199 protein-coding genes, 2 tRNA genes and 12 pseudogenes (2 of these 213 running past the window's edge) are annotated in these 230,686 nt (G+C 63.9%); 116 read left to right on the top strand and 97 right to left on the bottom strand.

Features of this window, described 5'->3' with window-relative positions:
- A protein-coding gene (locus HAP48_RS17105) for a putative bifunctional diguanylate cyclase/phosphodiesterase (RefSeq protein WP_166212378.1) crosses the window boundary here: on the top strand, positions 1-1,638 show its 3' portion. It extends 135 nt beyond the left edge of the window; the window shows 1,638 of its 1,773 coding nt (coding positions 136-1,773); its start codon lies off the left edge, out of view; the stop codon is at positions 1,636-1,638.
- Positions 1,639-1,807: 169 nt separating this feature from the next.
- Here HAP48_RS17105 and HAP48_RS17100 read toward each other — a convergent pair whose 3' ends face one another.
- Complete coding sequence (locus HAP48_RS17100; protein ID WP_224497231.1) at positions 1,808-2,413, bottom strand: carboxymuconolactone decarboxylase family protein; 606 nt, start codon at positions 2,411-2,413, stop codon at positions 1,808-1,810.
- Positions 2,414-2,722: 309 nt separating this feature from the next.
- Between HAP48_RS17100 and HAP48_RS17095 the strand changes: the two genes are divergently transcribed.
- Positions 2,723-3,127 carry a YccF domain-containing protein gene (locus HAP48_RS17095; protein ID WP_029079468.1) on the top strand — a complete coding sequence of 135 codons (405 nt, stop codon included), beginning with the start codon at positions 2,723-2,725 and terminating at the stop codon, positions 3,125-3,127.
- A 29-nt stretch (positions 3,128-3,156) separates the two neighbouring features.
- On the opposite strand, the gene HAP48_RS50755 is transcribed toward HAP48_RS17095, so the two are convergent.
- From HAP48_RS50755 to HAP48_RS17085, 3 genes are all read right to left on the bottom strand, one after another.
- Complete coding sequence (locus HAP48_RS50755) at positions 3,157-3,414, bottom strand: GCG_CRPN prefix-to-repeats domain-containing protein (protein WP_420869875.1); 258 nt, start codon at positions 3,412-3,414, stop codon at positions 3,157-3,159.
- A 113-nt stretch (positions 3,415-3,527) separates the two neighbouring features.
- Positions 3,528-4,565, bottom strand: a complete 1,038-nt coding sequence (locus HAP48_RS17090) for an alpha/beta hydrolase (RefSeq protein ID WP_166212384.1) — start codon at positions 4,563-4,565, stop codon at positions 3,528-3,530.
- Between the two features lie 104 nt (positions 4,566-4,669).
- Positions 4,670-5,749: an LLM class flavin-dependent oxidoreductase gene (locus HAP48_RS17085; RefSeq protein ID WP_166212387.1), complete on the bottom strand. Its 1,080-nt coding sequence runs from the start codon at positions 5,747-5,749 to the stop codon at positions 4,670-4,672.
- Between the two features lie 402 nt (positions 5,750-6,151).
- Between HAP48_RS17085 and HAP48_RS17080 the strand changes: the two genes are divergently transcribed.
- On the top strand, positions 6,152-7,075 hold the full coding sequence (locus tag HAP48_RS17080; RefSeq protein ID WP_166212390.1) for an HNH endonuclease: 924 nt from the start codon (positions 6,152-6,154) through the stop codon (positions 7,073-7,075).
- A gap of 362 nt (positions 7,076-7,437) precedes the next feature.
- On the opposite strand, the gene HAP48_RS17075 is transcribed toward HAP48_RS17080, so the two are convergent.
- On the bottom strand, positions 7,438-7,809 hold the full coding sequence (locus HAP48_RS17075; RefSeq protein ID WP_166212393.1) for a hypothetical protein: 372 nt from the start codon (positions 7,807-7,809) through the stop codon (positions 7,438-7,440).
- Positions 7,810-7,896: 87 nt separating this feature from the next.
- Here HAP48_RS17075 and HAP48_RS17070 point away from each other — a divergent pair, with 87 nt between their 5' ends.
- The 3 genes from HAP48_RS17070 to HAP48_RS17060 are packed head-to-tail and all read left to right on the top strand — an operon-like array spanning position 7,897 to position 11,275.
- On the top strand, positions 7,897-9,450 hold the full coding sequence (locus HAP48_RS17070; protein WP_166212396.1) for a recombinase family protein: 1,554 nt from the start codon (positions 7,897-7,899) through the stop codon (positions 9,448-9,450).
- Complete coding sequence (locus HAP48_RS17065; protein WP_166212399.1) at positions 9,447-10,364, top strand: plasmid partitioning protein RepB C-terminal domain-containing protein; 918 nt, start codon at positions 9,447-9,449, stop codon at positions 10,362-10,364. The genes HAP48_RS17070 and HAP48_RS17065 overlap by 4 nt, the downstream gene beginning before the upstream one ends.
- Positions 10,361-11,275, top strand: a complete 915-nt coding sequence (locus HAP48_RS17060) for a plasmid partitioning protein RepB C-terminal domain-containing protein (protein WP_166212402.1) — start codon at positions 10,361-10,363, stop codon at positions 11,273-11,275. Before HAP48_RS17065 ends, HAP48_RS17060 begins: the two co-directional genes overlap by 4 nt.
- 481 nt (positions 11,276-11,756) lie before the next feature.
- On the opposite strand, the gene HAP48_RS17055 is transcribed toward HAP48_RS17060, so the two are convergent.
- The 3 genes and pseudogenes from HAP48_RS17055 to HAP48_RS17045 form a co-directional block, all read right to left on the bottom strand.
- Positions 11,757-12,704 carry a helix-turn-helix domain-containing protein gene (locus tag HAP48_RS17055; RefSeq protein WP_166212405.1) on the bottom strand — a complete coding sequence of 316 codons (948 nt, stop codon included), beginning with the start codon at positions 12,702-12,704 and terminating at the stop codon, positions 11,757-11,759.
- Between the two features lie 314 nt (positions 12,705-13,018).
- Positions 13,019-13,696 carry a UPF0149 family protein gene (locus tag HAP48_RS17050; protein WP_166216322.1) on the bottom strand — a complete coding sequence of 226 codons (678 nt, stop codon included), beginning with the start codon at positions 13,694-13,696 and terminating at the stop codon, positions 13,019-13,021.
- Between the two features lie 78 nt (positions 13,697-13,774).
- A pseudogene (locus tag HAP48_RS17045) lies at positions 13,775-13,966 on the bottom strand (ATP-binding domain-containing protein); the annotation flags it as partial.
- An 85-nt stretch (positions 13,967-14,051) separates the two neighbouring features.
- Between HAP48_RS17045 and HAP48_RS17040 the strand changes: the two are divergent.
- A protein-coding gene (locus HAP48_RS17040) for an IS3 family transposase (RefSeq protein WP_166208706.1) occupies positions 14,052-15,403 on the top strand; the annotation gives its coding sequence in 2 pieces (ribosomal slippage) (positions 14,052-14,388 and positions 14,388-15,403; 1,353 coding nt in all).
- 73 nt (positions 15,404-15,476) lie between these two features.
- On the opposite strand, the pseudogene recD2 reads toward HAP48_RS17040, so the two are convergent.
- The 4 genes and pseudogenes from recD2 to istA form a co-directional block, all read right to left on the bottom strand.
- Positions 15,477-16,772 (bottom strand): annotated as a pseudogene (gene recD2, locus HAP48_RS17035) (SF1B family DNA helicase RecD2); the annotation flags it as partial.
- A 50-nt stretch (positions 16,773-16,822) separates the two neighbouring features.
- Complete coding sequence (locus HAP48_RS17030; RefSeq protein WP_166209478.1) at positions 16,823-18,232, bottom strand: integrase catalytic domain-containing protein; 1,410 nt, start codon at positions 18,230-18,232, stop codon at positions 16,823-16,825.
- A gap of 449 nt (positions 18,233-18,681) precedes the next feature.
- A pseudogene (gene istB / locus HAP48_RS17025) lies at positions 18,682-19,404 on the bottom strand (IS21-like element helper ATPase IstB); the annotation flags it as partial.
- 8 nt (positions 19,405-19,412) lie between these two features.
- Positions 19,413-20,903: pseudogene (istA, locus tag HAP48_RS17020) on the bottom strand (IS21 family transposase); the annotation flags it as partial.
- Positions 20,904-21,289: 386 nt separating this feature from the next.
- On the opposite strand from istA, the gene HAP48_RS17015 reads away from it, so the two are divergent.
- The 7 genes and pseudogenes from HAP48_RS17015 (at position 21,290) to HAP48_RS16980 (ending at position 30,138) form a co-directional block, all read left to right on the top strand.
- A complete protein-coding gene (locus HAP48_RS17015; protein ID WP_166209478.1) occupies positions 21,290-22,699 on the top strand; it encodes an integrase catalytic domain-containing protein in 1,410 nt (469 codons plus the stop codon).
- A 154-nt stretch (positions 22,700-22,853) separates the two neighbouring features.
- Entirely contained in the window at positions 22,854-23,027 is a 174-nt protein-coding gene (locus HAP48_RS17010) for a hypothetical protein (RefSeq protein WP_166212408.1), read from the top strand.
- Positions 23,028-23,035: 8 nt separating this feature from the next.
- Complete coding sequence (locus HAP48_RS17005; protein ID WP_166212411.1) at positions 23,036-23,194, top strand: hypothetical protein; 159 nt, start codon at positions 23,036-23,038, stop codon at positions 23,192-23,194.
- A 215-nt stretch (positions 23,195-23,409) separates the two neighbouring features.
- Positions 23,410-25,859: pseudogene (gene hsdR / locus HAP48_RS17000) on the top strand (EcoAI/FtnUII family type I restriction enzme subunit R).
- 3 nt (positions 25,860-25,862) lie between these two features.
- Entirely contained in the window at positions 25,863-27,317 is a 1,455-nt protein-coding gene (locus HAP48_RS16990; protein WP_166212414.1) for an N-6 DNA methylase, read from the top strand.
- Positions 27,314-29,056: a restriction endonuclease subunit S gene (locus HAP48_RS16985; protein ID WP_166212417.1), complete on the top strand. Its 1,743-nt coding sequence runs from the start codon at positions 27,314-27,316 to the stop codon at positions 29,054-29,056. The genes HAP48_RS16990 and HAP48_RS16985 overlap by 4 nt, the downstream gene beginning before the upstream one ends.
- Complete coding sequence (locus tag HAP48_RS16980; protein ID WP_166212421.1) at positions 29,053-30,138, top strand: endonuclease NucS domain-containing protein; 1,086 nt, start codon at positions 29,053-29,055, stop codon at positions 30,136-30,138. Before HAP48_RS16985 ends, HAP48_RS16980 begins: the two co-directional genes overlap by 4 nt.
- Before the next feature lie 148 nt (positions 30,139-30,286).
- On the opposite strand, the gene HAP48_RS16975 is transcribed toward HAP48_RS16980, so the two are convergent.
- Positions 30,287-31,105: a hypothetical protein gene (locus tag HAP48_RS16975; protein WP_166212424.1), complete on the bottom strand. Its 819-nt coding sequence runs from the start codon at positions 31,103-31,105 to the stop codon at positions 30,287-30,289.
- A 217-nt stretch (positions 31,106-31,322) separates the two neighbouring features.
- On the opposite strand from HAP48_RS16975, the gene HAP48_RS16970 reads away from it, so the two are divergent.
- From HAP48_RS16970 to HAP48_RS16940, 7 genes and pseudogenes are all read left to right on the top strand, one after another.
- Positions 31,323-31,399: transfer RNA gene (locus tag HAP48_RS16970), tRNA-Arg, on the top strand.
- Positions 31,400-31,579: 180 nt separating this feature from the next.
- Positions 31,580-31,802: pseudogene (locus HAP48_RS16965) on the top strand (IS66 family transposase); the annotation flags it as partial.
- Between the two features lie 57 nt (positions 31,803-31,859).
- Complete coding sequence (gene tnpA, locus HAP48_RS16960) at positions 31,860-32,255, top strand: IS66-like element accessory protein TnpA (protein ID WP_166202956.1); 396 nt, start codon at positions 31,860-31,862, stop codon at positions 32,253-32,255.
- Positions 32,252-32,599, top strand: a complete 348-nt coding sequence (tnpB, locus tag HAP48_RS16955) for an IS66 family insertion sequence element accessory protein TnpB (protein WP_063676425.1) — start codon at positions 32,252-32,254, stop codon at positions 32,597-32,599. Before tnpA (HAP48_RS16960) ends, tnpB (HAP48_RS16955) begins: the two co-directional genes overlap by 4 nt.
- 46 nt (positions 32,600-32,645) lie before the next feature.
- A complete protein-coding gene (gene tnpC / locus HAP48_RS16950) occupies positions 32,646-34,319 on the top strand; it encodes an IS66 family transposase (protein ID WP_166205228.1) in 1,674 nt (557 codons plus the stop codon).
- A 93-nt stretch (positions 34,320-34,412) separates the two neighbouring features.
- Complete coding sequence (locus tag HAP48_RS16945; protein WP_420869873.1) at positions 34,413-34,568, top strand: transposase domain-containing protein; 156 nt, start codon at positions 34,413-34,415, stop codon at positions 34,566-34,568.
- 1,261 nt (positions 34,569-35,829) lie between these two features.
- A complete protein-coding gene (locus HAP48_RS16940; protein WP_166202962.1) occupies positions 35,830-36,267 on the top strand; it encodes a hypothetical protein in 438 nt (145 codons plus the stop codon).
- Here HAP48_RS16940 and tnpC (HAP48_RS16935) read toward each other — a convergent pair whose 3' ends face one another.
- From tnpC (HAP48_RS16935) to HAP48_RS16920, 4 genes are all read right to left on the bottom strand, one after another.
- Positions 36,268-37,851: an IS66 family transposase gene (tnpC, locus tag HAP48_RS16935; RefSeq protein ID WP_166215215.1), complete on the bottom strand. Its 1,584-nt coding sequence runs from the start codon at positions 37,849-37,851 to the stop codon at positions 36,268-36,270. It lies immediately after the preceding gene.
- A gap of 99 nt (positions 37,852-37,950) precedes the next feature.
- A complete protein-coding gene (tnpB, locus tag HAP48_RS16930) occupies positions 37,951-38,301 on the bottom strand; it encodes an IS66 family insertion sequence element accessory protein TnpB (protein ID WP_166202960.1) in 351 nt (116 codons plus the stop codon).
- On the bottom strand, positions 38,298-38,699 hold the full coding sequence (gene tnpA / locus HAP48_RS50025; protein ID WP_166202958.1) for an IS66-like element accessory protein TnpA: 402 nt from the start codon (positions 38,697-38,699) through the stop codon (positions 38,298-38,300). The genes tnpB (HAP48_RS16930) and tnpA (HAP48_RS50025) overlap by 4 nt, the downstream gene beginning before the upstream one ends.
- Before the next feature lie 436 nt (positions 38,700-39,135).
- On the bottom strand, positions 39,136-39,444 hold the full coding sequence (locus HAP48_RS16920; RefSeq protein WP_224496487.1) for a hypothetical protein: 309 nt from the start codon (positions 39,442-39,444) through the stop codon (positions 39,136-39,138).
- A 104-nt stretch (positions 39,445-39,548) separates the two neighbouring features.
- On the opposite strand from HAP48_RS16920, the gene HAP48_RS16915 reads away from it, so the two are divergent.
- Entirely contained in the window at positions 39,549-39,731 is a 183-nt protein-coding gene (locus HAP48_RS16915) for a hypothetical protein (RefSeq protein WP_224496486.1), read from the top strand.
- 50 nt (positions 39,732-39,781) lie between these two features.
- On the opposite strand, the gene HAP48_RS16910 is transcribed toward HAP48_RS16915, so the two are convergent.
- Positions 39,782-40,066 carry a cupin domain-containing protein gene (locus tag HAP48_RS16910; RefSeq protein WP_224496485.1) on the bottom strand — a complete coding sequence of 95 codons (285 nt, stop codon included), beginning with the start codon at positions 40,064-40,066 and terminating at the stop codon, positions 39,782-39,784.
- Positions 40,067-40,629: 563 nt separating this feature from the next.
- Between HAP48_RS16910 and HAP48_RS16905 the strand changes: the two genes are divergently transcribed.
- The 6 genes and pseudogenes from HAP48_RS16905 to HAP48_RS50750 all read left to right on the top strand — a co-directional run.
- Positions 40,630-41,001, top strand: coding sequence for a signal transduction histidine kinase (locus HAP48_RS16905; RefSeq protein ID WP_166212427.1), 372 nt, complete (start codon positions 40,630-40,632; stop codon positions 40,999-41,001).
- A gap of 348 nt (positions 41,002-41,349) precedes the next feature.
- Positions 41,350-41,583 carry a hypothetical protein gene (locus HAP48_RS16900; protein WP_166212430.1) on the top strand — a complete coding sequence of 78 codons (234 nt, stop codon included), beginning with the start codon at positions 41,350-41,352 and terminating at the stop codon, positions 41,581-41,583.
- 193 nt (positions 41,584-41,776) lie between these two features.
- Positions 41,777-42,172 carry an IS66-like element accessory protein TnpA gene (gene tnpA / locus HAP48_RS16895; RefSeq protein ID WP_166202956.1) on the top strand — a complete coding sequence of 132 codons (396 nt, stop codon included), beginning with the start codon at positions 41,777-41,779 and terminating at the stop codon, positions 42,170-42,172.
- A complete protein-coding gene (gene tnpB, locus HAP48_RS16890; protein WP_063676425.1) occupies positions 42,169-42,516 on the top strand; it encodes an IS66 family insertion sequence element accessory protein TnpB in 348 nt (115 codons plus the stop codon). The genes tnpA (HAP48_RS16895) and tnpB (HAP48_RS16890) overlap by 4 nt, the downstream gene beginning before the upstream one ends.
- Before the next feature lie 46 nt (positions 42,517-42,562).
- Positions 42,563-44,236 carry an IS66 family transposase gene (tnpC, locus tag HAP48_RS16885; RefSeq protein WP_166205228.1) on the top strand — a complete coding sequence of 558 codons (1,674 nt, stop codon included), beginning with the start codon at positions 42,563-42,565 and terminating at the stop codon, positions 44,234-44,236.
- Positions 44,237-44,321: 85 nt separating this feature from the next.
- Positions 44,322-44,508: pseudogene (locus tag HAP48_RS50750) on the top strand (tetratricopeptide repeat protein); the annotation flags it as partial.
- Positions 44,509-44,525: 17 nt separating this feature from the next.
- On the opposite strand, the gene groL reads toward HAP48_RS50750, so the two are convergent.
- The 3 genes and pseudogenes from groL to HAP48_RS16870 form a co-directional block, all read right to left on the bottom strand.
- Positions 44,526-46,172 carry a chaperonin GroEL gene (groL, locus tag HAP48_RS16880; protein WP_166212433.1) on the bottom strand — a complete coding sequence of 549 codons (1,647 nt, stop codon included), beginning with the start codon at positions 46,170-46,172 and terminating at the stop codon, positions 44,526-44,528.
- 138 nt (positions 46,173-46,310) lie between these two features.
- Positions 46,311-46,626 (bottom strand): annotated as a pseudogene (locus HAP48_RS16875) (co-chaperone GroES).
- A gap of 195 nt (positions 46,627-46,821) precedes the next feature.
- Positions 46,822-47,405: pseudogene (locus HAP48_RS16870) on the bottom strand (integrase arm-type DNA-binding domain-containing protein); the annotation flags it as partial.
- A 132-nt stretch (positions 47,406-47,537) separates the two neighbouring features.
- On the opposite strand from HAP48_RS16870, the pseudogene HAP48_RS16865 reads away from it, so the two are divergent.
- Positions 47,538-47,630: pseudogene (locus HAP48_RS16865) on the top strand.
- 190 nt (positions 47,631-47,820) lie between these two features.
- Here HAP48_RS16865 and HAP48_RS16860 read toward each other — a convergent pair.
- On the bottom strand, positions 47,821-48,747 hold the full coding sequence (locus tag HAP48_RS16860) for a zinc-binding dehydrogenase (RefSeq protein ID WP_166212436.1): 927 nt from the start codon (positions 48,745-48,747) through the stop codon (positions 47,821-47,823).
- Positions 48,748-48,855: 108 nt separating this feature from the next.
- Here HAP48_RS16860 and HAP48_RS16855 point away from each other — a divergent pair, with 108 nt between their 5' ends.
- A complete protein-coding gene (locus HAP48_RS16855; protein WP_166212439.1) occupies positions 48,856-49,221 on the top strand; it encodes a winged helix-turn-helix transcriptional regulator in 366 nt (121 codons plus the stop codon).
- A gap of 693 nt (positions 49,222-49,914) precedes the next feature.
- Here the strand turns inward: HAP48_RS16855 and HAP48_RS16850 are convergent.
- The 4 genes from HAP48_RS16850 to HAP48_RS16835 form a co-directional block, all read right to left on the bottom strand.
- Positions 49,915-50,592, bottom strand: a complete 678-nt coding sequence (locus HAP48_RS16850) for a response regulator transcription factor (RefSeq protein ID WP_035976470.1) — start codon at positions 50,590-50,592, stop codon at positions 49,915-49,917.
- Positions 50,589-54,143 carry a hybrid sensor histidine kinase/response regulator gene (locus HAP48_RS16845; RefSeq protein WP_420869872.1) on the bottom strand — a complete coding sequence of 1,185 codons (3,555 nt, stop codon included), beginning with the start codon at positions 54,141-54,143 and terminating at the stop codon, positions 50,589-50,591. Before HAP48_RS16845 ends, HAP48_RS16850 begins: the two co-directional genes overlap by 4 nt.
- Positions 54,144-54,293: 150 nt before the next feature.
- Positions 54,294-55,784, bottom strand: coding sequence for a monocarboxylate uptake permease MctP (mctP, locus tag HAP48_RS16840; protein ID WP_166212441.1), 1,491 nt, complete (start codon positions 55,782-55,784; stop codon positions 54,294-54,296).
- Positions 55,774-55,950 (bottom strand): DUF3311 domain-containing protein, encoded by a 177-nt coding sequence (locus HAP48_RS16835; protein ID WP_029079464.1) that lies wholly within the window; start codon positions 55,948-55,950, stop codon positions 55,774-55,776. The genes mctP and HAP48_RS16835 overlap by 11 nt, the downstream gene beginning before the upstream one ends.
- A 209-nt stretch (positions 55,951-56,159) precedes the next feature.
- Here HAP48_RS16835 and HAP48_RS16830 point away from each other — a divergent pair.
- Positions 56,160-56,232: transfer RNA gene (locus HAP48_RS16830), tRNA-Ser, on the top strand.
- A gap of 150 nt (positions 56,233-56,382) precedes the next feature.
- Here HAP48_RS16830 and HAP48_RS16825 read toward each other — a convergent pair.
- Complete coding sequence (locus HAP48_RS16825; RefSeq protein WP_166212443.1) at positions 56,383-57,228, bottom strand: class I SAM-dependent methyltransferase; 846 nt, start codon at positions 57,226-57,228, stop codon at positions 56,383-56,385.
- 99 nt (positions 57,229-57,327) lie between these two features.
- On the opposite strand from HAP48_RS16825, the gene HAP48_RS16820 reads away from it, so the two are divergent.
- Entirely contained in the window at positions 57,328-57,927 is a 600-nt protein-coding gene (locus HAP48_RS16820) for a TetR/AcrR family transcriptional regulator (protein WP_166212445.1), read from the top strand.
- A gap of 127 nt (positions 57,928-58,054) precedes the next feature.
- On the opposite strand, the gene HAP48_RS16815 is transcribed toward HAP48_RS16820, so the two are convergent.
- The 6 genes from HAP48_RS16815 to HAP48_RS16790 form a co-directional block, all read right to left on the bottom strand.
- Entirely contained in the window at positions 58,055-60,097 is a 2,043-nt protein-coding gene (locus HAP48_RS16815; RefSeq protein WP_166212447.1) for an acyl CoA:acetate/3-ketoacid CoA transferase, read from the bottom strand.
- Between the two features lie 62 nt (positions 60,098-60,159).
- Positions 60,160-61,569 (bottom strand): GntP family permease, encoded by a 1,410-nt coding sequence (locus HAP48_RS16810; protein ID WP_166212449.1) that lies wholly within the window; start codon positions 61,567-61,569, stop codon positions 60,160-60,162.
- A 207-nt stretch (positions 61,570-61,776) separates the two neighbouring features.
- Positions 61,777-63,282 (bottom strand): sigma-54 interaction domain-containing protein, encoded by a 1,506-nt coding sequence (locus tag HAP48_RS16805; protein ID WP_275949208.1) that lies wholly within the window; start codon positions 63,280-63,282, stop codon positions 61,777-61,779.
- Positions 63,283-63,659: 377 nt separating this feature from the next.
- Complete coding sequence (locus tag HAP48_RS16800; RefSeq protein WP_166212451.1) at positions 63,660-64,082, bottom strand: PaaI family thioesterase; 423 nt, start codon at positions 64,080-64,082, stop codon at positions 63,660-63,662.
- Positions 64,083-64,092: 10 nt separating this feature from the next.
- Complete coding sequence (locus HAP48_RS16795) at positions 64,093-65,343, bottom strand: CaiB/BaiF CoA transferase family protein (protein WP_166212453.1); 1,251 nt, start codon at positions 65,341-65,343, stop codon at positions 64,093-64,095.
- Positions 65,330-66,031, bottom strand: a complete 702-nt coding sequence (locus tag HAP48_RS16790; protein WP_166212455.1) for a haloacid dehalogenase type II — start codon at positions 66,029-66,031, stop codon at positions 65,330-65,332. The genes HAP48_RS16795 and HAP48_RS16790 overlap by 14 nt, the downstream gene beginning before the upstream one ends.
- Positions 66,032-66,127: 96 nt before the next feature.
- On the opposite strand from HAP48_RS16790, the gene HAP48_RS16785 reads away from it, so the two are divergent.
- Positions 66,128-67,030, top strand: coding sequence for a LysR family transcriptional regulator (locus HAP48_RS16785; RefSeq protein ID WP_166212457.1), 903 nt, complete (start codon positions 66,128-66,130; stop codon positions 67,028-67,030).
- Here HAP48_RS16785 and HAP48_RS16780 read toward each other — a convergent pair.
- The 5 genes from HAP48_RS16780 to bioB all read right to left on the bottom strand — a co-directional run bounded on the left by HAP48_RS16780 (position 67,027) and on the right by bioB (position 72,719).
- On the bottom strand, positions 67,027-68,436 hold the full coding sequence (locus HAP48_RS16780; protein WP_166212459.1) for an MFS transporter: 1,410 nt from the start codon (positions 68,434-68,436) through the stop codon (positions 67,027-67,029). The genes HAP48_RS16785 and HAP48_RS16780 overlap by 4 nt on opposite strands.
- Before the next feature lie 177 nt (positions 68,437-68,613).
- Complete coding sequence (locus HAP48_RS16775; protein ID WP_166212461.1) at positions 68,614-69,876, bottom strand: adenosylmethionine--8-amino-7-oxononanoate transaminase; 1,263 nt, start codon at positions 69,874-69,876, stop codon at positions 68,614-68,616.
- Positions 69,873-70,505, bottom strand: a complete 633-nt coding sequence (bioD, locus tag HAP48_RS16770) for a dethiobiotin synthase (RefSeq protein ID WP_166212463.1) — start codon at positions 70,503-70,505, stop codon at positions 69,873-69,875. The genes HAP48_RS16775 and bioD overlap by 4 nt, the downstream gene beginning before the upstream one ends.
- A complete protein-coding gene (locus HAP48_RS16765) occupies positions 70,502-71,656 on the bottom strand; it encodes an 8-amino-7-oxononanoate synthase (protein WP_166212465.1) in 1,155 nt (384 codons plus the stop codon). Before HAP48_RS16765 ends, bioD begins: the two co-directional genes overlap by 4 nt.
- A 67-nt stretch (positions 71,657-71,723) precedes the next feature.
- Positions 71,724-72,719, bottom strand: coding sequence for a biotin synthase BioB (gene bioB / locus HAP48_RS16760; RefSeq protein ID WP_166212468.1), 996 nt, complete (start codon positions 72,717-72,719; stop codon positions 71,724-71,726).
- A 123-nt stretch (positions 72,720-72,842) separates the two neighbouring features.
- Here bioB and HAP48_RS16755 point away from each other — a divergent pair, with 123 nt between their 5' ends.
- Positions 72,843-73,481, top strand: a complete 639-nt coding sequence (locus HAP48_RS16755) for a GntR family transcriptional regulator (RefSeq protein WP_166212470.1) — start codon at positions 72,843-72,845, stop codon at positions 73,479-73,481.
- Between the two features lie 36 nt (positions 73,482-73,517).
- Here the strand turns inward: HAP48_RS16755 and greA are convergent, their stop codons facing one another.
- The 4 genes from greA to HAP48_RS16735 all read right to left on the bottom strand — a co-directional run bounded on the left by greA (position 73,518) and on the right by HAP48_RS16735 (position 79,735).
- The gene (gene greA, locus HAP48_RS16750) at positions 73,518-74,000 is read right to left on the bottom strand and encodes a transcription elongation factor GreA (protein WP_166212472.1); all 483 of its coding nucleotides are present in this window, start codon (positions 73,998-74,000) and stop codon (positions 73,518-73,520) included.
- Positions 74,001-74,130: 130 nt separating this feature from the next.
- Positions 74,131-77,277, bottom strand: a complete 3,147-nt coding sequence (locus HAP48_RS16745) for an efflux RND transporter permease subunit (RefSeq protein ID WP_166212474.1) — start codon at positions 77,275-77,277, stop codon at positions 74,131-74,133.
- On the bottom strand, positions 77,274-78,509 hold the full coding sequence (locus HAP48_RS16740; protein ID WP_224496484.1) for an efflux RND transporter periplasmic adaptor subunit: 1,236 nt from the start codon (positions 78,507-78,509) through the stop codon (positions 77,274-77,276). The genes HAP48_RS16745 and HAP48_RS16740 overlap by 4 nt, the downstream gene beginning before the upstream one ends.
- Positions 78,510-78,910: 401 nt before the next feature.
- Entirely contained in the window at positions 78,911-79,735 is an 825-nt protein-coding gene (locus HAP48_RS16735; protein ID WP_166212476.1) for a hypothetical protein, read from the bottom strand.
- Positions 79,736-80,579: 844 nt separating this feature from the next.
- On the opposite strand from HAP48_RS16735, the gene HAP48_RS16730 reads away from it, so the two are divergent.
- Positions 80,580-81,692 carry a helix-turn-helix transcriptional regulator gene (locus HAP48_RS16730; protein WP_166212478.1) on the top strand — a complete coding sequence of 371 codons (1,113 nt, stop codon included), beginning with the start codon at positions 80,580-80,582 and terminating at the stop codon, positions 81,690-81,692.
- Positions 81,693-81,734: 42 nt separating this feature from the next.
- Here the strand turns inward: HAP48_RS16730 and HAP48_RS16725 are convergent, their stop codons facing one another.
- Positions 81,735-82,502 (bottom strand): dienelactone hydrolase family protein, encoded by a 768-nt coding sequence (locus HAP48_RS16725; RefSeq protein ID WP_166212480.1) that lies wholly within the window; start codon positions 82,500-82,502, stop codon positions 81,735-81,737.
- 234 nt (positions 82,503-82,736) lie between these two features.
- Between HAP48_RS16725 and HAP48_RS16720 the strand changes: the two genes are divergently transcribed.
- Genes HAP48_RS16720 through HAP48_RS16710 form a run of 3 tightly spaced genes read left to right on the top strand, consistent with a single transcriptional unit; the run spans position 82,737 to position 84,237 of the window.
- Positions 82,737-83,078 (top strand): hypothetical protein, encoded by a 342-nt coding sequence (locus tag HAP48_RS16720; RefSeq protein ID WP_166212482.1) that lies wholly within the window; start codon positions 82,737-82,739, stop codon positions 83,076-83,078.
- A gap of 12 nt (positions 83,079-83,090) precedes the next feature.
- Positions 83,091-83,732, top strand: a complete 642-nt coding sequence (locus tag HAP48_RS16715; protein WP_166212484.1) for a glutathione S-transferase family protein — start codon at positions 83,091-83,093, stop codon at positions 83,730-83,732.
- 7 nt (positions 83,733-83,739) lie between these two features.
- A complete protein-coding gene (locus HAP48_RS16710) occupies positions 83,740-84,237 on the top strand; it encodes a DUF1697 domain-containing protein (RefSeq protein ID WP_166212486.1) in 498 nt (165 codons plus the stop codon).
- Between the two features lie 208 nt (positions 84,238-84,445).
- Here the strand turns inward: HAP48_RS16710 and HAP48_RS16705 are convergent, their stop codons facing one another.
- The 15 genes and pseudogenes from HAP48_RS16705 to HAP48_RS16635 form a co-directional block, all read right to left on the bottom strand.
- Positions 84,446-85,684, bottom strand: a complete 1,239-nt coding sequence (locus tag HAP48_RS16705) for a threonine ammonia-lyase (protein WP_166212488.1) — start codon at positions 85,682-85,684, stop codon at positions 84,446-84,448.
- A 66-nt stretch (positions 85,685-85,750) separates the two neighbouring features.
- On the bottom strand, positions 85,751-85,912 hold the full coding sequence (locus HAP48_RS16700; RefSeq protein WP_166212491.1) for a hypothetical protein: 162 nt from the start codon (positions 85,910-85,912) through the stop codon (positions 85,751-85,753).
- A gap of 155 nt (positions 85,913-86,067) precedes the next feature.
- Positions 86,068-86,223: a response regulator gene (locus HAP48_RS16695; protein WP_166212494.1), complete on the bottom strand. Its 156-nt coding sequence runs from the start codon at positions 86,221-86,223 to the stop codon at positions 86,068-86,070.
- Between the two features lie 54 nt (positions 86,224-86,277).
- The gene (locus HAP48_RS16690) at positions 86,278-86,688 is read right to left on the bottom strand and encodes an aminoacyl-tRNA deacylase (RefSeq protein ID WP_224496483.1); all 411 of its coding nucleotides are present in this window, start codon (positions 86,686-86,688) and stop codon (positions 86,278-86,280) included.
- A 123-nt stretch (positions 86,689-86,811) separates the two neighbouring features.
- On the bottom strand, positions 86,812-88,338 hold the full coding sequence (gene bchE / locus HAP48_RS16685) for a magnesium-protoporphyrin IX monomethyl ester anaerobic oxidative cyclase (RefSeq protein WP_166212497.1): 1,527 nt from the start codon (positions 88,336-88,338) through the stop codon (positions 86,812-86,814).
- A gap of 129 nt (positions 88,339-88,467) precedes the next feature.
- Positions 88,468-89,407 (bottom strand): IS630 family transposase gene (locus tag HAP48_RS16680; RefSeq protein ID WP_420869871.1). Its coding sequence is split into 2 segments (ribosomal slippage): positions 88,468-89,070 and positions 89,072-89,407, totalling 939 coding nucleotides; the frame shifts between segments, so codons are not numbered across the junction.
- Positions 89,408-89,497: 90 nt separating this feature from the next.
- On the bottom strand, positions 89,498-90,238 hold the full coding sequence (locus tag HAP48_RS16675; RefSeq protein ID WP_166212503.1) for a di-trans,poly-cis-decaprenylcistransferase: 741 nt from the start codon (positions 90,236-90,238) through the stop codon (positions 89,498-89,500).
- Positions 90,239-90,268: 30 nt separating this feature from the next.
- Entirely contained in the window at positions 90,269-90,691 is a 423-nt protein-coding gene (locus tag HAP48_RS16670) for a transcriptional regulator (protein WP_166212506.1), read from the bottom strand.
- Positions 90,678-91,295, bottom strand: coding sequence for a hypothetical protein (locus HAP48_RS16665; protein WP_166212509.1), 618 nt, complete (start codon positions 91,293-91,295; stop codon positions 90,678-90,680). The genes HAP48_RS16670 and HAP48_RS16665 overlap by 14 nt, the downstream gene beginning before the upstream one ends.
- Before the next feature lie 128 nt (positions 91,296-91,423).
- Positions 91,424-91,780, bottom strand: a complete 357-nt coding sequence (locus HAP48_RS16660) for a DUF1428 domain-containing protein (RefSeq protein ID WP_166212512.1) — start codon at positions 91,778-91,780, stop codon at positions 91,424-91,426.
- A 144-nt stretch (positions 91,781-91,924) separates the two neighbouring features.
- Entirely contained in the window at positions 91,925-92,662 is a 738-nt protein-coding gene (locus tag HAP48_RS16655) for a DUF899 domain-containing protein (RefSeq protein WP_166212516.1), read from the bottom strand.
- 26 nt (positions 92,663-92,688) lie between these two features.
- Positions 92,689-93,051 (bottom strand): annotated as a pseudogene (locus HAP48_RS16650) (SRPBCC family protein); the annotation flags it as partial.
- The gene (locus HAP48_RS16645) at positions 93,036-93,503 is read right to left on the bottom strand and encodes an ArsR/SmtB family transcription factor (protein ID WP_166212520.1); all 468 of its coding nucleotides are present in this window, start codon (positions 93,501-93,503) and stop codon (positions 93,036-93,038) included. The pseudogene HAP48_RS16650 and the gene HAP48_RS16645, both read right to left, overlap by 16 nt.
- Before the next feature lie 136 nt (positions 93,504-93,639).
- Entirely contained in the window at positions 93,640-93,921 is a 282-nt protein-coding gene (locus tag HAP48_RS16640) for a DUF3551 domain-containing protein (protein WP_166212524.1), read from the bottom strand.
- Between the two features lie 102 nt (positions 93,922-94,023).
- Positions 94,024-94,995: a Bug family tripartite tricarboxylate transporter substrate binding protein gene (locus tag HAP48_RS16635; RefSeq protein WP_166212527.1), complete on the bottom strand. Its 972-nt coding sequence runs from the start codon at positions 94,993-94,995 to the stop codon at positions 94,024-94,026.
- Between the two features lie 206 nt (positions 94,996-95,201).
- Here HAP48_RS16635 and HAP48_RS16630 point away from each other — a divergent pair, with 206 nt between their 5' ends.
- The gene (locus HAP48_RS16630) at positions 95,202-95,612 is read left to right on the top strand and encodes a VOC family protein (protein ID WP_166212530.1); all 411 of its coding nucleotides are present in this window, start codon (positions 95,202-95,204) and stop codon (positions 95,610-95,612) included.
- 191 nt (positions 95,613-95,803) lie between these two features.
- Positions 95,804-97,384 carry an AMP-binding protein gene (locus HAP48_RS16625; RefSeq protein ID WP_166212533.1) on the top strand — a complete coding sequence of 527 codons (1,581 nt, stop codon included), beginning with the start codon at positions 95,804-95,806 and terminating at the stop codon, positions 97,382-97,384.
- Positions 97,385-97,400: 16 nt separating this feature from the next.
- Here the strand turns inward: HAP48_RS16625 and HAP48_RS16620 are convergent, their stop codons facing one another.
- The 4 genes from HAP48_RS16620 to HAP48_RS16605 form a co-directional block, all read right to left on the bottom strand.
- Entirely contained in the window at positions 97,401-98,690 is a 1,290-nt protein-coding gene (locus HAP48_RS16620) for a cytochrome P450 (protein ID WP_166212535.1), read from the bottom strand.
- A gap of 157 nt (positions 98,691-98,847) precedes the next feature.
- Positions 98,848-99,945, bottom strand: a complete 1,098-nt coding sequence (locus tag HAP48_RS16615; RefSeq protein WP_166212538.1) for an HD-GYP domain-containing protein — start codon at positions 99,943-99,945, stop codon at positions 98,848-98,850.
- Positions 99,946-100,216: 271 nt separating this feature from the next.
- Positions 100,217-102,508, bottom strand: a complete 2,292-nt coding sequence (locus tag HAP48_RS16610) for a xanthine dehydrogenase family protein molybdopterin-binding subunit (RefSeq protein WP_166212541.1) — start codon at positions 102,506-102,508, stop codon at positions 100,217-100,219.
- Positions 102,505-102,996 (bottom strand): (2Fe-2S)-binding protein, encoded by a 492-nt coding sequence (locus tag HAP48_RS16605; RefSeq protein ID WP_026192016.1) that lies wholly within the window; start codon positions 102,994-102,996, stop codon positions 102,505-102,507. The genes HAP48_RS16610 and HAP48_RS16605 overlap by 4 nt, the downstream gene beginning before the upstream one ends.
- A gap of 287 nt (positions 102,997-103,283) precedes the next feature.
- On the opposite strand from HAP48_RS16605, the gene HAP48_RS16600 reads away from it, so the two are divergent.
- From HAP48_RS16600 to HAP48_RS16590, 3 genes are read left to right on the top strand one after another with little or no spacing between them, the layout of a single operon-like run.
- Entirely contained in the window at positions 103,284-104,069 is a 786-nt protein-coding gene (locus HAP48_RS16600; protein ID WP_166212544.1) for an alpha/beta fold hydrolase, read from the top strand.
- A 21-nt stretch (positions 104,070-104,090) separates the two neighbouring features.
- A complete protein-coding gene (locus tag HAP48_RS16595) occupies positions 104,091-104,432 on the top strand; it encodes a hypothetical protein (protein ID WP_166212547.1) in 342 nt (113 codons plus the stop codon).
- Between the two features lie 57 nt (positions 104,433-104,489).
- Positions 104,490-105,161, top strand: a complete 672-nt coding sequence (locus tag HAP48_RS16590; RefSeq protein WP_166212550.1) for a dienelactone hydrolase family protein — start codon at positions 104,490-104,492, stop codon at positions 105,159-105,161.
- A gap of 130 nt (positions 105,162-105,291) precedes the next feature.
- On the opposite strand, the gene HAP48_RS16585 is transcribed toward HAP48_RS16590, so the two are convergent.
- The 3 genes from HAP48_RS16585 to HAP48_RS16575 form a co-directional block, all read right to left on the bottom strand.
- Positions 105,292-106,041 (bottom strand): polysaccharide biosynthesis/export family protein, encoded by a 750-nt coding sequence (locus HAP48_RS16585; RefSeq protein WP_166212553.1) that lies wholly within the window; start codon positions 106,039-106,041, stop codon positions 105,292-105,294.
- Between the two features lie 128 nt (positions 106,042-106,169).
- On the bottom strand, positions 106,170-106,829 hold the full coding sequence (gene msrA, locus HAP48_RS16580) for a peptide-methionine (S)-S-oxide reductase MsrA (RefSeq protein ID WP_029079419.1): 660 nt from the start codon (positions 106,827-106,829) through the stop codon (positions 106,170-106,172).
- A gap of 130 nt (positions 106,830-106,959) precedes the next feature.
- Complete coding sequence (locus tag HAP48_RS16575) at positions 106,960-107,277, bottom strand: hypothetical protein (protein ID WP_029079418.1); 318 nt, start codon at positions 107,275-107,277, stop codon at positions 106,960-106,962.
- 358 nt (positions 107,278-107,635) lie between these two features.
- Here HAP48_RS16575 and rpsT point away from each other — a divergent pair, with 358 nt between their 5' ends.
- From rpsT to HAP48_RS16510, 13 genes are all read left to right on the top strand, one after another.
- The gene (gene rpsT, locus HAP48_RS16570) at positions 107,636-107,902 is read left to right on the top strand and encodes a 30S ribosomal protein S20 (RefSeq protein ID WP_029079417.1); all 267 of its coding nucleotides are present in this window, start codon (positions 107,636-107,638) and stop codon (positions 107,900-107,902) included.
- A 193-nt stretch (positions 107,903-108,095) separates the two neighbouring features.
- Positions 108,096-108,491, top strand: a complete 396-nt coding sequence (tnpA, locus tag HAP48_RS16565) for an IS66-like element accessory protein TnpA (protein WP_166202956.1) — start codon at positions 108,096-108,098, stop codon at positions 108,489-108,491.
- Entirely contained in the window at positions 108,488-108,835 is a 348-nt protein-coding gene (gene tnpB / locus HAP48_RS16560; RefSeq protein WP_063676425.1) for an IS66 family insertion sequence element accessory protein TnpB, read from the top strand. Before tnpA (HAP48_RS16565) ends, tnpB (HAP48_RS16560) begins: the two co-directional genes overlap by 4 nt.
- A 46-nt stretch (positions 108,836-108,881) precedes the next feature.
- Positions 108,882-110,555, top strand: coding sequence for an IS66 family transposase (gene tnpC / locus HAP48_RS16555; RefSeq protein ID WP_166205228.1), 1,674 nt, complete (start codon positions 108,882-108,884; stop codon positions 110,553-110,555).
- Between the two features lie 1,197 nt (positions 110,556-111,752).
- Complete coding sequence (gene dnaA, locus HAP48_RS16550; RefSeq protein ID WP_029079416.1) at positions 111,753-113,183, top strand: chromosomal replication initiator protein DnaA; 1,431 nt, start codon at positions 111,753-111,755, stop codon at positions 113,181-113,183.
- A 361-nt stretch (positions 113,184-113,544) separates the two neighbouring features.
- The gene (gene dnaN / locus HAP48_RS16545; RefSeq protein WP_029079415.1) at positions 113,545-114,663 is read left to right on the top strand and encodes a DNA polymerase III subunit beta; all 1,119 of its coding nucleotides are present in this window, start codon (positions 113,545-113,547) and stop codon (positions 114,661-114,663) included.
- A 49-nt stretch (positions 114,664-114,712) separates the two neighbouring features.
- A complete protein-coding gene (locus HAP48_RS16540) occupies positions 114,713-115,000 on the top strand; it encodes a GIY-YIG nuclease family protein (RefSeq protein ID WP_166212556.1) in 288 nt (95 codons plus the stop codon).
- Between the two features lie 46 nt (positions 115,001-115,046).
- Positions 115,047-116,183, top strand: a complete 1,137-nt coding sequence (gene recF / locus HAP48_RS16535) for a DNA replication/repair protein RecF (protein WP_166212559.1) — start codon at positions 115,047-115,049, stop codon at positions 116,181-116,183.
- 229 nt (positions 116,184-116,412) lie between these two features.
- Positions 116,413-118,848 (top strand): DNA topoisomerase (ATP-hydrolyzing) subunit B, encoded by a 2,436-nt coding sequence (gyrB, locus tag HAP48_RS16530; protein WP_166212562.1) that lies wholly within the window; start codon positions 116,413-116,415, stop codon positions 118,846-118,848.
- 186 nt (positions 118,849-119,034) lie between these two features.
- Positions 119,035-120,327, top strand: a complete 1,293-nt coding sequence (gene murA, locus HAP48_RS16525; protein ID WP_166212565.1) for a UDP-N-acetylglucosamine 1-carboxyvinyltransferase — start codon at positions 119,035-119,037, stop codon at positions 120,325-120,327.
- Positions 120,328-120,477: 150 nt separating this feature from the next.
- Positions 120,478-121,875: an MATE family efflux transporter gene (locus tag HAP48_RS16520; protein ID WP_166212568.1), complete on the top strand. Its 1,398-nt coding sequence runs from the start codon at positions 120,478-120,480 to the stop codon at positions 121,873-121,875.
- A gap of 10 nt (positions 121,876-121,885) precedes the next feature.
- Positions 121,886-122,359, top strand: a complete 474-nt coding sequence (locus HAP48_RS16515) for a DUF2867 domain-containing protein (RefSeq protein ID WP_166212571.1) — start codon at positions 121,886-121,888, stop codon at positions 122,357-122,359.
- Between the two features lie 3 nt (positions 122,360-122,362).
- Positions 122,363-123,019 carry a 2-hydroxychromene-2-carboxylate isomerase gene (locus HAP48_RS16510; protein WP_166212574.1) on the top strand — a complete coding sequence of 219 codons (657 nt, stop codon included), beginning with the start codon at positions 122,363-122,365 and terminating at the stop codon, positions 123,017-123,019.
- A 7-nt stretch (positions 123,020-123,026) separates the two neighbouring features.
- Here HAP48_RS16510 and HAP48_RS16505 read toward each other — a convergent pair whose 3' ends face one another.
- On the bottom strand, positions 123,027-124,166 hold the full coding sequence (locus tag HAP48_RS16505) for an FUSC family protein (RefSeq protein ID WP_166212577.1): 1,140 nt from the start codon (positions 124,164-124,166) through the stop codon (positions 123,027-123,029).
- Between the two features lie 147 nt (positions 124,167-124,313).
- Between HAP48_RS16505 and HAP48_RS16500 the strand changes: the two genes are divergently transcribed.
- From HAP48_RS16500 to HAP48_RS50745, 3 genes and pseudogenes are all read left to right on the top strand, one after another.
- Entirely contained in the window at positions 124,314-125,684 is a 1,371-nt protein-coding gene (locus HAP48_RS16500) for an MmgE/PrpD family protein (protein WP_166212580.1), read from the top strand.
- Positions 125,685-125,799: 115 nt separating this feature from the next.
- Entirely contained in the window at positions 125,800-127,134 is a 1,335-nt protein-coding gene (locus tag HAP48_RS16495; protein WP_166202952.1) for an IS1182 family transposase, read from the top strand.
- A 211-nt stretch (positions 127,135-127,345) separates the two neighbouring features.
- Positions 127,346-128,333: pseudogene (locus tag HAP48_RS50745) on the top strand (IS30 family transposase); the annotation flags it as partial.
- A gap of 344 nt (positions 128,334-128,677) precedes the next feature.
- Here the strand turns inward: HAP48_RS50745 and HAP48_RS16485 are convergent.
- On the bottom strand, positions 128,678-128,968 hold the full coding sequence (locus HAP48_RS16485) for a DUF1330 domain-containing protein (RefSeq protein ID WP_166212583.1): 291 nt from the start codon (positions 128,966-128,968) through the stop codon (positions 128,678-128,680).
- 132 nt (positions 128,969-129,100) lie between these two features.
- Positions 129,101-130,528, bottom strand: a complete 1,428-nt coding sequence (locus HAP48_RS16480) for a serine hydrolase domain-containing protein (RefSeq protein WP_166212586.1) — start codon at positions 130,526-130,528, stop codon at positions 129,101-129,103.
- A 276-nt stretch (positions 130,529-130,804) separates the two neighbouring features.
- On the opposite strand from HAP48_RS16480, the gene HAP48_RS16475 reads away from it, so the two are divergent.
- On the top strand, positions 130,805-132,031 hold the full coding sequence (locus HAP48_RS16475) for an integrase core domain-containing protein (protein ID WP_420869824.1): 1,227 nt from the start codon (positions 130,805-130,807) through the stop codon (positions 132,029-132,031).
- A gap of 188 nt (positions 132,032-132,219) precedes the next feature.
- Here HAP48_RS16475 and HAP48_RS16470 read toward each other — a convergent pair whose 3' ends face one another.
- Both HAP48_RS16470 and HAP48_RS16465 read right to left on the bottom strand, forming a co-directional pair.
- Positions 132,220-133,278 carry a helix-turn-helix domain-containing protein gene (locus HAP48_RS16470; protein WP_166212589.1) on the bottom strand — a complete coding sequence of 353 codons (1,059 nt, stop codon included), beginning with the start codon at positions 133,276-133,278 and terminating at the stop codon, positions 132,220-132,222.
- A 31-nt stretch (positions 133,279-133,309) separates the two neighbouring features.
- Positions 133,310-133,879, bottom strand: a complete 570-nt coding sequence (locus HAP48_RS16465) for a GNAT family N-acetyltransferase (protein WP_166212592.1) — start codon at positions 133,877-133,879, stop codon at positions 133,310-133,312.
- Positions 133,880-134,151: 272 nt separating this feature from the next.
- Here HAP48_RS16465 and HAP48_RS16460 point away from each other — a divergent pair, with 272 nt between their 5' ends.
- The 6 genes from HAP48_RS16460 to HAP48_RS16435 all read left to right on the top strand — a co-directional run bounded on the left by HAP48_RS16460 (position 134,152) and on the right by HAP48_RS16435 (position 141,943).
- Positions 134,152-135,069: a pirin family protein gene (locus tag HAP48_RS16460; protein ID WP_166212595.1), complete on the top strand. Its 918-nt coding sequence runs from the start codon at positions 134,152-134,154 to the stop codon at positions 135,067-135,069.
- A gap of 82 nt (positions 135,070-135,151) precedes the next feature.
- Complete coding sequence (locus HAP48_RS16455) at positions 135,152-136,066, top strand: phosphoribosylaminoimidazolesuccinocarboxamide synthase (protein WP_166212598.1); 915 nt, start codon at positions 135,152-135,154, stop codon at positions 136,064-136,066.
- Between the two features lie 276 nt (positions 136,067-136,342).
- Positions 136,343-137,137 (top strand): crotonase/enoyl-CoA hydratase family protein, encoded by a 795-nt coding sequence (locus tag HAP48_RS16450; protein ID WP_166212601.1) that lies wholly within the window; start codon positions 136,343-136,345, stop codon positions 137,135-137,137.
- Between the two features lie 241 nt (positions 137,138-137,378).
- Positions 137,379-138,194, top strand: coding sequence for a hypothetical protein (locus tag HAP48_RS16445; protein WP_166212604.1), 816 nt, complete (start codon positions 137,379-137,381; stop codon positions 138,192-138,194).
- 15 nt (positions 138,195-138,209) lie between these two features.
- Positions 138,210-139,568: a hypothetical protein gene (locus HAP48_RS16440; protein ID WP_166212607.1), complete on the top strand. Its 1,359-nt coding sequence runs from the start codon at positions 138,210-138,212 to the stop codon at positions 139,566-139,568.
- 221 nt (positions 139,569-139,789) lie between these two features.
- Positions 139,790-141,943: an SLC26A/SulP transporter family protein gene (locus HAP48_RS16435; protein ID WP_166216337.1), complete on the top strand. Its 2,154-nt coding sequence runs from the start codon at positions 139,790-139,792 to the stop codon at positions 141,941-141,943.
- A 164-nt stretch (positions 141,944-142,107) separates the two neighbouring features.
- On the opposite strand, the gene HAP48_RS16430 is transcribed toward HAP48_RS16435, so the two are convergent.
- The 3 genes from HAP48_RS16430 to HAP48_RS16420 form a co-directional block, all read right to left on the bottom strand.
- Positions 142,108-143,196 carry an ISAs1 family transposase gene (locus HAP48_RS16430; RefSeq protein WP_210292854.1) on the bottom strand — a complete coding sequence of 363 codons (1,089 nt, stop codon included), beginning with the start codon at positions 143,194-143,196 and terminating at the stop codon, positions 142,108-142,110.
- 128 nt (positions 143,197-143,324) lie between these two features.
- Positions 143,325-144,695, bottom strand: coding sequence for an NAD(P)/FAD-dependent oxidoreductase (locus HAP48_RS16425; RefSeq protein WP_166212610.1), 1,371 nt, complete (start codon positions 144,693-144,695; stop codon positions 143,325-143,327).
- Positions 144,696-144,752: 57 nt separating this feature from the next.
- Positions 144,753-145,385, bottom strand: a complete 633-nt coding sequence (locus HAP48_RS16420; RefSeq protein WP_234622363.1) for a GntR family transcriptional regulator — start codon at positions 145,383-145,385, stop codon at positions 144,753-144,755.
- A gap of 205 nt (positions 145,386-145,590) precedes the next feature.
- Here HAP48_RS16420 and HAP48_RS16415 point away from each other — a divergent pair, with 205 nt between their 5' ends.
- Both HAP48_RS16415 and HAP48_RS16410 read left to right on the top strand, forming a co-directional pair.
- Positions 145,591-146,490, top strand: a complete 900-nt coding sequence (locus HAP48_RS16415; protein ID WP_166212616.1) for an amino acid ABC transporter substrate-binding protein — start codon at positions 145,591-145,593, stop codon at positions 146,488-146,490.
- A gap of 196 nt (positions 146,491-146,686) precedes the next feature.
- On the top strand, positions 146,687-148,291 hold the full coding sequence (locus HAP48_RS16410) for a sensor domain-containing diguanylate cyclase (protein ID WP_166212621.1): 1,605 nt from the start codon (positions 146,687-146,689) through the stop codon (positions 148,289-148,291).
- Between the two features lie 95 nt (positions 148,292-148,386).
- Here HAP48_RS16410 and HAP48_RS16405 read toward each other — a convergent pair whose 3' ends face one another.
- Positions 148,387-149,880, bottom strand: coding sequence for an NAD-dependent succinate-semialdehyde dehydrogenase (locus HAP48_RS16405; RefSeq protein WP_166212624.1), 1,494 nt, complete (start codon positions 149,878-149,880; stop codon positions 148,387-148,389).
- 170 nt (positions 149,881-150,050) lie between these two features.
- Complete coding sequence (locus tag HAP48_RS16400) at positions 150,051-150,374, bottom strand: hypothetical protein (RefSeq protein WP_166212627.1); 324 nt, start codon at positions 150,372-150,374, stop codon at positions 150,051-150,053.
- Between the two features lie 347 nt (positions 150,375-150,721).
- On the opposite strand from HAP48_RS16400, the gene HAP48_RS16395 reads away from it, so the two are divergent.
- Together HAP48_RS16395 and HAP48_RS16390 are read left to right on the top strand one after the other, a co-directional pair.
- Entirely contained in the window at positions 150,722-151,915 is a 1,194-nt protein-coding gene (locus HAP48_RS16395) for a serine hydrolase domain-containing protein (RefSeq protein ID WP_166212630.1), read from the top strand.
- Positions 151,916-152,092: 177 nt separating this feature from the next.
- Positions 152,093-153,787 (top strand): AMP-binding protein, encoded by a 1,695-nt coding sequence (locus HAP48_RS16390; protein ID WP_166212633.1) that lies wholly within the window; start codon positions 152,093-152,095, stop codon positions 153,785-153,787.
- Between the two features lie 128 nt (positions 153,788-153,915).
- Here the strand turns inward: HAP48_RS16390 and HAP48_RS16385 are convergent, their stop codons facing one another.
- A complete protein-coding gene (locus HAP48_RS16385; RefSeq protein WP_166212636.1) occupies positions 153,916-154,917 on the bottom strand; it encodes an adenosine kinase in 1,002 nt (333 codons plus the stop codon).
- A gap of 261 nt (positions 154,918-155,178) precedes the next feature.
- On the opposite strand from HAP48_RS16385, the gene murJ reads away from it, so the two are divergent.
- The 17 genes from murJ to HAP48_RS16300 all read left to right on the top strand — a co-directional run bounded on the left by murJ (position 155,179) and on the right by HAP48_RS16300 (position 170,716).
- On the top strand, positions 155,179-156,714 hold the full coding sequence (gene murJ, locus HAP48_RS16380) for a murein biosynthesis integral membrane protein MurJ (protein WP_166212640.1): 1,536 nt from the start codon (positions 155,179-155,181) through the stop codon (positions 156,712-156,714).
- 66 nt (positions 156,715-156,780) lie between these two features.
- Complete coding sequence (trpS, locus tag HAP48_RS16375; RefSeq protein WP_166212643.1) at positions 156,781-157,833, top strand: tryptophan--tRNA ligase; 1,053 nt, start codon at positions 156,781-156,783, stop codon at positions 157,831-157,833.
- A gap of 29 nt (positions 157,834-157,862) precedes the next feature.
- Complete coding sequence (locus tag HAP48_RS16370) at positions 157,863-158,258, top strand: DUF2314 domain-containing protein (RefSeq protein WP_166212645.1); 396 nt, start codon at positions 157,863-157,865, stop codon at positions 158,256-158,258.
- Positions 158,259-158,416: 158 nt separating this feature from the next.
- Positions 158,417-158,911, top strand: a complete 495-nt coding sequence (locus HAP48_RS16365; protein ID WP_166212648.1) for a universal stress protein — start codon at positions 158,417-158,419, stop codon at positions 158,909-158,911.
- A 201-nt stretch (positions 158,912-159,112) separates the two neighbouring features.
- A complete protein-coding gene (locus HAP48_RS16360) occupies positions 159,113-159,682 on the top strand; it encodes a NifU family protein (RefSeq protein WP_166212652.1) in 570 nt (189 codons plus the stop codon).
- 88 nt (positions 159,683-159,770) lie between these two features.
- Positions 159,771-160,466: a tRNA (adenosine(37)-N6)-threonylcarbamoyltransferase complex dimerization subunit type 1 TsaB gene (tsaB, locus tag HAP48_RS16355; protein WP_166212657.1), complete on the top strand. Its 696-nt coding sequence runs from the start codon at positions 159,771-159,773 to the stop codon at positions 160,464-160,466.
- The gene (gene rimI / locus HAP48_RS16350) at positions 160,463-160,948 is read left to right on the top strand and encodes a ribosomal protein S18-alanine N-acetyltransferase (RefSeq protein WP_166212662.1); all 486 of its coding nucleotides are present in this window, start codon (positions 160,463-160,465) and stop codon (positions 160,946-160,948) included. Before tsaB ends, rimI begins: the two co-directional genes overlap by 4 nt.
- Before the next feature lie 66 nt (positions 160,949-161,014).
- Positions 161,015-161,467 carry a Fur family transcriptional regulator gene (locus tag HAP48_RS16345; protein WP_029082423.1) on the top strand — a complete coding sequence of 151 codons (453 nt, stop codon included), beginning with the start codon at positions 161,015-161,017 and terminating at the stop codon, positions 161,465-161,467.
- Between the two features lie 5 nt (positions 161,468-161,472).
- Positions 161,473-162,171 (top strand): HAD family hydrolase, encoded by a 699-nt coding sequence (locus tag HAP48_RS16340; RefSeq protein WP_166212666.1) that lies wholly within the window; start codon positions 161,473-161,475, stop codon positions 162,169-162,171.
- A gap of 61 nt (positions 162,172-162,232) precedes the next feature.
- The gene (gene miaB / locus HAP48_RS16335; RefSeq protein WP_166212670.1) at positions 162,233-163,621 is read left to right on the top strand and encodes a tRNA (N6-isopentenyl adenosine(37)-C2)-methylthiotransferase MiaB; all 1,389 of its coding nucleotides are present in this window, start codon (positions 162,233-162,235) and stop codon (positions 163,619-163,621) included.
- A 65-nt stretch (positions 163,622-163,686) separates the two neighbouring features.
- Entirely contained in the window at positions 163,687-164,682 is a 996-nt protein-coding gene (locus HAP48_RS16330) for a PhoH family protein (RefSeq protein WP_175612322.1), read from the top strand.
- Between the two features lie 68 nt (positions 164,683-164,750).
- Positions 164,751-165,248 carry an rRNA maturation RNase YbeY gene (ybeY, locus tag HAP48_RS16325; protein ID WP_166212674.1) on the top strand — a complete coding sequence of 166 codons (498 nt, stop codon included), beginning with the start codon at positions 164,751-164,753 and terminating at the stop codon, positions 165,246-165,248.
- A gap of 1 nt (position 165,249) precedes the next feature.
- A complete protein-coding gene (locus HAP48_RS16320) occupies positions 165,250-166,362 on the top strand; it encodes a hemolysin family protein (RefSeq protein ID WP_166212676.1) in 1,113 nt (370 codons plus the stop codon).
- The gene (gene lnt / locus HAP48_RS16315; protein WP_166212678.1) at positions 166,359-167,972 is read left to right on the top strand and encodes an apolipoprotein N-acyltransferase; all 1,614 of its coding nucleotides are present in this window, start codon (positions 166,359-166,361) and stop codon (positions 167,970-167,972) included. The genes HAP48_RS16320 and lnt overlap by 4 nt, the downstream gene beginning before the upstream one ends.
- A 261-nt stretch (positions 167,973-168,233) precedes the next feature.
- Positions 168,234-168,641 carry a helix-turn-helix domain-containing protein gene (locus HAP48_RS16310; protein ID WP_166212680.1) on the top strand — a complete coding sequence of 136 codons (408 nt, stop codon included), beginning with the start codon at positions 168,234-168,236 and terminating at the stop codon, positions 168,639-168,641.
- A 216-nt stretch (positions 168,642-168,857) separates the two neighbouring features.
- Positions 168,858-169,982 (top strand): M20 family metallopeptidase, encoded by a 1,125-nt coding sequence (locus tag HAP48_RS16305; RefSeq protein ID WP_166212682.1) that lies wholly within the window; start codon positions 168,858-168,860, stop codon positions 169,980-169,982.
- Positions 169,979-170,716, top strand: coding sequence for a tRNA (guanine(46)-N(7))-methyltransferase TrmB (locus tag HAP48_RS16300; protein WP_166212684.1), 738 nt, complete (start codon positions 169,979-169,981; stop codon positions 170,714-170,716). Before HAP48_RS16305 ends, HAP48_RS16300 begins: the two co-directional genes overlap by 4 nt.
- 472 nt (positions 170,717-171,188) lie before the next feature.
- Here HAP48_RS16300 and HAP48_RS16295 read toward each other — a convergent pair whose 3' ends face one another.
- Positions 171,189-172,259 carry a DUF2336 domain-containing protein gene (locus HAP48_RS16295; protein WP_166212686.1) on the bottom strand — a complete coding sequence of 357 codons (1,071 nt, stop codon included), beginning with the start codon at positions 172,257-172,259 and terminating at the stop codon, positions 171,189-171,191.
- Positions 172,260-172,606: 347 nt separating this feature from the next.
- Between HAP48_RS16295 and rimP the strand changes: the two genes are divergently transcribed.
- From rimP to HAP48_RS16235, 12 genes are all read left to right on the top strand, one after another.
- Positions 172,607-173,383 carry a ribosome maturation factor RimP gene (gene rimP / locus HAP48_RS16290; protein ID WP_166212688.1) on the top strand — a complete coding sequence of 259 codons (777 nt, stop codon included), beginning with the start codon at positions 172,607-172,609 and terminating at the stop codon, positions 173,381-173,383.
- 3 nt (positions 173,384-173,386) lie between these two features.
- On the top strand, positions 173,387-175,003 hold the full coding sequence (nusA, locus tag HAP48_RS16285; RefSeq protein WP_166212691.1) for a transcription termination factor NusA: 1,617 nt from the start codon (positions 173,387-173,389) through the stop codon (positions 175,001-175,003).
- A 15-nt stretch (positions 175,004-175,018) separates the two neighbouring features.
- Complete coding sequence (locus tag HAP48_RS16280; RefSeq protein WP_029082437.1) at positions 175,019-175,705, top strand: RNA-binding protein; 687 nt, start codon at positions 175,019-175,021, stop codon at positions 175,703-175,705.
- Positions 175,706-175,811: 106 nt separating this feature from the next.
- Positions 175,812-178,505: a translation initiation factor IF-2 gene (infB, locus tag HAP48_RS16275; RefSeq protein WP_166212693.1), complete on the top strand. Its 2,694-nt coding sequence runs from the start codon at positions 175,812-175,814 to the stop codon at positions 178,503-178,505.
- A 174-nt stretch (positions 178,506-178,679) separates the two neighbouring features.
- Positions 178,680-179,090: a 30S ribosome-binding factor RbfA gene (gene rbfA, locus HAP48_RS16270; protein WP_166212695.1), complete on the top strand. Its 411-nt coding sequence runs from the start codon at positions 178,680-178,682 to the stop codon at positions 179,088-179,090.
- Complete coding sequence (gene truB, locus HAP48_RS16265) at positions 179,090-180,199, top strand: tRNA pseudouridine(55) synthase TruB (RefSeq protein ID WP_166212697.1); 1,110 nt, start codon at positions 179,090-179,092, stop codon at positions 180,197-180,199. Before rbfA ends, truB begins: the two co-directional genes overlap by 1 nt.
- A 2-nt stretch (positions 180,200-180,201) precedes the next feature.
- A complete protein-coding gene (rpsO, locus tag HAP48_RS16260; protein WP_016844725.1) occupies positions 180,202-180,471 on the top strand; it encodes a 30S ribosomal protein S15 in 270 nt (89 codons plus the stop codon).
- Positions 180,472-180,788: 317 nt separating this feature from the next.
- Positions 180,789-182,945: a polyribonucleotide nucleotidyltransferase gene (pnp, locus tag HAP48_RS16255; RefSeq protein ID WP_166212700.1), complete on the top strand. Its 2,157-nt coding sequence runs from the start codon at positions 180,789-180,791 to the stop codon at positions 182,943-182,945.
- 202 nt (positions 182,946-183,147) lie between these two features.
- A complete protein-coding gene (locus tag HAP48_RS16250) occupies positions 183,148-183,882 on the top strand; it encodes a superoxide dismutase (protein ID WP_166212702.1) in 735 nt (244 codons plus the stop codon).
- Positions 183,883-184,004: 122 nt separating this feature from the next.
- A complete protein-coding gene (locus tag HAP48_RS16245) occupies positions 184,005-184,457 on the top strand; it encodes a GNAT family N-acetyltransferase (RefSeq protein ID WP_166212704.1) in 453 nt (150 codons plus the stop codon).
- An 80-nt stretch (positions 184,458-184,537) separates the two neighbouring features.
- Positions 184,538-185,365 carry a hypothetical protein gene (locus HAP48_RS16240; RefSeq protein ID WP_210292646.1) on the top strand — a complete coding sequence of 276 codons (828 nt, stop codon included), beginning with the start codon at positions 184,538-184,540 and terminating at the stop codon, positions 185,363-185,365.
- Positions 185,366-185,502: 137 nt separating this feature from the next.
- Complete coding sequence (locus HAP48_RS16235) at positions 185,503-186,099, top strand: glutathione S-transferase family protein (RefSeq protein WP_166216344.1); 597 nt, start codon at positions 185,503-185,505, stop codon at positions 186,097-186,099.
- Between the two features lie 187 nt (positions 186,100-186,286).
- Here the strand turns inward: HAP48_RS16235 and fabV are convergent, their stop codons facing one another.
- The 3 genes from fabV to fabA all read right to left on the bottom strand — a co-directional run bounded on the left by fabV (position 186,287) and on the right by fabA (position 189,314).
- Positions 186,287-187,459 carry an enoyl-ACP reductase FabV gene (gene fabV / locus HAP48_RS16230; RefSeq protein WP_166212706.1) on the bottom strand — a complete coding sequence of 391 codons (1,173 nt, stop codon included), beginning with the start codon at positions 187,457-187,459 and terminating at the stop codon, positions 186,287-186,289.
- A gap of 66 nt (positions 187,460-187,525) precedes the next feature.
- Positions 187,526-188,749, bottom strand: coding sequence for a beta-ketoacyl-ACP synthase I (fabB, locus tag HAP48_RS16225; protein ID WP_166212708.1), 1,224 nt, complete (start codon positions 188,747-188,749; stop codon positions 187,526-187,528).
- Positions 188,750-188,792: 43 nt separating this feature from the next.
- Positions 188,793-189,314: a bifunctional 3-hydroxydecanoyl-ACP dehydratase/trans-2-decenoyl-ACP isomerase gene (gene fabA, locus HAP48_RS16220; protein WP_166212710.1), complete on the bottom strand. Its 522-nt coding sequence runs from the start codon at positions 189,312-189,314 to the stop codon at positions 188,793-188,795.
- A gap of 330 nt (positions 189,315-189,644) precedes the next feature.
- Between fabA and irrA the strand changes: the two genes are divergently transcribed.
- The gene (gene irrA / locus HAP48_RS16215) at positions 189,645-190,136 is read left to right on the top strand and encodes an iron response transcriptional regulator IrrA (protein WP_166212713.1); all 492 of its coding nucleotides are present in this window, start codon (positions 189,645-189,647) and stop codon (positions 190,134-190,136) included.
- A 147-nt stretch (positions 190,137-190,283) separates the two neighbouring features.
- Here irrA and HAP48_RS16210 read toward each other — a convergent pair whose 3' ends face one another.
- A complete protein-coding gene (locus HAP48_RS16210; protein WP_175612422.1) occupies positions 190,284-190,811 on the bottom strand; it encodes an SH3 domain-containing protein in 528 nt (175 codons plus the stop codon).
- Between the two features lie 337 nt (positions 190,812-191,148).
- On the opposite strand from HAP48_RS16210, the gene HAP48_RS16205 reads away from it, so the two are divergent.
- Complete coding sequence (locus HAP48_RS16205) at positions 191,149-192,153, top strand: 2-hydroxyacid dehydrogenase (RefSeq protein WP_166212717.1); 1,005 nt, start codon at positions 191,149-191,151, stop codon at positions 192,151-192,153.
- Positions 192,154-192,604: 451 nt separating this feature from the next.
- On the opposite strand, the gene HAP48_RS16200 is transcribed toward HAP48_RS16205, so the two are convergent.
- Entirely contained in the window at positions 192,605-193,516 is a 912-nt protein-coding gene (locus HAP48_RS16200) for a LysR family transcriptional regulator (RefSeq protein WP_166212719.1), read from the bottom strand.
- Positions 193,517-193,636: 120 nt separating this feature from the next.
- Here HAP48_RS16200 and HAP48_RS16195 point away from each other — a divergent pair, with 120 nt between their 5' ends.
- Positions 193,637-194,638 carry an aldo/keto reductase gene (locus HAP48_RS16195; protein WP_166212721.1) on the top strand — a complete coding sequence of 334 codons (1,002 nt, stop codon included), beginning with the start codon at positions 193,637-193,639 and terminating at the stop codon, positions 194,636-194,638.
- Positions 194,639-194,640: 2 nt separating this feature from the next.
- Here the strand turns inward: HAP48_RS16195 and HAP48_RS16190 are convergent, their stop codons facing one another.
- Positions 194,641-195,441: a HesA/MoeB/ThiF family protein gene (locus tag HAP48_RS16190; RefSeq protein WP_166212723.1), complete on the bottom strand. Its 801-nt coding sequence runs from the start codon at positions 195,439-195,441 to the stop codon at positions 194,641-194,643.
- Positions 195,442-195,552: 111 nt separating this feature from the next.
- Here HAP48_RS16190 and HAP48_RS16185 point away from each other — a divergent pair, with 111 nt between their 5' ends.
- A complete protein-coding gene (locus tag HAP48_RS16185) occupies positions 195,553-196,926 on the top strand; it encodes a serine protease (protein ID WP_166212725.1) in 1,374 nt (457 codons plus the stop codon).
- Between the two features lie 243 nt (positions 196,927-197,169).
- Here HAP48_RS16185 and ggt read toward each other — a convergent pair whose 3' ends face one another.
- Both ggt and mutM read right to left on the bottom strand, forming a co-directional pair.
- A complete protein-coding gene (gene ggt, locus HAP48_RS16180) occupies positions 197,170-198,849 on the bottom strand; it encodes a gamma-glutamyltransferase (RefSeq protein WP_166212727.1) in 1,680 nt (559 codons plus the stop codon).
- 20 nt (positions 198,850-198,869) lie between these two features.
- Entirely contained in the window at positions 198,870-199,751 is an 882-nt protein-coding gene (gene mutM, locus HAP48_RS16175) for a bifunctional DNA-formamidopyrimidine glycosylase/DNA-(apurinic or apyrimidinic site) lyase (RefSeq protein WP_166212729.1), read from the bottom strand.
- A 164-nt stretch (positions 199,752-199,915) separates the two neighbouring features.
- On the opposite strand from mutM, the gene ubiE reads away from it, so the two are divergent.
- From ubiE to HAP48_RS16135, 8 genes are all read left to right on the top strand, one after another.
- Positions 199,916-200,677, top strand: a complete 762-nt coding sequence (gene ubiE, locus HAP48_RS16170; RefSeq protein WP_166212731.1) for a bifunctional demethylmenaquinone methyltransferase/2-methoxy-6-polyprenyl-1,4-benzoquinol methylase UbiE — start codon at positions 199,916-199,918, stop codon at positions 200,675-200,677.
- A complete protein-coding gene (gene ubiB, locus HAP48_RS16165; RefSeq protein WP_166212733.1) occupies positions 200,674-202,248 on the top strand; it encodes a 2-polyprenylphenol 6-hydroxylase in 1,575 nt (524 codons plus the stop codon). Before ubiE ends, ubiB begins: the two co-directional genes overlap by 4 nt.
- Before the next feature lie 102 nt (positions 202,249-202,350).
- Positions 202,351-203,775 (top strand): bifunctional phosphopantothenoylcysteine decarboxylase/phosphopantothenate--cysteine ligase CoaBC, encoded by a 1,425-nt coding sequence (coaBC, locus tag HAP48_RS16160; RefSeq protein ID WP_166212735.1) that lies wholly within the window; start codon positions 202,351-202,353, stop codon positions 203,773-203,775.
- On the top strand, positions 203,772-204,230 hold the full coding sequence (gene dut, locus HAP48_RS16155) for a dUTP diphosphatase (RefSeq protein WP_166212737.1): 459 nt from the start codon (positions 203,772-203,774) through the stop codon (positions 204,228-204,230). Before coaBC ends, dut begins: the two co-directional genes overlap by 4 nt.
- Positions 204,231-204,558: 328 nt before the next feature.
- Positions 204,559-207,069 carry a sensor histidine kinase gene (locus HAP48_RS16150; protein WP_166212740.1) on the top strand — a complete coding sequence of 837 codons (2,511 nt, stop codon included), beginning with the start codon at positions 204,559-204,561 and terminating at the stop codon, positions 207,067-207,069.
- A complete protein-coding gene (tsaE, locus tag HAP48_RS16145; RefSeq protein ID WP_166212742.1) occupies positions 207,066-208,589 on the top strand; it encodes a tRNA (adenosine(37)-N6)-threonylcarbamoyltransferase complex ATPase subunit type 1 TsaE in 1,524 nt (507 codons plus the stop codon). The genes HAP48_RS16150 and tsaE overlap by 4 nt, the downstream gene beginning before the upstream one ends.
- An 87-nt stretch (positions 208,590-208,676) precedes the next feature.
- Positions 208,677-208,997 (top strand): PilZ domain-containing protein, encoded by a 321-nt coding sequence (locus tag HAP48_RS16140; protein ID WP_029082463.1) that lies wholly within the window; start codon positions 208,677-208,679, stop codon positions 208,995-208,997.
- Positions 208,998-209,112: 115 nt separating this feature from the next.
- Positions 209,113-209,835: a nucleotidyltransferase family protein gene (locus HAP48_RS16135; protein WP_166212744.1), complete on the top strand. Its 723-nt coding sequence runs from the start codon at positions 209,113-209,115 to the stop codon at positions 209,833-209,835.
- A gap of 14 nt (positions 209,836-209,849) precedes the next feature.
- Here the strand turns inward: HAP48_RS16135 and HAP48_RS16130 are convergent, their stop codons facing one another.
- Both HAP48_RS16130 and HAP48_RS16125 read right to left on the bottom strand, forming a co-directional pair.
- A complete protein-coding gene (locus tag HAP48_RS16130; protein ID WP_166212746.1) occupies positions 209,850-210,863 on the bottom strand; it encodes a DUF2891 domain-containing protein in 1,014 nt (337 codons plus the stop codon).
- A complete protein-coding gene (locus tag HAP48_RS16125; protein WP_210292850.1) occupies positions 210,860-211,774 on the bottom strand; it encodes a hypothetical protein in 915 nt (304 codons plus the stop codon). The genes HAP48_RS16130 and HAP48_RS16125 overlap by 4 nt, the downstream gene beginning before the upstream one ends.
- Between HAP48_RS16125 and HAP48_RS16120 the strand changes: the two genes are divergently transcribed.
- The 4 genes from HAP48_RS16120 (at position 211,734) to trxA (ending at position 219,931) form a co-directional block, all read left to right on the top strand.
- Positions 211,734-212,798 carry a LysR family transcriptional regulator gene (locus HAP48_RS16120; RefSeq protein ID WP_224496482.1) on the top strand — a complete coding sequence of 355 codons (1,065 nt, stop codon included), beginning with the start codon at positions 211,734-211,736 and terminating at the stop codon, positions 212,796-212,798. The genes HAP48_RS16125 and HAP48_RS16120 overlap by 41 nt on opposite strands.
- Positions 212,799-212,878: 80 nt before the next feature.
- Positions 212,879-216,025, top strand: a complete 3,147-nt coding sequence (gene addB, locus HAP48_RS16115) for a double-strand break repair protein AddB (RefSeq protein ID WP_166212748.1) — start codon at positions 212,879-212,881, stop codon at positions 216,023-216,025.
- Positions 216,019-219,495, top strand: coding sequence for a double-strand break repair helicase AddA (gene addA, locus HAP48_RS16110; RefSeq protein WP_166212751.1), 3,477 nt, complete (start codon positions 216,019-216,021; stop codon positions 219,493-219,495). The genes addB and addA overlap by 7 nt, the downstream gene beginning before the upstream one ends.
- 115 nt (positions 219,496-219,610) lie before the next feature.
- Positions 219,611-219,931 carry a thioredoxin gene (gene trxA, locus HAP48_RS16105; protein ID WP_016847387.1) on the top strand — a complete coding sequence of 107 codons (321 nt, stop codon included), beginning with the start codon at positions 219,611-219,613 and terminating at the stop codon, positions 219,929-219,931.
- Between the two features lie 183 nt (positions 219,932-220,114).
- On the opposite strand, the gene HAP48_RS16100 is transcribed toward trxA, so the two are convergent.
- From HAP48_RS16100 to rpsA, 10 genes are all read right to left on the bottom strand, one after another.
- On the bottom strand, positions 220,115-220,855 hold the full coding sequence (locus HAP48_RS16100; RefSeq protein ID WP_166212753.1) for a metallophosphoesterase family protein: 741 nt from the start codon (positions 220,853-220,855) through the stop codon (positions 220,115-220,117).
- A 144-nt stretch (positions 220,856-220,999) separates the two neighbouring features.
- On the bottom strand, positions 221,000-222,244 hold the full coding sequence (locus tag HAP48_RS16095) for a bifunctional folylpolyglutamate synthase/dihydrofolate synthase (protein WP_420869899.1): 1,245 nt from the start codon (positions 222,242-222,244) through the stop codon (positions 221,000-221,002).
- 95 nt (positions 222,245-222,339) lie between these two features.
- Positions 222,340-223,281: an acetyl-CoA carboxylase, carboxyltransferase subunit beta gene (accD, locus tag HAP48_RS16090; protein ID WP_166212757.1), complete on the bottom strand. Its 942-nt coding sequence runs from the start codon at positions 223,279-223,281 to the stop codon at positions 222,340-222,342.
- A 104-nt stretch (positions 223,282-223,385) separates the two neighbouring features.
- Positions 223,386-224,222 (bottom strand): tryptophan synthase subunit alpha, encoded by an 837-nt coding sequence (trpA, locus tag HAP48_RS16085; protein ID WP_166212759.1) that lies wholly within the window; start codon positions 224,220-224,222, stop codon positions 223,386-223,388.
- On the bottom strand, positions 224,219-225,436 hold the full coding sequence (gene trpB, locus HAP48_RS16080) for a tryptophan synthase subunit beta (RefSeq protein WP_166212761.1): 1,218 nt from the start codon (positions 225,434-225,436) through the stop codon (positions 224,219-224,221). Before trpB ends, trpA begins: the two co-directional genes overlap by 4 nt.
- Positions 225,433-226,092: a phosphoribosylanthranilate isomerase gene (locus tag HAP48_RS16075; protein WP_166212763.1), complete on the bottom strand. Its 660-nt coding sequence runs from the start codon at positions 226,090-226,092 to the stop codon at positions 225,433-225,435. The genes trpB and HAP48_RS16075 overlap by 4 nt, the downstream gene beginning before the upstream one ends.
- A gap of 76 nt (positions 226,093-226,168) precedes the next feature.
- Positions 226,169-226,555: a LapA family protein gene (locus HAP48_RS16070; RefSeq protein WP_166212765.1), complete on the bottom strand. Its 387-nt coding sequence runs from the start codon at positions 226,553-226,555 to the stop codon at positions 226,169-226,171.
- Between the two features lie 87 nt (positions 226,556-226,642).
- A complete protein-coding gene (locus HAP48_RS16065; RefSeq protein ID WP_029082476.1) occupies positions 226,643-226,969 on the bottom strand; it encodes an integration host factor subunit beta in 327 nt (108 codons plus the stop codon).
- 174 nt (positions 226,970-227,143) lie between these two features.
- Positions 227,144-228,121 carry a signal peptide peptidase SppA gene (sppA, locus tag HAP48_RS16060; RefSeq protein WP_166212767.1) on the bottom strand — a complete coding sequence of 326 codons (978 nt, stop codon included), beginning with the start codon at positions 228,119-228,121 and terminating at the stop codon, positions 227,144-227,146.
- A 348-nt stretch (positions 228,122-228,469) separates the two neighbouring features.
- Positions 228,470-230,179 (bottom strand): 30S ribosomal protein S1, encoded by a 1,710-nt coding sequence (gene rpsA / locus HAP48_RS16055; RefSeq protein ID WP_029082478.1) that lies wholly within the window; start codon positions 230,177-230,179, stop codon positions 228,470-228,472.
- A gap of 485 nt (positions 230,180-230,664) precedes the next feature.
- On the opposite strand from rpsA, the gene HAP48_RS16050 reads away from it, so the two are divergent.
- A protein-coding gene (locus tag HAP48_RS16050; protein WP_166212769.1) for a hypothetical protein crosses the window boundary here: on the top strand, positions 230,665-230,686 show its start. The gene runs 152 nt beyond the window's last position; the window shows 22 of its 174 coding nt (coding positions 1-22); its start codon is at positions 230,665-230,667; its stop codon lies beyond the right edge, outside the window.

Genomic DNA, 230,686 nt, shown 5'->3' with positions numbered 1-230,686 from the left:
CAGGGCCAGTTCATCCTGGTGAACGAAGCCGCCGCAACCCAGTTGCAGCTCGCCGCCAGCGCGAGCCAGGCGTCGCCGGTTGATGAACGCCACGCCGCCAATCTGGACCTGCTGCGCAGCGGCCGCCCGGTGGTACTCGAGGAAGTCCTCTCCTGTGGCCCCACCAAATACGTGTTCCTCACCTCGCACCGGCCGGTCCAGATCGCCGGACGCAATCTCTTGATTTCGACCTCGACCGACATCAGCGAGCAGAAGGCCTTCGAGGACCAGCTGTTCCGCTCGGCCTATTACGATGAACTCACCGGCCTGCCGACCCGCCGGGTGATCGAGCATCGCGTCAACGGCCTGATCCGCGACACCTCGCAGAGCTCCTTCGCGCTCGCCTTCCTCGATGTCGACAACTTCAAGCACATCAACGATTACTACGGCCACGCGATCGGCGATGCGCTGCTGGTCGAACTGTCCAAGCGGCTCGGCCACGCGCTGCGCGCCACCGATATCCTGTCGCGCATCTCCGGCGACGAATTCCTGCTGCTGCTGAACCCGATCAGCGGCGATGACGAGGTTGCCGAATTCATCCAAGTGATGCAGGAGCGGCTGAAGGCGCCGTTCTTCATCGAGGAATCCGAGATCTTCGCCTCGACCTCGATCGGCGTCAGCCTCTATCCGATGCATGGCAGGAGCTACGAGGCGCTGCGCCAGAACGCCGACATCGCGATGTACCGGGTCAAGAACAACGGCAAGGGCGCGACCGCGTTCTTCGACAACAGCATGGAGCGCGAGGCGCTGGCGCGGATGAAGATCGAGCAGTCGCTGCGACTGGCGATCCTGGAGAAGCGCTTCTGCTGCGCATTCCAGCCCAAGGTCGATATCCGCAGCCTGGAGGTCCAGGGCATCGAGGCGCTGGTGCGGCTGCGCGACGACGAGGGCGTGATCCAGGCGCCGGGCACCTTCATCAATCTCGCCGTCGAACTCGGACTGATCGACGAGCTGACGTTCCTGGTGCTGGCGGAGATCGTCAAGTCGATCGACCTGATCAACGACACGTTCGGCCCCACCGCGACGATCAGCATCAACGTCGCCGCCAAGCAGGCCTCCAACGTCGAATTCATGCGCCGCTTCGCCCGCGCGATCGAGGAGACCGGCTTCCCGAAACGCTTCATGATCGAGGTGACCGAGGACGCGTTCGTGACCCGGTCGCATTTCCAGGACCAGATCCTGCCGATCCTGCGCGGCATCGGCGTCGGCATCTCGATCGACGATTTCGGCATCGGCTATTCGTCGCTGTCGGCGCTCGCGGACATCACCGCCGACGAGATCAAGATCGACCGCTCCTTCATCACCGACATCCATCAACGGCCGCGCAGCCAGGGCATCCTGCGCGCGATCGAATCGCTGAGCGACGCGCTCGGCATGACCGTGATCGCCGAGGGCATCGAGTCCTACGAGGAGCTCACCTATCTGCAGGCGGCGACCAAGATCCGCTATGCCCAGGGCTATTACTTCGCCAAGCCGATCTTCCTCGAGGACCTCAAGCCGGCGACGCCCGTCGCCAGCGAGACGCGCGCCAGCATGTCAGCACGCCCGTCGCAGGAGAACCGCCAGTCCTATTCGCGCGCCAGCGGTTTTCGGCGGTAGCGCGCTTCTCTTCACCTCGCCCCGCTTGCGGGGAGAGGTCGGAATTCAAGCGCAGCTTGAATTCCGGGTGAGGGGGAGCTTCCGCGAAGCTATGCGTCAGTGAATTTGCCGAGATAGCCCCTCACCCCGACCCTCTCCCCGTAAGAACGGGGAGAGGGAGAAGATCGCGCTACTTCTCCAGCACCGGCAGCGGCGACACGCTGTCGTTGGCGGAGCCGGCCTGCATCGTGATCAGCGTCATCGAGACCATGTCGTAGTAGCCCATGATGCCGATGATATCCAGGATGTCGCGTTCGCTGAACTTCTCCAGTGCGGCCTTGTAGACGGCATCACTGACCTTCTTGTCGCGATAGAGCGCGATGCCGAGATCGTAAAGCGCGGCCTCGTCGTCCTTCATGGCTTCGGGCCGCATGCCACGGGCGATCGCATCCGCGATCTTCGGATCGAGCCCACCCTTCATCGCCAGCGGATAATGCGCGGACCATTCATATTGCGCGGTCCAGTGCCGCGCCGTGATCAGGATCGCCATTTCGCTGAGCCGCGCCGGCAGCGAGGTGTTCCAGCGCAGATACTCCGACAAGTTCGACAGTTTCGGCGCCAGATCGGGATTGCGGAGATAGGCGCGGTAGGGCGGCGCGGTGAATTTGGCGTTGCGCGGCGGCGCGCTGATCATGTCGACCCAGGCCTTCTGCGCCGGCGACAGATCCTCGGCCTTGAGCGGCGGGAAGCGGGTGGCCTCCTCAGCTGGCGCGGCCTGCGTGCTCAATGCCAGCACGGCCAGAAGTCCTGCCCCGAGTATTTGTCTGGTGTGAAGTATTTTTCTGGTGCGAGGTATTTGTCTCGCGTGAAGTCTTTTTCTCATTGTTGCTCTCCCTTTCGCCGCCTTGCCGGCCGCGGGAGCTTAATTGCGATCAAGGGAGATGCAACGAAATGAGGATTATCTTCAGCGCCTCAGCCGCAGCGCAGCTCACGCGTCTGCTCGCGGCTTGCGCCCCGCCGCCTGCGCGCGCTCGGGCCACACCTACCGCCACACCGGACATCAGCCTATATTGGAGACATTCGAAGCGGCGCCGAGGTGTCAGTCATGCAGCCTGTGTCTATCCTCCTGAACATTCTCTGGATTCTGATCGGTGGCGCATGGATGGCGTTCGGCTGGCTGGTCGCCGCCGTGATCATGGCCATCACCATCATCGGGCTGCCCTGGGCGCGCGCCGCCTTCAACATCGCGGTCTACACGCTGCTGCCGTTCGGCTCGCGTGCGGTCCGCCGCGACGAGGTCACCGGCACGTCCGATATCGGAACCGGACCGCTCGGCGTGATCGGCAATCTGATCTGGTTCATCCTGGCCGGCTGGTGGCTCGCGATCGGCCACGTCATCACCGCGATCCTGCTCGCGGTGACCATCATCGGCATCCCGTTCGCCTGGGCGCATCTCAAGCTTGCGGGCATCGCGCTGTGGCCGATCGGCAAGGTGATCGTGCCGGCGTGAGGCGACCGTAGCCGCTCAGAGCCGAAGCTCTAGAGCCAATCCCGCGTCGTCTGGCTGCACGCCTGGTAGTCGCGCCGCCAGATGAATCCACGGCCACCGCACGGCGGAGTTGGGCGCGAGGTGGCGGGGCATTCGTTCCTGACCCGCGCGCCGGTGCCCCAGCCGTCAACCACGCAAGCGCCCCGTGAGGTCCTGTGGCAACCGTCGCCACAGCCCTCCGCAGCATTGGCCGCCGTCAGGCCAAGGAACGCACCGGCCGTCAGAACCACGAGCAAACATGCCCTCATGATGTCCTCCATTACCCCGTCGGTTGTGATGCTCCATTCACATTGCGCTATGAGCCTAGGCGATATTAATCGCGCTCGCCACCGAATCCATGCGCACATTCCGGTGGGTGGGTTCAGTGCGCCGCCTCACAGCCGGGGATGTCGAACACCGCGGTCAGGCCGCAGGGCGAGTTGAGCATCTTGCCGCCCTCATGGCCGACGCCGGGCACGTCCCAAAGCCGGTGGTTCGGGGTACCGCCGTCGCGCGCCTGCATCGCGGCGAAATAGGAATGCCCGCGCGCGTAGCGATACGGTCCCTCGGCTTCCGCCATGCAGGACTTGTCGAGCGCGGGATGATCGGGATTGGTGTCGAGCGTTCCCAGGAGATAGATGACGCGGCGCGCGACATAGGCCTGCTCCAGCGCCGTCGGCGAAGGCTCGGCGAGATAGGGCGGGCGGTCGTCCATGCCGAACTTCCATTTGTTGTAGCCATGACAGCTCGCCGCGATCGCGGGAAGCGGCCGCTCTCTGGTGAAATAAGCATAAGAGGACGGATTGGCGACCACGTAGCGCACGCCGATGCCTTCGCGCAGCAGCACCTGATCGCCCTTCACCGCGATCGCATAGCGCTGCACCACCTGGCCACCGCCGGAATGGCCGAACACGACGACGTCCTTCAGGTTCGGAAACAGTCTGCGGTCGCCAAGCTTGACCAGGATGGCGTCGAGCGCCTCGAACGAGCTCGCAGCACTCGGCGCAATCGCAGGCTCGCCGCCCTGCCAGCCATAGAGGCTCCAGCGCAGCGTCTCCGCCGGCAGCTTGAACGCCTCGACGTCAGGCTCGATCAGGAATTGCGGCGCGATCATCAGCGTCGACTTGCCGGCATCGCCGGCAGCGGCCTGCGCGCTCAGCGCCGCGCGGAAATAATCGTCGGCATTGCGCAGCACCCCGTGCAGCACGAGGACCGCGCGAGTGACATCCGGCAGCGGATTGGACCAGTCGGCCGAGAGGTAGAGCGGAAACGTCGCGCTGCCGACGGCAACGCGTCCGCTGGCGATTTCCTTGACCGGCTTCTGGTCGCGCTCGGTCTGCGCCTGCGTGGCCGACGCGATCGGCGCGTGAACGGTCGCGACGAGCAGCGTCAATGCTGCAAGCCAGGCCCGATGATGCATGGTTCAACTCCGTGGTGCCGCCAGCGGCGATGCGATGAAGCTTGATCATGGCGCGTCAGGCGCCGATTCACCCATGAATTTTCGGAAAGCTTCGGGACTGCGCCTCAGGCCGCAAGCCGACCGCGATTGTTCGCGGCGAGGATCGGGCGGATCAGGCGGCCGAACCGCTCGGCCTCCTCGTCATGCAGATAGCCGGACAGGCAAAAGGAGTGGCAGCCGGCGTCGATGAACTGCTGCAATGTCGCGGCGCATTGCGCAGGATTGCCGACCACCGCGATGCCGGCGCCGGGCCGCACCCTGGTGATGCCGGTCCACAGATGCGGCATCAACAGATCGCCATAGTCGCGCGCGAGCTGCTGCACGCGCTGGTTGGCCTCGGAGCGGGTGTACAGCGTCTTCATCTCCTGCTTCTGCCGTTCGGTGGCGTAGCGCACCAGCTGATCGGCCGCCTCCCAGGCGTCCGCCTCGTCCTCGCGGCAGATCACCTGCAGCCGCATGCCGAAGCCGATCGCCTCCTCGCGATCATGCGCCCGCGCCATCCGTCGGATCTCGGCGATATTCTCCGCGATGCGCTCCGGCAGATCGCCCCAGAACAGATGGACGTCGGAATGCTTCGCCGACACCTCCCAGGCCTGCCGCGAGCCGCCGCCGAGATAGAATTTTGGAAACGGCTGCTGCAGCGGACGCGGCCTGATATGCGCGCCGGAGATCGTGTGAAACTTGCCCTGGAAATGCACCGGGCCGCGCGTCGTCCACAGCGCCTTGAGGATCGAGACCTCCTCCTCCATCAGCGCGTAGCGCTCTTCCTTGGGCTGACGCACACCTTCGGCCTCGACCTCGCTCTCGTTCTGGCCGGCGATCAGATTGATGCAGATTCGCCCGCCCGACATCTGGTCGAAGGTCGAGATCATCTTGGCCATCAGCACCGGGTTGATGTAGCCGGGCCTTGCTGCGATCAGCGGCTTGATCCGCTCCGAGCGCGCCGCCATGAAGGCGCCGGATATCCAGGCCTCCCAGCACACCGAGCCGACCGGGATCAGGAGATACTCAAACCTGGCGTCCTCGGCGGCCTTGACCACCCGCTCGCAGAGTTCCGGCGACCCCGCGACCTGCGCCTCCATCAGCCCATAGGCAGTGGTGTCGCCATGCGTGGGCAGATACCAGCCGAATTCCAGCGGACGCATGGGCAAACTCCCTCGAAAGACGGCCTTTTATGAAGCCTGTCATATTGGCAGAGGCAGTTTACAGCCCTTAACCGGCCGGACAACGCCGTTGCCGACCTTGGGGCAATCAGCTAAATGAACCCCTGCACGCACCCGTAGCTCAGCTGGATAGAGCGTTGCCCTCCGAAGCTGGACCGGTGACAGACCAGATCCCTCGAAAACTGCAGGTTTTCTGACGCGCGGTGCGTCATTTCCACATCTCAGGCACACCCGGGCCACGTTTAGCCGCCTTCGCAGCGATCGCCCTAGCGTCAAAAGACTGATCCGCGGAGCTAACTCGATAGAAGGTAGCACTTCGAATCTTGCGCGAGCTATGCCAGGGTTAAAACTTCAAATTGCCCGCATTGCCCGCGAAGCGACCGGATGGACACGCCAAATCTTGACACGCTCATGCGAGTGGCCGCCTTCGAGCGCGTCCGAGGGCTGAATGAAATTCACGACCATCTGACCACCACGGAATTGAAGCCCGGATTTCTCTTTCGGGGAGAACGCATCCCGCTGGTCAATCCCCAGCGAGGTATTTTCAAGCCACAACAGATGCGGTTCTTGCTGTCGATTAAGACGGTCTTCCCGAAGCCGGGCGCCAAGGTCTGGTATGACGACCAGAGGGAAGTCCATCGTCAGATATTCCATGGGGATGAGAGCGTGGACTATGCCTTCATGGGCAAAAATCCGGATGCCGCGGATAATCGATGGTTGAAGGAAGCATCCGAAAACCAAATACCGATCATCTATTTTCTTGGGATAGCACCAGGCCGTTACCAAGCCCTCCTACCGACCTTCATCTCTGGCTGGGACGGCCACACTCTAAAGACGCGCGTAACGTTCGGACCTAATCCGGAAACCCTAGCTCCCCCAACGGATAGCGCGGAACGGCGATATGCGCTGCGCACAGTCAAGCAACGGCTGCATCAAGCTACTTTCAGAGAGGCCGTGATAGCTGCTTACGACGGGCGCTGCGCGTTCTCTGGCCTTCCCGAGCCCCTACTATTGGACGCGGCGCATATCATTGCCGATAAAGACGAGCGGCTGGGCCAGCCATTGGTCACGAATGGCATTCCTCTTTCAAAAATCCACCACGCAGCCTTCGACGCCCACCTAATCGGAATCGATCCTGACTTTGGCATGCATGTTTCAGATCGACTGCTCGGCCAAAGTGATGGTCCTATGCTAGAGGCATTGAAACAGTTGAACGGTAGAAACATTCGCCTACCCGGCAGGGCAAAGGACCATCCTGACAGAGATCGACTGGCTATGCGTTTCGAACGCTTCAAGTCGGTTACGTGATAGCAATGCGCTTCTTGCTACAACCAAGACAATTCAAGGCGACAAGACAACCGATCAGCCGTTCGGGGTAAATCGGCCCGAGCCAGTTCAGGAAGCGACCATGATTCCGGAAGAGCATGAGAATGGACCCATTTAGTCCGGAAGCGTGCAAGAATCAGCGGCAGGTGTTTGTAAGCGCAAGCGATCCGAAAGCGGACAGATTGATGTCCGAGGACCCGATGGACGAGCACTGCGCCTGCCCTCGCTAGTTAAACATGCCTCCGCGTGGAAGGACGCGATTGGCACACCGATAAGTGAAGCTTCGCAACGAACGAATGTTTAACGAGCCTCCCCGAGTGGGCACGAGATCGGCCCGATTTGTTTTACCGTCGCCGCAGAGTCTCCAGAAGTTCGGCTAGCCGTCGCTCAATGTCTTCGAGCTTGGCACCAACGAGCAATTGATCACGATCAGCCATCGATAGAACCGCCATCAATACCGCATCGCAATGCCTGATCAGCGTAACCAGATGATCTCCGCTCGGACCGTAGTGTCCGGCGAACCAATTCTTCACAGTGCGCTCATTGGCTCCTGTCCAAGCCGCAACAATCTTCACATGCGCGGTTGTCTTCCCAAGCTCTTCGTTTAGGGCAGACGCAACTCTTGCGGCAAAGACTTTTGAGTGCACTTTGTAGCCAGCTGCGAGGTCGTCATTTGGCGCTCGAGGAAACAAGTTGCCCTTTTTTGGAAACGACATTCCCTCACCCTGCTTCTTATGATTGTCGAACCACGGCGGCCGCAAGGTAACCGCGAGAAGAAGGCTATTCGACGAGGGCGCGGTTTGATGCGTCGACGTTCCACCGCAGACAACGGGCAGGGCGACAGCAAGCAGGCGGCGGCCTATGTTCGCATGTCAACTGATCATCAAAAGTATTCGACCGAGAACCAACTGACGACCATCGAACGATACGCAGAACAACGAGGCCTCCTCATTACCGAGATATTCGAAGACTCAGGTCGAAGCGGACTGAGAGTCGACGACCGAGAGGGCCTCCAACGGCTCATGCGCGAAGTCCAGACCGGACAGGCCGCCTTTTCGGCCATTCTTGTTTACGATGTTAGCCGCTGGGGGCGTTTCCAAGACGCAGATGAGGGAGCTTACTATGAGCATGTCTGCTCTCGAGCGGGAATTCGGGTTCACTATTGCGGTGAGCAGTTCGACAACGATGGCAGCATTGGATCGGTTCTGCTCAAGAGCGTTAAGCGGGTTATGGCTGGCGAATACAGCCGAGAACTATCCGTCAAAGTCTTCGCGGGCCAATGCCGACTGATCGAACTCGGCTTTAGGCAAGGAGGCCCGGCCGGCTACGGTCTTCGACGTCAGCTGATTGACGAGAACCGAATTCCGAAAGCGATTCTCAACAGAGGAGATCGAAAGAGCCTTCAGACCGACCGGGTCGTGCTTACACTCGGGCCAACAGAGGAGGTTGAGCAGATTCACGAAATCTATTCGCTTTTCGTTGAGCGAGGCAGGTCAGAAGCGGAAATTGCGTCATACCTCAACGCAGATGGCGGTCGCACAGACTTCGGCCGCCCGTGGACTCGTGCCTCGGTCCATCAGATTCTCACGAACGAAAACTATATCGGGAACAATGTCTTCAATCGAGTTTCGTTCAAGCTAAAGCAGAAGAGAGTCGCAAATAGTCCCGAGACTTGGGTTCGCTCCGAATCCGCATTTCCCGCGGTTGTCAGTCGCGCGCTCTTTGAGCGAGCCCACGCTATTATAGATGCACGAAGCGCTGGTTACTCTGATGAAGAACTTCTAGCACTGCTTCAGACGGTGCTCGATGAAGAGGGCTATCTTTCCGGAGTGGTAATCGATGAGCGCGACGACGTGCCGTCGGCGAGCGTATACAGGCGCCGCTTCGGAAGCTTGACCAGAGCTTACAGTTTGATCGGATACGTCCCTGATCGCGACTATTCCTACATTGAAGTCAACCGTCGAATTAGGGACGCTCACCCAACGGTAGTTAGCAAAATCGTCAATGGCTTCGAGCTCGCGGGTGGCCACGTGTCCCGCGATGAAAGCCAACTCCTCATCGTCAACGGTCAGTTCTCCGCGGCCATCGTAATCGCGCGAGCGGCCAGCTATGGGGCAGGATACCGATGGCACATCAGATTGGATACAGGTCTCTTTCCCGATCTAACGATTGCGGTTCGGCTATGCACGTCAAACACAGACATATTGGACTACTACGTCTTTCCTAGCCTTGACCTCACGATACCGCATTTGAAGCTTGCCCAAGACAACGCACTTTCCTTAGACGCGTATCGGTTTGAAGCGCTCGATTTTCTGTATTCGCTGGCTCGACAGTGCTCATTTGGAGAAGCGGCATGAATAGTCATGTGGCATCAAGCTATCTGCGACGCGAGATTAAGATCATTCCAATCGACCAGATTCGGATCCTCAATCCACGAGCGCGCAGCCAGCGACACTTTCGCGAAATCGTGAATAGCATTGCAAGTGTGGGGCTGAAGCGCCCTGTAACAGTGAGCTCCCGAACATCGGAAGCAGATCCGTGTCAGTATGATCTTGTGTGCGGGCAGGGCCGAATCGAAGCATTCACTCAGCTTGGCCAGCGCGAAATACCCGCCATCGTAATCGACGCTGACGAGAGCGACTGCCTAGTCATGAGCTTGGTCGAAAATTGCGCGCGTCGCCAACACCGTGCAATCGACCTCCTTCAAGACATAACAACATTGCGCGGGCGCGGTTACGACGATCGAGAGATCGCGGAGAAGATTGGCGTCACTGTCGACTATGTCCGAATGATTAGCAGTCTATTAGAAAACGGAGAGGAACGCCTCGTAAATGCCGTCGAAATCGGTGTCCTTCCCCTGAATATGGCGATCGAGATCGCAAAATGTGATGACAATGAAGTTCAACGCGCACTGGCACAGGCGTATTCAGACAAGAAGTTGAGAGGGAAGAAACTCGTCGCGGTTCGTCGCCTAATTGAGCAGCGTCAGAGGCGAGGCAAACACCTCCACGGCCAATCCTTCGGCCGTCGGGAGACGTCGAAGCGACCTCTTACCAGTGAATCCATGATTCGAGTCTATAGGCAGGAGGCAGATCGGCAACGGCTTCTGATAAAGAAAGCCGAAGTGACGCAGAACAGGCTTCTGTTTATCGTTGAAGCTATTCGGGCTCTAAGTGAAGATAAGGAGTTTGTCAGAATACTTCAGTCGGAAGAGCTCGCTCTAATGCCCTCCATCCTTCAGGAGCGACTGGCAGCGGGAACAGGCGTATGAACCGATATGTTGGCCCGGACGCGTTGAGAGAAGTGCTTCAAGCATTCAGCTCTGAGACTGTGGTTTTAGAGATTCAAACTATCCTTCCCGTGCGAGCTATCGGCAAGACGGTGAAGGCTAGTCACAAGTATCAACAGATCACGTCCTCGATCAAGGAAATCGGGATCGTTGAGCCGCCAGTCGTTTGCCGCGACAAGCAGAGGCCAGAGACCTACCTTTTACTGGATGGCCATCTTCGTATCGAAGTCCTTAAGGAGCTTGGGCGCACTCAGGTGGAGTGTATCCTCTCCCATGACGACGAGGCATTTACCTACAACAAGCGAATAAGCCGATTGTCTCCCATTCAAGAGCAGAGAATGATTGCCAAAGCAATCGAGCGGAACGTTCCGAAGGAGAAGGTCGCGAGGGCGCTGAATATCAATACGCGGAGCCTTCTGCGGAAGGCGACGCTTGTCGACGGTATTTGCGAAGAAGTGGTAGCGCTGCTCAAAGATAAGATCTGTCCGTTGGCGACCTTTGACGTCCTACGGAAAATGATCCCAATTCGACAGATCGAGGCTACAGAACTTCTAATCAACGCCAACAACTACTCTGTGGGCTACGTCTCTGCGATACTTGCGGGCACCCCACAAACGCAGCTCGTGGATACGGCGGCGCCTAAGAAAATGAAGGGAATGACAGCCGAAGCCTTGTCACGAATGGAAAGTGAACTTGCGAGACTCCAGCAAGCAATGACATCCATCCAAGACACATACGGCCAGGATCATCTGCACCTAACAGTCGCAAGAGGCTATTTGGCAAAGCTTGTCGGCAATCCAAGGATCGCAAAATACCTTGAGAAACATCGACCGGAGTTTCTGAGCGAGTTCAAGAATATTGTCGAGATGACCTCGACTATTGGAGCCGACTAAGCCTCGGTTAGTAAGGGGACCCGGACCCTAGTAAGCGCGGGGACCACGGGAGAAGCCGCCCTTTGAGGCGGAGCAATCGTGGCGATGGGGATGGCGGCGAACCCGCACGGAGCCCATCAGGCTGGTGAGCTTTCACCAGCTCGCAGGATCCAAGTCGGACTGCCATCTCCAACGTTCGGCGGCTGGCATTCCGGCCTTGGGTAGACGAATGGACCGTGGCCCCGGCAAGGCAAAGCTCTGTCGATCGAATTCTGAAGAGAAATCAATGGTTACACCGACAGAATTGTCGTCGACTTCACCAGCCGTCACACGGGCGGCACCCAAATAGATGCGGAGCAAAGGAGCAAACGCTGGCGCCGGCGGTATGCCTCCGGGTGGCGGCGGCATGGATGGTATGGATTTCTAAGTCCAACCACCGAGCTTAACAACAAGAAAGGCCCGGCAGCAGTGCTGGGCCTTTTGCTTTGGGACCGCAACTGAACTATGCGGCGTGTCGGCGCGCCATTTCTGTTAGGGCGTCGAGCCCCTTTTCCGTCAATGAATAAGGCGCTGCCTGCTCTTGGCTGGTCTTTTGCACTAATTCCTTCCGCTTCAAATATTGCATGAGAGCATTTATCGAAGCGTGCGGTATTTTTAGAGCATTTTTCAAATCTCTGATCCGCAATGATCGTGCATTGCGTATAGCCGCGAGCACCGCGCGAACGCGATCTGATTCGACAGGCAACCGAGGCGCGTGCGCCAAACGGGCGTCCGGTTGGCGTTGCGGATGGTTTAACCCTGTCGCATTGATCTGATAGACGGTTCTATCAGCAAGTCCTTCCTGCGCTACGACAAAGTGCCTAGCAACAAAGCCATCGAGGATCTGCTGAATAATTTTCTCTGGTAGCAATACCGCAAGCCTTATCTTGGTTGCATCGGTTGCATAGGCTCCCGGAATTGCCGAAAGCACTCGCGCCTCATCGTGTGACAGCAAAACAGTCTTGTCCTTGGTGCGCGAGACGACCTCAAGAATTCTTTCTGGGTCCCCGAATTTCACGAGCCCTCGCGCGTGAAGTTTGACCACAATCTGACGAACTCTTTGAAGAGTGATGCCTAACCTTTCGGCGAGTTCATCACCGTGCATCGGCCGGTCTAAAACATCGAGCAAACGCCGCGCGCCAGGGCCAGGAAGTGCGCTACCGTGCCGAATTCGGTCCGGAATAGTCTTGAAGCGACAGTTTCTTCCACGCGGGGTGAAATACCACGCGTTCATCTCGCCGCGCCTTGCAAGTCCGAGCTCCCTCAGTGCTTCTAGTGCCTTTGCTGCTTTTTTGAGATCAAGCTTGGCTCGTATTGCAATTTCAGTCTTGGATTCCTTGCGGGATCTAAGCGCGGCAAGGCAAGCCGCTTGGGATTCAGTCAGAACGAGACTCTGAACTTTGGTATCCATGCTGGCTCTCCGCCTGATTCGGGCAATGCAATGGTGTGGGGCACATAGCGACAAAACACAGGCACCGTCAGCAACAATCCACAACGCGATCAGATAGCTCAATCTCCCCACGAGGGCGCATACATCCGGGTCACTTGCCAGCGCCCAGTTCCGACACGCCCTGGGTGCGCCGACGCCCGCGATCAGCCAATTATGGGTAGCGATGTCCTAGAAGGATTTTCGGTGTGTTCATCCTATGCCGCCTGTGTCGACAGTGAGTTTCAATCGGATCCTTGGGGGTAAGCGCGCATTTCTCGGCAATCGGTTAAGGCAGGTCAGTTGAGGCCGCAACACCGCTTGTATTTCTTTCCCGACCCGCATGGGCATGGCTCGTTACGGCCGACCTTTCCGAAATTTGGTGCCTCCTCTCTGAATTGGCCGCCAACTTGCTGGCCGATCCGCCAGGCATTGAGGGTTTCGATGTAGTGCGGAATGAGATCAGGAGCTTTGGCGGTAATCTCGTCGATCTGTTCTTTTGGAAGCGTGCTTTCGCCACGACCGATCTGCACAAGGGCGACGAGGCCTGCCAGTGCACTGAGCGCGTCCCCATCGCCACCCCGCACTTTGGCCCAGGCTTCGGGGCGCAGTTGCAGGGCGGTGTCGAAACCGTCGATCCAGATTTCCCAGAGAATCTCATTGTGTCGCGTATCGACGTCGAACAACGGTTCGTAGTGTCCGCCCCCGCGCTGAAGCTCGGCTGCGACGGCGTTGTAGCGCTCCATAATCAACCCAACCAATTGCTCCGCTTGGTTGGTGTTTCCGAAGACGGGCGCCGCATCCTTGTTCCCACGGCCCCATACCATCGGTAGCCATTCGCTGGGCATGATCAGGTCGGGACAGACAAGGATGCCGGCGAGGAACCCGTCGAGCTCGGAGAGTAACATCGCCTCGTCATCGTCCAGGCTGGCGAGTAGCTTCTCAAGCTGCTTTAGGCGACGTGGAATATCTGACATTTGGGTTTCGACTCGATACCGGATGTTCCAGGTTGGCCCTTGAATTCTCGGAGAGCATGACCGCGGTATTATTTTATGTCAGGCCGTGGCTTGACGTGACGCACCGATCAGCCATTCGTTTAATTTCGACCATCGCCTGCGCCCCGAGACATTCCGAACAGCGATAGCGACAGCCTTCTTCTGACCAACAAGGACGACCAGCTTCTTGCCGCGGGTGACTCCGGTATAAAGCAGATTTCGTTGCAACATGGCGTAATGCTGGGTCATGACCTGTTTGCCGTCAGGGCGTGTGAGACAAATTGAAGGATTTTGCGGAGGGAGGATTTCTGGTTCATCGTAGCCACCAGGAGCGAAGATGAAGCAGAAATCCGGACCGGGCAAAGCGCCGGCAGAACAGGTACTAAGGGACATTCGGCGCCAGACCCGCCGGCAGTATTCGGCGGAAGAGAAGATCCGCATCGTGCTGGAAGGACTGCGGGGCGAGGAGAACATCTCCGAGCTCTGCCGGCGTGAGGGCATTGCCGCCTCAATGTATTACGGCTGGTCGAAGGAGTTCCTCGAAGCCGGTAAGCGCCGCCTGGCGGGCGATACGGCGCGTGCGGCGACCTCCGGCGAGGTGACGGATCTCCGTCGTGAGACGGCCGCATTGAAGGAAGTCGTGGCCGACCTCACCCTTGAGAACCGCCTACTCAAAAAAAGCATGAACGGGGATGGGGAGGACGAGGCATGAGATATCCTGCGTCCGAGAAGGCCGAGATCATCCAGTTGGTCGAGCAGTCGCACCTGCCGGCCAAGCGCACGCTGGACAAGCTCGGGATCCCACGCGCCACGTTTTATAGATGGTATGATCGCTATCGTGATGGCGGCGTCGAGGCGCTGGCTGACCACCGGTCTCGACCTGACCGGATATGGAATCGCATCCCCGACGATGTGCGGGGCCAGATCATCGACCTGGCGCTGGAGCTGCCCGAGCTGTCGCCGCGCGAGCTGGCCGTGCGGTTCACCGACGAACGGAAGTATTTTGTCTCCGAGGCATCGGTCTATCGGCTGCTGAAGGCGCATGACCTCATCACCAGCCCCGCCTATGTGGTGATCAAGGCGGCGAACGAGTTCAAGGACAAGACCACCGCCATCAACCAGCTCTGGCAGACCGACTTTACCTACCTCAAGATCACCGGCTGGGGCTGGTACTACCTGTCGACCGTGCTCGATGACTTCTCGCGTTACATCGTCGCCTGGAGGCTTGGTCCCACGATGTGTGCCTCCGACGTCACGGCCACACTCGACCAGGCACTCGCGGCCTCCGGCCTTGACCACATCACCGTCGCGCACCGGCCGAGGCTTCTCAGCGACAATGGTTCGAGTTACGTCGCGGACGATCTGGCCAGGTGGCTCGAACACAAGGGCATGCAGCACGTGCGCGGCGCTCCGTATCATCCCCAAACCCAGGGAAAGATCGAGCGCTGGCATCAGACCCTGAAGAACCGCATTCTGCTCGAGAACTATTATCTACCTCACCACCTCGAACGGCAGATCGGCGCCTTCGTCGAGCATTACAACCACGTCCGCTATCATGAGAGCATCAAAAACCTGACCCCGGCTGACGTCTACTTCGGCAGAGCCGAGACCATCCTAACCGAACGACAGCGCATCAAGCGTGAGACCATCGCAAACCGCCGCTTGCAGCACCAACTGCAGGCCGCTTAAACTCCAACAACAGATGAGCCAGAGCCTCCCTTCTCGAAAAGCCTGATTAGTCGCAAATTATCTGACGACGGACAGTCATGACCGGAATCACAATGGCGGGATATTCTGAGCCCTGACTCTTGTGGATCGTCGCTGCGTAGGCGGGCACCAGTGTGTCGAGTTCGCCAAAGGCGTAAGTAACCGCGCGACCGTCAAAACTGGCTAAAAGCTCACCGTCGTCGAGATCGACCTCGTCAATATAACCGATGTCGCCATTGTAGACCTCCTTGTCGTAGTCGTTCTGAATTTGCATGACCTTGTCACCAGGTGCGAAGGTCCATCCAAAGCGTTCGACCTTCTTCTCGCCCGCTGGATTCAATGCCGCTTGCAGCTCAATATTGAGCGAGCGAGCCCCCACACCGCCTCTATTCATTGGGCACAGGACCTGAATGTCACGGATGGGATCGAAGCCGAAGCGCGCGGGGATCCGGGTCTTCACCAGCTCGACGATGCGCCGCACGGCGATTTCCGGCTCTTCCGCTTGGACGAAATAGAAATCGCTATCGCTTCCAGGCGGGCTGAGATCGGGAATGATGCCTTGGTTGATGCGATGGGCGGTGGTGATGATGCGGCTTTGCGCGGCCTGCCGGAACACCTCGGTCAATCGCACCACTGGTGTGGAGCCAGAAGAGATTATGTCCGCTAGCACCTGGCCCGGCCCTACGGAGGGAAGTTGGTCAATATCGCCAACAATCAAGAGAGCTGCGGTGGCAGGCACAGCCTTCATGAGTGCCTGCATCAGCATGACGTCCACCATGGAGGCTTCGTCGATAACCAACAGGTCGCAATCGAGTGGATTGTCATCACCGCGCTTGAACCCACCCGTCTTTGGGTCGACTTCAAGTAGCCGATGGATGGTTTTTGCTTCAAATCCTGTCGCCTCGGTCATGCGCTTGGCGGCGCGGCCGGTGGGCGCGCAGAGCAGAAGCTCCACGCCCTTCGCCGCGAGAATGCGCAAAATACCTTTGACGATGGTGGTCTTGCCGACGCCCGGGCCTCCGGTCATCACCAGGGTTTTCGACATAAGCGCCAGTTTAATGGCCGCGACTTGGCTTTCCGCAAGGGCAAGCCTGATCCGTTCCTCGACCCACGGCAAGGCCTTGTCGGGATCGATCCACGCCCAAGGAAGCTTACCATTGGCAAGTTGAACCAGCCGCTCAGCAATGATGCGCTCGGCCCGGTGCAGACCTGCCAGAAATACACAGCGTGTTTCGCCGACGCTATCGGCAACGACCGTGCCCTCCGATGTTTCAAGATCAAGTGCCGTCCGAACGAGGTCTATCGGAACCTCGAGCAGCTTCTCGGCCAACGGCATCAGGTCGTCCAGCGGTGTCAATCGGCGTTCAAATTTGACCCCTCGTATTGCCTCAGGAAGTAATGTTACCCGGGATGAAGGTCTACGAACTGCCCCAGACCGGTCTCGAGCCGCGGCCAGCTCGGTGGAGAGGCTGTGGGCGGGGCGGAGTGCTCATCACACGCAGCGCCGTCCACAGCCTCGGGCCGTATTTCATCCACGGGCATGGATACGATGGCTGTCTCCGCCACCTTCCGCCGGAGGGACCGAAGCAGGCGCTGAACGATCGAATGCTGCTTGTCGCTGAACATCGAGGGATCGATCGTGGCGAGCCTGCCCACGATGGCCAGTGCAGTGAGCTGTGGCTCGACGGCGAGCCAGTTCTCGATGATCGCGAGATGGGGATCGAGCTTCGAGGGCATGCGAATACGCGTTTTGTATCGCTGTTTCGGCCGGCGGTGCGTGGCCCGCACTTCGGCGGTTTTTGCCGCCGTGCCGAGCGATCGGGCAAACGAGAGCGGATCAGCCGGCGATACGGTGGGAACCTTCGCAAGACCGCGCTTGCCGATCCGTTCGCCGAGCTCTTCCTGCGCCGTGCGGATCGTGGCAAGCAATTGTATGGGATCGAGAGTCCGATACGTGTGGCGCAGACGGCGCTTGACCGCTGATGGGAGTTTCGGGTGCCCCAGTGCACGTTCGTATGGTGTGGCAGGCGGATGATAGCGTTTGATGATCTTGGCACCCTCGCGGCGCTTCTCTTTGAGCTTGAATGACGGCTGGAAGAAGTTCACCAGCAGGCGCGCCGCCGCGTAGAGACGTGCCATCACGCGGGCCGTCTCGACCCCGTCGAAGCGCCCGTATCCGACGAGCCGCCGGACCACCGCACCGTTCTTCTGCTCCACGAAAGCCTGATCGTTCTTTTTGTAGGCACGTGACCGCGTTACCTCGATCTTCTGTGCTCGGCACCATGGAACGACGACGTCGTTCATGAACGCGCTGTCGTTATCGAAGTCGGCGCCACAGATCACCCACGGGAACAGGCCCTGCGCTCGCTTCATCGCTTCCACGACGAGGCTGCCATCGCGTGTCACCAGGGGCAGGCATTCCGTCCATCCTGTTGCGATGTCCACCATGGTCAAAGTCTGGATAAACGAGCCGGCGACGCTGGTCCCACCGTGCGCGACCATGTCGATCTCGCAAAAGCCTGGCGGCGGGTTTGCCCAGTCATTGAAAGTGCGGATCGGCACCTCGCGTCGAATCGCCGAGTAGAATCCGACTCGCCGCCGGCGCCCCCCAGCAGCCGCAATTTTAACGTCGATCAACATCCGATCGATCGTCGCCGCGCTCAGAGTTGTCAGCAGCGCACGCTCTGCGCTCGTTGGCTTCAGCCGGCCATGCCGCTCGAGTGCGGGCAACAGCACTGGGATCATCGATACGAGGCGCTTACCGCAGACGCGATCGGAGGCTTCCCACAGCGCGATCAGCGCGTCGCGCACGCTGGCGTATTTGCGTCGCCGACTTGTCGCTGGTTCGGTTGGGCTCGTTGCCCCTTCGTCCAGTGGTGGCCTGGGCCTGTCCCTTCCGGCAACCGACAGTGCTCGCACCGCGTGCTTGCGGTGCCAACCCGTCGTCGCTGTCAACTCGTCAAGGATCCGTCCCTTCTCAACTCGTCCAGCCGCACGGTAGCGCCTCGCCACCACGGCCAACACCTCGCGCCTTGCGCCCATGCTGATCCCGCTCGCCATTGGCGCCACCGACCTGATTCGGTAACGCCGCCCCAGTCATCAGCGGAATTGTTCGGTAACATTTTCGATGAGGCAATGCGCCCCTCATCGGCGTCCAATTTTGACCCCTTTGCGCGGCGGGCTTTGCTGGTAGCGCTCGTCTCGTCGGAGCTGGCCGGGATAGCGGAGGCGAGACGAGCGCGGGTGGCGTGATCGTCGTCTCGGCTCTTGAACCGCCAGCTATCGTTGCCGGTCTCGACAATGTCGCAGTGATGGGTCAACCGGTCGAGCAGCGCGGTGGTCATTTTGGCGTCGCCGAACACGCTCGGCCATTCGCCGAAGGCGAGATTGGTGGTCACGATGACAGAGGCGCGCTCATAGAGCCGGCTGACGAGGTGGAAGAGAAGCTGGCCACCGGACTGGGCGAAGGGCAAATAGCCGAGTTCATCCAGCACGATGAAGTCCATCCGGGTCAGATGCTCGGCGAGCCGTCCTTGCCGTCCGTTGCGGGTCTCGGTCTCGAGGCGATTGACGAGGTCGACTACGTTGAAGAAGCGGCCGCGAGCCCCGGATCGGATGCAGCTTCTGGCGATGGCAATGGCCAGGTGGGTCTTGCCTGTGCCGGTGCCGCCAACCAGCACGACGTTGCGTTGTTGGGCGATGAAGCCGCCGCCAGCGAGATCATTGACGAGAGTCTGATTGATCGGCGTGCCGTCGAACTGGAAGTCGGCAATGTCCTTGGCAAGCGGCAGCTTGGCAATGGTGAGCTGGTATTTGATCGACCTGGCTTGCTTCTCGTTGATCTCGGCGTTGAGCAGGTCGCCGACAATGCGCTGAGGTTCGTGCTGGCGTTTGACGGCAGTTGCCATGATCTCGTCGAAGGCAGCCTTCATGCCGTAGAGCTTGAGTTCGCCCATGAGGTCGAAGATTTGGGTTCGTTCCATCAGATGGTCCTCCGGAGGTTGTCGTAGCGGGCACAATCGGCGATCGGCGCATGACGGAGCGTCAGTGCGGCCGGCGTCATGATGTTGGCCGGTGGGGCGGGTTCACGTTGACGGGCCAGGATATTGAGCACGACATCGGCGGAATGGACGCTGTGACTGAGCGCTTCAGCACAGGCTGCTTCCACCGCGGGCAGACCGTCAGTCAGCACCGCGTTGAGGATGTCGACCATCTGCCGATTGCCATCGTCGGTGCTGGCAAGCTTGCGCCGGATCCGCTCGATCGCGGCCGGCAGCACCCAGTCTTTGAAGGGAGCACCGTTGCGCAAGGCGCCGGGTTTGCGGGCGAGCACCGGCACATAATGCCAGGGGTCGTAGACGGTATCGCCGCGGCCAAAGGATCGCGGGTGCTCGGCAACGATGCGTCCATCCTGACGGATCACAATGCGATCGGCATAGGCTTGAACCTCGACCGGTCGTCCGACTGCGCTGGCTGCGACCGAGTATTTGTTATTGTCGAAGCGCACCAGGCAGGTCTTCGAGACCGATGCCGTCACCGCATGGAAGCCGTCGAAGCGGCCGGCATAGGGAACGAGTTTGGGGCGTTCGGCTTCGAACACTTCCCAGATCGTCTGATCGACCAGCTCCGGATGGCGATGAGCCTTGGCGTAGGCGATGCATTTGTCGAGCAGCCAGACGTTTAACTCGTCGAGGTTTTTGAACCGCAGCCGCGGCGTGAAGAAGCGTTCCCTGACCAGCCCGACCTGGTTCTCGACCTGCCCCTTCTCCCAGCCCGACGCTGGCGTGCAGGCGACCGGATCGACCAGATAGTGGCTGCACATCTGCAGGAAGCGGCGATTGTAGAGACGCCCTTTACCGACGAAGATCGTCTCTACGGCGGTCTTCATGTTGTCGTAGATGCCGCGGGTGCAGGTGCCTTTGAACAGGGCGAACGCCCGGTCGTGGGCGTCGAACACCATCTCCTGCGTCTCCCGCGGATAGGCCCGCACGAACAGCATGCGGCTGTGACAGAGCCGGACATGGGCGGCCTTCACCATCACCGTGGTGCCGCTCAGCAAGACCACCTCGTGGCTCCAGTCGAACTGGTAGGCTTCGCCGGGGGCAAAGCTCAGCGGGACATAAGCGGCCGCGGTCGATTGCCCGCGTTCTTTGCTCCACCGCCTGGCGTAACGCCGCACGGCATCGTAACCGCCGTCGTAGCCGCTCCCGCGCAGCTCTTCGAAGATCCGGATCAGCGTCAGCTGTTCACGAGCCGGTTTGGTCGCGTTCGCCGCCAGCAGCCTATCGAGCTCCGATGCCCACCGCCCCAGCTTTGGTCGTGGCTGCACCTGCCGCTCGTACTCGAAGGAGGTCCCTCCGGACCTCAGCACCTTCCGGACCGTGTTCCGCGACACCTTCAGGTCGCGGGCGATCTCCTTGATCGTCTTGCCCTTGATGAAGTGCTCGCGCCGAATCCGCGCAATCGTCTCCACGACCAGCATCCCCGACCACCTGCTTCATTCCAAAGCAGGCAGCGCAACAGACCAACCTACAGGGGGCGCATTGCCTCATCGAAAATGTTACCGAACAATTCCGCTGATGACTGGGGCGGCGTTACCGAATCAGGTCGGTGGCGCCAATGGCGAGCGGGATCAGCATGGGCGCAAGGCGCGAGGTGTTGGCCGTGGTGGCGAGGCGCTACCGTGCGGCTGGACGAGTTGAGAAGGGACGGATCCTTGACGAGTTGACAGCGACGACGGGTTGGCACCGCAAGCACGCGGTGCGAGCACTGTCGGTTGCCGGAAGGGACAGGCCCAGGCCACCACTGGACGAAGGGGCAACGAGCCCAACCGAACCAGCGACAAGTCGGCGACGCAAATACGCCAGCGTGCGCGACGCGCTGATCGCGCTGTGGGAAGCCTCCGATCGCGTCTGCGGTAAGCGCCTCGTATCGATGATCCCAGTGCTGTTGCCCGCACTCGAGCGGCATGGCCGGCTGAAGCCAACGAGCGCAGAGCGTGCGCTGCTGACAACTCTGAGCGCGGCGACGATCGATCGGATGTTGATCGACGTTAAAATTGCGGCTGCTGGGGGGCGCCGGCGGCGAGTCGGATTCTACTCGGCGATTCGACGCGAGGTGCCGATCCGCACTTTCAATGACTGGGCAAACCCGCCGCCAGGCTTTTGCGAGATCGACATGGTCGCGCACGGTGGGACCAGCGTCGCCGGCTCGTTTATCCAGACTTTGACCATGGTGGACATCGCAACAGGATGGACGGAATGCCTGCCCCTGGTGACACGCGATGGCAGCCTCGTCGTGGAAGCGATGAAGCGAGCGCAGGGCCTGTTCCCGTGGGTGATCTGTGGCGCCGACTTCGATAACGACAGCGCGTTCATGAACGACGTCGTCGTTCCATGGTGCCGAGCACAGAAGATCGAGGTAACGCGGTCACGTGCCTACAAAAAGAACGATCAGGCTTTCGTGGAGCAGAAGAACGGTGCGGTGGTCCGGCGGCTCGTCGGATACGGGCGCTTCGACGGGGTCGAGACGGCCCGCGTGATGGCACGTCTCTACGCGGCGGCGCGCCTGCTGGTGAACTTCTTCCAGCCGTCATTCAAGCTCAAAGAGAAGCGCCGCGAGGGTGCCAAGATCATCAAACGCTATCATCCGCCTGCCACACCATACGAACGTGCACTGGGGCACCCGAAACTCCCATCAGCGGTCAAGCGCCGTCTGCGCCACACGTATCGGACTCTCGATCCCATACAATTGCTTGCCACGATCCGCACGGCGCAGGAAGAGCTCGGCGAACGGATCGGCAAGCGCGGTCTTGCGAAGGTTCCCACCGTATCGCCGGCTGATCCGCTCTCGTTTGCCCGATCGCTCGGCACGGCGGCAAAAACCGCCGAAGTGCGGGCCACGCACCGCCGGCCGAAACAGCGATACAAAACGCGTATTCGCATGCCCTCGAAGCTCGATCCCCATCTCGCGATCATCGAGAACTGGCTCGCCGTCGAGCCACAGCTCACTGCACTGGCCATCGTGGGCAGGCTCGCCACGATCGATCCCTCGATGTTCAGCGACAAGCAGCATTCGATCGTTCAGCGCCTGCTTCGGTCCCTCCGGCGGAAGGTGGCGGAGACAGCCATCGTATCCATGCCCGTGGATGAAATACGGCCCGAGGCTGTGGACGGCGCTGCGTGTGATGAGCACTCCGCCCCGCCCACAGCCTCTCCACCGAGCTGGCCGCGGCTCGAGACCGGTCTGGGGCAGTTCGTAGACCTTCATCCCGGGTAACATTACTTCCTGAGGCAATACGGGGGGTCAATTTTGGACGCCGATCCCCCGGCTTAGGGGGTCAATATTGCAGGCCGAATGACAATTTGGTGCCTTACCAGCGTTCCCCAAATGACTCATCTGGGTGCCGTGCATCACCATTTCTGGAGCAAAGATGACTGAAGAGTTTCTCCCAAACGCTCTCTACTCGACAATCGTCGATCGCCTGATCCCGGTCGCCGGCACCGGCAATGCCAAAGCGATTATTGCCGCGCTTGAGCCGCTCACGAACGACCGGCTGGACCTGCTCGCCGATCGTTTAGCGGCTTTGGCACACCCTGCCCGGTGACCGGTCTCGTGACCGACAACGAGATCAAGATCGCGCTCGGCGAGCGCGGCGACATCTGGCCGAGCTGCATACGGGGCCACATCATGGTCGCCGATCTTGATGATGATCTATGGAAGGTAACTAATCCTCCTTCGACCCACCCCATAGGTGCGCGGAGCACCGGCTAAGACCTAATTAGCATTGCCCCAGGGAGCCCAACCACCCTAGATTGAGCTCCAAATGGCTCCTCTTGAACTAGGCTTTTCAACGGCTTCGGGGATAGGATGGCGCCGGAGGACTCAGATCGAACAAAACGTGCCATTGAGGCGTCCGCCGAAATCTCTTGTGTGTCGAAGGGCTTTGTCCCGCGCCGCCAATAACCTCAAACCCTTGTCGCGAAACGATGGATAAGCGGACTCTCACCGAACGCGACATCTGCACGAAGCTCATCCTGCCAGCCCTGAAGCGCGCGGGCTGGGACGAGATGTTGCAGGTCCGCGAGGAGGTCTTCTTTACCAATGGCCGGATCATCGTTCGCGGAAAACTGGTCACTCGCGGCAAGGCTAAAAAGGCCGACTTCGTTCTCTATTTTAAACCAAATATCCCCGTCGCGCTCATAGAGGCGAAGGACAATAACCACGACGTCGGCGACGGCATACAGCAAGGCCTAGAATACGCTGTCACGCTGGGCATTCCGTTCGTCTTCTCTTCGAACGGCGACGGCTTCCTGTTCCATGACCGCACCGGCCAGACTGCGACCAAGGAAATGAACCTCGGCCTGGACGCCTTCCCATCGCCCGCTGATCTATGGGCGCGTTATTGCGCTTGGAAGGGCCTCGGCCCAGAAGCTGAGCAGATCGTGCTTCAGGACTATTTCGACGATGGCGGCGGCAAGACCCCGCGGTATTATCAGGTGAACGCTGTCAATGCAGCGATAGAAGCCGTTGCCGCTGGCCGAGACCGTGTCTTGCTTGTGATGGCGACTGGCACCGGCAAAACCTACACCGCTTTCCAGATCATCTGGCGACTGTGGAAAGCAGGCAAGAAGAAACGCATCCTGTTCTTGGCCGATCGAAACGTGCTGATCGATCAGACAATGGTGAACGACTTTCGTCCGTTCGGTGCGGCGATGGCGAAGCTCTCGACTAGCTCCAAGACCATCGAGAGGCAGGACGGCTCGACTGTCGACCTAACACTCGCGCTCGACAGGAAGCGGCGCATCGACACCGCCTTTGAGATATATCTTGGACTCTATCAAGCGATCACGGGTCCGGAAGAGAGCCAAAAGCTCTACAAAGAATTCTCTAGGGAGTTTTTCGACCTGATCGTAATCGACGAGTGCCATCGCGGGAGCGCGGCAGACGATTCTGCGTGGCGCGAGATCCTCACCCATTTTTCGGGTGCAACTCAAATAGGCCTGACCGCAACGCCCAAGGAGACAGAATACGTTTCGAATACCGACTACTTCGGCGAGCCGATGTTCACTTATTCTCTCCGGCAAGGCATCAGCGACGGGTTTCTTGCGCCCTATAAGGTAATCAAGGTTCACATCGACCGTGATATTGAAGGCTATCGTCCTGAACTCGGCCAGCTCGACCGCGATGGCAATGAGGTTGAGGACCGCATATACAACACGAAGGACTTCGATCGGACGCTGGTGCTTGACGACCGCACCTTACTCACGGCGAAAAAGATCACCGAGTTCCTCAAGGAGAGCGGTGACCGATTTCAGAAGACCATCGTCTTTTGCGTCGACGAGGAGCACGCGGCTCGGATGCGGCAGGCCCTAGTCAACGAGAACAGAGACCTTTGCGACGACAATCACCGCTACGCTATGAGAATTACTGGCACTGATAAGGATGGGCAGGATCAGCTCGGAAACTTCATCGACCCGGAATCGCGCTATCCGGTTCTGGTTACGACTTCACGGCTGTTATCAACCGGCGTCGATGCTCAGACCTGCCGCCTGATTGTGCTTGATCGCCCAGTGGGCTCGATGACGGAATTCAAACAGATCGTCGGACGCGGCACCCGCGTTCACGAGGATACTAAGAAATTCTACTTCACTCTGATCGATTTTCGCGGCGCAACAAACCACTTTGCCGATCCGGAATATGACGGGGACGCGGTGCAGATCTACGAGCCGGACGCAGACGACCCGATCACGCCTCCGGACACGGCGGGCGAGCCGAACGACATCGGGAAGCAGATCAGACGCCTTACAATCTCCCGGAGGACGAAACCATTGTCGATGGGCTAGGTTTTCCACAACCGACTGGCGGTGGCTCTCGAAAAATCTACGTGGACGGTGTCGGCGCGCGTATCGTGGCCGAGCGTGTTGAATACCTCGACGAAAATGGTCGACTCGTGACCGAAAGCCTTCGAGACTTTACCAAGACGGCGCTGAAGAAGCACTATGCCAGCCTCGACGACTTCCTCAAGCGCTGGAAAGCAGCCGAGCGTAAGCAGGCGATTATTGATGAACTTGAAGCCGAGGGGCTCGCGCTCGATGTCATTGGCGACGAACTCGGCAAGAATCTCGATCCGTTCGATCTAATCTGCCACGTCGCCTTTGATCGAAAGCCGTTGACGCGACGCGAGCGGGCCGACAACGTCAAGAAGCGTGACGTGTTCACGAAATACGGTCCGCAGGCGCGCGCCGTCCTTGAAGCGCTCCTCGAAAAATACCGCGACGACGGTGTTCTCAACCTTGACGACGCCAACGTGCTCAAGATCGCGCCATTCAGCGCGATGGGCAGCGTCGTTCAACTCATTAATTCGTTCGGCAGCAGGGAGAGCTTTGAAAAGGCCGTCCACGAGCTGCAGGACGTTCTGTATCAGGAGACTGCTTGAACCATGATCGTCCGGACTACTGTAAAATCTATTCAAGATCTCATGCGTCAAGACAGCGGCGTCGATGGCGATGCGCAGCGTATTAGCCAGCTCTGCTGGATGTTCTTCCTAAAAATCATCGACGATCAAGACCAAGAGCTAGAACTCACTAAAGACGCTTATCGCTCGCCCATCCCGAAGAATTATCAATGGCGTAATTGGGCAGCAGACCCGGAGGGCATTACGGGGGAGGCATTGCTCGCCTTCATCAATGGTGAACTGTTTCCAGCGCTCAAGGGCTTGGCTGTCACCGCAAGGTCGGACGGTCGCCGTCGCATGGTGCGCGACGTGTTTGAGGATGCCTTCAACTATATGAAGTCTGGGCACCTTGTCCGGCAGGTGATCAACAAAATCAGCGGGATTGATTTCAACAATCTGGACGAGCGTCGCCACTTCGGCGAGTTCTATGAACAGCTTCTCAACGATCTGCAGAGCGCGGGCAATGCCGGCGAATATTACACGCCACGCGCCGTCACCGCCTTTATGGTCGATCGAATAGACCCGCACCCCGGCGAGATCCTCTTCGATCCCGCCTGCGGCACAGGCGGCTTTCTGACTTGCGCGATACGCCACATGGAGAAGGAATACGTCCGCACGCCCAAGCAACGCGAGAAAATGCAAGGAGCCTTGCGCGCGGTGGAGAAAAAGCCACTGCCTCATATGCTCTGCGTCACTAATATGCTTCTAAACGGCATCGAGGATCCGAGCTTTGTGCGCCACGACAACACCCTCGCTCGACCACTGATCTCCTGGGGCAAGGATGAGCGGGTGGACATCATTCTCACCAATCCGCCTTTCGGTGGACGCGAGGAAGATGGCATTGAAGACAATTTTCCAACCTTCCGAACTAAGGAGACGGCGGATCTCTTCCTAGCCCTCATCATCCGGTTGCTGAAGCCGGGCGGGCGGGCCGCCGTAGTGCTGCCCGATGGCAGTCTATTCGGCGAGGGCGTGAAGACGCGGCTGAAGGAGCATCTGATGGAGGAGTGTGACCTTCATACCATCGTTCGCCTGCCCAATTCGGTGTTTAAGCCGTATGCCTCGATCGGCACTAACCTTTTGTTCTTCGAGAAGGGTAGACCGACGAAGGACATCTGGTTTTACGAGCACCGTGTGCCAGAATCTCAAAAAGCCTATTCGATGACGAAGCCCATCCGGCTCGAGCATTTTCGGGGCTGCATCGACTGGTGGGGCGGTAACGCGCGCAAGGGGCGCGAAGAAACCTCGCAGGCCTGGAATGTGAGTGCCGAGGAGATCAAGGCTCGCGGCTTTAATCTAGACAGTAAGAACCCGCACGCGGTGGACGACGACCATGGCGACCCGGCAACGCTTCTAACAGATTTGAACATCGCCGAGGCTGAGGTGGCGACCCTGCGCAACCAATTGAAGGCAATCCTCGGCGAGGCTCTCGCCCGATGAACGCGGAACGCCTGCTCAGCCACTACGAACGGATTGCCGATGCCCCCGGCGCCATTGCACGATTGCGCCGCTTTGTGGTCGAGCTTGCCGCGCATGGCAAGCTCGTTCCACAGTATGCAAGCGACCAACCCGCGTCGGAATTGCTGAAGCGGATCGGACACGAGCAGGCCCGGTTGGTGAAGGTCGGGAAGGTCAAGAATGCTAAGGCACCCGAGCCAATTCGCGATAGTGAGCTTCCGATCGAATTGCCGAGAAACTGGGCTTGGGCGCGACTGTGCGAAATCGGGAAGCTTTCTGGCGGCATGACACCCTCGATGAACCGGCCCGATTTTTGGGCAGGTGACGTCGTTTGGCTATCGCCGAAGGACATCAAGTCGGACGAGGTAGCGGATTCCGAGCTGAAGATCTCAGCGTTGGGCCTCGCGGAAACACGGCTGGAGCTTTACCGGCCAGGTTGCCTTTTCATGGTCGCGCGAAGCGGCATCTTGAAACGAACCTTTCCAGTCTCGATCAACCGGGTTCCCGCCGCCGCAAACCAGGACATGAAGGTGCTAGTGCCCTTCCTCCATGGACAGGAGCGTTTTCTGCAAATTATGTTTCGTGGATTAACCAATTTCATCCTTCGGGAACTCGTGAAAACAGGAACGACGGTCCAAAGCCTCAAATACGCTGAGTTCGAGCAACAACCTTTTCCACTCCCACCCCTCGCTGAGCAGCGGCGCATAGTCGCCAAGGTCGATGAACTGATGCTGTTATGCGACCGGCTGGAAGCTGCGCGGGTGAGCCGCGAGACGGTGCTCGACCGACTGACGGTGGCAAGTCTTACTCGCCTCAGTGCGCCCGATCCCAAAACCTTTCAAGCCGGCGCCCGCTTCGTGCTCGACACGCTGCCCGCCCTCACCACGCGCCCCGACCAGATCAAGCAACTGCGCCGGACCATCCTCAACCTCGCCGTGCGCGGAAAATTGGTCGCGCAGGCTCCCTCGGACAAGCCGACGTCGGAGTTATTGAAACGGATCACCAAAGAGAAGGCGCAACTTCTGACGACCGGCGCCATCCCGCGCCAAACGAAAGCCGTTCGCGATCCGACCAAATTGACCGAAGAACTTCCCGCGTCCTGGTCGCCGATTGCCCTTGGTGAGGTCTGCAATCTAGTGACAAGTGGATCGCGCGGCTGGGCCGAGTTCTATTCGACTTCTGGCTCCGGATTCATTCGGGCGCAAAACATCCGGTTCGGTAAGCTGCGCCTTAACGATCTAGCCTTCGTCAATCCGCCATCGAATTCCGAAGGCAGCCGAACACAAGCCACCAAGGGCGATTTGCTTGTCGTCATCACGGGCGCAGGCGTGACAAATCCTGCGCTGCTGGATCACGATCTGGGTGAGGCATATGTCAGCCAGCATGTAGCTCTTGTGCGACCGAGTGACCCGCAGCTTTCAAGCTGGCTGCTTCTTTGCCTCATGGCTGATGCGGGCGGACGCGCTGAACTCGTCGAGCGCGCTTATGGATCTGGCAAGCCGGGCTTGAACCTCGACAACATTCGCTCGCTTTCCATTCCGCTCCCACCCCTCGCCGAACAACACCGGATAGTCGCAAAAGTCCACGCTCTGATAGCGCTCTGCGACCGCATAGAATCACAACTCATCAACGCCGCAGAAACGCGTCGTCGACTTCTAGACGCCCTGCTCGCCGAAGCGCTTGCTCCAGCGGAACCTTGCGAACGTGAGGCCGCAGAATGACCATTCGTCACGCGATTTGGAAGGTCGGCGAGAAGCCCGTTGGTCTCACGTCGTCGTCTCTCGTGAGCGAGCAGCAACTCGAAGATATGATCGTTGCCGCCCCTGAAATTCTGCATGACCAGTGGATGCTCATCGGTCGACAGCAAGATACCGGCTTTGGTGGCCGCATTGACCTGCTCGCGATTGCGCCGGATGGCGCGTTGATCTTGATTGAACTCAAGCGAAACAAGACGCCGCGCGAGGTCGTGGCCCAAGCGATCGACTATGCAACATTTATAGAAGGATTAGAGTCGGACAGGATTGCCAGTATCTACAATGATTTTGCGCCGGGCCGCAATCTTGCTACCGATTTTCTAACCCGTTTTGGGCAGCCACTCGACGAGGAGACGCTCAATGACAGTCATCAGATCGTTGTTGTAGCCGCCGCCATCGATGCCAGCACGACGCGCATTGTTCGCTACCTCAACGAGCGAGACATCGCGATCAATATCCTCTGCTTCCAGGTTTTCGCCAACGGCGACGAGCGTCTGTTGAGCCGTGCTTGGCTCATCGATCCTGCGGAAACTCAAACGAATGCGACGGTCACGGCGGCCCGAGAGAAGGAGCCGTGGAACGGCGAGGTCTACGCATCGTTCGGGCATGATGAAGGACGATTGTGGCCCGAGGCTCGCCAGTATGGCTTTATCTCCGCCGGTGGTGGGACTTGGTATAGTAACTCGCTAAACTTGCTCAACGTAGGCGATCGGATCTGGGTGAAGGCGCCCGGTCATGGATTCGTGGGAGTGGGCAGGGTCAAGGGCAAGTCAGTCCCGGCCTCAGAATTTAAGCTTCCCACATCGTCGGGCGACCGGCCCGCCCTCGACGTTCTGAAGGGCAATTATCATCGCAGCTTGCAGGGCGACCCTGATCGCTCCGAATATTTTGTGCCAGTGGATTGGCTGCAAACCGTTCCAATTGAGGAAGCGGTTCAAGAGGTTGGAATGTTCGGAAATCAGAACACTGTGTGCAAGCCGAAGACACCAAAATGGCGATTTACAGTCGAGCGACTTAAGCAGAGGTTTGCAGACTACGACAAATCATAAAGCTGGCCGAAGAAACCAGCCCTCATGATTTTTCCAGAGTGACCGCTAGCTAAATAGCAACAGAAAACCCTATAACGCGGCTAGCGAACGAATGACCCCTGATTGGCGGCAGCCACGAAGGTCTGAGCAGCATCTCTGTTCTAAGAGACTATGCGAGCGATAGATTCTGAAGCTCGCCTCTGATCTCCAATAACTCACGCACAACCTCGCAGACATTCTTTGCGAGGCTGGGGGTCGCAGCATAATCGTTGGCATGGGCTACGTGGTTTCGTAGGTGCTCAATTCTGCGTAACTTCGCTTCCAACGATTTGCGCTGGTTCTCCGGGAATTGGCGCGCCACGATCGTTGTCTTGTCAAAAAACTGCGTAAACAAAAGCGACTCAACAAACCCGTCGTCTGCCCTAGCATCGCTCATTTCATCTTTGATCTTTTGCTGTCTTCTGGCTGCCAATACTTCAAGCCAGCCGGATTCACTCGGATGTCTTTTCTTGATGAACTCGGCCATAGTAATTTCAAAGCCGGTAATTAGTGCGAACAGTGTTGCCCTTACCGGCAATCTTTGTAGATCAGAAAGGCTGACTAGGCCAACAATCTTGGCACCTGAGATCACCAGCCGACATGGCCTTTGATCTGCATCGAGAATGAAATCTAATATGCTCGCATCAGCACCGATCAGGTATTCCTCTGACAACGGAAGAAAGCACCCTCGAATGGTGCCTTGTGTCGAACGATCTCTCTGAGAGAACGCGTTGAACATGCCGATAAATCTGGCATTCTCGTTAGCAACCGGAATAAAATCATAACCAGGGCGATTTCGTTCCAGAACGTCGCGAATCAATTCGTCCTGAGTGCACGTTGCCAGCGAGCTAGCAGGGGTCGATATCAATTCAACTGCCAAGCCGGAATGAAGCGTCGTGAAGACGTCACCCACCCCCGAGAGATTTGAACTCGCCCACCCCTTGGCCACCATAGCTTCCCCAACAACAGACTTTCCCAGTCTAGCAGGCTCGACCCCTTCGTGCCGACCCCCGCCACAATCCCGGCACCCTCGGCAGGCGCTTTTCTGGCGCACCCTACACGATTCGAACGTGTGACCTTTGCCTTCGGAGCCCTACGCCGCCCCCAAAACAGCCCGCCAAGGCCGTTGCCGACCTTGGGGCAATCAGCTAAATGAACCCCTGCACGCACCCGTAGCTCAGCTGGATAGAGCGTTGCCCTCCGAAGGCAAAGGTCACACGTTCGAATCGTGTCGGGTGCGCCAGTTTTTCTCTATTTTTCAGCGCGATATGCGCGCCCGAACCGAAATTGCAGTTCTGTCCCATTCGAGCGAGTAAGCAATCGCCGAGTTTAACCAGTTGTTCGGGAGTTTGAAGCAAAGGCCTCTGGCCAATCTCAACGCCTGCGGGTTGCTGCCCAGCGTCAGGTCCGCTTTTCCGAGCTAGAAACCTGGATGCGCCAGCAGCGAGCGTTACTCTCCACCAGGAACGATACCGCCAAGGCGATCAACTACCTTCTCAACCGCTGGACGGCGTTCACCCGCTTCCTCGACGACGGTCGTGGCTGCTTGTCAAACAACGCAACCGAACGCGCGTTGCGTGGCATCGCGATCGGAGACTTTTGCCGGCTCGGACGCTGGCGGTGATCGCACAGCCGCCATCTATACGTATCCGTCCGAGGGCGGCCGTCTTGCGAGTTTTTCCGATCTGTAGCTGACTGTCCTTATGGACGGACATAAGGACAGTGCGGTGCTGAGCCGCATGGATTTGGTGGAGACCGGTCGGCGGCGACGCTGGACGCGTGCGGAGAAGCTCAGAATCGTAGAGGAGAGCTTCTCGGGGCCACGACTGGTGTCGGCGACGGCTCGCCGGTATGGGATATCACGTCAGCTTCTGCTGAGCTGGCGCAAGGCTTGGACCTGTCATGATCCGGCCGAAGAGGATTCGATCGGCCCGACATTCGTCCCTGCGATAGTTGCGGCAAGTACGCCGCCAACGACGGAAGCTGTCGAGACAGGTCAGATCGAAATCGTGAGCCCTCAGGGGCTGCGCGTGGTCTTCGGCCCCGGTGCGGATATCGAGGCGGTCGTTCGAATTGCTCGGGGCCTGGCGCGCCGATGATCCCGATCCCGACGGGCGTGCGGGTGTGGCTGGCGACGGGCCATACCGACATGCGGTGCGGCTTTCCGAGCCTGGCTCTGCGCGTGCAGGAAGTGCTCAAGCGCGACGCCATGGGCGGCGGTCTTTTCTGCTTCCGGGGCAAACGCGGTGATCTATTGAAGGTCATTTGGCACGATGGCCAGGGCGCCTGCTTGTTCACCAAAAGACTCGAGAGAGGCAGGTTCATCTGGCCATCGGTTGCTGGTGAATCGGTAACGATCTCTCCGGCGCAGTTGAGCTATCTGTTGTCCGGGATCGATTGGCGCAACCCTCAAGAAACCCAGCGTCCGACGCGGGTCGGATAGTCGTTTTACGGTTTGAATCTGCTGCTCGATCTGATTCAATGGCTCCATGATATCGAAGCCGGATGATCTTCCATCGGACCTTGTCAGTGCCCTGGCGGCGCTGCAGGCCGAGCGTGAGGCGCGACAGAAAGCCGAGGCGAAGGCCGCCAACTGGCAGGCGCAAGCCGCGAATGCGCAGGCGAAACTGTCGGATACCGAGGCGCTGATCGCTCATCTCGAGTTGCGCATCGAGAAGCTGAAACGCGAACTGCACGGGCAGCGATCCGAGCGCTCGGCACGGCTGCTCGAGCAGTTGGAGTTGGAGCTCGAAGAACTCGTCACCACGGCGAGCGAGGATGAGCTTGCCGCACAGGCCGCAGCGGCGAAGACGCAGAACGTCCGCCCCTTCATGCGCAAGCGGCCGGTGCGCAAGCCATGGCCTGACGATATCGAACGCGAGCGCGTCGTCATTGAGACTCCAACGACCTGCGCCTGCTGCGGTGGATCGCGGCTGGCGAAGATCGGTGAGGATGTGACCAAGACGCTGGAGGAGATCCCGCGCCGCTTCAAGCTGATCGAGACGGTACGCGAGAAGTTCACCTGCCGCGATTGCGAGAAGATCAGCCAGCCGCCCGCGCCGTTCCATGCCACGCCGCGCGGCTTCATCGGCCCACAATTGCTGGCGACGATCCTGTTCGACAAGTTCGGCATGCATATCCCGCTCAACCGCCAGAGTGCGCGCTTTAAGGCCGAGGGGATCGACCTGCCGTTGTCGACGCTGGCCGACCAGGTCGGCCACGGGACCTTCGCCGTCATGCCGCTCTTCCACTTGATCGAACGCCACGTGCTCGCTGCCGAGCGCCTTCATGGCGACGACACCACCATCCGTATTCTGGCGAAGGGCAAGTGCACGACCGGGCGGATCTGGACTTATGTGCGGGATGACCGGCCGTTCGCCGGGCCTGCGCCGCCGGCAGCGGTCTATTACGCCTCGAGCGACCGACGAGGCGAGCATCCACAGAGACATCTGGCCGCCTTCGCCGGCATCTTGCAGGCGGATTGCTACAGCGGCTTCGAGCCGCTGTTCGACCCGCAGAAGAAGGCGCTGCCGATTACGCCGGCGTTTTGCGTGGCCCATGCGCGGCGGGGCTTCTTCGAGCTGGCTGATATCGAGAAAAATGCTCGGGAAGGCAAGAAAGGCAAACCGGTCTCCCCGATCGCGCTGGAGGCTGTCAGACGCCTCGATACGTTGTTCGAGATCGAGCGCGCCATCAACGGCCGCGGTGCCGGCGAGCGGCGTGCCGCTCGCCAGGAACAGAGTAAGTCACTTCTCGAGGACATGCATGCCTGGCTGCTCCGCGAGCGCGAAACCCTCTCGCGTTCCTCCGAGGTCCTGAAGCCGATTAACTACATGCTCAGGCGCTGGGACGGCTTCGCCCGCTTCCTCGACGACGGCAGGATCTGCTTGACCAACAATTGCGCTGAGCGCGCATTGAGAGGCATCGCCTTGGGAAGGCGCAACTGGACCTTCGCCGGCAGCCAACGCGGCGCCGACCGTGCCGCCATCATGCTGACGATGATCACGACCTGTCGCCTCAACGACGTCGATCCCAAGGCCTGGCTCGCCGACGTCCTGGCCCGTATCGCCGATCATCCCGCATCGCGTCTGCACGAGCTCTTGCCCTGGGAATGGAAGCTCCTGCGCCAGGCCGACAAGCCAGCCAATCAGCAGGCCGCCTGACCTTCACCCTTCACCCAATGCCATCATAGACCTCGCCGTGCCCGCGCGCATGCGTCAATCAGGCGGCCTCCGTCGTATGCGTACATCTATACGTTGATCGAGACCTGCAAAATGAATGATGTTGATCCGCAACCTCGGCTAGCCGACCTGCTGGCGCGGCTTCCTGATCATCCCGCCAGCCAAGTCGCCGATCTGCTTCCGTGGACTTGGAAAGCCGCTCAACAATCCAAGACTGCCGCCGCAGCCTAAACGCGCTCAAGCACCGCGGCCGGGGTCTTCGTCGGACGCGTACGAAATGGACGACCACACTGCGATTGGATTGGCTGAGCGGGCAACAGATGGAAGCGGCTGTTGCACAAAACCATTTCTACTGCGCGATCTTGTAGAGGGTAAGAACGATAAGTTAGGCAACGAAGGCGAAGAGATTCTGTGGATTGGCCAAAACTACGCGGTCTACCGGCAAGGTCTTCTCGCTGCGGCAACGACTGGACCCGCCGCTTCAAAAAGATCGCCAACGACGCCCATCTGCTCAACGCTGGATCCGCGATCGACATGCAGAAGCGCGATTGGACCTTTGTGACGCTGTGCCTCGCTGGAGCGATTTTAGCGGCCGTCGGAAGTATCAAGGTCGCTATGGGCTATAGGGCCCATCGTGCCGCATCGGACTTCAGCAGTTCGCATCGGCCCCGCTACCCCTTGGACATGGCGCGGCCTACCCGCTCTTGGGGGCGTTTCGGGTTTGGTTCCCTTCCACGCCCTGGTTTATTTTGTGGCATGTCCCGGATTTAGGGCGCACAATCACCATATCACCGCTCGGTACCGTGGCAAACATCGGTGATGAGAACGCCGGTCGCGCTCCCGCCAATCCCGAAGGGATGGAGCAGCGCATGCATAGGCATCGTCGTATTCAACAAACTGAAACGCTTCAAAATAGACTGGCACAAGCGGCTGTTCGTTTGCGCCAAGAAGCGACCGGCACTCTGCCGCGCATCGAACGCGAGCGCCTTATCCGCAGAGCCCAACAAGCCGATACGGCCTCCCAGATGAACGAGTGGCTTTCCTCGCCCGGGGGCTGAGCTCACTGGGTTCAAGCGGGCCGCCGCGATGCTTCCCTGGAACGAAAAGCCCGGCCACGCGGGGGCCGGGCTGATCGGATATATATTCGAAGTTGGACAATCTATAGAACTAACGCGTATCGACCCTGCAGTCGATGCACAAAGCGATAGTAAACGTCCGTAACACCACGGTGTCCTGAACAGGGCGTGACCAGCGAGTGCTCCCGCCGCCACGACATCGCCGGTGCCGAGAATGTTGATGATGGTTACAGCCGGCGAGCGCTTCGGTCTTAATCCTTGACTAAGCGACGCAGGTGGGTGAGCGTCACGAGAGGATCACGGGTGCCTGGGCTTGACTTGCGCGGAATGCTCTGGATAGCGCGGTCGGGATGATTGACGCCGCCGGCGCGCGGTGATGGGTTGATCCCGGTTCGGAGCGGGCAACGGGGATCAGAATGACCAGCGAGTCGCAGCTGCGCGAGAAGCTTCGGAAGATCGAGGCGTTGTTCGTGGGGGCCGGAACTGCTGGTGAGCGCCTTGCAGCGGAAGCCGCGCTGCAGCGGGTGCGGGCCCGGGTCGAGGAACTTGCTCGCCACGATCCACCGATCGAACAGCAATTCTCACTTCCCGACCAGTGGTCTCGGCACCTGTTTCTGGCGCTTTGCCGCCGATATGGGCTGCGGCCGTTTCGTTATCGCCGACAGCGACGTAACACGGTGATGGTCCGTGCGTCACGGGGCTTCGTTGATCGAGTCCTGCTGCCCGAGTTCACCGAGCTGGAGGGTGCGCTGCAAGTGTATCTGCACGAGGTAACGCTGCGCGTGATCCGCGAAGAGATCTACGACGACGCCAGCGATGCGCAGGAAGTTCCCGACGCCGTGCCGTCGAACTGATCAAGCGGCGAGCTTTGGCTCCGAACCATCGCGCTCGGCTTTCCAATTCCACGGCAGCAGCGTGTTCAGCTGATTGATCTTGGTACGTCCGGAGACGATGCGCTCGAGAACATCAGTAAAATAGTGCCGTGGGTCGATGTCGTGAAGCTTTGCGGAGTTGATGAGTGATGCGAGAGTGGCCCAGGTTTCGGCGCCGCCCTCACTGCCTGCGAACAGATAGTTTTTCTTTCCCAGCCCGATCGGCTTGATGCTGCGTTCGACCGTATTGCTGTCGATCTCGATGCGCCCATCATCGATGAATCGCGTCAGGCCATCCCAATGGTTGAGGGTGTAGCGGATCGCCTTGCCAAGGCCGGATTTCTTCGAGACTTCCAGCAGTCGCGCCTCGAGCCAGGGCTTGAAGTCCTCGATCAGCGGTCTGGTGTCGGATTGTCGCACCGCAGCTCGCTGCGTCGCCGGCAAACCGCGAATGCGATCCTCAATGGCGTAGAACATCGCGATCCGCTGCAGCGCTTCCGCGGCAATCGGCGATTTCGTCGCGATGTGGACGTCCCAGAACTTCCGCCGCGCATGCGCGAAGCAGAACGCCAGTTGTACCAGACGGCCGCCGTTTTTAATCAGCCCCTTGTACCCGGCGTAGCCGTCGACCTGCAGGATGCCGTCGTAGTCTCCAAACAGCTGCCTGGCGCGGATTGCCTTGCGATCCTCGGCGAACACGTAGACTACTGCCGGCGGCGCCGGGCCGCCCCACGGGCGGTCGTCGGTGGCGATCGCCCAGAACTGGCAGACTTTGGTTCTGCCACGGCCGGGATCGAGAACTGGCAGCGGCGTCTCGTCGGCAAACAGCCGCGGGTAGGACATCACTGCGCGGCGCAACAGCGCGTGAAGCGGCTTCAGCCACCAGGCGACGCGGCCCATCCACGAGGCCAGCGTTTGCCGGTCGAGCGTGATGCCTTGGGCGGCAAACATCTGTTCCTGGCGATACAGCGGCAGCTGGTAGCCGTATTTCATCACCGCGACGTGGGCCAGCAAGGCTTCCGTCACCATTCCACCGTCGATCGCCTGGGCCGGCGCGGGTGCCTGCAGAACACCCTGGCGGCATCCCCGGCAGCCGTACCGTGGACGCATGATGCGCTTGACCCGGTACTGCATCGGAATGACGTCGAAGGCTTCCTTGACGGTCTCCCCGATCTTGTGCAGCTGCTCGCCGCAGCAAGGGCAGATGTGGCTCTCGATATCGATCACGACATCGATGCGCGGCAAATGCTCCGGAAGCTTCCCCCGGTTGCGTCGCGCCGGTCGCTTTCCACGGCCCTCCGCTCCGTCAGGCAGCCTGCCTCCGGTCACGTCGTCGTTGGCGGCGGCACGAACCGCCTGTGCCCTGATGGTGAAGAGAGACAGCTGTCCGATATCCAGTGTCTCGGAGCGCGGACCGAAGATCGTGCGCTTGTACTGGGACAGGATCATCAGGAGCTTGTCGTTCTCCTGGATCGCAGCGTCGCGTTGGGCGATCGCTGCATCACGCTCGGTCGCCAGCGTGCTGCATTCCTCCGACAACGCCGCAAGCCGTGACGATAGCGTCATCACGGCTTGTCGGAGCAATGCTGGATCGGAAGGCAAATCACTCATGCAGAGCGATTCTACAACAACTCCGCATGAGTGACGAACGACTCTTGATAATGATCAACCAGCTCGCATCGGCTGATCCACAACTCGCATCGGCACACGCTTCCAGTCCGAGCCATCGAGCAGCACCGAGAGCTGAGCATGAGATAGCGACATGACGCCTTCCTTGATCGGCGGCCAGGTGAACTGCCCCTCGATTCTTTTGTAGTAAAGGACAAGGCCGCTTCCATCCCAAGTCAGGATCTTCACGCGATCTCGGCGCTTGGAGCGGAAGACATAAAGTCCGCCGTCGAACGGATCGGCTCCAAAGGCCTCGCTCACCAGCATCGCCAGCGAGTCCATGCCGCGGCGGAAATCGACCGGCTGCGTCGCAATCCAGATCGACAACCCAGCTCGAAGCCCGATCATCGACCAACCGTCCCGACCGCCGCCAGCACCTCGCACAGTGCCTCCCGGTCGACTGTCCCCCTGACACGGATGCGAATCGCGCCGACCTCGATCTCGATCGCCGCCTGCTCCTCACTCGGGCGCCCACAGCCGGTGATCGCGACCGGCACAAAGCCAGGTGGCATGCCTCTGTCCCCGCGCTCCGCGACCTGCGCCCGCGTAGCCTGGCGACGCCAGAGAAACAACAGGCTTGGACTGATGTCGTGTCGCCGCGCCACTGCGGACACGCTTGCACCCGGCGCAAAACTCTCCGCAACAATCGCCGCCTTCGCATCGGTCGACCAGCGCCGACGTCGGCCCGTCCCGGTGATGATCTCGACACGCTGCAGCGTGTCGGCGCCGTGTTCGAGGATAGGCATATGCCTATCCTTATCGCTATCCTTACGACTATCCTTTGACATTGTGACCTCGCGACAAACCATTCCGCGAGATCTTCCTAGCCGACCAGATCAACCCTCAGCGCGTGGTCTCCGCATGACGCTCACGCAGGTGGAAAGGAACTGCCATGCATTGCAACCTCGATGTTTTCAAGGACGCCTTGTTTTGGGGTGCAATGGCCTTCGGCGTGTCGCCAATCGTCTTGAGTGGCGCGCTTCTGGTGTGGCTACATTGACAGTCTCCGAACGACCGACGCAGGATAGTCATAGGTCTGATCGCGGTCGGTCATCGCCACGACGCAGGCCTGCAGGTGTGGTCCTGAATTCGAGATCGCGCGTAGCAGGTCGGTCGTGAATGTCGCAATGCCACAGCGGCGAGGCAGCGAATTGCCGATCAGCGCAATCCTGCGGGGCGGCGTCACGTACGAGCCTCTGCCAAGGCGATCGGATCACCGGGCGTGGCTGATTGAACGGCTCGGGTTGAGGGCTCGCAGAGCCTCTGCAAGAGCGAAGCGATTGGCCGGGCCGCCGGATACGCAATCAGGGCGGTCAACCCATTGGCGCCAACCTCGATGCTGCTACGGCCACCGCCAACGAATACCGCCTGCCCGATCGATACCGTGGCCAATCCGATCGCCGCATGTCCGTCGAGAACAAGAATCCAGGTCTCCGGTTCGGCGAGCAGCGCCCAGCTTGAGGCCTCCTGCAACTCAACGCGCTCGAGCACGAAATGCCGGCTGGCGACGAGAACCGTCCGTTCATCGGTGAGGTGGGTCGGGCGGCTGGGGGTCGAAGCGGCCAGGTGTTGGCAACCGCGACGCCGTTTTCGATGTGCAATTCACGCGCTCTGTCATAGTCGAACAGGCGGAACGTGGTGTCGCTGCGCTGCTGAAATTCGGCCAGCACAATGCCGGCGCCGAGGGCGTGAATGGTGCCGGCGGGAATGGAGATGACATCGCCTTTCGCAACTGGACGCCATTGAACCAGGTCGACGATCGAGCCATTGGCGATTGACGCCCGCAATTCCCCTGTGGCGTCACCCGGTGCTTCAAACCGATGCCGATCTACGCGCCCGGCTCCACCGAGATGATGTACCAAGCTTCGCTCTTACCGTTCGGCATCCCCTTCGCGCGCGCGAAGGTGTCGTCCGGATGGACCTGGATGGACAATGGCCCGCTTGTGAACAACAGCTTGAGCAGCAACGCAGGGACAGGAGCGTTCTTGTCGGCTCGACCGAACCACAGCTCCCCCACGGCGTCACCCGTGCCGTCGATGTCGCTCCATGGCTGGAGATGGCTGACGCCCCAGGGCTTGTGCACGGCCCGCACGGAAGCGTGTTCGATGGGCATGGTTGTCCTGACGCGTTACGCGCACCCCGGAGCGACGTGCCGCTGCTCGATCTCGTCGATTACGATTTTTTTGGCTAAGGCGTCGCGTCTCCGGACACGCCTTCTTGCAGGAAGCCGGTGACGCTATCGATGATATGGAGATTGGTGCATCCAATAGCAAGCTTTTCGCGATGCGCGGTCGCTATAGTAGAAGCAGTGCTTACAGCCATTGCCTTGGCGATTTCTCTCGACATCGTGCAAGAAAGGGCGTCTGCTGCAGTTATCACCGTCCACCCTTGGCTGCTATCGGTGACTGAGAGACCTGTACTCCCGCCGCAGAGAGGGAGGTCAGTATGTCCACCATCCCAAAATTCAAACTGCATGAGTGGATCGTCCCTCCAGTAATGGTGCCGGTTTTCCTCGGTCTGATGATTGCAGGAGCGGTCATTATCCAGTGGTGATGCCGCGGCAGCGGATATCCGGCGCGATGCCCCATTGAGGCGCCGCCGCACCGTCGTGGTGGGCAAAGGCCGCGTTCCGCGACGAGTCGCGGCGTGAACGTACGCCTACAAGAGGAGGACTCCATGTCCCTTACACAATTCCGCGTCGATGACGGACTGCATGCCATGGACGGGTTGCGACTTTTTGCCCGAGATGGAACTGAACCGGTCGAAGCGTTCATAGGCCGCAAGGTGATGGACGTCTGGGCCGAGTCGATTGAGCACCTTGGTGGAAGACAAAGTCTGTTCCGCAGTCAATACAACGCGCTTGGCAAGCTGAACCTTGCGGCGCTTGAGCGGATCGTGAGCGCGAAATACCAGCGCGGCGCCGCGGCCAACCGCCAGCATCCCTTTGTCGAGGTTCTGGTCTCGGACATCACGGAAAGCGGCGAGGTTCTAAATCTAAGTGAACTCGTGCGCGAGCCTTTGCCGCCGGCATTTCATAGGCTGGCTTGAGATCTGCCCCGCGAACAGATGGCGGATGTTTCGTAAGAAGAAGGTCTTGTGACATGCCGCTCACGCGAGGAGGATTTCGGCCCTACGACTATGACCGGATGGTGGTTTGGAAGTGGCATGCGCAATTCAGCTCCGCTGCCATGGACGACCTGGATGGATCGACTGGAAGACATCCATCACCACATCGCCGGTGCGTACCTCTTGCGGTACGCTCAAGAGCGGTCTTGGAGAGGGATAACGGCCGTCTGTCGAACGGTGAGCAAGTCAACCGCCTCGCAGCTTTGTCTTTGAAGCGTGGCGAGTCAGTTGATTTTGGTAGCTATTGGCCGCGGCACTCGAAAGGTGTTCATGCCTAAGCAAAAGCTTCACGCGCACGAAGAAGTCTTTAAAGATCATGTCTCCGGTCAGTATGACGAAACCATATTTCGTTTCAGAGTGCCGGGTGGCTGGATTTATACGCACACTATTATCCGGTTTGGTTCGGTCGATAAAAACTATGTAGCCGATACTTTCGTTCCCGACTCTACAGTGGACATGGATCTTCCAATTCATCCCACGGATGATCCGCGACGCGATCTATGACTTGGTCGCGCAGCCGGCATGACGAAGGAAGCAGCGTTACTGCAATTCAACTCTGTCCAGACGCAGGCGAGCAGTTAAAGGCACTTGGCCACGACGATCACCCGAACGTGAGCAATCTGACCGGCTATTCCTATCGTATCCGTCCGAGGGCGGCCGTCTTGCGAGTTTTTCCGATCTGTAGCTGACTGTCCTTATGGACGGACATAAGGACAGTGCGGTGCTGAGCCGCATGGATTTGGTGGAGACCGGTCGGCGGCGACGCTGGACGCGTGCGGAGAAGCTCAGAATCGTAGAGGAGAGCTTCTCGGGGCCACGACTGGTGTCGGCGACGGCTCGCCGGTATGGGATATCACGTCAGCTTCTGCTGAGCTGGCGCAAGGCTTGGACCTGTCATGATCCGGCCGAAGAGGATTCGATCGGCCCGACATTCGTCCCTGCGATAGTTGCGGCAAGTACGCCGCCAACGACGGAAGCTGTCGAGACAGGTCAGATCGAAATCGTGAGCCCTCAGGGGCTGCGCGTGGTCTTCGGCCCCGGTGCGGATATCGAGGCGGTCGTTCGAATTGCTCGGGGCCTGGCGCGCCGATGATCCCGATCCCGACGGGCGTGCGGGTGTGGCTGGCGACGGGCCATACCGACATGCGGTGCGGCTTTCCGAGCCTGGCTCTGCGCGTGCAGGAAGTGCTCAAGCGCGACGCCATGGGCGGCGGTCTTTTCTGCTTCCGGGGCAAACGCGGTGATCTATTGAAGGTCATTTGGCACGATGGCCAGGGCGCCTGCTTGTTCACCAAAAGACTCGAGAGAGGCAGGTTCATCTGGCCATCGGTTGCTGGTGAATCGGTAACGATCTCTCCGGCGCAGTTGAGCTATCTGTTGTCCGGGATCGATTGGCGCAACCCTCAAGAAACCCAGCGTCCGACGCGGGTCGGATAGTCGTTTTACGGTTTGAATCTGCTGCTCGATCTGATTCAATGGCTCCATGATATCGAAGCCGGATGATCTTCCATCGGACCTTGTCAGTGCCCTGGCGGCGCTGCAGGCCGAGCGTGAGGCGCGACAGAAAGCCGAGGCGAAGGCCGCCAACTGGCAGGCGCAAGCCGCGAATGCGCAGGCGAAACTGTCGGATACCGAGGCGCTGATCGCTCATCTCGAGTTGCGCATCGAGAAGCTGAAACGCGAACTGCACGGGCAGCGATCCGAGCGCTCGGCACGGCTGCTCGAGCAGTTGGAGTTGGAGCTCGAAGAACTCGTCACCACGGCGAGCGAGGATGAGCTTGCCGCACAGGCCGCAGCGGCGAAGACGCAGAACGTCCGCCCCTTCATGCGCAAGCGGCCGGTGCGCAAGCCATGGCCTGACGATATCGAACGCGAGCGCGTCGTCATTGAGACTCCAACGACCTGCGCCTGCTGCGGTGGATCGCGGCTGGCGAAGATCGGTGAGGATGTGACCAAGACGCTGGAGGAGATCCCGCGCCGCTTCAAGCTGATCGAGACGGTACGCGAGAAGTTCACCTGCCGCGATTGCGAGAAGATCAGCCAGCCGCCCGCGCCGTTCCATGCCACGCCGCGCGGCTTCATCGGCCCACAATTGCTGGCGACGATCCTGTTCGACAAGTTCGGCATGCATATCCCGCTCAACCGCCAGAGTGCGCGCTTTAAGGCCGAGGGGATCGACCTGCCGTTGTCGACGCTGGCCGACCAGGTCGGCCACGGGACCTTCGCCGTCATGCCGCTCTTCCACTTGATCGAACGCCACGTGCTCGCTGCCGAGCGCCTTCATGGCGACGACACCACCATCCGTATTCTGGCGAAGGGCAAGTGCACGACCGGGCGGATCTGGACTTATGTGCGGGATGACCGGCCGTTCGCCGGGCCTGCGCCGCCGGCAGCGGTCTATTACGCCTCGAGCGACCGACGAGGCGAGCATCCACAGAGACATCTGGCCGCCTTCGCCGGCATCTTGCAGGCGGATTGCTACAGCGGCTTCGAGCCGCTGTTCGACCCGCAGAAGAAGGCGCTGCCGATTACGCCGGCGTTTTGCGTGGCCCATGCGCGGCGGGGCTTCTTCGAGCTGGCTGATATCGAGAAAAATGCTCGGGAAGGCAAGAAAGGCAAACCGGTCTCCCCGATCGCGCTGGAGGCTGTCAGACGCCTCGATACGTTGTTCGAGATCGAGCGCGCCATCAACGGCCGCGGTGCCGGCGAGCGGCGTGCCGCTCGCCAGGAACAGAGTAAGTCACTTCTCGAGGACATGCATGCCTGGCTGCTCCGCGAGCGCGAAACCCTCTCGCGTTCCTCCGAGGTCCTGAAGCCGATTAACTACATGCTCAGGCGCTGGGACGGCTTCGCCCGCTTCCTCGACGACGGCAGGATCTGCTTGACCAACAATTGCGCTGAGCGCGCATTGAGAGGCATCGCCTTGGGAAGGCGCAACTGGACCTTCGCCGGCAGCCAACGCGGCGCCGACCGTGCCGCCATCATGCTGACGATGATCACGACCTGTCGCCTCAACGACGTCGATCCCAAGGCCTGGCTCGCCGACGTCCTGGCCCGTATCGCCGATCATCCCGCATCGCGTCTGCACGAGCTCTTGCCCTGGGAATGGAAGCTCCTGCGCCAGGCCGACAAGCCAGCCAATCAGCAGGCCGCCTGACCTTCACCCTTCACCCAATGCCATCATAGACCTCGCCGTGCCCGCGCGCATGCGTCAATCAGGCGGCCTCCGTCGTATGCGTACTTCCTATCGCAAGCCCGGCGACTACAAATTCTCGCAGGTCTGGTACGAGCGCGCGCTGAAAGCCGATCCGAACCGTTTACTGACGTCAGTATTACGGCCTGTGGCAAATTGAGCAGGGCAACCGCGATCAAACGCACGAAAATGCAGAAAGGCCGGGCATCGCTGCCGGGCCTTTCTTTTTCTTTTGAACGCTGCACGGTTGGACTTAGAAATCCATACTACCCATGCCGCCCATGCCACCACCCGCAGGCATGCCGCCGCCTGCGTTCTTCTTCGGCACCTCGGCCACCATGGCTTCGGTGGTGATCAGCAGTGCCGCGACGGAGGCCGCGTTCTGGATCGCTACGCGAACCACCTTGGTCGGATCGATGATGCCTTTGGCGACCAGGTTGCCGTACTCGCCCGTCTGCGAGTCGAAGCCGTAGGCGTACTGGTCCTTCTCGAGAATCTTGCCGACAATGACGGAGCCGTCTTCACCCGCATTCATCGCGATCTGGCGGGCCGGATAGGAAAGTGCCTTGCGCACGATCTCGACGCCGGTCTTCTGGTCGTCGTTCTTGGCGCGAAGCCCCTTGAGGTGCTGGGAGGCACGGAGCAGGGCGACGCCGCCGCCCGGCACGATGCCTTCCTCGACGGCCGCGCGGGTCGCATGCATCGCGTCATCCACGCGATCCTTGCGCTCCCTCACCTCGACTTCAGTCGCGCCGCCGACGCGGATCACTGCGACGCCGCCCGCGAGCTTGGCCAGACGCTCCTGCAGCTTCTCGCGGTCGTAGTCCGAGGTGGTTTCCTCGATCTGCGCCTTGATCTGGGCAATGCGGGCCTCGATGTCGGCCTTCTTGCCGGCGCCGTTGACGATCGTGGTGTTTTCCTTGTCGATCATCACCTTCTTGGCGCGGCCAAGCATCTGCAGCGTGACGTTCTCGAGCTTGATGCCGAGATCTTCCGAGATCGCCTGGCCGCCGGTCAGGACCGCGATGTCCTGCAGCATGGCCTTGCGGCGATCGCCGAACCCCGGTGCCTTGACGGCCGCGACCTTCAACCCGCCACGCAGGCGGTTGACGACCAGGGTGGCGAGCGCCTCGCCTTCGACGTCTTCAGCGACGATGACCAGCGGCTTGCCGGTCTGCACCACGGCCTCGAGCAGCGGCAGCAACTCGTTCAGCGAGGACAGCTTCTTCTCGTAGACGAGAATGTAGACATCATCCATTTCAACGCGCATCTTGTCGGCGTTGGTGACGAAGTAGGGCGAGATGTAGCCGCGATCGAACTGCATGCCCTCGACCACCTCGAGTTCGGTCTCCAGCGACTTGGCTTCCTCAACCGTGATGACACCCTCGTTGCCGACCTTCTTCATGGCGTCGGAAAGGAACTTGCCGATTTCGGCGTCGCCGTTGGCAGAGATGGTGCCGACCTGGGCGATTTCCTCGTTCGAGGTGACCTTCTTGGAATTCTTGACGAGGTCGGCGACCACGGCTTCCACCGCCAGGTCGATACCGCGCTTCAGGTCCATCGGGTTCATGCCGGCGGCAACCGACTTGGCGCCTTCACGAACGATCGCAGCCGTGAGCACGGTTGCGGTGGTGGTGCCGTCGCCGGCTGCGTCTGCCGACTTGGAGGCGACTTCGCGCACCATCTGCGCGCCCATGTTCTCGAACTTGTCTTCAAGCTCGATTTCCTTGGCGACGGTGACGCCGTCCTTGGTGATGCGCGGTGCGCCGAACGACTTGTCGAGAACGACGTTGCGGCCCTTCGGACCGAGCGTCACCTTTACCGCGTTGTTGAGGATTTCGACGCCGCGCAGCATGCGGTCGCGGGCATCGACGCCGAATTTGACTTCTTTGGCTGACATAATGATCTCCGCTTTCAACTGGTCAGATCCCAAGACCGCGCGACTGGGCGCTCTTGAAGGATGAGATTTCAATTGCGGCCTCATCCTTCGAGAACCCGGCTGCGCCGAATCCTCAGGATAAGGAAAACTGGCTAGCGCTCAGGCGGCCTTCTTTTTGGCCGTGGGAAGGTCGGTGAGGACGCCCATGATGTCGCTTTCCTTCATGATCAACAGTTCCTGGCCATCGATCTTGATCTCGGTGCCCGACCATTTGCCGAACAGCACGCGGTCGCCGACCTTGAGGTCGATCGGAATCAACTTGCCCTTCGTCGCGGCCACCTGGGCCCACGGCGATGACTTCGCCCTGCGAGGGCTTTTCCTTGGCAGTGTCCGGGATGATGATGCCGCCTGCGGTCTTCCCTTCGGCGTCGATGCGTTTGACCACGACGCGGTCGTGGAGCGGACGGAATTTCATGCGATCCTCCTCGGCTTTTGTGATTATTTCTGGATTGGCAGTCGCAATGAGCGAGTGCTAGCCGCCCTCACATAAGCCTGCGACACCGGGGCACAAGGGCTGTGACACTGGGCGCAGGGACTACGACCAAGAATGCTAAACTTCAACTTGAGTTTCTTGACGAGGAAGGCCCGGGACGATGGCTACCAGGCAAAGTAGGAGAACCACTGTGCGCGTGGCCGTTCCCGCACCGCCCCTGACAATTGCTCTGCCGCGCAGCTTCTTGGTCTTGACCGAAACCCGCGTCTTTCCGGCCATGATGTCTTTGAGGACCTTGTTGATGTCGGTCTTGGTGAGATCCTTGACCCGCCGGGTCCCTATGAGCGGAATGATGTGACGCTCAATGCGGCCAGTGTCGGCGGTGATTGTCGACGGCTTCTTCGGTCGCCAGCCTTTTCCGAGGATGAGCCCGGCCTGGAGGTCAGCGAGATAGCGGACGCAGAGCTCCTTCACAGTGATCGCCTTGTGATCGAGCTGACGATCTTCAACGGGATCATCACCCCCAGCGACCCGACCAAGTTGCACCTTTGCCTCTCGGCGTGCAGTCTCTGGCGCCCAGGCTCCGTGAAGCCCAATTGTATAGCGACGCGAGCGACCTCTTATTCGATACAGGATGACGTAGCTTCGCTTGCCCGAAGTGAAGATGCGGAGTCCGAAGCCAGGCAGTTCGCCGTCCCAGATGACGTAGTCTTCTCCCGGGCCTCCGCCGCCTCGACAACCCTCTTCGTGATCTTGACCATGACATTCCTTCATTCCGGGCACGATCTCTCGCGTAAGCAGTGCGTAAGCACGCGGGAGAAAATCGGGGCGTGTTTTCGGATAGGAACGTCGCTTGTGTGTTTGAGAATATCCAGCTGCTTCAGTTGGATAGCGTAGCGTAGCGTGCCCTATCGCATTTTTCGGATGGGCACGTTATCTTGCTCCGAAGGCAAAGGTCACACGTTCGAATCGTGTCGGGTGCGCCAAACTGCCACCATTCAGAATGGCCGTGCGAGTTTTCCACCGTCGTGTAGCGCTACCTCGTGGCTTACGTCGAACGACTCGATCGCCTCCGGAATCGCCGTTTAGCGACGGATGACACAGAGCGCGTGGCGCTCATAGCACTCGATCGTCCGAGTCGGCCTGAGCGTTGCACGGGTCTGCACGCCGCTCCTTTCATCGGACGGTTCGGGTGAGCACGGCATTGCCGCGAACGCCTCGGTCGCGCAGCGTGCGCAGCACTTGATCGGTGTTCTCCCAATCCGATACCAGGCCGATCTCTGGATGAAGCCGTCCACTGGCGACGAACTGCACAAGCGTCTGCAAATCACGCCCGTCCAGCACATCGCTATCGGTATAGTGAAAGTGGCGGATCGTACCCGACGCTGGCCCCTCCCAAAACCGAAAGAAATCGATTGAGGGTGCTACCCGGCTCGCTTGGCCGAACCAGATCAGCGCGCCGCGTGGACGGAGTTTGACGAGGCCCGCTTGCAAAGATGTGCCCCCAACCGATTCCAGCACCACATCGAACGGCGCCTCAGCGTCGGCCACGTCATGCACGACATGTGCTGCACCGAGCTCTCTCAAGCGGGCCCCCCGCTCTGGAGAGCCGGTCACGACGGTTACTTCTGCGCCGCCCATTGCCGCGAGTTCGGTGAAGAAGTGCCCGACCCCGCCCGAAGCGCCAGTCATCAGAACGCGGCGGCTTGCCAACGGGCCCGTCACCCGTAGCAGCCGTAGCGCCGTCAGTCCCGCCAAAGGTAGAGCCGCCGCAACAACCTCGCTCACCGTGTCGGGCAGAGTCGCGATCTGAGCGGTCTTCACCGCCACCCGCTCGGCCCAGCCTGCCGACGACGGATGCGCTACGACCCGCTCGGCCACAGCTGGTCCAGAGCCGTCCGCCGCTGCGCGCAGCACCGTTCCGGCGATGTCCTTGCCCGGACGCCAGTCCTGAGATGGGCGCTCCAGCAGGAAGGTCTCGCCGCGATTGACGGAGAAGGCAGCCACTTCGACGACCGCCTCGTCAGGCGCCGTCTTCGGTTCGGGAACGTCCGCCAGCACTACCAGCCGCTGGGCATCCGTCGATGGGATGAAGGCTTTCATGATCTGCTCCATGTCACGAGGCCAATCGCCTCACGACAAAGAGTGGGATCCTTGGTATTCTTTGGAAAGAAGGCACTTGAAAGTGGTATAGGTTCCGAAAGGATACCAATGAACGTAGATTTCGATGTCATGATGGATGCCTGCCCGACGCGGCAGGTGCTCGGACGGATCGCCGACAAATGGACCATGCTGGTGGTGCTGGCGCTGGACGATGGAACGCTGCGCTTTTCTCAGCTCCGAGCCCGTATCCGAGGTGTCACGCAGAAGATGCTGACGCAAACGTTGCGCGGCCTGGAGCGCGACGGCATGGTCTCGCGCGAGGTTTATCCAACCGTGCCAGTAACGGTGGAATATACCCTGACCCCGCTGGGGCGCAGCCTCGGCGACGCCGTGACGGTCATCCGCAACTGGGCCTATGGCAACATGCTGCAGATTGAGGCGGCCCGCGAGCGCTACGATACGGCGCAGTCTTAGCGCCAAGCTCAGCACCAGCCCACGGGACGCGAGGTCGAGCGGCGGGATTGCGTATTGCGAATACGGCTTTGGGCCAAGTTGCCCTTGGGGTTTGGTGAGTTCTGGACATGAGGAAAAAGACCGGAGCATGGGCATGGACTCCGGGTGGTCCGCTTCGTTTCTGGATGCGTTTTTCGAGTCCGCCTGCGTCGAGCTTCCGATCTGGAAGGTGTGATCAGGGTCGAAGCGGACGGAACCCGCACTCCTTTGACGCAGGAGGGCGCATGGGACGCAACGTGGCGCCGGATCTCCGAATTACGGACCCGCGATCCGACCGGTCGCTATGAGTGCGGTCACAGCATTAATTTCGGGAAGTAGACCCAACTTGGGATCAACCCAATCACCCGATTCCTGAGCTATGAGCAACCGCTCTGGGCACATCTCGTCGCCCCTGGATGGATCAGCACGTTTGCTATCGACGAGGAAGCGGACGCTCTGGCGACATCGGGAGACTGCCGCGGTAGTGGGAAATCGCAGGCCATCGCAGTCTGGCCAATTGGAGTGCGTGGTAGGCTCCGGCATCATAGCGCAACGGCGAAGCAATAGTGCCCATCTTGATCGGCCGTGGTGCGCCATTTGCGTACAAAACCACGAACATTTCCGTTCTCAGCCTGTTTGCCGGCGACGGCAGCCAGGAGGATATCCTCGGCGCCTTCACCCTTCTCGCTGTGCAGGCGATGAAACGCCTCGCGCGCTGCCGAACGCCAGCCGCTCCGCCAGCACGGCGGCCTGGGTGCGCGATCCCACCCCGAGCTTGCGCAGGATGGTCGAGACATGGCCCTTGACGGTCTGCTCGGCGATGCCGATTTCGGCCGCGATCTGCTTGTTGAGCTTGCCTTCGACGATCATCGCCAGGATGCGCAGTTGCTGCGGCGACAGCGAGGCCGCGCGCGCCGCTAGCTCCACGTCCTCGCTCTGGATCGAGCCCCGGCCGCCGATGTTCGGCGGCATCCAGATTTCGCCGCCGAGGATGCGCGTGATGGCGTCCGCCATCGCCGGCAGGCCGAGCGATTTCGGGATATAGCCGGAGGCGCCATAGGCGATGGCGCGGCGGATCGTGGCCGCATCCTGCCGCGCCGAGATGATCGCAACCGGCACTGTCGGAAACTGTGCGAGCAGGACGAAGAGCGCCGCAAACCCCTGGATGCCCGGCATCGTCAGGTCGAGCAGGATCAGGTCGATCTCCTCGATGCGGCCGGGCACCGCCGCCAATACCTCGTCGAGCGACTGGCAGGGAATGATCTCGAGATCTGGAAGCACGGCCGACAGTGCGCTCTGCAGCGCGGCCTGCACCAGCGGATGGTCGTCGCCGATGACGATGCGTGTGGTCATGCCGGGTGACGGTCCTCATGGGTGGCGAGCCGGCGGGTCAAGGCCTCGCCGCTCAGGAAACGTCGCAGCGCAGCCGGCTTGACCGGCTTGAGCAGGATCTCGCAGCCGCGCGCCTTCGCCGCGCTGCGAACCTCCTCGCTGCGATCGCCGGTGATCAGCAGCGCGCGCACGTTGTACGCCGATGCGCGCCTGAGATCGTCAAGAAAATCGAGGCCGCTGCGGCCGCCGTCAAGGTGGTGGTCGAGCAGCACGACATCGGGCGGCCCGGCGGTTGCTGCCGCCATCGCCGCGGTCGGGTCTGTCGCGGTCACGACATGATGGCCCCAGCCCCCGAGCAGCGCCATGAGCCCCTGCAGGATCGTCGCATCGTTGTCGAGGCACAGGATCGTCAGCGGTTGCTCGGCCGGCAGCGGCGCAGCCGCAGCGCGCGCGCGGCGCAGCGTCGCACCGGGACCGGACGCCAGGGGTATGGTGACCGCAAAACAGGAACCGTGGCCGGGACGCGAGCGCACGTTGACCGTGTGTCCGAGCAGGCGCGAGATGCGGTCGACGATCGCAAGCCCGAGGCCGAGCCCCTTGTCGGCCGCGGGCACGAGCCGCTGGAACTCCTCGAATATCCGGTCGCGGTCCGCCTCGGCGATGCCGATACCGGTGTCCCAGACCTCGATCCGGAGCGCGCCGGCCTTGCGCCGGCATCCCAGCAGGATACGGCCCTTCGGCGTGTAGCGCACCGCGTTCGACAACAGATTCTGCAGGATTCTGCGCAGCAGATGCGGATCGCTCCGCACCACACAGGCGCAATCAACGACGTGCAAGGACAGGCCGCGCTCACGCGCCATGGCATCGAACTCGACGCTGAGCTGCGCCAGGAGATCGGCGATCGGTAAATCGACCGGCTCGGCGCGCACCGCACCGGAATCATAGGAGGAGATGTCGAGCAGCGTGTCGAGCATATGCTCGGTCGAGCGCAGCGCCGTGATCGCGCTGCCGGCCAGCGTCCGGTCCTTGTCGCCGGCGCTGGGCCGTACCCGCAAGCTTTCGTCAAGCGCCGACAGGAATAGCCGCGCCGCGTTCAGCGGCTGCAGCAGCTCATGGCTGGCGGCTGCGAGGAAGCGCGTCTTGCCGAGATTGGCGTGCTCGGCGTCCGCCTTGGCACGCTCCAGCGCTTCTGTCCGCTCACGCACGCGCAGCTCCAGATCCTCATTGGCCCGGCGCAGCGCCTCGGCGGCGCGATGCCGTTCGGTGACGTCGGTATAGGTCGAGACGTAGCCGCCGCCGGCGATGCGGTCATAGACGATTTCGAGCACGGTGCCGTCCGGGCGTTTGCGCTCGTAGACATAGGGCCACACTTGCGTCGCGACGTCGCGATTGACCAACAGCGCGGAGAACTCGGCCGCCGCGTATTCGCCGCGGTCGACGTTGAAGGCGATCAGATCGGCGAGCGGCAGGCCGACGCGCACGAGATCGCGCGGCAGATCGAGCAGCTCGATGAAGCGGCCGTTCCATGCCGAGATGTTGAAGTCGGCGTCGAAGGCGCAGATGCCCTGCGGCACGCTCTCCAGCGTGCTCTGCAGGAGGTGGCGGTTGAAGCGCAGCGCTTCGGAGGCCTCGTCCAGCATCGCCATCGCCGCGCGCCGCGACAGCGAATGGCCCTCGAGCGAGGCCGCGATCACCACGCGCGCCGACGCCGCGCCGATGGCGCCGGCGAGCAGGTTTTCCGTGAAGCGGATCGAATCGAGATCGACAAGGCCCGACGGGTCGAGCGCCGGCGCATGGCCGGCGCGGCGCGCGGCGAGATAGGCGTCGAAGGCGGCCACGCCGCGTTCGCTGCCGACAAAGCGGATCGCGAGCGCGCGCAGATCATCGAGCCGGACCAGGACGCGCGACGACAATGGCGGGGCGGTGCCACGCGCCGCGCCCTGCGTGAAAGCCGCAGCCTGATTGCGCTCGATGGTCGATTGCCGTCCGAGCAGCGAGAACAGCACGAAGCAGGCGATATTGACGCCGAGGCTCCACAGCGTGGCGTGCGAGATCGGATCGAGCCCCTCGAGACCGAACAGCGCGCCCGGCTTGAGCCATGGCAGCAATCCATCGCGCGCGATCGGCGCGAGCGCCGGCCATAACAGCCCGGCGGACGGCAGCAGCAGCGTATAGGCCCAGATCACGAAGCCGACCGCGATCCCGACCGAGGCGCCGGCCTTGTTGGCGCGCGGCCAGAACAGGCCGCCGATGAAGGCCGGCCCGAACTGCGCCACCGCCACGAACGACAACAGGCCGATCACCGTCAGCGGATAGCCGTGATTGACCAGACGGTGCATCAGATAGGCCAGCAGGAGGATGCCGACGATCGAGAACCGGCGGACCGCCATCAGCGTGCGCGACACCGACCAGTTCGCCGCGCGCCCGCCGAGGAAGCGCCAGCGCAACAGCAGCGGCATGATGACGTCGTTGCACAGCATCGTACTCAGCGCCACCGCGGTCATGATCACCATGCCGGTCGCGGCCGACAGCCCGCCCAGGAATGCGATCAGGCTGACGGTCTTGGCATCTGAGGCGATCGGCAACGAGATCACGTATGTGTCGGGATCCATCATGCCGCCGAACCGGGCCAGGCCCGTCGCGGCAATCGGCAGGATCAGCAAGCTGAACGCCGCAAGATAGAGCGGATAGAGCCACGCAGCGGTGCGGGTATGCGCGGGCTGTTCGTTCTCGACGATCGCGACATGGAACGCCTGCGGCAGGCACAGGAAGGCGATCGCCGAGATGATGATGGTCGCCGGCCAGAGCGGCTGGCCGATATCGAGCGACAGGACCTGCGCGAGCTCCGGATCGAGACGAACCTGCGACAGCAGCTCGCCCGGTCCGCCGGCGATGCCGAACAGTACGAACAGCGCCACGATCAGGAACGCGACCAGCTTGACCACGCTCTCGAACGCGATCGCCAACATCAATCCGCGATGATGCTCGCTGGCATGAACATGGCGGACGCCGAAGATGATCGCGAACAGCGCCATCGATGCGGCGACGCCAAAGGCGGAGTCCTGCCAGAACTGCAACGCCGCGCCGCCGGCCCGTTCCGGCTGCAGGATGAGATAGTCGAAACTCTTGCCGACCGCCTTCAGCTGGAGCGCGATATAGGGCAGCACGCCGAGCAGCGAGGCCAGGGTCACCAACGCGGCCAACGACTGGCTCTTGCCGTAGCGCGCGGCGATGAAATCGGCGATCGAGGTCACGTTCTGCGCCTTGGCGATCGCGATCACCTTGACGAGCAGCGGCTGGGCGAACAGCAGCACCAGCGTCGGGCCGAGATAGATGGTGACGAAGTCGAGCCCGCTGGTCGCGGCCCGGCCGACCGACCCGTAGAAGCTCCAGGAGGTGTTGTAGACCGCGAGCGTCAGGCAATAGCTGACCGCGGCCGTCCACGATGTCGGCGACACCAGCGGACCGTCGACGCTGCGCCGGTCGCCCCACCAGGCGATCAGGAACAGCGCGGTCACATAGGCCGCCGAGATTGCGAGAACGAACCAGCCCTGCAAGGACACCTCACGCACGAGATCGGCCCGCGACAGGTCGCGGGCCGCCGATACTAGAGCGTTTTCCAGCGAAGTGGACACCGGTTGGCGTGAACAAAGCGCGTCAAGACAAAAACCGAGGGCATCGACGGCCGGATTCGGGACCCGGCCGTCGATCGAGCCGTTGGCTTAGGCCGCTTCGCTGGCCGGGCGCGGCTGCGACAGCCCCCTGAGCGCCAGGTTGACCACGACCGCCACCACCACATTGGCCACGAGGGCGATGAGGCCGGTGTAGATGGCAACCTTGCCCGCGCCGAAGTCGATGCTGTGCAGCGGCTTCAGACCGTCCGACCAGGCGAGCAACGAACCGCCGACCAGACCGACCGCCCAGCCGACCAGCAGCGACGTGCTCGAGAACCAGTTCAGGTAGAGCCCGAACACCAGCGCCGGTAACGTCTGCAGGATCCAGAGACCGCCGAGCAGCTGCAGGTCGAGCGCGAACTGCGTCGGCATCAACAGGATCGCGAGCAGCGCGCCGACCTTCACCAGCATCGAGGTGATCTTGGCGACCTTGGCCTCGCCAGCCGGCGTGACGGCCGGGTTGATCCAGACCTTCCAGAAATTGCGCGTGAACAAATTGGCGGCGCCGATGCTCATCACCGCCGCCGGCACCAGCGCGCCGATCGCGATCGCGGAGAAGGCAAAGCCCGCGAACCAGCCCGGGAACAGGATCTTGAACAACGCCGGCACGACGTCATTGTTGCTGGCGAGCTTCAGTCCGGCCGCGTGGCCCATATAGCCGAGCAGCGCCAGCAGGCCGAGCAGCAGCGTGTAGGCCGGCAGCAGCACCGCGTTCTTGCGGATGGTGTTGCCCCCCGATGACGCGAAAATGCCGGTCAGCGTATGCGGATACATGAAGGCCGCGAGCGCCGAACCCAGCGCCAGCGAAGCATAGGGGACCACCTGCGCCGGTGCCAGCAGGATGCCGCCGGAGCCTTTGGCCTTGAAGGCAGCGTCCGCCGCGGTGAAGATCTCGCCATAGCCGCCGAGCTTCGACGGCACGATCGCGATTGCGGCGATCACCACGATATAGATCATGATGTCCTTGACGAAGGCGATCAGCGCCGGTGCGCGCAGGCCCGACGAATAGGTGTAGAGCGCGAGCACCAGGAAGGCGAGCACGAGCGGAATCTCGCCGTGCAGGCCGAGCGCCTTGATCGCGACCTCCATGCCGATCAGCTGCAGCGCGATGTAGGGCATCGTCGCCAGCACGCCGGTGGCGGCCACGGCAAGCTCGAGGCTGCGCGAATTGTAGCGGCCACGCACCACGTCGCCGGCGGTAACGTAACCCTTGTCCTTCGCGACTTTCCACAACACCGGCATCACCGCGAACACGAAGGGATAGACGATGATGGTGTAGGGCAAGGCAAAGAAGCCATAGGCGCCCACCGCATAGACCAGCGCCGGAACGGCGATCACGGTATAGGCGGTGTAGAAATCGCCACCGACCAGGAACCAGGTGATCCAGGTCCCGAACTTGCGGCCACCGAGGCCCCATTCGTCGAGGTGGGCGAGCGTCTCCGGCTTGCGCCAGCGCGAGGCGACGAAGCCCATGCCGGTGACGAGCACGAACAAGGCGATGAAAACGGCGAGCGCCGCGCTGTCGACATCATTCAACATTGCGCACGCTCCTGTAGACGATCCAGGTGAGGAGCGAGGTCAGCGGCACCCAGGCAAGCTGATACCAATAGAAGAACGGGAAACCGAACAGCATCGGCTCTTTGATGTTGTAGAAGGGCACGATCATCAACCCGATGAACGGCAGCAGCAATAGCAGGCGTATCAAGCTCTCCTCCCCTGTCGTGAGAATGATGCGCGCTTCGCTGCGCGCGACTTGCGCACGCTATAGCGCCGATGGTGCTGTTTTCTGCCCCCTACATTCGCTCTGCGGCACCCCCATACTTTCGTATCGTCGGGCAGAAGTTCGTCGCCCCTCGCGCGAGGACGAGCGGAGGTTGTGCCGGCTGCAGGATAGCGAAGCTTTAAAGCCCCATCGCACTTTGGCGTACAGCAGCCTAGCTTGCTCCGAAGGCAAAGGTCACACGTTCGAATCGTGTCGGGTGCGCCAAGTGGCACTCCAGAACCCACCGTTTGCGCTTTCAACGGCGATGGGTGCGGCGGTAGCCGCCAGACGCCGTCCCCATGCGTCAGTGAGCCGGGCCGGCGAGGTTTTCAAAAAGGCTCGATGCTCGCCTCTGAGCCGACGACGCCTCGACGATCAGTCGAGGCGTCGCGCGCGAATGACATGCGGTCCGGCTTCGCCCATTGCGTCGCCCTTTGGAGCACCAAGATAGCGAACAGCGATGGCGGCGAGACCAAGGTCCTCCAGTTCCTGAAAGCCTCGTTCATGCAGATCCTTCGACAACTCCGATGGGTCGAAATAGCTCAGCCAGGGTTCTCCGATGGCGGCCGTACGCGCGGCTACGGCAGCCACGTTTGCGCGGCGCTCGGGGGAATAATTTTCGAGGGGCTCGGAGTAATCGAACACGACCTCCGACCTCGGCACGCTCGCGATGAACTGAAGTATCGCGGAGATGGCGTCACGCCGCAGATAAGGCACGACTCCAAGCCAGAGGAAGAATGCGGGCTGGGCCGGTTGAAATCCGGCGGCAATCAACCCTTCGGCAAGGCTCTGACGCTCGAAATCGACTGGGGCAAATGTCAGTGACGCAGGTGTGGCAAGGCCCGCTTCGGCGATGCGTTCGCGTTTCCACGCTTGCGTCGTTGGATGATCGACTTCGAATACGCGCAACCCCAGCGAAGCGTGCGGATTTCGTAGTGAAAATGTATCGAGCCCCGCTCCCAAAATTGCGACCTGACGGACTCCACGCGAAACAGCGGCATCCAGACAATCCTCGGCAAAACGGCTGCGAGCAGCCATGAATATTCTCATCTGCCGTTGTGCGGGATCAACCGAAACGGCATCGATAAGGACACCGGCCTCCTGACCAAGAAGAGAGCGGGCAAAAGTATCCTTGAAGATCCCGGCGCCGTCCAGAGTCTGGTGCGCGGCTCGCTGGATTGCCGCCCCTAGAGCCGTACGGCTGGGCTGTCCATTCTGCATGCAAGTCCTTCCCTGAGGTCGCTTCCGCGCGATTGCGATCAAGCGCTCTATAGGGCATAATCCTTACACTGTAAAGATTGAGGACCCAGGAGCGCGATCATGCCGGCAAGGCCGAAGAAACGCCCCAAGAGCTACCACCATGGCGATCTGCGCAATGCGCTTCTCAAAGCGGCGCGAGAAGTTCTCGAAGAACGCGGTCCATCCTTCGTGGGTTTGCGCGAGATATCTCGACGAGTCGGCGTCTCCGCGCCTTCCGCCTACCATCACTTTCCCAGTCGCGATGCGATCGCGCTTGGCTTGGCGGAGCAAGGCGCGAGGGAAATGGCCGAATGCCTTGCGGTCAGCTCGCGCGACGAGAGGGGCACCCTGGCTCCTTACGGTGAAGCCTACGTCGCGTTCGTGCGCGCTAATCCCGCGCTCTATCGATTGATGTTTGGCGAAGGTTTTCCCGCAGTTTCGCAGTACAGTCAGGCGATGCGCGACCTTCGGAAGCGCTCCTACGACATCATGAAATCCAATCTGGAGAAGAAGCTGTCTGACGCAGAACTGCCGGCTGCGGGGCTATTTCTCTGGGCGCTTGTGCATGGTCTCGGGTTGTTGCTCATTGATGGCCAAGTCGTGCCAGGCAAAGACCGTAAAGACATCGTTCATCGGGTTCTCCAGCTTGCCGGGACCGGCCTCGGCGACGCTCGGGCGTGAGGGTTTTGCTCGAGTCCCGAGGAGGTAGATCGGCAACGAGCGACTGCGCCGGCCGCCAGCCGGGGTGTCGAGTTACTGGGCAGGGGCGTCCGGCGATGGGGCGGTTTCGCTGCCAGGGTTTGGCGGCCTATACCGCCGGGCGCCCGTTTCGGTCCGGCTGCGGAGTGCCGCCAGCTTCGACATTGCGCCAATCCGAGCGCGCGTCTTCCGCGCTTTCGAAGATGTGCGCGGCGACGCCGCGCCTTTCCAGCGCTTCGCCGAGCTTGATGCGCAGGAAGCCCGACGTGGTGTAACGGGAAACGCCGGAATAAAAACGATCGGTCAAGCCTTGCACCATCGCCGAATATTCGTCGAGCAATTCGGGAACGATCGAGAAGTTGTCGTAGTTGACGATCGCATAGACGCGGCGATCGAGGCCGCCGAGCCTGGCTTCGACGGCGTGCGCGATCGCATCGATGTCGCTCCTGCTGCGCAGCGCGAAGCGTTCCAGGTTGACGAAGAACAGGTTCTGCTGCGGGTCCAGCGTGAAGCGCCGGTCGAGCGGAATCGTCAGCAGATCGCTGCGCAAATCCATCGGGCCGTCGCGGAAAATCCGCGCGTCCATCAGCGGCGGATCGCGCGGAATCAGCGGCCTGAATTCCATCAGGCGGAGGATGTCGCGCTCGATATCGATGCCGGGCGCGACCTCGATCAGCTCGAGCCCCCCTTCGGTCAGCGCAAGCACGCAGCGCTCGGTGACATAGTGCACGGTCTGCCCGCGTTTGGCGGCGAAGGCTCCGCTGAAGGTCACATGTTCGACTGTCTCGACGAATTTGCGGGCTTTGGCTTCCTCAGTGATAACCAGCCTGCCGTCGGTTACGCCAATGCGCTGGCGTCCCGCGCCGAACGTGCCGACGAAAATCACCTTCTTGGCATTCTGGCTGATGTTGATGAAGCCGCCGGCACCGGCGAGCTTGGGACCAAATTTGCTGACATTGAGATCGCCGGCGCGATCGACCTGGGCGAGACCCAGGAACGCGGCGTCGAGGCCGCCGCCATCGTAGAAATCGAACTGATAGGGCTGGTCGATCACCGCCTGCGTGTTGATGGCGGCGCCGAAATCGATCCCGCTCGCCGGCACGCCGCCGATCACGCCGGGCTCGGCCGTCAGCGTGATCAGGTCGATCACCCGCTCCTCGTTGGCAACCGAGGCGATGCCTTCGGGCATGCCGATGCCGAGATTGACGACACTGTTGGCCTTGAGCTCGAACGCCGCCCGGCGCGCGATGATCTTGCGCTCGCTCATCGGCATCGGCGGCAGCGAGCCGGCGTGCAGCCTGATCTCGCCGCTATAGGCCGGGTTGTAATGCGTGCCAAAGGTCTGCCAGTGGTTTTCCGGTTTGGCTACCACGACGCAGTCGACGAGGACACCGGGGATCTTCACCTGGCGCGGGTTGAGGCTGCCGCTTTCGGCGACGCGCTCGACCTGAGCGATGACAATGCCGCCGGAATTATGCGCCGCCATGGCGATCGCCAGCGCTTCCAGCGTCAACGCTTCCTTCTCCATCGTGAGGTTGCCGTCGGCGTCGCCGGTGGTGGCACGGATAATCCCGACGTCGATGGGAAAGGTTTTGTAAAACAGGCACTCCTCGCCGCCGAGCGTGACCAGCTCGACCAGATCCTCGATGGTGCGGGCGTTGAGCTTGCCACCGCCCTGGCGCGGATCGACGAAGGTACCGATGCCGACGCGCGAGATATGGCCCGGACGACGCGCAGCGATGTCGCGGAACAGATGGGTGATGACGCCTTGCGGCAGATTATAGGCCTCGATCTGATTTGCGATCGCAAGCTGCTGTAATTTGGGCGCAAGCCCCCAGTGGCCACCGATCACGCGCCTCACCAGGCCCTCGTGTGCGAAATGGTTGAGGCCGCGGTGCTTGCCGTCTCCCTGACCGGCCGCATAGACCAGCGTGAGGTTGCGAGGCTTGCCTTGCGCGTAGGGAGCGTCAGTTTCGTTGGCGAGATAGAGCTCCTCGAGCGCGAGGGCGATCTCTTCGGCAAAGCCGATGCCGACAAAGCCGCCGGTCGCGACCGTGTCGCCATCGCGGATCAACCGCACCGCTTCGGCGGCTGTGACGATCTTGCCCTTCTCCGTCGTGCGCAGATAGGACAGGGCCGGATGCTGGCTCACGTCATTCCTCCCGATTAAGCGTAGATCCTGGAGCCCCGTTCCGAATTCAATCGGAAGGAGCTCTAGACCAACCCGGTGACGTAATAGACCGCGATCACGAAGAACACCGCCAGCGTCTTCAGGCAGGTCACCGCAAAGATATCCTTGTAGGACTGCTGGTGCGTCAGCCCGGTCACCGCGAGCAGGGTAATGACGGCGCCGTTGTGCGGCAGGGTGTCCATGCCGCCGCTCGCCATCGACGCGACGCGGTGAAGCACCTCGGGCGGGATGTGCGCCGCCTCCGCCATGGCGATGAAATCCTTTGCCATGGCGGCGAGCGCAATCGACATGCCGCCCGAGGCCGAGCCGGTGATGCCGGCGAGCGAGGTGACGGTGATGGCTTCGTTGACGAGCGGATTGGGGATCGCCTTCAGCGCATCCTTGATGACGATGAAGCCGGGAAGCGCCGCGATCACGCCGCCGAAGCCATATTCGGACGCGGTGTTCATCGCCGCCAGCAGCGCACCGCCGACCGCGGCCTTGCTGCCTTCGGCGAAGGTCTTTCTCAATTTTTGGAACGCGAATGCGAACACCGTGAGAATGCCCGCGATCAGTGCGCCCTCCACCGCCCAAATCGCCTTGATGCTGGCGATCGGCGTCGCAATCGAATGGTCGAGCGCGAGCGTCAGATCGTAGCTCGCGCCATAGACACGCTCGATCAGGCCGCCGAACACGCCGGGAAAGCCACCGAGCAGCAGGTTGACCGCAAACACCACGATCAGCGGCAGAAAGGCGACCAACGCCGGCGCCAGTTCCTTGGTATCGACCGGTGGCGGCTCGTTGCTGTGCCCCTCACCATAGCCCTCGCCGGCAATCACCGCCTGGCGTCGGCGCCATTCGAGATAGAGCAGGCCGAACACGAAGATGAAGATCGCACCGATCGTGCCGAGGATCGGCGCCGCCCCGTTGGTGGTCTTGAAATAGGTGGTCGGAATGATGTTCTGGATTTGCGGGCTGAACGGCAGCGAATCCATCGTGAACGAAAAGGCGCCGAGCGCGATCGTGCCGGGAATCAGACGCTTTGGAATGTTGCCGGCCCGGAACATCTCGGCGGCGAAGGGATAGGCGGCGAACACCACGACGAACAGGGAGACCCCGCCATAGGTGAGCACCGCGCAGACCAGCACGATCGCCAGCATCGCGCGCTGGCTGCCGACAAGGCCGATCACCGCCGCCACGATCGATTTGGAGAAGCCGGAGAGCTCGATCACCTTGCCGAACACCGCGCCCAGCAGGAACACCGGGAAATACAGCTTCGCGAAGCCAACCATCTTGTCCATGAAGAGACCGGTGAAAGCGGCCGGCACCGCGCTGGGGTCGGTCAGCAGTACCGCGCCCATTGCTGCGACCGGCGCGAACAGGATGACGCTGAAGCCGCGATAGGCGACGAACATCAGGAAAACGAGCGCGGCCAGTGCGACCAGAAAGCTCATCTGTTTCTCTCCCGGGGTGTTGTTCTTTTCGGACTCTTCTTGCGCATTCGAGATGCGTCATCCCGCGAGCAGAGCAAGCTCCAGGCCAGATGCCTCGCGATGGTGCAAAATGCTTGAAATTCCGGCAATTCGACCGGCAGCCGGGAGATTAGGGCTGGGAGTTGCCTGTCAACTTTCCGAGACTCGCGACAGTTTCAGTCTCGATCGTCAGACAGGCGAGGAGTCCGATGCGGCCAGTCCGAACTTGGCGAGCTTCTTGTAGAACGTCGCCCGCGAGATACGCAGCATCCGGGCCGCTTCCGCAATCTGCCCGTTGGCGGCCGCGAGCGCGCCTTCGAGCGTCCGCTTCTCGAATGCAGCCTCGGCCTGGGCATAGGGGACGACGGCACCCGCCGCCTGCGGCGCGACGCCCCTGCCCTCGGCGCCAACCGACAGGATGCGGGCGAAATCGTCGCCGGCGAGGCGGCCCGAGTCACTGAGAATAAGCGCGCGCTCCAGCACATTGCGCAGTTCACGGACGTTTCCGGGCCAGTCATAGCAGGCGAGCGCGGCGAGGCCCGACGGCGTGATCTTGGCGTTGAGGTAATCACCGGAACGGACAATATCCTCCAACAGCCTTGCGCAGATCTCCGGAAGATCACCGGCGCAATCGCGCAACGGCGGCAGCGCGATCGTCAGCACGTTGAGGCGGTAGAACAGGTCGGCCCGGAAGGTGCCTTCGTTGACACGCTTCTGCAGGTCGACGTTGGTCGCAGCGATGACGCGGACGTCGACTTTCGTGACCTTGTCGGAGCCAACCGGCTCGATTTCCCGCTCCTGCAACACCCGCAGCAGCTTGCTCTGCAGTTGCAGCGGCATTTCACCGATCTCGTCGAGGAACAGCGTGCCGCTATCGGCGCTCCTGAACTTGCCGTCACGACCTTTGCGGTCGGCGCCGGTATAGGCCCCCGGCACTGTCCCGAAGAACTCGGACTCGATCAGCGTATCCGGGATAGCGGCGACATTGACGCTGACGAAAGGCTTTTCGGCGCGCCCCGAAGCGTTGTGGATGGCCTGCGCCAGCAGCTCCTTGCCGGTTCCGGTTTCTCCGGTCAGCAGAACCGTCACATTTTGGCGGGCCGCCCGGCGGGCGAGTTCCTTGGCGCGCCCGATACGCTCGGTCTTGCCGACATAATCATCGAAGGTGAACCGCGCGCTGCGCGGTTGCGACAATTGCCGCTTCGCCAGCCTGAGGTCGCTTTCGAGTTGGCCCATCCGCGCAATCAGCGGCTTCAAATTGTCGAGACGGTCCAACAGCACGAAGCCGATCGCGCCGATGACGTTCCTGTTCTCGTCCTCGATCGGCATGCGCGTCACCACAAGCTGCTCGCCGCCGAGCTCCATGATATCCAGAAGGATCGGCTCGCCGGTGTCGGCCACGCGGCGCATCAGACTGTTCGGGATGATCTCCTCGATGGGGCGTCCGATCGCCTCGGAAACGTGTCCAAGGCGAAGCGAGTGAAGATATTTTTCATTGACGTAAACGACGCGCCCGTCGCGATCGATCGCGATGGCGCCTTCGCAGAGATCATCCAGGCGCTCAAACAGCGTTTCCATGGCGCGTGCGCGGATGGTCGCGGGATCGCTGACGATGGGCTGGCGATCGGACATCGGTTGCGAATGGCCCTTCAACAATGAACGAACGCGGATGGTGACCCATGCGTCCCGTCCCACGCTCCACTTGTCTCCAGAAGGGGCTGGACCTGCGAAGCTGACTGGTTTGCGGCAAATCTAGCAGGAGATTGCATGACTTCACATCAGCGCGGGACAAAACTTCGCGGCCGGCGCAGCGCCGCAGCTGCATCGTCCGTACGATAATAGTATCGCAATTTCAATGATATAGATGTTCGATATTCTGTTCGGAGCGGCGCGCCATTCAAATTGGTGATTTGGTCAGCAACGCGCGCGAAACGCGCCGTCAGGCCAACTCATCGGCAGCGTCACCGATGCCGGCGTAGATCACTTCAAGGTCCGCCTCGGTGACGCAGTAGGGCGGCATCACGTAGATCGTATTACCGAGCGGCTGGCCGATGCGAGCCGGCGGAAGCCCCTCAGCTTCGGCTCAGCAGTTGCCAGGTCGACGTGGCATGCGCGATCGGCTCGCCGGCCGCGGTGGAGGCCTGGGACTGCACGAAGAAAGTCTTCCGGCCCCTCTTCAGGAAACTCGCATGACAGGTCACGCGCCCTTCGCGGACAGCGCCGAGATACTGCACCTTCATCTCGAGCGTGGTGCCGGGACCCGCGACGTGGTTGACGAGATGCCCCATCGAGATGTCGAGCGCTGTTGCGAGAACCCCGCCATGCAGCGTCCCTTGCGGGTTGAACAGCGGCCTCTCGACGTCGAAGGACACGATGCACGTCTCGCCCTGATAGGCGATCTCCAAGCCGAAGAAGCGGGACAGGAAGAACGACCCGAATTCCTGCCGCTCATCCTCGACGGCGCGACGCAACATCTGCTCGGCGATATCTCTCATGACGATGCTCTCATGACGACGCTTTCCTGGGCGATCGCACGAAGTTCCGTCCAAACTCTCCGAACGCACCTTCGACGGCGAATCTCTCGAGCCGATCGTCGGTCCAGCCGAGCCATTCCGCAAGCACCTCACTTGTATGTTCGCCGAGCATCGGCGGCGGCGTGGAAGGCGCCGGCGGTTCGTCGCCGAACCGCGCTGGCCTGGCGATGAATTTGACGTCCCCCGCGGCCGGATGGCTGACGGTCTGGACCATTCCCCGCTGCGTGAGTTGGGGCGTCTCGCAGACTTCGCCGACCGACTTGATCGCACCGCAGGGAATGCCCGCTGCGCCGAGTGACTGCAGCCAATCGGCGCGGGTCCTGCGGGCGAAGAGCGGTGAGAGGATCGCGACGAGTTCGTTCCGGCTCGCCGCGCGTTTCGGGGCGGTTGCGAAGCTGACGTCTTCGATGAGGTCCGGACGGCCGATGACGTCGCAAAACGCCGTCCAGAACTTGTCGTTGGCGACCCCGACATTGATCCAGCCATCGCTGGTCTCGAACGGCTCGTACGGGCTGATGGTCGGATGGACATTACCCCTGCGCTTCGGACTTTCTCCCGAGGCGAAGTACATGCCGGCGTTGAACGTCAGCAGCGACGCCATGGCGTCGAGCATCGAGACGTCAACCCGTCCGCCCTCGCCGGTGCGGCTCTTCCTCATCAGGGCGGCCAGCACCGACTGCGATGCGTACAGGCCGGTGACGAGATCGGCGATCGAAGTGCCCACCTTGGTCGGCGGTCCGTCCGGATCGCCGGTGATGTCCATGACGCCGGATTCGCCCTGGAGGATCAAATCGTAGCCGGGACGCAAGGCGTCGGCACCGGTGCGGCCGAACCCCGAGATGCTGCACAGGATGATGTCGCCCTTGCGGGCGCGCAGCGCGTCGAAGCCGAGACCCCACTTGTCCAGCGTACCCGGGCGGAAGTTCTCGATGACGACGTCCGCCACGGAGGCAAGTTCGAGCGCCGCGTCACGCCCTGCCGGCGACTTCAGATCGATGGCGCAACTTCGCTTGTTGCGGTTCACTGACAGGAAGTACGCACTCTCACTGCCGATAAAGGGCGGCCCGTAGCGACGGCTTTCATCGCCCTGCCTGGGATCCTCGATCTTGACGATGTCGGCGCCGAGATCGCCGAGCTGCATCGTGGCGAAGGGTCCGGAGACCACCCGGCAGAGGTCGAGGACCCTGATGCCCGACAGCGGCTCGCGATCAGACGATCGCATCGGCGAGGTCCTTCATCGTCGGCACCAGGATGTCGGGCTGGTGCGGCGTGATGCCGAACGGGCGGCTGCGCCGGTCGATGAAGGCCGTCCGCATGCCGGCGGACTTGGCGCCGATGCAGTCGAAGGCATGATTGGCGACGAACAGCACTTGCTCGGGCTTCACGCCCATGATCTCGGCCGCCTTGGTGTAGGTCGCGACATGCGGCTTGAACGAATTGGCCTCAGACACCGAGATCACGCGATCGAACGGGACCTTGTGATACGCCTTCGCGGTCTCGAGCATGTCGGGATCGCCGTTCGAAAGCACCACCAGTTTGTATTTGGCTTGCAATCGCGCGAGCGCTTCCGGCACCTCGGGAAACGGCACCAGCTTCTCGATCTCACCGACGAGGTAGCGCACATCGTCCATCGTGTGGTCGATCCCGGCGCGGTCCATCACGTGGGACACCGCGCGGTGCCCGATCTCGCGATAGGGCGTGTGCTCGCGATGCAGCAGCGCATCGATCATCGAATTCTCGAAATGGGTGCGGCGCCACCACGTGACGAAGGAATTCGGATCGCCCTTCCAACCCTTCTTCTCAAGAAACGGCGCCGCGATCCTGGTCAGGCCGCCCTGCATGTCGACGACCGTGCCGTACTGATCGAACATGCAGATCTTCACTTCGCGTTTGATCGTCTCAAAGCTCATGGGTGCCTCCTTGGTTCAGACCAACTGGATACTCGCCACATCATCATGGATGAAATGGATTTGTGGTCTTTCACTATTCACGGTATGAATGACGACATGAACCTTCGATCCATCGACCTCAACCTGCTCGTCGCATTGGACGCGCTGCTGACCGAGCGTCACGTCACCAAGGCCGCCGACCGCGTCGGCCTCAGTCAACCGGCGATGAGCAATGCGCTCAACCGGTTGCGCGCGATGTTCGAGGACGAACTGCTGGTGCGGACGACGACCGGGATGCAGCCCACGCCGCGCGCGACCGAATTGGCGGAGCCCTTGCGCCAGGTGCTTCGCCAGGTCGAGCGCGTGATGGCGAGCGATGCCGGCTTCGACCCACACCGGACCGAGCGCACCTTCACGATCAGGATGTCGGACATCCTGGCCTGCCTGCTGCTGCCGAGGCTGGCCGCTGCGCGGCCGGCGGACGGGCGGATCTCCTACAACACGATCCATCTGTCGCCTGCCCTGACGATCGATGCGCTGGAGCGGGACGAGATCGACGTCGCGGTCAGCATGGGTCTCGATCACTCCGCATCGATCCGTTCGGAGACGCTGCTGCGCGACCGCATGGTCTGTCTGATGCGGCGCGGTCACGAGATCAAGCACGGCCGGCTGACCTTCGAGCGCTTCATCGCGCAGGAGCACATGAAGGTCTCGATGAGCCCGACCGATCTTCGCTTCGTCGACGACGTGCTCACCGAACGTGGCCATCGAAGACGCATCGCCCTGAACGTACCGCATTGGCTCGTCGTGCCTCATGTTCTGAAGAAGACCGATCTGCTCGCGGTGATGCCGCGGCAACTCGCGGCCGTGCTGATGGACGACGAACTGCGGATGGAGGACCTGCCGTTCGAGTCCGCGCCATTCGACTGGATGTTGTACTGGCATCGCAGATACGACCAGAGCAATGCCAACGGTTGGCTCCGCGACCGGCTCAGGGCGGCCTGCTCCGATCTAGGTTAGGCGCCGATGTCCACCGGTCTCCGCGCGATCGACGGCTGACTTCCTGCGTCAGTGTCCGCGATCGCTGACGCATCCTCCAGCGATCGTCCTTTCGTCTCGAACCCGAACACGAGAAAGACCACGGCCTGGAAGACAAGGATGCCGGCCAGTGTCGTCAACACGCCGGTCAAGCCTTGCCAGGCGAAGATCGCGACCACGACGTATTGAACCAGCGCGGTTGCGATGCGTCCGGACGTGGCGCAGATCGCCGTGCCGCGCAGCCGGTAGCGAGTCGGGAAGAGTTCCGGGACGTGCATCGCAAACCCTGTCGCCAGCATCACGTAGATCGCGGTGACGAGCAGGAAGCCGACGCCGGCGAGCGCAACGCCGTCCGGCATATAGGGATAGGCGATACCGAGCGCCGCTGCCGCGATCGACGAGCAGACGATCGACAGCCGGCGCCCGAGCCGGTCCGCCAGTATGAGGCCGATCAGCGATCCGACCGGCCCGCCCAGCGCCATCACCGTGGTGTAACCCAGCGAGGAGACCACGCTGTGGCCGCCCTTGACCATGAAGGTCGGCAGCCAGCCGATGAACCCATAGAGGCTGAAGCCGACGACGATGTGCAACAGGCTACCGAGCAGCGTGCGGGTGAGATATGGCGGCTGGAACAGGCGCCACACCGGGCCGGGAGGCTGCTGCTCCGTCGCGCCGGCGGCGACCGGAGCGAGCGCGCCGTTGCACGCGGCCTCCGCCTCGATTGCCGCGAGAATTTTCTCGGCCTCATCGGCGCGCCCATTGGCGGCGAGCCAGCGCGGCGATTCCGGCATCGACTTACGCAAGATCCAGACGACCATCGCGAGGACGCCGACGAGGCCGAACATGTAGCGCCATCCAAGCGTCGGGATCACCCACAGGCCGATCATCGACGACGCGAACAGCGAGAAGTTGGTGATTACGGCGAGCAGCCCGATCCAACGCCCGCGCGAGGCGGCCGGCACGAACTCCGTCAAGGTCGCGTAGCCGACCACGATCTCCGCGCCGAGGCCGATGCCGATGACGAAGCGCAGGCCGATCAGGACAATCATGTTGGGCGCGAAGGCCGCCGCGATCGACGCCAGGCCAAAGATCGCGAGGTTCATCTGATAGGAGAAGCGGCGGCCGAAGCGGTCGCCGAGGATGCCGGAGAACCAGGCACCGATCGTCATGCCGACGAAGGTCGCGGAGACGAAGGCGGCGTTGAGCTCGAGCGTGGACCAGCCTTCCTTGAGCACGGTCCCCAGCACGCCGCCGGCCAGATAGATGTCGAATGCGTCGAGGAACATGCCGGCGCCGATCAGCGCCAGGATGCGCCAGTGGAATGCACAGATCGGCAGCCTGTCGAGGCGTGCGCCCGCGTTGATGTCGATGTCGGCGGATCGCGCCATTCAAACCTCCCTGACCGGCCTTGTGGGAGCCGGATGCTGCGGTCATCGATTGATGACGCGCAGGGGTTCGCCGTCCAATTCAAATCGAAAATTCGACTATTTGGCGCAGTGATGAAGCTGACGCGCGATAGTGCGCGGCGATCTCACTGATGTTGGCGACTGCAGACGCAAGACGCGTCAGGCCAACGCATCGGCCGCAGCCCCGATGCCGGCGTAGATCTCATTGAGATCCGCCTCGGTGACGCAATAGGGCGGCATCACGTAGATCGTATTGCCGAGCGGCCGCAGCAGCAGGTTTCGCCGTTCGAAGAACGCCAGAAGTTTTGGGCCAATGCCTGCGAGATAGCCCGCGTCGTTTGCCTTGAGGTCGAGTGCGGTGATGGTGCCGGTGCGGCGGACATTTTCGAAGCGCGGATCGGCGCGGAAGGGTGCAATCAGGCGCTCCTGCATCGCGGCGACCGAGGCGACGCGCTCGTGCGCGCCGCGTTGCCAGAGTTCGAGATTCGCGTTCGCCGCGGCGCAGGCGACCGGGTTCGCGGTGTAGGAACTCGAATGGAAGAACATCCGCGAACGATCGCTGGAATAATGCGCATCGTAGATGTCGGCGCGGCAAAGCGTCACCGCGAGCGGCAGCGACCCGCCCGTGAGGCCTTTCGAATAGCAGGCGATATCGGGCGTGACGTCGGCCTGCTCGCACGCGAACAAGGTGCCGGTCCTGCCCCAGCCGGTCATCACCTCGTCGGCGATGAACAGCACGCCAGCGGCTTCGCAGATGCGCTTCAGCTCCTTCAGCGCCCAGGCGGGATACATCAGCATCCCGCCGGCGCCCAGGATCAGCGGCTCGACAATGAACGCGGCCACGTTTTTGTTGCTGCATGCAGCTTCGAGCGCATCGAGCGTCGCCTGCTCATGGCCGGCGGCAGGAAACGGGATCGAGGCGACGTCGAACAGCAGCGGTTCGTAAGCCGCATTGAACACGCCGCGCGCGCCGACCGACATCGTACCGACCGTGTCGCCATGGTAGGAGTGCTGCATGACGACGATGCGCGTGCGCGGCACGCCGATGTTATGCCAATAGCCGAGCGCCATTTTCAGCGCCACTTCGACGCTGGTCGAGCCAGAGTCGGAGAAGAACACATAGTCTAACCCATCAGGCGCGAGCTTCAGGAGTTGCGCGGCAACGGCTTCGGCCGGATCGTGGGTATGGCCGGCAAAAATGATCTGGTTGAGCTGCTCCGCCTGGCTCTGGATCGCCCGCACGATATGCGGATGGCAGTGGCCGTGGGTCACGACCCACCAGGATGCGATCGCGTCGATGATCCGGCGGTCATCCGCGGTGTAGAGATAGGCGCCTTCGCCGCGCACGATTCGCGTCATCGGGCCGTGCAGCGCGTGCTGGGTGAAGGGGTGCCAGATCGGCGATCTCTGAGAGGGCATCATGGAATGAAATCGTCGCGTTGGAACGACGCCTTAAACGCGGCCTGCAATGTGTCGGCCGCAAGCGGCGCAAGCCAGGGCAATCGGCCCAACCGGCGGACCTGCCCGATCTCGCAAATGGCGCGCTCGCTCTCCGGATTGCTGTCACCGATGAAGGCGATGCCGAGAAGATCGATCCGGCGCTTGCGGAGCGCCTCGATCGACAGCAGCGAGTGATTGATGGTGCCGAGCGCGCTGCGGGCGCACAGCACCACGGGAAGCCGCCATCGCTCGAAGATGTCGATATAAAGCGTGTCGTCATTCAGCGGCACCATCAGCCCGCCGGCGCCCTCGATCACCAGCGGCCGGTCACAGGTCGCCGGCAAATCGAGCGCGGCCGGATCGATGCGTACGCCGTCGATTTCGGCAGACTGATGCGGCGACGCCGGCGTTCGCAACCGGTAGCGCTCGGGCACGATGCGATCGGGCGCAAGACCGCCGAGCCGCGCCACCAGCTGCGCATCGGTCTCTTCTTCAAGGCCGGACTGCACCGGCTTCCAGTAGTTCGCGCCGAGGAAGCCGGCGAGGCCCGCGGAGAAGATCGTCTTTCCGATCCCGGTATCGGTGCCGGTCACCACGATCCGGCAGGTCATTGCGACCAGCCCCGAGTCTCCTCGACCAGCGCATCGAGCAGTGCGCCCACGTCGTCCTCGTCGACATTGAGCGTCAGTGCGATACGGAGCCGCGCGGTGCCCGCCGGTACTGTCGGCGGCCGGATGCCGCGAATGTCGAAGCCGCGCGCCTGCAGCCTGGATGCAAGCAGCATTGCGCGCGCATTGTCGCCGACGATATAGGGCACGATCTGCGAGCGCGACGGATAACGCCAGCCGCGCAGATCGAGCTCGCGATGCGTGAACGCGACCAATTCTGCGAGGCGCTGCTGATGCTCGGGCTCCTCCTGCAGGATCAAGAGCGCTTCGCGTACGGCCACGGCCACAAGCGGCGACGGCGCGGTGGCGAAGATGAACGGGCGGCAGCGATTGACCATGAAGTCGCGCAGCACGGCGGGCGCCGTGACCAGCGCGCCCGCGGCGCCCAGCGCCTTGCCGCAGGTATGAACGATCACGAGGTTGTCGCGTCCCTCATAGGGCGCAGTCAGCCCGCGGCCCTGCGCGCCAAAGACTCCCGTGCCATGCGCCTCGTCTACCATCAGGAACGCGTCGTGCCGTTCGGCGATGGCGACGAGGTCATCGAGCGGCGCGACATCGCCGTCCATGCTGTAGACGCTTTCGACCACAATCCAGACCCGGCCGGTTCCGCCCTGAGCGCGCCAGCTGCGAATGGTGTCTTCGACCGACCCGGGATCATTGTGCTCACTGAACCGGAACTCGGCCCGGCCGGCCCGCGCGCCTTCATGGATGCTGGCATGCACCAGCGAATCGAGCACGAGCAGGTCGCCGCGCTGCGGCAGCGTGGTCAGCACGGCGAAATTGGCGACGTAGCCGCCGCCGAAGAACAGCGCGGTCTCGGCGCGGAAGAACGCGGCGGCCTCGGCCTCTAACCGTTCGTGCTCCTCGCAATTGCCGCGCAGCAGCCGCGAGCCGCCGGCGCCGATCGGCGTGCCGGCCTCGAGCGCGGCCGCAACCGCATTCTTGATGCGCGGCGCGCTCGCCAGCGCCAGGTAGTCGTTCGATACGAAATCGATGCCCGAGCGCGGCTTGAGACCGCGCAGCCGATCGTCCTTGCTCAGGGCGTGCAAGGCCGCGGCGTAATCAGCGACCTTGGTCGCATGGATTGCGCTCATGTTTGCTCACAAAAAAAGGTTGTCGAGCGGGCGCAGATTGCGCCCGCGCGCTCACCGAGGATTGCGGTCAGGCGAGACGGGACGTGATGCCGAGCCTATCAAGCAGATCGGCATCGCGATCGCGCTGCGGGTTCTTGGTTGTCAGCAGCACATCACCGATGAAGATCGAATTGGCACCGGCGAGGAAGCACATCGCCTGCAGCTCATCGGTCATGTATTGCCGCCCGGCCGACAACCGCACCACGCTGTTCGGCATCATGATCCGCGCGGTGGCGACCAGCCGCACCAGCGCGATCGGGTCGGGCCGTTCCGCGGTGTCGTTGACCGGGACGCCCTTGACCTCGTTCCACAGATTGATCGGCACGCTTTCCGGATGGCTGGGGAGATTGGCGAGCAGCATCAGCATGCCGAGCCGGTCTTCAACCTGCTCGCCCATGCCGATAATGCCACCGCAGCAGACCTTGATGCCGGCGTCACGCACATGCGCCAGCGTATCGATGCGATCCTGCAGGGTGCGGGTGGTGATGATCTTGTCGTAAAACTCCGGCGAGGTATCGACATTGTGGTTGTAGAAATCGAGCCCGGCCTCGGAGAGCCGTTCGGCCTGATCAGGCGTCAGCATGCCGAGCGTGACGCAGGTCTCCATGCCCAGCCCCTTCACCGCACTGACCATGTCGCAGACCTGATCGAGATCGCGGTCCTTGGGACTACGCCAGGCGGCGGCCATGCAGAAGCGGCTTGCGCCGGCATCCTTGGCGCGCTGCGCGACGGCGACCACCTCATCCCGCGGCATCAGGCGGGTCGCCTTCAGGCCGGTGTCGTAATGCGCGCTCTGCGAGCAGTAGCCGCAATCTTCCGGACAGCCACCGGTCTTGATGCTGAGCAGGCTCGCGGTTTCGACGTGGTTCGGATTGAAGTTGGCGCGATGGATGCCCTGCGCCTGAAACATCAGGTCGGCGAACGGCAAATTGTAGAGCGCTTCGGCCCCGCCGCGCTCCCAGGTCTTGCGCAGCGGGGCGCTGCTGCTTCTGTCGGTCCGTTCGATTTCCACCACATCAACCATCGGGCTTGCCTTCTCGTTTGCGATGGATCATAGATAATATTACGGATTATCTATGATCGTTGACTTAGAATGATGCTAGCTGAGGTCGAGCGGGAGCGCATCCGTTTTTGTGATAGATAATCTATGACCGGTGAAGCAGAGAACAGGACCACCGCCGGACGCATCGCCGGCGCGATCGGCGAGCGCATCATCAGCGGCGAATTGCTGCCCGACGCCCCGCTGCGACAGGATCATGTCGCGCGGGAATTCCACTCCAGCCACGTCCCGGTGCGCGAGGCCTTCAGGCAATTGGAGGCGCAGCACCTTGTCGTCGCCGTGCCGCGTCGCGGCGTGCGCGTTGCGCCGCTCGACACCAAATCGGTGAAGGAGATCGCCGAGATGCGCGCCGCGCTCGAAGTGGTCGCGCTGCGCAATGCCGCCCCGAGGTTCACATCGGCGCATCTGGCGCGGATCGAACTCGCGCTCATCGAAGGCGACAACGCCGAGACGGTACAGGATTTCGAGATGGCCAATCGCGCCTTTCATCACGCGCTGGTGGCGCCTTGCGCGATGCCGCGTCTGCTCGCCAACCTCGACGGGTTGCAGCTGGCAAATTCGCGGCTGGTGTTCGCGATGGCGCGCAACGCCGGCTGGCGGCCGCGGCCCAGCCAGGATCATCGCATGATCCTGCAGGCCGTGCGCGCGCGCAATATCGAGCAGGCCTGCGGCCTGCTCGCACGCCATATTCAGACGATCGAGCGTCTTGCGCTGCCCGCAGCCTGATCTGGGATTTGCAATCGCTTGCGGGGCGCGAGGCAGCTAGGCGATCGCTACGATCTCCAGCTCGTGATCGCCTGCCCCGACGACGTCGCCCACGGCTTTGCCCATCAGCGATCTCGCCACCGGCGCTACAAAGGAAATCGAGCCGGCCTTCGGATCGGCTTCGTCCTCGCCGACAATGCGATAGGTCTGCACGCGTCCATCGGCGCGGCTGAAGGTCACGGTGCTTCCGAACGCAACAGTGTCGTTCGAGGCAGGTTCTGGGACGACCTGCGCCGTGCGGAGCCGTTCCGCGAAATAGCGAACGTCGCGCAACGGAGCCGCCGACTGCCGTCGCCGTTCGTTGACGTCGTCCAGCTGCTGCGCAATCTCGTGGGCCTCGCGCGCCTCCTGGAACTGACGTTCCAACGCCTTGCGTCCTGCCTCGGTCACCAGATTGGGATGTGGCGAAATCGGACGGTCCGGCAACAGCGTCTCAGACGCGGTCTCGGCACTCTCTTCCTTGGTGAAGGCAACGCTCAAGCCAGAACTCCATCGGTGAGGCCGGCAGTATAGCCCCGCTGCACCCGCGCCGCTAATGCGCGATGGGATTAGGCCGGATCGTCATCGCAGATTAGCTCGTTGTTAGCGCATGATCTCTCCGGATCATGCGCTAATGCGCCGCGGGTTGTTCCGTCTTGCCCCTACGCCCGAAGCGGTTCTTGGCAGCCTCGCGCCAGCGCTGGATGGTGACGTAAAGCATCGGCACCAGGAAGATACCGATCGAGCTTGCGGCGAGCATGCCGCCGAACACCGCCGTGCCGACCGCACGGCGGCTGATTTCCGCGGCGCCGGTCGCGACCACCAGCGGCACCAGGCCGAGGATGAAGGCGATCGAGGTCATCATGACCGCACGGAAGCGCATTTGCGCGCCCATCATCGCCGCCTCCGTGATCGGCCTGCCGGCCTCGCGCTGCTCCTTGGCAAACTCGACGATCAGAATGCCGTTCTTGGCGGCGAGCGCGATCAGCACCACGAGGCCGATCTGGCCGTAGAGATCGAGATTCAGGCCCGCGAGCTTGATGCCGAGATAGGAGCCCAGCACGCCGACGGTGACCGACAGCAGCACGGGGATCGGAATCGTCCAGCTCTCATACAGCGCCACCAGGAACAGATAGGCAAACAGCACCGCGAGCGCCAAAATAATACCGGTCTGGCCGGAGGCCGCCTGCTCCTGATAGGCGGTGCCGGTCCATTCGTAGGAATAGCCCGCCGGCAGCGTCGTCTTCGAGAGTTCGGCCATCGCGGCGATCGCGGTACCCGACGATACGCCGGCCGCCGGCCCACCATTCACCGTGACCGAACGATAATTGTTGTAGCGCGTGATCACCTGCGGGCCGGTGACGATCCGCAAGGACGCGATCGAGCGGATCGGCACCATCTCGCCGCCGCTGTTGCGCACATAGATCTGCCAGATGTCGGGGATGTCGGCGCGGTTGGCCGCATCGCCCTGCACATTGACCTGCCAGGTGCGGCCAAATAGATTGAAATTGTTGACGTAGATACCGCCGAGCGTGGCCTGCAGTGCGGTGAACACGTCGGCCATGTTGAGGCCGAGCGCCTGCGCCTTGGCACGATCGATATCGAGGAAAATCGATGGGTTGGTCGCGGTGAAGGTCGAGAACACGCGGGTCAGCCGCGGATCGCGGTTCGCCGCGGCGATGAGCCCGCCCATCACGCTGCCGAGCGCGGCCGGATCCTGCCCCTCGAGCGCCTCGAGCTGATATTCGAAGCCGCCGGAGGTCGAGAGCCCGATGATCGGCGGCAGGTTGAACGGCAGCACCGACGCCGAACGGATCTGCGATCCCGCGATGAACGTCTGCCGGATCGCGGCCTGCACCGAATCGGTGACCGCCTTGCGGTCCTCGAACGGTTTCATGCGCGCCACCATGAAGGCGGAATTGGGCTCGTTGCCGCCGTCGAGCAGCGAGAAGCCAATGATCGACAGCACGTGGTCGATCGCCGGGTTCTTCTTCAGCAGCGCCTCGACCTGCTTGGTGACCTCGCTGGTGCGCGCCACCGACGCCCCGTCAGGCAGCTGCACCGCGATGAAGAACGCACCCTGGTCTTCCTCGGGCAGGAATCCGGTCGGCGTGATCTTCGATACGCCGAACACCGCGCCGGCAAACACCAGCACCGCGACCAGCGACAGCACCGCGACGCGGACCAGCCGTTGCACCACGCCGGCATAGCCGTCGCGCACCCAGTCGATGCCGCCGAGCACCCGTCCCATGATGCCGCGCCGCGGCCCGCCATGGCGCAGGAACACCGCGCACAGCGCCGGTGACAGCGTCAGCGCGTTGAGCGCCGAGATCACCATCGCCGCACTGATCGTCACCGCGAACTGGCGGAACAGCGTGCCGGATATGCCCGGGATGAACGCAATCGGCACGAACACCGAGAGCAGCACGAGCGAGATCGCGATGATCGGCGCCGTGATCTGCGCCATCGCCTTCTTGGTGGCATCGGCCGGCGACAGCTCCGGCTCCTCCTCCATCACGCGTTCGACGTTCTCAACCACGACGATGGCGTCGTCGACCACGATGCCGATCGCGAGCACCATCGCCAGCAGCGACACCGTGTTGGCGGAATAGCCGAGCGCCAGCAGCACCGCGAAGGCGCCGATCAGGCTGACCGGAACCGCGACCGCCGGAATCACCGTGGCGCGCAGATTGCCGAGGAACAGGAACACGACGAGCACGACGAGCACGAAGGCCTCGCCGAGCGTCTTGATCACCTCCTTGATCGTATCGGAGACGAAGGTCGTGGAGTCGTACTGCACGAGATAGCTCAGCCCCGGCGGAAACCGCTCGGATAGCCGCGCAAGCGTCGCCTGCACCGCCTTGGCCGTGGTCACGGCGTTGGCGCCGGGCGCGAGATAGATGCCCATCGGCACGCCGGGATTGCCGTCGATCCGCGATTCCGAGTCCATGTTCTGCGCGCCGATCTCGACGCGGGCGACGTCCTTGATCCGCAGCACCGATCCGTCCGGATTGGCCCGCAGCACGATGTTGCCGAACTGCGTCGAAGTGGTCAGGCGGCCCTGGGTCTGCACGTTGAACTGGAATTGCTGGTCGTTCGAGATCGGACGCGCGCCGATGCGGCCGACCGGCGCCTGCACGCTTTGGGCCCGGATCGCGGCGATCACGTCCGACGGCGCCAGATTGAGGCTGGTCAGACGCTGGGTGTCGAACCAGATCCGCATCGAATAGTTCAGCTTGGCGAACAGGGACGCCTGGCCGACGCCGGGCGTACGCGAGATCGCGTCCAGCACGTTGATGATGGCGTAGTTGGTGATGAACAGCGGGTCCTGCTCGCCGCTCTTGCTGTACAGCACGATGAACTGCAGCACCGCCGAGGATTTCTTCTGCACGGTCAGGCCCTGCGCCTGCACCTCGGTCGGCAATTGCGCGAGCGCGCTCTGCACCCGGTTGTTGACGTTGACGGTGTTGATGTCGGGGTCGGTGCCGAGCGCGAACGAGACCGTCAGCGTGTAGCTGCCGTCATTGCCGCTGGTCGACTTCATGTAGAGCATCTTGTCGACGCCGACGACCTGCGCTTCCAGCGGCTGGGCGACGCTGGATTCGACCACCTCGGCCGAAGCGCCGGGGAACACGGCCGAGACCGTGACCTGCGGCGGCACGATGTCCGGAAACTGGGCGACCGGGATCTGCATCATCGCCAGCACGCCGGCGATCGTGATCACGAACGCGATGACGATCGCAAGCCGCGGACGATCGACGAAGACAGCGGAAATCATGGGTTGTTGCCCGTCGATTTCGGCGTGCTGCTTGCGCCGCCGTCCGCCGAGACCTTCATGCTTGACTGGATCAGCGCGCTGGCGGGCCCCGGCGCGACCACCTCGCCCGGCCTGACCTTCTGCAATCCCTCAACGACGACCTTGTCGCCGAGCGCGATGCCGCTCGTCACCGCCGCAATCGTCGAGGTCGATTGCCCAAGCTGGATCCGCTTTTGCTCGGCCTTGTTGTCGGCGCCGACGACGTAGACATACTCACCCTGCTGATCCGACAGCACCGCCGAGCGCGGGATCGCCAGCACCTCGACCGGCTGCACGCCTTCCAGCAGCACGGTCACGAACTCATTGTCGGTGAGCTCACGGACCGCACCGCCGGCTGCGACGGACGTGTACGTCGACGGGTTGGGAATGGTGCCACGCAAGGCGATGGTGTCGGTGTTCTGCGCGATCGTGTTGTTGACGAAATTCAGCTCGCCAACCTGGTCGTAGAGCCGGCCGTTTGTCAGACGCACTCGGATGATAACGGCCTTGAAGCCGCCGCGGGTCGCGTAGCGGTCGCGCAGATCGAGCGCCTCGCGCACCGGCACGGGGAAGGTGACATACATCGGGTCCTGGCTGACGATGGTCGTCAGGGTTCCCGAGCTCGGCGTCACGACGTTGCCTTCGGTGACCGCGGTGCGCCCGATCCTGCCGTCGATCGGCGAGTGGATCTCGGTGTAGTCGAGATTGATCTGGGACAGGTCGACCTGGGCCTGCGCGGCCTGCACCTGCGCCTCGAGGCTCTGCTGGTTGGCGACCGCGGCATCGACGCTCGATTGCTGGCCGGCCGGCCCGCCGAGCAGGGACTTGGCGCGATCGGTGGTCAGCTTGGCGTTGACCAGGGTCGCCTGCAATTGGGCGACCTGCGCCTTCTTCGATGCAAGGTCGGCCTCGAACGGGCCGCGCTCGAGTTGATATAGCAGGTCGCCGGCCTTGACTTCGGAGCCTTCGACGAAGTTCCGCTTCTCCAGGAAGGCGGTCACGCGTGCCACTACGTTGACGCGGTTGGGGGCCTCGATGCGTCCCAGAAATTCGTTGGTTTCGGTGATCGGCCGCTTCACCGCCTCGAACACGCCGACGGCAGGAGGCCCGGGTGGGCCCGCCTGAGCATGCGCCGCCGAAATCCCGATAGCCGCCAATCCCGCCGATACCAGAAGCCCTGCCAATCCCCCGAGCATTCGTTCCGGACCACTCATGCTGTCCAACCCTTCGGCTACCAACAAGCTCTACCAGACGTCGAGTTCCCTCAGACCGGGAAGGTCAGGATGGGCAAGGTGCAATGCAGGAGATCATAACGCGCCCAATCCGACAATCCTGGAACCGGATCGCCCCGGTGCGGTGATCCCGACGACACGCCACTGTGAGAAAGCGCCGCGACGCTGCAATGACACGGCGATCACGGCCACACCGACAGGCCCGGTGCGGGCGCCGGACACCGAAAGCTCCCGTCAACGTGATGACGTGCGCGCGACTTCAAGACGGTCGAGGTCCGGTATTGATGCCTGGAGGACGCCGGCAGACGATTGCTGCCGACAAGTTAGCCAATGCTTGCGCATGTTCGGCGGCGAATTGAAGGGCGAGGCGTCGCCCATTCCGCTCACAACGCGATGGCGTTCTTCAAACGGGACGTCGTCTGATAAGCGGGCGACTCCAGATGTTGGTACAGCCATGGCCGCGCGCGCTCGCCGCTGGCTTCGTGCACGCCGTCGAAGATGGCCATGTCGATCGCATGCGGGTGATCAGATGATGCGTAGACCGACTGCATTTCCGCGAACTTCTCATCCCGCCCCAGTTCCACCGTGTTGCCGCCGTTGCGGCTGCCAATCTCGACGAACAGTGGACACGGGCAAATCAGGTACGCCAGCTCTGCGCCTGTGTACCTGGCGCGGCTGCTGCTGAAATGGATGTAGGTCGCAAGTTCGACGCCGAGATTCCTGCTGATGACGGACGACATCAGAAGCTTCTTCTCGTCGCGCATATATCCGGAGACGACGGTCGGCCGCATCCGCCCCGTGGCGGCTTCCAGATGGAGCACGAGAAATGCGCCCCACGACACGCCATACGCGCCGACGTTCAAACCTGACGCTCCGGTCAGCTTCCTGCAGACGATTTCGCCGGCGTCGATCGATGCGCATGACACGTTGTGCGCGGAGACGCCATGGGATGCCAGCATCGCGGCGATGTTGTTCTGACTTGCCTGATCTCCGATCTGGACGATGTAAGGACACCAGACGACATAGCCGTCCCGGCACAGGCTTTTGCCGAGCGCGTTCATGTAGTCGTTGTCGGCATCATCGAAGCAGCGCTCCGGCGTGCTCGCCATGCCGTGGCCGAGCAGGATCAATCCCTTGAACTCACCGTCGGGAATGCCAAGGCATCCGCGCACCGGTACGCCGCACTCCAGATCGAACTCGACCTTCACGACCGAGAATCCGTCCGCCGGCGCGCGCCAGAGAATCCGGATCTCGTCGCGCGACGGCCGATAAAGCCGCGGCCCCTGGAAAAGAGACCGCATCTCGCGTCGAATTTCCGGGCCGGTTGCGACCGCGCGCAGCTTGCCGCTTGTCGCGATATCGAAGAACGACCGGCAGAACTTGTCGTAGCCAAGCGTCGGCAAATCGATATTCGCGCATGATCCCCTGCAATGACTCAGCGCCAGCGTGTTGTTGCCGGCAACCGACGAGGGGCCGACCAGTGTCATCAACAATCCGGAAAGAGCCCTGCGGCTGATCATCGGCCCTCCCCGAGCCCGCTTGCGGTTCGATTGAATGAGACAACGTGGCCCTAGCAGGCGCCACAGATCGCGCGGACACAAATTAAAGGATGTTCATCGTCGAATGATCGCGCGCGGCGTTGCAATCCCGCCACGCTGGAAGGCCGAACGCATCGACGATACACGCCGAACACGTTTCGAGACGCTTCAGGATATTTCTGACTGTCGCGCGGCTTCAATTCCGCCATACAAGGCAGAGGCGCCATCGCCGGACTTCGATTGTCGGGTCTTGATCGTCAGGTCTTGCTTGTCGGGTTTTGGGATTGACCTCAGCGACTTTGGCCGGCCGCGGACCGAGCCGCAGCCAAACGAGCAACGCCCGGCACATCTGCGCGAGGGTCGCAAACAAGACCGGCGAAACGCGGGGATTCACCATGATGCCCTTCGACGTACCGGAATAGCCCGGACTCGTGGGCTGGGCCGAATTGCTCTACGCAATATTTCCGAGGCCGAAGGGTTTATCTATTGGTTAACAAGTTTGTCGGGATGGCCGATGACGAATGACCTGCACGAGCGTCTGATTGAACTGGCCTATGAGGCCGCCGTCCTCCCCGAGTTGTGGCCGAACGTCCTGCATCAGGTCGGCGGGATCGCCCGTGCGCGCGGTACCGTGCTGCTGACGGCGGCTCCGCATGACGTCCGATGGATCGCATCCCCCGACATGCACGACGACACGGCGGCCTATGTCGAAGGCGGCTGGCACCAGCGCAACGGGCGGTTGCCGCGCCTGCTCGCGGCCAACCATGCCGGCTTCCTGCGCGACATCGACGTGTTCGATACGCCCGAGGAGGTGCAGCAGGATTTCCAGATCCGCGAGTTCTTCCGGCCGCGTGGGCTCGGCTGGGGTGCCGGCACCGCAATCCCGGTGCCGAGCGGCGACATGCTGATCTACAGCGTCGAGCGCGAATACCAGCACGGACCGATCGAGCCGGAAGCGATCGAGCAGCTCGATGCGCTGCGCCCGCACCTGGCGCGTGCCGCATTGCTGTCGGCCCGGCTCGGGATGGAGCGCGCCAGGGCGGCAACCGAGTCGCTGGCGATGCTCGGACTGCCCGCGGCCGTGCTGCGGCGCGGCGGCCGTCTGATGGCGGCCAACACGCTGTTCGACCGCCTGGTGCCCGACGTGATGCAGGATCGCGCCGAGCGCCTGGCGCTGGCGGCGCCCACCGCCGACGCGCTGTTCGCCCAGGCGCTTGCAGCGCTCGATCAGGGGCTGATCACCGTCGAGGTCCGCTCGGTGCCGATCGCGGCACAGGACGATCGCCCGCCGCTGATCGTGCATCTGGTCCCGATCCACGGTTCGGCGCGTGACCTGTTCGATCGCGCGCTGGCGATCGTGATCGTGACGCCGGTGGTACCGGCCGAGGTGCCGACCGCGGAGGTGTTGCAGGGCCTGTTCGACCTGACGCCGGCGGAAGCGCGCGTCGCGCGCGGCATCGGCGAGGGACGAACCGTCGAGGCGATCGCCGTCGCATTCGGCATCTCCCGCGAAACCGTGCGCAACCAGCTCAAGGCCGTGCTGGCGAAGACCGGGCTCGGCCGGCAGGTGGAGCTGGCCGGACTGCTCGCCGGCGCCAAGGTGCCGCCGGGTCCGTCCGCGGACTAAACAAAGCGTCGCGCAGTTCTCGGATTTTGGGGCGGTAGGGCCTCAGGCCACGTTCAGGCGCGCCTGGAAAAAGCCGGCAACACGACCGACGGCATCGGCCGTCATCGGATCATTGTCCGCGAAGTCGAAACCGTGCGCCTTGCCCGGGTATCGGACGATCTCCGCCGCGGCACCGACCGACTTGCCGAGACCGACGAGCTCCTCGCCCTTGGCGAGCGGCACGTTGCGGTCGGCCTCGCCGTGCAACTCGATCATCGGCGGCAGATGCTTGACCTCTGGCACAACCTTGTCGGGCATGCCGCCATACAGCACGGCCAGCGCAGCCACCCGCTCGTCGCGGGCCGCCGCGGCCGCGGCAACATAGCCGCCAAGCGAGAAGCCGAGCAGCCCGATCCGGCCGGAACTGTCCGCGCCCGCCAGCACCGCGGTCACCACGGACGAGACCCGCGCGGCCCAGACATCGAAGCGCCCAGTCTCATAGGCCTCGCGGATCACGTGCGTGTGCATCGTCTCGAACGCTTGCTCGTCGGCCGGCGTGTAGTAGCGAACGAAATAGGCGTCGATGCCGTCCGCGGTCAGTGCATTGGCATAACGCTCATAGGCCCGCGGCCTGAGATCGAAGCCGCGCGAGCCGTGCAGGACAAGCACGGCCGGCCGTTTGCCGGTGCGCCCGGAAGCAAAATGGTTGAACGCGACGCGGCCTTCACTGGCATCGACGCTCCGCGTCTCCGCCGGCACCGCCGCAAGCGAAGGCGATGCGGCCAGCAAAGCAAGGCCGCCAAGCAGGCTCCTTCGGCTGATTGCGTGCATCGAAACCTCGATTGGACTGCGCAGCCCGATAGCCGGGCCGCGCCGCTATATCATGCCGAACGGCGCGCCCGATAGCCTGGCCGGTGATGCCGGCATCGTCGCAGCAGACGGTGGCGGCATCCGCCGGCGATCGCTAAAGGACCAGATGTTCAAACGGCGCCGGTTGCGCTAGTGATAGCTCCCCTTCCATCCGTGCGCCCGTCCGGCGCCTGTCCAGTCAATGAGTGCATCTGAATGGCCGAAGCCGACCTCGACGCCGTCATCCGGCAAACCGCAAGAGCGCAGACCAAGGCCGTGATGGCGGCCGCGAAGAAGCGCCAGGCCGTCTGGGTCGCGCGCGCGGCCAAGGCCAAGGACAAGGAGACCAAGGCGCGCTTCCGCCACCTCGCCAAGAGCACGATCCTGAACGCCACCGCGACCGCCAAGCGGTTGCAGAATTCGGCGGAGAACGCAGCCGACGCCTATGCCCGCGCCATGAAGAAGGCGATGGAAGAGCCAGCGCCGGCCAAGAAACCCGAGAGCAAACCTGAGAACAAATCTGAGAAGAAGCCCGCGAAGAAGAAAGCGGCCGCCTGATAAGGAGCACGCATGCTCACTGTCCATCATCTCGGCAAGTCGCAATCGGAACGGATCATCTGGCTCTGCGAGGAGCTGGAGATCGCCTATGAGCTGAAGTGTTACGCGCGCGATCCCGTCACGATGCTCGCGCCGGCCGACTACAAGGCGCTGCACCCGATCGGCACCGCGCCCGTCATCACCGACGGCGATCTGGTGTTGGCCGAGTCCGGTGCGGTCGTCGAGTACATCACCGCCAAATACGGCAACGGACGGCTGACGCTGACATCAGACCATCCTGATCTTGCGCAATTCCTGTACTGGTTTCACTTCGCCAATGGCACGCTGCAGGCGCAGATGGGCCGCAGCATGATCCTGAACCGCCTCAACCTCGCGGCCGACAATCCGATGCTGGTGGCGACCAAGGCGCGGGTCGACCGCTCGTTCGATCTGATCGAAGCGCGGGTCGGTGGCGCGCGCTATCTCGCGGGCGACGAATTCACGACGGCCGACATCATGATCGGCTTCTCGCTCACGACCATGCGCTATTTCCTGCCCTACGACCTCGGCCGCCGCCCCAACATCAGGGACTATCTCGGCCGCATTGCCGCGCGCCCGGCCTATCAGCGCGCGATGCAGAAGGGCGATCCCGGCATGGCGCTGCTGCTGACGTGAGGCCGTGATGCCGCGTTACGTCGCCCTGTTGCGCGCAGTCAATGTCGGCGGCACCGGCAAGCTGCCGATGACCGAATTGAAGGCGATGTGCATCGACGCGGGATTTGCCGACGTGCTGACCTATATCGCCAGCGGCAATGTCGTGTTCTCCTCGAAGCTCGCAGCTGCAAAGGTCAAGGCCGCGCTGGAGAAGCGGCTGCAGGCCTATGCCGGCAAGCCGGTCGGCGTCGTGGTCAGGAGCGCCGACGAGATCGCCGCGGTGCTGCAGGCCAATCCGTTTCCGAACGAGCCGCCGAACACGACGGTGGCGATCTTCCTCGACGAGCCGCCGGCCAGGAACGCCCTGAAAGACGTCAAAGGCCAGCAGGACGAACAGATGCGGCTCGGCAAGCGCGAGATCTATGTCGCCTATGGCAGCAGCGGCATGGGCCGCTCGAAGCTGAAGATCCCCGCCGCCGTCCAGGGCACCGCACGGAATATCAACACGATCGCGAAGCTCGCCTAGTTGGCAGCGGGCGACGATTGAGCCCCGTCCGAGAACCTACCCCCGTCATCCTGAGGAGCGCGCTCTTGCGCGCGTCTCGAAGGATCGACGGCCCCGCTGGTGGCCGATTCATCCTTCGAGGCTCGCCCAGCGGCGCAATCGCGCCGCAAGGCTCGCACCTCAGGATGACGGGTTGACTGGATCGACTCGTGCGTCGAGCAACACGTCGCTAGCTCTCCCGCACCGCGAATCCTTCGGCGCTGAGCCTCGTCAGCACATCTTCCAGATGGGCGCGGTCGCGGGTTTCGATCACGAGCTCAAGCAGCGTCGCCTTGGCCGGCAGATCGGAGAAGGTGCGCTGGTGCGAGACCTCGATGATGTTGGCGCCGGCGTCCGCAAGCAGGATCGACACCGCCGCCAGCTGTCCGGGCCGATCGACGATGTCGAGCGCCAGTTGCGTGAGCCGTCCCTCGCGGGCGAGCTCGCGGGTCAGGACCGAGGCGATCAGCCTGGTGTCGATATTGCCGCCGGTCAGCACGAGGCCGACTGACTTGCCGGCGAAGCGCTCCGGTGCAGCAAGCACCGCCGCGAGGCCGGCGGCGCCGGCGCCCTCGACGACCGTCTTCTCGATCGAGATCAGGGTTGCGACCGCGCGCTCGATCTCGTCCTCGCTGACCAGGATGATGTCGTCGACGAGCTCGCGGACAATTTTGGTGGTGATCTGCCCGGGCGACTTGACCGCGATGCCCTCGGCGAGCGTGTCGCCGCGCATCGGCAGCTGCTCGCCCCTGACGGCATTGTGCATCGATGGATAGAGCTGCGCCTGCACGCCGACGATCTGCACCGACGGCTTCAGCCCCTTTGCGGCCGTGGCGATGCCCGAGATCAGCCCGCCGCCGCCGATCGGCACCACCAGAATGTCGAGCTCCGGCACTGCCGCGAGCATTTCGAGCCCGATCGTGCCCTGGCCGGCAATGATCAGGGGATCGTCATAGGGATGCACCAGGATGAGGCCGTGCTGCGCGGCATGCACGCTGACAAACGCAAAGCATTCTTCGAGCGTCTGTCCGGTGATGATGACCTCGGCGCCGTGCCGCCTGGTGTTCTCGATCTTCACCATCGGCGTGCCGATCGGCATCACGATGGTGGCGGGAATGCCGAGCCGTTTGGCGTGATAGGCCACGCCCTGGGCATGATTGCCGGCCGACATCGCGATCACCCCGCGCTTGCGCTCGTCTGATGACAGCGCCTGCAGGCGATTGAGCGCACCACGCTCCTTGAAGGTCGCGGTGAACTGCAAATTCTCGAATTTGAGGAACAGGCGGCAGCCGCAGATCTCGCCCAGCGTGCGGCTCTCGTTGCACGCTGTGACCATGACCGCGCCCTTGATGGTTTCGGCGGCGCGGCGCACGTCGGCAAGAGTTACGCTGGCGGCGGTTACGGCGGTGGTATCGGAAGGATGCGGCATCGGGTTTCGCTTTGGTCCGTTTCGTCAGACGGAACCTAGCGGGTTTCGGCGCCGAAGACGACCGCGCTATCGTGCGGTCAACACCTGTTCCTGCGGCTCTTGCTCCGGCCTGGCCGGCCCTGCCAGCTCGATCTCATCGCATGTCAGGCAGACCAGCGCGGTGCGGAAATGCCTGTCGAGCACGATGGTGCGCGTCCTGCCGCACTGGCAGCGCATCGGCTTATCCATGGGAGATCGGCCCGGGTTCGAGATGCAAGGAAAGCGTGCGCTTAGCTATCCCGAGCCGGTTAACCCAATATGACGTGCCGCCGGACAATTCGTCGCGCTGCCTTTTTGAGCATGATCTCTTCGGAAAACCGCTTCACACTTTTCCGGATCATGCTTCAGAAAAACCCCGCGCTAAGATCGAGGCCATAGCTTGCCCGCAACGCCGCGACGAACAACACCGCCAAGAGGAACAGCAGAGCATGCCGGGCGATGCTGCTCCGAAGCGAATTGGCCGCAAACGCGCGAGCAATCGATTGAGCCAAAGCAGTCATTGGCGACCTCCAGAGCCACACCCCGAGATTAGGTCGCGCGCAACGCGGCGAGGTTCAATGCGGCTCGCGGAACGGCCGGCGGCGTGGCGATGCGCCCTGCTCCGAATCGCGCTGCGTTCGCATTCGATTCCTGAAGCGATGACCGACCACGATGAGCTCGCCCTCGGCGCGGATCGCGCTGTCGTCCGTCGGGGCGGGCGACAGATTGTCTTGCGTCACGGCCTCCAGCGCCTGCAGGAACTCGCGTCCGGCCGATGTGATCTGCCAGCCTTCGACGTCACGCAGCACATAGAAGCTGCTGAAGATATCGAGCTCGGGAACCCGCGACGCCAGCCGCTTGATCCGCGCATGCCAATCGTCGCCGCTTGACGAGAGAATGGCGAGGTCGTGCTTGAGTGAATCGAGTGTGGCCCTGCCGGTGACGTGACTGGCCAATATTTTCAGAATCGCAACTTGGATGCTCAACTCGACGCCTCGACCGCCACGGTTCTTCTTGTTCTGCGCAGCCGCTCCGGAAATTATCGCGCTGATGACTCCAAGGTCCAGTCATCAGCGCCAGTTATCCAGACCCGGCGCAACGGTATCGATTTACGCTGCGCGCGATGTCCCGACGCGGCGCTCGGGCCGCTGCGACGACATCGATTCCTCTTCCATATCCTGTGGCGCGCCCCAAAATTCCTGCACCGTCGGCCCTTTCTTCAGCCTTTTGTCGCGCAGGAAGCCGAGAATTTCGTGCGGCCAGACCCGGCGTCCCATCTGCGTGTACCAGCGCATCGCATGGCGAAGTCCGGCATCGCGGTGAAACAGCACGCGGAGCAGGGCCTTCGGGCGGCTTTGCAGCACCATCTCGGTGAACTTGAACCAAAGCAGCACGCGCCACGGCGGCATGTGCCGTGTCGCAAGCACCTGATGCTTGTAATCCCAGAGCCGGCGATCGGTCTGAATCACGCGCCGCTCGGACGCGAGCCGGAAGTACGGCGTCCAGCGATGCGGCGTGACATAGAGCATCTGAATCTGATCGGGGTCGTAGGACAGAAGCTGCCGCAGCCCGCGCCAGTGATCGCGATCGGTCTCTTCCTCGAAGCCGACCACCCAGGTTGCCATCGACAGGATGCCGTGCTGGCGCATCAGGCGGATCGCCTCGCGATCGATCGTGGTGGTCGCGCCCTTGCGGATCAGCTCCAGCGTCTTCTCGTCGGTGTTCTCCATGCCGAGCAGGAAGCGCTGCCAGCCCGCCTTCTTGTAGAGATGCAGGATGTCGGCATCGCGCACGATGTCGTCGGCGCGGGTCGAGCCGACCAGGATCAGGTCGACATTCTCCGCGATCAGGGCTTCGAGAAATGTCCGCCAGGCCTTCTTCGAGACGGTCGGATTCTCGTCGGCGAAGTTGATCACCTTGACGCCGTGCTCGCGATAGAGCCGCGCCAGCTCCTTGGCGAAACGCACGGGATCGCGATGCCGCCATCGCGTCCAGAAACCGCGCTGACCGCAATAATTGCAGAGATGCGGGCAGCCGCGCGAGAACTGCACGACGACCGCGCGCAGGCCGCCCCAATAGCTGTAGCTGTTATGATCGATCAACTCCCAGCCGATTCGATAGGCGTCGAGATCGCGGATCACAGGCGCAGGCGGCGTCACGCGCGGCCCATAGTCATCGCGGAATGCGATGCCGTTGATGATGCGCAGATCGCCGCCGGTCTCCAGCGCCCGCATCAGACGCCGCGCGGTCTCTTCGCCCTCACCGCGCACGATCGCGGTGACGTAGCGCTCCTCGCGCAGGATCTCGCGCCAATGATAGGTCGGAAACACCCCGCCATAGACGATCCGCACATGGGGGACGGCCTTGACGACGGCCTGCGCGACCTCGGCGATGACAGGATGGCCCGACGTCGAGCCGGAATGACCGAACAGGACGGCATCCGGCGAAAACCGCGATGCCTCCGCCACCATGGCTTCGACCGGCATCGACCCGAACTCGGCATCGAGAAGACGGACGTCGTGTCCGTCGTCGATCAATGGCCCGCCGATCGATAGCAGGCCGAGCGGCGGCAGATGGTCGTCCGGAATCCGGCTGCCGATCGCAGGGTGAGGCACGTTGACGAGAAGAATGCGCATGGATGATCGCTCCCGCTTTGGTTGGCGTGATCGTTCGTCCCCGCATTGTGTGGTAGGAGAGCCCGACCCCCCGGCCGGGTTTGAGAAGAGAGCCGCAGGCGCGGCTTGACACGCTAAAGCGTGATGGCATTAAGTTCGATAGCCTGAATTTTTCAGGTAATTGGCGCATTCCTCGGGGGTGAAGGCGTCGAGTGCGTGGCCGATTGCGGCGCAGACCGCGTCGACGGTTCGCGCGGCAGCTTTGCGGAGCAGATGCTTGAGCTTGGCAAAGACCTGTTCGATCGGGTTCAGGTCGGGCGAGTATTTGGGCAGGAAGAAGAGTTTGGCGCCGACCGAACGGATGAGTTGGCGAACTGCTTTGCTCCTGTGGCTACCGAGGTTATCCAAGACGACGATATCGCCGGATCGAAGGACAGGCAGAAGAACCTTCTCGACATAGGTGCGAAAGCTCACGCCATCGATCGGCCCCTCGATGAACCATGGCGCATCGATCCGGTCATGGCGCAGGGCCGCCAGGAAGGTCATGGTCTTCCAGCGACCGTGGGGAACCGTGGCAGGAAGTCTGTGCCCGCGCGGTGCCCATCCACGCAAAGGCGCCATATCGGTTCTGGTCCATGTCTCGTCGATGAAGACGAGCCGCTCAGCTTCGACGCGCCCTTGATATTTTGTCCACTGGGCTCGCCGCCGCGCGACCGCGGGTCGATCCCGTTCGCCAGCCGCCACGCTTTTTTTTGAAGCTTAGCTTCTCGGCATGCACGAAGTCCCACACCGAGTGATAGTCGACCTTCAGGCCGCGTCCAGCAAGCTCGGCAACGAGCCCCCGTATAGTGAAATCGCCGTCCTTGATCCGCTGCGACAGCCAAGCCGCGTGGTCTCCCGAAACCGCCCTCGGCTTATGACCGCCCATCTGGCCAGGCTCAACGCTGCCGGTCTCCTCGACCCGCTGCATCCAACCGATTGCGGTGCTGATCGCGACCCCAAACTGCTTGGCCGCCTGATTGCGAGACATCCCGCCCTCGATCGCCGACACGACTCGCTTGCGAAGATCCAGAGAATAAGGCTTGCCCATCCATGCTGGCCTCCAACCCAGTCAGCATGGTGAATCAGAAACACACCGATTTGGGAATCCCAAATCGATTCAACCTAACCCCATCCCGCTCTAGAGGTTCGGCACCTCCGCCGGCGCGATCGCGGTCAGCCCGCCGAAGCGGCGCTCGCGGCGATGGAAGGAAGCGAGCGCGTCGGCGAGATCGTCGGCGTCGAATTCGGGCCACATCCGCTCGGTGAAGTGCAACTCGGCATAGGCGCCTTCCCAGAGCAGGAAATCCGACAGCCGCTTCTCGCCCGAGGTGCGGATGATCAGGTCGACGTCACGCAGGCCGGCCTCGCCGGTGATGAGATCGGCGAACGTCTCGCGGTTCAGCTGACCGACGCCGGCGGCACGCGCGGCCGCGTTCAGGATCGCATCGCGCGCCGAATAGTCGATCGCGATGCGCAGATGCAGCGTGGTGCCGTCGGCGGTCGCGGCCTCGGCGCGCGTGATCGCGGTCGCGATGCCGTCGGGCAGCCGGTCGCGGCGGCCGATCACGGTGAGGCGGACGCCGTTGCGCATCAGGGCTGCGATCTCGTTGGCGAGGTAGAACCGCAACAGCCCCATCAGCGCCGTGACTTCAGCCTTCGGACGGCGCCAATTGTCGCTCGAGAAAGCATAGAGCGTCAGCGTGCCGACGCCCTGGTCCGGCGCGGCCTCGACAATGCGGCGGATCGCCTCGACGCCTGCCTCATGGCCGCGTAGCCGCGACAGGCCGCGCCGCGTCGCCCAGCGGCCGTTGCCGTCCATGATGATGCCGACGTGGAGCCGCATGGCGACCTCCGGCTTGAGCGCAACGTTGCTTTGCATCACAAAGTCTCCGGACAAAAAATGGGATGATCAAACCGGCTGGATGCCAAGGCGGGCAGACGCGCCTTCGTCCTTGCCGGCTGCTTTTTCAGGCTTGCCGGCGGACTTTTCAGCCGTGCCGGCGGCCTTGGCCGCATCGCGCACCAGTTGCTCGAGCACGGCGAGATAATCGAGGAAGCGGCGGCGGCCGCTCTTGGTCAGGCGGCAGGTGGTGTGCGGGCGATTGCCTTCATAGCCCTTGATGACGTCGACGAGGCCGGCCTCCTGCAGCACCTGCAGATGCCGGCTGAGATTGCCGTCGGTCAGGCCGCAGAGCTGCTTCAGATCGGCGAAAGCGAGCCCTTTCGGATGCGCCATCAGCGAGGTCAGCAAGCCGAGCCGCGCCTTCTCGTGGATGACGCGGTCGAGGCCATCATAGGCGAATGGCGCGCCGGTCATGTCAGTCTTCGGCATCATGGCCTCCGGAAGCGAAATACAACAGTGCTGCGATCAGCAACTGGCCGATCGCGAAGGGCAGTCCCATGGTCCAGGGCGACAGCGCGTGGCTCTGGCTTGCGATCAGCAGCACCGTGAAGCCGGACAGGAAATACCAGGCGCCACCGAACGCAATGGTGCGCGGCAGCAGGCGGACCGAGGCGAACACGCCGAGGCTGACCAGCACCTGCCACAGGCCGGGCAGCATCCACAGCGTCTCGGGCGCGAACTTCCATTGCAGGATCGCGAGCAGCACGCCGGCAATCGCCGCTGGAACGAACTGCTCGATCGCCTGCTGCACCATCGCGTCGGCGAGGCCGGAATGATGCCGCCGCGAGCGCGCCTGCATCTCGGTCCAGATCAACCCCGCGGACAGCAGCGCGGCCGCCGCCCAGCCCGCGAGGAACGCGATCGGATGCCCGGTCGGATCGTCGAGCCAGAGATATTGCGCAAGCGCCGTGACGAGCGCGATGCCGCTGGTGGCGGCAACCGTCGCCGGCCCGTAGCCGCGGAATGCGGTTCCGGCCGCAATCTGGTTGCGGATCGCGAGAATGTCGGCCAACGCCTTGTCGAGGTCGCGCATGATTCGCCCGAACTTTGTATTGCAAAGTATACGGGATCACCAAGTAAACGCAAGCGGCATCGCGCCGCCTGCCGATCGGCATGCTTAACGGCCGGTTACCGCACCGATTGCGGCGAATGTGCGCCGCCTCACACCTTCACGAGGCTCGCAAAGCCGCCATAGATCATCCGCTTGGCATCGAACGGAACGTCGCCCTTGCCCATCGACGCCAGGCGCGGATCGGCCATCACCTTGGCGTTGATCCGGTCGCGCTGGGCGCGCGACTTGTAGGTGATCCAGGCGAACACGACGGTTTCGCCGGCCTTCAGTTTCACGCTTTGCGGAAACGACGTCCATTTGCCCGGCTTGACGTCGTCGGCGACCCATTCGCGATAATCCAGCGCACCATACTCGCGCCAGACCTTGCCGGCCTTCTTCGAGAGCTGCGCATAGGCTTTGAGTTTCTTTTTCGGCACGGCGACGACGAAACCATCGACGTAGGGCATTGGCGTTTCCTTCGATCATTCGACCGTCATTGCGAGGAGCCAACGGGTCGCGCGAATGCGCGCCCGATGACAGGCTCCGCGACGAAGCAATCCATTTCGACGCTTGCTGCGCGATGGATTGCTTCGCTTCGCTCGCAATGACGATCAGGAGTGACAGCAGGATGCCTGAACCGACGCCGGTTGGTACTGGTCACGTAGCCGCACCCAATCCATCGGATAGGGCAAGCCCTCCTCATGGCGGCCGAGCGGCGTGAGGTCGAGATAGTGATAGGCCGCATTCATCATGTCGAGGCCGCGCGCGAAGGTGGAATAGGTGTGGAAGACGGTGCCGGTCTCGTCGCGGAAGAAGACGCTGATACCGGGCAGCTCGGGCCCGTAGAGCGGGGTCGTGCCGTAATTGTATTGCGCGTTCCCTGCGTCGATCTGCTGACGCGTGAACGAGACGCCATAGTCATAGTTGAAATCATTGTCGCCGGACGATATCCAATCGAAGGTCCAGCCCATCCGCTTCTTGAACGCCTCGAGCTTGGCGAGCGGCGCCAGCGAGATCGCGATCATCGTGGTGTCGCGCGCGGCGAGATGCGGAACCATGCGCTCGAAGCCATCGACCCAGAACGAGCAGCTCTTGCACGCTTCGTCCCAGTCCGGCGCGAACATCACGTGCTGCACCACGAGCTGCGGCCTGCCCTTGAAGAGATCGCCGAGCGTCACCTTGCCATCGGGTCCGTCGAACACATAGTCCTTGTCGACCTTGACCCAGGGCAGTTCGCGGCGCTGCCGGCTCAGCGCTTCGCGGGCTTGCGTCAGCTCCTTCTCGCGCGCCATCAGCGCCTTGCGGGCCGCAATCCATTCCTCGCGCGACACGATGTTGTGCTGTTGCATGGGGTTCTCCTTGGGATGCTCCCTGTTCAGGCGTCGACGAAGTGTTCGAGATTGCCGAGAAATTCGGTCCAGCCACGCTGGTGGTTGTCGCGGGCGGTCTCATCGACGAACTGCGCGTGATGGAAAGTGAGCAACGTGCCGCCGGCATCGGGCTTGATCGATACCGTCACCTCGGACTCGCGCTCCGGGGTCGAATGCCAGGCCCAGCTGAACACGAGCTTTTCGTTCGGCACCACCTCGCGATAGATGCCGCCGACCTCGTGATATTCCCCGTTGGTACCGGTGAACTTGATCCGGTAGCGTCCGCCAACGCGGACATCGAGCTCGGCCTGGGTCGTGCCGGGCTTGACCTGCCCGGGACCGAACCACCGCGCTAGGTTTTCCGGCTCGGTCCACGCGGCGTAGACTTTTTCCGGCCGCGCGCGGAGCCGCCGGGTGAGAGTGAGGCTTGGACGCGCTGCGAGGCCGGCGTCGGCGGCGACTGCGGGCTTGTTGGCCGATTGATTGACCATGGGTCTTCCTCCACAAAAGCGGCAAGGCGGTCGAGATTGTCGGACCAGAATTGCGCATAGCGATTGAGCCAGTTCATCGCCTGCTCCATTGGCCTTGCGGTGAGCCGGCACGCCACCGTGCGGCCGGTCTTTTCGCGCGCGACCAGGCCCGCATCCGTGAGCACGTCGAGATGCTTCATGATCGCCGGCAATGACATCGCGAATGGCTGCGCCAGCTCGCTTACCGACAGGCTGTCCTGCTCGCCGAGCCGCGCCAGCAGCGCCCGGCGGGTGGGATCGGAAAGCGCCGCGAAGGTGCGGTCCAGCGTCTCGTCCTGATACTTAACCATACGGTTTAGTATAGACGCAAACGGCGCGGCGTCAAGCGCCCGCCTTCACGATCGCGCGAAGATGGACTCACCGCCAAAACGGGCGTCGGGAACGTCTACGAGAGCCATCTTGCGCGGAGCTGGCTCTGAAAATTCGCTAGTCGGGATAGACCGTCCGGTGCCGCCGATGATACCGGCGCGGCGGCGGTGGCGCGCTGAACAAGAAGCGCGGATTTTCCCCGCAATAGAGGTACCGCCCGGACACGCTCGCGAGACATTGCTCGTAGGTTCGGTAGGCGCATTCGCCGGGATAGCCGAGGCTCGGGCCCTGCGCGCACCACGGATAGTCATAGGGATCGGCGGATGCAGGCGCGATGCTCGCCGCACCGGCAAGCGTCATCGTTGCAAGGACAAGCACTGTCAATTGCGATCTGCGCATGATCCGAATCACTCCGACTTCCCGAGATGCCGCAGTTAGTGAAGTGCGGCGTCTCGGGCAAGGTCCCTGAAGGACCTCCCCGCGCCGCCAGGCGTGCGAGGTCTACTCGACCTTGAGGCCGGCGAACTCGACCACCTTCTTCCATTTGTCGGTCTCGGCCTTGATGTCGTTGCCGAAGGCGTCCGGCGTCTCGATCAGCGAGTCGCCGCCGAGCTCGACCAGACGCTTGCGCATGTCGGGTTCGGCAAGAACGGCGTTGATCTCGCTGTTGAGCTTGGCGATCAGCTCCTTCGGCGTGTTCTTCGGCGCGCCCATGCCGAACAGCGCGCTCGCTTCATAGCCCTTCACGGTCTCGGCGATCGCGGGTACGTCGGGCAACCGCGAGGAGCGCTCGGTCGTCGTCACGCCAAGCGCGCGCAGCGAACCGGAACGGATGTGCTGGATGATCGAAGGCATGTTGTCGAAGATCACCTGCACCTGGCCGCCGAGCATGTCGGTGATCGCAGGCGCGGCGCCGCGGTACGGCACGTGCTGCATCTTGCAGCCGGTCATCGACATGAACATCTCGCCGGACAGATGCACCGAGGTGCCGTTGCCGGACGAGGCCATGTTGACCTTGCGGGGATTGGCCTTCACGTATTCGATGAATTCGGCGACGTTCTTCGCCGGCACGTCCTTGTTGACCGTCATCACGTTCGGCACGCGGTTGAACGAGGCCACCGGCGCGACGTCGCGCACGAAGTTGAACTTCAGATTGGCGTAGAGCGAGGCGTTGATGTAGTTCGCCGGATTGACCAGCAGCACGGTGTAGCCGTCCGGCTCGGCGTTGATCGCAGCCTCGGTGCCGATATTGTTGCCGGCGCCCGGCTTGTTCTCGATCACGAATTGCTGGCCGAGCTTCTCCGACAACCGCTGCCCGACCAGCCGCGCGATGATGTCGGTGGCGCCGCCGGGCGGATAGCCCACGATCCAGCGCACCGGCCGCGCCGGATAGTCGGCGGCGGACGCGCGGCCGATCGCGAATGTCGAAATCCCCGACCCGATCAGGCCCAGCGCGGTACGGCGTGAAATCATGAAGTTTCTCCCGATCCAGCAGGGTTTGGCGCCCTGCCCGTTTCTGTTGCGTTGCGTGCGGCGCGGTTTTAACAAACAATGTCTGGTGCGGCCAGTGCGACACGTGCGCCACCGACCGCGACGAAAGGCTAAGCTTCGGCTCTGATTGCATCAGAACCGAAGCGCCGAATTCTTGCATTGAGGCTCTGGACCGAAAAGGATCGCGCATGTCCGTCAAGGTGAATGGGCTCGACCATCTCGTGATCAATGTCACCGATGTCGTGCGCTCGGTTGCCTGGTACAGCAGGATCCTCGGCATGGAGGTGAAGGTGTTCGACCCCGGCAACGGCAAGACACCGCGCACCTCGCTGGTGTTCGGCAACCAGAAGATCAATGTGCGGCCGCGCGATGCCGACAAGGTGGACTGGTTCACCGCCGATCACGAAGCGGCGGGCAGCGACGATCTCTGCTTCCTGACCTCGAGCACACCGGAGGAAGTGGTCGCGCATCTGAAGGCCAACGGCGTCAAGATCGAGGAAGGCCCGGTGGCCAAGCAGGGCGCGCGCGGCGCGCTGCGCTCGGTCTATTGCCGCGACCCCGACGGCAGCCTGATCGAGATCTCGTCGTATCAGGATTGACTCGAGGTAACTCTCCCCGTCATTGCGAGCCAAGCGAAGCACCGAACAATGACGCGCAATTGCGCGCCTGCGGTTCGCGGTGTTGCGCCCCGCGGAATAACATCTGGATTTGCCCGTAGCCGTGCACGGTGGCACAAAGGCTGCCGACAAGAACAAGCAAGCAGCCGCTGAAGCGGCGCGCGGGAGGACATATGACCAATTCAAAGCCAGTGCCGGGCGTCGTGGGACCGTTTGCGGGGCTCGACGTGCCGTGGCTGCTCCGGATGCGCGCCGAGGTGCGCCGCGATCATCCGTTCCTGATCTGGGCCCCGTTCGATGCGCCGGCGCGGCGCTGGAGCTACGGCGAATTCCATGAGCGTGTCGGCGCACTGGCCGCGGGCCTCGCCAGGCGCGGCATCCGGCAGGGCGACTATGTCCTGATCCATCTCGACAACTGCATCGAGGCGATCACGTCATGGTTCGCCTGCGTCGAGCTCGGCGCCATCGCCGTCACCACCAACACCCGCTCGGCTGCGGCCGAGATCGAGTATTTTGCCGGCCATTGCGGCGCGGTCGCTGCGATCACCCAGCCGGCCTATGCCGAACTGCTTGCCACGAACTGCAAGGGCCTGCGCTGGATCGCGGTGACCTCGCATGATGCCGGGCAAGCGCCGGCACAGGCGCCCGCGCGCGGCGACAGCTTTGAAGCGCTGTTTGCCGACAGCGCCGACCGGCCGCAGCGCCCGACCGATCCGCTCGCCCCCTGCAGCGTGCAATACACGTCGGGCACGACATCGCGGCCGAAGGCGGTGCTGTGGACCCACGCCAACGCATTGTGGGGCGCCAAGATCAATGCCGCGCATCAGGACCTGCACGCAACCGACGTGCACCAGACCTATCTGCCGCTGTTTCACACCAACGCGCTGGCCTATTCGATGCTGGCGAGCCTGTGGGTCGGCTCGACCTGCGTGATCCAGCCGCGCTTCTCGGCAAGCCGGTTCTGGCCGGTGGCGCTCGAGCACGGCGCGACCTGGACCTCGACGATCCCGTTCTGCATGAAGGCGCTGCTCGAGCAGGAGATCCCCAGGAATCACAAGTTCAGGCTCTGGGGCACCGCGGTGAACGAGCCGCCGGCATTCGCGGTGTTCGGCGTCAAGATCATCGGCTGGTGGGGCATGACCGAGACCATCACCCACGGCATCATCGGCGAAGTCGACCAGCCGAACACGCCGATGTCGATCGGCCGCGCTGCACCGGAATACGAAATTCGCATCACCAATGATGACGGCACGCCGACCGGCGTCGGCGAGACCGGCAATCTCCTGATCAAGGGCATTCCCGGCCTGTCGCTGTTTGCCGAATATCTGCACAACGAGAAGGCGACGCACGAAAGCTTTGACGAGCACGGCTATTTCGTCACCGGCGACCGCGTCACGCTGCTCGAGCGCGGCTACATCAGGTTCGGCGATCGCTCCAAGGACATGCTGAAGGTCGGCGGCGAGAATGTCGCGGCCTCCGAGATCGAACAGGTGATCGCAGTGGTGCCGGGGGTCCGCGAAGCCGCCGTGGAGGCGAAGAAGCACCCGATGCTGGACGAGGTGCCGGTCGTCTTCATCATCCCGCAGACCGGCGTCGCGGCGTTGCCCGCCGATCTGCACGACAAGGTGATGGCCGCCTGCCGCTCGGCGCTCGCCGACTTCAAGGTGCCCCGCGAAATCCGCTTCGTCGACGAGATGCCGCGCTCGACGCTGGAGAAGGTGGCTAAGGCCGAGCTAAGGAAGATGCTGGAGTGACGCGGCCCTGGCCGCGTCAATTCACCTCGAACCGGATCGGCAGCTTCTTCGGGCCGTTGACAAAATAGGCCTGCGTCATCTTCACCTCGCCGTCGAGCGACAGCGATTTCAGATGCGGCAGCAGTTCCTCGAACAGGATGCGCATTTCGAGCTTGGCGAGATACTGGCCGAGACAGAGATGCGCGCCATAGCCGAACGCGACATGGCGGTTGGGTTTGCGGTCGCTGCGGAAGCGATAGGGTTCCTCGAACACCTCCTCGTCGCGATTGCCCGAGGCGTAGCACAGCATCAGCCAGTCGCCTTTTGCGATCTTGCGGCCGCCGAGCTCGGTGTCGGCGGTGGCCGAGCGCATGAAGTGCTTGACCGGCGTCATCCAGCGGATCGCCTCGTCGACCAGGCCCGGGATCAATTCCGGGTTGGCCTTCACCCGGGCGAATTCCGCGGGGTCGTTCGCCAGCGCCCAGATCGCGCCCGCAGTCGAGGATGAGGTGGTGTCGTGCCCCGCGGTTGCGACGATCATGTAATAGCTGGTCTGATCGTGCTCGGGCATATAGTCGCCGCCGATCTTGGCGTTGGCGATGACGGTGGCGAGATCGTCGCGCGGGTTCTGGCGGCGATTTTCGGTGATCTTGCGGAAGTAGGCCGAGAAGTCGGCGATGATCGCCTGCAACATCACGGCGACTTGTTCCGCGCTTAGCGCGTCACGAACGCGCGCCGTGTCGGGATCCTGCGGGCCGAACAGTTCCTGCGTCAGCTTGAGCATGCGCGGCTCGTCCGCCTCCGGCACGCCGAGGATCTCCATGATGACGTGCAAGGGATAGCCGAGCGCGACGTCCTCGACGAAGTCGCAGGCGCCGCCGCGGTCGAGCATGCGCTGCACCGTGGCGCGCGCAATCTCGCGGACGCGGCCTTCGAACTTGCCGAGATTGGCCGGCATGAACCAGCCCTGCGTCAGCGCGCGGTATTTCGGATGGTCGGGCGCGTCCATCTGCACCAGCGAGCGCACCAGATTGGGCCCGCCCGTGATCTTGCGAACGCGTTCCTCGAGCGCCTGGTTGGTCAGCGTGGTCGGGCGGTCGGCATTGTGGAACAGGTCGTTCTGACGGCTGATCGCCTGGATATGGGCGTGCTTGGTCACCACCCAGAACGGATCGAATTTCTCCGGCCGCGCGATGCCGAGCGGATTGTTGGCGCGCAGCCAGCGATAGGCGTCGTGGATGCGATCGTCGGCATAGGCGACCGGATCGACGAGGCTTGCCGCGATGTCTGCGGGGATGTCGAGATCCCCGGTCGTTGCCGTGTCCATGATCGTCCTCACCCGCCAAAGCATCGGTCGCGCCGATGATCACCGGAATCTAGGCGGAGGTAAGGACGAGGACTTGCGTTGATTGGCTAAACACTTCACCTCCGCGTCATTGCGAGGAGCGAAGCGACGAAGCAATGACGGCGAAGGCCGTTGCGGCTCAATAGTGCCCGAACGCCACCGGGCGGAACGCCTGCAGCAATTGCTGGTCGAGCTTGCCGCCCATCTCCTCCATCATGGAGAACGCCTTGGCGTGGGTGAACTGCAGCCGGTAGGCGCGCTTCTCGACCAGGGCGGCATAGACATCGACGATCGTGGTGACGCGGACGATGTCGCTGATCTGGTTGCCGCTGAGGCCGTTGGGATAGCCGGTGCCGTCGAGAAATTCATGATGGTGCAGGATCACGTCGAGCATTTCCGGCGGAAAACCGCCCTGCGCCGACAGCGCTTCATAGCCGCGGCGCGGATGCTCGCGCATCTCGGCCATTTCCTCGACCGTCAGCGCGCTTGGCTTGTCGAGCAGCGCAACCGGAACGAAGGCCTTGCCGACATCGTGCAGCAGCGCGGCGCGGGCGAGCCGGCGCTGGTCGTCCTCGCGCATGCCGAGATGCTGCGAGAACGCCACCGCGAAACCGGTCACGAACAGGCAGTGGCGATAGGTCTCCTGGTGGTGGCAGCCGACCGTGGTCAGCCATTCGCGCAGCGAATTGTGCTTGATCGCCTTGAGGATCTTGTTCTCGGCGGCAACGATGTCCTCGAACTTGAGCGGCTCGCCGGCGCGCATCCGCTCGAACATCTTGACCATCACGCCGTGCGCCGCCTCGACGCCGCGGTTGAGCGCCTTGCCGCGATCGGACTCGTCATAGCCGCTGTTGTCGGGAAATGCGGCGCGGATGCGCTGCAGGATGCCGCGCGCATCGAACGGCCGCGAGATGGTGTCGGTGGCGCCGAGCGCCCAGGCCTGCATCGAGGCGTGATGCAGCGCATCCGCCAGCACGAACAACCGCGGCATCTCGCGATAGGCGTCGGCCTGCAGCTTGGCGCGAACCAGTTGCACGGCTTCGGGCGAGCGCAGGTTGATGTCGACGACGATGCCGGAGAGATCGCGGGCCGGCTGCTCGGGAATATCCGAGGTCGGAATGGTATCGACCTCGCCCACCGAGCGCAGGATGCTGGCGAGTTCGTTGCTTTGATCGCTTCGATCTGACGCCAGCAGGAGACGGCGCTTCGAAGTCTGGTTATTGGCCAAGGCAGTCATGACATCCCCGTCGCGGTAACGACCGACGCCGGACGCTACCTGACGATGCGTTCCCTCCGACTTAATGGGGATGCTGAACGGCGGTTAAGCGCAATGGATACAATTTGAGCGACCGCAAAATCCGCCAGCAAAATCAGGTCGGCCGGAAATAAAGTCAGCCGGCGGCAGCAGCGGCGGATCGTGAATTTTTGCGGCGCCGGTCAAGAAAAAAGCGCAAGAAAAAACGCCGGAGAGCTGTCGCGCTCTCCGGCGTCTTCATTCGTTCAGGCCATCAAGCCTTCTTCATCGCAGACTTCACGGCCTCCGCGGTGATCGGCAGGCCGCGGACGCGGGCGCCGACCGCGTTGAAGACGGCGTTGCCGATCGCCGGCGCCACCACCGTCACCGCAGGCTCGCCGACGCCGGTCGCCTTCTCGCCATTGGCGATGACGTTGACCGCGACTTCCGGCAGCTGGCTCATCCGCAGCGGCGTGTAGGTGTCGAAGTTGGTCTGCTCGATGCCGCCGTCCTTCAACGTCGCCTTCTCGAACAGCGCAAGCGACATGCCCCACAGCGCCGCGCCCTCGACCTGGGCCCGGATGCCATCGGGATTCACCTGCGTACCGACGTCGGTCGCCACCGTCAGCTTCTTCACCGTCACCTCGCCCGATGGCGCAACCGCGACATGGGCGACGCAGGCGGTCCAGCTCGCCGTGGCGCGCTCCTGCGACGACACGCAGGCCACGCCCATGCCTTCACCCTTGGGCAGCTGCTTGGTGCCGTAGCCGGCGAGGCCCATCGCGGCGAGCAAGGTGTTGCGGAGACGCTGCGCGCCGCCGTCGTTCTTGCCCTTGCCGTCGAGCAACGAGATGCGCAGCTGCGCCGGGTCCTTGCCGGTCGCATGCGCGATCTCGTCGATCATGCTTTCGACCGCCCAGAACGTCCAGCCCGGCGCCACCGAACGGAGCTGACCCGACGGGGTGGCGTTGTGCGCCATCTCGTTCTTGATCGCCCGCACATAGTGGTTGGGCACGGTGTAGAAGAAGTCCGCCCCGTTCACGGTGAACGAGTCCAGCGGGCCCTTCTTGTCGACCGATGGCGTGAGGAAATCAGGGATTCCCCAGCGCTGGGTCGGCCAGGCCGAGACCACGTCATGGCTCATCGCGACGATCTTGCCGTCGCCGTCCATGCCGGCTTTCACCTTCTGCAAGGTCAACGGACGCGAGAAGTCCATCGTCATGTCGTTCTCGCGCGAGTAGATGACCTTGACCGGCTTGCCGACAGCCTTGGCCGCCTGCACCGCCGGCACCATCATGTCGGCGTCGAGACGCCGGCCGAAGCCGCCGCCGAGCCACATCTGGTGCATCACCACGAACTTCGGATCGATCCCGGCGGCGCCGGCTGCGATCGCACCGGAGCGCGTCGCGAACTGGTTGCCGGAATAGATATGCAGGATGTCGCCCTTGAACTCCGCGGTGGCGTTCATCGGCTCCATCGGCGCGTGGATGTTGATGTTGGTGGTGTATTCCGCCTCCAGCACCTTGGCCGCCGTGCCGAACGCCGCGTTCGGATCGCCGTCCTTGACGAAGAACTCGCCGGAATCGCTCAGTCCCTGCAGCCGCTTGGCCTCGGTGAACAGCGATTCGCTCGACAGTTTTGCGTTCGGGCCGCTGTCATAGCTAATCTTCAGCGCCTCGGCCGCCTTCTTCGCCTGCGCGAAGGTATTGGCGACCGCGACGACCCAGCCGGTCGTGGTTGCGGTCTTGTCGTCGAGGGTGACGGCCTTGATGAAGCCGGGCAGCTTCTTGGCCGCGCTATCGTCGACCGACTTCACGGTGGCGCCGTAACGCACCGGTGGGGTGACCAGCGCACCGTAGACCATGCCCGGCACCATCACGTCGATGCCGTATTTGGCCGTGCCGTTGACCTTCAACGGAATGTCGATCTGCGGCACCGAGACGCCGATCATGGTGTACTGATCGGGCGTCTTCAGCTTGAGCGCCTTCAGGTCATCCGCCGTGAAGGTCTTGGTCGCCTTGCCGCTCTTCACCACGTCGGCAAACGACATCGATTTCTTCGACTTCGGATGACTGATCGTGGACGCGCGCACCACCAACTCACCGGCCGGCACGCCCATCGCGGCCGCCGCCGCCTCGGTCAATGCGATCCGGCCGGCAGCGCCGGCGCGGCTCATGGCGTCGAAGTTCATCATCGTCGACCAGCTGCCGCCGGTGATCTGCGCGCCCAGCACGGGATCGTTGAACTTCGGATCGTTGGAGGCGAGCTGGACCCGCATGTCCTTCCAGTTCGCGCCGAGCTCTTCGGCCACGATCTGCGCCATGGTCGAGGCGACGTGCTGGCCCATATCGGCCTTGCCGCAGGTCACGGTGACGAGACCGTCCGGCGCGATCGAGTACCAGACGCTCGGCTCGAAATTGGCGGGTGCGGGCGCCGCGAGCGCCTGGTCGATGCTGGGCACGGCGGCGTAGCCGAGCACGAGGCCGGTTGCAGCGGTGCCGACCAGGAAGGAGCGGCGGCTGAGATCGGTCGTCTCGGGAGCGAGGCTTTTCACGTGCTTGTTCATGTGGCCCTCCGCTCGGATCCGGTGGCCGATGCGGTGCGCATGTCGGACGCAGCACGCATGATCGCCTTCTGGATTCGTGAATAGGTCATGCAACGGCAGAGATTGCCGTCCATATGCGCGACCACTTCCTCTTTCGTCGGATTGGTGTTCTTCGACAGCAGCGCCGCCGCCTGCATGATCTGCCCGGACTGGCAGTAGCCGCATTGCGGCACCTGCTCGGCGACCCAGGCCTTCTGCAAGGGATGATCGCCCTTGGCGGAGAGTCCTTCGATGGTGGTGATCTTCTTGCCGACGGCGTCGGCGACGGAGGTCTGGCAGGACCGCACCGCTTCGCCGTTGACGTGAACCGTGCAGGCGCCACAGAGACCGGCGCCGCAACCGAATTTGGTGCCCGTCATCTGCAATTGCTCGCGGATGACCCAAAGCAGCGGCGTGTCATTGGCCGCTTCGACGGACATATTCCGTCCGTTGATATTGAGATTTGGCATCTCTCTCCCCTTCCGGTGTCGGAAGCCGCTTACGGCGGCTACTCACTGTTGGGTCACGCCTGGCGCCCACCGGGTAAGCGACAGTTGCCGAAACAATGATCCGGTTCCCGGCTGGAGGCAATCCAATTTGGAATTGATCGAAAAGAATAAATATCGAAAACTGCGCTTTGTGCGATGCGGCAACGGCATGAAGCTTTTGAAATGCCAGTATTGATGCCGTATCGATGCCTCCTACCAAGGTCGGTAGCGCTGCCGGACCTGAGATCGACAACAGAAGGAGCCCGTCAATGGCCAAGCTCAACCGCAGCGGTGTCGATATCTATTACGAGATCCACGGCAGCGGCCCGCCCTTGATCCTCACCCACGGCTATTCGTCGACCTCGGCGATGTGGCAGGGCCAGATCGAGGCGCTGTCGAAGCGGCACAAGCTCATCCTGTGGGACATGCGCGGGCACGGGCTATCAGACTATCCCGACAATCCGGATGCCTACAGCGAGGCGGCGACAGTCGGCGACATCGCAGCCCTGCTCCACGCCGCCGGCGCCGACAGGGCGATCGTCGGCGGCCTGTCGCTCGGCGGCTACATGTCGCTGGCCTTTCATCGCGCCCATCCGGAGCGGGTGCGCGCGCTATTGATCATCGACACCGGCCCTGGCTTCAAGAAGGACGACGCCCGCGAGGTCTGGAACCAGCGCGCCCGCGACACCGGCGACCGCTTCGATCGCGAAGGGCTCGAGGTGCTGAAATCGCTGAGCGCCGAGCGCGCCTCGGTCACCCATCGCAACGCCAAAGGCCTCGCGCTCGCCGCGCGCGGCATGCTGGCGCAGCGCGACGCGCGGGTGATCGAATCATTGCCCGTGATCAAGGTGCCTTCGCTGGTCGTGGTCGGCGCCGACGACACGCCGTTCCTGGCCGCCTCCGACTACATGGCGGCGAAAATCCCGGGCGCGCAGAAGGCGGTGATTCCGAATGCCGGCCACGCCGTCAACATCGACCAGCCGCGGGCCTTCATCGCCGCGGTGTTGCCGTTCCTGGATGGCCTTGAGGCCGGCTCGCCGGGAAAGGCCAAGTGAAGAACCCGTGAAGGACAAGCCATGAAATCGATCGCCATCGCCCTGCTGATCGTGGCGGCCGCAACCGACGCGAGCGCCGAAAAGCTGCCGCCGTTCGGCGGCCCGGCCACGCCGACCTTCACCGCGACGCTGTCGAACACCACACCGCTGGTGTTCGGCATGGGCATAGCCGACGCGCAACGCGCGCTCGGCACCCCCTTCACCTATGTCCGCGGACGGCCCGGCAACGAGATTTTCCTGACCTTCCGCGATATCGGCGGCAGCGGACTGTTTCCGCACCACGACCGTCTCTACCTGCAATTCCGCAAGGGCCGGCTGGCCGGCTGGAAGGGCGACTGGGGCGAGAACTGGATGTGGCGCTAGAGCTTCGAACGCGTCACCAAGACCTTCATGCAACCCCCAACATGACAAGGATGGACCATGGGACAAGACATCAAACTGAAAGCGTCAGACGGATTTGAACTCGGCGCCTATCGCGCCGATCCGGCCGGCGCGCCGAAGGGCGCGATCGTCGTGATCCAGGAGATTTTTGGCGTCAATCACCACATCCGCTTGGTCTGCGACCGGCTGGCGAAGGAAGGCTATGTCGCGGTTGCGCCATCGATCTTCGACCGCATCACGCCGAACTTCCAGAGCGGCTACTCCCCCGATGAGGTCGCCGAAGCGCGCAAATTCGTCGCCAACCCGGACTTTGCCGCGATGCTGCGCGACAGCCAGGCGGCGATCGATGCGGTGAAACCGGCCGGGCCGGTCGGCATCATCGGCTTCTGCCTCGGCGGCAGCATCGCCTATGCCGCCGCCACCAAGCTGACCGGCCTCTCGGCCGCGATCGGCTATTACGGCGGCGCCGTCGTGCGCTTCGCCGACGACAAGCCGACCGTGCCGACGCAGCTGCATTTCGGCGAGAAGGACGCCGGCATTCCCTTGAGCGACGTCGAGACCATCAAGTCGAAGCGCCCCGAGGTCGAAATCTTCATCTATCCCGGCGCCCAGCACGGCTTCCATTGCGACGAACGCGCGAGCTACGACAAGGCGAGCGCCGACATCGCCTGGCCGCGCAGCATGGAATTTTTCGCGAAGCATTTACGCTGATCGTCATTGCCGGGCATAGCCGTCCGAAGGACGGCGTCGCTTCCGCTCGCCTATGACCGGCAATCCATCGTCTTCGAAAGAGTCTTGCCGGATGGATGCGCGGGTCAAGCCCGCGCATGACGAGCGGTGGTCAGAACCAGCGTTCGCCGACGAACACCGTGTCGCCCGGACCCATCGGCGTGCCCAGCGGCACCACGAAGCGGCCGGAGCCGGACGCATCCGTATGCGTCAGCGTCACGCTGTCGCGGCGGGCGCGCGGCGAGAAGCCGCCGGCAATCGCGACCGCGCTTTCGACGGTCATGTTCGGCACATAGGGATACTGGCCGGGCGCTGCGACTTCGCCGAGGATGAAGAACGGCCGATAGGACTCGATCTCGACCGCCACCGACGGCTCGCGGATGAAGCCGTTGCGCAACCGCGCCGAGATCTCACCGGCGAGACCGGCGGGCGTGCGGCCGCGCGCCGGCACCGAGCCGATCAGCGGCATGGTAATCGCGCCCGCGGCGCCGATCGCATAGGAGTTGGTCAGGCCTTCCTGGCCATAGACCACGACGCGGAGCTTGTCGCCCGGGCCGAGATGATAGCCATTGTCGTAACCGGCGGGCTCACCCGGTGCGGCGGCCAAGACGATCGGGGCGGCGACCGGCGCGGCATATCCATAAGCGGGGGGAGCGCTGGCGAAGGCCGAGCGCAATGCGCTGATCGCCCCGCCGCCGCCAGCATCGGCAACCGGAGCGGGTGCGTGGGCCGGGCCGTAGCTGACGGCATCGACACCTTGCGGGCCGACCGCAACCGGTCCGGACGTGCTCATGCAGCCGGACAACGCGAGCGCAGCCATAACGGCAGTGATCGGCAATCGTAACGCGCGTGCAACCGGCACCGGACTTATCCCTCAACGGCGAGACAAGCCTAGTCTTGCACCACTTATGGTTAATAAAGGGTTTTCGAGGATCGAACGGGAAGCCGGAAAACCCGGCCTCCCATCGATTTGCAGCATCAGGACCGCGTTCAGGCGGCGCTGACGCCGACGCCGATCGGGCAGGACACGCCGGTGCCGCCGAGCCCGCAATAGCCCGCCGGATTCTTGGCGAGATACTGCTGGTGATAGTCCTCGGCGAAGTAGAATTCGCCGGCCGGCGCGATTTCGGTGGTGATCGCGCCGAGGCCCTTGGCGGCAAGCGCCTTCTGATACATAGCCTGCGACTCGTCAGCCGCTTTGCGCTGCGCGTCGCTGAACGTGTAGATCGCGGAGCGATACTGTGTGCCGATGTCGTTGCCCTGGCGCATGCCCTGCGTCGGGTTGTGGTTCTCCCAGAACGTCTTCAACAGCTTCGCGTAGGAAATCTTGTTCGGGTCGAACACCACCAGCACCCCTTCGGTGTGGCCGGTGCGCCCCGAGCACACCTCCTCATAGGTCGGGTTCGGCGTGTGACCGCCGGCATAGCCGACGGCGGTGGTGTAGATGCCGTCGCCGAGTTCCCAGAACTTGCGCTCCGCGCCCCAGAAGCAGCCGAGCCCGAACACCGCCTGTTCGAGGCCTTGCGGGTAGGGCGGCGTCAACTTGCTGCCATTGACGAAATGGGTGGTCGCGGTCGGGATCGGCGTCGCGCGGCCCGGTAGCGCCTCGGTGGCGCTCGGCAACGCGGTGGTCTTGCGCATGAACAACATGGATACCTCCGGGCGGGACATCGGCCGACGCGGCAACGGCCTGCGGGCCGGCTGTCACCTATATATGTCCTTACGCAGATGATGGCAGCCCCGTTACTGAGGGCTGCGGCCAAGAGGGGCTGCAGCCAGGTCAGTCCCGCGCGTAGCCGATCAAGGGCTTGCGCGGCCGGAACAGGATCATCAGCAGGATGCCGGCAATGCCGAGCACCGCGAACACCGGCTGCTCCAGAAGCAGGCGGATCACGTCGTTCCAGATCCAGGGTCCGAAGCGATCCACCCAGGCATGAAACGCCTGCTGGCTCGACTGATGGATATCGTTCCAGAACTGGCCGAACTGGGTGAACCGCAGGCTCTGGTCGGCGACGTAGCGCGCCCCGTCATAGACCATGAAGATGAAGCTGCCAGCCAGCAGCAATAGGCCGATCAGACGGAAAAAACCGCGGATCATGCGTCACCCTAACTCCCTGTCGCGCCCGGCGCGCCGTCAGGCCTTACCGGGCGCCCCCCGGAAATTCAACCTCTTCAGCGGCTTATCCGGCCCCCGCAGGCCCGATTTCCGGCCCTTTTTGGGCCCCGAAAGCGTTGACGCTTGAGCCTGCGCCATCTATAAGACCGGCCGATGGCGGCGGGCGCAATCCTGCCGCCGCTGTTCTTTGGACAGTGCCGCATGCGGGGGCAGCATTATGCGCCTTGGCATGGCCGCCTCGAGGACACCTTGGACAAATACATCAGAGTTGAGATTTGAACCGGCCGGTGCGCGCAAGCCCGACCACGAGCGATCACCGCCGAAGGATAGTTAGAGAACCATGGCCAACACCACTTCCGCCAAGAAGGCGACCCGCAAGATTGCCCGCCGCACCATCGTCAACAAGTCGCGTCGCACGCAGATGCGTGGCGCGGTGCGCACCGTCGAGGAAGCGATCAAGAGCGGCGACCGCGAGGCGGCGCTGAAGGCGATGAGCAAGGCCGAGCCCGAACTGATGAAGGCAGCGCAGCGCAACATCATTCACAAGAACCTCGCGAGCCGTAAGGTGTCGCGTCTCACGCAGAGCATCGCCAAGCTCGCCAAGTGAGCTGACGAGTGAGACGACCAGTGAGCTGACGCGCAGCTGACTGAAGAACACATTTGTCACGAAGCCCGGCTCGCGCCGGGCTTTTTGTTTTTGTCTCAACTTTTGTCGTGGAAGTTTCATAGCGCGAGAACAATGGTATCCGTCCGAGGGCGGCCGTCTTGCGAGTTTTTCCGATCTGTAGCTGACTGTCCTTATGGACGGACATAAGGACAGTGCGGTGCTGAGCCGCATGGATTTGGTGGAGACCGGTCGGCGGCGACGCTGGACGCGTGCGGAGAAGCTCAGAATCGTAGAGGAGAGCTTCTCGGGGCCACGACTGGTGTCGGCGACGGCTCGCCGGTATGGGATATCACGTCAGCTTCTGCTGAGCTGGCGCAAGGCTTGGACCTGTCATGATCCGGCCGAAGAGGATTCGATCGGCCCGACATTCGTCCCTGCGATAGTTGCGGCAAGTACGCCGCCAACGACGGAAGCTGTCGAGACAGGTCAGATCGAAATCGTGAGCCCTCAGGGGCTGCGCGTGGTCTTCGGCCCCGGTGCGGATATCGAGGCGGTCGTTCGAATTGCTCGGGGCCTGGCGCGCCGATGATCCCGATCCCGACGGGCGTGCGGGTGTGGCTGGCGACGGGCCATACCGACATGCGGTGCGGCTTTCCGAGCCTGGCTCTGCGCGTGCAGGAAGTGCTCAAGCGCGACGCCATGGGCGGCGGTCTTTTCTGCTTCCGGGGCAAACGCGGTGATCTATTGAAGGTCATTTGGCACGATGGCCAGGGCGCCTGCTTGTTCACCAAAAGACTCGAGAGAGGCAGGTTCATCTGGCCATCGGTTGCTGGTGAATCGGTAACGATCTCTCCGGCGCAGTTGAGCTATCTGTTGTCCGGGATCGATTGGCGCAACCCTCAAGAAACCCAGCGTCCGACGCGGGTCGGATAGTCGTTTTACGGTTTGAATCTGCTGCTCGATCTGATTCAATGGCTCCATGATATCGAAGCCGGATGATCTTCCATCGGACCTTGTCAGTGCCCTGGCGGCGCTGCAGGCCGAGCGTGAGGCGCGACAGAAAGCCGAGGCGAAGGCCGCCAACTGGCAGGCGCAAGCCGCGAATGCGCAGGCGAAACTGTCGGATACCGAGGCGCTGATCGCTCATCTCGAGTTGCGCATCGAGAAGCTGAAACGCGAACTGCACGGGCAGCGATCCGAGCGCTCGGCACGGCTGCTCGAGCAGTTGGAGTTGGAGCTCGAAGAACTCGTCACCACGGCGAGCGAGGATGAGCTTGCCGCACAGGCCGCAGCGGCGAAGACGCAGAACGTCCGCCCCTTCATGCGCAAGCGGCCGGTGCGCAAGCCATGGCCTGACGATATCGAACGCGAGCGCGTCGTCATTGAGACTCCAACGACCTGCGCCTGCTGCGGTGGATCGCGGCTGGCGAAGATCGGTGAGGATGTGACCAAGACGCTGGAGGAGATCCCGCGCCGCTTCAAGCTGATCGAGACGGTACGCGAGAAGTTCACCTGCCGCGATTGCGAGAAGATCAGCCAGCCGCCCGCGCCGTTCCATGCCACGCCGCGCGGCTTCATCGGCCCACAATTGCTGGCGACGATCCTGTTCGACAAGTTCGGCATGCATATCCCGCTCAACCGCCAGAGTGCGCGCTTTAAGGCCGAGGGGATCGACCTGCCGTTGTCGACGCTGGCCGACCAGGTCGGCCACGGGACCTTCGCCGTCATGCCGCTCTTCCACTTGATCGAACGCCACGTGCTCGCTGCCGAGCGCCTTCATGGCGACGACACCACCATCCGTATTCTGGCGAAGGGCAAGTGCACGACCGGGCGGATCTGGACTTATGTGCGGGATGACCGGCCGTTCGCCGGGCCTGCGCCGCCGGCAGCGGTCTATTACGCCTCGAGCGACCGACGAGGCGAGCATCCACAGAGACATCTGGCCGCCTTCGCCGGCATCTTGCAGGCGGATTGCTACAGCGGCTTCGAGCCGCTGTTCGACCCGCAGAAGAAGGCGCTGCCGATTACGCCGGCGTTTTGCGTGGCCCATGCGCGGCGGGGCTTCTTCGAGCTGGCTGATATCGAGAAAAATGCTCGGGAAGGCAAGAAAGGCAAACCGGTCTCCCCGATCGCGCTGGAGGCTGTCAGACGCCTCGATACGTTGTTCGAGATCGAGCGCGCCATCAACGGCCGCGGTGCCGGCGAGCGGCGTGCCGCTCGCCAGGAACAGAGTAAGTCACTTCTCGAGGACATGCATGCCTGGCTGCTCCGCGAGCGCGAAACCCTCTCGCGTTCCTCCGAGGTCCTGAAGCCGATTAACTACATGCTCAGGCGCTGGGACGGCTTCGCCCGCTTCCTCGACGACGGCAGGATCTGCTTGACCAACAATTGCGCTGAGCGCGCATTGAGAGGCATCGCCTTGGGAAGGCGCAACTGGACCTTCGCCGGCAGCCAACGCGGCGCCGACCGTGCCGCCATCATGCTGACGATGATCACGACCTGTCGCCTCAACGACGTCGATCCCAAGGCCTGGCTCGCCGACGTCCTGGCCCGTATCGCCGATCATCCCGCATCGCGTCTGCACGAGCTCTTGCCCTGGGAATGGAAGCTCCTGCGCCAGGCCGACAAGCCAGCCAATCAGCAGGCCGCCTGACCTTCACCCTTCACCCAATGCCATCATAGACCTCGCCGTGCCCGCGCGCATGCGTCAATCAGGCGGCCTCCGTCGTATGCGTACGAACAATGCGCATTGCTGCGCAACGAACTGCGTGTCATGTTTCGTCGTGTCCGTAGTTCTACCGGCTCGGTATGCTTAACGCATCGCACTCGCGCAGATTGTTCGGCGCTAAGCGCGATAAATGGAATAACGCGCAGCATCGCGCGTTGAAAACGCGAGCGGGGTTACCCTGCAAAAGCAATCGAGAAAAATGACGTCTCGCGAGTTACTTATGCACATAGCGCTGAGCAGCGATTGGAAAAATGACCGGCGCGAGACCAAATGTAAATTTTCTATGAAAAATTTTTGGTATTGCACCGTCATTTGTGACGCGCGCGATTCTGTACGCTGATTCAAAACCTTGCTTTCGCAACTCTGCATCCGCAACGCCGCAACAGTCGCGAAGAGTCGCGGTCCCCGTCGAATCCACGGATTGTCAGAAAATGCGCTTGGTGTATTTATTTGTTGTTCGCGACGCCCACGGCTCTCCAGATCAGCGCGGTTTGAGACCCAAGGGCGGACGTGCAAATCGGCGGCGGTGTGCGCGTTAGCGACGCTTTCCAAGCGAAGCTAGATTGATAACTCATAGCAATATGAGGACGGTTGGCCTGTGTCAAAATTTCTCCGGCGATGTCCCCGGCAATTTGGGGGATCGAACAAGAGAGACCAGGACAGTCGTCGGAATCCGGCATCGGGAACGCGGAGTAAGTGAACGAATTGACGGCGACACGCGGCGGCGAAGCGCCGGACATTTTTAGTGTTCGGTAGCGGCAGTTCGAAACTAAGACACTAGCAAGCTGACAACTTGCCGCGATACGTCGCGGCAGGAGGGGGAGGACTTATGCCTTACGGTATCATCACTGCAGTCGATCCAACGACAGCCGAAGCGCAAATCTCCAGTGGTGCCGTAATCAACCCCTCGGACGCCAGCTCTCACCCCAAGAGACCGTCGAGTACGCGCTGACCTCGCGGGACGCATCTTCTCCAAACAGCTGATCTGTCCGGTGGCGCATGGTCGCCACACGGAAGAGCTTTGTCCGGAGCAGACCGCGCCCGCTGGAGGTCGCGTCGTGGCAGGAACCCTGCACGGCGTTTTCGCAACAATTTTCTCTCAGACTTGGAAGTACGAAGGCTATGACGAATACGGAACAGGATCGCTGGTCGCGGGTGAAGGGCCGTCTGCGGACGAGCGTTGGCGAGGACGTTTACACGAGTTGGTTCGCACGGATGGATCTGGAGAGCGTGCACGACGAGAGCGTGCACCTGTCGGTTCCGACCCGGTTCCTCAAGAGCTGGATCCAGGCGCATTACGCCGACCGCGTGCTCTCGTGCTGGCAGGCCGAGATGCCGGAAGTGCACAAGATCGATCTCACCGTGCGCTCCGCGATCCGTGCGATGGCCCCGGCGAAGGAGCCGGTTGCGCCCGTCGAAGCGCGCCGCGTCGAGCGCACCGATGGCCGTCCGGCGCCTGAACTGCGCTCGTTCGCGACCGCGCCGGTGTCCGCAAGCCATGACGCGCTCGGCGGCTCGCCGCTCGATCCGCGCCTGACCTTTGCAAGCTTCGTCGTCGGCCGCTCCAACACGCTGGCCCACGCGGCTGCGCGCCAGGTGGCGGAAGGACGCCGCGGCGATCCGGTGATGTTCAACCCGCTCTACATCCATGCCGGCGTCGGCCTCGGCAAGACGCATTTGCTGCAGGCGGTGACCTGGGCCGGCAATTCCGGCGGCGAGCGCAAGGTGCTGTATCTCACCGCCGAGAAGTTCATGTACGGCTTCGTCGCAGCGCTGAAGACGCAGACGGCGCTGGCGTTCAAGGAAGCGCTGCGCGGCATCGACGTGCTTGTGATCGACGATCTGCAGTTCCTGCAGGGCAAGTCGACGCAGGCCGAGTTCTGTCACACGCTGAACGCGCTGATCGACGCCGGCCGCCAGGTCGTGATCGCGGCCGACCGTCCGCCGTCGGATCTGGAAAGCCTCGACGACCGCGTGCGCTCGCGGCTCGCCGGCGGTCTGGTGGTCGAGATGGCTTCGCTCGGCGAGGAACTGCGGCTCGGCATCCTCAAGTCGCGCGTCGCCGCGGCCCGCGTCCACCACGCAAGCTTCGAGGTGCCGGAGGAAGTGCTGGACTATCTGGCGCGCACCATCACCCATAATGGCCGCGACCTCGAAGGCGCGATCAACCGCCTCTTGGCGCACTCCAAGCTCAACAACCAGCCGGTGACGCTGGAGATGGCCGAGCGCGAGGTGCGCGACCTGATCCGCCCGCAGGAGCCGAAGCGGATCAAGATCGAGGACATCCAGCGCGTGGTCGCCCGGCAGTACAATGTCAGCCGCTCCGACCTCTTGTCGTCCCGCCGTACCGCCAATGTGGTGCGCCCGCGCCAGGTTGCGATGTATCTGGCGAAGACGCTGACGTTGCGCTCGCTGCCGGAGATCGGCCGGCGCTTCGGCGGCCGCGACCACACCACGGTGTTGCACGCCGTGCGCAAGATTGAGGCACTGGTCGCCAAGGACACGACGCTGTCGGAGGAAGTCGAATCGCTGAAACGTCAGCTGCAGGAATAAGGCCGTCGCGTCAGGCTGACGCGTTTCGAGCGAAGTGGGTACCGGTTCGCGTCAAGAAAACGCGTCAAAACCAGAATCAAGAGCCTCGTTCCGATTCAATCGGAACGGGGCTCTTGCTCGTTCCATGGCCCTCCCCTTTTCAAGGGGGAGGGCCAAACATTTTTCCGGCCCAAAACGTGGGGAACGGGGACCCTTTTGCGCCCGTTTCCCTTGCACCGGCCGCCCATCCGCGCCACCTTGCGGTCCCCCCGTGGGTTTGATCAAATCCGGTATTGATCCGGCTTTTCGGGTTTCCAATGCCGCGGTGCTGCCCTGAACGGCCGCCCGGCTTTTCCATCTGAGGGATCTGGCGGGTATTGCAATGAAGGTCACCGTCGAGCGCGCGCAACTGCTGAAATCGCTGGGTCACGTTCACCGCGTGGTCGAGCGCCGCAACACCATCCCGATCCTCGGCAACGTGTTGATCCGCGCCGAAGGCGCCAAATTGTCGCTGAAGGCGACCGACCTCGACCTCGAGGTGACGGAAACGTTGGCCGCCGAGACCGGAACCGCCGGCTCGACCACGGTGCCGGCGCACATGTTCTACGACATCGTGCGCAAGCTGCCCGACGGCTCGCAGATCGTGCTGGAAGCCGACGGCGACCGCTCGGTGCTCGCGGTGAAGGCCGGGCGCTCGCGCTTCACGCTGCAGACGCTGCCCGAGAGCGACTTCCCCGGCCTTGCCGCCGGCGACATGACGCACTCCTTCTCGCTGCCGGCCTCCGACATCAAGCGCCTGATCGACCGCACGCAGTTTGCGATCTCGACCGAGGAGACCCGCTACTACCTCAACGGCATCTATCTGCACGCGGCCGGCAGCGCCAAGGCGGCGACGCTGCGCGGGGTTGCGACCGACGGCCATCGCCTGGCCCAGATCGACCTCGCGCTGCCCAAGGGCGCAACCGGCATGCCCGGCGTGATCGTGCCGCGCAAGACGGTCGGCGAGGTGCAACGGCTGATCGAGGGCGACGACGCCGAGATCTCGATCGAGCTGTCGGACGGCAAGATCCGCTTCACGCTCGGCAATGTGGTGCTGACCTCGAAGCTGATCGACGGCACCTTCCCGGACTATGGCCGCGTCATTCCGCAGAACAACGACAAGGAACTGGTCGTCGACAAGAAGGATTTCGAGGCCGCGGTCGACCGCGTCTCGACCATTTCCAGCGAACGCGGCCGCGCCGTGAAGCTCGCTTTGTCCGCCGGCAAGCTGGTGCTCTCGGTGACCAATCCGGATTCCGGCAGCGCCACCGAGGAGCTCGAGGTCGAATACGCCTCCGACGCGCTCGATATCGGCTTCAACTCGCGCTACCTGCTCGACATCGCGGCCCAGATCGAAGGCGAGGTCGCGGTGCTCAAGCTCGCCGACCCCGGCTCGCCGACCCTGGTGCAGGACAAGGACAGCAAGGGCGCACTCTACGTGCTGATGCCGATGCGGGTGTGAAATTCACTCTCGTCATGGCCGGGCTTGACCCGGCCATCCATCAAACAAAATGACTTATTGGGTGTACATCCCCGCCAGCAAGCCCGGTGGAACCCTGTACGTCGGCGTAACCAACAATCTGGTCCGGCGCATCTACGAGCATCGCGAGGGGCTGGCAGAGAGCTTTACGAAACGGTACGGGATCAAAACGCTGGTCTACTTTGAGGCGCATGAGACTATCGCAGCGGCGCTTCAGCGCGAGAAAAACATCAAGCACTGGTCGGGCGAGTGGAAAATCGATCTGATCGTCGGCGGCAATCCCGATTGGCGAGATTTATATGATGAAATTGTCCGCTGACGCGGACGATGGATTGCCGGGTCAAGCCCGGCAATGACAAGGTAACATGACCCCGTCCCGCATTCATCGCCTGTCGCTGACGCATTTCCGCAGTTACCGGACCGCGACGCTGCAGGTCGCGGGCGACATGGTGGTGCTGGTCGGGCCGAACGGCGCCGGCAAGACCAATTGCATGGAGGCGATCTCGTTCCTGTCGCCGGGCCGCGGCCTGCGCCGCGCGACCTTGGAGGACATCGCCGACAATCAGGGCGACGGCTCCTGGGCGGTCTCGGCCGAGGTCGAGGGCGCACTGGGCCTCGCCACGCTCGGCACCGGCATCGATCCGCCGACCGGCGAGGCGGGCAACACACGGCGCTGCCGGATCGATCGCGAACCGGTGGGTTCCGCAACCGCGTTCGGCGACCATCTGCGTATGGTGTGGCTGACGCCCGCGATGGACGGCCTGTTCATGGGCGCCGCGTCCGAGCGGCGGCGCTTCTTCGACCGCCTGGTGCTGGCGATCGATTCCGAGCATTCCAGCCGCGTCTCGGCGCTGGAGCGTTCGCTGCGCTCGCGCAACCGCCTGCTCGAGGTGCGCAACTACGACGACCATTGGTGTGACGCGATCGAGCGCGAGACCGCGGAGCTTGCGGTCGCGGTCGCCGCATCGCGCGGCCAGACCGCCGCCAAGCTCGCCGTGATGCTGCGCGAGCGCGGCGCCGCGTCGGCCTTCCCGTCCGCCGAGATCATGCTCGACGGCTGGATGGAGAATGCGCTGCTGCAGGAGCCTGCAACGGCGGTGGAGGACCGCTACCGCGAGATCCTGCGCGCCAGCCGGTCGCGCGACGCCGCCGCCGGACGCACGCTCGACGGCCCGCATCTGACCGATCTGCAGGTGATCTACGCGCCGAAGAACATGCCGGCCCGCGATGCCTCGACCGGCGAGCAGAAGGCGCTGCTGATCGGGCTGGTGCTGGCGCACGCCACGATGGTCGCGGAGATGACCGGTATCGTGCCGCTGCTCTTGCTCGACGAGGTCGTCGCCCATCTCGATCCCAACAGGCGCAAGGCATTGTTCGACGAACTCGCCAAGCTCGGCGCGCAGGTCTGGATGACCGGCGCGGACCCTGCCGCCTTCGTCGACATCGGCCCGCGAGGGGAGATTTTCGACGTCGAACCCGGCCGCGCCACACCGCGCGGCTGAGGCGTTGAATCAGCCTCCACGAAGGGTCCGAATCTGCCGCCGAATCGGGCTTTTCAGAGCCTCCGGAATCGGCCTTTGAAGACCTTGAAAAAGGTCTAAAAAATCCCATCTATTCAATAGTTTGTGGACAGAGACTTTGCGCTAGGCGCAACTCCTCTTTCATGGCACAAATAGCACGATCAGCGCCCCATCTTGCGCCGCTGATTCGGGACATCCTCGAAGGCCTCACATGACAGAACCTGCCCGGCAGACCCCTGCCGAATCTGAGCATCCCATTCCGGCCGAATACGGTGCGGAATCGATCCGGGTGCTGAAGGGCCTCGACGCCGTCCGCAAGCGGCCCGGCATGTATATCGGCGATACCGACGACGGGTCCGGCCTGCACCACATGGTCTACGAGGTCGTCGACAACGCGATCGACGAAGCGCTCGCGGGCCATGCCAGCCGCGTCCTGGTCACGCTCAACGCCGACAATTCCGTCACCGTATACGACGACGGCCGCGGCATTCCGGTCGACATCCACAAGGGCGAGGGTGTCTCGGCGGCCGAGGTCATCATGACCCAGCTGCATGCCGGCGGCAAATTCGACCAGAATTCCTACAAGGTGTCCGGCGGTCTGCACGGCGTCGGCGTCTCCGTCGTCAACGCGCTCTCCAGCAAGCTCGGGCTGCGCATCTGGCGCGACGACAAGGAGCACTACATCGAATTCGCCCACGGTGATGCCGTGGCGCCCCTCAAGGTGGTTGGCGACGCCCCGGGCAAACGCGGCACCGAGGTCACCTTCCTCGCCTCGCCCGAGACCTTCAAGAACATCGAATATGATTTCGCGACGCTTGAGCATCGGCTGCGCGAGCTCGCCTTCCTCAACTCCGGCGTCAACATCGTGCTTTCCGACATGCGCCACGCGGTCGAGAAGCGCGAGGAGATGCACTATTCCGGCGGTGTCGAGGAATTCGTCAAATACCTCGACCGCAACAAGAAGGCGATCGTGCCGGCACCGATCATGGTGCGCTCGGAGGCCAACGGCATCGGCGTCGAAGCCGCGCTGTGGTGGAACGACAGCTACCACGAGAACGTGCTGTGCTTCACCAACAACATCCCGCAGCGTGACGGCGGCACCCATCTGGCCGGCTTCCGCGGCGCGCTGACGCGCCAGGTCAACGGCTATGCCGAGGCCAATGCGAAGAAGGAAAAGATCGCGCTGACCGGCGACGATTGCCGCGAAGGCCTCACCGCGGTGCTGTCGGTGAAGGTGCCCGATCCGAAATTCTCGTCGCAGACCAAGGACAAGCTGGTGTCCTCGGAGGTTCGACCGGTGGTCGAGAACGTCCTCAACGAGGCGCTCGCCGCCTGGTTCGAGGAGAATCCGAAGGAAGCCAAGGAAATCGTCGGCAAGGTGATCCAGGCCGCCGCAGCCCGCGAGGCTGCGCGAAAAGCCCGCGAGCTGACGCGCAAGAGCCCGCTCAGCGTCTCCTCGCTGCCCGGCAAGCTCGCCGACTGCCAGGAGAAGGATCCGGCCAAATCCGAATTGTTCATCGTCGAGGGCGACTCGGCAGGCGGCAGCGCCAAGCAGGGCCGCAACCGCGAATTCCAGGCGGTGCTGCCGCTGCGCGGCAAGATCCTCAATGTCGAGCGCGTGCGTCCCGACAAGATGCTGTCGTCCGAGCAGATCGGTACGCTGATCACCGCGCTCGGCACCGGCATCAGCGACGATTTCTCGGTCGAGAAGCTGCGCTATCACAAGATCATCGTGATGACCGACGCCGACGTCGACGGCGCCCATATTCGCACGCTGCTGCTGACTTTCTTCTATCGCCAGATGCGCTCGATCATCGATGGCGGCTATCTCTATATCGCCCAGCCGCCGCTCTATAAGGTCTCGCGCGGCAAGTCCGAGCAATATCTGAAGGACGAGCGCGCGCTGGAGGATTATCTGATCGCGACAGGGCTCGACGAATGCGTGTTCAAGCCGGCCTCCGGCGACGACCGCTCGGGCCGCGACCTGCGGTCGCTCGTCGAGGACGCAAGGGTGATCCGCTCGGTGCTGCGCAACCTGCACAGCCGCTACAATCGAGCGGTGATCGAGCAGGCCGCGATCGCGGGCGTGCTGACCCCCAGGATCACCGGCGATATCGAGACCGCCAACTCCGCGGCTGATTACATCGCCAAGCGGCTCGACGCAGTTGCCGACGAAGTGGAGCGCGGCTGGGTCGGCACCTTCACCGAAGGCCAGGGCTTCCAGTTCGAGCGCACCGTGCGCGGCGTCAAGGAAGTGGCCGTGATCGACGACGCCTTTCTCGGCTCGGCGGATGCACGCAAGCTCGACGAATATGCGACCAGGCTGCAAGAGATTTACGTGCGGGCGGGCAAGCTGCGGCGCAAGGATATCGAGCAAATCATCCACGGCCCGATCGACCTGTTCGAGGCCGTGACCGATGCCGCCCGCAAAGGCGTCTCGCTGCAGCGCTACAAAGGTCTCGGCGAGATGAACCCGGAGCAGCTCTGGGAGACCACGCTGGACAAAGAGGCGCGCTCGCTGCTGCAGGTGAAGATCAAGGAAGTCGACGAGGCCGACGACATCTTCACCAAGCTGATGGGCGACGTGGTCGAACCGCGCCGCGAGTTCATCCAGGACAATTCGCTCAGCGCCACCATCGACATCTAAAGGCCTGCACCCCGACCAAATGACGCATCCGTGACGGCGCGATCGGCGCTGTCGCACGGCTACCTTTCGGGTGGATGCTGCATCGGAAACTGTGTTACGGTGCCGAACTGCCATTGATTCCGTTGTGGAATTTTGAATGGCCGAGTCTGAATCCAAGTCTGCATGATGCGTTAGGGGACATTCCGCGTGCCGCCGATCCAATACATCGTCGAAGGCGGCCGCCGCCTTTCGGGCACCATTGAGCCGTCGGGCAACAAGAATTCCGCGCTGCCGATCATCGCCGCGGCGCTGTTGACCGAGCATCCGGTCACGCTGACCAACGTACCACGCATCCGCGATACCGAAACGCTGGTCGAGCTGTGCCGTTCGGTCGGCGCCGCCGCCGAATGGACCGAGCGCAACACGCTGCAGATCCACGCCAAGGAGATCCGCGCCGCCGATCTCGACCCGGCGCTGTGCGCGCGCATCCGCGCCTCGATCCTGCTCGCGGGTCCGCTGCTCGCGCGTTGCGGTGAGGTCGCACTGCCACCGCCCGGCGGCGACGTGATCGGCCGCCGCCGGCTCGACACGCACTTTTTGGCCTTCGAACAGCTCGGCGCCACCGTGACCGCGACGCACCGGCTCGAATTCCGCGCCTCGCGGCTGAAGGGCGCCGACGTGTTCCTCGACGAACCCAGCGTCACCGCGACGGAGAACGCGCTGGTCGCCGCCGTCGCCGCCCGCGGCACCACCTATCTGCGCAACGCGGCCTCCGAGCCGCATGTGCAGGACCTCGCGAATTTCCTGGTCGCGCTCGGCGCCAAGATCGAAGGCATCGGCACCAACACCATCACCGTGCATGGGTCGGCGACGCTCGGCGGCACGACCTACGCGATCCAGCCCGACCATATCGAGGTCGGCTCACTGATCGGGCTTGCCGCGGTGACCCGTTCGCCGCTGCGCATCGCGCGCGCCGGTGTCGAGCATCTGCGCTCGATCCGGATGGGCTTCGAGCGGCTCGGCATCGTCTGCGGCATCGAGGGCGACGACCTCGTCGTGCCATCGAACCAGACCATGAAGATCCAGGACGATTTCGGCGGCCATGTGCCGAAGCTCGAGGACCAGCCCTGGCCGGCGTTTCCGGCCGACCTGATGTCGATCGCGATCGTCACCGCGACGCAGTGCGACGGCGTCATCCTGATGCACGAGAAGATGTTCGAGTCGCGGATGTTCTTCGTCGACAATCTGATCGCGATGGGCGGCCGCATCGTATTGTGTGACCCGCATCGCGCGATCGTCGCCGGCCCCAGCCGGCTGCGCGGCGCGCCGATGAGCTCGCCCGACATCCGCGCCGGCATGGCGATGCTGCTTGCCGCGGTTTGCGCCGAGGGCACCTCCACCATCAACAACGCTGACCAGATCGAGCGCGGTTATGAGCGGATCGAGGAGCGGCTCAACGCGCTCGGCGCCAGGATCAAGCGGATCCCAGCGCGATCGTGATCCGGGCATGATCCGGAAACGTGCGAAGCGGTTTTCCGGTCGGATCATGCTCAACCAATAACTCAGGGCACGACGACCTCTGCGTGAGATCGTCGCGTTTGGGCAGCTTGGCCATCCTTCCGGCCGGTTTGCCGTGCTAAGCGTGCCGTCATGACCTGCATCGACAAGATCGACCCGGCCGCGTCGCGCGCGGCCGTCGTCCCCTCTCGCAAGCTGCTCACGGCCGAGCTCGCGGAAACGCTGAAGCTCGCGGTGCCGCTTGCGCTGACGCAACTCGGGCAGATCGCGATGATGACGACCGATCTCGCCTTCATCGGGCGGCTCGGCAGCGAGAACGTCGCCGCCGCGGCACTGGCGCATACCGTGTACTTCGTCAGCTTCACCATCGGTATGGGCATGATGTCGGCGGTCTCGCCGCTGGCGGCGCAGGCGTTCGGCGCGCGCAACCCGCGCGTGATGCGGCGCGCGCTGCGGGTCGGGCTGTGGGCCGCCTTCTTCATGGTGCTGCCGCTGATGGCGCTGCCGTTCCAGGGCGAGCGCATCCTGCTCGCGCTCGGCCAGAGCCCGGCCACCGCGCATCTGGCGCAGCAATATCTGTTCGGGCTGGCTTGGGGCATCCTGCCGGCGCTGTGGTTCATCGCGCTCCGGGGCTTCATGAGCGCGGTGAACCGGCCCGAGCCGGTGCTGTGGATCACGCTCGCCGCGATCCCGGCCAACGCGCTGATGGTCTACCTTTTGCTCTACGGCAAATGGGGCATGCCCGAGCTTGGCATGTTCGGCGCCGGACTGGCGACCACGATCGTCAATCTCGCCACCTTCGTCGGCGGCGTCTGGTTCGCGGCGCGCCGCCGCCCGTTCCGCAAGTACCACGTGTTCAGCCGCGCCTGGCGCATCGACTGGCCGCTGATGGGCAAGCTCGTCGCGATCGGCGCGCCGATCTCGATCGCCTTCCTGCTGGAATACGGCCTGTTCGGCGCGGCCGGCCTGTTGATGGGGCTGATCAGCACCACGGCGCTGGCCGCACACCAGATCGCGCTGCAGATCGCGGCGATCCTGTTCATGGTGCCGTTCGGCGTCAGCATGGCCGCCACGGTGCGGGTCGGCCAGGCGGTCGGCCGCCGTGATACCGAGGCGGTGCAGCGCGCCGGCTTTGTCGCGGTCGCGCTCGCCGGCGTGTTCATGAGCGTCATGACGCTCGCGGTGATCCTGGGGCGCTTCGAGATCGCGGCGCTGTTTCTCGGCGAGGCCTCCGACGCCACCGCGCAGCTCACCGCGGCGCTGCTGTTGATCGGCGCCACCTTCTTCATCGCCGACGGCGTGCAGACCACCACCGCCGGCGCGCTGCGCGGCATGAACGACACCCAGGTGCCGCTGCTGTTCGCCGTCATCAGCTACTGGCTGGTGGGATTCGCGTCGGCCTCCGCGCTTGCCTTCTGGGCGAAGCTCGACGCCGCCGGCGTCTGGATCGGGCTGTCGCTCGGGACTGCTGTCTATGCGACCCTCCTTATCTTGCGTTTCCGCCTGCTGGCACGCAGACTGGTTGGATGAAGGTTGCTCGATGAAGGTTGACGAGGTCACGCCGAACGTGGATCCCGCCGCGCTGCTCGCCGGCGCGCAGTTCATCGATGCGTTCAGGATCGCGACCACGCATCCCGATCTCGATGCCCGGCACGCCGCAGAGGCCATGGTGGCGCGGCAACCGCGCTGGATCGAATGGCTGATCGCTCTGCGCAATCTGCTGGTCTCACCGTTCGGCCTGAAGACCTCGGGCGCGACGCAGGGCGTGGCGCGTGACATGATCGGAATATTTCCGGTGGTCAGCGAAACGCCGGAGCGGCTGGTCGCGGGCTTCAACGACAAGCATCTCGACTTCCGGCTCGTCGTCGACGTCGCGCCCGAAGGACCCGCGCGCAGCATCACCGCGACCACGCTGGTGCTCACCCACAATCGGCTCGGGCGCGCCTATCTCGCGGTGATCCTGCCGTTCCACCGCCTGATCGTGCCGGCGATGCTGCGCAAGGCCGGAGGCTAGCGCATGGCCCTGTCGGTCGACCTGTTCTTCTCGTTTCGCAGCCCCTACAGCTATCTTGCGCTGCCGAAGACGCTGCAGATGGTCGCCGACTACGACGTCGCGGTGAATTTGCGGCCGGTCTATCCGCTCGCGGTGCGGGTGCCCGGCTTCTTCAAGAAGACCGATCCGCGCTTCGCCCGCTATGTCGTGCTCGATTCCAGCCGGGTCGCCAAGCACGAGAACATCCCGTTCCGCTTCCCGCGCCCGGACCCGATCGTGCAGGACATGACGACGCTCGACGTCGCCGAACACCAGCCCTACATCCACCGCCTGACCCGGCTCGGTGCCGCAGCCCAACTTGAGGGCCGCTCGCTTGCCTTCACCGCCGCGATCAGCCGCGTGCTGTGGGACGGCTCGGTGAAGGGCTGGAACGAGGGCAATCATCTGGCGGTGGCCGCGACCGCCGCAGGCTTCGATCTCGCCGCGATGGACGCGGCTGTCGCCGCCGATCCCGATCGCTATGAAGGGGTCATCAAGGGCAACGAGGACGCGCACGCCGCGTCCGGCCATTGGGGCGTGCCGACCTTCGTATTCGAGAACGAACCGTTCTTCGGTCAGGACCGTATCGACCTCCTGATCTGGCGCTTGGAGAGCAAGGGCCTGACGCGCCGCACGGCGTAGTCCGCAATCATGCCGCGCTCTTCTCCGGAGTGTCCGCGACGATCTTCTCGGAAGCCTCCTCGTTCGTGCACCAATTGCCGTGACAGCGCTTGAGGTCGTTGAGGTTCTGCCGCATCTGCTCGAGCGAGAAGCCGAGCGCGTAGAAGCGTTCGGCGGCATCGACCGGCAGGCCGCGGATCAGGCCGTCCCTGCGGACCGCGCCAACCTCCTCGGTGTAGGCGTGCAGCGCCGCATCGACCGGCGCCATGTCGGCCGGGCCGCTGCCGGCGCGCAATGCGGTCGCGACCGCGACCATATAGGTGACGATCGCCTTGCTGACGTCGGCGAGCGGCCGCGCCAGCCTGGCCTGGATATCGGCCGGCAGCGGGACCACACAGGCCCGCCCGATCATCACGACATCATGGCGCAGCCGCTGGATCGTGCGCAGCAGCGGCCCGGTATCAGGCCCCGACGACAGATGCATCGAGCGCTCGCGCTCGGCCTCGAGGCCGGTCGCGTGCAAATTTGTCACCGCGGTGCCGATGCCGTCCTGGATCCGGTGCAGCGCGTCGTTGTCGAGACCGCGGGTCAGGCCGGCGAGCAATTCGGCGAATGCCGCCGAGAGCAGTTCCAGGAGCTTCGATGCATTGACCCTGATCTGGCTGACCGCGCGCGACGGCAGCACCAGGAACGAGATCGCAAGCCCGGTGAGCGCGCCGACCGTGACCTCGAGGACGCGATCGATCGCCGAATCCAGCGGGTTGGAGTGATGCATCGTCGGCAGCAGCAGCACGATCACCGCCGTCACCGTCGCCGAGTTCAGGCTGGGATTGAGCGCGGCGATGAAGGCCAGCGGCACGATCGCCAATACCAGCAGCGCCAGCAGGCTGCCCTCGCCGGAATGCGGGATCAGCACCGCGATGGCGCCGCCATAGATCGCGCCGCCGATGGTGCCGAGCATGTAGTCACGGGTCGCCTTCAGCGAGCGGCCGACGCTCATTTGGGTCACAATCAGCGAGGTCAGCACCGCCCACAGCGGCAGCATCAGGTTCAGCGCCAGCGCGATGGTATAGGCCGCGACGCCCGCGGACGCGATCCGGACCGCGAGCGCCAGCTGCGTCTTGCGGGTCCAAAGCTGGTCGTACATGCGTTTTGCGAAGGTCCTCATGCACCCTGATCCGCAATCAATGGAAAGGCCCGTGTCACATGATTTGAAGCCAAGCGAGTTGGAGCATGGCTGCTGCCCGCGGCGGCAAGGTGGCTTGAAAGGCCAAACCTGCCCGCCTACCCTGCGCCGCAAAATTGAGGAAACACGATGGCCCACGAAACCGCAACGCTCGCCGCCTACGTCGCCGACCTGAAATATGCCGACATCCCGCCGGCGGTGCTGGAGCGCGCCAAGGTTTTGACGCTGGATTTCCTGGGCAGCGCGATCCGCGCCCGCCGCGATGCGGAATCGACGCCCTCGCTGATGAAGATGCTGGAGGCGCTGGCGCTCGACGGCAAGGGCGAGGCCACCGTGTTCGGCGACACCAAGACCTGGACCCCGGCGGTCGCGGCGCTGCTCAACGGCGCGCTCGGCCATTCGCTCGACTTCGACGACACCCACGCCGATTCCTCGCTGCATCCGAGCGCGCCGGTGGTGCCCGCCGCCTTCGCCATCGGCGAGATGGTCGGCGCCTCCGGCCGCGACGTGCTGACCGCGATCGTCGCCGGTTATGAAGTGTGCTGCCGGCTCGGCAACGCGCTCGACCCGACCTCGCATTACGCCCGCGGCTTCCACCCGACCGCGACCGCCGGCACCTATGGCGCCGCGGCGGCGGCGGCCAAGCTGTTCGGCCTGTCGAAGGATCAGATCATCTCCGCGTTCGGCGTCTCCGGCAGCCAGGCTGCGGGCTCGCTGCAATTCCTGGTCAACGGCGCCTGGAACAAGCGCTACCAGGTCGGCGCCGCCGCGATGAACGGCGTGATCGCCGCGACTTTGGCACGCAACGATTTTGTCGGCTCGAGCGAGGCGATCGAAGGCAAGCACGGCCTCTTGGTCGGCTACAGCGACGATGCGCATCCGGACAAGGCGGTGGCGGGACTGGGCCACACCTACGAGACCCTGAAGATCGGCGTGAAGCCGTATCCGAGCTGCCGCTACACCCACGCCGCGATCGACGCGCTGATCGCGATGCGGCGCGAGCACAATCTGACCCCGGACCAGATCAAGAAGGTCGAGATCGGCCTGCACCGCAATGGCATCACGCTGACCGGCGACGCCGCCACCAAGCGCCACCCGACCTCGGTGGTCGGCGGCCAGTTCTCGATGTTCTTCACCGGCGCGATCGCGCTCGACCAGGGCCATTTCGGCTGGGACGATTACGACCGGCTCGGCGATAAGGCGATCGACGCGCTCGCCGACAAGTTCGACGTGGTGCAGGACGACCGCCTCGAGGTCGGCCGCACCCATCCGTTCGGTGCCCGCGTCTCGATCACCACCGATGACGGCGTGCATGAGCGCCTCTATGCCGATCCCTCCGGCGAGCCGACCTCGTTCCCCGACGCGCAGGCGATGCAGCAGAAGTTCCTGACGCTGGCCCGCCCGGTACTCGACAAGCGCGCCGACCAGCTCGCCGACGCGATCCTGACGCTGGAGCGGTTCGACCGCGTGGAGAAGGCGACGCAGTTGGGGCGGCAGTAGGGGCGGCGCTCGTCGTTGCAGCGCAAGCGCCACATCCACGGCTGTCGTCCCGGCCTAGGAGCTTGTCTGGATAGTCGCTGTTCAAATCTGGTCGGGTCTGATTCAACATTGGGCGATGAGCAAGTATTTTCGGCCTTGGAACATCGATCAGACGCTGCTTCTGCCGCCGAATGTGCAGGACTTCGTGCCGAAAGGCCATGTCTCGCGGTTTATGGTTGATCTGGTGCGGGAGAGCCTCGATCTCAGGGAGATCATGGGCAGCTATGTGAGCGGGCTTGGGCAGCCGCCGTTTGATCCGCGGATGATGGTGGCGCTGCTGCTGCATAGCTATGCGAGTGGGCTGTATTCGTCGCGTCGGATTGCCAAGGCCTGCCGGGAGCGGAACGATTTTGTGATGATCGTGGCGCTGGATGCGCCGGATTTTCGGACGATCAGCGACTTTCGCAAGCGACATTTGAAGGCGCTCGGCGCGCTATTCGTGCAGGTTCTGAAGTTGTGCGAGACGGCCGGGCTGGTCAAGCTCGGTCATGTCGCGCTGGATGGTACGAAGATCAAGGCGAACGCGTCGAAACACAAGGCGATGAGTTATGAGCGCATGAAGAAGCGCGAGGCGGAATTGAAGGCCGAGGTCGCTCGCATGCTGGCGGCCGCCGAGGCGGCGGATGCCTCGGAGGATGAGACTTTCGGCAACAGCGACGAACTGCCGGACTGGACCGTCGACAAGCAGAAACGGCTGGCGAAGATCCAGCAAGCGATGGCGGCGCTGGAAGCGGACGCCAAACTGGCGGCGGAGGAAGAGCGCCGCATCGAGGCCGAAAAGGAACAGCAGCGCCAGGCCGAAGGCCGCAAGAAGCCGGGCAAACCGGCGGCGCTGCCATCGGAGGAACCCAATCCCAAGGCGCAACGCAACTTCACCGATCCGGAAAGCCGCATCATGAAGTCGAAGGATGGCTTCGTTCAGGCCTATAATGCCCAGGCGGCCGTCGATGCACATGCCCAGATCATTGTCGCGCAAGAACTGACCCAGCACGGCAGCGATCAGGGCCAGTTGGTGCCCCTGATCGAGGCCATCGAGAGCAATCTTGGCCGCAAGCCGCGGCAGGCCTCAGCGGATTCCGGCTACTGCAGCGAAGCCAATCTCGAAGCGCTCGACACACGCAGCATCGATGGCTATGTCGCGCCCGGACGCGCCAAACACCCGACAGTAGCGAACGGAAAAGTCGGCGGCCCGCTGACACAGGCCATGCGAAAGAAGATCGACGATGGCGGCTTCGAAACACCCTACCGATTGCGAAAGCAAGTGGTGGAGCCGGTGTTCGGGCAGATCAAACAGGCAAGAGGCTTCCGCCAGTTCCTGTTGCGGGGCATCGAGAAAGTGCGCGCCGAGTGGACAATGATCTGCACCGTCCATAACCTCCTCAAGCTGTTCAACCTCGCAAACGCAGCCTGAGCCTGCTACTCTACAACAAATGCCCGTCACGAAAACATATCTGGACGGGCTCCTAGTGCGCAATTGCGCACGGGGGCCGGGACCCATGACCACAGGGTAGGGTTGTTGGAAACAGGCCGTGGCCCCAGCGTCACGCAACAATTGGCATTTGTGGTAATGGGTCCCCTGAGTTCACAAACGAAGTGCAACACTTCCTTGAGGAGGTGTTGCGATGGGGCGGAGTTACGAGCAGCTATCCCTGGACGAGCGATGCGAGATTGCCCGGCTTTCGGCCAATGGCAGCTCGGTCCGGCAAATCGCGGCAGCTCTGGATCGCTCGCCATCAACGATCTCTCGGGAGCTGAACCGCAATCGAGGGGTCCAGGTCGGCTACAAACCCGGCTATGCCCAGCAACAGATGCGAGCACGGCGCTGGACGGGCGTACGCCTCGAACGGGAGCCCGGCCTGCGCCGTGCGGTGTTGGAACGCCTGGGTCGGGGCTGGTCGCCCGAGCAGGTCGCCGGCCGGCTGGCCCGCGAACACGGCCGCAAGGTGATCTCCCACGAGACCATCTACCGCTTCATCTACGCCCAGATCCGACGCACCTCGGACTTCAGCTGGCGGCGTTATCTGCCGCGCGGCAAGAGCAAGCGCGGTTACCGCGGCAAGAAGGGCGGCAGTCCCGCAAGCTTCATTGAAGGCCGTGTTTCCTTGGATAAACGGCCTATCGAGGCCGACGATCGCAGCCCCCCCCGGTCATTGGGAAGCCGACCTGATGATGTTCTCCAAATACGGTCAGGCCATCCTGACTGTGCATGAGCGCACCTCGCGCCTGCTGCGCGGCATCCGCCTCGCCAGCAAGGTTGCGCGCGGCGTCGCCCGTCATCTCGTTCGCTTGTTCGCATCCCTGCCACAGGACCTGTGCCAGACCGTCACCTTCGACAATGGCACCGAGTTCGCCTGTCACACGGCGCTGCACCGCCTCGCGATCGAGACCTTCTTCTGCGATCCGCACGCGCCCTGGCAGAAGGGCGGCATCGAGAATGCGATCGGTCGAATGCGACGCTTCATCCCGCGCAAAACCGACCTCGCAACCCTCCCGACGCGCCGCTTCCATCAGTCCATCAACGCCTACAACAACACCCCGCGCAAATGCCTTGACTTCCAAACTCCCGCCGAGGCCTTCTCCCAAGTGTTGCACTTCGAGTGTGAATCCACCTCCCGGCCTTCGCCGGGACGACGATGGGGATGGGTCGCAATTCAAGGTGTCAAACAGCGCGGTGTCATCACCCGCGCATGCGGGTGATCCAGTATTCCAGAGAAAGGGATGCTTGAACCGAGAGGCCGCGGCGTACTGGATCGCCCGGTCGAGCCGGGCGATGACAGCTCAGGATGGGGACGCAGCTTCGCATTCTCGCGACATGATTCGTCTGAACTTTACTTGCTCACCTCACTGTCATTCCGGGGCTCGCGAAGCGAGAGCCCGGAATCCATTGAGCCGCATTACATGAGGAGAGATGGATTCCGGGCTCATGCTTCGCATGCCCCGGAATGACAACTCACTTAATCCGCGCCATCGATGATGACAAAATCCCCGTCCGAATATTTCTGCCGGATCGCTTTCGCGGCCTGATATTCGGGGCAGGTGTAGCATTCCATCGCGGTGGCGCGATCCTTGAACTCGATGACGAAGTTGCGCTGGCGGGTCGCGCCTTCCATCACCTCGTAGGGACCGTTGCGCACGATGAAGTTGGCGCCGTATTTCGCGAACACCGGCATCGCGGCGGCGAGATATTCGGGGTAACGGGCTTCGTCGTGAACCGTGACGTGCACGATCCAGTAGGCTTTCGGCATGATGATCTCCGGCTGAGGCGTTTCCTGAGGGAATTGCGGCGCATCTGGTGCGAGATGCGCCGCGGCATCAGAAAATTCCTCACGCGGAGATTCAAATCACGATCGCGCGGGTGTGTGACGAAAACGCTCTAGTCAATTGCCGCCCGCGAGCCGCGCGCCAGTGGACGTCGCTGTGACGACGTCACGGACCAGGTCGGACACACCGTCCGCCGCGGGCGGCATGTTCGGCGAGCGGCCGAGGCGGACGATGACGAGCCGCTGCGACGGCACGATAATCACATACTGCCCGATCGTGCCCTTGGCGAAGAAGGCGTCGCGCGGCCAGCCGTGCGCGACGCGGTAGTTTGCGCCAAAGCTGTCGCCGAGATTGGTCCAGAAGCCCGCGCCGATGCCGACCCAGGCATTCGCCGTCGGCGATGCCGAATATGTCACCCAGCCCTCGGGCAGGATGCGTTTTCCCCCGACGACACCGTCATTGAGGTAGAGCTGGCCGAGACGCGCCCAGTCGCGTGCGCTCGCCATCATCGCGCCCGATCCTTCCGGCGTGCCCGCAGCATCGAACTGCATCACGACATTGCGCATGCCGAGCGGACCGAACAATTCAGCCCGCGCGAACCGTATCACATCGGCGGCGTGGCCACCGGCCGCGTTGCGGATCAGATGCGAGAGGATGATGAAATTGCCGTCGTGATAATTCCACGCCTTGCCCGGCGCAGTCTCGAGCGGAATGCTCTCGGCGTACGCGGCCATGTCCGGCTCCATAAACTTCATCCGGTTGACCGGCTCGAGCGCGGAGGCCAGCGAGGCCTGCAGCGAGCTGCCGAGCGCGAGGCCCGCGGTGTGGCGCAGGAGCCGATCGACCGTGATCGCGTGGCGCGGATCCTTCGGATCCTGCCAGGCGGCGATCGGCACCGGCTGGTCGACCGCAAGCTTGCCGTCGCGCACCAAAATTCCGATCAAGGCCGAGATCACCGATTTGGTCACGGAGAAGCCGAGCAGCGGCGTATCGGTGCCGATGCCGTCGGCATAGCGCTCGGCGACGATGCGGCCATCCTTCATGACGACGACCGCGCGGGTGCGGCGGAACGGCGGCTCGGCCGGCTCCGCGAAGGCGCGATCCAGCGCGGCCGCGAGCTGCGGGGTCTGTGGTGCAACGATTGCGGGACCGGCGATCTCCGGCAGCAACGCGGCCTGCGGCCTCGAGGGCGGCAGCGGGCCATCGGCAAGCAGCGCACCATGGTCGAGCGTGCAGCCGAACCCCTCGCGATAGACTGCGTGGCTGCCGCCAAGCCCGAACAGTGTCACGGTGACGTCCTTGCGATCAAGGTCGACCTCGGTGTCCATCGCCCAGGTGATCAGGCCGGTTCCCGGCATCGCGTCCGTGGTCTCGGCCAGGTTTCGCCTGGGGTCGAGACCGCTGACGAAGGTCTCCGAGCAGACGATGTTCGCAACAAAACCGGTCGCGACCCTGGGCACATCGCGGGCGCGGGCGGCCGAGAGCGCCAGCGCGCCGAAGGCGGTGCTGGCAGCGAGAACAAGAAAGAGCTTTCGACGGGTCACGGGATCCTCCGGCAATGACGCGATGGGCGTGGCCGGGATCAGGCCGCAGGGGGCGCGAGAGCGCTCGCCGGATTTGGAAATGCGGCTGGCCGAGGATTGGCGACGGCTCGCCGATTCTGGAATTATCGCGTGATTACAATAGGCTGCGTAACAAGTCCCCTCTTCCCTTCTCCCCTTGTGGGAGAAGGTGGCGTGGTCCTAACCGGCTACATAGGTAACAGAATAGACCGGCGACATAGGTAACGGGTCAACTGATCGGCAAGGAGGAACTTGCCGATGGGGTGGATGGAGACCTGTGCTGTGGATGAACGGATGCGGTTTGTGGTGGCGGCACAAAAGCACGAGGAGTCGTTTGCGGCGGTGTGCCGGCGGTTCGGAGTGAGCCGTCGGGTGGGCTACAAATGGCTTGCACGGTTCGAGGAAGAAGGCGCGGCCGGACTGTTCGATCGTCCGCGAGCTCCGCTGCATCGTCCACAAAGCGTTGCGGAGAAGATCGCTGAGCGCTGCCTTGAGGTGCGTCGGGCGCATCCTAGCTGGGGGCCGATCAAGGTGCTGGCCTTTCTCGAACGGAAGTCACCTCGGACGGCATGGCCCGCGGCAAGCACGATCGGCGAGCTGTTCGATCGTGAGGGGCTGACGGTGAAGCGCAAGCTGCGCCGGCGCGGGCCGCCCTCGAGCGCGCCCTTTGCCGGTTGCGAGGCGGCCAACGACGTCTGGTGCATCGACTTCAAGGGCTGGTTCCTGACCGGGGACGGCATGCGCTGCGAACCGCTGACGCTCACCGATGCCTATAGCCGCTATCTGCTGCGCTGCCAGGCCTTGGCACGCACCGACACGGATCATGTCTGGCCTGTGCTGGACGCTGCGTTGCGCGAGTTTGGGTTGCCACTCTACATGCGCTCGGACAACGGCTCGCCGTTTGCCTCGCGCGGCGCCGGAGGATTGTCACGACTGTCGGTCAAGCTGATCAAAGCCGGCGTGACGCCGGAGCGCATTGCACCGGGCAAACCTCAGCAGAACGGCCGCCATGAGCGGATGCATCTGACGCTGCTGCAAGACGTTGCCAATCCGCCGGCTCCCACCATGCGCGAGCAGCTCAAGCGCTTGCACAGCTTCCAGCATCTCTACAACGAAGAGCGTCCTCACCAATCGCTCGACAACGCCACGCCAGCCGACCGTTACCAGGCCTCCTCGCGCCGCTTCGACGGTGTCTTGCGCAAGCCGGAATACGCTGACGGTCAGGACGTCCGCTCGGTCCGGCACAACGGAGAGATCAAGTGGTTGGGCAACACGATCTATATCAGCGAAGCGCTGATCGGTGAGCCCGTCGGCTTGGCCGAGGACCCGGACGGCTGGACCGTCAGCTATGGCCCGATCGTGCTCGGCACGATCGCCCATCGCGGTGACCAACTCCGCAGACCCAAACGCAAGGCAAAAGGCTGTGGACTTGAGGACAACGCTACGCGTTGCCCTCAGGGTCCACAGCCCCAACAACAGACCTGAACGAAACGAGAATTGTGTTACCCATGTCGTCGGTCTGAACCGTTACCCATGTCGCCGGTTGCTCAGCGTGGACGCAGTCCACGCCGGATGAGGGGTCTCTATCCGCGGAGAGAGACCCCTCACCCAGCGCCTGCGGCGCCACCCTCTCCCACAAGGGGAGAGGGTGCAGCGGAGCCCGTGGCAACCACTCACACCACGCTCGCCTTCAGCTTCCGGTACTCCGTCGGGGTCACGCCGGTGGTCGCCTTGAAGGCGCGGTTGAAGGGGCCGAGCGACTGGAAGCCGGCGTCCATCGCGATGGTGATGACGGGGACTTCAGCCTGGGTTGGATCGGCGAGCGCGGCCTTGGCCTCCTCGATCCGGTGATTGTTGAGGAAGACGCTGAAATTGCGGTAGCCGAGCCGCTGGTTGATCAGCCGCCGGAGACGATATTCGGGGATCTTCAGCCGGGTTGCCAGCGTGCCGATCGTGACGTTGTCGTGGCGATAGAGCCGCTCGTCCGCCATCAGCCGCATCAGGGCATCGACCAGTCTCTGGTCCGCCGCCTCCTCGACCGCGGCCGGCTTCGTCAGCACGACGGCCTCCGCCGGCACCGTGAAAAGGTCGGCGCCGTCGACGCGCATCATCGCCCAGGTGATTGCGGCCACGATCGCGGTGAGCACGGCCACGTTCAGCAAATTGGCCCATTCCACGGTCACGCGGCTGCCGGCATAGGCGATCTGAAGCAGCGCGTTCATGCCGCCGTACAGCGCAGATGCGGCGACGATGAAGACGCGGACGCGGCGGCGGCGCTCGACCAGATCTGCCGACCACGATCCGATGGTTTGCACCACCGCGAGCGCAACGAAGACGAGCGTGAGCGAATTGACCATGATGATCGCGACCCGCGCGTGACCGGCGGGTGCAATCCACATGCAATTGACGAAGCTGTAGGCCACGACCGCGGCCCAGATCAGACCGTGCCACCAGCGCAGCTGAAACGCGTCATCGAACAGCGCGCGCGTGAACAGCCAGAAGACCACGATATCGCCGGTCGAGAGCGCGATGAGTGGCGCGTGCCAGTCCGAGACCGGCGGCCCGGCACCAATCGACGCGGTCACCGCATGCGCGGCCGAACCAAGCGCGAAGGCGGCCGCAAGCCGCCCGGACAGCGCCTTGCGAAAATCAGTGAGCAGCAAGGCGGCAAGCACCAGCAGCAGCGCCACGCTGGCGCTGCGCAGGGAGAGTTCGAGTGCGGCCGATGTCATTGCCGGACAATCGTCGGTCGGACAAGGTTTTTCAAGATGGCTCGTGCTGCCAGCGCTGACGTGTCGTCACCCAGATATCGACCACATCGCCCTCGAGCTTGCCCGGCCCTTCGTTGACCGCACCGAGCCGCCGCGCCACGGCCTGCGAGGCGATATTGGCCGGATCGATGCAATGGATGATCCGGTCGACGGTGAAGTTGGTGAACACAAAGTCGATCGCGGCGCGCGCGGCTTCCACCGCATAGCCCTTTCCGCGATGTGCCTTGGCAATGCCCCAGCCGACCTCGAAGCCCGGCCATTCCGGTGGATAATATGGGCCGACCCGGCCGATGTAGCGGGCGGAGGATCTCTCCTCGACCGCGAACATGCCAAAGCCATGCAGCGCCCAATGGCCGGAGATGACGGCGGCATTGCGCCAGCCCTTCAGCTCCGAGGTGACCGGCTGGTGATCCGGCGTGATGAAGCGCGCCGTCTCGGGATCGGACAGCATCGCTGTGTTGTCGGCGATGTCGGACGCGCGCCACGGCCGCAGCCGCTCCGTCTCGATCGCGGGACCATCGACCTGCAACAGCTTTGCGCCCGGCCTGATCAGAGAAACCATCGCCTCCTCCAGTTTCCAAGTTTACGCTGTTATCACGCGTGCGCCCACGTCAGAAGTATTACGTCGTCCCGGCGAAAGCAGGGACCCATAACCACCGATGTGTGTTGCTAGCGAAGGCTGGGGCCCCAGCTTTGCGTATCAACTTACATTCCTGGTTATGGGTCCCGGCTCGCGCGGAGCCTGTCATCGGGCGGCGCTTCGCGCCGACCCGTTGGCTTGGCCGGGACGACGGATAGAGAGTATGATCGCGGCAAAAGAGAAGGAGACTTTCCATGAGCTGGCAGCCCTCGACCGATCCCGAACTCGGCGATCCCCAGACCTGCGACGCGCTGGATCTGATCATCGTGCCGCGCACCCGCGATCTCGGCGACGGCTTTGCGGTGCGGCGCGCGCTGCCGCATGGCAAGCGGCAGATGGTCGGGCCCTTCATCTTCTTCGACCATTTCGGGCCGGTGCAATTCCTCGCCGGCAAGGGCATGGACGTGCGGCCGCATCCGCATATCGGGCTCGCCACCGTCACCTATCTGTTCGACGGCAGCATCATGCACCGCGACAGTGAGGGCAACATCCAGGAGATCCAGCCCGGCGCCATGAACCTGATGACCGCGGGCCGCGGCATCGCGCATTCCGAGCGCACCCCCGACGTGCAGCGCCGCGACGGCCAGAAGATGCTGGGACTACAGAGCTGGATCGCGCTGCCGGCGGGCAAGGAAGAGATCGCGCCGTCGTTCCAGCATTATGGCGCGGGCGACCTGCCGATGATCTCCGAGCGCGACTTCACCGCGCGCGTGATCGCGGGCTCTGCCTTCGGCATCACTTCGCCGGTCAGCATGGTCTCGCCCTGGTTCTACACGGAGGTCACCGCACAGGCCGGCACCTCGGTGCCGCTGGACCCCGATCACGAGGAACGCGCGATCTACCTGGTCGACGGCGAGGTCGAGATCGCAGGCGACCGCCATGAGGGGCCGCGCCTCCTGATCTTCCGACCCGGCGACCGCATCACCGTGAAGACGCTGCGGCCGACCCGCATGATGTTCCTCGGCGGCGACGCCCTGGAAGGGCCGCGGCACATCTGGTGGAATTTCGTTTCGTCGTCCAAGGAGCGGATCGAGCAGGCCAAACAGGACTGGAAAACCGGGCGTTTCGCGCAGGTTCCGCACGAACACGAGTTCATTCCGCTGCCGGAGTGAGCTATTTCCTGTGATAGCCTCTGGCGCCCGCACGCCTCGTGCGGGCGCGCGTCTTTGCAAGCCACCTAGAAAGACCAAGCCGATGTCTGCGATGCTCTCAAGCGATTTGCCCCTGCCCCGGATCGGCCGCGGCAAGGTGCGCGATATCTACGCCGTCGGCGACGATCGGGTGCTGCTGCTCACCACCGACCGCATCTCGGCGTTCGACGTCGTGATGGCGGAAACCATTCCGATGAAGGGCGCGGTGCTGACCCAGATCAGCGCCTGGTGGTTCCGGCAACTCGAAGGCACCGTGCCGCATCACATGATCAGCGCCGATGCCGACGAGATCATTCGCGCGGTGCCTGAGCTCAAGAACCATCGCGCCGACATATTGGGGCGCGCGATGCTCTGCAAGCGCACCACCGTGTTCCCGGTCGAATGCGTGATCCGCGGCTACATCTCCGGCTCGGCGTGGAAGGAATACGCGGCCGACGGCACCCTTGCCGGCGAGAAGCTGCCGGCTGGCCTGGTCGAGAGCGAGAAGCTTGAGCCTTCGATCTTCAGCCCGGCGACCAAGGCCGAGGCCGGCCATGACGAGAACATCACGGTGGCGCGGGTGCGCGAGATCGTAGGCGCCGACGTTGCCGCGACGCTCGAGAAGATGGCGCGCGACGTCTACGGCTATGGCGAACAGACCAGCCGCGCCCGCGGCATCATCATCGCGGATACGAAGTTCGAGTTCGGGCGCGACAAGGACGGCCGCATCATCCTGATCGACGAGGTGATGACGCCGGATTCGTCGCGCTTCTGGGCGGTCGATGCCTACAAGCCGGGTCAGCCGCAGCCGAGCTTCGACAAGCAGCCGCTGCGCGACTATCTCGATGTCGAGCGCCACGCCGGCCGCTGGAACGGCGACGCGCCTGCCCCGCCGCTGCCGGCCAGCGTGGTGGACGCGACCAGCAAGCGCTACCTTGAGGCCTACCGCCGCGTGACGGGGACCGAGCTGAAGGTTTAGCTACCGTCCTCATATTCGATCTATCACCGTCACTTTTGATCTATCGCCGTCACCCTGAGGTGCTCGCGAAAGCGAGCCTCGAAGGGTCGACGGCCACCAGCGGGGCCGTGCATCCTTCGAGGCTCGCTCCGCTCCCACCTCAGGATGACGGGGAAAAGAACGGCGTGCGCCGCGACGTGCCGCCCTACGGAAATTGCGCTCGTGGTCGCGGGATTGCGCGTACCTCACCACTGGTGTCACTCTCCGGGCACAACAAGAACACCCAGGGAGCGCCCCATGTCCGAACCTGACTCCGTGCTCGTCGAGCGCGATGGTCCGGTGACCATCGTCTCGATCAACCGTCCGCATTGCCGCAACGCCGTCGACGGCGCCACTGCACGCAAACTGTATGACGCGTTCACAGCCTTCGACGCCGATGCGAGCGCGTCGGTCGCGGTGTTCACCGGCACCGGCGGCTATTTTTGTGCCGGCGCCGATTTGAAAGCGGTGGCGGCAGGCGACCCCAACAAGAAGCGCGAGATCGGCGGCCACAACACGATCGCGCCGATGGGACCGAGCCGGCTGCGGCTGTCGAAACCCGTGATCGCCGCGATCGAGGGCTTTGCAGTCGCCGGCGGCATGGAGCTCGCGCTATGGGCCGACATGCGCGTCGTCGCCGAGGACGCGACCTTCGGCGTGTTCTGCCGCCGCTTCGGCGTGCCGCTGATCGATCTCGGCACCATCCGCCTGCCGCGGCTGATCGGCCATTCGCAGGCGATCGATCTGATCCTAACCGGACGCCCTGTCGGCGGCGCCGAGGCGCATCGCATGGGGCTCGCCAATCGATTGGTGCCGAAGGGCGAGACGCGCGCGCACGCCATCGCGCTCGCCAAGGACATCGCCCGCTTTCCGCAAAACTGCATGCGCGCCGACCGCCTGTCGGCGCTGCGGCAGTGGGACCTCGACGAGGAAGAGGCGATCAGGAACGAGATGCGCGGCGGGCTCGATGTGATCGCCTCGGGCGAGACGCTGTCGGGCGCAACACGCTTCGCCTCCGGCGTCGGCCGTCACGGCGCCTTCGGCAAGGAATAGGATCATCTGTTCCGACGGATGCAAGGCGGCCTCTCCACGCAGCAGAGGCCGCAGCGCCTGCCGCGGGCGTGAAGCCGATTCAGCCGAACGATCAGCACGTTGCGCCGCGCGCGCGGGAAGTGTGACCACGCCGTAGGACAAGATCACATGCTGCCATGAGAAGCTTTGCCGATTTTTAACCTGACAACCCGCTCGCCGAATTGCATCGTTGAGATGACACAATCCCGGGGCGGCGACTGTCATGGAGCGGCTTATTGAAGTAAGAAGGCGGAGCGAAATATTTTCGCCAGCCTTCGATTTCAAAATGTTTCTTCGTTTCGCAAAAAAAATATCTTCGCTACGGACAACGCGCGCACTATCTCAGATCAAGATCGTCGAATTGCCTCGCCTCGGCGCAATCACCGGCGATGCGATGTCCGAGCGACCGGATGTTCTGCGGGATGTTTCAGCGACGGCGCTGGAACACATGCAGCGCTGTTTGCCGCAATCCTGGTCAGGGCTGACCCGCGCGGATCTTTTATACGTATTCGCCTCAACTGCGGCGCATAATCTCAGGCCCTACGGCAAAGGATGTCCGTCGCAGGACTACAGTGAGCTGCTGCGCTCGGAGCATCTCGACTGCTCGAACTACGGCCTGCTGACCTATTATTTTTCACGTCTTCTCCTCGGCGAAGCAGATCGCAGGCCGCTCTCCTTTGTCGGATGGGACGGAGGCGCCGTCGGAAATCATCAGATGCTGTTCGTGAGCGAGCCCGGCAAGACGCCGCATCTGGCAATCGATCCGACCCTGGGCATCGCCTGCATCGCGAGCTTTGACGATATCGCATCGGGCAAGCCGGTTCCGCCTGATGCGATCGCGATCATCGGCGCGACGGAACAACTCAGCGCTTCAAGAGTTGCCTTCATTACGGCACTGCTGGAGGGGCAATTCCGACCATCCGATCTCCTGTACTATTTCCCGACGGTCGAGGACTATCTCACGCGGTACGGCAACCCGTTCGATTGGCCGACGCCGGCCATTTCCATTCTGCGAAACCGGCATTCCGGAGATCGTTGAGGCAGCGGGCCGCCGATGCATAGCGTCATTCAGACCAGATCGCACAGCATTCTCGTTCTCTACGACCCGAATGCCCTGGCCACCGAATTCGTCCGTCAGCACCTGATGGCGATCCAGCGCCATTCGAGGCATGACGTGGCCTATGCCGCCGCGACGTTCGATTGCAAGGCCGACTTTCCACTCGAATTGTTCGATGCGCTTGTCATTCATTTTTCGGTGCGCATGCCGTTCGAAACGATGTCGCCCTCGTTCGTAGAACTGGTGTCCAGGTTCAGCGGACCCAAGGTGCTGCTGATCCAGGACGAATACGACATGCCGCGGAAGGCGTGCGCCTTGATCAGGAAGCTCGGCGTCGACACGATCTTCACGACCGTGCCCAAACCGTTTGTCGAAAAGTTCTATCCGCCCGACGAACTGCCGAACGTGAGGTTCAGATCCTGCCTGACGGGCTATGTTCCCGACGAACTGCCGTTCGAGTTGGCCACGCCGCTGGCGGAACGACGCCTCTGGCTCGCTTACCGTGGAAGAAGGCTGCCGATCTGGTACGGGCAATTGGGATTCGAAAAATCCACCATCGCGCAGCGGATGAAGGCTGAATGCGCCGCTCGGAATGTCCCCCACGACATCGAATGGGAGGAAGACAAGCGGGTCAACGGCTCCGCCTGGTTCACCTTCATGACAGACACGAGAGCCATGCTCGGGACCGAGAGTGGCGCCAATATCATGGACGCATGGGGTGATATTCGCAGCGGTGTCCTGGCGATGGCGAAGGAGCAGCCGGATCTCAGCGATGACGAGCTTTACCGGCGCGTCGTCGCTCCGCATGAAAACAATGTCAGCATGGGCCAGATGAGCCCGAAGATCTTCGAGGCGATTGGACTGAAGACCGGGCTGGTGTTGTTCGAGGGATCCTACTCCAACGTGATCAAGCCCGACGAACACTACATTCCGCTCCGGAAGGACTACAGGAATCTGGATGACGTGCTGAAGCGGCTCGCCGACGTGCCTAGCCTGCAAAAAATGGTCGATCGCGCCTATCACGACGTCATTCTAGGCGGCGCGTACGGCTACCACCGATTTGTCAGCGACATCGACGAGGCGATCGAGCAAGCCAGCACGCTTGGTCCACCGCGCGAGCGGCGGCCGACATTCGCGCTGGTGCGTATCGATGCGCAACAACAGAGCTGGTCGGCAGTGACCCCGCATTTGCCTCTCACCGCACCGATCGAGCTCCGTTCGCCACCGCCGCCGCCTCGCCTTCTCACAGGCAGGGCGCGCGACCTCTGGCTTTTGGTGCCGGAAAAAGTGAGGACGCCCTTGTCAGCGCTGCTCGGGCCCTCGGCCAGGCGCATCAAAGCGCGCTATCGGCAATGAAGCGCAGGTTGCTTCGCGCCCGATAGGCCACGCACTGATCTTCCACGATAGCCACGGCAATGCAGCCGCCGGGCTTTCGCGTGCGCGCGTTAGGAACCCGTCGTCACAAAAAACTGCTGTCGTCCTGCGCCGCGCTCGTCTACGACTGACCGCGAAATTTCAGGATATTCTTCAACGTGATTGGTCGATCGGCTTATTACGGCTCGCGGGCGCGGCGGGCCATGCACGACGTGCTCGGCGGGAGCGCGGCCAGTGTGCTCGGCATCACGTTCGGCCTGTCCTACGCGCTATTGATCTTCGCCGGGCCATTGTCGCCCTATCTGTCGTACGGCGTCGCGGCGACTTTCATCTCCTCGGCCGTGCTCGCGACATTCATTGCGCTTGGCAGCTCGCTGCCGTTCGCAGTCGGCGGCCCCGACACCTCCACCGCCGCGGTGACGGGAATCCTGATGGCCTCGCTGGTCGAGCGCATCGGTGCCGCCAATCCGGCGGCGCCGCTGCTCGGGCCCGCGCTGATCACGCTCGGACTCTCGACCATCATCACCGGCCTGACGCTGTGCGGCCTCGGCCTGACGCGGATGGGCCGCGCGATCCGCTACGTCCCCTATCCCGTGGTCGGCGGCTTCCTCGGCGCGACCGGCCTGTTGATTGTGCTGGGTGCGGTCAGGGTGATTACCGGTTACCCCGTGCAGCACGACACCCTGTTCCGCTTCACGAATGTGATCACGATTTCCGAGCTCAGCGCCGCCTGCGCGATGGCGCTGGTGTTGTATCTGACCTGGCATCGCTCGCGCACACCGTTTGGCCTGCCGATCATCCTGGTCGGCGGCGTGATCGCGGCGCATCTCGCGTTCTGGATCATCGGGCTCACGCCCGAGGAAGCGCATCTGACCGGCTGGACCTTCGCGCCGCCGCCGGCATCGACCTTCATGCTGCCGTGGCACATGGCCGAGCTTGGGCATTATCCGTGGTCAACAGTGCCGGACCTGCTCGGCAACCTGATCGCCGTCGTCTTCGTCACGGCGGCGAGCACATTGTTCAACACCACCGGCATCGAGGTCGCGGTGCATCGCGAGGCCAATCTCGAGCGCGAGCTCAACATCACCGGCTTCGCCAACATCCTGACCGGCGCGCTGGCCGGCTATGCCGGCTGCATCTCGGTGAGCCGCTCGATCCTCAATTTCTCCAGCGGCGGGCGGGGCCGGCTGTCGGGGCTGACGGTTGCGGCCATCTCGCTTCTGATGCTGGCGGTGGCGCCGCAGCTGCTCGGCTACATGCCGAAATTCGTGCTCGGCGGGCTGCTGCTCTATCTCGGCGCCGACCAGCTGCACAAATGGATGATCGAATCGCGCAAACGGCTGTCGCAGACCGAATATGTGTCGCTGCTGGCGATCATCGTCATCATCGTGGCCTGGGGATTCGTGCCCGGCATCCTGATCGGCGTCATCATCGGCTGCGCCACCTTTGCGCTCAGCGCGGCGCGGGTCGAGGCGATTAAATACGGCTTTGACGGCTCGGAATATCGCAGCTCACTGGATCGCTCGCGCGACGACCAGGAGGTATTGCTGGCCCATGGCGGCAAGATCCAGGGGGTGACCCTGCAGAGCTATTTGTTCTTCGGCTCCGCCAACCGACTGTACCAGCACGTCAAGACGCTGCTGCGCGAGCACCCGGAGTGCCGCTATCTGCTGTTCGACTTCAAGCTCGTCACCGGCATCGATTCATCGGCGGCCTACAGCTTTGCGCAGATCAAGCGCAGCGCGCATGAGGTCGGCGTCGAACTGGTGCTGGTGCATCTCACGGCCAAGGCCGAGCAGGTGCTGCGCTCCAGCGATTTCATCACCGAGGGCGTTACCATGATCGACGAGCTCGATCGCGCGCTGGAGTGGAGCGAGAACCAGATCATCGGACAACACCAAGAGCTTGCACAGGAGGAAGCCGATCTGCGCGGCTGGTTCACGGCGATGCTCGACAGCCAGGACGACGCCGACACGCTGATCCGGCGCTGCCAGCGCATCGAGGTCGACGCCGGCGAGATCATCGTGCACGCCGGCGACGCCGCCGATTCCATGCACTTCATCCTCGATGGCCGCCTCGGCATCATGGTGCCGGCCGAGGACGGCCGCACCACGCGGGTGCGCAGCCTCGGCCGCTACACCACGATCGGCGAGATGGGCCTCGTCGCGCACACCCCGCGCAGCGCGACCATCCAGGCCGAGACGGCAAGCGTGCTCTATGTGCTGAACACCCACCAGTTCGCGGCGATCCGCGACGAGGACTCTGAGCTCAGCCACAAGCTCCTGACCTATTTCGTGTCAGTGATGGCGGAACGGCTAACCTTCGCCAACCGCACCATCGCGGTGCTGCGAAGATAGCGAGTGACCTGGCGAGTTTCGCTGCCGGCCACGGCGGGACTCGGCTCCCTCTCTCGCTCGCGGGGAGGGTTCGGGTGGGGGTTTCACCACGAGTCGCCCAGTGGAGAGAGCCCCCACCCGCACCGCGCCTTCGACGCGATGCGACCTCCCCCGCAAGCGCAGGGCTATCGCATATGGGCCAGGGCTTTGAGGAGGTAGTCGTCGTTCCATGCGCATTTTTTGATGCGGTGGCTGATAGGGACCTTCGGCGGGTCGGTCATCTGCAGGATATTTTTTGCGATTCGCTTGAGGATGGCGATGTTGGCAGGTGCGTGGTCCTTGCGAGCTCGGTTCATATCCTCGGCGAGATGAACATCAAGCATCCAGTGCAGGCCGTTCTCGACCTGCCAATGGGCTCGCGTGATGTCGAGGGCCTGCTGCGGCGAGAACACGCGCGAGGTCATGAACAAGCGCGTCAGCGGCTCGGACCGATCACGCCGGGAAGTGATCCGGATGATGGCGGCATGGCCGGGCATCAGCGCGGTCTCGACCGGCACCACCTCAGCTTTCCGCCATTCGTCGCGGCCATGACCGCGTTCCGTCTGCTCGACAACCGGTGGCGAGGGCGCTCGTGCCAGCAGGCTCTCGGCTTCCTTGTGCCAGTGACCACGGTTGCCTTTCAGCGCCAGCACATAGTCCGCATTCTGTTCGACGACCGCCTCGGCCATCCGGCGATGGCAATGCAGCGCGTCGGCCGTGACGATCTTGTCAGTCAGATCAATCAGCGCGATCACCTTCAGGGCGGCCTCAATCTCGTTCTCGGCCGCCGTCGGCGACGCGGCCGCAAGGCAAAGCCGGGTTTGCGTGGCGAAGGCCGAGACCGTCAGCGGCGGATAGGCCTGCTGGCCTTGTTCATAGGCGCGCCGCAAGGCCTTGCCGTCGAGCGCGACCACCTCGTCTGGCGTGGCCACAGTCGTGCCGCTGGATTCGCCGAGCGCCCGGGCAAAACCCGCGGCAAACGACGCAAAAGCCTGCTCGAACGCCCGCGGATCCAGCAGCCGCAAAAGCCGCGAGAAAGTATCGTGGCTGGGGGCCACGTCGTAATCGATCAGGCGAGACAGCACAGCCCTGCGGGTCTCCGCGAACAACGCAAATTCGGTTGCTGTCGCGGCCCCGCACAGGCTCGCGGCGACCATCATCACGATCAGGTCGCCCAACCGATGCGTCGCGTTTCCGGCTCGGGGGTCGGGAACCGATCCAAAACAGGTTTCCAGGCAGATGGCCGTTTCTCCTTCGAAAAACTGCCTCCCTCAAGAATCCCTATTCAGCCTCAACACAAGAAAAATCCATATGCGATTCCCCTGCCCGCAAGCGGGAGAGGTGCAGCGAGCATGCGGATGCGCTACAGCAATCCCCGGCTTTCGCTCGCCGCGAGTTCGTCCATCAGCGCCTTGTCCTGGTAGCGCGCGAGCGAAAGGCTGCGGGCGAAGGCCGGCACGGGCGCGCCGACGACGGCGCGGGCACAGAGATCGCCGGTGGCGCAGGCGCCCATCGTGCCGTAGCCGGACAGCGCGGTGGCCAGGAACACGCCTGGTGTCTTGGCCGCCCCGATCAGCGGCCAGTTCTCCTTCGCCATCGGATAGTAGCCGCCATAATGCACGCGGTCGCGCGGCAGCGCGCCGAGATAGTGCGCGAGCCGTGGCTGCAGCCGGCTCGCCGCGCGCAGCACCACCTCGGGAAAATAGGGATTCAGCTCCGGCTCGCGGACCGGCTCCGTGGTCTGCTCGGCATTGAAGGCCCAGCCGAGCTTGATCCACTCGCCGTTATCGCCGCCGTCGGGCCGGCAATGGATGCTGCCCGGCATCGGCTGCAGCAGGCGCGAAAATTCCGGCGCAGCTGCAAGCGCCTCGCGCTCGTCATCGGACCAGGCCAGGGTCTGGCCGTCGAGATCGATCGCAAACGGCATTTTGCGATCGACCGCGCGGTTGCGGTCGGCGAACGCGATCTTCTGCTGCAGCACGTTGACGATCGGAAGCTGCTCGCCATGCATCGCCGCCACATGCGCGGCAAACGGGCCGGCCGCATTGACGATGATATCGGCCTTGATGGTTCGTCTCGCGCCATCGGCCAGCACATCGACGGCAAAGCGATCGGTTTTCGCAATGCCGACGACTTTTGCCTGCTGGAATTGCGCACCAAGCGGCCGCATGGTCTCCAGCATATACTGGCCGAGCTGCTGGCCACTGATGTCGCCGGCACGGCGGATGTGCAGCGCGGTCGCGACCTCCTTGTCGAAGGTCGGGTAATGCGCCTGAATCAAATTGCGCCCCTGCAGGACGTCGACACCATCGGGCGCGCTGTGCCAGTCGGCCGAATGCGGCGGCACATAGCCGCTACTCGATCCTTCATGCATGCGGATCAGCTTTGCGGCCTGCTCGCCATAGCCGGCGTGTAATTGCTGCAGCAATTCTTCAGGTCTCTCCTCGCGCGTGACCAGGAGATATCCGCGCCGCGTCATGTGGATGCGGTTGCCGCTGCGGCGCGCGATCTCCTCCATCAGGTCGGTGGAGTGATTGGTAAAGTCGGCCATCGTCGGGTGCGGCCACCAGTTGCGGTAATTCTCGCCCGACTGCGCCGAGGTCAATGCCATCGGCTGGCCCTCGTCGACGATGAGCAGACGCGCGCGCTTGTGCTCGACCGCGAGGTAATAGGCCGTGGCGATGCCGACAATACCCGCACCGATCACCAGGATTTCGACGTCATTGGTCTTCACGCGGAGTCTCCCAAAGGCCCGCAGCGGGACCTGCGATGATTCAAATTGTCCCAGCGATCAGGTGAAGCTGCCCGCATCGCGCAACGCCTGACGCTGCGCCGAGCGCAGCGTCTTCTGCGTTTCCTCGATATGCTCGCGCAGCAGCCGGACGGCCTTCTTGGCCTCGCCGTCGCGGCAGAATTCGAGCAACTTGTAATGCTCGCGTTGCGGACGTTCCTTGCCGGTCGCTTGCGACACCAGCGCCCGCGTGAAGCGGCCGACATGGCCGTAATTCGCCTCGATCATTGAGAGCAGGCGCGGGCGATTGCACGGCGCGTAGAGTGTGGCGTGGAATTTCCAGTTGAAGGCGCCCCATTGCGCCGGATCAGGTTCGGTGTCGTAGGCGCGCAGGATTTTCGTCGCCTGCTCGAGATCGATCTCGCCCATTGCGGGGATCGCCAAACGCAACGCATGACATTCGAGCGCGATCCGGATCTCGAGCAGCTCGATCACCTCGTCGACCGACAGGTCGGAGACGACCGCGCCGCGGTTGGGCAGGAACGTGACAAAGCCCTCGGCCTCGAGCTGGCGCAACGCCTCGCGCACCGGGATGCGGCTGGTCCCGAACCGGGCGGCGAGTTCGTCCTGACGCAGCTGCAATCCGGGCGCGAGCTCGCCCGAGCTGATCGCAGCCCGCAGCGCTTCGCGCACGGTATCCGGCGCGGAACCGTGCGGTCCGGCCGCTCGAGGGCTTGTTGCGGTTGCAGGTTCCATCCGGCTGCTCTCTCGCTGGGTGACCCGGCCATGATATCCGACCGGGTCACGATTGTATAAAATCGATTTGCCGATTATGCAATGCCATGTATAAAATCTGGCCTTATCGTATCCAATGCTGCCGACGATCGAGACCCACCTGATGAATCAGACCTTCAAGCAATTGATCTGCATAGCTTTTCTTTCAATTGCGGTATCCGCCCCGGCACAGGCCCAGTCGGCCGGCGGCACGCTGGCCAAGATCCGCGACGCCGGCGAGATCCGGCTCGGCCACCGCGACGTCTCGGTCCCGTTCTCCTATCTCGACGACAACCAGAAGCCAGTCGGCTTCGCCATGGACCTCTGCGCGCGGATCGTCGAGGCGGTGAAGGACGAGCTCAAGCTGCCCGCGCTGCAGACCAGGCTGCAGCCGATCCAACTCTCGACCCAGATCCCGCTGATCGAGAACGGCACCATCGACATCGTCTGCGGTCCCGCCACCAACACGCTGGAGCGGCAGAAGGTGGTGGCCTTCAGCACCACGATTTTCGTGTCGAGCATCCGCGCGGTGGTGCAGAAGGACGCGCCGATCAAGAGCTTCGAGGATCTCGCCGGCCGGCCGGTCTCGCTGACCTCAGGCTCGACCTCGATCGGGCTGTTGAGCGCGCGCGCCCAGGCGAAGACCTTTCAGACCAAGAATATCCTGACGCCGGATCATGCCGCCTCGTTCCTCGCACTGACCACCGGGCGCAGCGATGCCTTCGTGATGGATGACATCCTGCTCGCCAGCCTGATCGCGGGCAGCCCCAACCCCGCAAACTGGCGCATCATCGACGACAGCCTGCGCACCGAGCCCTACGGGCTGATCATCCGCAAGGGCGATCCGGAGTTCAAGGCGCTGGTCGACAAGACGCTGGTCGCCATGATGAAGAGCAACGAATTCCAGCAGCTCTACGCAAAATGGTTCACGCAGCCGATCCCGCCGAAGAACGTGAACCTGAATTTCCCGATGACCGCGCCGCTGAAGGACGCGGTCGCCAATCCGAACGACAAGGGCGTGTGAGGGCACTCCATCCGGCGGCCGAACGGAGCCGGTCAGTCTCGCAATGACGCGTCCCGCGAACACGGCACTGTTGCGGCGAAATCACCGGTTCCCGTCAACCGCATGTTAGGCAGGAACCGAACTCCCAAGAAGAAACCTCGGGCCATTGTAACATCTGTGAGTTTCGAATAGCGGCTCCTCATTGGGAAACGCCGCCATGTCCGTACCCAATCTCAAAATCCGCGGCCGCACGCTGCTCGCCGCCAAGGTCATCTTCAACTTCGGCCAATCCGCGATCGATTGCGTGGTGCGCCGGATCACCGACGATGGCGCGACCATCGAACTGGAAAGCGGGCTCGGGATTCCCGAGCACTTCCAGCTCTCGATCGCCAGCGAAAGCGCGGTGCTCGCCTGCAGGCGGACCTGGCAATCCGAAAAGCAGATCGGGGTCGTTTTCGAACTGCAGCAGGCCGCCGACACCGCCGCGTCGAATGAGAAGGCATCAGGCGAGCATGGCGGAGATCAGGTCGTGCGCCGCCAGATGCTGGCCCTGCGGGCGGCGCTCGATCAAGTGCCGCTCGGCATCGTTCTGCTCGACCCGAGGCTGAATGCCCGTTTCATCAACCAGGCGTTCCGGCGGATGTGGGCGCTGTCGGATGCGGTCGCCGACCGGCATCCATCCTTTGCCGAACTGATCTTCCACGGGCGAGATACCGGCGCCTATGACATACCGGCAGACCGGATCGAAGCCTATGTCGCCGAGCGCATCGAGCGCGTCGCGCGGAACGAGAGTTTTCAGCTCGATCTGCGTCGCAGCAAGGGCGACGTCATCCGCATGCAATGCACGCCGTTGCCCGACGGCAGCCGGATGCTGAGCTACATGGAGGTCACCGATATCGTCCGTCAGTCGGATGAGTTGAAGGCACTGCGCGACGCGCTGGAAACCGTGCAGGACGGCGTGCTGCTGCTCGACAGCGAGCTCAGGGCGACATTCATGAATCAAAAAGTGCGGCTGTTCTGGGAGATCGACGAGCAGGAGGCGGCGGCGCGCCCGACCTATGCCTCGTTGATCACCCGCGCGCGGCGGGCGGTCGATCCGGATGCATCGCCGAGAGAGCTCATGGGCTTTGCGAGCAAACGGATCGCCGAGGTCAAGGCAGGCGATCATGTCCGCGAGCTGCAGACCCCCGACGGCCGCCGCCTCCGGGCGCATTGCACCACCATGGCCGGTGGCGGCCGCATGATCACCTATTACGACGTCACCGATTTGATCCGGAATGCGGAGCAGCTCGAGCGGCTCGCGACCACCGATCCGCTCACCGGTCTGTTCAACAGGAGGCAGTTCCTGTTCACGCTGGATGCCGAGTGGAGCCGTTTCCAGCGCTACCACCGCGCGATGTCGGTTCTGACGGTCGACATCGATCACTTCAAGGACGTCAACGACCGCTATGGCCACGCCATCGGCGACGAGGCGATCAAGGCGATGGTCAGCGCCTGCCTGCACGGCAAGCGGAAATCCGACATTGTCGGCCGGGTCGGCGGCGAGGAGTTCGCCATCGTGCTGCCGGAGACGAATCTGTCGCGCGCCAGGATCGTTGCGGAGCGCGTCCGCAAGCGCATCGCCTCCCAGACGCTGCGCGTGCGTGATGCACCGTTCCAGATCACGGCGAGCATCGGGATCGCCGAAGCCTCGCTCAGCATGGCCGGCACGGAAGCTCTGATGAGCGCCGCCGACCAGGCGCTGTATCAGGCGAAGGCGCAAGGGCGGAATTGCTGCGTATGCTGGACGCCGCCAGCGCCACCAGGGCTGGCGGCGGAGTAGCATCGCGTCCAGAAATCATCGGAGAGAGCCGCGATCACGTCGCAGTTCCGTCGCCCGACAATCGCCGGACGACGGATCGGCAAGGGTTACAAGGGTTAGACTCCCGCCATCATCACGTATTTGATCTCGACATATTCATCCATGCCGTGGCGCGAGCCTTCGCGGCCGAGGCCGCTTTCCTTGACACCGCCGAACGGTGCGACCTCGGTCGTGATCAGGCCGGAGTTGACGCCGACCATGCCCGACTCCAGCGCTTCGGCGACGCGCCAGACGCGGCCGATGTCGCGCGAATAGAAGTAGGAAGCGAGGCCGAACGGCGAGGCGTTGCACATCGCGATCACGTCGGCTTCTTCCTTGAAGCGGATCACCGGTGCGAGCGGACCGAAGGTTTCCTCCTGCGCAACAAGCGCGTCGGGCCGCACATCCGACAGCACGGTCGGCTCGAAGAAGCTGCGGCCGAGCGACGAGCGCTTGCCGCCGGTCACGATCTTGGCGCCGCCCTTCACGGCATCGGCAATATGGCGCTCGACCTTCTCGATCGCTTTCATGTTGATCAGCGGGCCCTGGGTTACGCCTTGCTCGGTGCCGTCACCGATCTTCATCGCCGCGACCTTCTTCGACAGCTTCTCGACGAACTGATCGTAGATCTTGTCCTGGGCGTAGATGCGATTGGCGCAGACGCAGGTCTGGCCCATGTTGCGATACTTCGAGACGATGGCGCCTTCGACGGCAGCATCGATATCGGCATCGTCGAACACCACGAAGGGCGCGTTGCCGCCGAGCTCGAGGCCGAGCTTCTTCACGCCGACCGACGCCTGCCGGTACAGGATCTTGCCGACGTTGGTCGAACCCGTGAAGCCGACGAAGCGCACCGCCGGATGTTCGCACAGCACCTTGCCGATCGGCGGCGCATCACCGGTGACGATGTTGAGCACACCCTTGGGCACGCCGGCCTTCTCGGCCAGCACAGCCAGCGCGAGCGCCGACAGCGGCGTCTCGTTGGCGGGCTTCAGCACCACCGTGCAACCCGCGGCCAGCGCCGGCGAGACTTTTCGCGTGATCATCGAGTTCGGGAAATTCCACGGCGTGATGGCGCCACAGACGCCGATCGGCTGCCGGATCGCGAGCAGGCGGGCATCCGGACGCTGGGTCGGGATGGTCTCGCCATAGACGCGGCGGGCTTCCTCCGCGAAGAATTCGACATAGGCCGCGCCGATATCGACTTCACCGAGCGCCTCGGCGAGCGGTTTGCCCTGCTCGGAGGTCAGGATCAGCGCGAGGTCCTCGCGGTTGGCGATGATCAGGTCGAACCATTTGCGCAAGATGTTGGAGCGCTGCTTGGCGGTCAGCTTGGCCCAGGCCGGGAATGCGCGCTCGGCGGCCTCGACGGCGCGGGTCGCATCATCGGCGCTGAGCTGCGGGATCTTGATCAGTTCGGCGCCGGTGGCCGGATTGTTGACGGCAAATTCTGGCGTGCCGACCCAGGCGCCGTCGATGTAGCAGCGGTCGCGCAGCAGCGACGGATCTTTCAGGCGGTCCTGGAGGGAGGCTGCGGATTGCGTGGCGCGTGCGGCAACGGGCGGGGTCATGACGTTACTCCTCGAATTTCCTTGGATTTACTCGAATTTCCCGGGATTTTCTCTTGGGGGTATTCGCGGCCTATATAGGCCGGAACGCGCCGCGATGCACCGGCGGCGGGAGCGACCCTGCTTCGAGGAATAGGGAGGGCTGGCGCTGATTTACGCGGCGTTGCGCGCGATCAGAGCGCGCCGCCGGACATATAGGTCTCGCGGCGGCCGATCATGCGCTCGGCGGCGGCCTTGGCATCCGCCTTGCTCGAGGTTGCACAGGTGCGGTATTCGAGGTCGGCCTGCGCCCGCGCATCGCGGCGGCCGAACCAGGATTTGGCGCCGGTCAGCAGCAGCGCCAGCGCCTGTGCGACGTTCTCGACTGCCTCGAATGAGTGCAGGGCGCCGGTACCCGCGTAGCGGACTTCATAAAGTCCCGGGCTGATCGGCGCCTCGATGTTCTCTCCGCGGCCCGGCCGCGGGTAGCGCTTCCATTCACTCCATGTCGAAATCATTTGCTGCGTCCCCGCAAGGCGGGAAATGACGAATCTTTTCGTCAAATCCATCCCAATCCGTCGCACCGTTTGTGCAACGATCTGAATGCGTTATTGCAAAAAATCACGTGCGAAAATCAATTTGTCGATCACGTTACCGTGGCCCGCCCCAGAGGTCACCCGGACTTGCGCGGAGTCCACCGCAAAATCTGCGCGCGTGGTGAACATCCGCTGAGCAGGACCGTTCCTGCCATCCGGCCTTCACGACATCGCGACATCATCGCATCGCGCCCGCCTTGCGGGAGCGGAAAAGCGGGAGGATGATCCGCCCACTTCAAAACAATAAACCCCACCGGAGGAAGCCCCCAATGCAAAGCAAGGCTCAGATCGATCAGGTATTGCGTCAGAAGAGCGAGGCAAAGGAGATTCCCGGCGTCGTCGCTATCGCGGCCACAGGCAAGGACGTGATCTACCAGGGCGCGTTCGGCAACCGCGACCTCTCCAAGAGCGATCCCATGACGGCGGACAGCGTGTTCTGGATCGCCTCGATGACCAAGGCGGTGACCTGCGCGGGCGCGATGCAACTGGTCGAGCAGGGCAAACTCTCGCTTGATGAGCCGATCGGCAAGCTGCTGCCCGATCTCGCCGCACCACAGGTGCTGGAAGGCTTCGACGCCAAGGGCGAGCCAAAGCTGCGGCCGGCGAAAACGCCGATCACGCTGCGCCAACTCATGACCCACACCGCCGGCTTCTGCTACGACCTGTGGAACGCCGACATGGGCAAATACATGGAAAAGACCGGCACGCCCGGGATCATCTCGTGCCTCAATGCCGCGCTGAAGACGCCGCTCGCCAACGAGCCCGGCACACGCTGGGAATACGGCATCAATATCGACTTCGTCGGCAAGGCCGTGGAAGCCGCATCCGGCAAGAAGCTCGATGCGTATTTGCGCGACCACATGTTCGCGCCGCTCGGCATGAGCGAAACCGGCTTCAAGATATCGGACGACATGCGCAAGCGGCTGGTCGGCATGCATGCGCGCGGCGAGGACGGCGCGCTGGCGGCAATCCCGTTCGAGCTCGAGCAGAACCCTGAATTCCACATGGGTGGCGGCGGGCTGTATTCGACCGCGGCCGACTACATCAAGTTCTGCCAGATGATCCTCAACAAGGGCAAAGGCAACGGCAACCAGCTGCTGAAGGCCGAGACCGTCGCGGCCATGGGGCAGAACCAGATGGGCGACATCAATGTCGTCAAGATGACGACGGCGGCGCCGCCCTACACCAACGACGTCGACCTCTATCCCGATCAGGTGAAGAAGTGGGGGTTGAGCTTCCTGATCAACACCGCCAAGACGCCGGAAGGCCGCAGCCCCGGCAGCCTCGCTTGGGCGGGTCTCGCCAACACCTACTACTGGATCGATCCGTCGCGCGACGTCTGCGGCGTGATCCTGACTCAACTGCTGCCGTTCGCCGACAAGCACAGCCTGGAAGCCTTCGCAGGCTTCGAGAAGGGCATCTATGCCGGGCTCGACGCCGGCAGCGGGCAGCGGGCGGCTTAAGGTTCCGATCAAGCAGCGAGACATCCCTCCCCTCGCGGGGAGGGATTTTTCACGTCCGCCATAGATCGGGCCTGTCCTGCCGACATCAAACGACTAAGATCGCGGAAAAAGCGCGGCGACACGAACACGACCACGAGGAGGACGATCTTGGCACCCGGGATCTCGGTACCCAAAATCTTGGCACCCAAGGCAGACAGCTATGTCTGCGGCATTTACGATACGCCGCTGCTCGGTGAAACCATCGGCCGCAGCCTCGACCGCGCACGGGCGCGCTGGGGCGACCGCGAGGCGCTGGTCTCGCCCAGCCACAATGTCCGCTGGACCTGGAACGACTTCGCCGAGCGCGTCGAGGCCTTAGCGGCCGGCTTCCTCGCGCTCGGGCTGCAACGCGGCGAGCGGATCGGCATCTGGTCGCTGAACCGGCCGGAATGGACGCTGACGCAATTCGCCGCCGCGAAAGCCGGACTGATCCTCGTCACCATCAATCCGGCCTATCGGCTGAGCGAGCTCGAATTCGCGCTCGGCAAGGTCGGCTGCGCCGCGATCGTGACCGCGACCGCGTTCAAGACCTCGGCTTATATGGAGATGCTGAACACCCTGCTACCCGAGCTTGCGAGCGCAGAGCCAGGGCATTTGCGATCGGCGCGGCTACCGCAATTGCGCGCCGTGATCCAGATCGGCGGACCGGCAGCATCAGCCACCATTCCGTTCGAGCAGGTGTCGCAAATGGGCGGCGAGCGCCATCGCGAGCAGCTTGCCGCGCTCGGCGACAGCCTGCAGTTCGACGATCCGGTCAACATTCAATTCACCAGCGGCACCACCGGCTCGCCGAAGGGCGTGACACTGACCCATCACAACATCCTCAACAACGGCTACTTCACCGGCCGCGCCATGCGCCTGACCGAGCAGGACCGCATCTGCATTCCGGTGCCGCTCTATCACTGCTTCGGCATGGTGATGGGCAATCTTGCCTCGGTCACGCTCGGCACCACCATGGTCTATCCCGGCGAAGGCTTTGACCCGCTGGCGACGCTTGCGACGGTCGCGCAGGAAAAATGCACGACGCTGTACGGCGTGCCGACCATGTTCATCGCCGAGCTCGACCATCCGGAATTTTCGCGCTTCGACCTGTCGTCGCTGCGCACCGGCATCATGGCCGGCGCGCCCTGCCCGATCGAGGTGATGAAGCGCGTCAACACCGAGATGAACATGCGCGAGGTGACGATCGCCTACGGCATGACCGAAACCAGCCCGGTGAGCTTCCAGAGCGCGACCGACGATCCGCTGGAGCGCCGCGTCTCCACCGTCGGCCGCATCCATCCGCATGTCGAGGTCAAGGTCGTCGATCTCGACGGCAAGGTGGTGCCGCGCGGCGGACGCGGCGAGCTCTGCACCCGCGGCTACAGCATCATGCTCGGCTATTGGGACGAGAAGGAAAAAACGTCAGACGTGCTCGACGCCAATGGCTGGATGCACACCGGCGATCTCGCCGTGATCGACGATGAGGGCTATTGCAACATCGTTGGCCGCATCAAGGACATGGTGATCCGCGGCGGCGAGAACCTCTATCCGCGCGAGATCGAGGAATTCCTCTACCGCCATCCGAAGATCCAGGACGTCCAGATCTTCGGCGTCGCTGACCAGCGCTATGGCGAGGAACTGTGCGCCTGGGTCAGGGTCCGCCAAGGCGAGACGCTGACTGCCGACGAAGTCCGCGCCTTCTGCCATGGCCAGATCGCCCACAACAAGATCCCGCGCTACGTCGAATTCGTCGAGGAATTCCCGATGACGGTGACCGGGAAGATCCAGAAATTCGTGATGCGCGATGCGGTGGAGAAGCGGCTGGGATTGAAGGCTGCGAAGACGGCTTAAAGGCGAGCGCCCTATCTCAACATCGTCATGCCCGGGCTTGACCCGGGCATCCACGTCTTGGTTTCCACGGCAAGAAAGACGTGGATGGCCGGGTCAAGCCCGGCCATGACGGGTGGAGAGGTCCGGCCCTACACCAACAGCCCCTTCCCTTTCGCCAGATCCTTCAGCGACACCAGCGGCCGGGCGCCGATGTGCTGGATCACTTCGGCGGCGGCGAGTGCGCCGAGGCGGCCGGCATTCTCATGGCCGACATTGCGAACGAGGCCGACCAGGAAGCCGGCGGCGAACAGGTCGCCGGCGCCGGTGGTGTCGACCAGCCTGTCGATCGGATAGGCCGGCGCCGACACGACGCCATCCTTCGACACGACAACACAGCCCTTCTCGCTGCGCGTCACGACGCCGAGCTTGGTATCCTTGCCGAACTGCTTCAGCGCAGTGTCGAAGTCAGCGGTCTGGTAGAGCGAGTGCAACTCGGACTCGTTGGAGAACACCAGGTCGACAATGCCCTTGCGCATCAGGTCGAGGAATTCGTCGCGGTAGCGGTCGACGCAGAACGAATCCGACAGCGTCAGCGCGACCTGGCGTCCGGCGCCATGCGCGATGGTCGCCGCCTTGACGAAGGCGTCCTTGGCGTTCTTCGGATCCCAGAGATAGCCTTCGAGATAGATGATGCTGGCAGAAGCGATCTGCGCCGGATCGATGTCGTCGGGCGTCAGGTCCTGCGCGGCGCCGAGATAGGTGTTCATGGTGCGCTCGCCGTCCGGCGTCACCAGGATGTAGCAACAGCCGGTGGCCGGACCGGCCTTGGCCGGGGCGGTGTCGAAGGCGACGCCGGCGGCGCGGATGTCGTGGATATAGAGCCGGCCGATCTGGTCGTCCTTGACCTTGCCGACATAGGCGGCGCGGGCGCCGAGATTGCCGACGCCGACGATGGTGTTCGCAGCCGAGCCGCCCGACACCTCGGTCGCCACCCCCATGTCGCTGTAGATCGCGGTGGCGCGCGCTTCATCGATCAGCTGCATCGAGCCCTTGGTCATGCCGTGACGGGCAAGGAACCCCTCATCGGTCTGCACCAGCACGTCGAAGATCGCATTGCCGATCCCGAGAACGTCATATTTTGCGTCAGCCATAGACCTGCCCTGTGTTAACGCCACCCAACAAGAGCCGCGACCTATCACGTTAGGCCTCGGGGCAGCAAGCAGGGCTCCATGTTCCGTCACCCTGAAGGTGCGAGCGGAGCGAGCCTCGAAGGATGCACGGCCACAGTCCAGGCCGATTCATCCTTCGAGGCTCGCCCAGCGACGCAATTGCGCCGCAAGGCTCGCACCTCAGGATGACGGGTTTAGTGCAGTAGCGCTGGCAGCCAATCGTGCGACTGCTATACAGACCCCATGTTCCGCTCCTTCCTCACCGTCTCCTCGGGAACGCTGGCCTCACGACTGCTCGGCTTCGTGCGCGATTCCGTGATCGCGGCGCTGCTTGGCGCGGGGCCGGTGGCGGATGCGTTCCTGGCGGCGTTTCAGCTGGTCAATGTGGTGCGGCGGCTGTTGTCCGAGGGCGGGCTGAATGCTGCGCTGGTGCCTGCCTGGCTCAAGGTTCGCGACCGTGACGGCGACGCGGCGGCGCGCGCCTTCGCCGGCCGCGTGCTCGGCACCGTCAGCGCCGCCGTGATCGTGGCCGCGCTCGTGATCGGCGTGGTGATGCCGCTGGTGATCGCGGCGATCGCGCCGGGTTTCGTCGGCCGCGACACGCTGCAATTCGCCGTCGACAACGCCAGGCTGATGCTGCCCTATCTCGCCTTCGCCGGTCCCGTCACCGTGATGATGGCGCTGCTCAACGCCGAGGGCCGCTTTGTGCTGACCGCGTTCTCGCCGCTGTTGTTCAACATCGCGCTGATTTCAGTGATGGCCGTGCTGTTGCTGCGGCAGCAGGAGGCCGTGCAGGCTGCGCTGGTGATGGCGGCAACCATCGGCGTTGCCGGCTTGCTGCAGCTCTCGATGCTGGCGCTGCGCGGCGCAAGCCTCGCCTCACCGCTCCGCATCTCCTTCGATCCGGAGATGCGCGGCTTTCTCGGCCGCGCGATCCCCGGCATGGTCGCGAGCAGCGCGCCGCAATGGCTCATAGTAGCCGGCGCGGTCATCGCATCGACCTCGCCGTCGGCGGTGTCCTGGCTCTATTTCGCCAACCGCCTGCTCGAGCTGCCGCTCGGCATTGTCGGCGTCGCCATGGGCAGCGTGCTGATCCCGGAGATGACGCGCGCCGTACGCAGCGGCGAATCCAGCGCAATCGCGCGTGCGGAATCGCGCGCGCTCGAGCTTGCCGCCGGGCTGACGCTGCCGGCGACGCTCGGCCTGATGCTGCTGAGCGGCCCGATCGTGCGGATGCTGTTCGAGCATGGCGCATTCACCGCAGAGGACACCGCGGCCACCGCGCAGGCCCTGATCTGGCTGACGCTAGCGCTGCCGGCGCATGTGCTGGTCAAGGCGCTGTCGCCGGCGTTTTTCGCGCGCGAGGACACGCTGACGCCGCTATTCGCGACACTGAAGGCCATCGTGGTCGCGATCACCGCCGCCTTCCTGCTCGGCCATATCTTCGGGGCGAGCGGAATTGCCGCAGGCATTGCGCTCGGCGCCTGGAGCAATGCGCTGTCCCTGATCCGCAAGGGCGCCGCGAGCTTCGGCTTCTCGATCGACGCCGATGCGCGCCGCCGGCTGCCGCGCATCCTCGCCGCGGCGCTCGCGATGGGCGTCCTACTCTGGCTCGCGGCGGGTGCCCTGCCGGCGGGCAGCCACGGTTTCGTGCAGGCGGCCGCCCTCCTCACGCTGATTGCGGCCGGCATCGCCGGTTACGGGCTGTTCTTGCAGCTTTTCGGCGTCACCGGCTGGCGCGAGGCGGTTAACGCCGTCAGGCAAAGGCGCCCCGCCTGACTTGCGCACGCGGGGCTTAAATGGCAAACGACGCCGCAAAGCCGACCATTTCCGGGAATCGAGACCATGGCGTTCGTTGAACGGGTTTTCTCAGGCGTCCAGCCGACGGGCAATCTGCACCTCGGCAACTATCTCGGCGCCATCGTCAACTTCGTGAAGATGCAGCAGACCCATAACTGCATCTATTGCGTCGTCGACATGCATGCGATCACGCAGGGCGTCGAGGTCTGGGGCGGCCCGGCCGAGCTCGCGCGCAACACCCGCGAGGTGACCGCGGCCTTCATCGCCTCGGGCATCGATGCCAGGAAGCACATCGTGTTCAACCAGAGCCAGATCGCCGGCCATGCCGAGCTGACCTGGATCTTCAACTGCGTCGCCCGGATCGGCTGGCTGAACCGCATGACGCAGTTCAAGGAGAAGGCCGGCAAGGACCGCGAGAACGCCTCCATCGGCCTCTACGATTATCCGGTGCTGATGGCCGCCGACATCCTGCTGTACCGCGCGACCCATGTGCCGGTCGGCGAGGACCAGAAGCAGCATCTGGAGCTGTCGCGGGATATCGCGCAGAAATTCAACAACGACTTCGCGGATTCGATCCGCGGCCACGGCTTTGCCGACGGCCTGTTGTTCCCGCAACCCGAGCCGCTGATCACGGGGCCGGCGACCCGGGTGATGAGCCTGCGCGACGGCACCAAGAAGATGTCGAAATCGGATGCGTCGGACAATTCGCGCATCAACCTCACCGACGACGCCGATACCATCGCGCAGAAGATCCGCAAGGCGAAGACCGATCCGGAGCCGCTGCCGTCGGAGGAGAAGGGCCTGGAGCCGCGGCCCGAGGCCGACAATCTGGTCGGCATCTATGCTGCGCTGGCCGGCGTCTCCAAGCAGGACGTGCTGACGCAGTTCGGCGGCGGGCAATTCTCCAGCTTCAAGAACGCGCTGGTCGAGGTGTGCGTCGCAAAACTGGCTCCGATCGCCTCCGAGATGAAGAAGCTGGTCGCCGATCCCGGCCATGTCGACGCAGTGCTGGCCGACGGCGCCAACCGCGCCCGCGGCATTGCCGACGAGACCATGCGCATCACCAAGGACATCGTCGGCTTCATCCGCCCGCGCTAGGGAGAGCGTTCAACGAACGCTGTCGGTTCGTGAGGACACCCGACTACGTCAGAGACGGCTGGTGTCTCGAAGATGGCGAGGAGTACCATCGCGCGGCTCCGGCAACCTTTCACATCCCGGATCTGGCGCTGCGGCGCCTTCTCCAGCCTGGCGACCTCGCCAAGTTGATCTTCAAGATCGCCGTCGAGGGTGACGAACACGGGGCCGTGGAGCGAATGTGGGTGATCGTCCGCGAACGTACCCCGACCGGCTATATCGGGATGCTGGACAACCAGCCCAACTCGATCGCAGAAAACGATCAATTCTGGCTCGGAACCGAGTTGCCGTTCGAGTATCGGCACATCATTGCGGTCGCCCACGCCGATGAGGCCAGTGTCGCACTTGCGAAGGCGCCCGCTCCTATCCCGTGGGATCGCGCAAGCTAGAACGCGCTCCGACGCTGCAACGCCGCTTGTCGGAAACGGCCGCGCCGTGGCACCATGGGCCTTGTTTGAGCATGATCTGGTTCGGAAAACCGCTTCACACTTTTCGCTGACGCGGCCTCCGGCTCCGGATCATGCTCGTGGCCAGCACCGGGAGATGCATGACCACCCAGCGACGAAGCTACGAGACAGGTCACAAGCCGAAATGCCTCGTCATCGTTGACGACACGGCGGAATGGGATCGCGCGGTCTATTACGCCAGCCGGTGGGCGATCCGGGTCGGCGGCGGCGTCCTGATGCTGCGGGTGATCGAGACCGAGGACCAGAACCAGCAATGGCTCGGGGTGGCCGACATCATGCGCGCGGAGGCCGAGGAGGCGGCCAATGAGGCGCTCGACCGCGCCGCCGGCCGCGCCAACGGCATCGCCGCGATCACCCCGGAGCGGGTGATTCGCGAGGGCGACCCTGTCGAGCAGATCCTCGACGTGATCGACAAGGACGTCGATATCGCGATGCTGGTGCTGGCCGCCAATCCGGGCGCCGAGGGGCCCGGACCGATCATCACCACCATGGCCAAGACTATGGGGGCGTTCCCGATCCCGGTGACCATCGTGCCCGGCGGCCTGACCGACGCCGAGATCGACGCCCTGTCCTAGCATTATCGGGCCCGAAACCGCTCCAGAGCATGGATGCGGGCCCGGAACCGCGGTTTTGCGGCTTGATCGCGGGCTTTTTAATTGCCATCTGACTCCTTGATTTGACGCGTTTTCTTCACGCGAACCGGTACCAATTCGCTCGAAAACGCTATAACGGAACCCAACGCGCCGGCCTTGAACCGGCGACGCCGGAGACAGCAAATGTTCATCCAGACCGAAGCCACGCCTAATCCCGCCACCCTGAAATTCATTCCGGGCCGCATGGTGCTCGACAGCGGCACCATGGAGTTTTCCTCACCTGAGTCGGCGCGACGCTCGCCGCTTGCCGAACGGCTGTTCGCCGTCACCGGCGTCACCGGCGTGTTCTACGGCGCCGACTTCGTCACCGTGACGAAGGCGGACGGCGACTGGCAGCACCTCAAGCCCGCGATCCTCGGCGCGATCATGGAGCACTACATGTCCGGCGCGCCGCTGCTCGCCGACGGCACCGCGGCCAGCGACGACGCACGCGATGAGGAAGACGAGTTCTTCGACGAGGCAGACGCCGAGACGGTCGAGCAGATCAAGGACCTGATCGAGACCCGCGTGCGTCCCGCAGTCGCCAATGACGGCGGCGACATCACCTTCCGCGGCTTCAAGGACGGCATCGTCTATCTCAACATGAAGGGCTCCTGCGCCGGCTGCCCGTCATCGACCGCAACCTTGCAACACGGCATCCAGAACCTGCTGCGGCACTTCGTGCCCGACGTGCAGGAAGTCCGGCCGATGTGATGGAGCGGCGAATGGCGCGTGGCGAATGGCAAATAGCGTTCTCCTGTAATTGCCAATTCGCCATTCCCTGTTCGCTATTCGCCCTCCCATGATGATTCTCGCCATCGATACCGCGCTCGACGCCTGCTCCGCGGCGGTGCTCGACACCACCTCCGGCAATACTATCGCCATCGAATCCCAGGCGATGCAGCGCGGCCATGCCGAGGCGCTGATGCCGCTGATTGCGCGCGTAATGAAAGAGAGCGGCATCGGCTTTGTCGGGCTTGACCGCATCGCCGTCACCACCGGCCCCGGCAGTTTCACCGGCCTCCGCGTCGGCCTCTCGGCAGCGCGCGGCCTCGCGCTGTCAGCGGAAAAGCCGGTGGTCGGACTGTCGACGCTCGCCGCCTATGCCGCGCCTGTGGTTGCCGAGAATGGCGAGCACCCGATCCTGTCGGCGATCGATGCGCGGCACGATCACGTCTATTTCCAGCTGGTGGGCGGCGACGGCAGCTTGATGCTCAAGCCAAAGGTTGCGCCGATCGCGGAAGCGCTCGAGGCCGCACAGTTCGGCGCGCTGCATCTGGTCGGCAACGCCGCCAATATCCTTGCCGAGCGCTGGCCCGCGGACGCTGCGCCGCCGGTCAAGGTCGACAGGCAGCCTGCGCCCGACATTACCTGGGTTGCCTGGGTCGGCGCGGCCGTGGATCCCGACACTGCGCCGCCGCGGCCGTTCTATCTGCGCGCACCCGACGCGAAGCCGCCGAAGGATCGCCTCGAAGTCAGCACGCCGCCATCGACATGACCGGCTGGCTGTCACGATGGTGGGGCGGCGGCACGCCCGCGGTCGAGCCCGCATCCCTGCGTGACGCGGCGCGGCTCGCGCAATTGCATGGCGCGTCGTTTCACCGCGGCTGGGGCGAAAGCGAATTCGAGGCGATGCTGACCGAGCGCAACACGCTGGTGCACCGGTTGCGGCAGGGACGCAAGGTGATCGGCTTTGCCGTGTCGCGGATGGCGGCGGACGAAGCGGAAATCCTGTCGATTGCGATCGATTCCAATCAGCGCGGGCGCGGCCTGTCGCGCGACCTGCTCTTGACCCATCTCGGCCATCTTGCCGGCCGCGGCATCCGCACCATCTTCCTCGAGGTGGAGGAGAACAATCAGCCGGCGCGACGGCTCTATGAAAGGGCCGGATTCGGCGTGATCGGCCGCCGCGAACGCTATTACAAGCAGCCCGGCGGGGAACATTTGAACGCGCTTCTGATGCGGCGCGACTTGTCGTAACATCCGCGCGATGGCAGAAAAGCCCCGCTCTGCCACCCAAGGTTTGAAGAATACGGCCCGAAACACATGACCACGGTGAAAATCCCGCCTGCGCATAAAAATACTGGCATCGAGGCGCGCTGCGCCGCGACCGGCATGCGCATGACCGAACAGCGTCGCGTGATCGCGCGGGTGCTGGCGGAGGCCATGGATCACCCTGATGTCGAGGAGCTCTATCGCCGCTGCGTCGCGGTCGACGACAAGATCTCGATCTCGACGGTCTATCGCACCGTCAAGCTGTTCGAGGACGCCGGGATCATCGAGCGTCACGACTTCCGCGAGGGCCGTGCGCGCTACGAGCAGATGCCCGAGAGCCATCACGACCACCTGATCAATCTGCGCGACGGCAAGGTGATCGAATTCACCTCCGAGGAAATCGAGAAGCTGCAGGCCGAGATCGCGCGCAAGCTCGGCTACAAGCTGGTCGATCACCGCCTCGAGCTCTATTGCGTCCCGCTCGACGAAGACAGCAAGTCGTAAACCGGGTGGGCTTCGATCTCGTCATCTTCGATTGCGACGGCGTGCTTGTTGACAGCGAAGTGATTTCCTGTCGCGCGCATGCGGAAACGCTGACCCGTCACGGCTTTCCGATCACGCCGGACGGCGTGCTGAAGCGCTTCCTCGGCGTCTCCGACCGCGAGGCGCGGCGAATCGTGGAGGGCGAAATCGGCCGCGCATTGCCTGACACCTTCGAGGCCGAGGTCAAGCATGCGACGCTCAGTCTCTATGCCGACGATCTCAGCGCGATCGCGCATGTCGGCGACGCTATTGCCGCGCTCGATCTGCCGAAATGCGTGGCGTCCAGCGGCACGCCGGAAAAGATCCATCACGGCCTGACCTGTGCCGGGCTCTACGACCAGCTCGCGCCGCACATTTTCTCCGCCACGCAGGTCAAGCGCGGCAAGCCGGCGCCCGATCTCTTCCTGTTCGCCGCCGGGCAGATGGGCGCCGCCCCCGCGCGCTGCGTCGTAATCGAGGACAGCGTGGCCGGCGTCACCGGCGCCCGCGCCGCCGGGATGACCGTGCTCGGTTTCCACGGCGGCAGCCATTGCACGGCGGACCATGAGGACCTGCTGCGCCAGGCCGGCGCCGCCGTCACATTCGCCGATATGCGCCAATTGCCCGATTTGATCGCCCAGGCCGGCCAAAAACAGGGCTCGATCGCTGGCTTTTCGCCGGTTTAATAAGCTATATTTCAGCCCCGGCGCCCCGATGGCGCCGTTTCCTTTTCGCATTCAGGGTTCCATGACGACGCCGCGCAAGCTGCACATCAAGTCCTATGGCTGCCAGATGAACGTCTACGATGCGCAGCGCATGGTGGACACGCTGGCCAGCGAGGGCTTTGTCGAGACCGCGAGCGCCGACGACGCCGACCTCGTGATCCTCAACACCTGCCACATCCGCGAGAAGGCGTCGGAGAAGGTCTATTCCGAACTCGGCCGGCTCCGCGTCGCCAAGGATGAGGCCGCGCGCCAGGGCCGCGAGATGAAGATCGCGGTCGCCGGCTGCGTCGCGCAGGCCGAGGGCGCCGAGATCATCCATCGCGCGCCGACCGTCGACATCGTGGTCGGGCCGCAGAGCTATCATCATCTGCCCGAGATCTTGAAGCGCGCCAAGCAAAACGGCCGCGCGCTGGAAACCGAATTCCCGGTCGAGGACAAGTTCGGCTTCCTGCCGCAGCCGAAGCCGGAGGCGATCCGCGCCCGCGGCATCTCCGCCTTCGTCACGGTGCAGGAAGGCTGCGACAAGTTCTGCACCTTCTGCGTGGTGCCCTATACGCGCGGCGCGGAAGTCTCGCGTCCGGTCGCCAGGATCATCGACGACGTCAAGCAGCTCGCCGACAACGGTGTGCGCGAATTCACGCTGATCGGACAGAACGTCAACGCCTATCACGGCGAAGGTCCCGACGGCCGCGTCTGGCCGCTCGGCAAGTTGCTGCAGCGGCTCGCCGCCATTCCCGGCGTCACACGGCTGCGCTATTCGACCAGCCATCCCCGCGACGTCGACGACGAGTTGATCGCGGCGCATCGGGATCTGCCCGAGCTGATGCCGTTCGTGCACCTGCCGGTGCAATCGGGGGCGGACCGGATCCTCGCGGCCATGAACCGCAAGCATACCGCCGATGACTACCGGCGCGTCATCGACCGGTTCCGTGCCGCGCGGCAAGACATTGCTTTTTCATCAGATTTTATCGTGGGCTTCCCCGGAGAGACTGAGGAAGAATTTTCCGCCACTCTCGCGCTTGTCACGCAAATCGGGTACGCTGCGGCATATTCATTCAAGTATTCGCCACGGCCGGGCACGCCGGCGGCGGAGATGCGGGAGACGGTGTCAGCAGCCGAGATGGACGAGCGCTTGGGGCGGCTTCAGGAACTGATCGACAGCCAGCAATCGGCCTTCAACCGGGCCGCGATCGGCACGACAGTGGAAGTGCTGTTCGAGCGCGCCGCGCGCAATCCGGGCCAGATCGTCGGCCGTACCGCCTATTTGCAGCCCGCCCATGTGATGGCATCGCCTGACATTATCGGCCAGGTCTTCCCGGTGAGGATCGACAGCCTCGAGCGCTACAGCCTGATCGGCGAGCTGGCGACGACAGCCGCACCAAATTTCATTTCGCAGACCATTGGAGCCTGAAATCCTTGCCCAAAAGCGCATCGGATTCGCCTTCGCTTGCTCCCAGCCGCAAACCTGACCGCGACATGCAAATTCCCCCTGAGACCCAGGTCGTCATCGATTTCGACGACAATCGCGCCGCATCCGCACTGGTCGGCCCTTACGGACAGAATCTGGCGCTGATTGAGCGGCGGCTCGGCGTTGTGGTCGATTCCCGCGGCAATCACCTCACCATCGCAGGCTCCCGCGACGGCTGCGACGCCGCGCGGCGCGTGCTCGAGACACTCTATGCGCAGGCCGTCGAAGGCCACGATCTCGATCAGGGCGAGGTCGAAGGCGCGATCCGGGCCGTGATCGCACAGGGATCGCTGTTCGAATTCGACAACAAGACCGCCAAGCCGACTTTCGAGACCATCAATTTGCGCAAGCGCCCGGTGCGCGCCCGCACCGCGGCGCAGGATTCCTACATCCGCGCGCTGAAGCGGCACGAGCTGGTGTTCGGCATCGGCCCGGCCGGCACCGGCAAGACCTGGCTCGCGGTCGCCCATGCGGCGCAACTGTTCGAGCGCAAGGAGGTCGATCGCATCATCCTGACGCGGCCCGCGGTCGAGGCCGGCGAGCGGCTCGGCTTCCTGCCCGGCGACCTCAAGGAGAAGGTCGATCCGTATCTGCGCCCGATCTACGACGCGCTGTACGATCTGATGGATGCCCGCGTCGTCGAACGCGCGCTGCAGGGCAACGAGATCGAGATCGCGCCGCTCGCCTTCATGCGCGGCCGCACCCTGACCAATGCCGCCATCATCCTCGACGAGGCGCAGAACACCACGACGATGCAGATGAAGATGTTTTTGACACGTCTCGGCGAGAACAGCCGGATGATCGTCACCGGCGACCCGTCGCAGGTCGACCTGCCGCATGGCCAGGCTTCAGGGCTCACGGAAGCCGTGAAGCTGCTCGATGGCGTCGAGGGCATTGCCCAGGTGCATTTCAAGGCCGAGGACGTCATCCGCCATGAATTGGTGGCGCGCATCGTGGCCGCCTATGAGGGATTGCCGCAAAAGCCGGCAAACGCCAGATCTTGAGACCAATAGCTTCGGCCGCGAGCCCGCACGACGCGGGTTCCGGCCATAACGCAGATTTTGAAACGACCGTGTCTGCTTGTCCTGCAACTGAGGTTCTCGTCACCGCCGACTGCTGGCAGGCCGAGCCCGACGCCGACGCGGTGATTCATCGCGCGATCGAGGCTGCCGCCACGATCGCCGACGCCGATGTTGCCGATGCCGAGCTTGCAGTGATGCTGACCGACGACGCCGGCATCCGCACGCTGAACGCCAACTGGCGCAGCATCGACAAGCCGACCAACGTGCTGTCGTTTCCGGCGCTGCAGCCGGAAGGCGCCGGCGGCGACGACGATGCTCCGCGCATGCTCGGCGATATCGCGATCGCCTATCAGACGACGCGGCGGGAGGCCGATGAAGAACAGAAGCCGTTCGACCATCATTTGAGCCATCTCGCGGTGCATGGCTTCCTGCATCTGATCGGTTACGACCACGAGAACGACGACGATGCCGAGGACATGGAGGCGCTCGAGCGCGAGATCCTCTCTTCTCTCGGCATTCCCGACCCCTATGCGGACCGGACCGCCTGACATGCCGGATTCCGAACCAACCCACGACAATCCGCGCAACGTGGGCAACCTGCCCGCCGTGGTGCACGAAGGCGAGGTGCAGCGCCCCCCCGCCGAAGGCTGGCTGGTGCGCGCGATCCGCACGCTGTTCGGCTGGAAGGCCGGCTCGGTGCGCGACGACCTGCAGGTGGTGCTCGACGCCTCGACGCCCGACGACGTCGGCTTCTCGGCGATCGAGCGCACCATGCTGCGCAACATCCTGTCGCTGAACGAGCGGCGGATCGCCGACGTCATGGTGCATCGCGCCGACATCGTCGCGGTCAAGCGCGACATTCCGCTCGGCGAATTGATGAGCCTGTTCGAGAGCGCGGCGCATTCGCGGCTCGTCGTCTACAACGAAACCCTCGACGACCCCGAGGGCATGGTGCATATCCGCGATTTGCTCGCCTTCATGACCGCGAGAGCGCGCGTCACCGACGCGACCAAGACGCGACGCAAGAAGCCGTTCCCGGCGGGCCTCGACCTGCGCAGCGTCGATCTCGCGCTGCCGCTGGCGGACGCCAACATCATCCGCAAGCTGCTCTACATCCCGCCGTCGATGCGAGCGATCGACCTCTTGGCGCAGATGCAGGCCTCGCGCATCCATCTCGCGCTGGTGGTCGACGAATATGGCGGCACCGACGGGCTAGTGTCGATCGAGGATATCGTCGAGCAGATCGTCGGCGAGATCGACGACGAGCACGATTCGGACGAACCCCCGTCGATCGTTCGCCAGGCCGACAACTCCTTCATCGCCGATGCGCGCGCCAGCCTCGACGATGTCCGCTCGGTGATCGGCGAGGATTTCGTGATCGGCGAGGCCGGCGAGGAGGTCGAGACGCTCGGCGGCTATCTGGTGTCGTTTGTCGGCCGGCTGCCGGTGCGCGGCGAGGTGATCTCGGGGCCCGGCAATTACGAGGTCGAGGTGCTCGACGCCGATCCGCGGCGGGTCAAACGGGTGCGAATCAGCGCGCGCAAGGAACGGCCGACGCCGCGCAAGGAGCGCGAGCGGCGCCGCGAGCAGACCCCGGACTCCGGAACGCCACAGGCGAATGACAATTTGCCGCCGCCCGGCGAGGGAGCCGGACCGCAGTGAGACTCTCCGACCGGCTCCGATCGATCGGCCTTGCGGTCATCCTGACCTGGGGATGGAAGCGCGCCGTCCTCGCGCTCACGGCCGGCGCGTTGTCGGCGCTGGCGATGGCCCCGTTCAACGCCTGGCCGGTTCTGTTTTTGACCTTCTCCATCGCGGTCTGGCTGATCGACGGCAGTGCCGCCGGGCGCTGGCGCGGCGTGCCCGCGGCGGCGCTGTCCGGCTTCTGGTTCGGCCTCGGCTATTTCGTGCCGGGCCTGTACTGGATCGGCTACGCGTTCTTCGTCGATGCGCAGACCTTCGCCTGGCTGACGCCATTCGCCGTGCTCGGCCTGCCCGCCTATCTCGCGCTGTTCACCGCCTTCGGTTTCGCACTGGCGCGGCTGATCTGGCCGCGCGACGCCTCGCGCGTGCTGGCGCTCGCGGTCAGCCTGACGATATCGGAGTGGCTGCGCGGTCATCTCCTGAGCGGCTTTCCGTGGAATGCGTTCGGTTACGCGCTGACCGAACCATTGGCGCTCGCCCAGACCGCGTCGCTGATCGGGCTGTGGGGCATGACGTTCCTGGCGATCGCGATCTTCGCGAGCCCCGCCGTGCTGATCGACGGCGCCTCACGCGGCCGCAAGCCGTGGCGCGCACCGGTCGCGGCCGTGCTGGTTCTGGCGGCGATGCTGGCGTTCGGCGTAGTCCGCCTCGCGCAGGAGCCGACCAGGATGGTCGACGGCGTCAAGCTCCGCATCATGCAGCCCGATCTGCAGCAGGACGCCAAGTTCAACTACTCCGCCAAGGCGGCGGTGATGCAGAAATATCTCACTCTGTCGGATCGGGCCTCGGGGCCGCACTCCACGGGCGTGAGCGATTCCACCATCCTGATCTGGCCGGAATCCGCGTTTCCGTTCTTCCTGACCAAGGAAGCCGACGCGATGGCGCAGATTGCCGAGCTGCTGCCAAAGGGAACCGTGCTGATCACAGGCTCGGTGCGTGCGCCCGACCTGCCGCCCGGCGTCCGCGTCACGCGCGCCTACAATTCGATCTACGTCATCGACCATGATGGCAGCGTGCTGGCGGTCTACGACAAGCTGCATCTGGTGCCGTTCGGCGAATATCTGCCGTTCCAGGACTGGATGGAGAAGCTCGGCTTCGAGCAGCTGACCAAGATGCAGGGCGGCTACATTCCGGGCACCATCCGCCGGACCCTAGACATTCCGAATGCGCCGCGCGCTTTGCCCCTGATCTGCTACGAGGCGATCTTTCCCGGCAATGTGGTGAGCCGCGACGACCGTCCCGGCTGGATCGTCAATGTCACCAATGACGGCTGGTTCGGAATCTCGACCGGCCCCTATCAGCACTTGCAGCAGGCCCGGCTGCGCTCGATCGAGGAAGGCCTGCCGATGGTGCGCGCCGCCAATACGGGCATCTCGGCCATCATCGACCCGGCTGGGCGGATCGTCGCTCAGCTTGGGCTCGGCATCGAAGGCGTGCTCGACGCCGGGCTGCCCGCGGCGCTGGCGCCGACGATCTATGCGCGCATCGGGAACATCCCCGCCGCTGTGATTGTGATCACAGCGCTGCTGTTCGTGCTGCGGCGACGTTTTGTGAGGCGAAAAGCCTGACCACACATATCGGCAGTTGTCGCCGAACCCGAAAAAGTGTCGAAATTTACCTCAGCGCGATTCCACCAGTTGACAGATCGACTGTGCACTTCGCATTGTACGGGTCCACGCGAAATCACAAGCCAAGTCAGCCCCTTTGCGCAAATTGTCCGCATTTCGTCCCGATCCTCCTTGCAGGATTTGACGGCACCGGCGCCTGAGGCATACTCCACTTCCAACTTGCCTCAGCCACGGGCGCGCAATCCCTTAGGAGAGTTGGAAATGTCCACCAAAGCGCCCAATCCTGTTGACAAATATGTCGGCAGCCGCGTCCGCATGCGACGCATCATGCTCGGCATGAGTCAGGAGAAACTGGGCGAGGCGTTAGGCCTGACGTTCCAGCAGGTGCAGAAATACGAGAAGGGCACCAATCGTGTCGGTGCCAGCCGGCTGCAGCAGATCTCCGAAATCCTGCAGGTGCCGGTCTCCTTCCTGTTCGACGGCGGCCCGAGCGGCATCAGGACCGCCGACGGCTTCAGCGAGGGCGCCTCGCCGAGCTATGTCTCGGATTTTCTGGCAACCGCAGAAGGCCTGGCCCTGACCCGCGCGTTCACGCGCATCGCCGACGCCAAGCTCCGCCGCAGCATCGTCGAGCAGATCGCGGCGCGCGAGGCGCCCGAACAGGCCTGATCCGGCCATATCCGTTTGAGAGATCGTCAAATCTGGAATATGTCATTCCGGCGCACGCCAAGGCGCGATCAGTCGTCGCGACTTAGCTCGTTGTTTGAGCATGATCTACCCGCAAACGCTTACGCGTTTGCCGCGAGGGAAAGCCGCTTCGCAGTTTTCCGGATCATGCTCGCGTGCGCTGAATGATAAAGCGAACTCACAGGCAGCAACAACAACATGTCCAGCAACCCGTTCGAAACCACGTCGATTCTCGACGGCATTCGCCGCTGGGTCGAGATCGAGTCTCCGACGGAGCGGCCGGATCAGGTCAACAGGCTGGCTGATCTCGTGGCCTCTGAATATCGCGACCTGCCGGCCACCGTCGAACGCATTGCGGGACGTGACGGCTGCGGCGATCATTTGGTCGCGCGCTCGTCCTGGGGGCAGGACGCACCGGGCATTCTGGTGCTGAGCCATCTTGATACAGTTCATCCGATGGGATTCATCGATCGGTTACCATTCAAGATCGAAGGCGACAGCGCGTTCGGCCCCGGCATCTACGACATGAAGGGCGGCGCCTATCTCGCCTATCATGCGTTCCGGCAGATCTGCGCAGATGACGCGCGCCCGCCGCTCGGCATCACCCAACTCTACGTCTCGGACGAAGAGATCGGCAGCCCAACCTCGCGGGCGCTGATCGAGGCCGAGGGCCGCAAGGCCAAATACGTGCTGGTGACCGAGCCCGCGCGCGACGGCGGCAAGATCGTCACCGGACGCAAGGGCGTCGCGCGCTTCGACGTGCATATCAAGGGCGCACCGGCGCATGCAGGCACGCGCCCCGAGGACGGCCGCAGCGCGATCCGGGAGCTCGGCCATGTGATCCTGGCGCTGGAGGCGATGAACGATCTCAAGCGCGGCATCACCGTCAATGTCGGCGTCGTCCGCGGCGGCACCAAGCCGAACGTGATCGCCGAGGAGGCCTATGCGGAAGTCGACCTGCGCGTGCCGACCATCGCCGATGCCGACGAGCTGGTGCCGAAGATCCTCGGGATCACCGCGCGCACCGAGGGCGTCGGCGTGAAGGTGACAGGCGAATTGAACCGTCCGCCCTACGAGAAGAGCAACGCCGGCGCCGCGCTTTACGAACACGCCAGGGAGCTTGCCGCCGAACTCGGCTTCGAGCTGCTCGACGTCTTCACCGGCGGCGGCTCCGACGGCAATTTCACCGCGCCGCATACCGCAACGCTCGACGGTCTCGGCGTCGACGGCAAGGGCGCGCATACCCATTACGAGCAGCTCTATGTCTCGTCGATCGAGCCGCGCGCGCGGCTGCTCCACCGCCTCTATCAAACGCTGCGATGATATCTGCGCCTGACGACAATGATCGTGATCCATCCGACGACGGCGCGATGGCACATTCGCGCGGCTCGTTTTTCGGGCGGCGCAAGGGCCACAAGCTGCGCGCGCACCAGGCCGATCTGATCGACAATCTGCTGCCGCATCTGGCGCTCGACATCGCTGGCCCCGCGCCTGCGACGCTGACCGAATTGTTCGATGACGGGATCGGGGATGTCAGGCTCGAGATCGGCTTCGGCGGCGGCGAGCATCTGATCGCGGAAGCGCAGGCATTTCCGGCGACGGGCTTCATCGGCTGCGAGCCCTATGTCAACGGCATGGCGAAGATTCTGACTCACATCGAGGCGCAGAATATCGGCAACATCCGCCTGTTCGCCGGCGACGCGGCCGAGCTGTTGGCCTGGGCACCGCCGCGCGCGCTGGCGCGCATCGACCTGATTCATCCCGATCCCTGGCCGAAGCGGCGGCACTGGAAGCGGCGCTTCGTGCAGGATGCAACGGTCGCTGCCATGACACGATTGCTGCCGCCGGGCGGCGAATTCCGCTTCGTCAGCGACATCGACGATTATTGCGCCTGGACGCTCGCACATCTGATGCGCTCGCCCGACTTCGCCTGGCTCGCCGAGCGTGCGATCGACTGGCAACAGCCGTGGCCCAACTACACGATGACGCGCTACGGCGCCAAGGCCGAACGCGAAGGGCGCAAGGCGGCGTATCTGCGATTTCGTCGCACGTCTTAGCATCGTCGTTCCGGGGCGATGCGTAGCATCGAACCTCAGGTGCGCAATTGCGCGCCGGGGAACCTCGAGATTCCGGGTTCGCGCTCGACCACCGGCCGCACGTTCTCGTGCAGCGGCACTTCCCATGCGAGCATGGCGGCACGATTTTGGGTTTGGGAAGCATGCATTATGATCCGTCATGCTGAGGAGGCCGCAACGCGGCCGTCTCGAAGCACGACGGCCCGGCTGCAACAGCTTGGCCGTGCATCCTTCGAGACGCGCCTGCGGCGCTCCTCAGGATGACGGAATTGGCTTACTCAGCTTGCTCGGTGTCATCACCCGCGCATGCGGGTGATCCAGTATTCCAGAGACGGTCGTGCTTGAGCCGATAGGCCGCGGCGTACTGGGTCGCCCGGTCGAGCCGGGCGACGACAACAGTGGATGAGGACAAAGTTTCACATCCTCTCAGGATGACGGAATCAAGTTGGCGTGCCTACCGCGACTTCCAGAAATCCACGACGCGCTGCGCGGTCGACGGCATCAGGCGAACGAAATTCACCCGCGCCCCTTCGATATCCGCCGGTGACGGCACGCGGTTGGCGCCGAGCCGCATCAGGATCAGGGCGCGTACGGTCGGCCATTCGAAGCCGATCGTCTTGCCGGCGATCAGGATCGGGTCGTAGCGATCGCCGGAGATCAGGCGGTCGAGCGTGACGATCTTCACGCCGGTCATCGCGGCGAGCGCCGCCACGCATTCCTCGTATTTGAACGCCTTTGCGAAGCCTGCCACCGCCGCCTCGTTCAATTCGCCGGCGCGATGCAGCGCCAGGATCGCGCGCAGCGCGGCTGCGAAATCGCGGCCGACGACCTCAGCGACCACACCCTCGATCTCGTTCATCGCGAGCTTGATCTCGGCCTGCCGTTCCGGCTTGGCGACGCTATGCAACCGGCGGCGGATCACGTCGATCGAGCCGGCCAGCAGGCTCTTGAGATGCTCCGGCGGAAGATCGTCGCGGCGTCCGATCCGCAGCGTCAGCACGCCGTCCCGACCGGCGCGACGCACCAGCGTCGCAAAGGAATCGTCGGAGAACGCGGCGCCGGCATTGCCGGCGGCGCATCGGATGACGTCGCGATCGCCGCGACGGATGATGACATCGGTCAGCGCAGTCGAAAGCTTCGACCGCTCGGCCATCGCAAGCAGATGACCCTGGCCCTTGGCATTGGCGATCTCGACCAGCACGGAATCGTCGATGACGGGTGATTTGCGCAGCAGCGGGCCCGCGATCGCGACATCATCCTCACGGGCGAGTTGCCCGACCAGATGCCGCGGCGCATTGGCAAGCGGCGCGAGCCGTTCGGCGAGATCGATCCGTGCCGCAAGCTCGGCATGCGGGACCAGGCTGGTCAGCACCCCGTCGAACAGGTCGATATGGTCGGCGCGAAAGCTCCCGGCGCCCTGCAGGAACAACTCGCCGAGCCGCCGTGCGGCCTCGGCGCGGCGCTTGGGGTCGCCGCGGCGAACGATGTCGTCGAGTTCCGGGATCAGCGCAGGGGCTGTCGTCATGAGCCTTGTCCAAACCGGCGGCTTCTGCCGGTTTTCGGCAATCTATGGTCCCGTTCGTAAACGGAGGGTTAGGTCGAATCTGCTCCCGGGGAACGGCAAAATCGCGTTCCGCCTGAAACGGAGGCCTTGCCGGCCCCGGGCAAAAGAGCTATATCCACCGCAACTTATGGTATCTCATACGATCGCGTAGGAGAGTGGGCCCCCCGGGACCCGCTCTTTTTTATTACCTGACGGGACCCAGCGAGGCCGGGTTCGGTTTGGGTAGCGTTAGCGGCCACTTAAGGCCATTTGAACAACACAACAGACCTCAGCAGCCTCTAGACCTTAGACAGCCTTTGACACTCGATATGACCGAACCGACCGCCACGTCCGTGGACACCGAACTGCTCGCCGAGCCGCGGCTCGTCGTCGAGCCCGGGGTCGCGGCGCGTGTCGCTGCGGTCGCGGTCCCGGTGCTGCAGGGCATGGGCTATCGCCTGGTGCGCATCAAGGTCTCGGGCGACGCCGGCTGCACCGTGCAGATCATGGCGGAACGGCCCGACGGCTCGATACAGCTTGAGGATTGCGAGGCGATCTCGCGGGCGCTGTCGCCGGTGCTCGATGTCGCCGACCCGATCGAGCGCGCCTACCGGCTGGAGATCTCATCGCCCGGCATCGACCGCCCGCTGGTGCGGCGTTCCGACTTCGAGCGCTACACCGGTCATCTCGTGAAGATCGAGATGGCGGTGGCGCATCAGGGCCGCAAGCGGTTCCGCGGCCTGCTCGCCGGCGTCGAGGGCAATGCGGTGCGCATCAAGCGCGACGATCCGCGCACCGGCGAGGACGCCGAGGTCCTGCTGGTGATGGAAGACATCTCTGACGCGCGGCTGGTGCTGACCGACGAGCTGATCGAGGAATCGATGCGCCGCGGCAAGGCCGCCGAGCGCGAGCTGCGCCGCGAGCTTGGCCTGGCGCCGCCGCAGCCGGCCCACGCCAGGAAGAGCGATCCCGCGAAGAGTCAGAAGCCGAAACCCAAGCCTGGTAACGAGCCCGGCCGGAAGCCGGCTCCGACCAACACCAAAAAGCACCGCCTGGCCGCCGAACGCGCGCGCCGTGGCGAGATCGATCCATCCGAAGGAGACTAAGCCATGGCAGTCAGCGCCAACAAACTCGAACTGCTGCAGATCGCAGACGCAGTTGCGCGCGAAAAGTCGATCGACCGCTCCATCGTGATCGCGGCGATGGAAGACGCCATCGCCAAGGCCGCCCGCGCCCGCTACGGCAGCGAGACCGACGTCCATGCCGAGATCGACGCCAAGAAGGGCGAGCTTCGCCTGACCCGCCACATGCTGGTGGTCGAAATCGTCGAGAACTCGTCGAACCAGATTTCGCTGCACGATGCGCAGCGCGCCAATCCGGGCGCCCAGGTCGGCGACACCATCGCCGATACGCTGCCGCCGCTGGAATATGGCCGCATCGCCGCGCAGTCCGCCAAGCAGGTGATCGTGCAGAAGGTGCGCGAGGCCGAGCGCGACCGGCAGTACCAGGAATTCAAGGACCGCATCGGCGACATCGTCAACGGCATCGTCAAGCGCGTCGAATATGGCAGCGTGATCGTCGACCTCGGCCGCGGCGAAGCGATCGTGCGCCGCGACGAGATGCTGCCGCGCGAAGTGTTCCGCAACGGCGACCGCGTCCGCGCCTATATCTTCGACGTCCGCCGCGAGACCCGCGGTCCGCAGATTTTCCTGTCGCGCACCCATCCGCAGTTCATGGCGAAGCTGTTCGCGCAGGAAGTGCCGGAAATCTATGACGGCATCGTCGAGATCAAGGCGGTTGCCCGCGATCCGGGCTCGCGCGCCAAGATCGGCGTGATCTCGCGCGATTCCTCGGTCGACCCGGTCGGCGCCTGCGTCGGCATGCGCGGCTCGCGCGTGCAGGCCGTGGTGAACGAGCTGCAGGGCGAGAAGATCGACATCATCCCGTGGTCGCCCGACATCGCGACCTTCGTGGTCAACGCGCTGGCGCCGGCCGAAGTCGCCAAGGTCGTGATCGACGAGGACCGCGAGCGCATCGAGGTCGTGGTTCCCGACACCAACAACCAGCTGTCGCTGGCGATCGGCCGCCGCGGCCAGAACGTCCGCCTCGCCTCGCAGCTGACCGGCTGGGACATCGACATCCTGACCGAGCAGGAAGAGTCGGAGCGCCGCCAGGCCGACTTCGAGAATTCGACCCGCGTGTTCATGGAAGCGCTCAATGTCGACGAAGTGGTCGGCCAGCTGCTCGCCTCCGAAGGCTTCACCTCGGTCGAGGAACTCGCGCTGGTCGACATCAAGGAACTCGCCGGCATCGAAGGTTTCGACGAGGAGACCGCCACCGAGCTGCAGACCCGCGCCCGCGAATATCTGGAACAGCTTGAGGCCGAACTGGAAGCCAAGCGGAAGGAACTCGGCGTCGAGGACGCCATGAAGGACGTGCCCGGCGTCACCGGGAAGATGCTGGTGAAGCTCGGCGAGAACGACGTGAAGACCGTCGAGGACCTCGCCGGCTGCGCCACCGACGATCTGGTCGGCTGGACCGAGCGCAAGGAAGGCGGCGAACCGACCAAGCATGCCGGGTTCCTCGATGGCATCGAGGTCTCGCGCGACGAGGCCGAGGCCATGATCATGCAGGCCCGCGTGAAGGCCGGCTGGATCACCGAGGCCGACCTCGCCAAGCCTGCTGCTGAGGAGGCCGAGGCCGCCGAAGCAGAAGCGGCGACCTAAGGAGATGGCCCACGGATGCTCGCTCAGCCTGACCCCGATCTCGACGATGGACCGCGGACGCAGAAGTCCGCGACCACGCGGATGTGCGCGGTCAGCCGCGAGGTGCGTCCGATCGACGAGCTGATCCGGTTCGTCGTCGCCCCTACCGGCGAGGTGATCCCGGACCTCAAGCGCAAGCTGCCCGGCCGCGGATTGTGGGTTTCCGCATCGCGGCGCAGCGTTGCGGAAGCGGTCCGTCGTCACCAATTTAGCAAGGGATTCAAGCGCGACGTCCGCGTTGCGCCGACCCTTCCCACCGACACCGATGCACTCCTGGTACGCAGCGTTACCGAGGCCCTGGCGATGGCCGCCAAGGCCGGTCAGGTCGTTTCGGGCTTCGGCAAGGTCGAGGACGCACTCAACCGGAACGAAACTGCAGCCCTGATCCACGCTTCGGACGGCGCCGCGGACGGAATCCGCAAATTGGACGCGATCGTCCGGCAAAGGGGCGAAAAACGTGGTGAATCGCCGGTAATCCCCGTCGTCAATGTTTTGACGTCGGAAGAATTGGATTTGGCACTTGGGCGGTCAAATGTGATACATGCTGCGCTGCTCGCGGGCCCGGCGAGCAAGACGTTCCTGTCGCGCTGCCAGATGCTGGTCCGATACCGGATGGCCGACGACGACAAGACCGCCGAAGCGGCCAGAAATTCCAGAGCGTGATCCGGGAAGGCGGACGCCGTCTTTCCGACCGGATCATGCTCAGCAAAAGACGACGTTGAAGGATTTGTGCGGCACACGCACAGCGAAACGAGATTAGGACTGCTGAATGGTTGATACCAAGACCCCTGGCGACAAGACTCTGAGTGTCCCGAGCAAGACGTTGTCGCTGAAGCCGCGCGTCGAGACGGGCACCGTGCGCCAGAGCTTCAGCCACGGCCGGACCAAGCAGGTCGTGGTCGAGAAGCGCGGCAAGCGCCGCGTCGGTGGCGACGGCCCGGGCGAGGCGCATGCGCCGGAACCCGTGGTTGCAAAGCCTGCGGCGCCCCCTGTCGCCAAGCCACCGCTCGGCCGCCCCGCGGCCCCGCCGCAGCGTAACACCCGCTCCGGCGTGGTGCTGCCGACCTTGACCGAGGACGAGCGTTCCGCGCGCGCCAATGCGCTTGCCGACGCCCGGCAGCGCGATGTCGAGGAACGCCGCCAGGCCGAAGAGGAAGCCAAGCGCCGCGCCATCCGCGAGGCTGCCGAGAAGACGGAGCGCGAAGCCGCCGAGGCCCGCCGCAAGGCGGAAGAGGAGCGCCACCGCCACGAGGAAGAGGCCAAGCGCAAGGCCGAAGTCGAGGCCAAGCGTCGCTTCGGCGAGGGCGAGGCCAAGCCCGGCGCGGCACCAGCCGCAGCTCCGGCCCGGCCCACCGCAGCCGCACCTGCGTCTTCTGCGCCGGCAGCCCGGACACCGGCAGCCCGCCCTGCGACCACGACGACCACGCGTACCCCTGCCTCCGCGCCGAGGCCCCCGGCGGTTGCCGCCGAGGCGGACGAAGACGAAGCTCCGCGCATGGTGCGCCGCCCCGGCGGTGCCGTGCGTCCGGTCGCCGCGCCGAAAACGACCCATAAACCCGCTCCGCAGAAGGAGCGCGGCCGCCTCACCTTGACCACCGCGCTCAACGCCGACGACGTGCGCGAGCGCTCGATCGCCTCGTTCCGCCGCCGTACCCAGCGTCTGAAGGGGCACGCGTCCAACGAGCCGAAGGAAAAGCTGATCCGCGAAGTCATTATCCCGGAAGCCATCGCGATTCAGGAACTCGCCAACCGGATGTCGGAGCGCGCAGTCGACGTCATCCGCATGCTGATGAAGCAGGGCGCGATGCACAAGATCACCGACGTGATCGATGCCGACACCGCGCAGCTGATTGCCGAGGAGCTCGGCCACAGCGTCAAGCGCGTCGCTGCCTCCGACGTCGAGGAAGGCCTGTTCGACGTTGTCGACGATTCCAGCGACACCGAGCCGCGTTCGCCCGTGGTCACGGTCATGGGCCACGTCGACCACGGCAAGACCTCGCTGCTCGACGCGCTGCGCCACGCCAACGTGGTGTCCGGCGAAGCCGGCGGCATCACCCAGCATATCGGCGCCTATCAGGTGACTTCGCCGGAAAGCGGCAAGAAGATCACCTTCATCGACACGCCCGGCCACGCCGCGTTCACCGCGATGCGCGCGCGCGGCGCCAAGGTCACCGACATCGTGGTGCTGGTGGTCGCCGCCGACGACGGCGTGATGCCGCAGACGATCGAGGCGATCAACCACGCCAAGGCGGCCAAGGTGCCGATGATCGTGGCGATCAACAAGATCGACAAGCCCGATGCACGGCCCGAGCGCGTCCGCACCGAGTTGCTGCAATATGAAGTGCAGGTCGAATCGCTCGGCGGCGACGTCGTCGACGTCGAGGTCTCGGCCAAGAACAAGACCAATCTCGACCGGCTGCTCGAGATGATCGCGCTGCAGGCCGAAATCCTCGACCTGAAGACCAATTCGGAGCGTCCGGCGGAAGGCACGGTGATCGAGGCCAAGCTCGATCGCGGCCGCGGTCCGGTCGCAACCGTGCTGGTGCAACGCGGCACGCTGCGCATCGGCGACATCATCGTGGCCGGCGCCGAAATGGGCCGCGTCCGCGCACTGATCTCCGACCAGGGCGAGAATCTCGACGAGGCCGGTCCGTCCGTGCCGGTCGAGGTGCTCGGCTTCAACGGCCCGCCGGAAGCCGGCGACCGTCTCGCCGTTGTCGAGAACGAAGCCCGCGCCCGCCAGGTCACGAGCTACCGCGCGCACCAGAAGCGCGAGAACGCGGCGGCCTCGATCTCCGGCATGCGCGGCTCGCTCGAGCAGATGATGTCGCAGCTCAAGACCGCGGGCCGCAAGGAGTTCCCGCTGATCGTCAAGGCCGACGTGCAGGGTTCGCTGGAAGCGATCCTGGGCTCGCTGGAAAAGCTCGGCACCGACGAAGTCGCCGCCCGCATCCTGCATGCCGGCGTCGGCGGCATCTCGGAGTCCGACGTCACGCTGGCGGAGGGCTTCAACGCCGCGATCATCGGCTTCTCGGTCCGCGCCAACAAGGAAGCGGCGGCCGCGGCCAAGCGCAACGGCATCGAGATCCGCTACTACAACATCATCTACGACCTCGTGGATGACATCAAAAAGGCGATGTCCGGCCTGCTCGCGCCCACGCTGCGCGAAACCATGCTGGGCAACGCGCAGATCCTGGAAGTGTTCAACATTTCCAAGGTCGGCAAGGTCGCGGGTTGCCGCGTCACCGACGGCACCGTGGAACGCGGCGCCAATGTTCGCCTGATCCGCGACAACGTCGTGGTGCACGAAGGCAAACTGTCGACGCTGAAGCGCTTCAAGGACGAAGTGAAGGAAGTGGTCGCCGGCCAGGAATGTGGCATGGCGTTCGAGAACTACGGCGACATGCGTGTCGGCGACGTGATCGAGTGTTACCGCGTCGAGACGATCCAGCGCTCTCTGTAAGTCCAAATCTTACGAAGCGCAGATCTAAATAAGCGTTGGGTCCATTTAACTGAAAATGCGACGACGTGGCCGGACTTTAGTCCGGCCACCCGCGCATTGTCTGATTGAAAGCAAAGCTAGGACATTGATGCCCGCGGCCTCGGCCTGCGGGCGCGACGGTTTTGGAAGAAGGTCATGCCCCGTCAAAAGAAAAGTTCCAGCCCCGGCGGCTCACAACGTCAACTGCGCGTCGGCGAAACGGTTCGCCATGCGGTTGCCGAGATTCTGTCGCAGGGTGAGGTTCACGATCCCGATCTCGAAGGCCACATCATCACCGTTCCCGAGGTGCGTATGTCGCCGGATCTGAAGCTCGCGACGGTCTACGTGATGCCGCTCGGCGGCCGCGACACCGACACGGTGATCGCCGCGCTCGAGCGCAACAAGAAGTTCCTGCGCGGTGAGATCGCGCATCGCGTCAACCTGAAATTTGCACCCGACATTCGCTTCCGCGTCGATGAGCGGTTCGACGAGGCGGAACGCATCGAGAAACTATTGCGAACACCTGCGGTGCAGCGAGACCTTGCACCCGATTCGGACGACGAGTGATGACTGTGATGACGACCAACAGCGTTGCCGACGCGAAGGATTCCGACGCGCGCGACGCTGAGCGGGATGGTTTTGCCGGGCAGCGCAGCGACGAGCCGCGCCGCACCAACAACGACCCGCGCCAGAAGCAGGGCAAGCAGAACCAGCAGCCGCGCCGCGACAAGCGCGACGTCCATGGCTGGGTGGTGCTCGACAAGCCGATCGGCATGACCTCGACCCAGGCGGTCGCCGTGCTCAAGCGCCTGTTCCAGGCCAAGCGCGCCGGCCACGCCGGCACGCTCGACCCGCTCGCCTCCGGCGGGCTGCCGATCGCGCTCGGCGAGGCCACCAAGACCGTGCCGTTCGTGATGGACGGCCGCAAGCGGTACCGTTTTACGGTGTGCTGGGGCGAGGAACGCGACACCGACGACACCGAGGGACGAGCCGTCAGGACCAGCGAGAGCCGGCCGACCGCCGATTCGATCCGCCAATTGCTGCCGCGCTTCACCGGGGTGATCGAGCAGATCCCGCCGCAATATTCGGCGATCAAGGTGCAGGGCGAACGCGCCTATGATCTGGCGCGCGACGGCGAGACCGTGGACCTGAAGCCCCGCCCGGTCGAAATTCACGAATTAACCCTTGTGGAACATGGAGATAACAGCCAGTCCGTGTTCGAGGCCGAGTGCGGCAAGGGAACCTATGTCCGGGCCCTGGCCCGCGATATGGGCCGGATTCTGGGCTGTTTCGGCCATATCTGCGCACTGCGGCGGACCCTGGTCGGTCCGTTTACCGAAGCGGACATGATTCCGCTGGAACAGTTGGAGGCTTTGTGCAATAGAGCCGCGTCTGGCGAGGGCAGCCTCGCCGACGCGCTTTTGCCCGTTGAGACCGCGCTGGACGACATCCCGGCACTGGCCGTCACACGGGCTGATGCGGCAAGGCTCCACAGGGGCCAGGCCGTTTTGTTGCGCGGACGGGATGCGCCCAATACTAGCGGCACAGTCTATGTCACGGTGGCAGGCCGACTTCTCGCGCTTGCCGAAATTGGCAATGGCGAACTCATCCCCAAGCGCGTGTTCAACCTGAACGGACTGACCGCCAGTCCGGCTCGCAACAATGAAAGTAACTGACGATGTCGATTACCGCGGAACGCAAAGCGGAAGTCATCAAGACGAATGCCAACAAAGCCGGCGACACCGGCTCGCCCGAGGTTCAGGTCGCGATCCTGTCGGAACGCATCAATAACCTCACCGAGCACTTCAAGAGCCATGTGAAGGACAACCATTCACGCCGCGGCCTCCTGAAGCTCGTGTCGACGCGTCGCTCCCTGCTCGACTACATCAAGCGCAAGGACGAGGCGCGCTACAAGGCGCTGCTTGAGAAGCACAACATCCGTCGTTGATTTTGAGAAGCACGCGCGCGGGGTTCGCGCGCGTTTTCGCATGATCGTCCGTGAACTCGGGCTTTCGAATTGTCGAAAGATGATCATGCGCAACAGCATGGCAATCGCGCCATGCACACTAGCGTTCAGCAGCAATCCGGCCGCTGGACCGGGCAAGATGCCCAGATGACCGAAAGGATGGACGCCATCCGAAATCCACGGACCATGGCAGGATCGCCGGATACTGGTCGCGACAGCGCATCAGTGTCTCGCCGTCTTGGCATGGTCTTTGTGTTTCAGGGCGCCGTGCTTTCGTGAAACCATGAAAGAAAACCGAGATGTTCAATTCGCATTCCGTCGAAATCGACTGGGGTGGACGTCCCCTTAAACTAGAAACCGGCAAGATCGCCCGGCAGGCCGACGGCGCCGTGCTGGCCACCTACGGCGAGACCGTGGTGCTCGCCACCGTCGTCGCGGCGAAGTCGCCGCGCGAAGGCGTCGACTTCCTGCCGCTCACCGTCGACTACCAGGAGAAGACCTACGCCGCGGGCCGCATTCCCGGCGGCTATTTCAAGCGCGAGGGCCGTCCGACCGAGAAGGAGACGCTGGTCTCCCGCCTCATCGACCGCCCGATCCGTCCGCTGTTCGTCGACGGCTGGCGCAACGAGACCCAGGTGATCGTCACCGTCCTGTCGCACGACATGGAGAACGATCCGGACATCGTGTCGCTGGTCGCTGCCTCCGCCGCCCTGACGCTGTCGGGCGCGCCCTTCAAGGGCCCGATCGGCGCCGCGCGCGTCGGCTTCGCCAATGACGAATACGTGCTCAACCCGACGCTCGACGAGATGACCGAGACCCAGCTCGATCTGGTCGTCGCCGGCACCGCCGACGCCGTGCTGATGGTGGAATCGGAAGCCAAGGAGCTCAACGAAGACGTGATGCTCGGCGCGGTCATGTTCGGCCACCGCCACTTCCAGCCCGTGATCAACGCGATCATCGAGCTCGCCGAGAAGGCCGCCAAGGAGCCGCGCGAAGTCACCACGATCGACAATTCGGAGATCGAGAAGGAAATGCTCGGCATTGCCGAGCAGGAGCTGCGCAAGGCCTATGCGATCCCGGTCAAGCAGGAACGCTATGCCGCGGTTGGTGCCGTCAAGGAGAAGGTGCTGGCGCACTTCTTCCCGGAAGGCCAGGAGCCGAAATACGACAAGCTCCGCGTTGCCGGCGTCTTCAAGGAACTGGAAGCCAAGATCGTCCGCTGGAACATCCTCGACACCGGCAAGCGCATCGACGGTCGTGACGCCAAGACCGTGCGCAACATCATCGCCGAAGCCGGCGTGCTGCCGCGCGCCCACGGCTCGGCGCTGTTCACCCGCGGTGAGACCCAGGCGATGGTCGTGACCACGCTCGGCACCGGCGAGGACGAGCAGTACATCGACGCGCTGTCGGGGACGTACAAGGAAACGTTCCTGCTGCACTACAACTTCCCGCCCTACTCGGTCGGTGAAACCGGTCGCCTCGGCGGCACCAAGCGCCGCGAGATCGGCCACGGCAAGCTCGCCTGGCGCGCGATCCACCCGGTGCTGCCGCCGCATCACGAGTTCCCGTACACGATCCGCGTGGTCTCCGAGATCACCGAATCGAACGGCTCGTCCTCGATGGCCTCGGTCTGCGGCGCTTCGCTGTCGCTGATGGACGCCGGCGTGCCGCTGAAGCGGCCGACGGCCGGTATCGCCATGGGCCTGATCCTCGAAGGTCAGCGCTTCGCGGTGTTGTCGGACATCCTCGGTGACGAGGATCATCTCGGCGACATGGACTTCAAGGTCGCCGGCACCGACCAGGGCATCACCTCGCTCCAGATGGACATCAAGATCGAGGGCATCACCGAGGAAATCATGAAGGTTGCGCTTGGCCAGGCCAAGGATGGGCGCATCCACATCCTCGGCGAGATGGCCAAGGCCCTGACCGCGGCGCGCGCCGAGCTCGGCGAATACGCACCGCGCATCGAGACCTTCAAGATCGCCACCGACAAGATCCGCGAAGTGATCGGCACCGGCGGCAAGGTGATCCGCGAGATCGTCGAGAAGACCGGCGCCAAGGTCAACATCGAGGACGACGGCACCGTGAAGGTCGCCTCCAACGACGGCGAGGCGATGAAGGCCGCGATCAAGTGGATCAAGTCGATCGCCTCCGATCCGGAGATCGGCCAGATCTACGAGGGCACCGTCGTCAAGGTGATGGAGTTCGGCGCGTTCGTGAACTTCTTCGGCGCCAAGGACGGCCTCGTCCACATCAGCCAGCTCGCGGCCAGCCGCGTGCAGAAGACCTCCGACGTCGTCAAGGAAGGCGACAAGGTCAAGGTCAAGCTGCTCGGCTTCGACGATCGCGGCAAGACCCGCCTGTCGATGAAGGCGGTCGACCAGGAGACCGGCGAGGACCTCGAGGCCAAGCAGAAGCCCGACGCACCGGCGCCGCGCGAAGCCGCCGGCGAGTAAGCCAAGGCAAATTGTTACCAAATCGACTGTGACGAAAAGGGCGGCCCGGTGGCCGCCCTTTTTAGTTTGTGGAGGTCGGACGCAAATCAATCTCCGCTGATCACAATGCGCGGTTTTGACCCGGCATTGTGACCGACATTGCTGGAACCCGTTCACAACTTACGCCTAATATCGGGGCGCCTTCCCAGCACGGAGATTCACGATGCCCTTGATGTCCCGACGCCATCTGATCATCGCAGCGACCGGCATCGCCGCGGCCGCCGCCTCGTCACGCACAGCGTTCGCACAGGCCGCGGCGCAAGCGCCCAGCGGGCCGTTCAAGATCGATCCACTGACCTACCCGACCAATGCGCTGGAGCCGCATATCGACGCCAAGACGATGGAAATCCACCACGACCGGCATCATCAGGCCTACGTCACCAACCTCAACAATTTCGCCAAGGACAATCCGCAGATCGCGGAGAAGCCGCTCACCGACGTGCTCGCCAATCTAGGCAATGTGCCGGACGCGATCCGCACCGGTGTCCGCAACAACATGGGCGGCCACGCCAACCACACGATGTTCTGGCAGATCATGGGACCGAACGGCGGCAAGGCTGACGGCGAAGTGCTCGCCGCGATCGACCGCGACCTCGGCGGCATGGAGAAATTCCAGACCGATTTCAATGCCGCGGGCGGGCGCGTGTTCGGCTCCGGCTGGGTGTTCGTCACCGTAACCAGGGACGGCAAGCTCGCGATCGAGACGCGGCCGAACCAGGACAACCCGATCATGGACGGCAAGCGCGCGCTGCTCGGCAACGATGTCTGGGAGCACGCTTATTATCTGACCTATCAGAACCGCCGGCCCGATTACCTCAAGGCGTGGTGGAACACGGTGAACTGGAAGGCCGTGGCCGAGCGCTATGCGGCAGCAAAGGCCGGCACGCTCGGGATATGAGCCGGCAGGGCTCGCTGGCCACAAGCGGCCGCGCTAGGTTTGAAAGCCCCGCGAGACGCTCGTGGGGCTTGTGGGGCCTTCTTTCTTGGGAAGGCCCGGCTGTGCGCCCGGAGGAGCCGACGATGACGCTGCCGACGATCCGCCCCGGCCGCCCCGGCGAATATGACGAGATCGCGCGCATCTGGATGGAGAGCTGGACCTCGACCGGGCTCACACCACGGAGCGATAGCCTGTTGAGCGATCTGCGCGCGCGCCTGCGCCGCGAGATCGACAATGGCTGGAGCCTGTTCGTCGCCGACGATCGCGGCACGATCGCCGCGATGCTGGCGCTGCATCTGCCGACCTTGCTGCTCGACCAGCTGATGGTCGCGCCAGGCCATCAAGGCCGCAGCCTGGGACGCCATTTGCTCGCCTTCACCCGTGAGCAATTGCCCGACGAGATCTGGCTGAAATGCGTCCGCGAGAACGACAAGGCCTGGCGCTGGTACGAGCGCGAGGGCTTCGTGTTCGAGAAGGAGGAGCCCAATCCGGCGACCGGTTTCATGATGAAGCACTATCGGTGGAAGAAGCGATAGAAATCCCGCGCTCGCTTGCGGACAATAGCTACACGCTCTAGTTTGTCAGGGTCGCCACATCAACTTCCGCTCATCGCGCTATGTTTCGCACCCTCGCCGTCGCCCTCCTCGTATCATGCTTTGCCGCAACCGGATGGGCTCAGTCCCCTTCGACATCGCCCGCACCGCCCGCCCCCATCAAGCCCGCCGCGAAGAAGGCTGCGCCGAAGGCCAAGGCGACCGTTAAGCCGCCCGTTGCCGCGGAGACCGGTCCGTGCCGGCTCGGCGTGATCTCGGTGCTCGGAAATCAATTCGCCGTGCAGAAGTTCGGCGTGACCCCCTTCGAGTACGAAGGCGCCGATGTTCAGATCGACTGGGGACTCGACGATCTCGTGTTCGCGCGGGTTCGCGTGGCAACCGGCAATGACCCCGCGGTGCGCAGGATCAGCTATCCGAAGAACGCGTTCGACCCGCTCTACCATCCGAAGCCACATTTGCTGCCGGATCCAAGCGAGGACCTGCCGGCGATCGTTCAAAGCTTCACGTCCAATGCGAACTGCGACCGCTACCTCGTCGTGACCAAATTCAGGCTGCGTCCGCAGAACACCAACCTCGACCTCAACGGCATCGGCACCTACAATCAGGGCCTCGGCTCGATGCTCAGGCACTCGCATGTGTTCGCCAATGTTGCGCTGACGCTGCTCGACGGCAGGAGCTACGCGAGGATCGACCGCACATTGGTGAATATGCGCAACAGATTCTCCGAAGGCATGAGAATGACAGAAAATCCGCTGAAGCATCTCGACAATTCGGACTTTCCCGCCCCTCCCGCGGCCGCGGCCTCCAGCGCGACGCTGCGCGAGAAAGCCCGCGGGCTCGTTGCGGAACAGCTGGACCAGGCGCTGCCGGACTATCTGAAGGGCGAATAGATCGGCCCGCGGACCAGGCCAACGAATCGAACCACACTGGCAGGCGCGTTTTCCGCAGCCATAGTCCGTTACCAGGACGATGCAGACATGCGATGAAACGTGCGCTGCTCGTCCACGCCGAAGAAAGGGTTCGCACCATGATCAAGCTGTACTGGTCGCCGCGCTCGCGCTCGTTCTCCGCCATCTGGCTGCTGGAGGAATCCGGCCTCGCCTACGAACGGGTGCTGACCGATATCAGCACGGGCGCGCAGAAGTCACCGGACTTCCTCAAGATCAACCCGATGGGCAAGGTGCCGGCGCTGACCGACGGCGACGCGCAACTCGCCGAGGCGGCGGCGATCTGCGCCTATATCGCCGACCGCTATCCGGAGACAAAGCTCGCGCCGGCAACAACGGATCCGAAGCGCGCACGCTATCTGCAGTGGCTGTTCTTCTCGCCGAGCTGCATCGAGCCGGCGCTGATCCAGCTCTTCACCAAGTTGGAAGTGCCGACCAGCACCGCGGCGTGGGGCAGCGCGGCGCAGGTGTTCGACGTGCTCGACGCCGAGCTACAAAAGGGACCGTGGATTCTCGGCGATCAATTCTCGGCCGCCGACATCGCGATCGGCGCGGGGCTGAATTTTGCGGTGCGCGTGTTCAAGATGGTGCCGCCGCGGCCGTCCTTCGACGCCTATATCGACCGCTGCGTGGCGCGGCCCGCATTCCAGCGCGCGGAGAAGATCGCGGCGGGGTGAGGCATGTAGCCCGTTGGCTCCATCCGGCTGTGTCTTAACCTCCCCTTGAAAAGGGGAGGTCGCTTTGCTCGCCAGAGCAAAGCGGGTGGGGATCCGCTCTCTCCGCATACAGAGCATCACCCGCGTCTGACCCCCATCCCGACCTTCCCCCTTTCAGGGGGAAGGAGAAGCGCGGATTCCCGAACAATTAACCCGGCACGACGCAGGGATCGACGTCCTGCGCGTAGTCGACGCCGTCGATGCCGAAGCCGAACAGGCGGAGGAACTGGCTCTTGTATTCACCGAGATCGGCCAGTTCGCCGAGCGTCGCGGTGGTGAGCAGCGGCCAGCGCCGCGACACCTCGGTCTGCACCTCGGGCGAAAGCTCCCAGTCGTCGACCCTGATGCGCTGTTCGTTATCAAGCTCCACGCTCTTGCCGAGGCGCGTGCGGAACAGGCGGTCGATCTGCTCGATGCAGCCTTCATGGAGCCCGAGCTGCTTCATGACCTTGAACAGCACCGTGCCATAGAGCGGCACCACCGGGATAGCCGAGCTCGCCTGGGTGACCACGGCCTTCAGCGCGACGACGCGGGCCGCGTCCGGACCGAGCCGGCCCCGGATCGCTTCCGCCTTGCGGTCGAGGTCGACCTTGGCGCGGCCGAGCGTGCCGTTCCAGTAGATCGGCCAGGTCAGTTCGCTGCCGATATAGGTGTAGTTGAGCGTGCGGAAGCCCGGCGCCAGCACGCCGGCATCCGCGAGCTGGTCGATCCAGCGCTTCCAGTCGTCGCCGCCCATCACCGCAACCGTGGCCGCGGTTTGATCCTCGGTCGCCGGCTCAAGCGTGGTCTGGAAGACCTCGCCGGTCTCGGTGTCGAGCGTCTTGATCTCGACGGGGGCGCCGAGCGGCTTGATGACCGAGCGATAGGTCTTGCCGGTGTCGGGATCGGTCCTGGCGGGAGCCGCCATGCTGTAGACCAGCAGGTCGAGCTGACCGAACTTCTCACGCACGCGATCGATGAAGTTCTGCTTCAGCTCGTCGGAGAAGGCATCGCCCTCCAGCGTGAGCGGAGACCGTCCGATCTTCTCGGCCTCGATCTCGAAGGCGCGGTTGTTGTACCAGCCGGCGCTGGCGGTTCTCTTCTCCGAAGGCTCTCGCTCCAGCGACACGCCGATGGTGTCTGCACCGCCGGCGAAGGTCGCAACGATGCGGCTGGCGAGGCCATAGCCGGTCGAACAGCCGAGCACGGCGACGCGCTTGGGGCAGTCCGCGACCGGGCCCTGGCGGAGAACATAGGCGATCTGCTCGCGAACATTGGTGGCGCAGCCGACGGGATGTGCCGTCGTGCAGATGAAGCCTCGCACGCGCGGTTCGATAATCATTCCCACCCCATTCCGAATCGTTGCAATGTCCCCATTCGCTCCCTCGGCAAGCAAGGGGAGGCGAAATCACGCATCAAGCCGCCTGAACACCAGCGTGGCGTTGGTGCCGCCGAAGCCGAACGAATTCGACAGCACGGTCGTGAGCTTGGCGTTGTCGATGCGCTTGCGCACGATCGGCATGTCGGCAAACACCGGATCGAGCTCGGTGATGTGGGCGCTTTCGCAGATGAAGCCGTTGTTCAGCATCAGCAGCGAATAGATCGCCTCCTGCACGCCGGTGGCACCGAGCGAGTGCCCGGTCAGCGCCTTGGTCGCCGAGATCGGCGGGCACTTGTCGCCGCTGCCGAACACCTTGCGGATCGCCTCGATCTCCGGCGGATCGCCGGCCGGCGTCGAGGTGGCGTGCGGATTGATGTAATCGACCGGCGTGTCCACCGTCGACATCGCCATGCGCATGCAGCGCTCGGCGCCCTCGCCCGACGGCGCCACCATGTCGTAACCGTCCGAGGTCGCGCCGTAGCCGACGACCTCACCGTAGATCCGCGCGCCGCGCGCCTTGGCGCGCTCGAGCTCTTCCAGCACCACGACGCCGGCGCCGCCGGCGATCACGAAACCGTCGCGGCTGATGTCGTAGGGACGCGACGCGGTGGCCGGCGTGTCGTTGTATTTCGAGGACATCGCGCCCATGGCGTCGAACAGCACCGACAGCGTCCAGTCGAGTTCCTCGCAGCCGCCGGCAAAGATGATGTCCTGCTTGCCGATCTGGATCGTCTCATAGGCGTTGCCGATGCAATGGTTCGACGTCGCGCAGGCCGAGGAGATCGAGTAGTTCACGCCCTTGATCTTGAACCAGGTCGCGAGCGTCGCCGACGCGGTCGAGGACATGCCCTTCGGCACCGCAAACGGACCAACGCGCTTCGGGCCCTTGGCGCGCGCGATATCGGCGGCTTCCACCAGCGTGCGCGTCGACGGCCCACCGGATCCCATGATGATGCCGGTGCGGATGTTGGAGACTTCGTTCTCCTCGAGGCCGGCGTCGCGGATCGCCTGTTCCATCGCAACGTGATTCCAGGCCGCACCTTCGGCAAGGAATCGCATTGCGCGGCGATCGATCACCTCGGCGGGATTAAGTGTCGGCGCACCGTGCACCTGCGAACGGAAGCCGAGCTCCGCGGCCTTCTCCGCTCGCGAAATGCCCGACTTTGCCTCGTAGAGGCTCGCAAGCACTTCCTGGGTGTTGTTACCGATGGATGAGACAATCCCCATCCCCGTGATGACAACCCGCCTCATGTTCGCCTCGCCCTGCCTTTATGTTGCCGCATGATGATCCTGCTCAAGATAGCGCCGTGCCCTGCTTGAACAACCCGACCTTCAAGTCCTTGGCGCGATAGATAATCTCGTCGTCCATGGAAAGCCACCCGTCGGCAATTCCAAGCACGAGCTTTGACCGCATCACGCGCTTGATGTCGATGTTGTACACAACCTTGCGCGCTTGCGGCAGCACCTGTCCGGAGAACTTCAGCTCGCCGAGGCCGAGCGCGCGGCCACGACCTTCGCCACCGATCCAGCCGAGGTAAAAGCCGACCATTTGCCACATGGCATCGAGACCGAGGCAGCCCGGCATCACCGGATCGTTCTTAAAATGGCAACCGAAGAACCAGAGATCCGGCTTCACTTCGAGCTCGGCGCGCACCAACCCCTTGCCGTACTCGCCGCCGGTTTGCGAGATGTCGCTGATGCGGTCGAACATCAGCATCGGCGGCAGCGGCAACTGGGCGTTGCCGGGACCGAAAAGCTCGCCCCGCCCGCAAGCCAGCAAATCCTCGTATTCGTAACCGCCGCGCCGATCCAGCATCCTCTTCCACCTCTCATGTCCCGATGAAGCGCTTTTGCCTGGCCGGACCTTGATCTACCGACGGGAACCGGAAATATCCTGTCCCGTATCTTGGCGCTACCTGGGCACGCTTCCGGCCTGTTATCTCTGCCGAAAGCGCATATGTGGTCCGCGCGCTCTCTAACATAGGGCTAACTGGGCGGCAAAGCGGCATTCCGATGATAAATTACCGCTTCTCCTTCGGTTTCTACCGCAGCTTGGACTCGTTCTAGTTGCGAAAAACTTGCATCTGATAGCCATCCTTTTTATATTTATGAGGAATATTGCCTGAGTTGGGTGCATAGAGTGGATATGAACGAAGAAGTACCGGCTGTGAACGATGACGCCGTGCTCCCGGCCGCGCGGGGCGCTGGGCATCACCCTGCCCTGACCGGCTGCCCGTGGCATGACGTCAACGAGATGCTGCAGTCTGCCGGTCTCCGGCCGACGCGGCAGCGCATGGCGCTGGGCTGGCTGCTGTTCGGCAAGGGTGCCCGCCACCTGACCGCTGAAATGCTGTACGAGGAAGCCACGCTGGCCAAGGTTCCGGTGTCGCTGGCGACCGTCTACAACACGCTCAACCAGCTCACCGATGCCGGCCTGCTGCGCCAGGTCAGCGTCGACGGCACCAAGACCTATTTTGACACCAACGTGTCGACGCACCACCACTTCTATCTCGAGCACAATCACGAGCTGGTCGACATTCCCGACCCGAATCTGATGCTCACCAAGATGCCGGACGTGCCGGAAGGCTTCGAGATTTCCCGCGTCGACATGGTCGTGCGCCTGCGCAAGAAGCGCTGATCCCAGCGCTCGTCATGCGCGGGCTTGACCCGCGCATCCATCGTTCTCAGCTAAAATCCTTCTTTTGATGGATCGCCGGGTCATAGGCGAGCGGAAGCGACGCCGTCCTTTGGACGGCTAAGCCCGGCGATGACGCATATTTTTGCGTCAGTCCACCTTCTCATCGGCATAGACGCCCCAGAGGCGCTGCTGCTCGATCCAGCCGTCGAACCCGTTGCCGGTGACCCGGCACCAGTTGTTGGCGCATTTCCTGACCTGCGCGACGACGCCGGCCTGCAGGCGGGCCGCAATCGCACTGGTGGCGTCGGGGCGATCGTACAGCGAGGCCAAATCGTCCTTCTTCTTCATCGTGACGACAGCGGTGCGGCGGCCGGACAGCAGGGAGTGGTACACCCAGCCTTCGGCGCCCTCGGAATCGCGGACCCGGCGCCAGTTCTCGAACTCGGCGGTGATTTCGACCGGCAGTCCCGACCGCGTGTAGACCCAGGCGACGTCATTGTCCTTGGTCGGGCCGGCCCTGACGTTCACATGATCGGATTTCAGGCTGACATAGCGCGGGATCGGCAATCCGCTGGTGGTCGGGTTGGTATCCTTGGCGGAATGTCCGGGCATGACCGACGCACTCAGGATGCTGCCGACCAGCGCCACCAACGAACCGAAACGCCAGAACGCCACCATCAACTCGTCTCCTGCCGAGATGCCCAACCCGCATTCGGCGAGTTGCAACCGATACAAACGCCCAAAAACCCGGGCCCCCTGCGCCGTTCGCTCCCGCACCCCACGTCCGAGGGGTTCTTGTCTTGGCCCGGCCTTCTGCTAGAGAGAACGGAAGGCCTTAAGAGCCAGAACACCCGAATTTCCCCTGACGAAAGCCGGGGTAAGTAACGGGGAACCCTAGGAAACGCGAAGGAAACGCCGGGACAGCGCGGCTATCAGCAGTGTCGAACAACCGGGTTAATGAGGCCTCAACGGTTTGTTTTTTGACAAGCCGCGCGCCTCATGAAAGCAGGACATGTCGGTGAAGAAAAAGCCTCTCGTCGTCGTCACCCGCAAGCTGCCGGACTCGATCGAGACCCGGATGCGCGAGCTGTTCGACGCCAGATTGAATCTCGACGACACGCCGATGACGCCGGAACAGATCGCCGAGGCGGCAAGGACCGCCGACGTGCTGGTGCCGACCGTGACCGACATGATCCGCGAGGACGTGATCAATCAGCCCGACTGCAAGCTGAAGCTGATCGCCAATTTCGGCAACGGCGTCGACAATATCGACGTCACGGCGGCGCATGCGCGCGGTATCACGGTGACCAACACTCCGAAGGTGCTGACCGAGGACACCGCCGACATGACCATGGCGCTGATCCTTGCGGTGCCGCGGCGCCTGATCGAGGGCGCCTCGATCCTGACCGAAGGCAAGCAGCATTGGGCCGGCTGGTCGCCGACCTGGATGCTCGGCCACCGCATCGGCGGCAAGAGGCTCGGCATCATCGGCATGGGCCGCATCGGCCAGGCGGTGGCGCGCCGCGCCCGCGCGTTCGGCCTGCAGATCCACTATCACAACCGCCGCCCGGTGGCGCCCATGATCGCCGAAGAGCTCGGGGCAACCTATTGGGAAAGCCTCGACCAGATGCTGGCGCGGATGGACATCATCTCGGTGAACTGCCCGCACACGCCGGCCACCTTCCATCTGCTCTCGGCGCGGCGGCTCAAGCTGATCCGGAAAGAGGCCTACATCGTCAACACCGCGCGCGGCGAAGTGATCGACGAGGACACGCTGATCAAGCTGATCGAAGCCGGCGATGTCGGCGGCGCGGGCCTTGACGTCTATGAGCACGAACCCGCGGTGAATCCGAAGCTGGTGCGGCTCGCCCGGGCCGGCAAGGTGACGCTGCTGCCGCACATGGGCTCGGCCACCATCGAAGGCCGCGTCGAGATGGGCGAGAAGGTGATCATCAACATCCGAACCTTCCTCGACGCCCACAAGCCGCCGGATCGCGTGCTGCCGAGCATGCTGTGATTTCGTAACCGGGACTACGCCGCGCTCCATCCAAGCCACGCAGCTCCAACCTCCCCTTGAAAAGGGGAGGTCGCTTTGCTCGCCAGAGCAAAGCGGGTGGGAATCTGCTCTCTCGGCTTGCAGCGTCGCCTGCGGCTGACCCCCATCCCGACCTTTCCCCTTTCAGGGGGAAGGAGAAGAGAGAATCCGTAGCCCGGACGAGGGGCGAGCTGCCAAAATATCGAAAACAACCCCATGCAAAGTAGCCGGTGCGGCCAGCGCTCGACCAGGCAACTTGAAACCAACACTCGCTGTCGTCCCGGCGCAGGCCGGGACCTATAACCACCGATAGTCATTGTTTCACAGTGCTGGAACGACGAGTCCCGCTCCCAACTTCCGCTGCGGTTATGGGTCCCGGCTCCCGTGCGCAATTGCGCACTAGGCCGGGACGACGATGTGGTGAGGGCCCGTCCTATTTCTTCCGCCGCGCCTGCTTGCGCCAGTCGGCGACGAACGACACGAACGCGGCGAGCGCCGGCGGCGGCTGGCGTCGGCTCGGATAATAAAGAAACGGTCCGTCAAACGGCGGGCACCAGTCGTCGAGCACGCTGACCAGCGCGCCGGATTTGACGCCGTAGTGGACATAGCCCTCGAACGTCGCCCAGTAACCGACGCCGTCATGAACTGCGCGTAGCGCGAGGCCGAGATAGGTCGCGATCAGCCTGGCCGGCGGCGAGACCTTGACCACGCGGCCGTTCTTCTCGAACTCCCAATCGAAGATCGCGCCGCTGCCGAAGCGGGTGCGGATGCAGGCGTGCTTCAGCAGATCTTTCGGATGCATCGGCCGGCCATGCTTCGCGACATAGTCGCTGGAGGCCACGACCGCGTAGCGCTGTTGCGCACCGAGCGGGACCGCCACCATGTCCTGCGCCAGATGCTCGCCATAGCGCACGCCGGCATCAAAGCCCTGCGCGACGATGTCGACGAACGCACTCTCGGCGACGATATCGAGATCGATTTGCGGATATCTGGCGAGGAAGGGCGCAATCATCGGCGCCAGCACCAGATCGACCGCGGGCGGCGGCGCGTTGATGCGCAGCCGCCCCGACGGCTCGGCGCGCAGGCCGCGCACCTCTGTGATCGCGTCGGCGACATTGACCATCGCCGGCGCGACGCGGGCAAGCAGCAGCTCGCCGGCTTCGGTCAGCGCGACGCTCCGCGTGGTGCGGTTCATCAGGCGGACGCCGAGCCGCTCCTCCATGTCGCGCAGGCGCTGGCTGAGGCTCGAAACCGAGACGCGCTGCTCGAGCGCAGCGCGCCGGAAGTTGCGCGTGCGCGCCACCGCCACGAAGGCATCGAGGTCTCGAAGGTCGAAATCCTGCATTGTTCGATATAGTGAACAAGCTATTCGGGATTGTCCAGCTTATCGGCAGACACGGGCCGGCCCATATCAGCCGCGGCATTGGCGGCGGATCACCCGCCGCGCTGTCTAGGGAGCTCCGCCATGGACACACGCAAACTCGGTTCTACCGGCCCCACCGTCTCGCCGATCGGGCTCGGCTGCATGGGCATGTCCGACTTCTACGGCCCCACCGACCGCAGCGAGAGCATCGCGACCATCCATGCCGCGCTCGACGCCGGCATCACGCTGCTCGACACCGGCGACTTCTACGGCATGGGCCATAACGAGATGCTGATAGGCGAGGCCCTGGAGAGCCGCAGCCGTGACAATCTGCAGATCAGCGTCAAGTTCGGCGCGCTGCGCGATCGCAACTACGGCTTCCTCGGCTACGACAGCCGTCCCGCTGCGGTGAAGAATTTCGCCGCCTATTCGCTGCAGCGGCTCGGCGTCGATCATATCGACATCTACCGCCCGGCGCGGCTCGATCCCAACGTGCCGATCGAGGACACGATCGGCGCGATGGCCGACATGATCAAGGCCGGCTGGATCAGGCATATCGGGCTATCAGAGGTTGGCTCCGACACCATCCGCCGCGCCCACAAGGTGCATCCGATCGCCGATCTGCAGATCGAATACTCGCTGGTGTCGCGCGGCATCGAGAGCGACATCCTGAACACCTGCCGCGAGCTCGCCATCGGCATATCAGCTTACGGCGTGCTGGCGCGCGGGCTGATCAGCGGGCACTGGTCGAAGGACCGGTCGGGCGCGAAAGATTTCCGCTTGCTGAGCCCGCGCTTCCAGGCCGGCAATATCGACACGAACCTCGCACTCGCGGACCGGCTGCGCGTCATTGCTGCCGAGATCGGCGCCTCGCCGGCGCAAGTCGCGATTGCCTGGGTTGCGGCGCAGGGCAACGACATCGTGCCGCTGGTCGGCGCGCGGCGGCGCGAACGGTTGAGCGAAGCGCTCGGCGCGCTCGATGTGACGCTGACCGCGGCCCATCTCGCCGCGCTGGCGGACGCATTCCCGCCCGGAGCGGCCGCCGGCGGACGCTATCCAGAGGAGCATCTGAAGCACATGGACAGCGAGAAGCGCGCGTCCTGACCTCAGCGATGCCCGCTCAGATCGGCGATGCCAGGCGCATCACCGTTGAGCGGGTTCTGCGGATCGCGCCCATAGCGCAGGGTTTCGAACCGCATGGCGCGCGCATCCACCATCAGGAGGCGGCCAACCAGGCCCTCGCCGAAGCCGACGATCTCGCGGATCGCCTCCAGCGCCATCATCGATCCCATCACGCCGGCGAGCGCGCCCATCACGCCGGCTTCGGCGCAGGCCGGCACCGTGCCCGGCGGCGGCGGCTCTGGAAACAGGCAGCGATAGGTCGGGTTGAACACGCCTTGCGCATTCTTCTCGTGCGCGCGGATCGTGGTCAGCGAGCCGTCGAACTGCCCAAGTGCCGCCGTGATCAGCGGCCGCTTGGCGAGGAAGCAGGCATCGGCAACGAGATAGCGGGTCTCGAAATTATCGGAGCCGTCGAGCACGAGGTCGTAATTTCCGATCAGAGCCATCGCATTGTCGGCGGTGAGCCGCACCGGATGGGCCTCGAATTTCACATGCGGATTGAGCGCATGGATCTGCACGGCTGCGCTGTCGACCTTGCGCTTGCCGATGTCAGGCGTCGCATGGATGATCTGGCGCTGCAAATTGGAGAGCGAGACAATATCGTCATCAATCACGCCGAGCCGGCCGACGCCGGCGGCAGCGAGATACATCAGCACCGGCGCGCCGAGACCGCCGGCGCCGATCACCAGCACGGACGCCTGCTTCAGCGCATTCTGCCCGGGGCCGCCCACCTCGCGGAGCACGATGTGGCGGGCATAGCGTTCGAGTTCGTCGGCACTCAGCATGATGACTTCCTGCGCGCTGTACCCTGAACCGGAGCGCGGTTGTTGCCGACCAAGCAGATGTGCTTAATTGCGTGGACGTCAATGGTTTCGGTCATTCCCGGCGGATTTGTCATGAGATCGGTGCTTTCGGCAACATTGATGGTCGCGGCCATGATGGTCGCAGGCGTGGGTACCGCGCGGGCCCAGATGACACCGCCTTCGACCGCCGGGACGAAGCCGAAGACCGTCGCCACCGTGCCGGTGCGTCCGGGGCTGCAAAAGCCAGAAGACACTGCGAATGCGATGGCGCAGGCCGAGCGGCTGGCGCTGCAATCCGACCTCGCCTGGGTCGGCGAATATAACGGCGCGATATCAGGCGACGTCAGTGAGCGCATGGTCAATGCGATCAAGGAATTCCAAAAGAAAAGCGGCGGCAAGCCGACCGGCGTGCTGAACCCGCAGGAGCGCGGCGCGCTCGCCGACACCGCGCGGCGGAAGCAGGAGGGCGTCGGCTGGAGGATCGTCACCGAGCCCGCCACCGGCGCGCGGCTCGGCATTCCCACCAAGCTGGTGCCGCAGCTCACCAGCGACGCCTCCGGCGCCAAATGGACCTCGCCGACCGGCACCGTCCAGGTGGTGCTGACGCGGCGCAAGGAAGCAAGCCCAACCACCGCCAAGCTTGCCGAACTGGAAAAGAAGGAGCCGGCCGGCCGCACCATCGACTACACCGTGGTGAAGCCGGACTTCTTCGTCCTGTCGGGCATGCAGGGGCTGAAGAAGTTCTACCTGCGCGGCACCTTCAAGGGCGACGAGGTCCGCATCCTCACCATCCTCTATGACCAGGCGACGCAAGCCACCGTCGAGCCGGTGGTGATCGCGATGTCGAGCGCCTTCAACGCATTTCCGTCGGGCGTGCAGGCCGGCCCGCCGCCGCGCAAGACCGTGGAGTATGGCACCGGCGTCGTGGTCAGCGACGACGGCGCTGTTGTCACCGACCGCGTGGCCACCGACGACTGCATCGCGCTGACGATCCCGGGCTTCGGCAATGCCGATCGGGTCGCCGAGGACAAGGATCATGATCTCGCATTGCTGCGCATCTATGGCGCGCGCGGGCTGAAGCCGCTCAACATCGCAGGCCAGGCGACGCAGACTGCCCTCGACATCACCGGCATCGCCGATCCGCAGAGCCAGGGCGGCGGCGCGGCCGCGAGCAGCGTCAAGGCCTCCGTCGCGCAGCTCGGCGGCGGCGATGCCGCGCTGTCACCGCCGCCCGCGCTCGGGTTCTCCGGCGCGGCGGCGCTCGACGGCGGCGGCAGGTTTGCCGGCATCGCTGTGCTGAAGTCCGTCATCGTCGCGGGCCCGGCGAACGCGGCGCCGCCGGCGCAGGCAGCATTGGTGCCGGCCGATACGGTGCGCAACTTCCTGAAGTCGCACGGCGTCAACGCGTCGGGCGAATCGGCGGACGCCAAGGCCGCCGTCGTCCGCGTGATCTGCGTCAGGAAGTAGGGCTCGCGTGTCCCGGACGCGGTGCAGCGTGCAACGCTGCTCCGCAGAGCCGGGACCCATTTCGCAAATGACGCGTCCAGAGCCTTCTCCGTTCCGAAATCGGAACGGGGCTCTAGATTCTTATTTTGACGCGTTTTCTTTACGCGAACCGGTACCCACTTCGCTCGAAAACGCTCTAGAATTGGGCCCCGGCTCAGCAGCGCACCACTTCGTGCTGCGCTGCGTCCGGGGCACGAGAATCCCTCACTCCAGCGCGAACCGCACCCCTGGGCGAGCGAGGCCGCCGGCAATGCCGACCGGGGTGCCATCGGCGCGCCAGCAGGCCGCGCCCGACATGGTGCCGTCAGCGTGGAACTGGATCGCGTTCATGCCGCCGGCCACCGTCGGCACCACCTGCACCCTGTGGCCTTTCGCTGACAGCGCGGCGCGGACGGTCTCCGGCACCGCTCGCTCGACCTCCAGCGCATTGCCTTCGGTCCAGACCCGCGGCGCCTCGACCGCTTCCTGCAGGCTCATGCCGTGGTCGATCAGGTTGATCAGCGCCTGCATCGCGCTCGGGAAGATGCGCTTGCCGCCGGGCAGGCCGAGTGCGTAAGCGAGCTTGCGGTCGCGTAGCACCATCATCGGCGACATCGAGGTGGTGACGCGCTTGCCCGCGGCGAGTGACAGCGCATGCCCCGGCCGCGGATCGAACAGGTTCATGTAGTTGTTCGGCACGGTGCCGAGGCCCGGGATCAGGATCTTGGCGCCGAACAGATTGTTGATGGTCTGGGTGGTCGCGACCACATTGCCCATCGCATCGGCCGCGGTCATGTGCGTGGTGTGTGCGCTTTCGAGCTGCGTGACACCGGCGCTCCAGGCCTGCGCGCGGTCGGAATCGATTGCGCGGCGGCGCTCCGCGGCATAGGCCTTCGAGGTCAGCCGCTCCACCGGGACGTTGATATAGGCGGGATCGCCGCTGGCGGCCGCGCGATCGGCAAAGGCGATCTTCAGCACCTCGGCGAGATAATGGATGGTCTCGGTCGTGCCGAAGCCGAGGCCTGCGATGTCGTAGCCTTCGAGGATGTTGAGCATCTGCGTGATGTGCACGCCGGACGCCGCGGGCGGCGGCGGCCCAAGGATTTCCCAGCCGCGGTAGTCGCAGCGGATCGGCTGCCGCTCGACGGTTTTATACGCCGCGAGATCCTCCTGCGCGATGAAGCCGCCGTGCTTCTTCATGTAGTCGACCAGGATGTCGCCGAGCGGCCCCTGGTAGAGCGCGTTATCGCCGTGGTCGGCGATGTATTTCAGCGTCTCGGCATATTCCGCCTGCACCACGCGCTCGCCCGGCTTCAGCGGCGTGCCATCAGGCAGATAGATCGCCGCTATCGGCTTGTCCTTCAGCATCTCCACGGCGCCGTCGGTGATGCATTCGTGCAGATAAGGCGTCGCCGCATAGCCGCGTTCGGCATGCTTGATCGCGGGCTGCATCACGTCGGCAAGGCTCATGGTGCCGAAGCGGCGCAGCGTTTCGCACCACGCCTTCAGTGAGCCCGGCACTGCGACCGCCTTCGGTCCGTTCAAATTCTCATTGCCGACGGTGTCGAACACGTCATGTGCCGAACCGGGCTTCGAGGTGTAGGTATCCGGCCGCACCGCCTGCGGCACCGTGCTCTGGCCGTCGATGAAGCGATGGCTGCCGTCGGCGAGACGAATATGCGCCATGCCGCCGCCGATGATGCCGACCATCATCGGCTCGACCACCGTCAGCGTGAACAGCGTGGCAATCGCCGCATCGATCGCATTGCCGCCGGCCGCGAGCATCTCGGCCCCCGCGCTCGACGCCAGTGGATGATTGCTCACCACCATGCCGCGGCTGCCTATGGCCGGCTGCTTCTGACATTGAAAACTCGTCGCGGCGCGATCGCGCCAGTTGCTGCCCATGATCCGCACTCCCATTGTTGTTATTTTTGACACTTCGGGCACCAGAACGTCGAACGGCCGTTCTGGGTGAATCGCCTGACGATGCCCGCGCAGCCCGAGGTGCGGCATGTCTCGCCTTCGCGGTCGTAGACCTGGAAGGAATGCTGGAAATAGCCGAGATCGCCGTTGGTCAAGCGATGGTCGCTGATCGAGGAGCCGCCGGCCTTGATCGCCTGGTTGAGCACCGAATGGATGGCGCCGACCAACCGTTTGGCGTGATCGGTCGGCTCGGCCTTCTTGGTTGCGAGCGTCGCGGCCAATCGCCGCGGCGAGAGATGCGAGCGAAACAGCGCCTCGCAGACATAGATGTTGCCGAGTCCCGCCACCACGCGCTGATCGAGCAGCGCCGCCTTCAGGCTGGTCTTCTTGTTGTGGCAGGAGTGCGCCAGCATCGCCGCGTCGAATTCATTGCCGAGCGGCTCGGGCCCGAGCCCCTTCAGCAGCGGCTCATCCTCGATCGCGTTGCGGGCGATGATCTTCATATAGCCGAAGCGACGCGGATCGTTGAAGATGACAGCCGCGCCCGACGACATATGGAACACGACATGATCGTGCGCGCGATCCTCGCTGCGCGGATGGTGGAATTGCCCTGGCGTCGCCGTGCCCTCTTCCTTCAAGACGCGGAACGAGCCCGACATGCCCAGATGCATCAGCAGCACGTCGCCTGACGTGAGGTCCGCCATCAAATATTTGGCACGGCGGCCGAGCCCGGTGACGGTCTGGCCTTCGAGCCGGGCGATAAAGTCTTTTTGAAACGGAAACCGCAAATCCTTGCGGCGGGCCTCGGCTTTGAGGATCCGGGACCCCTCCATGGCCGGCTGCAGGCCGCGGCGGACGGTCTCGACTTCGGGTAATTCCGGCATGGCAGGCATTCACCTTTTGGAAGTGACGTGATAGCGCCATTGCGGCCGCCGCGCTATGGTTGAGCCAGGAGCGTTTTTGAGCGAAGCCTGTCCCGCACTTGATGCGGGATGGGTACCGGTTCGCGTGAAGAAAACGCGACCCAAAATGGCAAGAGTATGAGTTGATGGATCGGCCGAATCAAACCACGCATTTCGGCTTCAGGGACGTGCCCCTGGGCGAGAAGCAGACGCTGGTGAACGACGTGTTTCACAGCGTGGCACAGCGCTACGACCTGATGAACGACCTGATGTCGGTAGGCCTGCACCGGGCCTGGAAGGACGTCATGATCACGGCGCTCGATCCGCCGAAGGGCGACCGGCCGTTCGCGCTGCTCGACGTCGCCGGCGGCACCGGCGACATCGCGTTCCGCGCCGCCAAGACCGCAGGCTCTGGCTTCCATGCCACGGTCTGCGACATCAATACCGACATGCTCGCCGTCGGCCGCGAGCGCGCCACCAAGCAGCATCTCGACGACCGCGTGTCGTTCGTCGAGGGCAATGCGGAGACGCTGGGCTTCGGCGACCGCGCGTTCGACGCCTACACCATCGCATTCGGCATCCGCAACGTGCCGCAGATCGACCTCGCGCTGCGCGAGGCCTATCGGGTGCTCAAGCCCGGCAGCCGCTTCCTGTGCCTGGAATTCTCCACCGTCGACGTGCCCGGCCTCGACAAGATCTACGATCTGTTCTCCTTCAAGGTGATCCCGCCGCTCGGCCGCGCCGTCACCGGTGACGCCGAGTCCTATCAATATCTCGTCGAGTCGATCCGCAAATTCCCGCGGCCGAACGCGTTCGCCGAAATGATCGGCGCCGCCGGCTTTGCCCGCGTGAAGTGGCAGAGCCTCTCCGGCGGCATCGTGGCGCTGCATTCGGGCTGGCGTTTGTGATCTCTGCACTGACCCACATTGCGCGCCTCGCCCGCGCCGGTTTCGTGTTTGCGCGCGAAGGCGTGTTCGGCGTCGTCGATCCGTCACTGGTGCCGCCGCCCGGACAGCTCGCGCTGAAGCTGGCGCGGCTGATCGAACGTTCCGGCGCCAAATCCGGCCCGCGGCTGTCGCGCGCGCTGACGCGGCTCGGACCGGCCTATCTGAAGCTCGGGCAATTCCTCGCCACCCGGCCCGACGTGGTCGGCGTCGCGATGGCGCGCGATCTCGAAAGCCTGCAGGACCGGCTACCGCCCTTCGCGCAGGAAGAGGCCGAAGCGGTGCTTGCCCAATCGCTGGAACGGCCGGTGTCGCAGGCCTTTGTCCAGCTCGGTCCGGCGGTTGCCGCCGCCTCGATCGCACAGGTGCATCGCGCCGAGGTCGAGCGCGACGGTGTGCGCCACCAGGTGGCGGTCAAGGTGCTCCGGCCCAACGTCGCCGCGCGCTTCCGCCGCGACCTCAGCGACTTCTTCTTTGTCGCGCACAAGGCCGAGGCGCATTCCGCCGAGGCGCGGCGCTTGCGGCTGATCGAGGTCATCAACACGATGTCGCGCTCGGTCGCGATGGAGATGGACCTGCGGCTCGAGGCGGCCGCGTTGTCCGAGATGGCCGAGAACACGCGCGACGATCCGGATTTCCGCGTGCCCTCGGTAGATTGGGATCGCACCGCGCACAGCGTGCTGACGATGGAGTGGATCGACGGCATCGCGCTGAACGATCACGCCCGGCTGAAGCAGGCCGAGGTCGATCTGCCCGATCTCGGCCGCAAGGTGATTCAGAGCTTTCTGCGTCACGCGCTGCGCGACGGCTTCTTCCATGCCGACATGCATCCGGGCAATCTGTTCCTCGACGAGGCCGGCCGGCTGGTCGCGGTCGATTTCGGCATCATGGGGCGACTCGGGCTGAAGGAGCGGCGCTTCCTTGCCGAAATCCTGCTCGGCTTCATCACCCGCGACTATCGCCGCGTCGCCGAGGTGCATTTCGAGGCCGGCTATGTGCCGAGCCACCATTCGGTGGAGAATTTCGCGCAAGCCATCCGCGCCATCGGCGAGCCGATCCACAATCGCACCGCCGAGGAAATCTCGATGGCGAAGCTGCTGACGCTTCTGCTCGAGGTCACCGGCCTGTTCGACATGCAGACGCGGCCCGAGCTGATCCTGCTGCAGAAGACCATGGTGGTGGTCGAGGGCGTGGCGCGCGGGTTCGACCCGAAGCTCGACATCTGGAAGGTCGCCGATCCCGTGGTGCGCGAATGGATCACGCACAATCTCGGCCCGGCCGGACGCATCCAGGGTGCGATATCCGGCGCGGGCGAGCTCGGCCGCATCGTCGCCAACCTGCCGACCATCGCCAACCGCGCCATGACCGTGCTCGAGCAGCTGGAGACCATGACGCGGGAGGGCCACATGCTGTCGTCGGATACGATCGACGAAATGGCCCGCGCCGAGGCCCGCAAGGCGCGGCTGCAGACCGTCAGCCTTTGGGTCATTGCCGTCGCCCTGATCGGAATCTTCTTCGCCATCCGCGGGCATTGATTGCAATGCATGCATCATGTGATAGCATCGCTATCATTGTTTGAGCATGATCTCTTCGGAAAACCGCTGCACACTTTTCCGGATCATGCCTGAGGGCATGCCATGGCCAGCCTGACCATCCGCAAACTCGACGACGCGCTGAAGGCCTATCTGCGGCTGCGCTCTGCCAAAAACGGCCGCTCGGTCGAGGAGGAAATCCGGGTCATCCTCCGCGAGCTCGCGGAAGGCGGCACGGAGCCCGTACAGACGCCCGGCGCGGGTTCCACGACAGTCACAGCCCCTGTTCCACGCGCCGCCAGCGCAGCCGGCGAGCCCCGTGTCACCCTGATCATCGGCGGCGGGATTGCGGCCTACAAGGCGCTGGATCTGATCCGGCGGCTCAAGGATCGGCACATCCAGGTCCGCTGCGTGCTGACCAAGGCGGCCCAGCAATTCGTCACCCCGCTCGCCGCCAGCGCGCTGTCGCATGAGCGCGTCTACACCGACCTGTTCGACGCCGAGAGCGAGTTCGACGCCGGCCATATCCGCCTGGCGCGGGATTGCGATCTGATCGTGGTGGCGCCGGCGACCGCAGATCTGATGGCCAAGATGGCCCAAGGCCATGCCGACGATCTCGCCACCGCCACGCTTCTCGCGGCCAACCGGCCGATCCTGCTGGCGCCGGCGATGAATCCGCTGATGTGGAACAACCCGGCCACCCGCCGCAATGTGCTTCAGCTCCGCCGCGACGGCGTCCATACCGTCGGCCCCAATGCCGGCGAGATGGCGGAGGCGGGCGAGGCCGGCGTCGGGCGGATGGCCGAGCCGACCGAGATCGCCGCCGCCGCCGACCGCATGCTGCGGCCGCCGCAGCCGCGCCCGCTCGCCGGCAAGCGTGTGCTGATCACGGCCGGCCCGACCCATGAGGCGATCGATCCGGTCCGCTACATCGCCAACCGTTCGTCCGGCAAGCAGGGCTTTGCCATCGCCGCCGCCGCCCGCGCCGCCGGCGCCGAGGTCGTGCTGGTGACCGGCCCGGTCGATCTCGGCGATCCGCAAGGCATCTCTGTCATGCGGGTGGAGTCCGCGCGCGACATGCTGCACCGGGTCGAGGCGGCGTTGCCGGTCGACGTCGCGATCTTCGCCGCCGCGGTCGCCGACTGGCGGGTCGCCAACGAAGGCAGCCAGAAACTGAAAAAGACCTCGGCCGGCATGCCGCCGCTGCAGCTGGTCGAGAACCCCGACATCCTCGCGACGATTTCGAAGCTGAAGGAAAAGCGGCCGCCGCTGGTGATCGGCTTTGCCGCCGAGACCGAGCATCTGATCGAGAACGCCAAGGCGAAGTTCGCGCGCAAGGGCTGCGACTGGATCGTCGCCAACGACGTCTCGCCGGCGACCGGCGTGATGGGCGGCGACCGCAATACCGTTCATTTGCTCTCGCGCGAGGGCAAGGACGTCACCGTCGACTCCTGGCCTGTCATGACCAAGGAGGAAGTCGCGACCGCGCTGGTGTCGCGCATCGCAAGAGCCGTAGGAACCGCATCGTGAGCGCCACCATCAAGATTGAAGTCCACCAATTGCCGCATGGCGCAGATCTTCTGCTGCCGATCTATCAGACCAGCGAGGCCGCCGGGCTCGACCTGCTGGCCGCGGTGCCGCGGTCGGCGCCGCTGATTCTGCTGCCGGGACGCTACGAGATGGTTCCGACCGGGCTGACGATCGCGCTGCCGCCGGGCTACGAGGCGCAGGTGCGGCCGCGCTCCGGCCTGGCCGCCAAATACGGTATCACCGTGCTGAACTCGCCCGGCACGATCGACGCCGACTATCGCGGCGAGATCAACGTGCTCCTGATCAATCACGGCCACGAGCCGTTTTCGATCCGGCGCGGCGAGCGCATCGCGCAAATGGTAATCGCGCCGGTCACCCGGGCCGAACTGGTTCCGGTTGACGTGCTGTCGTCAACCGAACGCGGCAGCGGCGGCTTCGGCTCGACCGGACGCTAGAAGACGACCGGAGAAGTGTGCGGACTACTCCGAAAGATCACGCTGCTCGCGCGAGCCCCCGCGCGAATACGGAGTCAATTCGCGTAAAATCCACACCGCCCGTGTGCATTTTTTCACAGCGGATTCTGCGTTCACGGTCTGGACTCTTACTCGCCGAGTCCCGTTGGGACTATTCTGGTTTGATTCGAGCACGACGGGGGTCTTCGTCGGGCTATCTGGGTCCTGCTTGGGCATGATCCCCGGACGAACGTTATACGTTTGCCGTGAGGGAACACCGGTCTCCTCTTTTCCGGATCATGCCTGGGGTTTGTGCGTTCTGGGGCAACATATGTCGGGCGTAGTCGCGGCAATGCGTCGAACCCTGCTGTCATGCACCTCACTGGCGCGCGACGGCCTGCTTGGGCTCGCCATCACCGCACTGCTGCCGGCCCGCACGTCGTTTGCCGCCGAGAGCCTGGTGGCCCAGGCGATGTCGGATCATTTCGGCTTCAATCATCAGGAGGTCGCGGTCCTCGCGACGTCGTTTGCGCTGGTCGGCTTTTCCGCCGTCGCCGCGATCCTTTTGATGCGCACCCGCCTGCGCGCGACGAGGAACGAGGAGCAGCTGCAGTCCGAGATTTCGGACCTGCAGGCGCAGTCGGACCGGCTGCGCGCGCTGCTGTTCGTCGAGCCGCAGGTCCTGATCTCGTGGGCCGCGGGCGACAACCGGCCGCAGATCTCAGGCGATACCTCGCTGGTGATGTCGCAGGAAGGCTCGCCGCAGCGCGTCCTCGCCTTCGGAACCTGGCTGCCGCCCGAGCCGGCGCTGCAGATGGATCACGCGGTCGACGCGCTGCGCGAAAAGGGCGAGGCGTTCCTGCTCAACCTCTCGACATCGGCCGGCCGCGCCATCGAGGCGATGGGTCGCGCGATCGGCGGCCAGGCCATTGTGCGGATCCGCGAGCTCGGCGGCCTGCGCCGCGATCTCGCCGAATCCAACCTGCGCTACAAGACGCTGCAGGAGGAGACCGAGCTGCTGCGCGATTTCGCCGCCGCCGCGCCGTGGCCGATCTGGGCCAAGAGCCTCGAGGGCAATCTGCGCTATGCCAACGCAGCCTATGTCCGTGCCACCGAGGGCAAGAGCGTGTCCGATGCGCTGCAACGCAATCTCGAGCTGCTCGAAAGCGACCAGCGCACCGAATTGACCCGCGCGCTGAACGACAATGCCAATTATACCGCACGGCTGCCGATCGTGGTCAGCGGCGAGCGGCGGATCTACGACGTGCAGGCGCTGAAACTCTCCGGCGGCAGCGCCGGGATCGCGATCGACGCCAGCGAGGCCGCGGCGCTGCGCGCGGCGATCGCGCGGATGGTCGAAGCACACCGGCGTACCCTCGACCAATTGTCCTCGGGCGTCGCGGTGTTCGATGCCGACCGGCGGCTCACCTTCTACAACGAGTCCTACCGCCGGCTGTGGGGCCTCGACCAGGCCTTCCTCGACAGCAATCCCGACGATTCCAGTGTGCTGGACCGGCTGCGCGCCAACCGCAAGCTGCCGGAGCAACCGGATTTCCGTGCCTGGAAGGCCAAGCTGCACGAGGCCTATCGCGCGGTCGAATCCGAGACCTACACCTGGTTCCTGCCTGACGGCCGCGCCATCAGCGTCGTCACCACGCCGAACCTCGAGGGCGGCGTCACCTATCTGTTCGACAACGTCACCGAGAGCCTCGACCTCGCGCGCCGCTATGACCGCCTGACGCGGGTGCAGCGCGAAACCCTCGACAATCTCGGCGAAGCGGTCGCGGTGTTCGGCAGCAACGGCCGCGCCGAGCTGTTCAACCCGCCGTTCGCCAAGATGTGGAAGCTGCCGGCCGATGCGCTGCAGGGCGAGCCGCATATCGAGGCGGTGGAAGCATTGTGCAGGCCGCTGTTCGACGATGCCCTGACCTGGCGGACGCTGCGCGAGCAGATCACCGCGATCGAGAACCGCGCCCAGGTCGCGCTGAAGCTGGAGCGCAAGGACGGCAGCGTGCTGAATTGCATGACCATCCCGCTGCCCGACGGCAAGACCTTGCTCGCCTTCCAGGACATCACCGACACCGAGAATGTCGAGCGGGCGCTGCGCGAGCGCAACGAGGCGCTGGAAACCGCCGACCAGATGAAGGTGGATTTCGTCCACCACGTCTCCTACGAGCTGCGCGCGCCGCTCACCACCATCATCGGCTTCGCGCATTTCCTCAGCGATCCCTCGACCGGGCCGCTGACGCCGAAGCAGGCCGAATATCTCGACTACGTCACCAAATCGACCAACGCGCTGCTGGCGCTGACCAACAACATCCTCGATCTCGCCACCATCGACGCCGGCGCGATGAAGCTAGAGCTCGGTCCGGTCAATATCGGCCAAACGATCGAGGCCGCCGCCGAAGGCATCCAGGATCGGCTGGCGACCGACCGCATCACGCTGAAGGTCGATATCGCGCCCGACATCGGCGCCTTCGTCGGCGACGAGCGGCGCGTGGTGCAGGTGCTCTACAATCTGCTCGCCAACGCGGTCGGCTTCTCGCCGCATGACGCCACCGTCACGATCAGCGCGCACCGCACCGAGCACAGCGTGGTGTTTGCGGTGACCGATGCCGGTCCCGGCATTCCCGCCGAGATGCGCGACAAGGTGTTCAACTGGTTCGAGAGCCATTCCCACGGCTCGCGGCATCGCGGCGCCGGGCTCGGCCTGTCGCTGGTGCGCTCCTTCGTCGAACTGCATGGCGGACGGGTGCGGGTCGATTCGACCGTAGGCCGCGGCACGACCGTGACCTGCGACTTCCCGATCGACCAGACCGCCCATCGCAACGCCGCAGAATGACGGCGACCTCGACATTCTCCGTGGCGCTCGCGAACGAAACCGCGACAGCGGACCTGATGGCCGATCTCGCGCTCCTGATCGGTGCCGGCGACGTCGTCACGCTGTCGGGCGACCTCGGCGCCGGCAAGACCGCGGCCGCCCGCGCGCTGATCCGCTACCTCGCCACCGACGACACGCTGGAAGTGCCGAGCCCGACCTTCACGCTGGCACAGAGCTACGAGCTGCCGTCGTTTCCGCTGGTGCATGCCGACCTCTACCGCATCAACGACCCAAGCGAACTCGAGGAGATCGGGCTGGCGCCGCTGCCCGACGACATCGTAGCGCTGATCGAGTGGCCGGAACGCGCGCCCGGCGCGATGCCCGCGGATCGCATCGACATTGCATTCACGCACCGCCCGGCGCTCGGATCGGCGGCACGCGCGGCCGAGATCACCGGCCATGGCAAGGGCGCGGCAAAGGTCGCGCGGCTCAACGAGCTGCGCCAGTTCCTCGATCGCGCGGGCTTCCTCAATGCCCGGCGCGAACGCATGCCGGGCGATGCCTCGACGCGCTCCTATGCGCGGCTGCGCACCGACGACGGCACCGTAATCCTGATGAACTCGCCGCGCCGCCCCGACGGCCCGGCGATCTACAACGGCCGGCCGTACAGCGCGGCGGTGCATCTCGCCGAAGACGTCCGGCCGTTCGTCGCGATCGGAAACGGCCTGCGCAAGCATGGCTTCTCCGCGCCCGCGATCCGGCATACCGACCTCGAAACCGGCTTCCTCATCACCGAGGATCTCGGCGCCGAAGGCGTGATCGAGGGCGACCCGCCACAGCCGATCACCGAGCGCTACGAGGCCGCCGTCGACATGCTGGCGGCGCTGCATCGCGAGGTGCTGCCCGACACGCTGCCGCTGACATCGGACGAAAGCTACGACATCCCGGTGTTCGATATCGACGCCTGGCTCATCGAGATCGGGCTGATGCTGGAATGGTACCTGCCCGACCGCGGCGTGCAGCCAAGCGAGGAGCTCCGCGCCGATTTTCTCGGGATGTGGCGGGGACTGCTGGAGAAGCCCGCCGCGGCACCGCAGACCTGGGTGATCCGCGACTTCCATTCGCCGAACATCATCTGGCTTGCCGAGCGCACCGGCATCCTGCGCGTCGGAATCATCGACTTCCAGGACGCGCTGCTTGGCCCGGCGGCCTATGACGTGGTGTCGCTGCTGCAGGATGCGCGAATCGACGTGCCCGAACAGCTCGAACTGTCGCTGCTGACCCGCTACATCAAGGCGCGGCGCGCGACCGACGAAAACTTCGATCCGGCCGCCTTTGCCGAGCTCTATGCGATCATGTCCGCGCAGCGGAACACCCGCCTGCTCGGCACCTTTGCGCGGCTCAACCGCCGCGACGGCAAGCCGCAATATCTCAAGCACCAGCCGCGGATCTGGACCTATCTCGAAAGGTCGCTGGCCCACCCCGCGCTGACCAGCTTCCGCATCTGGTACACGGCCAACGTCCCTCCCCCAGTACCGTAGTTTACGGGTTATTAGCCTCAGGTCCCCTAAGGTTGCCGAGGCCGCACCTCATCAATGGCGCGGCCGGATCGGGAGCGGGACCACACGATGGCGACGGAACGACGCAGGGGCGATCGTGTCACGTTTGAGCGCGGCATCGCCGCGCACATGATGGGCATTGACGGCACCTGGCGTCGCGACTGCACCATGGAAGACGTGTCCGAGACGGGCGCCAAGCTCACCGTCGAGGGCTCGGTCGAGGGCCTGAACCTGAAGGAGTTTTTTCTGCTGCTGTCGTCCACAGGATTGGCCTATCGCCGCTGCGAGCTGGCATGGGTCAACGGCGACCAGATCGGCGTCAACTTCCTCAAACAAGGCGACAAGAAGAAGAAAACTGCCAGACGCGGTGCACAGGCTGCTGACGTCTAGGTTGTTGCCGTCTTACGGCCGTCATGTCCGGTGACTATGGCGTCTGATCGATGTGCTTGCCGAATCGCCGTGATATGATCGGCGCCGAGAGATGATGACCGAGAATATACGGAAGATGCCCGTCACCCCCCACAAGGCCATGGTGCTCGCTGCGGGCCTCGGCGTGCGCATGCGCCCGCTGACCAACACGATGCCGAAGCCGCTGGTGAGCGTCGCCGGCCAGCCGCTGCTCGACCATGTGCTCGACAAGCTCGCCGGCGCCGGCGTCAGCGAAGCCGTCGTGAACGTGCATTATCTGCCCGACCAGATCATCGAGCACGTCAAGACCCGCAGCCGCCCGCGCGTGATCATCTCCGATGAGCGCGACGAGGTGCTCGGCACCGGCGGCGCGGTCGTGAAGGCGCTGCCGCTGCTCGGCGATGCGCCGTTCTTCCATCTCAATGCCGACACGATGTGGATCGACGGCGTGCGCTCCAACCTGGCGCGGCTGGCGGAAGCCTTCGATCCGGCGCGGATGGATATCCTGCTGCTGATGGCGCCGACCGCCTCGAGCATCGGCTATAGCGGCCGCGGCGACTATTCGATGTTGCCGGACGGCGCGCTGCGCAAGCGGCGGGAGCACCAGGTGGTGCCATTCGTCTATGCCGGCGCCGCCATCATGTCGCCTTCGCTGTTCGCCGACGCCCCGGCCGGCGAGTTCTCGCTGACCAAGGTGTTCGACCGTGTCAACGAGCAGGAACGGCTGTTCGGCCTGCGCCTCGACGGCGTCTGGATGCATGTCGGGACCCCCGACGCGATCCTGGCCGCGGAAGAAGCTTTCCTGGAAAGCGTCGCGTAAGCCGTTCGCTGCCGTCAGCCTTCAGCGTCGATGGCCAGCACCGCAAAACTCGCCAGCCAATGTTCGCCCATATAGTCGCCGGCGATATGCGGCAGGCCGGCGTCGAGATGGCGCCGCGCAGCATCCTGCAGGATCGGACGACGAGCGTCGGCCTCCGGCAATGCGCCGGCCAGAGCCCGCCAACACCATGCGCGGCTGAGATTGAGCCCGTCGAGATGCGCAAGCTTGCCGTCGGTCCGATCGGTGACCGTGGCGGGCCGGAACAGGGTTGCCGGCTCGTGTTGGAGAAGTCGCGGCAGGAAGCGGTCGAACCAGGGCAGGAAGTCGCCGGGCGAGAGCAGCCGGCGCATGCATTCGGCTTCGATCAGCGCAGACGACTGGAAGTCGTCGCCGCTCGGCTCGCCCCAGGCGGGGCAATCCTGATCGGCGCCGTACCAGCGCAGCGCGGTGTGGCGTAACAGCGCGCCGAACGCATCGTCGTGCCTCGCCGCGGCGTAGTCGGCAGCCATGCGAAGCCCGAAGGCGGTGTTGAAGTGCGTGCCGACCCGCACCGGATACGTCGAGAGCGGCAGGAAATCGCGAAAGCGCTGTGCGAAGATCTCGGCCAGCGGCGCAGTCCGCTCGCGCCAGCTGATGTCGTCGAGCGATGAGAGCTCCGCCGCGAGTTTCAACAGCCAGCCCCAGCCATAGGGCCGCTTGAAGCCGCGCGCGGTCGGAGCCGCGAGATAGGCGCATTCGGCCGCGATCTTCTCGGCAACGAACTGCGCGTCGAACAGAGCGCGGATATCATCCGCGGCTTCGAATGCCGGATATCGCCGCAACAGCCGCGCGAGCATCCAGTAGCTGTGGACGCAGGAATGCCAGTCATAGCTGCCGAAGAACACCGGATGCAGTTCGCGCGGCGTGCGCGCGTCCTGCGCCCCGGCCAGCACATGATCCGGCTTGTTCGGATATTCGCGGCCGACATGGCCGAGCGCGATGCGGGCGAATCGAACGGCGAGGTGTTCGGTCAGGATCGTCTCGCTCATGGTGAGGCATTCTCCTTTCGCTCGCGCCGGACAAGCATCTCGATCAGGCGCGGCGTCATATAGATCGGAAACTGTGTGGCCGCGAAAAACAGTGCCGTCATCGGCGACACCGCCGCGCCCATCGCCGACCAGACCAGTCCGACATTGCGGTTGCCGAGAACGAGACCGCTGGTCAGCCGCGCGGCCAGATTGCCCGGCGTGAGCAGCGCGCCAAGCGCTTGCAGGGCGAGATTGCAGCCGAAGGCAAGGCCGACACAGGTAGCCGCGGCGAGCGGCTGCGCCTCGATCTGCGCACGCATCCCGGCCATGGTGGCAACCGCAAATAGCAACAGCGAGGCGAGCACGAGCGCGTCGATGACGCCCACATGCTGCTCCAATTGCGCGCCGGCCCGATGGCGAAGCAGCAGCGCCAGCGCGCCGGCGCCACCGACCAGCAGCGCCAATCGTGTGGCTAGCGCCAGCGGATCGAGCGCGAGATCCGCAAATCCCGCCGCAATCAACGGCACCGTGACCGGTGCCAGCGCCATCGACAGCAGCGTCACCGCAAGCGGAACGGTCGCGTCGAGGCCGAGCATGCGTGCGACTGCCGCCGTGCCGCTCGACGGTGGCGCGCACACCGACAGCACCAGCGCAACGATCAGCTCCGGCCGAAGTCCGGCGCCGCGCGCCGCGAAACCGACCGCAAGCGGACAGGCCAGCATCGCGAGCGCCGGCAACAGCAGCCAGACCAGCGGGCGCCGCAGCGCGCGCCGGAACGCCGCGCCATCGACCTGGAGGAAGGTGCCGAGCACCAGGACGAAGATCGCCATCGCCATCAGCGGGCGCACGCCCGCCGCCAAGGCAGGGAAAACCAGCCCGGCCAGGACACCGATGATCAGCAATGTCGGCCCGCGCGGCACGAGTTTCGCCAATGATCGCTCCAAATCCTTTCACCTCATCGCCATGTCCGCGGCGACCATAGGCCTGGGCAAATCATTGTTGAAATCGATTATTACTATGAGCATTATTGTTTTCATGAATTTAGCTGCTATCGATCTCAACCTGCTGGTCGCCTTCGAAGCCTTGATGGAGGAGCGCCACGTCACCCGCGCGGCCGAGCGCATCGGGCTGGCCCAGCCGTCAATGAGCAGCGCGTTGCGGCGGCTGCGGACGCTGTTTGCGGACGAACTGTTCCTGCGCGCCGGCGCGGGCATGCAGCCGACAGAAAAGGCACTGGCGCTGGCCGGGCCGATCGGCGAGGCGCTGCGGCAGGTCAGGAGCGCGCTGGCACCCGATCAGGCCTTCGATCCGTCCACCGCGCGACGGCGCATCACCATCGCCGCAACCGACTATGGCGATCTCGTTGTGGTGCCGGAACTGACGCGTTTGCTGCGCTTGGAAGCACCTCACACCGACCTCGCCGTGCGCCCGCTGACCGACGCGACGGCTGCCTTGGCGAAGCTGGAGCGCGGCGAACTCGATGCGCTGATCGGCGGCCACCTGCCGGACTCGCCGCGCTGCATCCGGCACCGGCTGTTCGAGGAGCGCTTCGTCTGCATCCGCGACGCGGTCCGCGCGGGCCGATCGGAGCACCTGAGCCTGGACGATTATGCGACCCTGCCGCACGCGCTGTTCTCCGCGGTGGGCGGCGATGGCCTGCCGAGCGTGATCGACGCGCTGCTGGCGCGCCGCGGCTTGAAGCGGCGGGTGGCGGTGACGCTTGCGCATGTGGTGGCCGTTCCCTTCGCCGTGGCAGGCACCGATCTCATCGCCACGATGTCCGAGCGCGTCGCCCGGCGCTTCACGGATCTCGCCGATGTTGCTGTTGTCGCACCGCCGATCGACGTCCCTGCCTTCGCAATCGACCTCATCCATACCAGCCGCGCCGCCCAGGATCCGGCGCTACGCTGGTTCCTGGATGCCGTCGACCGCAGCAGCAGCCGGCTGCGCTATTGAGCGGTGACGGTTGATCCACAGGGGTGGCTAACGACGGCCGCCCCTCCCTATATTGGCGCCTGATCCGAATCAGGCAGCCCATGCGCGTTTTCAGCGTTCCCGTTTCTGCGCCGTTTCTGCGCACCGTCATCTCGGCGCTGGTCGAGGGACGGTTGGTCGCGGGATTTGACGCGCGCAGCGATCCGGCAAAGCTCGCCAACGCCACGCTCTATCTGCCGACCCGCCGCGCCGGACGGCTGGCGCGCGAAATCTTCCTCGATGTGCTCGATTCCGACGCCGCGGTGCTGCCGCGCATCGTCGCGCTCGGCGAGATCGATGAGGACGAGCTCGCCTTCGCCGATCAAGGCGACGACGTCGGAGGCGCCGCGCCGCTGGAGATCCCGCCAAGGCTCGGCGAGCTCGAGCGCCGGTTGACGCTCGCGCATCTGGTCGCGGCCTGGGCCAAGACGCCGGTTTCGGCGCCGCTGGTGGTCGGCGGACCGGCCTCGACGCTGCAGCTCGCCGGTGACCTGGCGCGGCTGATGGACGACATGGTGACGCGCGGCGTCGACTGGCGCGCGCTCGACCGGCTGGTGCCGGACCAGCTCGACAAATACTGGCAGCATTCGCTAGACTTCCTGCGCATCGCGCGCGACGCCTGGCCGAATTACCTCAGGGAGATCGGCCGGATCGAGCCGGCGGCACGCCGCGATCTGCTGATCGAGGCAGAGGCTGCTCGGCTCACCGCGCATCACGCCGGCCCGGTGATCGCGGCCGGTTCGACCGGCTCGATGCCGGCGACAGCGAAATTCCTGCACGCGGTGGCCAAGCTTCCGAACGGCGCCGTGGTGCTGCCCGGGCTCGACACCGACCTCGACGAGGAGTCCTGGGACACGATCGGCGGCGAACGCAACGACGAAGGCCGGTTCACCACGCCGCCCTCGTCGAACCACCCGCAATTCGCGATGCACGCGCTGCTCGACCGCTTCGGCATCAAGCGCCGCGATGTCGAGAGCCTTGCTGAGCCGGCACCGCTCGGCCGCGAAGTGCTGGTGTCGGAGACGATGCGCCCGTCGACTGCGACCGCGCAATGGCACGACCGGCTGGAGCGGCCCGAGGTCGTGGCGCGGATTTCCGCCGGGATGACCAATCTCACCGTGGTCGAGGCGCCCAATCCGGAGATGGAGGCGCTGGCGATCGCGGTCGCGATGCGCGAGGCGCGGCATCTCGGCAAATCGGCCGCGCTGGTGACGCCGGACCGCGCGCTGGCACGCCGCGTAATGGCTTCGCTGACGCGCTGGAAGCTCGAATTCGACGATTCCGGCGGCGATGCGTTGATGGAAACGCCGGCCGGCGTGTTCGCCCGCCTCACCGCCGAGGCGGCGGCGAAGGGGCTGGAGCCGCCGACGCTGCTCGCGCTGCTCAAGCATCCGTTGTTCCGGCTCGGCGGCGCGCATGGCGCGCTGAAACGTGCGATCGAGGTGCTGGAGATCGCGCTGTTGCGCGGCACGCGGCCGCAAGCGGGAACCGGTGGTCTTGCACGCGACTTCGCGCGCTTCCGCGCCGAGCTGGTGAAACTCAACAGCGGCGAAACTTCCTCGCTGCATCGACAGGAGCAACGCGCCCGGTTGCGGGACCGCGACCTCGATCAGGCACAGGCCTTGATCGAGAAACTTCAGGCGGCGCTGGCGCCGCTCGAAGGCATGGCGTCGTCAAAGCCCTATGATTTCGCCGAGCTGGCAGCGCGTCATCGCGAGGCGCTGATCGCGCTGTCGGCCGATCAGAACGGTGTTGCTGTCGCATTCGAGGAGCGTGCCGGCGCGGCGCTGGCGTCCGCGTTCGACGAACTGCTGGCCAAGCAGCAGCCGAGCGGGCTGATGACGCCGCTCGCCGATTATCCCGAGGTGTTCCAGACCGCGTTTGCCGACCGCATGGTGCGGCGGCCGGAATCTGCGCGGGCGCAGCTCAATATCTACGGCCAGCTCGAGGCGCGTCTCACCGAGTCGGATCGCGTCATCCTCGGCGGCCTGGTCGAGGGCGTCTGGCCGCCGGCGCCGCGGATCGATCCCTGGCTGAGCCGGCCGATGCGGCATGAGCTCGGGCTCGATCTCCCCGAGCGGCGCATCGGCCTCTCCGCGCACGACTTTGCCCAGTTGCTCGGCCATGACGAGGTGATCCTCACCCATGCCGCCAAGGTCGGCGGTGCGCCGGCGGTCGCTTCGCGCTTCCTGCATCGGCTGGAAGCTGTTGCAGGCGAAGCGCGCTGGAAGGCGGCGACTTCGGCCGGCGAAACCTACGTGCAATATGCCGCCGAGCTGGACCGCCCCGACAAGGTCGAGCCGATCCCGCAACCGGAGCCGCGGCCACCGCGCGAGGCGCGGCCGCTGAAAATGTCTGTTACCGCGATCGAGGACTGGCTGCGCGATCCCTACACGATCTATGCGCGCTATATCCTGCGGCTCGATCCGCTCGACCCCGTCGACATGCCCCTGTCGGCGGCCGATCGCGGCTCGGCGATCCACGAGGCGCTCGGCGAGTTCACGCAGGTCCATGCCGACGCGCTGCCCGCCGACACCATGCGCACGCTGCGCGAGATCGGCGGTAAGTATTTTGCGCCGCTGATGGAGCGGCCCGAGGCGCGCGCGCTGTGGTGGCCGCGGTTCCAGCGCATCGCGGCGTGGTTCGCCGAATGGGAGCAGGCCCGGCGCGGTGGTATCGACGCTATCAAGGCCGAGATCCGCGGCGAGATCGGCATTCCCCTCGACGATTCCAGGACGTTCGTGCTCTCCGCGCGCGCCGACCGCATCGAGCGGCGCGACGACGGCAGCTTTGCGATCCTCGACTACAAGACCGGCCAGCCGCCGACCGGCAAGCAGGTCCGCATGGGCCTGTCGCCGCAGCTTACGCTGGAAGCCGCAATTCTGCGCGAGGGCGGCTTTGCCGAGATTCCGGCCGATTCCTCGGTCGGCGACCTCGTCTATGTCAGGCTGAGCGGCAACAACCCGCCGGGCGAGCAGCGTTCGCTGGAGCTGAAGATCAAGCCCAGCGACACGCCCCAACCGCCCGATGAAGCCGCCGACAGCGCGCGACGCAAGCTGGAAGCCCTGATCCGCGCGTTCGACGACGAGCAGCAGGCCTACACCTCGCTGAATCTCTCGATGTGGGCGAACCGCTACGGCGCCTATGACGACCTCGCGCGCATCAAGGAATGGTCCGCGGCCGGCGGACTGGGGATCGAGGAATGGTGAAGGCACCCCGTCCCATTCCGCCCGCGGTGCGCGATGCGCAGGCGCGCGCGTCCGATCCGAAGGCGTCGACCTTCGTGTCGGCCAATGCCGGCTCCGGCAAGACGCATGTGCTGGTCCAGCGCGTCATCCGCCTGCTGCTGTCAGGCGTGCCGCCGGAAAAGATCCTCTGCATCACCTTCACCAAGGCTGCCGCGGCCAACATGGCCGAGCGCGTGTTCACGACGCTGGGCCATTGGGTCACGCTCGACGACGCCGCGCTCGACACCGCGATCCGCGAGGCCGGCATCGCGCATCCATCCGACACGCTGCGGCGCGAGGCGCGCAAGCTGTTCGCCTGCGCGCTGGAGACGCCGGGCGGGTTGAAGGTGCAGACCATCCACGCGCTGTGCACCCGCCTGCTGCAGCAATTTCCGTTCGAGGCCAACGTGCCGGCGCGCTTTGCCGTGCTCGACGACCGCGACCAGAACGAGATGATGGAACGCGCCAATCTGGCGGTGTTCCTCGAGGCCTCGCGCAATCCCGACAGCCCGATCGGTCGCGCGCTGATGACGGCGATGGCCAGTGCGGCCGACGTCACCTTCAAGGACGTGGTCCGCGAGGCCTGCCTCAGCCGCGACCACTTCATGGCCTGGACCGATGCCGCCGGCAACGCCGCGGCCGCCGCCGCGCAGATGTCGGCGGCGCTCGGCGTTTCCCCTGACGATCGCATCGAGGATGTCGAGCGCGCGATCGTCGACGGCCCCAACCTGCCGCGGTCGAGCTGGCGGGAAATGGCGACGCTCCTCGACACCAGCAGCAAGGCGGATCAGAAGCAGGCCGAGAGGCTGCGGAGCGCGCTGAATTTCACCGGTGCAGCCCAGGTCGACGAGTATCTCGGTGTGTTCCTGACCGATGACCGCGCGCCTCGCGCGTCCGTCATCACCAACAACTTCATCAAGAAGAATGCTGTCGCGGGCCACCGCTTCGAGGCGGAGGTCGACCGCCTCGGTCCCCTGATCGAGCACCGCCGCGCCGTGGTTGCGCGCGACCGTACCGAGGCGCTGATCCACATCGCGACCGCGGCCGCCGCGCACTACCGGCGCGAGAAGCTGGAACGCGGCCTGCTCGACTATGACGATCTGATCGACAAGACGCTGGCGATGCTCGACCGCGTCTCCTCGGGCTGGGTGCATTACAAGCTCGACCGCGGCGTCGATCACGTGCTGATCGACGAGGCGCAGGACACGAGCCCCCGGCAATGGGACATCGTCGCCCACATCATCTCGGAATTCACCTCCGGCGCCGGCGCGCGCGACGGCCTCGTGCGCACCGTGTTCGCGGTCGGCGACGAGAAGCAGTCGATCTTCTCGTTCCAGGGCGCTGCGCCCCGCGAGTTCGATCTGCGCCGGCGCGAGCTGAAGCGGCGGTTCGAGGAAGCCGGGCTGAAATTCGATCCGGTGTCGTTCACCTATTCGTTCCGCTCCGGGCCGGTGATCCTGCATTCGGTCGACCATGTGTTTCGCGAGCAGGAGATCTTTCGCAGCATTCACGCGGTCGAGAACGGCTATCCGATCCACAATGCGATGGCCGATGCCGGTCCAAGCCTGATCGAGCTCTGGGATCTCGCGGTGGCTGACGACCGCCAGGACATCGAGGGCTGGCGCGCGCCGTTCGACGGCGTCTCGGTGACGAGCCCCGAAGTGAAGCTTGCGCGGCGCATCCAGGCCGAGATCAAGCGCCTGGTCACGAGCGGCACCATGACCGGCAGCGAAGGCGGGCGGCGGGCACTGCGTTATGGCGACATGCTGATCCTGGTGCGGCGGCGCGGCAACGCCTTCGACGCGGTGATCCAGGCGCTCAAGCACGCCAACATTCCGGTCGCGGGCGCGGACCGGCTGAAGCTGACCGAGCACATCGCGATCATCGACCTGATGAACCTCGCCGATGCGCTGCTGCTGCCGCAGGACGATCTCGCGCTCGCAGTGGCGTTGAAGAGCCCGCTGTTCGGCCTCGATGACGACGACCTGTTCAAGCTGGCGTATCAGCGCCGCGGCTCGCTGCGCGAGGCACTGGCGGCACAGGCGTCGGCCGATGAACGATTCTCGGCCGCGCTGTGCCGCCTCGAACAATGCGAACGCCGCTTCACCCAGGAGACGCCGTTCGCGTTCTACGCCGGGCTGCTCGGCGGCGATGGCGGGCGGGCGCGCATCCTGCGCCGGCTCGGCCACGAGGCCAACGACGCGCTCGATGAATTCCTCGAGCTTGCGCTGGGCTATGAGCGCAAGGCGCCGGCCTCGCTGCAGGGCTTCATCGCCTGGCTGCGCGCCGCCGACACCGAAGTGAAGCGCGACATGGAGATTTCGCGCGACGAGGTCCGCGTCATGACCGTGCACGGCGCCAAGGGCCTCGAAGCGTCGGTGGTGTTCCTGGTCGACACCACGACCTCGCCGTCGGACACGCAGCGGCTGCGGCTGATCCATCTGCCGCAGGGCAACGCCGCACCGCATGCGCCCGGCGTCGTGGTGTGGGCCGGCAAGAAGGCCGAGGATCCCCCCAACGTCGCCGATGCGCGCAAGGCGATGCTCGGCGACACCGAGGACGAGTATCGCCGCCTGCTCTATGTCGCGATGACGCGTGCGGCCGACCGGCTGATCGTCGGCGGCTGCATGCCCGGCAACATGAACACGGTGCGGAAATCCTCCTGGTACGATCTGATCACCAAGGGGCTCGCCAACGCCGGGCTCAAGCTCGAGGAAATCGAGACGCCGGCCGGCAAGGTGATGCGCTATTCGCGGCCCGACGACGTCGCCGATCTCACCGGTGCTGCTGCGGCAACGGCCGCGGCGCCGGTCGCGCTGCCGTCGTGGCTGCGGGCTGCGGCCGCACCTGAAGCTTCCGCCGCGGGCGTGCTGCGCCCGTCCGATCCGGCTGATGACGACAGCCATCCGATTCGAACCGGCGAATCGGTGCTGCTGCGCGCCCGCGCCCTGCAGCGCGGCACGCTGGTGCATCGCCTGCTGCAGTCGCTGCCCGATGTCGTCAGCGAGCGGCGGCGCACGGCCGCGCTCGGCTATCTCGCGCGCAATGCCGATGGCTGGAGCGAGGCGGAGCAGGCCGCGCTCGCCGAGCAGGTGCTCGGCCTGATCGCCGATCCGCGCTTTGCCGCCGTGTTCGCGCCAGGCAGCCGTGCGGAGGTCTCGATCGTCGGGCGGCTGGAGCGGCCGGGCCAGCCGAAAGCGCTGGTCTCGGGCCAGATCGACCGGCTGGTGGTGACGCCAAATGACGTCCTGATCGTCGATTTCAAGACCAACCACACCCCGCCGAAGACCGCCGCCGAGGCCCCGCGGGGCTATGTCCGGCAGCTCGCGCTCTACCGCGCGGTGCTCGCCAGGCTTTATCCCCAGCTGCCCATAAGGGCAGCGCTGCTTTGGACCGAAACACCTGAAATCATGGAGATTTCGGCCCCCGCGCTGGACGCCGGGCTGGCATAAGATCATGTCAATGTGACCGAGCTTGACCCGGCAAGGGGGCGTTCATAGGTTTGCCCCATGCTCCCGGGCGCGATTCTCAACCGCGCCCTTTGTCTCAACCGAACGAGGTACTCACATGGCCGTTGGCAAGGTTTCTGACGCCGATTTCGAAGCCGAAGTGCTCAAGGCGACCGGGCCGGTGGTCGTCGACTTCTGGGCCGAGTGGTGCGGCCCTTGCCGCATGATTGCGCCCGCTCTCGATGAAATCTCCGGCGCGATGGGCGACAAGGTCAAGATCGTGAAGCTCAACGTCGACGAGAGCCCGAAGACCGCGTCGAAGTACGGCGTGATGTCGATCCCGACCCTGATGATCTTCAAGGGCGGCGAGATGGCGTCCCGTCAGGTCGGCGCGGCTCCGAAGGCCAAGCTGCAGCAGTGGATCACCGCCGCGGTCTGATCCGTTTCGAATTGACTGATTTGCGGAATGGCCGGCGCCAAGCCGGCCGTTTTGTTTTTTGAGATTGATCCTGCTCGTCATGGCCGGGCTTGACCCGGCCATCAATCTGCTTCCGAAAAGGCGTTCTTGCGAAGATCGATGGACACGCGGGTCAAGCCCGCGTGTGACGAAGGTTGCCCGCGGTCATCTGATCCACCCCGTCGCCAGCGCCGAGGCGAGCTCGGCCTGGCCGTGCTGCCGCGCCAGCGCTGCCATCGCCGCGTGATCGTAGGGCACATGGCGGAACGTCACGTCCCAGCCGCCATCAACCCGTTCAAGGATCGCGTACCGCGCATCGGGCGAGCCGGCCTCGACCACATGCGGATGCGGCTTGCCGGCGCGATAGCCGGGCGAACCGACGCTGCCGGGATTGATGATCAGCCGGCCGTCGCGCAACCGCACCGCGCGGGCGATATGGGTGTGCGCGCAGAGGATCAGCGATTGCCTCACGCCGGCGGCCCTCGCCTCGATCGTCTCAAGCGCGGACATCAAAACTTCGCCGCCCGGCAGCACCGTGTCGAGCCAGTAGGTCTCGTCATCTTGAGGCGTTGCGTGACAGAGGAAAACCTCGTCGCGATAGACCGCATTCGCCGGCAGCGTGCGCAGCCAGTCGAGGTGCGGAGGCTCGAGCTGGGTATAGGTCAGCCGCTCCCATGAGCCCATTTTCTCATGCGGACGGTCGATCAGATAGCGGTCGTGATTGCCGAGCAGATGGACGGCATCGAGCGCCATCAGCACATCGATTGTCGGCCGGGCGTCGAGCGGCCCGCTGACCATGTCGCCGAGATCGACGATGTCGGAGATTCCCTGGGCGCGAATGTCCGACAGCACGGCTTCCAGCGCGAGGTGGTTGCCGTGGATGTCGGCGATCGCAGCAAAACGCATGATGTCAGTCGTTCCCCTTGCGTGCCCCGGACGCGGCGCAACACGCGGTGGTGCGCTGCTGAGCCGGGGCCCATTGCGTCGAGATGGGTCCCGGCTCAGCGGAGCATCGCTGCGCGCCGCTCCGCGTCCGGGACACGAGATTGATTATGCAGGAGGCGTGCCGTTGGCAGCAAGCACCGGGCCGGCCAGATAGAGCGAACCGGTGATCAGGATGCGTGGCGGCACCTCATAGGCGAGCGTGGCGAGCCGTTGCAGCGCGGCGTCGACGCCACCAGCGATCTCGACGCGCATGCCGAGCGCACGTGCGGCGTCCGCGAGTTTATCCGGCGCCATGCCGTTGTCGCGGCCGGGTACCGGGACCGCGATGATGTGGCGCGTCAGCCCGGCGAAATTGGCGAGGAAGGCATTGGCATCCTTGTTGGCCATCATGCCGGCGATCACGACGAGCGGCCGCGACACCCGCTCCTCGAGATCGCCGAGCGCTGCGGCCGCAACGCGGCCGCCCTCGGCATTGTGTCCGCCATCGAGCCAGACCTCGGAGCCCTGCGGCCCCTGGCAGACGAGCGTGCCGGAGGCCAGCCGCTGCATCCGCGCCGGCCATTCCGCATTGACGATGCCGGCCTCATAGGCGGCGATGTTGAGCTTGAACGTGTCGATCGCGCGCAGCGTCGCGATCGCTAGGCCGGCATTGTCGAACTGGTGCCGGCCGAACAGCTTTGGCGCGGCGAGATCCATCAAGCCGCGCTCGTCCTGATAGACCAGCCGGCCGCGCTCGACGCCGACATGCCATTGCTGGCCGGCCGCATGCAGCGGCGCGCGCATGCGGCTCGCCTGCGCCTCGATCACGGCCATCGCTTCCGGCGCCTGCTCGGCAGAGATCACCGGCACGTTGCGCTTGATGATCGCGGCCTTCTCGCCGGCGATCAAACTCAGCGTGTCGCCGAGGAATTCCATGTGATCCATGCTGACCGGCGCGATCACCGCGGCGAGCGGCGTCTCGACCACATTGGTCGAATCCAGCCGGCCGCCGAGGCCGACCTCGAGCAACGCGACGTCGGCCGGATGCTTGGCGAACAGGCAGAACGCCACCGCGGTTTCCATCTCGAAGATGGTGACGGGATTGCCGGCGTTGATGCGCTCGCAATCCTCGAACGTGGCGCGCAGCTCATCGTCGCCGACCAGCTTGGCGCCGCCGACGGCACCGAGCCGGTAGCATTCGTTGAGCCGCACCAGGTAAGGCGAGGTGAAGACGTGCACGCGCAGGCCAGATGCCTCCAGGATCGCGCGCAGATAGGCGATGGTCGAGCCCTTGCCGTTGGTGCCGGCGACATGGATCACCGGCGGCAGCTTGCGCTCGGGATGGTCGAGCCGCTCCATCAGGCCGCGCATGCGATCGAGGCTGAGATCGATGCGCTTCGGATGCAGCGCTGATATCCGCGCGATCAACGCCTCGAACGAGGGTTGCGATGGGGCGGCGCTTGCGGTCACGCGTGCGGCGCGGCCGGCACCGTCTCCGGCGCCGTGACGATCTGGGCCGGCTCGGTGACGGCGACGGTGGGCTTGGAGGCGGTTTCAAGTGCCGGCGACTTGGTCAGCAGGCGGCACAGCCGCGCCAGCGTGGCCTTGATGTCGTGGCGGTGCACGACCATGTCGACCATGCCGTGCTCGCGCAGATATTCGGCGCGCTGAAAGCCTTCCGGCAGCTTCTCGCGGATGGTCTGCTCGATGACGCGCGCGCCGGCAAAGCCGATCAGCGCGCCCGGTTCGGCGATCTGGATGTCGCCGAGCATCGCATAGGATGCGGTGACGCCGCCGGTGGTCGGATTGGTCAGCACCACGATGTAGGGCTGCTTCGCCTCGCGCAGCATCTGCACGCCGACCGTGGTGCGCGGCATCTGCATCAGCGACAGGATGCCTTCCTGCATCCGCGCGCCGCCGGATGCTGCGAACACGATGAAGGGCGACTTCTTCTCGACCGCGAGCTCGAGCCCGCGCACTATCGCCTCACCGGCGGCCATGCCGAGCGAGCCGCCCATGAAATCGAAATCCTGCACTGCGACCACGACACCGGCGCCTTCGAGCTTGCCGTAGCCGACCTTGATCGCGTCGTTCAGACCGGTCTTGGTGCGGGCGTCCTTGATTCGGTCGACATATTTGCGCTCGTCGCGGAATTTCAGCGGATCCGCCGTCACCTCGGGCAGCGCGACGTCGAACCAGGTCTCGTTGTCGAAGACCGACTTCAGCCGCGCCACCGCGCCCATGCGCATGTGGTAGTTGGAGCCGGGGATTACAAACTGGTTGGCCTCGACGTCCTTGTAGAACACGAGCTGCCCGGAATCCGGACACTTGATCCAGAGGTTTTCCGGCGTCTCGCGGCGCAGGATGTTGCGGATCTTCGGCCGGACGACGTTGGTGAGCCAATTCATGGTTCGCTCCGAAATGCGGGTCGGTCCCGCACCAGCTGGATATATGGCGGGCCGGGCGAACCCGGCAAGCCGCCGTCGGCGGCCTTGTTGCCGCCAAATGTGGCTTATTCAGCGGCCTGTTTGGCGCCCCGGACCCCCTGCGCCAGCGTCGACACCAAATCGGCCACCGCGGGCACGGTCTTCGGCGTCGCGCGGCCCTCGGCATCGAGGCTACCCCGCACCACGTCGACGATCGCGGTGCCGACCACGGCGCCGTTGGCGTTTTCGGCGATGGCGCGCGCCGTGTCCGGGGTGCGGATGCCGAAGCCGACGCAGACCGGCAGCCTGGTGTGACGCTTGATGCGGGCGACGGCTTCCGAAACCGCGTTCGAATCGGCAGTCGCAGCGCCGGTGATGCCGGTGATCGAGACGTAGTAGACAAAGCCCGAGGTGTTGGCGAGCACCGCCGGCAAGCGCTTGTCGTCGGTGGTCGGCGTCGCCAGCCGGATGAAGTTCAGCCCGGCCTTCATCGCGGGGATGCAGAGCTCGGTGTCTTCCTCCGGCGGCAGGTCGACGATGATCAGGCCGTCGACGCCGGCTTCCTTGGCATCGGCCAGGAAGCTGTCGACGCCGTAGATGTAGATCGGATTGTAGTAGCCCATCAGCACGATCGGCGTGGCATTGTCGTCCTTGCGGAAGTCGCGGACCATCGCCAACGTCTTGCGCAGCGTCATGCCACCCTTGAGCGCGCGCAGGCCGGCGGCCTGGATCGACGGGCCGTCGGCCATCGGATCGGTGAAGGGCATGCCGATCTCGATGACGTCGGCGCCGGCCTTCGGCAGCGCCTTGAGGATGTCGAGCGAGGTCTTTGCGTCGGGATCGCCGGCCATCACGAAGGTGACGAAAGCGGAGCGGCCCTGCTGCTTCAGCTCGGCGAAACGTGCGTCGATACGGGTGGTCACTTCTTCCTGCCCTTCAAGATGTCGCCGACCTGCGGCACGTCCTTGTCGCCACGGCCCGAGAGGTTGACCACCATCAGGTGATCCTTCGGCCGCTGCGGCGCGAGTTCGGACAGTTTCGCGATGGCGTGCGCGGATTCCAGCGCGGGGATGATGCCCTCGAGCCGCGACAGCAGCTGGAATGCGGCCAGCGCCTCCTCGTCGGTGGCCGACAGATATTTCACGCGGCCGGTCTCGTGCAGCCAGGCATGCTCGGGGCCGATGCCGGGATAGTCGAGGCCCGCCGAGATCGAATGCGCTTCCTCGATCTGGCCGTCGGCGTCCATCAGGAGATAGGTGCGGTTGCCGTGCAGCACGCCGGGGCGGCCGCCGGCGAGCGAAGCCGCATGCAGCTGCGTCAGCCCATGACCGGCCGCCTCGACGCCGAAGATCTCGACCGAGGGATCGTCGAGGAACGGATGGAACAGACCCATCGCATTGGAGCCGCCGCCGATGCAGGCGACCAGCGAGTCCGGCAGGCGGCCCTCGGCCTCCTGCATCTGCTTGCGCGTCTCGTGGCCGATGATCGACTGGAAGTCGCGCACCATCATCGGATAGGGGTGCGGACCCGCCACGGTGCCGATGCAATAGAAGGTGTTGTGCACGTTGGTGACCCAGTCGCGCAGCGCGTCGTTCATCGCGTCCTTCAGCGTGCGCGCGCCCGACTGCACCGGGACCACCGTGGCGCCCAGCATCTCCATGCGGATCACGTTCGGCTGCTGCCGCTCGACGTCGACCGCGCCCATATAGACCACGCATTCGAGCCCGAAACGCGCGCACAGCGTCGCCGTCGCCACGCCGTGCTGGCCGGCGCCGGTCTCGGCGATGATGCGCTTCTTGCCCATGCGGCGCGCGACCATGATCTGGCCGAGCACGTTGTTGACCTTGTGCGAGCCGGTGTGATTGAGCTCCTCGCGCTTCAGATAGATCTTCGCGCCGCCGAGATGCTCGGTGAGCCGTTCGGCGAAATACAGCGGCGACGGCCGGCCGACATAGTCCTTCAGATAGACGTTCATCTCGGCCTGGAACGCCGGATCGGCCTTGGCGTCGGCATAGGCCTTTTCGAGATCGAGGATCAGCGGCATCAGCGTTTCCGCGACGAAGCGTCCGCCGAAAATGCCGAAATGCCCGCGCTCGTCGGGACCGCTGCGGAAGGAATTGGGCAGGTTAGGATTCATCGAACCATCAGTTCTTGGGTTGCGCGGGCGGCGCGGATGAAGGCGCGGATCAATTCGGGATCCTTGACGCCGGGCGCGCGCTCGACGCCGGACGAGACGTCGACCCCGCCGGCGCAGGTGACGCGGACGGCTTCAGTGACGTTCTCGGCATTGAGCCCGCCGGAGACCATGTAGGGCAGCGCGAGATCGAGATTTTCCAGCACGTGCCAATCAAAGGGCGCGCCGAGGCCGCCCGGCCGCGTGGCATCCTTTGGCGCGCGGGCATCGAACAGGATGCGGTCGGCGACGCTGGCATAGCCCGGCAGCGGGGCGAGGTCGGCTGCGGTCTCGACCGGCAGCGCCTTCATCAGCGGCAGGCCGAATTTCTGCTTGAGATCACGCAGCCGCGCCGTGGTCTCCTTGCCGTGCAGTTGCAGGATATCCGGCCGCAGCGTCTCGATGATGTTCTCGATGGTCGCGTCGTCGGCGTCGACAGTCAGCGCGACCTTCACGGCGCGGCCCTTGGCCTGCTTGCCGAGCTCACGCGCGGTTTCGAGGCCGATATGGCGCGGCGACGGCGGAAAGAACACGAACCCCACCATGTCGGCGCCGCCCTCAAGCGCGACGTCGAGCGTCTCGCGCGTGGACAGGCCGCAGATTTTGACGAGCAGGGGCATGGTCTCGAAACGGGGCTTCAAAACGGGTTTTCGGGCGGCCGGAACCGGGGTGCACCCCGGTCCGACGGGGCGGGTTCTACAACGTCGCGCCCTGCTTGTCTCGCCCATTGGGCCCGTAAAAACCAAGCTGGGCCGGCGCCGGGCGGCGCTGCGCCTCGTCCCGAGAGGCAGCGGCCCTGAGGTCGGCGAGTTCGGTGCGGACGTGGCGGGCGTCGGCCTCGTGCTGCCGGGCGGCGCGGCGCCAGCGCCCCTGCCTGAACCAGGTCGCGATGCCGCCCGCGAGCACGCCGAGGATCGCGGAGACGATGATCACGACGAACAGCGGCAGTGTGACCGCAACCACAGGCGTCACAGAGTTGAAGGGATCGAACGACACCGTCACCCAGTGACGGTTGGCGACCGCAAAGATGATGAAGATCAGTCCGAGCGGAATGACGACCACTGCCGTGAAGAACTTTCGCATGACCATCTCTCGCAGCGATGGAGGCAGTGCGGGCAGATCACCCGCAACACGGCAACGCGTGACGCCGCGCGTTAGGCGTCGGCCTTGTTAGGCGTCGGCTTTGGGCGCGTCGACCTTGGAGGCTTCCGCGTCGGCGTCGCGATTGAGGCGCTCGCGCATTTCCTTGCCGGTCTTGAAGAACGGCACGCTCTTCTGATCGACCGGCACATGCTCGCCGGTTCGCGGATTGCGGCCGGCGCGCGCCGGCCGATGCTTCACCGAGAATGCGCCAAAACCGCGCAGCTCGACGCGGTCGCCACGCGCCAGCGCCGCGACGATTTCGTCGAGAATCGCATTCACAATGTTCTCGACGTCCCGCTGGTAGAGGTGCGGGTTGTGCTCGGCGATACGCTGAACAAGTTCGGATTTGATCATCGAAAATGGGATCCGGGCTCTTGCGGAAACCCATTTCCGTGAAAATGCCGTGCACTGTCAAGACGCTAAATCGATTTAGAGCGTCGGGAAATCACGTGACAAATAGCCCAATTAGGGCATGCGGCGATTCCCGCGGAGCGGGAATACCCTGATGAGTACGCGTTTGACAGCTGGCTAGTCGGTTCCCATCGGGCTCCACAGTGCCAGCATGCCATCGAGCCCGAATCGATCGACCGCCTGGGCCACGCCGCCCTGCTCGATCCGCCGCGCGATGCCGCCGAGGCCGAACGCATCGAGTGTCACGGACGCCGCCGTGCGCAGGAAGGTCAGGTCGCTGAATCGCGGATTAAGCTTGTAATTGCGCACCGGCAGGTCGCTTTTGACCTTCTTCTCCGCAACCAGCCAGGCGATCGCGGTCTTCTCGTCCCCGAGCTGATCGATCAGCTTGAGGTCGACCGCCTGCCGGCCGGTGAAGACGCGGCCGTCAGCGACCTTCTCCAGCAGGGCGTCATCCATGCCGCGCCGTTCCTTCACCAATCCACGGAACCATGCATAGGAGTCCTTGACCAGACCGTCGATCGCGGCGCGGGCCTCCGGGCTGGTCGGCTCGAAGCCGTTGGGCGCCGCCTTCAGCGGCGAGGATTTGATCTCCTCCATCTTCACGCCGACGGTCTTGAGCAATTCCGACACGTTCGGAAACTGGAACAGCACGCCGATCGAGCCGACCAGCGAGGTCTGCTGAGCGACGATATGATCGGAGGCGATCGCCGTGATGTAGCCGCCCGAGGCCGCCAATCCCTCGACCACGACGACAAGCGGCTTCTTCGCCTTCAACTGCACCAGCGAGTCGTAAAGCTGCTCGGAGCCCGCGGTGGTACCGCCAGGCGAATTGATGTGCACGACAACAGCCGCATAGCTCGACTTGCCGAGCCGCTCCAGCGCCTCGACGCGCTCCTGGTCGCTGCGGATCAGTCCGTCGATACTGACGCGCGCGATCGCGTTCGAGGTCGTAAAGGTGCCGCGCCCGCCGGCGGCGATCACGCCAACGCCTACGATGGCCGCGATCGCAATGACCGCAGCGGCGACGCGCCAGAACGTCAGCTTGCGCCTGATACGGCGGCGGTCGACGATCACGTCTGAATCCAGCGACATCCGATCTCTCCAGAAATAGTCAGCGCGCAATCCGCGCGTTTTGCAGTCGCAGCGTCACTATCAGCTTAGCCAAATACATCAATTGCGACGCAATATGAAGAAAACAAGGCCCCAACCTCCCCTTGAAAAGGGGAGGTCGCTTTGCTCGCGAGAGCAAAGCGGGTGGGGATCTGCTCCCTCCACATACAGCGTCAGTCGCGGCTGACCCCCATCCCGGCCTCCCCCTTTCAGCCCCTTTCAGGGGGAAGGAGAAGACAATTTCGCTCCGCTCCATGCGGGCTACGGGTCAACAAAAAAGGCCCCGGCTTTCGCCGGGGCCCCAATCGTTCGTCTAGACCGAACGAATGCTTACTTGTCGGTGCCGCGGTTCTTCAGCGCGGTGCCGAGGATGTCGCCGAGCGTCGCACCCGAATCGGAGGAGCCGTACTGCGCGATGGCTTCCTTCTCTTCGGCGACTTCCAGCGCCTTGATCGAGACCTGCACCTTGCGGGCCTTCTTGTCGAACTGGATGACGCGGGCATCGACCTTCTCGCCGACGGCAAAGCGTTCGGCGCGCTGGTCGTTGCGATCGCGGGCCAGTTCGGACCGCTTGATGAAGGTGGTGAACTCGGTGCCCGAGATCCGGACCTCGATGCCGCTTTCCTTCACTTCGAGCACTTCGCAGGTCACGACCGCGCCCTTCTTGACGTCGCCCGGCTCCGCGAAGGGGTCGCCTTCGAGCTGCTTGACGCCGAGCGAGATCCGCTCCTTCTCGACATCGACATCGAGCACCACGGCCTTGACCATGTCGCCCTTCTTGAAGTTGTCGATGACCTGCTCGCCCGGAAGCTTCCAGTCGAGGTCGGAGAGATGGACCATGCCGTCGACATCGCCGTCGAGACCGAGGAACAGACCGAACTCGGTCTTGTTCTTGACCTCGCCTTCGACAGTCGAGCCGACCGGGAACTTCTCGACGAAGACTTCCCAGGGATTGCGCATGGTCTGCTTGAGACCGAGCGAGATACGGCGCTTGACCGAATCCACTTCCAGCACCTGCACTTCGACTTCCTGCGAGGTCGAAACGATCTTGCCGGGGTGCATGTTCTTCTTGGTCCACGACATCTCGGAGACGTGGATCAGGCCTTCGATGCCCGGCTCGAGCTCGACGAACGCGCCGTAGTCGGTGATGTTGGTGACGCGGCCGGTGAAGCGGGCACCCAGCGGGTACTTGGCTTCGATGCCCTGCCACGGATCGTCCAGCAGCTGCTTCATGCCGAGCGAGATGCGGTGCGTCTCGTGGTTGATCTTGATGATCTTGACCTTCACCGTCTGGCCGATGGTCAGCACCTCGGTCGGGTGGTTGACGCGGCGCCAGGCGATATCGGTGACGTGCAGCAGGCCGTCGATGCCGCCGAGATCAACGAACGCACCGTAATCGGTGATGTTCTTGACCACGCCGTCGATCACCTGACCTTCTTCGAGGTTCTGCACCAGCTCCTGGCGCTGCTCGGCGCGGGTCTCTTCGAGAACCGTGCGGCGCGACACCACGATGTTGCCGCGGCGGCGGTCCATCTTGAGGATCTGGAACGGCTGCGAGTTGTTCATCAGCGGCGCAACGTCGCGGATCGGACGAATGTCGACCTGCGAGCGCGGCAGGAACGCCACCGCACCGTCGAGGTCGACCGTGAAGCCGCCCTTGACCTGGTTGAAGATGACGCCGTTGACCTTTTCGTTGTTCTGGAACGCCTTCTCGAGCTTGCCCCAGCTCTCCTCGCGGCGCGCCTTGTCGCGCGACAGCACGGCTTCGCCGAGCGCATTCTCGATGCGGTCGAGGAACACCTCGACTTCGTCACCGACCTTCAGATCGCTTTCACGGCCGGGGCCGGCGAATTCGCGCAGCGCGACGCGGCCTTCGGTCTTCAGGCCGACGTCGATGACGGCCATGTCCTTCTCAATTGCAACCACCTTGCCCTTGATGACCGAGCTTTCCTGCAAATTGCCGCCGGCAAAGGACTCATCGAGCATCGCGGCGAAATCGTCGCGGGTCGGGGTATAGGAAGACACAGTATTCGAAGCCATTTGTTCTCCAGCGCGGGATTCTTGCCGGCCGTTCGGGTTGATGGGCGCACCGCGCGTGAAGTGTCAGGGTTCCGCAAACCCTGACGACCGCTTGTTGCAGGAGGCGCAACAGCGGGCCGGCAGCATGACTGCACGTTCGGTACGTTTGAATTGTCCGGAGCCTGAAACGAAAATATCGACTTCAAGACCTGGGAGCGGGCGTTCCTCCAGATGCGGCGAGGGCTAAAACCCGGCGCCGGCCCGCTCAGACACGGCCTCGACATGGTCGATGGCGCTCCGAACGGCGCTGATATAGCCCCGGAGGTCATTTTGGGCAAGCTGGAAATGCCCGATTTACGGGCGCTTAAGGCTGATCGCGCCCGCGGCTGCGCCTCAACGCCTTGTTGACCGCGTCGCGCGAAATGCGGCGCAGGAGCGGCGCCCTGGAACCCGCCCTTAAGCAGCACCCCACTACGATGGCACCGTTAAAAACAGGGGGACTACCGATGAAAAACTTTGGGGTGCTGG

This window comes from Bradyrhizobium septentrionale, from assembly GCF_011516645.4.
GTDB classification, from domain to species: Bacteria; Pseudomonadota; Alphaproteobacteria; order Rhizobiales; family Xanthobacteraceae; genus Bradyrhizobium; species Bradyrhizobium septentrionale.
This window is presented reverse-complemented; position numbering and strand designations above follow the sequence as displayed.

What these genes read in the sequence shown, in the direction of transcription:
- HAP48_RS16605 (WP_026192016.1), bottom strand. Translation starts at nt 102,996, where the DNA reads ATGCCAAATCTCAATATCAACGGACGGAATATGTCCGTCGAAGCGGCC.
- HAP48_RS16595 (WP_166212547.1), top strand. Translation starts at nt 104,091, where the DNA reads ATGAAATCGATCGCCATCGCCCTGCTGATCGTGGCGGCCGCAACCGAC.
- HAP48_RS16185 (WP_166212725.1), top strand. Translation starts at nt 195,553, where the DNA reads ATGAGATCGGTGCTTTCGGCAACATTGATGGTCGCGGCCATGATGGTC.
- pnp (WP_166212700.1), top strand. Translation starts at nt 180,789, where the DNA reads ATGTTCAATTCGCATTCCGTCGAAATCGACTGGGGTGGACGTCCCCTT.
- HAP48_RS16100 (WP_166212753.1), bottom strand. Translation starts at nt 220,855, where the DNA reads ATGCGTTTTGCTGCGATCGCCGACATCCACGGCAACCACCTCGCGCTG.
- HAP48_RS16345 (WP_029082423.1), top strand. Translation starts at nt 161,015, where the DNA reads ATGACCACGGTGAAAATCCCGCCTGCGCATAAAAATACTGGCATCGAG.
- rpsT (WP_029079417.1), top strand. Translation starts at nt 107,636, where the DNA reads ATGGCCAACACCACTTCCGCCAAGAAGGCGACCCGCAAGATTGCCCGC.
- HAP48_RS16385 (WP_166212636.1), bottom strand. Translation starts at nt 154,917, where the DNA reads ATGGCTGACGCAAAATATGACGTTCTCGGGATCGGCAATGCGATCTTC.
- HAP48_RS16905 (WP_166212427.1), top strand. Translation starts at nt 40,630, where the DNA reads ATGTCCCTTACACAATTCCGCGTCGATGACGGACTGCATGCCATGGAC.
- HAP48_RS16810 (WP_166212449.1), bottom strand. Translation starts at nt 61,569, where the DNA reads ATGAGCTTTCTGGTCGCACTGGCCGCGCTCGTTTTCCTGATGTTCGTC.
- HAP48_RS16610 (WP_166212541.1), bottom strand. Translation starts at nt 102,508, where the DNA reads ATGAACAAGCACGTGAAAAGCCTCGCTCCCGAGACGACCGATCTCAGC.
- HAP48_RS16850 (WP_035976470.1), bottom strand. Translation starts at nt 50,592, where the DNA reads ATGACCACACGCATCGTCATCGGCGACGACCATCCGCTGGTGCAGGCC.
- HAP48_RS16510 (WP_166212574.1), top strand. Translation starts at nt 122,363, where the DNA reads ATGGCCCTGTCGGTCGACCTGTTCTTCTCGTTTCGCAGCCCCTACAGC.
- infB (WP_166212693.1), top strand. Translation starts at nt 175,812, where the DNA reads ATGGTTGATACCAAGACCCCTGGCGACAAGACTCTGAGTGTCCCGAGC.
- HAP48_RS16305 (WP_166212682.1), top strand. Translation starts at nt 168,858, where the DNA reads ATGTCCAGCAACCCGTTCGAAACCACGTCGATTCTCGACGGCATTCGC.
- HAP48_RS16740 (WP_224496484.1), bottom strand. Translation starts at nt 78,509, where the DNA reads ATGAGTGGTCCGGAACGAATGCTCGGGGGATTGGCAGGGCTTCTGGTA.
- addB (WP_166212748.1), top strand. Translation starts at nt 212,879, where the DNA reads ATGCGCGTTTTCAGCGTTCCCGTTTCTGCGCCGTTTCTGCGCACCGTC.
- tnpC (WP_166205228.1), top strand. Translation starts at nt 32,646, where the DNA reads ATGATATCGAAGCCGGATGATCTTCCATCGGACCTTGTCAGTGCCCTG.
- HAP48_RS16790 (WP_166212455.1), bottom strand. Translation starts at nt 66,031, where the DNA reads ATGAGCTTTGAGACGATCAAACGCGAAGTGAAGATCTGCATGTTCGAT.
- trpS (WP_166212643.1), top strand. Translation starts at nt 156,781, where the DNA reads ATGGCGTTCGTTGAACGGGTTTTCTCAGGCGTCCAGCCGACGGGCAAT.
- HAP48_RS16670 (WP_166212506.1), bottom strand. Translation starts at nt 90,691, where the DNA reads ATGCCGAAGACTGACATGACCGGCGCGCCATTCGCCTATGATGGCCTC.
- HAP48_RS16765 (WP_166212465.1), bottom strand. Translation starts at nt 71,656, where the DNA reads ATGAGCGCAATCCATGCGACCAAGGTCGCTGATTACGCCGCGGCCTTG.
- sppA (WP_166212767.1), bottom strand. Translation starts at nt 228,121, where the DNA reads ATGTCGCTGGATTCAGACGTGATCGTCGACCGCCGCCGTATCAGGCGC.
- HAP48_RS16360 (WP_166212652.1), top strand. Translation starts at nt 159,113, where the DNA reads ATGTTCATCCAGACCGAAGCCACGCCTAATCCCGCCACCCTGAAATTC.
- HAP48_RS16900 (WP_166212430.1), top strand. Translation starts at nt 41,350, where the DNA reads ATGCCTAAGCAAAAGCTTCACGCGCACGAAGAAGTCTTTAAAGATCAT.
- HAP48_RS16295 (WP_166212686.1), bottom strand. Translation starts at nt 172,259, where the DNA reads ATGACGACAGCCCCTGCGCTGATCCCGGAACTCGACGACATCGTTCGC.
- HAP48_RS50755 (WP_420869875.1), bottom strand. Translation starts at nt 3,414, where the DNA reads ATGAGGGCATGTTTGCTCGTGGTTCTGACGGCCGGTGCGTTCCTTGGC.
- HAP48_RS16235 (WP_166216344.1), top strand. Translation starts at nt 185,503, where the DNA reads ATGATCAAGCTGTACTGGTCGCCGCGCTCGCGCTCGTTCTCCGCCATC.
- HAP48_RS17095 (WP_029079468.1), top strand. Translation starts at nt 2,723, where the DNA reads ATGCAGCCTGTGTCTATCCTCCTGAACATTCTCTGGATTCTGATCGGT.
- rbfA (WP_166212695.1), top strand. Translation starts at nt 178,680, where the DNA reads ATGCCCCGTCAAAAGAAAAGTTCCAGCCCCGGCGGCTCACAACGTCAA.
- mctP (WP_166212441.1), bottom strand. Translation starts at nt 55,784, where the DNA reads ATGTTGAATGATGTCGACAGCGCGGCGCTCGCCGTTTTCATCGCCTTG.
- HAP48_RS16710 (WP_166212486.1), top strand. Translation starts at nt 83,740, where the DNA reads ATGCCGCGTTACGTCGCCCTGTTGCGCGCAGTCAATGTCGGCGGCACC.
- HAP48_RS16465 (WP_166212592.1), bottom strand. Translation starts at nt 133,879, where the DNA reads ATGGTTTCTCTGATCAGGCCGGGCGCAAAGCTGTTGCAGGTCGATGGT.
- HAP48_RS16310 (WP_166212680.1), top strand. Translation starts at nt 168,234, where the DNA reads ATGTCCACCAAAGCGCCCAATCCTGTTGACAAATATGTCGGCAGCCGC.
- HAP48_RS16715 (WP_166212484.1), top strand. Translation starts at nt 83,091, where the DNA reads ATGCTCACTGTCCATCATCTCGGCAAGTCGCAATCGGAACGGATCATC.
- HAP48_RS16795 (WP_166212453.1), bottom strand. Translation starts at nt 65,343, where the DNA reads ATGCGATCGTCTGATCGCGAGCCGCTGTCGGGCATCAGGGTCCTCGAC.
- HAP48_RS16800 (WP_166212451.1), bottom strand. Translation starts at nt 64,082, where the DNA reads ATGAGAGATATCGCCGAGCAGATGTTGCGTCGCGCCGTCGAGGATGAG.
- addA (WP_166212751.1), top strand. Translation starts at nt 216,019, where the DNA reads ATGGTGAAGGCACCCCGTCCCATTCCGCCCGCGGTGCGCGATGCGCAG.
- gyrB (WP_166212562.1), top strand. Translation starts at nt 116,413, where the DNA reads ATGACAGAACCTGCCCGGCAGACCCCTGCCGAATCTGAGCATCCCATT.
- HAP48_RS16410 (WP_166212621.1), top strand. Translation starts at nt 146,687, where the DNA reads ATGTCCGTACCCAATCTCAAAATCCGCGGCCGCACGCTGCTCGCCGCC.
- HAP48_RS17065 (WP_166212399.1), top strand. Translation starts at nt 9,447, where the DNA reads ATGAATAGTCATGTGGCATCAAGCTATCTGCGACGCGAGATTAAGATC.
- rpsO (WP_016844725.1), top strand. Translation starts at nt 180,202, where the DNA reads ATGTCGATTACCGCGGAACGCAAAGCGGAAGTCATCAAGACGAATGCC.
- HAP48_RS17070 (WP_166212396.1), top strand. Translation starts at nt 7,897, where the DNA reads ATGCGTCGACGTTCCACCGCAGACAACGGGCAGGGCGACAGCAAGCAG.
- HAP48_RS16135 (WP_166212744.1), top strand. Translation starts at nt 209,113, where the DNA reads ATGCCCGTCACCCCCCACAAGGCCATGGTGCTCGCTGCGGGCCTCGGC.
- bchE (WP_166212497.1), bottom strand. Translation starts at nt 88,338, where the DNA reads ATGCGCATTCTTCTCGTCAACGTGCCTCACCCTGCGATCGGCAGCCGG.
- HAP48_RS16705 (WP_166212488.1), bottom strand. Translation starts at nt 85,684, where the DNA reads ATGCCGCATCCTTCCGATACCACCGCCGTAACCGCCGCCAGCGTAACT.
- rpsA (WP_029082478.1), bottom strand. Translation starts at nt 230,179, where the DNA reads ATGGCTTCGAATACTGTGTCTTCCTATACCCCGACCCGCGACGATTTC.
- HAP48_RS17080 (WP_166212390.1), top strand. Translation starts at nt 6,152, where the DNA reads ATGGACACGCCAAATCTTGACACGCTCATGCGAGTGGCCGCCTTCGAG.
- HAP48_RS16300 (WP_166212684.1), top strand. Translation starts at nt 169,979, where the DNA reads ATGATATCTGCGCCTGACGACAATGATCGTGATCCATCCGACGACGGC.
- HAP48_RS16075 (WP_166212763.1), bottom strand. Translation starts at nt 226,092, where the DNA reads ATGCCCCTGCTCGTCAAAATCTGCGGCCTGTCCACGCGCGAGACGCTC.
- HAP48_RS17060 (WP_166212402.1), top strand. Translation starts at nt 10,361, where the DNA reads ATGAACCGATATGTTGGCCCGGACGCGTTGAGAGAAGTGCTTCAAGCA.
- HAP48_RS16590 (WP_166212550.1), top strand. Translation starts at nt 104,490, where the DNA reads ATGGGACAAGACATCAAACTGAAAGCGTCAGACGGATTTGAACTCGGC.
- HAP48_RS16785 (WP_166212457.1), top strand. Translation starts at nt 66,128, where the DNA reads ATGAACCTTCGATCCATCGACCTCAACCTGCTCGTCGCATTGGACGCG.
- bioB (WP_166212468.1), bottom strand. Translation starts at nt 72,719, where the DNA reads ATGGTTGATGTGGTGGAAATCGAACGGACCGACAGAAGCAGCAGCGCC.
- tnpB (WP_063676425.1), top strand. Translation starts at nt 108,488, where the DNA reads ATGATCCCGATCCCGACGGGCGTGCGGGTGTGGCTGGCGACGGGCCAT.
- HAP48_RS16940 (WP_166202962.1), top strand. Translation starts at nt 35,830, where the DNA reads ATGACCAGCGAGTCGCAGCTGCGCGAGAAGCTTCGGAAGATCGAGGCG.
- HAP48_RS16700 (WP_166212491.1), bottom strand. Translation starts at nt 85,912, where the DNA reads ATGGATAAGCCGATGCGCTGCCAGTGCGGCAGGACGCGCACCATCGTG.
- HAP48_RS16745 (WP_166212474.1), bottom strand. Translation starts at nt 77,277, where the DNA reads ATGATTTCCGCTGTCTTCGTCGATCGTCCGCGGCTTGCGATCGTCATC.
- HAP48_RS16860 (WP_166212436.1), bottom strand. Translation starts at nt 48,747, where the DNA reads ATGAAAGCCTTCATCCCATCGACGGATGCCCAGCGGCTGGTAGTGCTG.
- HAP48_RS16665 (WP_166212509.1), bottom strand. Translation starts at nt 91,295, where the DNA reads ATGCGCGACCTCGACAAGGCGTTGGCCGACATTCTCGCGATCCGCAAC.
- HAP48_RS16445 (WP_166212604.1), top strand. Translation starts at nt 137,379, where the DNA reads ATGGAGCGGCTTATTGAAGTAAGAAGGCGGAGCGAAATATTTTCGCCA.
- HAP48_RS16130 (WP_166212746.1), bottom strand. Translation starts at nt 210,863, where the DNA reads ATGAGCGAGACGATCCTGACCGAACACCTCGCCGTTCGATTCGCCCGC.
- HAP48_RS16720 (WP_166212482.1), top strand. Translation starts at nt 82,737, where the DNA reads ATGGCCGAAGCCGACCTCGACGCCGTCATCCGGCAAACCGCAAGAGCG.
- HAP48_RS16645 (WP_166212520.1), bottom strand. Translation starts at nt 93,503, where the DNA reads ATGGTTAAGTATCAGGACGAGACGCTGGACCGCACCTTCGCGGCGCTT.
- bioD (WP_166212463.1), bottom strand. Translation starts at nt 70,505, where the DNA reads ATGACCTGCCGGATCGTGGTGACCGGCACCGATACCGGGATCGGAAAG.
- HAP48_RS16985 (WP_166212417.1), top strand. Translation starts at nt 27,314, where the DNA reads ATGAACGCGGAACGCCTGCTCAGCCACTACGAACGGATTGCCGATGCC.
- HAP48_RS17050 (WP_166216322.1), bottom strand. Translation starts at nt 13,696, where the DNA reads ATGTCAGATATTCCACGTCGCCTAAAGCAGCTTGAGAAGCTACTCGCC.
- dnaA (WP_029079416.1), top strand. Translation starts at nt 111,753, where the DNA reads ATGACGAATACGGAACAGGATCGCTGGTCGCGGGTGAAGGGCCGTCTG.
- tnpA (WP_166202956.1), top strand. Translation starts at nt 41,777, where the DNA reads ATGGACGGACATAAGGACAGTGCGGTGCTGAGCCGCATGGATTTGGTG.
- HAP48_RS16635 (WP_166212527.1), bottom strand. Translation starts at nt 94,995, where the DNA reads ATGATTTCACGCCGTACCGCGCTGGGCCTGATCGGGTCGGGGATTTCG.
- HAP48_RS16070 (WP_166212765.1), bottom strand. Translation starts at nt 226,555, where the DNA reads ATGCGAAAGTTCTTCACGGCAGTGGTCGTCATTCCGCTCGGACTGATC.
- HAP48_RS16435 (WP_166216337.1), top strand. Translation starts at nt 139,790, where the DNA reads ATGCACGACGTGCTCGGCGGGAGCGCGGCCAGTGTGCTCGGCATCACG.
- tnpB (WP_166202960.1), bottom strand. Translation starts at nt 38,301, where the DNA reads ATGATCGGGCTTCGAGCTGGGTTGTCGATCTGGATTGCGACGCAGCCG.
- HAP48_RS16365 (WP_166212648.1), top strand. Translation starts at nt 158,417, where the DNA reads ATGACCACCCAGCGACGAAGCTACGAGACAGGTCACAAGCCGAAATGC.
- HAP48_RS16475 (WP_420869824.1), top strand. Translation starts at nt 130,805, where the DNA reads ATGGGGTGGATGGAGACCTGTGCTGTGGATGAACGGATGCGGTTTGTG.
- accD (WP_166212757.1), bottom strand. Translation starts at nt 223,281, where the DNA reads ATGAATTGGCTCACCAACGTCGTCCGGCCGAAGATCCGCAACATCCTG.
- HAP48_RS16775 (WP_166212461.1), bottom strand. Translation starts at nt 69,876, where the DNA reads ATGATGCCCTCTCAGAGATCGCCGATCTGGCACCCCTTCACCCAGCAC.
- tnpC (WP_166205228.1), top strand. Translation starts at nt 42,563, where the DNA reads ATGATATCGAAGCCGGATGATCTTCCATCGGACCTTGTCAGTGCCCTG.
- HAP48_RS17010 (WP_166212408.1), top strand. Translation starts at nt 22,854, where the DNA reads ATGACTGAAGAGTTTCTCCCAAACGCTCTCTACTCGACAATCGTCGAT.
- HAP48_RS17090 (WP_166212384.1), bottom strand. Translation starts at nt 4,565, where the DNA reads ATGCATCATCGGGCCTGGCTTGCAGCATTGACGCTGCTCGTCGCGACC.
- HAP48_RS17085 (WP_166212387.1), bottom strand. Translation starts at nt 5,749, where the DNA reads ATGCGTCCGCTGGAATTCGGCTGGTATCTGCCCACGCATGGCGACACC.
- coaBC (WP_166212735.1), top strand. Translation starts at nt 202,351, where the DNA reads ATGGCCAGCCTGACCATCCGCAAACTCGACGACGCGCTGAAGGCCTAT.
- HAP48_RS16515 (WP_166212571.1), top strand. Translation starts at nt 121,886, where the DNA reads ATGAAGGTTGACGAGGTCACGCCGAACGTGGATCCCGCCGCGCTGCTC.
- HAP48_RS16600 (WP_166212544.1), top strand. Translation starts at nt 103,284, where the DNA reads ATGGCCAAGCTCAACCGCAGCGGTGTCGATATCTATTACGAGATCCAC.
- HAP48_RS16615 (WP_166212538.1), bottom strand. Translation starts at nt 99,945, where the DNA reads ATGACTGCCTTGGCCAATAACCAGACTTCGAAGCGCCGTCTCCTGCTG.
- HAP48_RS16625 (WP_166212533.1), top strand. Translation starts at nt 95,804, where the DNA reads ATGACCAATTCAAAGCCAGTGCCGGGCGTCGTGGGACCGTTTGCGGGG.
- tnpC (WP_166215215.1), bottom strand. Translation starts at nt 37,851, where the DNA reads ATGACGCTATCGTCACGGCTTGCGGCGTTGTCGGAGGAATGCAGCACG.
- trxA (WP_016847387.1), top strand. Translation starts at nt 219,611, where the DNA reads ATGGCCGTTGGCAAGGTTTCTGACGCCGATTTCGAAGCCGAAGTGCTC.
- tnpA (WP_166202958.1), bottom strand. Translation starts at nt 38,699, where the DNA reads ATGCCTATCCTCGAACACGGCGCCGACACGCTGCAGCGTGTCGAGATC.
- irrA (WP_166212713.1), top strand. Translation starts at nt 189,645, where the DNA reads ATGAACGAAGAAGTACCGGCTGTGAACGATGACGCCGTGCTCCCGGCC.
- HAP48_RS16910 (WP_224496485.1), bottom strand. Translation starts at nt 40,066, where the DNA reads ATGCCCATCGAACACGCTTCCGTGCGGGCCGTGCACAAGCCCTGGGGC.
- HAP48_RS16485 (WP_166212583.1), bottom strand. Translation starts at nt 128,968, where the DNA reads ATGCCGAAAGCCTACTGGATCGTGCACGTCACGGTTCACGACGAAGCC.
- HAP48_RS16855 (WP_166212439.1), top strand. Translation starts at nt 48,856, where the DNA reads ATGAACGTAGATTTCGATGTCATGATGGATGCCTGCCCGACGCGGCAG.
- HAP48_RS16640 (WP_166212524.1), bottom strand. Translation starts at nt 93,921, where the DNA reads ATGCGCAGATCGCAATTGACAGTGCTTGTCCTTGCAACGATGACGCTT.
- HAP48_RS16730 (WP_166212478.1), top strand. Translation starts at nt 80,580, where the DNA reads ATGACGAATGACCTGCACGAGCGTCTGATTGAACTGGCCTATGAGGCC.
- HAP48_RS16450 (WP_166212601.1), top strand. Translation starts at nt 136,343, where the DNA reads ATGTCCGAACCTGACTCCGTGCTCGTCGAGCGCGATGGTCCGGTGACC.
- HAP48_RS16140 (WP_029082463.1), top strand. Translation starts at nt 208,677, where the DNA reads ATGGCGACGGAACGACGCAGGGGCGATCGTGTCACGTTTGAGCGCGGC.
- nusA (WP_166212691.1), top strand. Translation starts at nt 173,387, where the DNA reads ATGGCAGTCAGCGCCAACAAACTCGAACTGCTGCAGATCGCAGACGCA.
- HAP48_RS16990 (WP_166212414.1), top strand. Translation starts at nt 25,863, where the DNA reads ATGATCGTCCGGACTACTGTAAAATCTATTCAAGATCTCATGCGTCAA.
- HAP48_RS16495 (WP_166202952.1), top strand. Translation starts at nt 125,800, where the DNA reads ATGAGCAAGTATTTTCGGCCTTGGAACATCGATCAGACGCTGCTTCTG.
- HAP48_RS16520 (WP_166212568.1), top strand. Translation starts at nt 120,478, where the DNA reads ATGACCTGCATCGACAAGATCGACCCGGCCGCGTCGCGCGCGGCCGTC.
- HAP48_RS16820 (WP_166212445.1), top strand. Translation starts at nt 57,328, where the DNA reads ATGCCGGCAAGGCCGAAGAAACGCCCCAAGAGCTACCACCATGGCGAT.
- tnpB (WP_063676425.1), top strand. Translation starts at nt 42,169, where the DNA reads ATGATCCCGATCCCGACGGGCGTGCGGGTGTGGCTGGCGACGGGCCAT.
- HAP48_RS16150 (WP_166212740.1), top strand. Translation starts at nt 204,559, where the DNA reads ATGTCGGGCGTAGTCGCGGCAATGCGTCGAACCCTGCTGTCATGCACC.
- HAP48_RS16620 (WP_166212535.1), bottom strand. Translation starts at nt 98,690, where the DNA reads ATGGACACGGCAACGACCGGGGATCTCGACATCCCCGCAGACATCGCG.
- HAP48_RS16660 (WP_166212512.1), bottom strand. Translation starts at nt 91,780, where the DNA reads ATGCCCTACGTCGATGGTTTCGTCGTCGCCGTGCCGAAAAAGAAACTC.
- HAP48_RS16405 (WP_166212624.1), bottom strand. Translation starts at nt 149,880, where the DNA reads ATGACCCCGCCCGTTGCCGCACGCGCCACGCAATCCGCAGCCTCCCTC.
- HAP48_RS16825 (WP_166212443.1), bottom strand. Translation starts at nt 57,228, where the DNA reads ATGCAGAATGGACAGCCCAGCCGTACGGCTCTAGGGGCGGCAATCCAG.
- HAP48_RS16245 (WP_166212704.1), top strand. Translation starts at nt 184,005, where the DNA reads ATGACGCTGCCGACGATCCGCCCCGGCCGCCCCGGCGAATATGACGAG.
- truB (WP_166212697.1), top strand. Translation starts at nt 179,090, where the DNA reads ATGACTGTGATGACGACCAACAGCGTTGCCGACGCGAAGGATTCCGAC.
- rimI (WP_166212662.1), top strand. Translation starts at nt 160,463, where the DNA reads ATGACCGGCTGGCTGTCACGATGGTGGGGCGGCGGCACGCCCGCGGTC.
- HAP48_RS16500 (WP_166212580.1), top strand. Translation starts at nt 124,314, where the DNA reads ATGGCCCACGAAACCGCAACGCTCGCCGCCTACGTCGCCGACCTGAAA.
- murJ (WP_166212640.1), top strand. Translation starts at nt 155,179, where the DNA reads ATGTTCCGCTCCTTCCTCACCGTCTCCTCGGGAACGCTGGCCTCACGA.
- HAP48_RS16250 (WP_166212702.1), top strand. Translation starts at nt 183,148, where the DNA reads ATGCCCTTGATGTCCCGACGCCATCTGATCATCGCAGCGACCGGCATC.
- HAP48_RS16675 (WP_166212503.1), bottom strand. Translation starts at nt 90,238, where the DNA reads ATGCAAAGCAACGTTGCGCTCAAGCCGGAGGTCGCCATGCGGCTCCAC.
- HAP48_RS16440 (WP_166212607.1), top strand. Translation starts at nt 138,210, where the DNA reads ATGCATAGCGTCATTCAGACCAGATCGCACAGCATTCTCGTTCTCTAC.
- HAP48_RS16195 (WP_166212721.1), top strand. Translation starts at nt 193,637, where the DNA reads ATGGACACACGCAAACTCGGTTCTACCGGCCCCACCGTCTCGCCGATC.
- ubiE (WP_166212731.1), top strand. Translation starts at nt 199,916, where the DNA reads ATGGATCGGCCGAATCAAACCACGCATTTCGGCTTCAGGGACGTGCCC.
- HAP48_RS16095 (WP_420869899.1), bottom strand. Translation starts at nt 222,244, where the DNA reads ATGCGCGGCCTGATGGAGCGGCTCGACCATCCCGAGCGCAAGCTGCCG.
- fabB (WP_166212708.1), bottom strand. Translation starts at nt 188,749, where the DNA reads ATGAGGCGGGTTGTCATCACGGGGATGGGGATTGTCTCATCCATCGGT.
- miaB (WP_166212670.1), top strand. Translation starts at nt 162,233, where the DNA reads ATGACGACGCCGCGCAAGCTGCACATCAAGTCCTATGGCTGCCAGATG.
- HAP48_RS17075 (WP_166212393.1), bottom strand. Translation starts at nt 7,809, where the DNA reads ATGTCGTTTCCAAAAAAGGGCAACTTGTTTCCTCGAGCGCCAAATGAC.
- HAP48_RS16540 (WP_166212556.1), top strand. Translation starts at nt 114,713, where the DNA reads ATGACTTATTGGGTGTACATCCCCGCCAGCAAGCCCGGTGGAACCCTG.
- HAP48_RS16400 (WP_166212627.1), bottom strand. Translation starts at nt 150,374, where the DNA reads ATGATTTCGACATGGAGTGAATGGAAGCGCTACCCGCGGCCGGGCCGC.
- HAP48_RS16505 (WP_166212577.1), bottom strand. Translation starts at nt 124,166, where the DNA reads ATGAGGACCTTCGCAAAACGCATGTACGACCAGCTTTGGACCCGCAAG.
- HAP48_RS16980 (WP_166212421.1), top strand. Translation starts at nt 29,053, where the DNA reads ATGACCATTCGTCACGCGATTTGGAAGGTCGGCGAGAAGCCCGTTGGT.
- recF (WP_166212559.1), top strand. Translation starts at nt 115,047, where the DNA reads ATGACCCCGTCCCGCATTCATCGCCTGTCGCTGACGCATTTCCGCAGT.
- HAP48_RS16280 (WP_029082437.1), top strand. Translation starts at nt 175,019, where the DNA reads ATGCTCGCTCAGCCTGACCCCGATCTCGACGATGGACCGCGGACGCAG.
- tnpB (WP_063676425.1), top strand. Translation starts at nt 32,252, where the DNA reads ATGATCCCGATCCCGACGGGCGTGCGGGTGTGGCTGGCGACGGGCCAT.
- fabA (WP_166212710.1), bottom strand. Translation starts at nt 189,314, where the DNA reads ATGCTGGATCGGCGCGGCGGTTACGAATACGAGGATTTGCTGGCTTGC.
- HAP48_RS16470 (WP_166212589.1), bottom strand. Translation starts at nt 133,278, where the DNA reads ATGACATCGGCCGCACTCGAACTCTCCCTGCGCAGCGCCAGCGTGGCG.
- HAP48_RS16240 (WP_210292646.1), top strand. Translation starts at nt 184,538, where the DNA reads ATGTTTCGCACCCTCGCCGTCGCCCTCCTCGTATCATGCTTTGCCGCA.
- HAP48_RS16695 (WP_166212494.1), bottom strand. Translation starts at nt 86,223, where the DNA reads ATGACTGCTTTGGCTCAATCGATTGCTCGCGCGTTTGCGGCCAATTCG.
- ggt (WP_166212727.1), bottom strand. Translation starts at nt 198,849, where the DNA reads ATGGGCAGCAACTGGCGCGATCGCGCCGCGACGAGTTTTCAATGTCAG.
- tnpA (WP_166202956.1), top strand. Translation starts at nt 108,096, where the DNA reads ATGGACGGACATAAGGACAGTGCGGTGCTGAGCCGCATGGATTTGGTG.
- HAP48_RS16065 (WP_029082476.1), bottom strand. Translation starts at nt 226,969, where the DNA reads ATGATCAAATCCGAACTTGTTCAGCGTATCGCCGAGCACAACCCGCAC.
- HAP48_RS16655 (WP_166212516.1), bottom strand. Translation starts at nt 92,662, where the DNA reads ATGCAACAGCACAACATCGTGTCGCGCGAGGAATGGATTGCGGCCCGC.
- HAP48_RS16575 (WP_029079418.1), bottom strand. Translation starts at nt 107,277, where the DNA reads ATGATCCGCGGTTTTTTCCGTCTGATCGGCCTATTGCTGCTGGCTGGC.
- tsaE (WP_166212742.1), top strand. Translation starts at nt 207,066, where the DNA reads ATGACGGCGACCTCGACATTCTCCGTGGCGCTCGCGAACGAAACCGCG.
- HAP48_RS16415 (WP_166212616.1), top strand. Translation starts at nt 145,591, where the DNA reads ATGAATCAGACCTTCAAGCAATTGATCTGCATAGCTTTTCTTTCAATT.
- groL (WP_166212433.1), bottom strand. Translation starts at nt 46,172, where the DNA reads ATGTCAGCCAAAGAAGTCAAATTCGGCGTCGATGCCCGCGACCGCATG.
- tnpC (WP_166205228.1), top strand. Translation starts at nt 108,882, where the DNA reads ATGATATCGAAGCCGGATGATCTTCCATCGGACCTTGTCAGTGCCCTG.
- trpB (WP_166212761.1), bottom strand. Translation starts at nt 225,436, where the DNA reads ATGAATCCTAACCTGCCCAATTCCTTCCGCAGCGGTCCCGACGAGCGC.
- rimP (WP_166212688.1), top strand. Translation starts at nt 172,607, where the DNA reads ATGACCGAACCGACCGCCACGTCCGTGGACACCGAACTGCTCGCCGAG.
- HAP48_RS16120 (WP_224496482.1), top strand. Translation starts at nt 211,734, where the DNA reads ATGATCAGCAATGTCGGCCCGCGCGGCACGAGTTTCGCCAATGATCGC.
- HAP48_RS16725 (WP_166212480.1), bottom strand. Translation starts at nt 82,502, where the DNA reads ATGCACGCAATCAGCCGAAGGAGCCTGCTTGGCGGCCTTGCTTTGCTG.
- HAP48_RS16460 (WP_166212595.1), top strand. Translation starts at nt 134,152, where the DNA reads ATGAGCTGGCAGCCCTCGACCGATCCCGAACTCGGCGATCCCCAGACC.
- HAP48_RS16780 (WP_166212459.1), bottom strand. Translation starts at nt 68,436, where the DNA reads ATGGCGCGATCCGCCGACATCGACATCAACGCGGGCGCACGCCTCGAC.
- HAP48_RS16630 (WP_166212530.1), top strand. Translation starts at nt 95,202, where the DNA reads ATGTCCGTCAAGGTGAATGGGCTCGACCATCTCGTGATCAATGTCACC.
- HAP48_RS16190 (WP_166212723.1), bottom strand. Translation starts at nt 195,441, where the DNA reads ATGCTGAGTGCCGACGAACTCGAACGCTATGCCCGCCACATCGTGCTC.
- HAP48_RS16205 (WP_166212717.1), top strand. Translation starts at nt 191,149, where the DNA reads ATGTCGGTGAAGAAAAAGCCTCTCGTCGTCGTCACCCGCAAGCTGCCG.
- tnpA (WP_166202956.1), top strand. Translation starts at nt 31,860, where the DNA reads ATGGACGGACATAAGGACAGTGCGGTGCTGAGCCGCATGGATTTGGTG.
- mutM (WP_166212729.1), bottom strand. Translation starts at nt 199,751, where the DNA reads ATGCCGGAATTACCCGAAGTCGAGACCGTCCGCCGCGGCCTGCAGCCG.
- HAP48_RS16755 (WP_166212470.1), top strand. Translation starts at nt 72,843, where the DNA reads ATGACCGGTGAAGCAGAGAACAGGACCACCGCCGGACGCATCGCCGGC.
- HAP48_RS16330 (WP_175612322.1), top strand. Translation starts at nt 163,687, where the DNA reads ATGCAAATTCCCCCTGAGACCCAGGTCGTCATCGATTTCGACGACAAT.
- HAP48_RS16395 (WP_166212630.1), top strand. Translation starts at nt 150,722, where the DNA reads ATGCAAAGCAAGGCTCAGATCGATCAGGTATTGCGTCAGAAGAGCGAG.
- HAP48_RS16320 (WP_166212676.1), top strand. Translation starts at nt 165,250, where the DNA reads ATGCCGGATTCCGAACCAACCCACGACAATCCGCGCAACGTGGGCAAC.
- dnaN (WP_029079415.1), top strand. Translation starts at nt 113,545, where the DNA reads ATGAAGGTCACCGTCGAGCGCGCGCAACTGCTGAAATCGCTGGGTCAC.
- tsaB (WP_166212657.1), top strand. Translation starts at nt 159,771, where the DNA reads ATGATGATTCTCGCCATCGATACCGCGCTCGACGCCTGCTCCGCGGCG.
- HAP48_RS16200 (WP_166212719.1), bottom strand. Translation starts at nt 193,516, where the DNA reads ATGCAGGATTTCGACCTTCGAGACCTCGATGCCTTCGTGGCGGTGGCG.
- HAP48_RS16455 (WP_166212598.1), top strand. Translation starts at nt 135,152, where the DNA reads ATGTCTGCGATGCTCTCAAGCGATTTGCCCCTGCCCCGGATCGGCCGC.
- HAP48_RS17055 (WP_166212405.1), bottom strand. Translation starts at nt 12,704, where the DNA reads ATGGATACCAAAGTTCAGAGTCTCGTTCTGACTGAATCCCAAGCGGCT.
- fabV (WP_166212706.1), bottom strand. Translation starts at nt 187,459, where the DNA reads ATGATTATCGAACCGCGCGTGCGAGGCTTCATCTGCACGACGGCACAT.
- msrA (WP_029079419.1), bottom strand. Translation starts at nt 106,829, where the DNA reads ATGTTGTTCATGCGCAAGACCACCGCGTTGCCGAGCGCCACCGAGGCG.